Annotated in this window: 196 protein-coding genes, 1 tRNA gene, 1 pseudogene and 1 riboswitch (1 of these 199 cut by a window edge); of the genes and pseudogenes, 81 read left to right on the plus strand and 117 right to left on the minus strand. The window is 65.4% G+C overall.

Translation table 11 applies throughout. The annotated features are described in order from the left end of the window. Together LPA35_RS22300 and LPA35_RS22305 are read right to left on the minus strand one after the other, a co-directional pair. On the minus strand, positions 1–708 hold the 5' portion of the coding sequence (locus LPA35_RS22300; protein ID WP_228899045.1) for an AEC family transporter. Its footprint begins 246 nt before the window's first position; only the first 708 of its 954 coding nucleotides appear in the window; its start codon is at positions 706–708; its stop codon lies beyond the left edge, outside the window. Between the two features lie 141 nt (positions 709–849). Next, positions 850–2130, minus strand: a complete 1281-nt coding sequence (locus LPA35_RS22305; RefSeq protein WP_228899048.1) for an ABC transporter substrate-binding protein — start codon at positions 2128–2130, stop codon at positions 850–852. Positions 2131–2463: 333 nt separating this feature from the next. Between LPA35_RS22305 and LPA35_RS22310 the strand changes: the two genes are divergently transcribed. The 4 genes from LPA35_RS22310 (at position 2464) to LPA35_RS22325 (ending at position 7040) form a co-directional block, all read left to right on the plus strand. Then, complete coding sequence (locus tag LPA35_RS22310; RefSeq protein WP_121508396.1) at positions 2464–4554, plus strand: ATP-dependent helicase; 2091 nt, start codon at positions 2464–2466, stop codon at positions 4552–4554. A gap of 179 nt (positions 4555–4733) precedes the next feature. Next, entirely contained in the window at positions 4734–5087 is a 354-nt protein-coding gene (locus tag LPA35_RS22315; protein ID WP_228899049.1) for a hypothetical protein, read from the plus strand. Further along, positions 5084–6283 (plus strand): phospholipase A, encoded by a 1200-nt coding sequence (locus tag LPA35_RS22320; RefSeq protein ID WP_121421353.1) that lies wholly within the window; start codon positions 5084–5086, stop codon positions 6281–6283. Before LPA35_RS22315 ends, LPA35_RS22320 begins: the two co-directional genes overlap by 4 nt. A gap of 370 nt (positions 6284–6653) precedes the next feature. After that, complete coding sequence (locus LPA35_RS22325; RefSeq protein ID WP_055392926.1) at positions 6654–7040, plus strand: hypothetical protein; 387 nt, start codon at positions 6654–6656, stop codon at positions 7038–7040. Positions 7041–7110: 70 nt separating this feature from the next. On the opposite strand, the gene LPA35_RS22330 is transcribed toward LPA35_RS22325, so the two are convergent. Then, positions 7111–7590: a universal stress protein gene (locus LPA35_RS22330; protein WP_228899051.1), complete on the minus strand. Its 480-nt coding sequence runs from the start codon at positions 7588–7590 to the stop codon at positions 7111–7113. A 109-nt stretch (positions 7591–7699) separates the two neighbouring features. Here LPA35_RS22330 and tgt point away from each other — a divergent pair, with 109 nt between their 5' ends. From tgt to LPA35_RS22355, 5 genes are all read left to right on the plus strand, one after another. Further along, positions 7700–8872 carry a tRNA guanosine(34) transglycosylase Tgt gene (gene tgt / locus LPA35_RS22335; RefSeq protein ID WP_121508943.1) on the plus strand — a complete coding sequence of 391 codons (1173 nt, stop codon included), beginning with the start codon at positions 7700–7702 and terminating at the stop codon, positions 8870–8872. A 109-nt stretch (positions 8873–8981) separates the two neighbouring features. After that, the gene (locus LPA35_RS22340) at positions 8982–9458 is read left to right on the plus strand and encodes a hypothetical protein (protein WP_228899054.1); all 477 of its coding nucleotides are present in this window, start codon (positions 8982–8984) and stop codon (positions 9456–9458) included. 111 nt (positions 9459–9569) lie between these two features. Then, positions 9570–10706 carry a diguanylate cyclase gene (locus LPA35_RS22345; RefSeq protein WP_228899056.1) on the plus strand — a complete coding sequence of 379 codons (1137 nt, stop codon included), beginning with the start codon at positions 9570–9572 and terminating at the stop codon, positions 10704–10706. A 54-nt stretch (positions 10707–10760) separates the two neighbouring features. Continuing rightward, positions 10761–11330: a LuxR C-terminal-related transcriptional regulator gene (locus tag LPA35_RS22350; protein ID WP_055392918.1), complete on the plus strand. Its 570-nt coding sequence runs from the start codon at positions 10761–10763 to the stop codon at positions 11328–11330. Between the two features lie 135 nt (positions 11331–11465). Beyond that, positions 11466–12863, plus strand: a complete 1398-nt coding sequence (locus LPA35_RS22355) for a GGDEF domain-containing protein (RefSeq protein WP_228899058.1) — start codon at positions 11466–11468, stop codon at positions 12861–12863. 73 nt (positions 12864–12936) lie between these two features. Here LPA35_RS22355 and LPA35_RS22360 read toward each other — a convergent pair whose 3' ends face one another. From LPA35_RS22360 to LPA35_RS22390, 8 genes and pseudogenes are all read right to left on the minus strand, one after another. Next, positions 12937–13389 (minus strand): helix-turn-helix transcriptional regulator, encoded by a 453-nt coding sequence (locus LPA35_RS22360; protein ID WP_228899060.1) that lies wholly within the window; start codon positions 13387–13389, stop codon positions 12937–12939. A 51-nt stretch (positions 13390–13440) separates the two neighbouring features. After that, a pseudogene (locus LPA35_RS26225) lies at positions 13441–13752 on the minus strand (AraC family ligand binding domain-containing protein); the annotation flags it as partial. After that, positions 13743–14186: a DUF2000 family protein gene (locus LPA35_RS22365; protein ID WP_228899062.1), complete on the minus strand. Its 444-nt coding sequence runs from the start codon at positions 14184–14186 to the stop codon at positions 13743–13745. The pseudogene LPA35_RS26225 and the gene LPA35_RS22365, both read right to left, overlap by 10 nt. Then, positions 14179–14970 carry an acetoacetate decarboxylase family protein gene (locus LPA35_RS22370; RefSeq protein WP_228899064.1) on the minus strand — a complete coding sequence of 264 codons (792 nt, stop codon included), beginning with the start codon at positions 14968–14970 and terminating at the stop codon, positions 14179–14181. Before LPA35_RS22370 ends, LPA35_RS22365 begins: the two co-directional genes overlap by 8 nt. 123 nt (positions 14971–15093) lie before the next feature. Then, positions 15094–16149 (minus strand): zinc ribbon domain-containing protein, encoded by a 1056-nt coding sequence (locus tag LPA35_RS22375; protein WP_228899065.1) that lies wholly within the window; start codon positions 16147–16149, stop codon positions 15094–15096. Positions 16150–16226: 77 nt separating this feature from the next. Continuing rightward, positions 16227–17171, minus strand: a complete 945-nt coding sequence (locus LPA35_RS22380; RefSeq protein WP_228899067.1) for a DUF2145 domain-containing protein — start codon at positions 17169–17171, stop codon at positions 16227–16229. Positions 17172–17173: 2 nt separating this feature from the next. Then, complete coding sequence (locus tag LPA35_RS22385) at positions 17174–17656, minus strand: hypothetical protein (RefSeq protein WP_228899073.1); 483 nt, start codon at positions 17654–17656, stop codon at positions 17174–17176. Positions 17657–17776: 120 nt separating this feature from the next. Beyond that, a complete protein-coding gene (locus LPA35_RS22390) occupies positions 17777–18265 on the minus strand; it encodes a YiaA/YiaB family inner membrane protein (RefSeq protein ID WP_055401956.1) in 489 nt (162 codons plus the stop codon). 294 nt (positions 18266–18559) lie between these two features. Between LPA35_RS22390 and LPA35_RS22395 the strand changes: the two genes are divergently transcribed. Then, positions 18560–19741 carry a trans-acting enoyl reductase family protein gene (locus tag LPA35_RS22395; protein ID WP_228899076.1) on the plus strand — a complete coding sequence of 394 codons (1182 nt, stop codon included), beginning with the start codon at positions 18560–18562 and terminating at the stop codon, positions 19739–19741. Positions 19742–19955: 214 nt separating this feature from the next. Here LPA35_RS22395 and LPA35_RS22400 read toward each other — a convergent pair whose 3' ends face one another. The 17 genes from LPA35_RS22400 to LPA35_RS22480 form a co-directional block, all read right to left on the minus strand. Beyond that, positions 19956–20936: an NAD-dependent epimerase/dehydratase family protein gene (locus LPA35_RS22400; protein WP_228899077.1), complete on the minus strand. Its 981-nt coding sequence runs from the start codon at positions 20934–20936 to the stop codon at positions 19956–19958. Then, positions 20936–21931, minus strand: coding sequence for a fumarylacetoacetate hydrolase family protein (locus LPA35_RS22405; RefSeq protein ID WP_228899079.1), 996 nt, complete (start codon positions 21929–21931; stop codon positions 20936–20938). Before LPA35_RS22405 ends, LPA35_RS22400 begins: the two co-directional genes overlap by 1 nt. Positions 21932–21952: 21 nt before the next feature. Further along, on the minus strand, positions 21953–22942 hold the full coding sequence (locus tag LPA35_RS22410; RefSeq protein ID WP_228899082.1) for a tripartite tricarboxylate transporter substrate binding protein: 990 nt from the start codon (positions 22940–22942) through the stop codon (positions 21953–21955). A 4-nt stretch (positions 22943–22946) separates the two neighbouring features. Next, on the minus strand, positions 22947–23693 hold the full coding sequence (locus LPA35_RS22415; protein ID WP_228899083.1) for an SDR family NAD(P)-dependent oxidoreductase: 747 nt from the start codon (positions 23691–23693) through the stop codon (positions 22947–22949). Next, positions 23690–24661 carry a tripartite tricarboxylate transporter substrate binding protein gene (locus LPA35_RS22420; protein WP_228899084.1) on the minus strand — a complete coding sequence of 324 codons (972 nt, stop codon included), beginning with the start codon at positions 24659–24661 and terminating at the stop codon, positions 23690–23692. The genes LPA35_RS22415 and LPA35_RS22420 overlap by 4 nt, the downstream gene beginning before the upstream one ends. Further along, on the minus strand, positions 24658–25239 hold the full coding sequence (locus LPA35_RS22425; RefSeq protein ID WP_228899085.1) for a cupin domain-containing protein: 582 nt from the start codon (positions 25237–25239) through the stop codon (positions 24658–24660). Before LPA35_RS22425 ends, LPA35_RS22420 begins: the two co-directional genes overlap by 4 nt. Before the next feature lie 11 nt (positions 25240–25250). Next, positions 25251–26048 (minus strand): cyclase family protein, encoded by a 798-nt coding sequence (locus LPA35_RS22430; protein WP_218301510.1) that lies wholly within the window; start codon positions 26046–26048, stop codon positions 25251–25253. 78 nt (positions 26049–26126) lie between these two features. After that, complete coding sequence (locus tag LPA35_RS22435; RefSeq protein ID WP_228899088.1) at positions 26127–27287, minus strand: MFS transporter; 1161 nt, start codon at positions 27285–27287, stop codon at positions 26127–26129. 12 nt (positions 27288–27299) lie between these two features. Next, the gene (locus tag LPA35_RS22440) at positions 27300–28430 is read right to left on the minus strand and encodes an FAD-dependent oxidoreductase (protein WP_228899090.1); all 1131 of its coding nucleotides are present in this window, start codon (positions 28428–28430) and stop codon (positions 27300–27302) included. Next, a complete protein-coding gene (locus tag LPA35_RS22445; protein WP_228899092.1) occupies positions 28427–28777 on the minus strand; it encodes a Rieske (2Fe-2S) protein in 351 nt (116 codons plus the stop codon). Before LPA35_RS22445 ends, LPA35_RS22440 begins: the two co-directional genes overlap by 4 nt. Positions 28778–28786: 9 nt before the next feature. After that, the gene (locus LPA35_RS22450; RefSeq protein ID WP_121421369.1) at positions 28787–29728 is read right to left on the minus strand and encodes a VOC family protein; all 942 of its coding nucleotides are present in this window, start codon (positions 29726–29728) and stop codon (positions 28787–28789) included. Positions 29729–29774: 46 nt separating this feature from the next. Next, a complete protein-coding gene (locus LPA35_RS22455; RefSeq protein ID WP_228899096.1) occupies positions 29775–30938 on the minus strand; it encodes a S9 family peptidase in 1164 nt (387 codons plus the stop codon). 4 nt (positions 30939–30942) lie between these two features. Then, positions 30943–31440 (minus strand): nuclear transport factor 2 family protein, encoded by a 498-nt coding sequence (locus LPA35_RS22460; protein WP_228899097.1) that lies wholly within the window; start codon positions 31438–31440, stop codon positions 30943–30945. Positions 31441–31459: 19 nt separating this feature from the next. Next, positions 31460–33859 carry an RND family transporter gene (locus tag LPA35_RS22465; RefSeq protein WP_228899100.1) on the minus strand — a complete coding sequence of 800 codons (2400 nt, stop codon included), beginning with the start codon at positions 33857–33859 and terminating at the stop codon, positions 31460–31462. Beyond that, entirely contained in the window at positions 33856–34890 is a 1035-nt protein-coding gene (locus LPA35_RS22470; RefSeq protein WP_228899102.1) for a hypothetical protein, read from the minus strand. Before LPA35_RS22470 ends, LPA35_RS22465 begins: the two co-directional genes overlap by 4 nt. A 13-nt stretch (positions 34891–34903) precedes the next feature. Continuing rightward, positions 34904–36256: a DUF1329 domain-containing protein gene (locus LPA35_RS22475; RefSeq protein ID WP_228899103.1), complete on the minus strand. Its 1353-nt coding sequence runs from the start codon at positions 36254–36256 to the stop codon at positions 34904–34906. A gap of 14 nt (positions 36257–36270) precedes the next feature. Beyond that, a complete protein-coding gene (locus LPA35_RS22480; RefSeq protein ID WP_228899104.1) occupies positions 36271–37935 on the minus strand; it encodes a DUF1302 domain-containing protein in 1665 nt (554 codons plus the stop codon). A gap of 153 nt (positions 37936–38088) precedes the next feature. On the opposite strand from LPA35_RS22480, the gene LPA35_RS22485 reads away from it, so the two are divergent. Both LPA35_RS22485 and LPA35_RS22490 read left to right on the plus strand, forming a co-directional pair. Then, complete coding sequence (locus LPA35_RS22485) at positions 38089–39000, plus strand: LysR family transcriptional regulator (protein WP_228899105.1); 912 nt, start codon at positions 38089–38091, stop codon at positions 38998–39000. A 138-nt stretch (positions 39001–39138) separates the two neighbouring features. Further along, the gene (locus tag LPA35_RS22490; protein WP_228899106.1) at positions 39139–40053 is read left to right on the plus strand and encodes an EamA family transporter; all 915 of its coding nucleotides are present in this window, start codon (positions 39139–39141) and stop codon (positions 40051–40053) included. A 16-nt stretch (positions 40054–40069) separates the two neighbouring features. Here LPA35_RS22490 and LPA35_RS22495 read toward each other — a convergent pair whose 3' ends face one another. After that, entirely contained in the window at positions 40070–40585 is a 516-nt protein-coding gene (locus LPA35_RS22495; RefSeq protein WP_228899107.1) for an Lrp/AsnC family transcriptional regulator, read from the minus strand. A 161-nt stretch (positions 40586–40746) separates the two neighbouring features. Between LPA35_RS22495 and LPA35_RS22500 the strand changes: the two genes are divergently transcribed. Together LPA35_RS22500 and LPA35_RS22505 are read left to right on the plus strand one after the other, a co-directional pair. Then, positions 40747–41763 (plus strand): 1-aminocyclopropane-1-carboxylate deaminase, encoded by a 1017-nt coding sequence (locus LPA35_RS22500; protein WP_055401993.1) that lies wholly within the window; start codon positions 40747–40749, stop codon positions 41761–41763. Between the two features lie 110 nt (positions 41764–41873). Next, complete coding sequence (locus LPA35_RS22505; RefSeq protein WP_228899108.1) at positions 41874–42872, plus strand: tripartite tricarboxylate transporter substrate binding protein; 999 nt, start codon at positions 41874–41876, stop codon at positions 42870–42872. Positions 42873–42912: 40 nt separating this feature from the next. Here the strand turns inward: LPA35_RS22505 and LPA35_RS22510 are convergent, their stop codons facing one another. The 3 genes from LPA35_RS22510 to LPA35_RS22520 are packed head-to-tail and all read right to left on the minus strand — an operon-like array spanning position 42913 to position 46323. Next, a complete protein-coding gene (locus LPA35_RS22510) occupies positions 42913–43452 on the minus strand; it encodes a hypothetical protein (protein ID WP_228899111.1) in 540 nt (179 codons plus the stop codon). Next, a complete protein-coding gene (locus tag LPA35_RS22515; RefSeq protein WP_228899113.1) occupies positions 43449–45407 on the minus strand; it encodes an MFS transporter in 1959 nt (652 codons plus the stop codon). Before LPA35_RS22515 ends, LPA35_RS22510 begins: the two co-directional genes overlap by 4 nt. A gap of 55 nt (positions 45408–45462) precedes the next feature. Continuing rightward, complete coding sequence (locus LPA35_RS22520) at positions 45463–46323, minus strand: hypothetical protein (RefSeq protein ID WP_228899119.1); 861 nt, start codon at positions 46321–46323, stop codon at positions 45463–45465. Positions 46324–46459: 136 nt separating this feature from the next. On the opposite strand from LPA35_RS22520, the gene LPA35_RS22525 reads away from it, so the two are divergent. The 8 genes from LPA35_RS22525 (at position 46460) to LPA35_RS22560 (ending at position 52399) form a co-directional block, all read left to right on the plus strand. Then, positions 46460–47191, plus strand: a complete 732-nt coding sequence (locus LPA35_RS22525) for a helix-turn-helix transcriptional regulator (RefSeq protein ID WP_055401999.1) — start codon at positions 46460–46462, stop codon at positions 47189–47191. A gap of 177 nt (positions 47192–47368) precedes the next feature. Then, the gene (locus tag LPA35_RS22530) at positions 47369–48271 is read left to right on the plus strand and encodes a TetR/AcrR family transcriptional regulator (RefSeq protein ID WP_228899120.1); all 903 of its coding nucleotides are present in this window, start codon (positions 47369–47371) and stop codon (positions 48269–48271) included. Further along, positions 48268–48831 (plus strand): DUF2867 domain-containing protein, encoded by a 564-nt coding sequence (locus LPA35_RS22535; RefSeq protein WP_228899123.1) that lies wholly within the window; start codon positions 48268–48270, stop codon positions 48829–48831. Before LPA35_RS22530 ends, LPA35_RS22535 begins: the two co-directional genes overlap by 4 nt. Beyond that, positions 48818–50137, plus strand: a complete 1320-nt coding sequence (locus LPA35_RS22540) for an AarF/ABC1/UbiB kinase family protein (protein ID WP_228899125.1) — start codon at positions 48818–48820, stop codon at positions 50135–50137. The genes LPA35_RS22535 and LPA35_RS22540 overlap by 14 nt, the downstream gene beginning before the upstream one ends. A gap of 12 nt (positions 50138–50149) precedes the next feature. After that, a complete protein-coding gene (locus tag LPA35_RS22545; RefSeq protein WP_228899127.1) occupies positions 50150–50575 on the plus strand; it encodes a DUF6463 family protein in 426 nt (141 codons plus the stop codon). A gap of 52 nt (positions 50576–50627) precedes the next feature. Next, on the plus strand, positions 50628–51008 hold the full coding sequence (locus LPA35_RS22550; RefSeq protein ID WP_121508378.1) for a hypothetical protein: 381 nt from the start codon (positions 50628–50630) through the stop codon (positions 51006–51008). Positions 51009–51196: 188 nt separating this feature from the next. Continuing rightward, the gene (locus LPA35_RS22555; protein ID WP_228899129.1) at positions 51197–51739 is read left to right on the plus strand and encodes a YXWGXW repeat-containing protein; all 543 of its coding nucleotides are present in this window, start codon (positions 51197–51199) and stop codon (positions 51737–51739) included. A 165-nt stretch (positions 51740–51904) separates the two neighbouring features. Beyond that, complete coding sequence (locus LPA35_RS22560; RefSeq protein WP_121421379.1) at positions 51905–52399, plus strand: YXWGXW repeat-containing protein; 495 nt, start codon at positions 51905–51907, stop codon at positions 52397–52399. Positions 52400–52429: 30 nt separating this feature from the next. On the opposite strand, the gene LPA35_RS22565 is transcribed toward LPA35_RS22560, so the two are convergent. After that, a complete protein-coding gene (locus tag LPA35_RS22565; protein ID WP_121421380.1) occupies positions 52430–53212 on the minus strand; it encodes a 2-keto-4-pentenoate hydratase in 783 nt (260 codons plus the stop codon). A gap of 224 nt (positions 53213–53436) precedes the next feature. Further along, a riboswitch (glycine riboswitch) is annotated at positions 53437–53558 on the plus strand. A 91-nt stretch (positions 53559–53649) separates the two neighbouring features. Here LPA35_RS22565 and LPA35_RS22570 point away from each other — a divergent pair. Then, positions 53650–54969: a D-amino acid dehydrogenase gene (locus tag LPA35_RS22570; RefSeq protein WP_228899131.1), complete on the plus strand. Its 1320-nt coding sequence runs from the start codon at positions 53650–53652 to the stop codon at positions 54967–54969. Between the two features lie 53 nt (positions 54970–55022). Here the strand turns inward: LPA35_RS22570 and LPA35_RS22575 are convergent, their stop codons facing one another. Further along, entirely contained in the window at positions 55023–55346 is a 324-nt protein-coding gene (locus LPA35_RS22575; protein WP_055395367.1) for a cytochrome c, read from the minus strand. Between the two features lie 122 nt (positions 55347–55468). Further along, a complete protein-coding gene (locus LPA35_RS22580) occupies positions 55469–56680 on the minus strand; it encodes a sulfite oxidase (protein ID WP_228899134.1) in 1212 nt (403 codons plus the stop codon). 224 nt (positions 56681–56904) lie between these two features. On the opposite strand from LPA35_RS22580, the gene LPA35_RS22585 reads away from it, so the two are divergent. Beyond that, complete coding sequence (locus LPA35_RS22585; protein WP_228899135.1) at positions 56905–58080, plus strand: rhodanese-like domain-containing protein; 1176 nt, start codon at positions 56905–56907, stop codon at positions 58078–58080. 80 nt (positions 58081–58160) lie between these two features. Beyond that, complete coding sequence (locus tag LPA35_RS22590) at positions 58161–59486, plus strand: hemolysin family protein (protein WP_055395363.1); 1326 nt, start codon at positions 58161–58163, stop codon at positions 59484–59486. 75 nt (positions 59487–59561) lie between these two features. Here the strand turns inward: LPA35_RS22590 and LPA35_RS22595 are convergent, their stop codons facing one another. The 6 genes from LPA35_RS22595 to LPA35_RS22620 all read right to left on the minus strand — a co-directional run bounded on the left by LPA35_RS22595 (position 59562) and on the right by LPA35_RS22620 (position 65883). Then, positions 59562–60896: an FIST N-terminal domain-containing protein gene (locus LPA35_RS22595; RefSeq protein WP_228899136.1), complete on the minus strand. Its 1335-nt coding sequence runs from the start codon at positions 60894–60896 to the stop codon at positions 59562–59564. A gap of 78 nt (positions 60897–60974) precedes the next feature. After that, complete coding sequence (locus LPA35_RS22600) at positions 60975–61847, minus strand: PhaM family polyhydroxyalkanoate granule multifunctional regulatory protein (RefSeq protein ID WP_228899137.1); 873 nt, start codon at positions 61845–61847, stop codon at positions 60975–60977. Positions 61848–61943: 96 nt separating this feature from the next. After that, a complete protein-coding gene (locus tag LPA35_RS22605) occupies positions 61944–62441 on the minus strand; it encodes a copper chaperone PCu(A)C (protein ID WP_228899138.1) in 498 nt (165 codons plus the stop codon). A 105-nt stretch (positions 62442–62546) separates the two neighbouring features. Further along, complete coding sequence (locus LPA35_RS22610; protein WP_228899139.1) at positions 62547–63107, minus strand: YcnI family protein; 561 nt, start codon at positions 63105–63107, stop codon at positions 62547–62549. Positions 63108–63121: 14 nt separating this feature from the next. Then, positions 63122–65437, minus strand: a complete 2316-nt coding sequence (locus LPA35_RS22615; RefSeq protein ID WP_228899140.1) for a TonB-dependent receptor — start codon at positions 65435–65437, stop codon at positions 63122–63124. Between the two features lie 80 nt (positions 65438–65517). Next, positions 65518–65883, minus strand: coding sequence for a DUF2946 family protein (locus LPA35_RS22620; RefSeq protein ID WP_055395352.1), 366 nt, complete (start codon positions 65881–65883; stop codon positions 65518–65520). A 122-nt stretch (positions 65884–66005) separates the two neighbouring features. Here LPA35_RS22620 and LPA35_RS22625 point away from each other — a divergent pair, with 122 nt between their 5' ends. The 5 genes from LPA35_RS22625 (at position 66006) to LPA35_RS22645 (ending at position 68645) form a co-directional block, all read left to right on the plus strand. Beyond that, positions 66006–66653 (plus strand): glutathione S-transferase, encoded by a 648-nt coding sequence (locus LPA35_RS22625; protein ID WP_055395350.1) that lies wholly within the window; start codon positions 66006–66008, stop codon positions 66651–66653. A 118-nt stretch (positions 66654–66771) separates the two neighbouring features. Next, positions 66772–67143, plus strand: coding sequence for a TraR/DksA family transcriptional regulator (locus tag LPA35_RS22630; protein ID WP_055395348.1), 372 nt, complete (start codon positions 66772–66774; stop codon positions 67141–67143). 71 nt (positions 67144–67214) lie between these two features. Then, a complete protein-coding gene (locus LPA35_RS22635; protein WP_121421387.1) occupies positions 67215–67589 on the plus strand; it encodes a hypothetical protein in 375 nt (124 codons plus the stop codon). Positions 67590–67641: 52 nt separating this feature from the next. Next, on the plus strand, positions 67642–68055 hold the full coding sequence (locus LPA35_RS22640) for a VOC family protein (RefSeq protein WP_055395344.1): 414 nt from the start codon (positions 67642–67644) through the stop codon (positions 68053–68055). Then, on the plus strand, positions 68052–68645 hold the full coding sequence (locus LPA35_RS22645; RefSeq protein ID WP_055395343.1) for a MarC family protein: 594 nt from the start codon (positions 68052–68054) through the stop codon (positions 68643–68645). The genes LPA35_RS22640 and LPA35_RS22645 overlap by 4 nt, the downstream gene beginning before the upstream one ends. 97 nt (positions 68646–68742) lie before the next feature. Here LPA35_RS22645 and LPA35_RS22650 read toward each other — a convergent pair whose 3' ends face one another. Next, positions 68743–69288 carry an Rrf2 family transcriptional regulator gene (locus tag LPA35_RS22650; protein WP_228899142.1) on the minus strand — a complete coding sequence of 182 codons (546 nt, stop codon included), beginning with the start codon at positions 69286–69288 and terminating at the stop codon, positions 68743–68745. A gap of 151 nt (positions 69289–69439) precedes the next feature. Between LPA35_RS22650 and nhaR the strand changes: the two genes are divergently transcribed. Further along, on the plus strand, positions 69440–70336 hold the full coding sequence (gene nhaR, locus LPA35_RS22655) for a transcriptional activator NhaR (RefSeq protein WP_176887295.1): 897 nt from the start codon (positions 69440–69442) through the stop codon (positions 70334–70336). A 364-nt stretch (positions 70337–70700) separates the two neighbouring features. Here the strand turns inward: nhaR and LPA35_RS22660 are convergent. From LPA35_RS22660 to LPA35_RS22780, 25 genes are all read right to left on the minus strand, one after another. Beyond that, positions 70701–70777 (minus strand) — tRNA-Met (locus LPA35_RS22660). Between the two features lie 22 nt (positions 70778–70799). Beyond that, positions 70800–71192: a 50S ribosomal protein L17 gene (gene rplQ / locus LPA35_RS22665; RefSeq protein WP_008906513.1), complete on the minus strand. Its 393-nt coding sequence runs from the start codon at positions 71190–71192 to the stop codon at positions 70800–70802. A gap of 87 nt (positions 71193–71279) precedes the next feature. Then, complete coding sequence (gene rpoA, locus LPA35_RS22670) at positions 71280–72272, minus strand: DNA-directed RNA polymerase subunit alpha (protein WP_008906514.1); 993 nt, start codon at positions 72270–72272, stop codon at positions 71280–71282. A 112-nt stretch (positions 72273–72384) separates the two neighbouring features. Then, a complete protein-coding gene (gene rpsD, locus LPA35_RS22675) occupies positions 72385–73008 on the minus strand; it encodes a 30S ribosomal protein S4 (RefSeq protein ID WP_055395681.1) in 624 nt (207 codons plus the stop codon). A gap of 90 nt (positions 73009–73098) precedes the next feature. After that, positions 73099–73503 (minus strand): 30S ribosomal protein S11, encoded by a 405-nt coding sequence (gene rpsK / locus LPA35_RS22680; RefSeq protein ID WP_005793662.1) that lies wholly within the window; start codon positions 73501–73503, stop codon positions 73099–73101. Between the two features lie 16 nt (positions 73504–73519). Further along, positions 73520–73885 carry a 30S ribosomal protein S13 gene (gene rpsM, locus LPA35_RS22685; RefSeq protein ID WP_008906516.1) on the minus strand — a complete coding sequence of 122 codons (366 nt, stop codon included), beginning with the start codon at positions 73883–73885 and terminating at the stop codon, positions 73520–73522. A 23-nt stretch (positions 73886–73908) separates the two neighbouring features. Beyond that, entirely contained in the window at positions 73909–74022 is a 114-nt protein-coding gene (gene rpmJ, locus LPA35_RS22690; RefSeq protein WP_005793651.1) for a 50S ribosomal protein L36, read from the minus strand. A gap of 145 nt (positions 74023–74167) precedes the next feature. After that, positions 74168–75487, minus strand: coding sequence for a preprotein translocase subunit SecY (secY, locus tag LPA35_RS22695; RefSeq protein WP_055395679.1), 1320 nt, complete (start codon positions 75485–75487; stop codon positions 74168–74170). A gap of 24 nt (positions 75488–75511) precedes the next feature. Further along, complete coding sequence (gene rplO, locus LPA35_RS22700) at positions 75512–75943, minus strand: 50S ribosomal protein L15 (RefSeq protein WP_055395677.1); 432 nt, start codon at positions 75941–75943, stop codon at positions 75512–75514. 10 nt (positions 75944–75953) lie between these two features. After that, positions 75954–76136: a 50S ribosomal protein L30 gene (gene rpmD / locus LPA35_RS22705; protein ID WP_007861725.1), complete on the minus strand. Its 183-nt coding sequence runs from the start codon at positions 76134–76136 to the stop codon at positions 75954–75956. A 14-nt stretch (positions 76137–76150) separates the two neighbouring features. Next, entirely contained in the window at positions 76151–76669 is a 519-nt protein-coding gene (gene rpsE, locus LPA35_RS22710; RefSeq protein ID WP_008906520.1) for a 30S ribosomal protein S5, read from the minus strand. 17 nt (positions 76670–76686) lie between these two features. Then, the gene (rplR, locus tag LPA35_RS22715) at positions 76687–77052 is read right to left on the minus strand and encodes a 50S ribosomal protein L18 (RefSeq protein WP_005793639.1); all 366 of its coding nucleotides are present in this window, start codon (positions 77050–77052) and stop codon (positions 76687–76689) included. 11 nt (positions 77053–77063) lie between these two features. Next, entirely contained in the window at positions 77064–77597 is a 534-nt protein-coding gene (rplF, locus tag LPA35_RS22720) for a 50S ribosomal protein L6 (RefSeq protein ID WP_055395675.1), read from the minus strand. Between the two features lie 25 nt (positions 77598–77622). Continuing rightward, positions 77623–78018, minus strand: coding sequence for a 30S ribosomal protein S8 (gene rpsH / locus LPA35_RS22725; protein ID WP_008906523.1), 396 nt, complete (start codon positions 78016–78018; stop codon positions 77623–77625). 20 nt (positions 78019–78038) lie between these two features. Beyond that, positions 78039–78344, minus strand: coding sequence for a 30S ribosomal protein S14 (gene rpsN, locus LPA35_RS22730; RefSeq protein WP_007861712.1), 306 nt, complete (start codon positions 78342–78344; stop codon positions 78039–78041). A gap of 8 nt (positions 78345–78352) precedes the next feature. Further along, positions 78353–78892, minus strand: coding sequence for a 50S ribosomal protein L5 (gene rplE, locus LPA35_RS22735; protein ID WP_055395671.1), 540 nt, complete (start codon positions 78890–78892; stop codon positions 78353–78355). A 9-nt stretch (positions 78893–78901) separates the two neighbouring features. Further along, positions 78902–79222, minus strand: coding sequence for a 50S ribosomal protein L24 (gene rplX / locus LPA35_RS22740; RefSeq protein ID WP_055395669.1), 321 nt, complete (start codon positions 79220–79222; stop codon positions 78902–78904). A gap of 9 nt (positions 79223–79231) precedes the next feature. Beyond that, positions 79232–79600 carry a 50S ribosomal protein L14 gene (gene rplN, locus LPA35_RS22745; RefSeq protein ID WP_007861702.1) on the minus strand — a complete coding sequence of 123 codons (369 nt, stop codon included), beginning with the start codon at positions 79598–79600 and terminating at the stop codon, positions 79232–79234. Between the two features lie 195 nt (positions 79601–79795). After that, on the minus strand, positions 79796–81388 hold the full coding sequence (locus LPA35_RS22750) for a glycerol-3-phosphate dehydrogenase/oxidase (RefSeq protein ID WP_228899144.1): 1593 nt from the start codon (positions 81386–81388) through the stop codon (positions 79796–79798). 190 nt (positions 81389–81578) lie between these two features. After that, entirely contained in the window at positions 81579–83312 is a 1734-nt protein-coding gene (locus tag LPA35_RS22755) for an ABC transporter substrate-binding protein (RefSeq protein WP_055395667.1), read from the minus strand. Between the two features lie 135 nt (positions 83313–83447). Beyond that, on the minus strand, positions 83448–83756 hold the full coding sequence (locus LPA35_RS22760; RefSeq protein ID WP_228899146.1) for a DUF2160 domain-containing protein: 309 nt from the start codon (positions 83754–83756) through the stop codon (positions 83448–83450). Positions 83757–83768: 12 nt separating this feature from the next. Then, on the minus strand, positions 83769–84581 hold the full coding sequence (locus LPA35_RS22765; RefSeq protein ID WP_055395662.1) for a carbohydrate ABC transporter permease: 813 nt from the start codon (positions 84579–84581) through the stop codon (positions 83769–83771). Beyond that, positions 84574–85470, minus strand: coding sequence for a carbohydrate ABC transporter permease (locus LPA35_RS22770; protein ID WP_100408926.1), 897 nt, complete (start codon positions 85468–85470; stop codon positions 84574–84576). Before LPA35_RS22770 ends, LPA35_RS22765 begins: the two co-directional genes overlap by 8 nt. Next, positions 85467–86543, minus strand: coding sequence for an ABC transporter ATP-binding protein (locus LPA35_RS22775; RefSeq protein ID WP_228899148.1), 1077 nt, complete (start codon positions 86541–86543; stop codon positions 85467–85469). Before LPA35_RS22775 ends, LPA35_RS22770 begins: the two co-directional genes overlap by 4 nt. A gap of 1 nt (position 86544) precedes the next feature. Then, on the minus strand, positions 86545–87636 hold the full coding sequence (locus tag LPA35_RS22780) for an ABC transporter ATP-binding protein (protein WP_218301478.1): 1092 nt from the start codon (positions 87634–87636) through the stop codon (positions 86545–86547). A 191-nt stretch (positions 87637–87827) separates the two neighbouring features. Between LPA35_RS22780 and LPA35_RS22785 the strand changes: the two genes are divergently transcribed. The 3 genes from LPA35_RS22785 to proC all read left to right on the plus strand — a co-directional run bounded on the left by LPA35_RS22785 (position 87828) and on the right by proC (position 91133). Then, positions 87828–88592: a DeoR/GlpR family DNA-binding transcription regulator gene (locus LPA35_RS22785; protein ID WP_228899150.1), complete on the plus strand. Its 765-nt coding sequence runs from the start codon at positions 87828–87830 to the stop codon at positions 88590–88592. Positions 88593–88608: 16 nt separating this feature from the next. Continuing rightward, positions 88609–90102 (plus strand): glycerol kinase GlpK, encoded by a 1494-nt coding sequence (gene glpK / locus LPA35_RS22790; protein WP_228899151.1) that lies wholly within the window; start codon positions 88609–88611, stop codon positions 90100–90102. A 191-nt stretch (positions 90103–90293) separates the two neighbouring features. Further along, positions 90294–91133, plus strand: a complete 840-nt coding sequence (gene proC / locus LPA35_RS22795) for a pyrroline-5-carboxylate reductase (protein WP_228899152.1) — start codon at positions 90294–90296, stop codon at positions 91131–91133. 43 nt (positions 91134–91176) lie between these two features. Here proC and ubiA read toward each other — a convergent pair whose 3' ends face one another. Then, positions 91177–92070, minus strand: coding sequence for a 4-hydroxybenzoate octaprenyltransferase (gene ubiA / locus LPA35_RS22800; RefSeq protein ID WP_228899153.1), 894 nt, complete (start codon positions 92068–92070; stop codon positions 91177–91179). A 195-nt stretch (positions 92071–92265) separates the two neighbouring features. Between ubiA and LPA35_RS22805 the strand changes: the two genes are divergently transcribed. The 4 genes from LPA35_RS22805 to LPA35_RS22820 are packed head-to-tail and all read left to right on the plus strand — an operon-like array spanning position 92266 to position 98351. After that, the gene (locus LPA35_RS22805) at positions 92266–95709 is read left to right on the plus strand and encodes a response regulator (protein WP_228899155.1); all 3444 of its coding nucleotides are present in this window, start codon (positions 92266–92268) and stop codon (positions 95707–95709) included. Positions 95710–95717: 8 nt separating this feature from the next. Further along, entirely contained in the window at positions 95718–96554 is an 837-nt protein-coding gene (locus tag LPA35_RS22810) for a protein-glutamate O-methyltransferase CheR (RefSeq protein ID WP_228899157.1), read from the plus strand. Continuing rightward, positions 96551–97174, plus strand: coding sequence for a chemotaxis protein CheB (locus LPA35_RS22815; RefSeq protein ID WP_056065346.1), 624 nt, complete (start codon positions 96551–96553; stop codon positions 97172–97174). Before LPA35_RS22810 ends, LPA35_RS22815 begins: the two co-directional genes overlap by 4 nt. A 52-nt stretch (positions 97175–97226) precedes the next feature. Further along, positions 97227–98351: a hybrid sensor histidine kinase/response regulator gene (locus tag LPA35_RS22820; RefSeq protein ID WP_228899159.1), complete on the plus strand. Its 1125-nt coding sequence runs from the start codon at positions 97227–97229 to the stop codon at positions 98349–98351. Between the two features lie 97 nt (positions 98352–98448). On the opposite strand, the gene LPA35_RS22825 is transcribed toward LPA35_RS22820, so the two are convergent. From LPA35_RS22825 to recG, 6 genes are all read right to left on the minus strand, one after another. Continuing rightward, on the minus strand, positions 98449–98817 hold the full coding sequence (locus LPA35_RS22825; protein ID WP_228899161.1) for a response regulator: 369 nt from the start codon (positions 98815–98817) through the stop codon (positions 98449–98451). Positions 98818–98988: 171 nt separating this feature from the next. After that, positions 98989–99489, minus strand: coding sequence for a Dps family protein (locus LPA35_RS22830; RefSeq protein ID WP_055395640.1), 501 nt, complete (start codon positions 99487–99489; stop codon positions 98989–98991). Positions 99490–99668: 179 nt separating this feature from the next. Then, positions 99669–100634, minus strand: a complete 966-nt coding sequence (locus LPA35_RS22835; RefSeq protein WP_121421399.1) for a LysR substrate-binding domain-containing protein — start codon at positions 100632–100634, stop codon at positions 99669–99671. Between the two features lie 18 nt (positions 100635–100652). Continuing rightward, entirely contained in the window at positions 100653–101123 is a 471-nt protein-coding gene (locus LPA35_RS22840) for a hypothetical protein (RefSeq protein ID WP_176889044.1), read from the minus strand. Positions 101124–101128: 5 nt separating this feature from the next. Beyond that, positions 101129–101902, minus strand: a complete 774-nt coding sequence (locus tag LPA35_RS22845) for a hypothetical protein (RefSeq protein WP_176887312.1) — start codon at positions 101900–101902, stop codon at positions 101129–101131. A 76-nt stretch (positions 101903–101978) separates the two neighbouring features. After that, a complete protein-coding gene (recG, locus tag LPA35_RS22850) occupies positions 101979–104135 on the minus strand; it encodes an ATP-dependent DNA helicase RecG (protein WP_228899163.1) in 2157 nt (718 codons plus the stop codon). Between the two features lie 103 nt (positions 104136–104238). On the opposite strand from recG, the gene LPA35_RS22855 reads away from it, so the two are divergent. The 4 genes from LPA35_RS22855 (at position 104239) to LPA35_RS22870 (ending at position 108618) form a co-directional block, all read left to right on the plus strand. After that, on the plus strand, positions 104239–105519 hold the full coding sequence (locus LPA35_RS22855) for an HD-GYP domain-containing protein (protein ID WP_055395633.1): 1281 nt from the start codon (positions 104239–104241) through the stop codon (positions 105517–105519). 4 nt (positions 105520–105523) lie between these two features. Then, positions 105524–106480, plus strand: a complete 957-nt coding sequence (locus LPA35_RS22860; RefSeq protein WP_228899165.1) for a 1-phosphofructokinase family hexose kinase — start codon at positions 105524–105526, stop codon at positions 106478–106480. 90 nt (positions 106481–106570) lie between these two features. Then, a complete protein-coding gene (queA, locus tag LPA35_RS22865) occupies positions 106571–107716 on the plus strand; it encodes a tRNA preQ1(34) S-adenosylmethionine ribosyltransferase-isomerase QueA (protein WP_228899166.1) in 1146 nt (381 codons plus the stop codon). Beyond that, the gene (locus LPA35_RS22870) at positions 107713–108618 is read left to right on the plus strand and encodes a DMT family transporter (RefSeq protein ID WP_228899167.1); all 906 of its coding nucleotides are present in this window, start codon (positions 107713–107715) and stop codon (positions 108616–108618) included. Before queA ends, LPA35_RS22870 begins: the two co-directional genes overlap by 4 nt. 27 nt (positions 108619–108645) lie before the next feature. On the opposite strand, the gene LPA35_RS22875 is transcribed toward LPA35_RS22870, so the two are convergent. From LPA35_RS22875 to LPA35_RS22885, 3 genes are all read right to left on the minus strand, one after another. Continuing rightward, positions 108646–109260 carry a hypothetical protein gene (locus LPA35_RS22875; protein WP_228899168.1) on the minus strand — a complete coding sequence of 205 codons (615 nt, stop codon included), beginning with the start codon at positions 109258–109260 and terminating at the stop codon, positions 108646–108648. Between the two features lie 85 nt (positions 109261–109345). Beyond that, on the minus strand, positions 109346–109615 hold the full coding sequence (locus LPA35_RS22880; RefSeq protein WP_228899169.1) for a helix-turn-helix transcriptional regulator: 270 nt from the start codon (positions 109613–109615) through the stop codon (positions 109346–109348). A gap of 24 nt (positions 109616–109639) precedes the next feature. Beyond that, entirely contained in the window at positions 109640–110239 is a 600-nt protein-coding gene (locus LPA35_RS22885) for a DUF2975 domain-containing protein (protein WP_176887320.1), read from the minus strand. Between the two features lie 89 nt (positions 110240–110328). Between LPA35_RS22885 and LPA35_RS22890 the strand changes: the two genes are divergently transcribed. Then, entirely contained in the window at positions 110329–110937 is a 609-nt protein-coding gene (locus LPA35_RS22890; protein WP_228899170.1) for a hypothetical protein, read from the plus strand. A 29-nt stretch (positions 110938–110966) separates the two neighbouring features. On the opposite strand, the gene LPA35_RS22895 is transcribed toward LPA35_RS22890, so the two are convergent. Both LPA35_RS22895 and LPA35_RS22900 read right to left on the minus strand, forming a co-directional pair. Continuing rightward, positions 110967–112568: a gamma-glutamyltransferase family protein gene (locus tag LPA35_RS22895; RefSeq protein WP_228899172.1), complete on the minus strand. Its 1602-nt coding sequence runs from the start codon at positions 112566–112568 to the stop codon at positions 110967–110969. Between the two features lie 164 nt (positions 112569–112732). Then, on the minus strand, positions 112733–113716 hold the full coding sequence (locus LPA35_RS22900) for a tripartite tricarboxylate transporter substrate binding protein (RefSeq protein WP_228899173.1): 984 nt from the start codon (positions 113714–113716) through the stop codon (positions 112733–112735). 152 nt (positions 113717–113868) lie between these two features. Between LPA35_RS22900 and LPA35_RS22905 the strand changes: the two genes are divergently transcribed. Further along, the gene (locus LPA35_RS22905; protein ID WP_228899175.1) at positions 113869–114780 is read left to right on the plus strand and encodes a LysR substrate-binding domain-containing protein; all 912 of its coding nucleotides are present in this window, start codon (positions 113869–113871) and stop codon (positions 114778–114780) included. Between the two features lie 131 nt (positions 114781–114911). Here the strand turns inward: LPA35_RS22905 and LPA35_RS22910 are convergent, their stop codons facing one another. From LPA35_RS22910 to trpE, 9 genes are all read right to left on the minus strand, one after another. After that, the gene (locus LPA35_RS22910; protein ID WP_228899177.1) at positions 114912–115628 is read right to left on the minus strand and encodes a uracil-DNA glycosylase; all 717 of its coding nucleotides are present in this window, start codon (positions 115626–115628) and stop codon (positions 114912–114914) included. A 70-nt stretch (positions 115629–115698) separates the two neighbouring features. Then, the gene (gene trpC / locus LPA35_RS22915; RefSeq protein WP_056065300.1) at positions 115699–116502 is read right to left on the minus strand and encodes an indole-3-glycerol phosphate synthase TrpC; all 804 of its coding nucleotides are present in this window, start codon (positions 116500–116502) and stop codon (positions 115699–115701) included. Beyond that, entirely contained in the window at positions 116492–116656 is a 165-nt protein-coding gene (locus LPA35_RS22920) for a hypothetical protein (protein ID WP_174240343.1), read from the minus strand. Before LPA35_RS22920 ends, trpC begins: the two co-directional genes overlap by 11 nt. Before the next feature lie 7 nt (positions 116657–116663). Further along, positions 116664–117701 carry an anthranilate phosphoribosyltransferase gene (gene trpD / locus LPA35_RS22925; protein WP_228899179.1) on the minus strand — a complete coding sequence of 346 codons (1038 nt, stop codon included), beginning with the start codon at positions 117699–117701 and terminating at the stop codon, positions 116664–116666. Positions 117702–117724: 23 nt separating this feature from the next. Further along, positions 117725–118390 carry a LysE family translocator gene (locus LPA35_RS22930; RefSeq protein WP_228899187.1) on the minus strand — a complete coding sequence of 222 codons (666 nt, stop codon included), beginning with the start codon at positions 118388–118390 and terminating at the stop codon, positions 117725–117727. Between the two features lie 8 nt (positions 118391–118398). Beyond that, the gene (locus tag LPA35_RS22935; protein ID WP_228899188.1) at positions 118399–118905 is read right to left on the minus strand and encodes a DinB family protein; all 507 of its coding nucleotides are present in this window, start codon (positions 118903–118905) and stop codon (positions 118399–118401) included. After that, positions 118902–119486, minus strand: coding sequence for an aminodeoxychorismate/anthranilate synthase component II (locus LPA35_RS22940; RefSeq protein ID WP_121421413.1), 585 nt, complete (start codon positions 119484–119486; stop codon positions 118902–118904). The genes LPA35_RS22935 and LPA35_RS22940 overlap by 4 nt, the downstream gene beginning before the upstream one ends. Continuing rightward, positions 119483–119830, minus strand: a complete 348-nt coding sequence (locus tag LPA35_RS22945; RefSeq protein WP_176887331.1) for a chorismate mutase — start codon at positions 119828–119830, stop codon at positions 119483–119485. The genes LPA35_RS22940 and LPA35_RS22945 overlap by 4 nt, the downstream gene beginning before the upstream one ends. Further along, positions 119827–121326: an anthranilate synthase component I gene (trpE, locus tag LPA35_RS22950; RefSeq protein WP_055395603.1), complete on the minus strand. Its 1500-nt coding sequence runs from the start codon at positions 121324–121326 to the stop codon at positions 119827–119829. Before trpE ends, LPA35_RS22945 begins: the two co-directional genes overlap by 4 nt. A gap of 361 nt (positions 121327–121687) precedes the next feature. Here trpE and LPA35_RS22955 point away from each other — a divergent pair, with 361 nt between their 5' ends. Together LPA35_RS22955 and LPA35_RS22960 are read left to right on the plus strand one after the other, a co-directional pair. Further along, a complete protein-coding gene (locus LPA35_RS22955; protein ID WP_055395601.1) occupies positions 121688–122275 on the plus strand; it encodes a chalcone isomerase family protein in 588 nt (195 codons plus the stop codon). Between the two features lie 262 nt (positions 122276–122537). Next, positions 122538–124193, plus strand: coding sequence for a methyl-accepting chemotaxis protein (locus LPA35_RS22960; RefSeq protein WP_228899189.1), 1656 nt, complete (start codon positions 122538–122540; stop codon positions 124191–124193). Between the two features lie 7 nt (positions 124194–124200). Here the strand turns inward: LPA35_RS22960 and gph are convergent, their stop codons facing one another. The 3 genes from gph to LPA35_RS22975 form a co-directional block, all read right to left on the minus strand. Then, positions 124201–124890, minus strand: coding sequence for a phosphoglycolate phosphatase (gene gph, locus LPA35_RS22965; RefSeq protein WP_228899192.1), 690 nt, complete (start codon positions 124888–124890; stop codon positions 124201–124203). A gap of 101 nt (positions 124891–124991) precedes the next feature. Beyond that, a complete protein-coding gene (locus LPA35_RS22970) occupies positions 124992–126515 on the minus strand; it encodes a hypothetical protein (RefSeq protein ID WP_228899194.1) in 1524 nt (507 codons plus the stop codon). A 2-nt stretch (positions 126516–126517) separates the two neighbouring features. After that, a complete protein-coding gene (locus tag LPA35_RS22975; protein ID WP_370641505.1) occupies positions 126518–127756 on the minus strand; it encodes an SPFH domain-containing protein in 1239 nt (412 codons plus the stop codon). 349 nt (positions 127757–128105) lie between these two features. On the opposite strand from LPA35_RS22975, the gene LPA35_RS22980 reads away from it, so the two are divergent. The 3 genes from LPA35_RS22980 to LPA35_RS22990 all read left to right on the plus strand — a co-directional run bounded on the left by LPA35_RS22980 (position 128106) and on the right by LPA35_RS22990 (position 131451). Continuing rightward, positions 128106–128804: a response regulator transcription factor gene (locus LPA35_RS22980; protein ID WP_228899198.1), complete on the plus strand. Its 699-nt coding sequence runs from the start codon at positions 128106–128108 to the stop codon at positions 128802–128804. A 29-nt stretch (positions 128805–128833) separates the two neighbouring features. Next, entirely contained in the window at positions 128834–130930 is a 2097-nt protein-coding gene (locus tag LPA35_RS22985; RefSeq protein WP_228899276.1) for a HAMP domain-containing sensor histidine kinase, read from the plus strand. A gap of 128 nt (positions 130931–131058) precedes the next feature. Beyond that, a complete protein-coding gene (locus LPA35_RS22990; RefSeq protein WP_218301452.1) occupies positions 131059–131451 on the plus strand; it encodes a hypothetical protein in 393 nt (130 codons plus the stop codon). Between the two features lie 68 nt (positions 131452–131519). On the opposite strand, the gene rpe is transcribed toward LPA35_RS22990, so the two are convergent. After that, positions 131520–132200, minus strand: coding sequence for a ribulose-phosphate 3-epimerase (gene rpe / locus LPA35_RS22995; protein ID WP_228899200.1), 681 nt, complete (start codon positions 132198–132200; stop codon positions 131520–131522). Positions 132201–132288: 88 nt separating this feature from the next. Between rpe and apaG the strand changes: the two genes are divergently transcribed. The 4 genes from apaG to LPA35_RS23015 all read left to right on the plus strand — a co-directional run bounded on the left by apaG (position 132289) and on the right by LPA35_RS23015 (position 137329). Next, positions 132289–132696 carry a Co2+/Mg2+ efflux protein ApaG gene (gene apaG, locus LPA35_RS23000; protein ID WP_121421421.1) on the plus strand — a complete coding sequence of 136 codons (408 nt, stop codon included), beginning with the start codon at positions 132289–132291 and terminating at the stop codon, positions 132694–132696. A gap of 82 nt (positions 132697–132778) precedes the next feature. Continuing rightward, on the plus strand, positions 132779–134794 hold the full coding sequence (locus tag LPA35_RS23005) for a site-specific recombinase (RefSeq protein WP_228899202.1): 2016 nt from the start codon (positions 132779–132781) through the stop codon (positions 134792–134794). Positions 134795–134955: 161 nt separating this feature from the next. After that, positions 134956–136215 (plus strand): cation:proton antiporter, encoded by a 1260-nt coding sequence (locus LPA35_RS23010; protein WP_121421423.1) that lies wholly within the window; start codon positions 134956–134958, stop codon positions 136213–136215. Next, the gene (locus LPA35_RS23015; protein WP_055395579.1) at positions 136205–137329 is read left to right on the plus strand and encodes a YbdK family carboxylate-amine ligase; all 1125 of its coding nucleotides are present in this window, start codon (positions 136205–136207) and stop codon (positions 137327–137329) included. Before LPA35_RS23010 ends, LPA35_RS23015 begins: the two co-directional genes overlap by 11 nt. A gap of 21 nt (positions 137330–137350) precedes the next feature. Here LPA35_RS23015 and LPA35_RS23020 read toward each other — a convergent pair whose 3' ends face one another. Both LPA35_RS23020 and LPA35_RS23025 read right to left on the minus strand, forming a co-directional pair. Further along, the gene (locus LPA35_RS23020) at positions 137351–137749 is read right to left on the minus strand and encodes a tautomerase family protein (protein ID WP_228899204.1); all 399 of its coding nucleotides are present in this window, start codon (positions 137747–137749) and stop codon (positions 137351–137353) included. Next, positions 137731–137928, minus strand: coding sequence for a hypothetical protein (locus LPA35_RS23025; RefSeq protein ID WP_228899206.1), 198 nt, complete (start codon positions 137926–137928; stop codon positions 137731–137733). Before LPA35_RS23025 ends, LPA35_RS23020 begins: the two co-directional genes overlap by 19 nt. Before the next feature lie 186 nt (positions 137929–138114). Between LPA35_RS23025 and LPA35_RS23030 the strand changes: the two genes are divergently transcribed. The 5 genes from LPA35_RS23030 (at position 138115) to LPA35_RS23050 (ending at position 141557) form a co-directional block, all read left to right on the plus strand. Further along, positions 138115–139023 (plus strand): LysR family transcriptional regulator, encoded by a 909-nt coding sequence (locus tag LPA35_RS23030; RefSeq protein ID WP_228899208.1) that lies wholly within the window; start codon positions 138115–138117, stop codon positions 139021–139023. 45 nt (positions 139024–139068) lie between these two features. Then, the gene (gene thiL / locus LPA35_RS23035; RefSeq protein WP_228899210.1) at positions 139069–140052 is read left to right on the plus strand and encodes a thiamine-phosphate kinase; all 984 of its coding nucleotides are present in this window, start codon (positions 139069–139071) and stop codon (positions 140050–140052) included. Positions 140053–140178: 126 nt separating this feature from the next. Then, positions 140179–140382: a DUF2892 domain-containing protein gene (locus LPA35_RS23040; RefSeq protein WP_228899212.1), complete on the plus strand. Its 204-nt coding sequence runs from the start codon at positions 140179–140181 to the stop codon at positions 140380–140382. A gap of 173 nt (positions 140383–140555) precedes the next feature. Further along, a complete protein-coding gene (locus LPA35_RS23045; protein ID WP_228899214.1) occupies positions 140556–141104 on the plus strand; it encodes an RNA polymerase sigma factor in 549 nt (182 codons plus the stop codon). Between the two features lie 99 nt (positions 141105–141203). Further along, positions 141204–141557 (plus strand): hypothetical protein, encoded by a 354-nt coding sequence (locus LPA35_RS23050; protein ID WP_055395567.1) that lies wholly within the window; start codon positions 141204–141206, stop codon positions 141555–141557. Between the two features lie 36 nt (positions 141558–141593). Here the strand turns inward: LPA35_RS23050 and LPA35_RS23055 are convergent, their stop codons facing one another. Then, the gene (locus LPA35_RS23055; RefSeq protein WP_162239752.1) at positions 141594–141743 is read right to left on the minus strand and encodes a hypothetical protein; all 150 of its coding nucleotides are present in this window, start codon (positions 141741–141743) and stop codon (positions 141594–141596) included. On the opposite strand from LPA35_RS23055, the gene LPA35_RS23060 reads away from it, so the two are divergent. After that, positions 141738–141881, plus strand: a complete 144-nt coding sequence (locus LPA35_RS23060) for a hypothetical protein (protein ID WP_162239751.1) — start codon at positions 141738–141740, stop codon at positions 141879–141881. The genes LPA35_RS23055 and LPA35_RS23060 overlap by 6 nt on opposite strands. Positions 141882–142016: 135 nt before the next feature. Here LPA35_RS23060 and LPA35_RS23065 read toward each other — a convergent pair whose 3' ends face one another. The 3 genes from LPA35_RS23065 to LPA35_RS23075 all read right to left on the minus strand — a co-directional run bounded on the left by LPA35_RS23065 (position 142017) and on the right by LPA35_RS23075 (position 145740). Further along, entirely contained in the window at positions 142017–143357 is a 1341-nt protein-coding gene (locus tag LPA35_RS23065) for a ferric reductase-like transmembrane domain-containing protein (RefSeq protein ID WP_228899219.1), read from the minus strand. Between the two features lie 128 nt (positions 143358–143485). Next, positions 143486–144667, minus strand: coding sequence for a twin-arginine translocation pathway signal protein (locus LPA35_RS23070; RefSeq protein ID WP_228899220.1), 1182 nt, complete (start codon positions 144665–144667; stop codon positions 143486–143488). A gap of 32 nt (positions 144668–144699) precedes the next feature. Then, positions 144700–145740 carry an NAD-dependent epimerase/dehydratase family protein gene (locus LPA35_RS23075; RefSeq protein ID WP_228899221.1) on the minus strand — a complete coding sequence of 347 codons (1041 nt, stop codon included), beginning with the start codon at positions 145738–145740 and terminating at the stop codon, positions 144700–144702. 142 nt (positions 145741–145882) lie between these two features. Here LPA35_RS23075 and LPA35_RS23080 point away from each other — a divergent pair, with 142 nt between their 5' ends. Beyond that, on the plus strand, positions 145883–146767 hold the full coding sequence (locus LPA35_RS23080; protein WP_228899222.1) for a LysR family transcriptional regulator: 885 nt from the start codon (positions 145883–145885) through the stop codon (positions 146765–146767). 21 nt (positions 146768–146788) lie between these two features. On the opposite strand, the gene LPA35_RS23085 is transcribed toward LPA35_RS23080, so the two are convergent. Beyond that, on the minus strand, positions 146789–147733 hold the full coding sequence (locus LPA35_RS23085; RefSeq protein ID WP_055395557.1) for a LysR family transcriptional regulator: 945 nt from the start codon (positions 147731–147733) through the stop codon (positions 146789–146791). Positions 147734–147852: 119 nt separating this feature from the next. Here LPA35_RS23085 and LPA35_RS23090 point away from each other — a divergent pair, with 119 nt between their 5' ends. The 10 genes from LPA35_RS23090 to LPA35_RS23135 all read left to right on the plus strand — a co-directional run bounded on the left by LPA35_RS23090 (position 147853) and on the right by LPA35_RS23135 (position 156615). Next, complete coding sequence (locus LPA35_RS23090; RefSeq protein WP_228899225.1) at positions 147853–148269, plus strand: 4-oxalocrotonate tautomerase; 417 nt, start codon at positions 147853–147855, stop codon at positions 148267–148269. 83 nt (positions 148270–148352) lie between these two features. Continuing rightward, positions 148353–148793 carry a lactoylglutathione lyase gene (gene gloA, locus LPA35_RS23095; RefSeq protein WP_228899226.1) on the plus strand — a complete coding sequence of 147 codons (441 nt, stop codon included), beginning with the start codon at positions 148353–148355 and terminating at the stop codon, positions 148791–148793. Between the two features lie 104 nt (positions 148794–148897). Continuing rightward, positions 148898–150559 (plus strand): DUF4139 domain-containing protein, encoded by a 1662-nt coding sequence (locus LPA35_RS23100; RefSeq protein WP_228899228.1) that lies wholly within the window; start codon positions 148898–148900, stop codon positions 150557–150559. Positions 150560–150648: 89 nt separating this feature from the next. Beyond that, complete coding sequence (locus LPA35_RS23105; RefSeq protein ID WP_228899230.1) at positions 150649–151125, plus strand: universal stress protein; 477 nt, start codon at positions 150649–150651, stop codon at positions 151123–151125. Positions 151126–151143: 18 nt separating this feature from the next. Next, positions 151144–151671 carry a phosphatidylglycerophosphatase A gene (locus LPA35_RS23110; protein ID WP_121421436.1) on the plus strand — a complete coding sequence of 176 codons (528 nt, stop codon included), beginning with the start codon at positions 151144–151146 and terminating at the stop codon, positions 151669–151671. Continuing rightward, positions 151668–152195 carry a CinA family protein gene (locus tag LPA35_RS23115; RefSeq protein ID WP_121421437.1) on the plus strand — a complete coding sequence of 176 codons (528 nt, stop codon included), beginning with the start codon at positions 151668–151670 and terminating at the stop codon, positions 152193–152195. The genes LPA35_RS23110 and LPA35_RS23115 overlap by 4 nt, the downstream gene beginning before the upstream one ends. An 81-nt stretch (positions 152196–152276) precedes the next feature. Then, positions 152277–153179, plus strand: a complete 903-nt coding sequence (locus tag LPA35_RS23120) for an alpha/beta fold hydrolase (protein ID WP_121421438.1) — start codon at positions 152277–152279, stop codon at positions 153177–153179. 218 nt (positions 153180–153397) lie between these two features. Continuing rightward, positions 153398–155287: a cyclic nucleotide-binding and patatin-like phospholipase domain-containing protein gene (locus LPA35_RS23125; RefSeq protein ID WP_228899231.1), complete on the plus strand. Its 1890-nt coding sequence runs from the start codon at positions 153398–153400 to the stop codon at positions 155285–155287. 85 nt (positions 155288–155372) lie between these two features. Beyond that, a complete protein-coding gene (locus tag LPA35_RS23130; RefSeq protein WP_218301436.1) occupies positions 155373–155861 on the plus strand; it encodes a nuclear transport factor 2 family protein in 489 nt (162 codons plus the stop codon). 418 nt (positions 155862–156279) lie between these two features. Further along, a complete protein-coding gene (locus LPA35_RS23135; RefSeq protein WP_228899232.1) occupies positions 156280–156615 on the plus strand; it encodes a hypothetical protein in 336 nt (111 codons plus the stop codon). Between the two features lie 482 nt (positions 156616–157097). Here the strand turns inward: LPA35_RS23135 and LPA35_RS23140 are convergent, their stop codons facing one another. From LPA35_RS23140 to LPA35_RS23150, 3 genes are all read right to left on the minus strand, one after another. Continuing rightward, positions 157098–157538, minus strand: coding sequence for a hypothetical protein (locus LPA35_RS23140; protein ID WP_228899233.1), 441 nt, complete (start codon positions 157536–157538; stop codon positions 157098–157100). Positions 157539–157985: 447 nt separating this feature from the next. Continuing rightward, positions 157986–159539 carry a SulP family inorganic anion transporter gene (locus LPA35_RS23145; protein ID WP_228899234.1) on the minus strand — a complete coding sequence of 518 codons (1554 nt, stop codon included), beginning with the start codon at positions 159537–159539 and terminating at the stop codon, positions 157986–157988. Positions 159540–159669: 130 nt separating this feature from the next. Beyond that, positions 159670–160527, minus strand: a complete 858-nt coding sequence (locus LPA35_RS23150; RefSeq protein ID WP_228899235.1) for a YecA family protein — start codon at positions 160525–160527, stop codon at positions 159670–159672. A gap of 216 nt (positions 160528–160743) precedes the next feature. On the opposite strand from LPA35_RS23150, the gene LPA35_RS23155 reads away from it, so the two are divergent. The 4 genes from LPA35_RS23155 to LPA35_RS23170 all read left to right on the plus strand — a co-directional run bounded on the left by LPA35_RS23155 (position 160744) and on the right by LPA35_RS23170 (position 165800). Next, positions 160744–162486, plus strand: a complete 1743-nt coding sequence (locus LPA35_RS23155) for an FMN-binding glutamate synthase family protein (RefSeq protein ID WP_228899237.1) — start codon at positions 160744–160746, stop codon at positions 162484–162486. After that, complete coding sequence (locus LPA35_RS23160) at positions 162483–163316, plus strand: hypothetical protein (protein WP_228899239.1); 834 nt, start codon at positions 162483–162485, stop codon at positions 163314–163316. The genes LPA35_RS23155 and LPA35_RS23160 overlap by 4 nt, the downstream gene beginning before the upstream one ends. Positions 163317–163418: 102 nt before the next feature. Further along, entirely contained in the window at positions 163419–165281 is a 1863-nt protein-coding gene (locus LPA35_RS23165) for an ABC transporter ATP-binding protein/permease (protein WP_370641498.1), read from the plus strand. Positions 165282–165371: 90 nt separating this feature from the next. Next, complete coding sequence (locus LPA35_RS23170; protein WP_218301430.1) at positions 165372–165800, plus strand: N-acetyltransferase; 429 nt, start codon at positions 165372–165374, stop codon at positions 165798–165800. Positions 165801–165866: 66 nt separating this feature from the next. On the opposite strand, the gene LPA35_RS23175 is transcribed toward LPA35_RS23170, so the two are convergent. From LPA35_RS23175 to argS, 10 genes are all read right to left on the minus strand, one after another. After that, positions 165867–166097, minus strand: a complete 231-nt coding sequence (locus LPA35_RS23175; protein WP_228899240.1) for a hypothetical protein — start codon at positions 166095–166097, stop codon at positions 165867–165869. Positions 166098–166404: 307 nt separating this feature from the next. After that, the gene (locus LPA35_RS23180) at positions 166405–166890 is read right to left on the minus strand and encodes a putative toxin-antitoxin system toxin component, PIN family (RefSeq protein ID WP_228899242.1); all 486 of its coding nucleotides are present in this window, start codon (positions 166888–166890) and stop codon (positions 166405–166407) included. After that, the gene (locus LPA35_RS23185) at positions 166880–168172 is read right to left on the minus strand and encodes a class I SAM-dependent RNA methyltransferase (protein ID WP_228899244.1); all 1293 of its coding nucleotides are present in this window, start codon (positions 168170–168172) and stop codon (positions 166880–166882) included. The genes LPA35_RS23180 and LPA35_RS23185 overlap by 11 nt, the downstream gene beginning before the upstream one ends. Continuing rightward, positions 168169–168651 carry a thioesterase family protein gene (locus tag LPA35_RS23190; RefSeq protein WP_055402488.1) on the minus strand — a complete coding sequence of 161 codons (483 nt, stop codon included), beginning with the start codon at positions 168649–168651 and terminating at the stop codon, positions 168169–168171. Before LPA35_RS23190 ends, LPA35_RS23185 begins: the two co-directional genes overlap by 4 nt. A gap of 67 nt (positions 168652–168718) precedes the next feature. Beyond that, complete coding sequence (locus LPA35_RS23195) at positions 168719–170308, minus strand: RNA polymerase factor sigma-54 (protein WP_228899251.1); 1590 nt, start codon at positions 170306–170308, stop codon at positions 168719–168721. Continuing rightward, entirely contained in the window at positions 170308–171105 is a 798-nt protein-coding gene (gene lptB, locus LPA35_RS23200) for an LPS export ABC transporter ATP-binding protein (RefSeq protein ID WP_055402495.1), read from the minus strand. Before lptB ends, LPA35_RS23195 begins: the two co-directional genes overlap by 1 nt. 11 nt (positions 171106–171116) lie before the next feature. After that, complete coding sequence (gene lptA / locus LPA35_RS23205) at positions 171117–171770, minus strand: lipopolysaccharide transport periplasmic protein LptA (RefSeq protein WP_055402492.1); 654 nt, start codon at positions 171768–171770, stop codon at positions 171117–171119. A 108-nt stretch (positions 171771–171878) separates the two neighbouring features. Next, positions 171879–172535, minus strand: coding sequence for a thiol:disulfide interchange protein DsbA/DsbL (locus tag LPA35_RS23210; RefSeq protein WP_228899252.1), 657 nt, complete (start codon positions 172533–172535; stop codon positions 171879–171881). A gap of 80 nt (positions 172536–172615) precedes the next feature. After that, a complete protein-coding gene (locus tag LPA35_RS23215; RefSeq protein WP_228899253.1) occupies positions 172616–173260 on the minus strand; it encodes an SPOR domain-containing protein in 645 nt (214 codons plus the stop codon). A gap of 9 nt (positions 173261–173269) precedes the next feature. Continuing rightward, positions 173270–174979 (minus strand): arginine--tRNA ligase, encoded by a 1710-nt coding sequence (argS, locus tag LPA35_RS23220; RefSeq protein WP_228899254.1) that lies wholly within the window; start codon positions 174977–174979, stop codon positions 173270–173272. Positions 174980–175182: 203 nt separating this feature from the next. On the opposite strand from argS, the gene LPA35_RS23225 reads away from it, so the two are divergent. After that, on the plus strand, positions 175183–175551 hold the full coding sequence (locus LPA35_RS23225; RefSeq protein ID WP_055397983.1) for a PsiF family protein: 369 nt from the start codon (positions 175183–175185) through the stop codon (positions 175549–175551). Positions 175552–175629: 78 nt separating this feature from the next. Here the strand turns inward: LPA35_RS23225 and LPA35_RS23230 are convergent, their stop codons facing one another. Both LPA35_RS23230 and LPA35_RS23235 read right to left on the minus strand, forming a co-directional pair. Further along, positions 175630–176076 carry a DUF2214 family protein gene (locus LPA35_RS23230; protein WP_228899255.1) on the minus strand — a complete coding sequence of 149 codons (447 nt, stop codon included), beginning with the start codon at positions 176074–176076 and terminating at the stop codon, positions 175630–175632. A gap of 203 nt (positions 176077–176279) precedes the next feature. Continuing rightward, positions 176280–177647: a dicarboxylate/amino acid:cation symporter gene (locus tag LPA35_RS23235; protein WP_228899257.1), complete on the minus strand. Its 1368-nt coding sequence runs from the start codon at positions 177645–177647 to the stop codon at positions 176280–176282. Between the two features lie 230 nt (positions 177648–177877). Here LPA35_RS23235 and LPA35_RS23240 point away from each other — a divergent pair, with 230 nt between their 5' ends. Continuing rightward, positions 177878–180547, plus strand: a complete 2670-nt coding sequence (locus LPA35_RS23240; RefSeq protein ID WP_370641503.1) for a PAS-domain containing protein — start codon at positions 177878–177880, stop codon at positions 180545–180547. Between the two features lie 147 nt (positions 180548–180694). Here the strand turns inward: LPA35_RS23240 and LPA35_RS23245 are convergent, their stop codons facing one another. The 3 genes from LPA35_RS23245 to LPA35_RS23255 form a co-directional block, all read right to left on the minus strand. Further along, positions 180695–181342: a response regulator transcription factor gene (locus LPA35_RS23245; protein WP_228899259.1), complete on the minus strand. Its 648-nt coding sequence runs from the start codon at positions 181340–181342 to the stop codon at positions 180695–180697. A gap of 29 nt (positions 181343–181371) precedes the next feature. Next, the gene (locus LPA35_RS23250) at positions 181372–182304 is read right to left on the minus strand and encodes a LysR family transcriptional regulator (RefSeq protein ID WP_121421459.1); all 933 of its coding nucleotides are present in this window, start codon (positions 182302–182304) and stop codon (positions 181372–181374) included. A 143-nt stretch (positions 182305–182447) separates the two neighbouring features. Beyond that, positions 182448–184373, minus strand: coding sequence for an acyl CoA:acetate/3-ketoacid CoA transferase (locus tag LPA35_RS23255; protein ID WP_228899261.1), 1926 nt, complete (start codon positions 184371–184373; stop codon positions 182448–182450). Positions 184374–184656: 283 nt separating this feature from the next. On the opposite strand from LPA35_RS23255, the gene LPA35_RS23260 reads away from it, so the two are divergent. From LPA35_RS23260 to LPA35_RS23280, 5 genes are all read left to right on the plus strand, one after another. After that, positions 184657–186867 (plus strand): malate synthase G, encoded by a 2211-nt coding sequence (locus tag LPA35_RS23260; RefSeq protein ID WP_228899263.1) that lies wholly within the window; start codon positions 184657–184659, stop codon positions 186865–186867. A gap of 313 nt (positions 186868–187180) precedes the next feature. After that, positions 187181–187444 carry a cysteine-rich CWC family protein gene (locus LPA35_RS23265; RefSeq protein WP_228899265.1) on the plus strand — a complete coding sequence of 88 codons (264 nt, stop codon included), beginning with the start codon at positions 187181–187183 and terminating at the stop codon, positions 187442–187444. 70 nt (positions 187445–187514) lie between these two features. Continuing rightward, positions 187515–187703 carry a 4-oxalocrotonate tautomerase gene (locus LPA35_RS23270; protein WP_010466444.1) on the plus strand — a complete coding sequence of 63 codons (189 nt, stop codon included), beginning with the start codon at positions 187515–187517 and terminating at the stop codon, positions 187701–187703. Positions 187704–187760: 57 nt separating this feature from the next. After that, positions 187761–189215, plus strand: coding sequence for a DHA2 family efflux MFS transporter permease subunit (locus tag LPA35_RS23275; RefSeq protein ID WP_228899268.1), 1455 nt, complete (start codon positions 187761–187763; stop codon positions 189213–189215). Between the two features lie 253 nt (positions 189216–189468). Further along, positions 189469–190236, plus strand: coding sequence for a class II glutamine amidotransferase (locus LPA35_RS23280; protein ID WP_228899269.1), 768 nt, complete (start codon positions 189469–189471; stop codon positions 190234–190236). Positions 190237–190494 lie beyond the last annotated feature (258 nt).

Raw genomic sequence — 190494 nt, forward strand, 5'->3', positions numbered from 1 at the left:
CAGCGCCACCGGCACATAGTCGCGCGCGGGCACCTGCTCGTGCTGGTTCATCTGCGAACGCGCCAGCACGGCACCGATGGTGAACAGCGCCACGGGCGAGGCCGCGTCGGCCAGCATGGCGATGGTCTTGTCCACCGGGCCAGGCAGCTTGAACTGCAGGGCCGAGGCCAGCGCCCCCAGGGCAATCGACCAGGGCATGGGATTGGTCGCCATGCCCTTGAAGGCGTTCTTCAGCGCCACCCCCACGCCGTGGGTGCCCGCACCATCCAGGCGCGAGAGCGCAATACACAGCGAGCTGGTGATGACCATGTCCACCACGATGGTGACGATGGCCGGGCCCGCGCTTTGCGCCCCCAGCAGTGCGACCAGCAGCGGCACGCCCATGAAGCCGGTGTTGGGAAAAGCGGCCACCAGCGCGCCAAAGGCTGCGTCGTTCCAGCCGATGTGCGCCTTGCGCGTGAGCGCCACCGTGGCGCCCACCATCACCAGCGCACAGAGCACATACACGCCCGCCACGGCCGGGTCCAGCAGCTGGGCGATGGGTGTGCTCGCGCCAAAGCGGTACAGCATGCAGGGCAGTGCAAAGTACAGCACGAAGGCGTTGAGCCCCGGGATGGCCGGCTGGGGAAGCACTCCGCGCCGGGCGGCGAGATAGCCGCAGAGCACCAGCGCAAAGAAGGGGAAGGTGATGAGAAGGACGGAGAGCACGGTCCCATTGTCCTTGCTGCGCCTGCGGCCGGGGTCTGCGGCGCCCGGTGTGGTCAGCGCAAAGTCAGGTGGGGGCCATCACCCATGGCGAATGCACGGCAAGGATCTCCAGCCAGCGTTGCGGTTGAAGGCGCATCCACTTCACTGCTTGCGCTGGATGATCAGGTTGCGCTTGGCGTCTTCGGGGTAGGCGAAGGTGATGGCGCCGTTCTTGACCATGCCCATGACCAGCATGTTGCGCGTGATCGCGTCCTTGTCCTGCACGCTGAAGGGCTTGTCGTAGGTGGTGACCACGCCGTAGTAGGTCTTCATCTTGCCCTCCAGCGACTCCTTGATGGCTTTGCCGGTGAGGTTGCCGTCGCGGATGCCGAGGAAGGAATACATCAGCAGGTAGGTGGCGTCGTAGGCGTTGGCCGCTGCCATGGGCACGGCCACCTTGCCGTGGTACTTGCGGGTGTAGCTCGACAGGAACGATGCACGGCGCTCGTTGCTGGGCTCGGCGATGAAGGTCTGCACCATGAGCGCGCCCTCGGCCGCGTCCTTGGCGCCTTCGAGGAAGAAGGGGAAGGACAGTGGCCACGGCCCCACCTGCGGCACCTTCCAGCCCAGGGCCTTCTTGCCGTTGGCGATGGTGGCGTTTTCCGGCCCCACGGTGTAGCTGTAGACCACGTTGGCGCCCGCGTTGCGCGCGGCGGTCAGCTCGGCCGTGAGGTCCTTCACCCCCAGGTCAAAACGCGCCACATGCACGGGCTTGAGGTTTTTGGCCGCCAGCGCGGCCACCACGTCGTTGTAGCCGCCTTCGCCATAGCCGGTCTTGTCGGCAAAGATGGCGACCTTGTCCCAGCCGCGCTTGACGATGTCGTCCACCAGGAAGGGCGCCTGGATCGCGTCGCGCGCCTGCACGCGGAAGATGTAGCTGTCGGGCGCGGGGTATTTGGCCGTCACGGCAGTGCCCGTGGCGCAGGGCACGATGAGGGGGCTGGCGGCGCCCTGGAACAGGTCGATGGCCTTGAGCGCCACGCCGGTGTTGCAAAAGCCGATGGTGGCGACCACTTTTTCATTGAGAAGCTCTTGCGACACCTTACGCCCCTGGTCGGGGTCGGCCGTGTCGTCCTTGATGACCAGTTCCAGCGGGCGGCCCAGATAGCCGCCCACGGCATTGATTTCGTCCACCGCCAGCTTGATGCCGTTGAGCATGGGCCCGCCAAAATCGGCCGATGGCCCGGTGAACGGCCCCACGACCCCCACGCGCACAGGCACGGTGCTGCCGATCTGGGCCTGCGCCGGCAGCAGGGCCGTGCAGGCCAGTACACCGGATGCCACCACAGCGCTCCATGCGCGAAGGTGCACACAGCGGCGGCGTGCGTCCGGGATGCCCGGTGCGGCGGTCTGAGCGGTGGAGGGCTGGTCAGTGGGGTTCATGGCGGGGCTCGGTTCTCTACACCAGCATCCCGGCAAGAGATGCACTGGCCTGCGAGTATCAAATTGTGAAAACAAAGCCCCTAGCGGGGTTTCCCGGAGCGTCCGGCCCGCCAGGTGCTGGTGGCGCCCACCCGTCAGGGGCCTGTCAGCCGCCCGCCCGGCATACGCGGTCCACCCCGACTGGGCACGGGCTAGACAGGCTGCCGGACCGCGCCGGTATCATTGCGCCCTTGCGCGGCCTGACCCGGCCGCGCCACCATCAGCCCCTGGGCATGCGCCGCCCACACCCGCCCTCCCTGTCCCGCTCCCCGCTGCTCTGCTGCCCTCCCTCCCATGTCTGCCGGTCTCAATCTCGCCCAGCTCCAGGCTGTCCACTACACCGACGGGGCTTGCCTCGTGCTGGCCGGGGCGGGCTCGGGCAAGACGCGGGTGATCACCATGAAGATCGCCCACATGATCGAAAAGGGCATGGACCCCAAGCGCATTGCGGCCATCACCTTCACGAACAAGGCTGCCGCCGAAATGCGCGAGCGCGCCAAGGGCCTGATCGGCCGGCGCGCCAAGGATGTGCTGGTGTGCACCTTCCATGCCCTGGGCGTGCGCATGGTGCGCGAGGACGGCCATGTGCTGGGCCTCAAACCCCAGTTCAGCATCCTCGACGCCGATGACGTAACGGGCATCCTGAAGGAAGCCTCGGGCGGCACCACCGACATGGCCACCGCGCGCCAGTGGCAGTGGGTGATCAGCAAGTGGAAGAATATGGGCCTGACCTCCGAGCAGGCGCTGGCCCAGGCGGCGGACGACAACGAACGCATCATCGCCACGCTGATGGCCCGCTACGAAGAGCGCCTGGCGGCCTACCAGAGCGTGGACTTTGACGACCTGATCGGCATGCCGCTGCGGCTGCTGCGCGACTTCCCGGAGGTGCGAGCCAAGTGGCAGGCTGCCCTGGGCCATGTGCTTGTGGACGAGTACCAGGACACCAATGCCACGCAGTACGAGCTGCTCAAGCTGCTGGTGGGCGAAAAGGGGCACTTCACGGCCGTGGGCGACGACGACCAGTCCATCTACGGCTGGCGCGGCGCGACGCTGGACAACCTCAAGAAGTTGCCGGTGGACTACCCCCACCTCAAGGTCATCAAGCTGGAGCAGAACTACCGCTCCACCAGCGCCATCCTGCGTGCGGCCAACAACGTGATCGGGCCCAACCCGAAGCTGTTCCCCAAAACCCTGTTCAGCGAACTGGGCGAAGGCGAGCCCGTGCGGGTGGTGGACGCCGACAGCGAAGAACACGAAGCCGAGCGCGCCGTGGCCCGCATCCAGAGCCTGCGTGCGGCCAGCAACCCGCCACCGGACTGGAAGAGTTTTGCCATCCTGTACCGCGCCAATCACCAGGCCAAGCCGTTCGAGAAGGCGCTGCGCAAGGCCAATATTCCGTACAAGGTGTCGGGCGGCACCAGCTTTTTCGACCGCGCCGAAATCAAGGACCTGTGCGCCTGGTTTCGCCTCTGGATCAACAACGACGACGACCCGGCGTTTCTGCGCGCCATCACCACGCCCAAGCGCGGCATCGGCCACACCACGCTGGCGGCTCTGGGCGCGTTTGCCACGCAGCACAAGCAGAGCATGTTCGGCGCGCTGTTCAACGGCATGCTGCCAGCGGCGGTGCCCAAGCGTGCCATGGACGGCCTGCACGAATTTGGCCGCTACATCAATTACCTGGAGTACAGCGCCCGCCGCACCCATGGCGCCGAAGAGGCCCGCGCCTTTCTGAACGAATGGCTCAAGGAAATTGGCTACGAGCAGCACCTGTACGACAACGAAGACAGCGAGAAGGTGGCGGCCGCCCGCTGGAGCAACGTGATGGAGTTCTGCGACTGGATGGCCCAGCGCGCGGGCGGGCAGATCGACGATACGGCCGGTGCCGTGGTGGCCAAGGAGACCAAGAGCCTGCTGGAGGTCTCGCAGACCATTGCGCTACTGTCCACCATCAGTGAACGCGAGCAGGAGCAGGACATGGTCACGCTCTCCACCCTGCACGCCAGCAAGGGGCTGGAGTGGCCGCATGTGGTGCTGGTGGGCGTGACCGAGGGCATGCTGCCCTTCAAGCTCGACGACGACGAAGGCCGACAGCAGAAAGTGAGCGACGACACGCTGCAGCGCCTGCAGGAAGAGCGCCGCCTGATGTACGTGGGCATCACCCGCGCCCAGCGCACCCTGGCCGTGAGCTGGACCAAGCGGCGCAAGAAGGGCCGCGAGATGGTGGCCGCACAACCGAGCCGCTTCATCGCCGAAATGGGCCTGGACAAGACCACCGCCCGCGAAGATCCGCGCGAGAAGCTCAAGGCATTGCGCGCCGAATTTGCGGCCAAGGCCCAGGCCACCACCGCAGCCACTGCAGCAGCAGCCGCCACCCCGGAATGAGCGCCCCACCGCAGCCACGGCACCCACCACAACGCACTCCACCCATGGCGCCCGACATCCACCGACACACGCCGCTGTTGGCAGTTGCTTTTGTTTTGATAGCTATCAGCGCTTATCCTACAAGCGTCAGTAGCCAAAATGACCCAAAATCCACGGCAGCATGCACGTCGGCGGCAGACATGGACCACCAGCACCTGCAAGGGCGCTGGCTGGCCCAACTGCAGGGCGCAGCCCCGGATGCACCTGGCGCCACCGCCACACTGCAACTGGGCCCGCACCCCGAGCTGGCACAGAGCGTGCGTGGCACCGTGCAAAGAAATGGCGCCACGGCGCAGGTCAGTGGAGACGTTGATGGCGGCGACCTGACGCTGGAAGAATCGATCAATGGCACGAACATCAGCGCCACCTGGACAGGCCAGGTGGTCGATGGAAGTTGCGGCAAGGAAATACGCGGAACATGGAACAACGCCAACCCCACCCCTTCGGCCCCCTCGGCTCCTTTTGTGCTGCGCAAGCAGGTGGGCTGGCAATGACGGCCGCGCCAGCCTCACCTCGCCGCAGCGGCGGCCACCGGCGTGGCACGCTGGCCCTGCTGGTGGCCGCTGCGCTGGCGCCTGCCGGCGCCGCGCTGGCGCAGACCCCGCCTGCTGGCGGCTCGGCCACCCCGAGCGGCGACGCTGCCTGGCGCCGCTGCGCCGCCCTGTCCAGTGACAATCAGGCGCGCCTGGCCTGCTTTGACCAGTGGGCCACCGACCAGCAAGGCTGGAACGCGCCTGGCGCCACGGCGTCGGCCTCGACAGACGTGCCGCCCCCGGTGGACACCACACTACCCGCCACCCGTGTGATTGACGTGGCCCGCACCGAGGGCTGCCGCGATCCGCAGTACAGCGACCTCTCGCGCTTCTGGGAACTGGAGTCGGGCAGCGACTGCGGCACCTTCAGCTTCCGGGGCTACCGGCCCATCACCGTGTCGGTGGTGGCGTCAAGCAATGTGAACCGCCAGCCCACGTCGGATGCAGCCGACCATTCGGCCACCGAGTCCACGCCCTACCGCCGCACCGAGAACCGCATCCAGCTGTCGGTGCGTACCAAGGTTGCGCAAGGGCTGCTGACCCAGGGACATCCCACGCTCAAGGACTCGGTATGGTTCGGCTACTCCCAGCAGTCATACTGGCAGCTGTTCACCCCCGAGATCTCGCGCCCCTTCCGCGCCACCGACCACGAGCCCGAGGTCATGTATGTCTACCCCACCACGGCACAACTGCCGTTTGGCTGGAAGTGGCGCTACAGCGGCATCGGACTGGTGCACCAATCCAACGGCCAGAGCAAGCCCCTGTCGCGCAGCTGGAACCGCGCCTACCTGATGACGGGCATGGAGCTGGGCAACAGCGTCAGCGTGAACGCGCGCATCTGGAAGCGCATCCCCGAAAGCTCGGGCAGCGACGACAACCCCGGCATCAGTGACTACATCGGGCGGGGTGAGCTGTCGGCATTCTGGAACGTCAACAAGGAGAACACGGTGGGCGCCACGCTGCGCCACTCGTTGTCGAGCAGCGACCGGGGCTCGGTACGCCTGGAATGGCTGCAGACCGTGGGCACGGGCCTGTTTGGCAACAAGAGCAACCTGCGCCTGCACACGCAGCTGTTCAGTGGCTACGGCGACAGCATGATCGACTACAACCGCAAGCGGACCGTATTCAGCGTGGGGTTGAGTCTCGTGGACTTCTAGAGTCCATCCCCCTGAGGCGCTGCGCACCTTCCCCCTTCTCTCGAATGGCTGCGCCATTCGGGAAGGGGGACGCAGCCCTCGCTGCAGGGCGCGGCCCTTGCTCGGCTGCCCGCGCCTGGGGCTGCGCCAGTCTCACAGGCTGCGCACAAGGCAAAGCGCAGCGAACTCCGCGCTGGATTGCTCACAACTCGTTACGACATCGTCCTCAAGTTTTGTGTGACGGCGCCGACAGGCCGCCACAATGGCACGCGCACAGAAACCGGCGTGGCCATCTGTGAAAGGCGTTCAAAAAGAGCCCCTTTCCCACCGTTTTACCTGCCATTGCCCGCACCGTGCGCCCTCGACAATGCCGACAAAGAGGAACACACCCATGGACATGCAATACCAGCTCAAGGCAGGCAGCTACTACCTCTACGACATGCGCGAGGCGCCCAGTGCCGTCACGGGTGAGCGCAGGTTCAAGCTCAAGACCGACACGGTGGCCATTGCGTTCGATGCGCACACGGGCGAGGTACACCAGCATGGCAGCCCCACGCGCATCCAGTCCTGGGCCAACAACACGCGCCGCCGCCTGCGCGCTGCTGGGGCGCAGGACATGGCCAACGACATCGTGGTGGTGTCCGGCCCACTGCCGGTGGACGAACTCAACAAATGCCTGTGGGTGCGCGGCTATGTGCGCCGCATGTTCTCGCGCCTGGCCACCTTGCCCCACGGCAAGCTGCAGCGCCCTGCGGAGCCGTTTCGCAAGGCAGCCTGAAACCAGGCGAGCTTCCTCAAAGATCCCGATCAGGGCCGAACACAGCGGCCCTTTTCTTTTCTGGGAGCGCTCAGGCCTCCGAGTCCTCGGCCACGTCGCTGTCTGTGTTCTCCAGCACCTCGGCGTGTTTGACGATGGTCACCGGCACGGGGCTGGCATGCGCCACCTCGTGCGACACCGAACCCAGCAGCGCACTGGTGATGGCGCCCTGGCCCTTGGCGCCGATGATGACCATGTCGCAGCCCGAACGCTCGATCATGTCCACCAGCGTGTGCGCCACATCGCCCACCCCCACATCGGTTTCATAAGCCACCCCGGCCGCGTCGAGCAGTGCGCGCGCCGGCGCCATGAGATGGTCACCCGCCTCCAGGCTGGCGGCGGCGATCAGGTCGGGGTCACGCGTGGTCACCAGTTCGTACAGCGTGGCGGGCTCCTGCACGTTGGCCAGCACCATGGTGGCCTGGAGCCCCTGGCCCACCAGCGCCAGTGCGTGGTGCACGCCATCCAGGGAGAGTTCGGAGCCGTCCACGGCGATGAGGATTTTGAGCATGGTGTTCTCCTTGTAGTACCTTGGTCCAGTGTAGCCACGGCCTCGTCGAAAACCCGTCCATAACCTTGAGCGAGGTCAGGGTAGCCTGTCTGGGACAATGCCGCCCATCATGCTGCAGTTCGACCTCCTCAAAACCGACCCCACCAGCCACGCACGCCGTGGCACGCTCACGCTCAACCATGGCGTGGTGCAAACCCCCATCTTCATGCCCGTGGGCACCTATGGCACCGTCAAGGGCGTGATGCCCCGCAGCCTGCACGACATGGGCGCGCAGATCATCCTGGGCAACACCTTCCACCTGTGGATGCGCCCGGGCCTGGATGTGATGCAGAGCTTTGGCGGCCTGCACGGCTTTGAAAAGTGGGACAAGCCCATCCTCACCGACTCCGGCGGCTTCCAGGTCTGGAGCCTGGGGGCCATGCGCAAGATCACCGAAGAAGGCGTGACCTTTGCCAGCCCCGTGAACGGCGACAAGCTCTTCATGTCGCCCGAGGTGAGCATGCAGATCCAGACCACGCTCAACTCCGACATCGTCATGCAACTCGACGAGTGCACGCCGTACGAGACCAAGGGCCACAAGACCACCGAGGCCGAGGCGCGCAAGAGCATGGAAATGAGCCTGCGCTGGGCCAAGCGCTCGCGCGATGAGTTCCAGCGGCTGGAGAACCCCAACGCCCTCTTTGGCATCGTGCAGGGCGGCATGTTCAAGAACCTGCGCCAGGAATCGCTGGAGCACCTGGTCGAGATGGACTTCCCCGGCTACGCCGTGGGCGGCGTGAGCGTGGGCGAGCCCAAGGACGAGATGCTGGACATCATGGCCCACACGCCCCACCGCCTGCCTGCGCACAAGCCGCGCTACCTGATGGGCGTGGGCACGCCCGAGGACCTGGTGCAGGGCGTGGCCGACGGCGTGGACATGTTCGACTGCGTGATGCCCACGCGCAACGCGCGCAACGGCACGATGTTCACGCGCTTTGGCGACCTCAAAATCCGCAACGCGCGCCACAAGGCCGACCACCGGCCGATGGACACCAGCTGCACCTGCTACGCTTGCGCGGGCAGTTCGGGCGTGTCGTGGGACGATGGCGGGCGCGAGGGCTTCAGCCGCGCCTACCTGCACCACCTGGACCGCTGCGGCGAGATGCTGGGCCCCATGCTGACCACCGTGCACAACCTGCACTACTACCTGAACCTGATGCGCGAGGTGCGCGAGTCGCTGGACGCGGGCACGTTCGCCGAATTCCGTGCACGCTTCAAGACCGAGCGCGCACGGGGCGTATAAGCACAGCCAATAGCTATAAAAACAATAGCTATTAGCGCTTGATAGATAAGCGCCAGAGGCCAAAATCATCCAAAAACTCCTGCACCACCTGCTGCGCTGGCCCGCCCGCATGCTGACCGGCCTGGGCAGCGGGCTGCTGGCGCTGCTGATCCTGTTCGAGGAATGGGGTTGGGAGCCGCTGCAGCGCCTGCTGGCGCGCATCGGCCGCTGGCCCGGCCTGCGCTGGATTGAAGGCTGCGTGCGCGCCCTGCCCCCCTGGGCGGCGGTAGCGGTGTTTCTGCTGCCCACGGCACTGCTGCTGCCCGTCAAGCTGCTGGCCCTGTGGGCGGTGGGCCGGGGGCATGTGGTGCTGGGCATGCTGGTGATCGTGCTGGCCAAGGTGGTGGGCACCGCCGTGGTGGCGCGGCTGTTCAGCCTGACCCAGCCCGCCCTGATGCAGCTGCACTGGTTTGCCTGGACCTATGCCCACTGGATGCGCCTCAAGCACGCGGTGCTGGAGCGCGCCCGCGCCTCTTGGGCCTGGCGCGTGGCGCGGGTAGTGCGGCGGCAATGGCGGCTGCGCTGGCACAGGCTTCGCGCCAGGTAATGTTGGGTAGCGCCAGGGTAGCGCCCGCCGCTGTTTTGCTGCCAAGATATGCGCTCCCGCCAAAGCCCTCCCCAACGTCATCCCCCACCGCCACCGCATTGCGACATGGGTATGCAGCTTGACCTCCCGACCATCCTCCTGCTCTACAAGACCGCGCTGGTGGCGGGGGCGCTGAGCATCTTTCATGTCAGCCGCCATTCGTGCCGCCCGCAAGGGCTCAAGCCCCTGGCAGCCGCCTACCTGTTGCTGGCCGTGGGTGCCGAACTGGCAGGCCAGGGTGAATATTCCATGCTGCCGCTCTGGTTCTGGACCCACACCAGCCTGCTGCTCGGGGCACTGGGGTACACCCTCTTCTGGGCAGGTGCACGGGCACTGAGCGGCCGCAGGCGCGTCCTGCCTGCGGTGCTGATACTGGTTCCCGGAGGCTGGCTGGTGCTGGGCCTGGTCACGCAGTTTCCGCTGGACAACCTGCTGCGCGCAGGCGCCTTCCACCTGACCGCCGCAGTGTCACTGACCGCGGCAGCCTGGGAGGTGTGGCGCGACCGCCGCACCGAACCCCTGCCATCGCGCCCCCTGCTGGCCGGGCTGCTCCTGGCCAGCGCGGGCACCTTTGCCCTGCAGCTGTTGTACATCGCCACGCACACCGCCAGCCCACAGGGTTTTGCGCTGGCATTCTCCGTGCAGATGTTCTGCCACTTTGGCGTTGCACTCATGGTCTCGTCCCTCTCCAACGAGCGCGCCGAAGTGCGCCTGGAAAAAGTGGCGCAGACCGACACGCTCACGGGCGTGGGCAACCGCCGCTGGGCCATGTCCATGCTGCCCGCGCGGCTGCCCGTGGGCAGCGCCATCGCGCAGCTCGACCTGGATCACTTCAAGCACATCAATGACCGCTTCGGCCATGCGGCGGGCGACCGCGTGCTGGTCGCCACGGCCGACGCACTTCGCCACCAGCTGCGCGATTCGGACCTGCTGGCCCGCATGGGCGGTGAAGAGTTCCTGGTCTACCTGCCGGACGCCAGCGCCAGTGCTGCAAGCGCCATCGCCCAGCGCCTGTGCGGGGCCGTGCAGCAGATCCGGCTGTCCGAGCTGGGCGAGGACATCCCCATCACCGTGAGCATTGGACTGGCGTGCGTGACCTCCGCCGGCGGAACCTGGGCCGACTGGCTGGCTGCGGCCGACCGGGCGCTCTACGACGCCAAGCGCGCGGGCCGCAACCGCGTGGTGACAACGCACGAGCGCACTGCCTGAAACCGGTCCTTCTCACCCGAGCCGCGCCGCTGACCTGCGGCAGAATCCCACCCCATGCCCGCACCGCCCTATGCCGCCCTGAACGAAGCGCTGGAGCTGGCCTTTAACCTGGCCCCGGTGGGCATGTGCGTAACGCGCGAGCGCAGCATCGAGATCTGCAACGACGCCTTTGCCCACATGTTCGGCCACGAGCAGGCCGAGCTGCTGGGCCAGCCGCTGGCGCCGCTGTACCCCTCGTTCGAAGAGTTCACCCACACGGGCCACCTGGGCCTGCAGGCGATGAAGGCGTCGGGAAGTTATGCGGATGAGCGCATCATGCGACGGCGCGATGGTTCGCTGTTCTGGTGCCACGTGGTGGGCCGGGCACTGGACCGGTCGGACCCGTTTGCACGGGCGGTGTGGATGTTCGAGGACATCTCGCACCGCCGCCCCGTGAGCACGCCGCTGACCCTGCGCGAGCGCGAAATCGCCCAGCACATCGTCACCGGCGCCACCAGCAAGCAGATCGGGCGCTACCTGGACATCAGCCACCGCACGGTGGACGCCCACCGCGCGCGGCTCATGCGCAAGCTGGGGGCCAGCAGCACGGGGGAGCTGGTGGCGCTGCTGCTGGGCAACACCTGAGAGCTGGCAACGATCTCACAGGCAATCATCAACAATTGTTTCCCCAGCCAACGCTGCGGAGTCTCCCGCGCACCCGGCCCGGGGACAATCGGCACTGACGCGCGCGCCGCTCCCCGCCCATCAACTGCTGCCCCCATGTACCGCCCTTTTTTGCTCCACCGCCCGCTTTCGCCGCCCCTGGCCTGGCTGGGTTTGTCCGTGCTGATCTTCGCCGCCTGCCTGGTGGGCATCTTTGCTCGGCCCATCGGTTTTCTGTCGGTCTTCTGGCCCGCCAATGCGCTGCTGCTGGGGCTGCTGGTGCGTTATCCCAGGCTGGCGCGCCCGCCAGCCTGGGTAGCTGCCGCCGTAGGCTATGTGGCGGCAGACCTGGTGACGGGCAGCTCCTGGTCCATGGCCCTGTGGCTCAACGGCGCCAACCTGCTGGGCGCCATGGCGGGCTGGCTGGTGCTGCGTCGGCTGGACGAACGCATCCGGCGCCTGCAACGCACCATCTCTGCCCTCTACCTGCTGCTGGCTGCGCTGGCAGCCAGTGCCGTGGGGGCACTGGCAGGCTGTGGCGCCGCGCCGGTCTACTTCAACAGCCCGTGGACCGACCTGCTGTCCCTGTGGTTCAGCACCGAACTCATGAACTACATGCTCATCGTGCCGGTGGTGCTGGCCGCGCCGCGCGCCGACGACCCACCGCCCGCAACGCAGGAGGTGCCCCTGATCTGGCGTGTGGCACCCGTCAGCTCGCTGCTGCTGGCCGAAGGCGTGCGCACCGTGATCGGGGGGCCCGGCATGCTGGCCTTTGTGGTGCCAGGGCTGCTGTGGTGCGCGCTCAGCTACAGCCCGTTTGTCTCCAGCCTGCTGTCGCTGGTGGTGTGCCTGTGGACCATGGCCGGCGTGGCCACCGGCGTGCTCAACTTCACACCTGCCCATGCCAGCGACGTGTTCTCGCTGCGTGTGGGCGTCACGCTGCTGGCACTGGGGCCGCTGGCCGTGGCCTGTGCTAGCGCGGCGCGCGCCGAAGCCCTGCGCCGCCTGGACCACGCCGTGCGCCACGACGACCTGACCGGTGTCCTGGCACGCCGCGCGCTGCTCAAACAAGGCGACCGCCTGCTGGTACGCTACCAGCGCGAGTCCACCGGGCTGGCGGTGATGATGGTGGACGTGGACCATTTCAAGCAGGTCAACGACCAACACGGGCATGGCGCGGGCGACCGGCTGCTGGTCAGCATTGCCCAGACCATGGCGCGCGCGCTGCGCCCCCACGACGCCCTGGGCCGCATGGGTGGCGAGGAGTTTGCGGCCGTGCTGCCCGGAGTGTCCCCCACCGAGGCCCAGGCCATTGCCGAGCGCGTGCGCAGCGCCGTGGAGCAGCAGGCGCTTGACCCGGTAGAGGGTGGCCCTCAACGCGCCACCGTCAGCATTGGCCTGGTGCACAGCGCCACCATGGGCTCGGACGCCGACATGGACACCCTGCTGCTGGCGGCCGACGCGGCGCTGTACCGCGCGAAGGCAGAGGGCCGCAACCGGGTGATGGTGGGATGAAAACAAACGCAGCGTCGATGCCAAGGCATCGGTGCTGCCAACGCCCACTGCGATCAAGACAGGAGTGCTGTGTCTACTTGATGGATGCAGCCTGGTCGCGCTCCGCGTCACGGGACATCGCACGCACCAAGTCACCAGGCGTGTAGCCGAATGTGCGCCGGAACCAGCGCGTGAAGTGCGCCTGGTCAGAGAACCCACATTCCGCCGCCACAGAGGCCACCGGCTCTCCGTTCATGACCAGTTGTTTTGCGCGGAGCAGGCGGACGGCACGCAAGTACTCCCGGGGTGCCATGCCCAGCCATTGCCTGAGCACCCGATGCACACGCTCCCGGCTGACAGCGCAGTGCCTCGCCAACCCAGAGACCGTCTGTTCGCCCCCCAGGACGGCAGACCGCACCCCCTCGATGAGCACGCGTACCGCCTTGGTGGGGATGGGATCAGCAGCGCTTCGGTCCAGCGGTAGCGCATCGGAAAGAAGGGGCACTGCGCTGTCCAGCCAGGCTTGCACATCGTTTGCGCAGGCCATCCGCGCGGCTGCACCGGCAAGCCCAGGGGCGCGTATTGCCCCGCTGCGCTCAGGCCCTGCGAGACCCCACTGTGCCAAATAGGGGGGCGGAACATACAACATGACCAGGTGCACGGCACCTGTGTGCGCAGGATCGGTCAGCGCCCCCACGTGAACGACACCTGGCCGTATCACAATCAAATCACCGGCACGCGCGACAAACGGACGTCCGGCAACGCTGCAGCAGCATTGACCCTCCAGAACAGCGCCGAAAGACCACTCTTCATGCCAGTGTGGCACCCACTCCTGTTCAGGCTGCTGATGGTGCACCTGCGCAAGATCGGACAGGTGCAGCCGTCGCACTTCAGATCGCTTCAACGCCATAGCGGCAGGCTCCCAGTCATGCTGCTCACCCAACGTTTTGCGCCGACCAAACCGACACCGAGCATCGGCTCTTCAGCGTGCGACACCAGACCATGGCGGTGCCAGTATTCGCTGCTTTCGTGGATGGCATGCGCATAGGCTGGAAATAGTGAAATACGGCCATTGTCCTGCGCTGTCCCTTCGGTCAGGCGCCTGAGCAGCGCATTCATCGCAGTTGCTGGCGCCTTCAGGATGGTGATGGGCACATGCGAGGACGACACAGAGCTCCATCCAGATGCATCGACCAGTGCCCGGCCAGCCCAGTCCGGGCGAGAGGCTGCCAAGCCTGCGGCAATGCACGCGGCAATGTTGGCAGCAGGCCCGGGCGCCAGATCCGCCGCCAGCACTATGGCCACCTTGGCCGGATCGGCAGGGGCAGACAACGCGTCAGGCATCGCGCGCTCCCGCCACGGTGAGCCCCAACCAGCCCGCACTGGCGTCCTCAACCACCAAGTCGCCCAGCAGGCCAATGTCCTCTCCCGGGTGCGAAGCCATGCGAAGGCTGGCAGAGACTTCATGCCAGCAGCCCCCCGTGCGCGCCACGATGTCTGGCTTGACAAGCGCCAACTCGGGAAACTGTTCAGGCTGCCGCAGATCGGCCCAGCCCACGGCACCAATGGTCGCTTGCGTCAGAAATCCCAGCGGTCGTCCTGGCTGGCCGGTGAACTCCGCATGCGCCTCAAACAGGCGGCGGTCTTTCACCGCAAGGCTGGCGCCCAGTTTGCTCCCCCTGCGCAAAGGTGCCGCTGCAGGGTGGTCCAGCGGCAAGCTGCGCGTCAGCCAGGTGCTGCCCATCTTCTTGGGCCACCCCTGCAGCAGACCCCGCACCATGGAGATATCCTGGTCAACCCAGATGGCAGGACAGTACATGCAGCGACTCCCGTCAGGCCGTTCAATCTCCAGCACCACAATGGTTTCTCGGTACTGCGACAGCACTGGATCCAGCAATTCATGACCGTCTGTACAGGCCTGCCAGTCGGCAAAGTGCACACACCCTGTGCCCATCGGCCTGCCAACAGCATCAGGAACCAGCGGCATCGCCGCTAGTGCGTCGAACCGAAAGGCGACGTTGAGCAGCCAGCCCGCGTAGTGCCAGGGTGGCGGACGCACCAGCGCGGAGCGGCCGGTGGTCGTGAAGGGAGCGGTGAAACTTTGGTGGGGCCAATGGTGGGAATGCATGCCGACGATTCTGGCCAGTCAGTCGCGCTTCCGATAGAACGGATGTGAACATCGCAGGCGCGCAGGGGGCCCAACGCGCCGCACAGGGCGGCAGGGCCCAGGGACACGACCGATTCACCTGCGTCAGTCTTCGCTCGCCAATTTCACCCCCGCCCCCGTGCCGCAGGCATGGCAAAAACGTGCAAAAGCGCTCTTGCGGGTGCTGCAGTGGCCGCAATGGTCGAAGAGCCCAATGCCGCAGTGGGGGCAGAAATCGATCTTCTCGTTTTTCAGGTCCACCGGCCGCTCGCAGCCAGGACACACGCTTTTGGCCAAGCGGGCCAGGGCCACGTCGTAACTCAGCTCCTTGCGGCGCTCCTGGTCGGGCAGGGTCTCGGCCAGCTTCTGGCGCTCCAGGTAGCGGTTGAGCGCCAGGATGGCGTAGCGCCCCACCACGGCCGTCACGGCAATGCCGACCACGTAGCGCACGTAGCCGCCGTAGCTGGGCAGGTAAGGCACCAGCTCCACAAAGAAGGCAAACAGCGCAAAGAAGATGAAGCCCCACACAAACGGCCAGTAGGTGCTTTTGCGCTTCTTGACGAACAGCCAGCCCGCAGCCGCCAGCAGCGGCAGCGTGAGGGCCAGGCGGTAGAGGAACACCCGCAGCTCGACCTTGCGGCGCTCGGCATTGAGCTTCACGTAGCCGTCGGACTCCATGCGGTTCAACTGCTCCTGCCGGGCGGCTGCGGTCTGGCGGGCATCCAGCGCAGCCTGCTGCTGCGCCTCCACCGCCTGCTGGGTCTTGCGTTCAGCGAGCTTGAGCACGTCCAGCGCCTGGGTGCGCGCCAGCACTTCGGGGTCCTGATCGGCGCGCTGGGTGGCGCTGCGGGTGGACAGCCAGTTGTTGAAGCTGTCCCGCTCGGCCTGCACCTCGCTGCGGACCTTGCTGCGCTGCAACTGGGCCTGCTCCAGCGCGGTCTGCGCGTCCTGCTCGGCCTGGCGCGCTGCTTTGACCTCGGCGCGCAGCTTGTCGGCTGCGGCTTTGTCCAGAAAGTCGTCCACCCGCAGCGGGGTCTCAACCTTGGGCAAATCACCCACGATGGTACCACCTAGGCCGATGAGGAAGCTGGCAAACACCAGCGCCACCAACCACAGGCCACGGCGAAACCATTTTTCGGACAGCCGCAGTGATTTGCTCATGATCGTTCCCCTCTGGAAATGCTATTCATTCGATAGCATCTAGCGCTTACCAAAAAAGCGCCAGAGGCCATTTTTATTCAATTTTTTACCGCCAGCACCGCCGGCGGTGCCGCCAGTTGCGCGCGCTGCAGCCAGGCCAGCACCGAGTCGACGGTGACGGTTTCGATGCGGTCCGAAAACCGCTTTTCGTTAGGGTGGTCGTCAAACGCAATGTTGGCCGAGCCGACCCGCCCGCCCATGCGCGTGAGCGGCCCGAGCTTGAGCGCGGTGGGCTCGTAGCCCTTGAACTGCAGCCAGGCCTGCGCCTGGTCGCGCGAGCGCACGGTGGCTGGCTCCATGGCCATCGCCAGGGTCTCCAGCGCCCACTGGTTGGACTGCTGGTATTTGCGGCCCCACGCGTAGCTGACCATGCTGTAGGGTGGGTGCTGCAGCGTCTTGGTGCGGGCTTTGTCCTGCAGCACGGCCAGCAGGCGCTGCTGCACCTCGGGCGTGGGCACAGCGTAGACGGCTTCGTAGCGCCACAGGTCGTCCAGGAAGAATTCCCCCAGGCCCTGGCGGTACAGGTGCCCCACGGCCGTGCCACATTCGTTGAGCTTGTGCGCCACGCGCCAGGGGCCTTCGGCCGTCTTGTAGGCCCAGCCCATGTGCGAGTAGCGCAGGCCGTATTTGCTCAGGTCCTGCCCCGCACGGGCCAGCGCCACCACCTGTGCGCCCGACCTGGCGTGCTCGGCATCGAGCGCGGCCGAGGTCTGCTCGGCCAGCTTCATGCCCCGCTCGATCACCAGCGGCGGCACGGGCTTGCGCGATTCGCACGAGCGGCCCGCCTGGGCCGGGGTGGTTGCCGCAATCGCGACAACAGCTGTCAGTACCGCGATTCCATGGCCTATGAAACTGGCGCGACCTAAGCGAGGGATGCCAAGCAAGGGCCGCCCCGCAGCGAGGGCATCGTCCCCCTTCCTGGAGCGCGCAGCGTGAAGAGAGAAGGGGGAAGCCGCGTCGCGGCTCAGGGGGTTGTACTTCATATTCACAGACGCTCGTTGTGCAGAAGCGCACGGCCGATGGCGTTGGGCACAAAGGCAATCGCCTCGCCCGCTGCCGACAGGATCACGCCCGTGCCGATCACGCTGCAGGTGACCACCGTGCCCACCGCGTAGGCTGAGCCCGCAACGCCGCGCCCCACCACCTCCACACTCACCTGGGCGCCGTCCGAGGCACGCTCCAGCAGGTACACCGTGCCCACGGCCGAGGCCTCCACCGCCTTCACGGACAGCACCGCGCCGCCCACCGACAACGCTGCAGGCACTGCCACCACGGCGCCCGCAGCAGTGGAAGCCACAGACGCCGTGCCCACCACCGAGGCCACCGGCAACAGCGACAGCGCGGCAGAGGCCTCGCTCTGGGCGCGTGCGAGGGGGGTGGCCATCACGGCACACACCACACCGGCCGCGAGCAGAGCGCGAGACAGGCGGGCAGAGCCCCACGAAGAAAACACAGCATTCATCATCATTCACTCCTCAAAATGCGGCCCCACCGCGCACCTGGGGTGCCGGAGAAACCGGGTCGAAAGACCAGAAAGAAAAATCACCCGAACAGGCGGCGGATTGCCGCCTGCGCACGTTCGATGCGATCAGTTCGCGCTGCTGCCGTTGGCTGCCGCCTGGGCGGCTTCGCGGCGGCCTTGCAGGCGGGCGTCCATCAGATCAGCCTCGTGGCGATCGCGCAGCATCTTGGCCAGCGTGAAGGCGGTGGTGATGAGGTAAAGCCAGCTCACGCCCAGAAACGCCTTGTAGGTCACGTTAATGTCCATGCTCATCAGGCCCCAACCCGTGAGGCCCATGGCCACCGCAAAGCCGCCCCACACCACCAGCTTCCACATGGGGGTGTCGCCACCGCCACGGCGCGAAGCGCTTTCGTTGTCCCGCACAAACTTGGCCAACACAAACGCGGCCGAGAGGCAGAACACGTAGCCCATCACCATGAAGGCCTGCTCCAGTTGCTCGCCAGGCAGCCATGCCAGGCCCACGGCACACAGGAAAACCGCGATGCCGAACGAGACCCACACCTGCAACTGCCAGGCCTTGGTGTCACGCTGAACAACGATGGGAGAAGAAGACATTGCAGTGGTGCCCCGGGGGGCGTTGGTTGAACACGGAGCGAATGGTGCCCAGACGTAACTTGCGTGTCTGCATTGAACCGTAACAGTGGCTACCCGCAGGCTATCCGGTATCGTTTTGCGGTACTTTTTCTCGAAAAAATAGCCGAAGTCCGTTGTTCTCGCCCTACGCAGCCCCTGCAACGCACCTGCGCGACAGAGCCTGCAGGCCCCGCCAAAGACAATGGCAGACACCCCGGCGTGGCAGCCCCTGATCGCTGCGCGTGCTTGCTTTTTTGATGGACGGAGACCCACACCATGACCAAACCCTTTGACCTCGTCGTCCACGGCGCCACCGGCTTCACCGGCCGCCTGGTGATCGAATACCTGCTCCAGCGCTACCCCGCTGGCAGCGGCCTGCGCTGGGCCATGGGGGGCCGCAATGCCGACAAACTCGCCGCCGTGCGCGACGAAGTGGGCGCACCGGCCGACACTCCGCTGGTCGTGACCGACACCAGCAACCCCGCCAGCCTGCAAGCGCTGATGGATTCCACGCGCCTGGTGCTGACCACCGTGGGCCCCTACCAACTCTATGGCAACGAACTGGTGGCCGCCTGCGCGAAGGCTGGTGTGGACTATGTGGACCTGTGCGGCGAGCCCGCCTGGATGCGCCAGATGATCGACGCGCACGAAGCTGCGGCCAAGGCCAGCGGCGCGCGCATCGTGTTCTCGTGTGGGTTCGACTCGATCCCGTTTGACCTGGGCGTGTTCCTGCTGCAAAAGGAATTTGCCCAGCGCTTCGGCCACTCCGCCCCGCGCGTGCGCGGCCGGGTGCGCAAGATGAAGGGCACCTTCTCTGGGGGCACGGCCGCCAGCCTCAAGGCCACCATGGCCGCGGCTGCCACCAACCCTGCGGTGCTGGATTTGCTGAAGAACCCGTTCTCTCTCACGCCCGGGTTTGAAGGGCCGCGCCAGCCCACCGGCAACAAGCCCATGGTAGACGAGGCGCTGGGCGATGGAATCTGGGTGGCCCCGTTTGTAATGGCCGCCATCAACACGCGCAACGTGCACCGCTCCAACTTCCTGTTGCAGCACGCCTATGGCACCGACTTTGTCTACGACGAAATGCTCATCACCGGCCCTGGCGAAAAGGGCGAGGCCATCGCCAACGCGGTGGCGGGCGACAAGTCGCTGGGCTCGGACAAAGGCCCCAAGCCCGGCGAAGGCCCTTCGCGCGAAGAACGTGAGAACGGGTTCTACGACGTGCTGTTCCTGGGTACTGACGATGCAGGCAACACCTTGCGCGTGGGCGTGAAGGGCGACCGTGATCCGGGCTATGGCTCCACATCCAAGATGATCTCCGAGGCGGCTGTGTGCCTGCTGCAGGATGCCACCACCACCCCCGGCGGCATCTGGACCACGGCGCCCGCGCTGGGTAACAAGCTGATAGCGCGGTTGCAGGCGAATGCGGGCCTGAGCTTTGCGGTGGAAACGGTGTGAACACATAGCTCCCGGGCGGGCAGTGCAGCGCCTTCGCGGGTAGGCACGTACAAAGCCGCAGGAAAGGCCGCGGGAAGTGCCTTGCACACACCTGCACGCCAGATGCGCCGAGGCTATGGGCGCGTCACACGGCGTGCAGGGAGGAGCTGGCACCGCCCACCAGTCCGGCGCCCGCTCCACAGCACACCCCATGACGCGCCTTTTTCTGTCTCCCCTACTCCACCATCCCAGGGCTGTGCAGCCCCCCCAGCACCCGCGTAACCAGAGACTCCAGCGAGCCGTCATGCCGGAAACCGGCAGCCTCTGACTGAGGCGTCCGCAAGGCTGGTAAACGCCCGAACAGTGCTTCGGTGCGCGCGTCGGGTGCGTACCGGATCCAGTCCTTGGGATCGAGCCCCTGGGCGTGCGCGATGGCTTGCACCACATCACCCACCGATGACTGCAATACCGGCGGCTGCCAGCACCGCGCGGTCGGCATGCCCCGCGTGGGCAAGCGCGCGGCATGCACCAGGTTGTCCAGACAGCACTGCAGCGACATCCACCAGGCGGTGGCCTGTGCCGACACGGGGCAGGTGTACATCTGCCGCGCCCGCAGGGCATGGAAGATCTGGCTCATGAACGCGGAGCCATGGCCCGTTTCTGTGGGTGGCCGCGCCACGATGCCAGGCAGCCGGAGGCTGCAGCCATCAATGTCGCCGCGCCGGCCATAGTCGGCCACCAGCAGTTCCGTCATCCACTTGTGCACCCCATAGCTGAGGGTGGGCTGCGGCCCCTGGCGCTCATCCACCGCTTGGGTGCCCAGCGCACCGTACACCGCCACCGAACTGGCAAACACCAGCCGGGGGGCACGCACCCTGCCTTCGCGCACCGGGCGCGCAAGCCCCTCGCACAAGGCCACGGTGTCCAGCAGATTGGCCTGCACACCCAGCCCAGGTTCACGCTCGGCCAGCGATCCCGGCACACTGGCCAGGTGGAATACGCAGTCGGGCGGATGGTCCTCCAAGGCTTCGAACAGTGCGCGGTCTGCAAAGCCGCCGATATGCCAGTGCACGGCCGGTGCGCAAGGGGCAGCGGGCCCGGCTCGGTCCACCAGCGTCAAGCGCAGGGGCAGACCGGGCACCAACGGCACGGACTGCAACCGCTCGGCCAGGGCGGCGCCAATGAACCCGCCGGCACCGGCGACAAGCACATGCATCAGCGTACCCCCGAGCCCACAGCCACCACGCGCTGATGCACCACGCCAAAAGGCCCATCACGGCCATCGGGCCAGCGTGCCTGCATGCGCACGCGGTCACCGTAGCGCATGAACGGCGTTTTGGCCGCACCTTCGTCCAGTATCTCGATCACGCGCCGCTCGGCCAGGCAGGCAGAGCCTGCATCGCGCGCCTGGTTGGACACCGTGCCCGAACCGATGATGGTGCCGGCCGTGAGCCGCCGTGTGCGAGCCGCGTGGGCAATGAGCTGGCCGAAACTGAAATTCATTTCTCCGCCATGGGGGTGGCCAAACCACTTGCCGTTGGAGTCCACATGCAATCGCAGATGCACCCGCCCACCCTGCCAAGCGTCGCCCAATTCATCCGGCGTCACGGCCAAAGGGGCAAAGCTGGTAGACGGCTTGGCTTGCAGGAAGCCAAAGCCCGTCTTCATTTCGTGCGGGCCCAGCGCGCGCAGGCTCCAGTCGTTGATCTGGACGACCAAGCGCACGCAGTTCAATGCCGCTTCGGCCGTCACGCCCATGGGCACGGGGCCACAGACGACGCCGAACTCGCCTTCGAAATCGATGCCGTCGGCCTCACTGGGCAAGGGCACATCGTCGCAAGGGCCCAGAAAATCGTCGCTAGCGCCCTGGTACATCACGGGGATGGTGTCAAAGTGCGGGATGGGCGGCGTGTTGAACGCCCGCTCCATCAAGCGGCCATGGTTGAGGAACGCCGATGCATCGAGCCACTGCGGGCTGCGCGGCAAGGGAGCGCTGCATGCGGCGGGATCGAACGCAAAGATGCCGGTGGCAGTGCCAGCCTCCAGCGCAGCAGCGCGCTCGCGCAGGGCGGGCTCCACAGCATCCCAGTTCTGCACAGCGGCCAGCAAGCTGGCCGCTATCGGAGCGGCATCGACGGCCCGCAGGCCGTTGGAAGAAACCAGTACCAGGCGGCCGTCCAGGCTGCCGTCTTTCAAAGTTGCAAATCGCATCGCCAGTCCCATCAGGAAGAATCAGGAAGAAGGTGTTTCAAGACGCAGCCCCGCCGCCCGGATGACGCGGGCATAACGGTCTGTCTCTGCTGCCAGAAATGCGCCAAATTCGCGCGCGCTTTGGGTGGGTGTATCAGCACTGCCCAGCAAGGCCAGTTTTTCGCGCAGCTCTGGCAGGGCCAGGATGCGAACGCATTCCGCGTTGAGCCGGCCCACAAGGTCGGCCGGCATGGCAGCAGGCGCCAACAAGCCAAACCAGCCTGTCACCTGAAAGCCCGTCAGGCCCAGCGTCTCGGCCACCGTGGGCAGATCGGCGGGCAAGGCAGGCGAGCGCTGTGCGCCGGTCTGCGCCAGCAGGCGGACGCGCCCGTCCTTGACCATCGGGGCCGCGGCCAGGGCGCTGTTGAACATCAGATTGACTTGCCCAGCCGCCAGGTCGTTGAGGGCAGGCGCAGCGCCTTTGTAAGGCACATGCAGCAGCTGCAGTCCGGCCTGCTGCGCCAGCATCTCGCCCGCCAGGTGCAGCACGTTGCCGATACCGGCCGATGCGTAGCTGACCTGCCCGGGCTGCCGCCGGGCCAGTGCGATCAGGTCCGACAAGCTGCGCACCGGCAGGGCCGCAGGCACGGCAATCACCATCGGCCCGGGGCTGGCCACCAGGGCCACAGGGGCAAAGTCGCGCTGGCTGTCGTAAGGCAGCCGGGGGTAAAGGCTGGCGTTGATGGCGTGGGCTGCGCTGATCCACAACAGGGAGTGCCCGTCTGTGCTTCGCGCTACGGCCTCCGAGGCAATGATGCCGTTGGCCCCTGCGCGCGACTCCACCACCACTGGGCAGCCCAGGGCCTGGCCCAGCTTGTCGGCCAGCAGGCGTGCCACCAGGTCAGAGCTGCCCCCGGCTGCGAACGGCAGGACGATGCGCAACGGCCGTGTGGGCCAGGTGGCAGCCCACGTGCTCGGCGGGAACGCCAAGGCACTCACCACCAGGGTTCTTCGGTTCAACATGCGGTGCATGGTTTCAACTCCCATCGCTGATGGTGGTGCCGCCATCGACCACCAGGTTGTGTCCGGTCACAAAGGCCCCGGCGGGGCTGGCCAGCATGGCGACCACGCCGGCCACTTCCTCGGGTTCTCCTGCGCGCCGCAGCGGGGTGGCCTGGATGCGCCTGACCATGAAGGCTTCATCGGCCATGAGCTGCTCGGCCAGCGGCGTGCGGATGAGGCCGGGTGACACGGCGTTGACCCGCACACCCGCAGGGCCCCACTCCACAGCCAGGTTGCGCGCCAGCTGGGCCAGGGCCGCCTTGGTCAGACCGTACAGGCCAATCGAACGGTTGCCGCGCAGGCCTGCAATGCTGGAGATGAGCACGGCACTGCCACCGCCCCGCGCCGCCATGCCGGGCAGCGCCAGCGCACACAGCCGCGCTGCGGCCCGCAGGTTGATGTCAAACACCTGATGCCAGTCGGCATCGCTGGCATCGGCCAACGGGCCGGCTGGCCCCTGGATGCCGGCGTTGCACACGAGGATGTCCAGCGGTCCGGCGCGCTCCACCAGCGCAATGAGGGTGGCAGGCACCGCCATGTCGGCAGCGATACCGACAGCCATCGGCAGCGATGCAGAAACCTGCTCACAAGCGAGCGCATCCCGGTCGGAGACCACCACCCGGGCGCCCTGCTCGGCCAGGGTGCGCGCAATCGCCAGACCCAAGCCCTGGGTGGCCCCCGTGACCAGGGCGGTGCGGCCCTGCAGGTCAAAGAGGCTCATTCGACCTTGATCCCAGCTTGGCGAATGGCCAAACCCCACCGCTGCGATTCGCCCTGGATGAACTCGCCGAATGCAGCTGGCGTGAGTGGTGCAGGCTCCAGGCCAAGCGGCCGGTAGCGGCCCAGCACTTCGGGAGACTCCAGCGCGGTCACCACCGCCTTGTGAAGCACATCAACCACGGACGCCGGGGTACCAGCCCGCACCATGACACCATTCCAGCCCGGAATATCGAGGTCCGCATGCCCGGCCTCGGTCAGGGTGGGCACCTGGGGGAGCACCTGCAGGCGCTGCTCGCTGCCCACGCTGACCAGCGCGCGCAGCTTGCCTTCGCGCACCAGTGGCAGGCTCGAAGCCACAACATCGCACATGAAGTCCAGGCGCCCGGCCATCAGGTCCTGCAGCGCGGGCGCTGCGCCCTGATAGGGCACATGGGTCATGCGCGAGCGTGTCTTGATGCGCAGTTGTTCGGTCCACACATGCGGCTGACTGCCCTGCCCATATGAGCCGTAGTTGAGGCCATCGCCTGCAGCCGCCGCGCGCAGCAAGTCGGCCAGGGACTGGAACGGGCTGCCCGCTGGCACGACCACGAGCAGTGGCGACTTGAACAATCGCGTCAGGGGCGCAAAGTCCTTGAGGGGGCTGAAGCTCAGTTTGGCATACAGCGCCGGGTACATGGCCAGCGGGCCGATGTCTGCGTACAGCAAGGTGTGCCCATCGGCGGGCTGCTGCTTGACGTATTGGGCAGCCAGTTGCGCGGCACCGCCGGGCTTGTTTTCCACGACCACGGCTTGCTGCATGCGCTCTCCCAGCTTCTGCACCAGCAGGCGCGACATCGCGTCGCCAAAGCCCCCGGCCGGGTAAGGTACCACCCAGCTCAAAGGGCGCGCGGGATACGGGGCCTGCGCCCACGCCCAGGGGACCACCGCTGCGGACGCTGCAGCGCCCAGCCATTGACGGCGCGTGCTCATGGCTGCTCCTTGGCAGGTGCGGCCACTGACGCATCAAAGCGCCCGTCCACCAGCACAAACAGCATGCGGCACGGCGCGCCCGAACGGTTGGCCCATGCGTGGTTGGTACCCCGCTGCACCACCACGCTGCCGGGGCGCAGTGGCACTTCGCCTTCGTCCAGCACCAGCGTCAGTTCGCCTTCAATCACCACGCCGTAGTCCACCGATTCGGTACGGTGCATCAGCGGGTGGGGGGAGTCGGTTTTCACCGTGGAGGCGGCCGCATCGCCAATCTGGCTGAAGGCGTCATGCATGCGCTCGGCACCCCGTGCGAGGAACTCGGGCGTATCGGGCGGAATGTCCACGAACCGGATGCGCGTGCCACCCTGCGGGGGCGGCAGCACCAGCGGACCGAGCGTAGGGTCCGGGCCGTTGTCCACGACGGCGGGCGATTGCAATGTGCTCCAGACCTCATGGAACACCGTACCGGGAATGGCCGCAATCTCGACCACGGTGGGCAGCGGCCCCTGGCTAGCGACCACGGCCCGGCCTTGAGTGTTGTGGCCCGTGACCACGCGGTGGATGGATGGAAAACCCATGAACGGACTCCTCAGTCTTCAAAAATGGCGACCGCGCGCGTCCAGCCTGCCGAGGCACCGCGGATCTTGTGGGGGAAGCAGCTGATCGTGAACCCCGTGGCCGGCAGCGCCTCCAGGTTGTGCAACTTCTCAAGATGGCAGTAGCCGATGTCGCGGCCCGCCTTGTGGCCCTCCCAGATCAGGGCCTTGTTGCCCGTCTCGGCCACGCGCTGGGCGGTGTACGAAAACGGCGCATCCCAGCTCCAGGCATCGGTGCCCGTGAGGCGCACACCGCGCTCCAGCAGGTACATCGTCGCTTCGTAGCCCATGCCACAACCGGCGCCCAGGTAGTCCTTGTGCCCGTAGCGCGACCCAGCCCGGGTATTGACCACCACGATGTCGAGCGGCTGCAGCGTGTGGCCGATGCGGGCCAGCTCGGCCTCCACATCGGCCGCAGTGGCCACATAGCCATCCGGCAGGTGGCGGAAGTCCAGCTTCACGCCCGGCTGAAAGCACCACTCCAGCGGCACCTCGTCAATGGTGATGGAGGGGCGGGCACCGCCGTTCTTTGCATCCTGCGTGGAATGAAAGTGCCACGGCGCATCCAGGTGGGTGCCATTGTGCGTGGTCAGCGTCACCCATTCGGCAGCCGCTGCTTCGCCGTCGGGGTAGTCCTCGGGCTGGGTGCCGGGGATCATGGTCATGAACTCGGGCAACGTATCGGCGTGTTTCTGGTACGTGATCTTGGGCGCCAGGGGCGGCGGGTCGGAGAGCACGTCGTTCTCGAGGTAAATGGACAGGTCCACGAAGCGGCGTTGGGGTTTGGTCATACGGGCACAGGAGTTGGCGCTGAACGCGACCGAAACGGGAGCGTTCAGCAGGGCATGGAATAGAGAAGGCAAACGTTGTCACGCCACCCCGGGCAAAGGCTTCGCTTTGTGAGGGGCGCGGTGGATGCGCGCAAATGCATAGACGGCCACTGCGTCAATCACGAGGGCCGCCGCCCCCAGGCTGCCATAGCCCCAGGCCTTGACCAAGGTGCCGCCGAGGATGGGCCCAATGGCCGCGCCGAACATGAGCATGGCGGGGGTGGCGGCCAAGGCACGGCCGCTGGGGTCCAGCCGCGCCAGCACGCCAAAGGCAAAGGTGTGCGTGAAGATCATCACGGCCGCAAACACGGCGGCGGCTGCGGCATAGGGCGCAAACACGGGCGAGTTCATGATCACCACCACCAGCAAGGCCTGGAGCGCAGGCCCTGCCAGCAGCACGCTGCGGGCAGCCCAGCGTTTTTCCAGCACTGCGGCCAACGCTGCGGGAAAGAGGTTGATGACGCCCAGGGCAATCAGCACGCCGGTGACGGCCTGAAGTCCGTAGCCCCGGTCACTGCCCACGCGCTCCAGAAAGCTGAAGGTCATGGACTGCACCAGCCCGAGCGCCGCGATGCCCAGCACGCCCCACCAGACCGCAGCGGGCAGAGGCGCAGCCGGAGCCCGCGAAGTGGCCGCGCCGCCTACGCTGTCGGCCTCGGGAAACGCCAGAGCCGCCACCACCGCTCCCACTGCCATGACGCCGGCAAAGACCTGGAACAGCGCGGGTCCACCCAGCTTGGCCACCAGCACGGGGGTGCCCCCCAGGAACGCGATGGCAAATACCCCCAGTGCCATGCCCACCAGGGCGAACATGCGGTGGGGGTTGAGGCTGCGGGCAATGGTGCCATGGGTAACGCTCAGGGCCGTGCCGGCCGCGATGCCAGCTCCGGCATGCAACAGCGCCAACAGCGCAAACTGGGTGGTGGTGGAGGCCGCGGCAAACGCCACGGCAGCGCCGGCAAAGCCGCAGGTCGCCACGGCGCGCCCGCGCAACAACTGAAAGAACGGCGCCAACACCAGGCTGGCGGCCACCGCTCCAGCCAAAAACAGCGTCGCCAGCAAGCCGGCCTGCTGCGGGTCGAACCGGTACACCGATATCAGCGTGCCCACCCAGACGGGCAAGGCCACCAGATCCACCATGCCTGCGCAATGGCCCACCATCAGGGCCACCCGGCCCCGCAGCGATTGGGTTGTGATCATGCGCACCTCGCCTCAGATGGGTTGGGACAACGCCATGAGGGACTCGCGCATGATGCGCGAGTGCTCCTCCTTGTCGCCGCCTTCGATCTCGATCTCACCCAGCCGGGCGGAGTTTTCGACCACCATGCGGCAGCGCTCCCAGCGCCGGGCTTCAAAGGCCGACAACGCGGTCGGTACATCGCCCGCCCGCGCCAATTCATCGGCCAGCACCAAGGCGTCCTCGATACCGATACAGGCCCCGGACGCCAGATGCGGCGTGGTGGCGTGCACCGTGTCACCAATCAGCACCACCCGGCCGCGCGACCACGGGCGTGGCATGAGCAGGCCTTCGAGCGGGCGAAACACAATCTGTGAATCCGGTCCGATCTGGCTGCGGATGGACTGCAGCGTGGGTGCGGAAAACCCGTCGAGCAATGCGCGCAAACGGTCCGCAAAGGTGGCCGGATCAACATGGTCGTTGGTCGGGCGCGGCTCGGTGACGAAGAGGTACATCTCAGTCTTGGAGACAGGGTTCACGCCGGGTTTGATCTTCGGGCCCATCCACATCGTGGCGGTCTCGATCTCTGGCGGCTTGGGAAGCACGGCACGCCACACGGCCTGGCCGCTGTAGCGCGGCTGGGGTGCGTTTTCAAACACCGTCTCACGCACCTTGGAGTACAGGCCATCGGCACCGATCACCAGGTCATAGCGCTGGCGCTGTCCATCGGTGAAGGTGACCTGTACGCCATCGGCCTCTTGCTCAATGGCAGAGAAGGTGCAGCCCAGGCAGACGTTGGCGCCCGCCGCGCGGGTGGCCTCGGCCAGGATGCGGGCCAGCACCGGGCGCATGATGGCGCCACCGCCCGGGATATCGTCCCCCGCAATGCGGGGCGTGGGCAAGGTGGCCATCTGAGGGCCGTGGGGCAGGTGCAGGTTCACGCCGTCCGAGGCGTTGCCCTGCGCCAGAAACGCTTCGAGAATTCCCAGGCGCCGAAACGCCCGCAGCGTGGCGCCCCCCAGGCTGATGCCCGCACCGTAGCTGCGCCAGCCGGGGTCGATCTCTACGAGGTCCACCTGCGCACCCAGCTTGCGCAGTTCGATGGCGGCTGCCATGCCTGAAAAGCCCCCGCCGATGATCAAAATGCGTTGATGAGAAAGGCTCATGGGTTTGTCTCCTTGTGATTTGTATGGGCGATATGGATCTCGCCGTTCGCTTGTACTGTCAATGGCACGGGCACCAAGGCGTCGCCCAGGCACGGACCCAAGGTACACAACCCGGTGGTGATGTCAAACAGCGCACCGTGGGCCGCGCAGACGATGCGATCACCCACCGCATTCAGGTACTTGTCCTTGCGCCATGCCATGGGGGTGTCCAGGTGGGGGCACAGATCGGCATAGGCGTACAGCCGCTCGCCCTGGCGCACGATGAGCACCGTGTCCTGCCCACGGCCTGCGGGGTCAAAGCCCCGCGATTCACCATCGGGCAGATCGTTCCAGTGGCAGAGCTTCATGGTCGGCTCTCAGTGCGGTGCACCCGCAGGTGGCGGGCCCGAAGGCGCCCACTTCTCGCGGTGTTGAAAGAGGAAGAGCTGCGAAGCATCGGCACTCATCGGCACCTCGCGCGCGGCCCAGGTGTCGTCATGCTGGTCCATGTCGGCGTCGTACTCCACGTGGCAGCCCAGGGGCGAGTTGAAGTACCAGAACCAGTTGCTGCCAAACTTGTGGCGCCCCGGCCCCCAGAAGCTCTGGTAGCCCTTCTCGACAAAGCGGGTGCCGGCCAGCAACACATCGGTGGGGCCACCCATATGGAAGGTGAAGTGTTCGCAGCCCTTCATGAACGGCGGTGTCTGGATCATGAACAAGGTGTGGTGGTCTTGCGTGCCCGCAGGGCGCAAGAACGGTCCCACACCCGTGAAGCGATCGGTGCACACAAAGCCCAGTCGGACGTAGAACGCCTCAGCCTTGGCCGCGTCGGGCACGAAATACACCACATGCGACAGCGAACGGGGCCGCGCCGCCATGTCGGGCGACAGGCCCAGGGCGTTGGGCCCACGCTGCGGGACGGCACCGGGCGCGTTCACGGCCTCGGCAGGCAATGCCAGCGGCTTGCGCACCGTGACCTGGAAAGCGAGGGCAAAGCCCAAGTCATCGGTGGTGCGCAGCACACCGCCCTGGCGCACCACGGCGCGGTCGCGCGCCAGCTCGGCTTCGATGGCGTCGAGCGTGGCCGCATCTGCGACCCCGTAGACCGTTTCGCGCAACATGCTGGCAGTGCCCAGCGCGGGTGGCAGGGAAGGATCGCCCTGGGAGCGGATCTCCACGCACGTGCCGTCCAGCGCTTCAAAGCGCCCACCAGCAGCGGTGACGCCCACGGGAGTGAGTCCGTAGTCGGTGAGGTACTGGGCGCAGGCAGCGACGTCGTCCACGCCAAAAACGAGCGCGTCGGGTCCAATGATGTTCATCTGTTGATCCTTGGTTGTAGTGGTTGTCAGGGCAGGTGCGGGGCTCTCAGGCGGTATGACCACCCAGGGTCTGGGCCACCCAGTCAGCGATGTAGTGGCCGGCGTTGATGCTGTTGTCAAAGCTGGCGTGCTGCGATCCACCCTCGCGGTCGGTGAACACCTTGAGTTCGCGCTGGGGGCTGTTGACCAGCTGCTCGTAGGTGCGGTGCGCCCACTTGAGCGGGATCTGCGAGTCGCGCTCGCCGTGCGTGACCAGGAAAGGCACCTTGATCTTCTCGACCACGCCATCGAGGTACACGTTTTCCGCGATGTGCATGAATTCGTCCACGTCCTTGGCGCCCCAGACCCAGCACACGTGAGCCCAGTAGTGCGGCACGGGGAAGTCGCCCTCTTTTTCCAAACGGCGCTTTTGCACATCACGCCAGTCGTGGTTGGCGCCCCAGGCCACGCCACAGGCAAAACGCGGCTCCATGGCCACGGCACGCGGGCAGTAGTAGCCGCCCAGCGAAACGCCCTCGCAGCCGATGCGCTTCGGGTCCACGTCGGGGTGCTGTTCCAGCCAGTCCACCACGCGGCTCGCCCAGTGTTCGGTGTCGTACCGTGCCGTCAGCCCGTGCAGCCGCAGCGCCTCGCCCGTGCCTGGCTGGTCCACCACCAGGGAGGACACACCGCGTTGGGCCAGCCATGCTGGCAACCCGACCAGATACTTCATTTCCTTGGTCGAATCCAGGCCGTTTAGCTGCACGAGCAATGGCGCCCGCTCCCCCGATTTCAGACCATGGGCCGGGTAGTACAGCGCCGACAGGTGCTTGCCTTCATAGGGAATCTCCACCCGTTGCACCCGGTCGCCCAGCAACTGCGAACCCTTGAGAAACAACTCCAGCTCGCGCTGGTAGACGGCAAGCCGCCCGGGCGCGTTGTGCGCCTGCAAGCGCTCGGCGGTGATCAGATAGCTGGAGGCGCGGCGGTATTTCTCCCCAGCTGAATACAGCCAGCCGCGCGCTTCATCTTCTTCGGCCAAGCCGCAGAGCTTGTCCGCCATGCGCACCCAGGTTTCACGGAAGGCCTGCGTGCCAGCGGCATCGGGCGCCTTGGCGGCCTCTTGCAGCGGAGCGCACATCTCCTCGATTTCACCGATGCGTGCGCCCATCTCGATGGCCAGATCGACCGAGAGGTTCCAGACGTAGTTGGTAGGAAAGTACTTGAACATAGGATCACTTTGCGGGGGCTTGGGAGGCACGCGGGCCAATGCCCAGCGTGCCAAAAAAGACGGCCGTGGGCGCGTCGGAAAAGTCGGGAACAAAGCGGAAGGACTGGATCCGCCCATCGGTCACACGGAGCACATCGCGGCCCACGATGCGTTCCACACCGGCACGGCGATACAGCTCGCTGCGCACCTCCAGCAGCGCAGACACCCGGTCCCCATCCACCTCGGTGCTCAGCACAGACAAGCGGGCCTGCGGTCGAACCACCGTGGCGTCGATGTAGTGCGCCAGGCAGCTGGGGTTGTCCATGGCCGGAGTGCAGCCGGGAAAATCCGATCGCTCCACCTCCGGCGCGATGAGCGCGCGCACGGCGGCCATGTCACCCGCGTGCACTGCGGCGATATAGCTATCCAGCACTGCGGCCGGTTGGGGGCTGGGCTGGGCCTGCGCGTTGACGCATGCCAGCAACAGACCGGCAGCAACGCACATCGTGTGGGTCGTGGTCATGGTTCCTCCTCGTTGTCAGTCAATGAGCGCCTTGCGGTACCCCGTGCACGTCGTGCGCGGTTGGACGGGCGTTGGCGACGGGCGCCGCAGGCTTGAGTAAAAAGTGGGCCAGCGCGGGCAACAACACCAGCGCCCCCAGCATGTTCCAGAGGAACATGAACGCCAGCAGCAAACCCATATCGGCCTGGAACTTGATCGGGCTCGCCACCCAGGTGATCACGCCCACAGCCAGCGTCACGCCCGTCAGCATCACGACCTTGCCGGTGAACAGCAGGGCGCGGTAGTACGCCTCCGACAGGCTCTTGCCTTCGCGCAGTTGCGACAGCGTGATGGACAGGATGTAGAGCGCGTAGTCCACGCCGATGCCCACGCCCAGCGCAATCACCGGCAGCGTGGCGACCTTTACACCCATGCCCAACGCCACCATCAACGCTTCGGCCAGGAAGGACGTGACCACCAGCGGCAGCACGGCCACCACCACCGCCTTCCACGAGCGGAAGGTCACAAAACACAACACGACCACCGCCCCGTACACCATGAGCAGCATGGTTCGCCACGCGTCCTTGACCACGATGTTGGTGGCCGCCTCAATGCCCGCAGACCCGGCGGCCAGCAGAAACTTGGTGTCTGCCGTGTTGTTGCGCTGGGCAAAGGCCTCGATGTGGCCCACGACGCGCGCCAGGGTGTCGGCCTTGTGGTCGCGCAGATAGACGTACACCGTCAACAACCCACAGGCATCGTTGTAGAGCCCACGGGGTGCGCTGGCCGTCACGGTGTTGAGCATGTCCTGGTTGGGCAAGAACTCGTACCACCGTGGGTTGCCTTCGTTGAGGCCCGACAGGACCCGGCGGTTGAGCAGAGAGAGCGAGTTGGTGCTCTCGACGCCGTCGATCTGGCGCAGCTCCCATTCGAGCGCATCGACCTTGTTCAGCGCATCGAAGTGGGAGCACTGGCCCTCAGGCGTCTTGACCATCACCGCCAGCACGTCACTGCCTGCGCCATAGGCTGCGTTCATGAATCCCACATCGCGGTTGTAGCGGCTGTCTGCGCGCAACTCGGGCGCCCCCGGGTCCAGGTCGCCAATCTTGAGCTGCGTGCTGACAAGAAAGCCCCCCACCCCCATGACCAGCCCGGCGGCAACGGCCACCGTGGCCCAGGGCCGCTGGGTGAAGCGGTCGAGCAGAGCCCACAGCGGGTGTTTGGCTGAGCCCGCCGCATCGGCCTGTTCGGCGCGCAGGCTGCGCTCGGCAGCTACCGCACTGACGCCGGTGTAGCTCAACAAAATGGGCAACAGGATCAGGTTGGTGAAGATCAGCACCGCCACGCCAATCGACGCGGCAATCGCCAATTCGCGGATGACCTGGATGTCGATGACCAGCAGCACGGCAAACCCAACTGCGTCTGCCAGCAGGGCCGTCAAGCCCGCGAGGAACAGGCGCCGGAAGGTGAAGCGCGCAGCCACCAGCTTGTCCACGCCCCGTCCCACGTCCTGCATGATGCCGTTCATCTTTTGCGCACCATGGCTCATGCCGATGGCAAACACCAGAAACGGCACCAGAATGGAATAGGGGTCAAGTGCATACCCCAGCACGGGCAGCAGGCCGAGCTGCCAGACCACGGCCACCAGCGACGCCAGCACCACCAGCAGCGTGGAACGGATGCAGCGCGTGTACCAGAACACCATGGCCGTAGCGATGGCCACCGCGATGGCAAAGAACACCAGCACGGCCCGCACGCCATCGATCAGGTCGCCCACGATCTTGGCAAAGCCGGTGACGTGGATCTCCACACCTTCAGCCTCGTACTTTCCGCGCAGAGTCTCCAACTGCCGCGACAGCAGGGCGTAGTCGAGCGACTGGACCTGGGCATCCTTGGCCAGCAGGGGCACAAAGATCACGGTCGATGCGGCATCGCGCGCTACCGTCTGGCCGATCTCTCCGGAGCGCGCCACGTTCGCCGCGAGTTGCTGCAGCTTGGCTGGCGACCCATCAAAACCATCGGGAATGACCGGCCCGCCTTCCAGGCCCTCTTCGGTGACACCCACCCAGCGTGTGGTGGGTGTCCACAGCGACTTCATCCGTGCACGGTCCACACCGGGCAGCAGGAAGACTTCGTCAGACAGGCGGCGCAGCGTGTCCAGGTACTGCGCGTCATAAATGTTGCCTTGTGGGCGTGCAACGGCCACACGCACAGCGTTGCCCAGGCCACTGAGCTCGGATTGGTAGGCCAGAAAATTCTGGATGTAGGGGTGGCTCGTGGGAATAGTCTTTTCAAAGCTGGCATTGAGCTGAAGCCGCGTGGCCTGCCAACCCAGCAGGGCAGTGACCAGGGCACACAGCAACACGACTACGGCTCGGTGGTTGAACAGCGCGCGCTCGATCAACGAGCCCGAGCGGGTATCGAAGGAGGGCACGCTCATGGCCGTGCCTTCTGTGCCACCACAGGCACTACACCGGCTACGCCCAGTGCGAGCAGGGGGCCCTCGCGCTGCGGCAGCAGCGCAGACGGCACGGGTACGGGCGCCGCGTTCAGGGGCACCAGTGCCTCGCCCTGCCGGCGTAGCACTGCGCCCGCCTGTGTGGCAAACCACAGTCCGCCATTGCCGTCGTCGGCCACGGCGGTGATCGCGCTCTGCGTGGGCGATGCCAGCTGCGACCAGGTGTTGCCCACGTCGACCGAGCGCCAGGCGTTACCCCGCAGGCCCGCCAGGACCGCATGCCCGTTGGCCTGCAGCTCGCCCGCAAACCAGCTGCCCTTGTAGGGCGACGGCAAGGCATCAAACGTAGCTCCGCCATCGCTGGAGCGGGCGAGCAGCCCCTGCTCACCCGCCAGCAGCAGGGTATTGCCCTGGCGCCGCGCCACATACCAGTGCAGGGCCTTGGGATTGGGCAACCTGCCCATCCAGGACGCCCAGGTCTGTCCACCATCGGCGGTGTAGAAGGCCAAGCCATAGGCGCCCACCGCCAGCATGCGCTGGGCGTCCCACACCACCACATCCATGAAGGGCTTGTCCGGGCCATCGGCCACCAGGCGATCTGCGTCCTGCTGCGCCTGGGGCGTGGTAGCGGCCGCCTTGGCCAACGCGGCCAGGCGGCGGCCGTCCAGCCGCAGCACCCAGCTGGCGCCAGCATCGGCCGTAGTCAGCACCGTGCCGCCATGCCCCACGGCCACACCGTGGCGTTCGTCCGCGAAGCGCACCATCGTCAGGCTCACACTGACCGGGCAGGCCGCCTGTTGCCAGGTCACGCCCCGGTCGTCGGACAGCGCGACCACTCCGCGCTCGCCCACCGCCACCAGCCGCTGCCCTGCAGCGGCAGCTGCCAGTAGCACGGCGCGCTGAGGTGCCTTCACGCTCAGTGCGGGGCGCTGAAGTGCATCCCCCACTTGTGCGAAGGCGCAGCCCGCCCCCGCCGCAGCGATGGCTGCAGCTACATAGATCGCAACACGCATGGTTCAGTCCCGCTCAGCGGACACCCTCGCCCGCCATGGCATCGGGCGAGAAGAAGCTGTCCGGGCGACGCGGCACGATCTTGTAGTGCTGGTTGCGCTCGTTGACCACGCCGCTGGCATACCAGGCACCAGAGATCAGGTCGTTGAAGCCCCACTGCTGCTGCGGCGTGGTGGCAGGAAGGTCAGGCATCACCACCGGGTGGGACCAGATGGTCTTCCACAGCTGGCCCTTGGCATCCCAGCGGTCGCCCAGCACGGCCACCCAGGTGTCTTCGTCCACGTAGTAGCGGCTCTTGGGTGCCTGGTGGCGCTGGCCGGGCTTGAGGGTGGCCTCCACCACCCATACGCGGTGCAGCTCCCAGCGCACGTGGTCGGGGTTCAGGTGATTGGCCAGCAGCACATCGCTGTCCTTGGTGGGCGTATGCAGGCGGTTGCTGTTGTAGGGGATCAGCATCTCCTGCTTGCCCACGACCTTCCAGTCAAAGCGGTCGTTGCGCCCGGCAAAGACGTCGATTTCGTCGAAACTTGCCACACCTGCGGTGGCAGGCGTGGGCGTGTCGCAGCAGGCATTGGGCAGCTTGCGCACGCGGCGCTGCCCCGTCAGGTACACCCACGATGCGCTCTTGTCCTGGTCCAGGTGCGACCGGCCCGTGATGGCCTCGCCCGCACGCACCGGTGGGCCGCTGTTGACCAGGCGGATGGTCCAGTACTCGCCTGTGAACTTGTCGTGCTGGCCTTGGGCGTAGTAGGGCATCTGGAAGTCACCACGCCCCTCCACCGACAGCACGCGCTGGCCATTGGCCGTGCCCAGGTAGCCCCGGAAGTCGGCCTGCCAAGCCTCTCCACGCCAGTGAAGTTCATGGTTGGCCATGATCTCCTCGCCGGTCTTTGGGATGGGGAACGGAATGCCACCGTAGGCACCTGTGACCTTCTCACCATCGAGCTTGGCCTGCACGGCATTCTTGGCTGTGTAGTCATACACCCACTGCGGCGCAGCGGCGGTGCGGTGCGTTTTGTACACATCGACCCGGAAGGTCTGCGGGTATTTTTTAAGCAGTGCCTGGGTGCCTTCGGTCAGCTTGCTCGCATGTTCGGCCATGTTGGCGGCAGTGACGCTGTACAGCGGCTTTTCGCCCGCGAACGGGTCGCCCCGGCGCCCGCCATTCTGGAACCCCGCGATGGGGGTGGTGTAGCCACCACTCCACGCGGGGATGGTGCCCTCCTTGTTGCCGGCGCGCTCGGCCCCCAGGGGAGTCAGCTCGGTTTTGAGTTTGGCGGCTTCCTCGGCGCTCACGGCGGCGTGTGCAGCGCCCAGGGCCACAGACGACAGCAGGCAGGCGCCCGCGATGTGCAGGTAGTGCTTCATGACAGAGTTCCAGATCAGAAAGTGGTGCGGACCGAGAGCGTCAGCGAGTTGCGGTCTTTGAGCGCTTGCTTGTATTGCGCGTTGTTGGCGGCATCGAGCGTGGGCGCGGCCTTGCCCAGGTAATGCACATAGTTCAGCGATACGTTCCACGCGCCCAGGTACACCCCGGCCAGACCGAGGTTGATGTCGCCGCCCTTGTCCACCCCAAACCCCGGGCCGACGGCTGACGAGGCTCCGAACGTGTAGCCCATGCCGATGGAGGGGGTGAGATCCAGACCCGGCAGCACCTGCCGGTAGCTGGGCGAATACACCATGCGCACGCCAGTGGCCGATTTGTCGGCATTGGGGTTGAGCATCTGCGCATTGCGTGTGACCTTGGTGCGCTGGTTCCAGGCCACCTCGCCCACAAAGGACGCTTCGCGCGATATCCACGAAGGGCCCAGCGATGCGATCCAGGACACTTGCGCGTGCGCGGTCTCGCCCACCGCGTAGCCCGGGTTGCTGTTGTTGTTGAGGCCCGCATTCACGCCAATGGTGGCCAGGGTGGACTGCCCAGAGCTGGCCAGGGGCGCGTTGTGGCGCACCGAGACTTCGCCCGCGAGCCCCCAGTTGTCAATCGTCTTGGAGAAGCTGGCGCCATAGGCACGCACGCCCTCGTGGTACATCCAGCGATAGCTGCTGGCGGTCAATGCCGGAGGGCGGCCCAAAAGCACGTTGTTGATGTTGCTGGGGGTGGTTGCGTGGTAGCGGATGGCATAGAACCCCAGGTCGGTGTCGATGGATTCCACCCGCCAGCGCAGCTGCAGACCGCCCTGCCCCGAGTTCTTTGCATCCAGGTCCGCCTGCCGGATGAACGTGCCTGTCGCCCCTGCATTGATGCGCTCTGCACCAGGGCCGAGCGAGTCGCTGGTGGAGAGGTAGGCGCTCACCGGCATCAGCCGGGTCTTCTCCCACTCGTAGTTCACGTAAGCGCCCACCGTCACGTCGGACGACAGCTGCACCTGCCCCGAGACCTTGCCAGTCGGCCGGGCCACTTCCTTGAAGGTGGAGTTGGGCACCGACAGCAGCTTGATCAGGTCCAGCGGGGCCTGGCCGCCCGCGATGCCGTTGGCGCCAAAGAACAGGCTCTCTCCCCACAACAGGGTGTGGCGGCCCAGGCGCACCGTGGCTGGCTTGTCGGCCACATCAAAGCGCCCGTACACAAAGGCGTCCAGCAGCTCGGCCTTGCGCCCCATGAGCTTGCGGGTCTCCGCCGGAAACTCGCTCGCAGGGCTGTGGTTGGACGTGAGGCTGGTGTTGTCCGTGTGGCTGTTGTAGACCTGGTCGTACCAGGCCGCCGCACTCAGGCGCGCACCGTAGCTGGGGCCGGTCAGATCCAGCTCGCTGAGCAGGTCCACGCGGTTGGACACCACACCACGCTTGAAATTATTGTTCCCGTCGTTCTGGTTGGCCGTCACGGGCAACACGGAAGACAACTCAGGCAAGGCCGTGTTGAGGCGTCCGGTGAGGCTGTATTTGACGGTGTTGTCCCAGCGCAGCTTCCAGTCGGGGTTGCCGGTGTCCAGCTCGATGGCAGAAACACAGGGGGTGACAGCCAAGGTGGCAAGGGCCAGTGCGAGGCGGCTTCTGCGGCTTTGGGCCGCACCCCGCCGCACTGCGCCTGATGGGCAGTGTTTCATCGTTTGTCTCCGTTCTGTTTTTTGCGAATCTGATGACCAAAGGGGCTGGACATCGGTTCGGTGGCTACTGTAGGGAGTAAGCTCGCATTCGAAAAATGGATTTTTCGGATTCCATCAATTGACATCGCGAATATCAACGTTTACCCGTAGCCCATGCGATTCAACAAACTCGACCTGAACCTGCTGGTGGCGCTGGACGCGCTGCTGACCGAACGCAACATCAGCCGCGCGGGCGAGCGCATACACCTGAGCCAGCCCGCCACCAGCAATGCGCTGGCGCGGCTGCGTGCGTATTTCGACGATGAATTGCTGGTGCCGCAGGGCCGTCAGATGGTGTTGACGCCCCGCGCTGAGGCGCTGCTGGACCCGGTGCGTGAAGTGCTGATGCGCATCGACAGCACCATCGCTGAGAAGCCCCGTTTTGACCCCTCTACCGACACCCGGAGCTTCACGCTGCTGGTGTCAGACTTCACCACCACCGTGTTCATGCAGCCGCTGATCGAGAGGCTGTTTCACGAAGCGCCCGGGGTGCAAGTGCATCTGCGGGCGCAAAACGCCCGCCCTGTGGAACAGCTGGAGGAGTACGGGGCCGACATGCTCATCATCCCCGAGCAATATGTGTCGGCCAAACACCCGAGCATGACGCTGTTCGAGGAGACATACATGTGCGTCACCTGGACGGGCAACCCTCACATCCAAGGCCAGCTCAGCTTTGACGACTACCTGGCGGCGGGACATGTGGTGGCCGACTACTCCGGCGCGCGGCAGATCCCCGCGTTCGATGGCTGGTTTCTGGAGCGCTTCGGCGTCAAGCGCCGCATCGAAGTCACCGCGCCCACCCTCGCATCCCTGCCCAGCCTGGTAATAGGCACGGCACGCATTGCCACCGTGCACAAGCGCCTTGCTCAACGCGCGCTGCAGTACGGGCTGCCCATCCAGGTGTGGGAGCCCCCCCTGGAAATCCCGGTGATGCGCCAGACCCTTCAATGGCACCGCCATCGGGACAAGGACCTGGCTCTGCAGTGGTTGCGCGAGCGCGCGATCGAGGTGGCAGCGCATATTTAGAAGGTATGCGGAGCACGCATTCCAACAGGGCGCGAGGAATGTCCTGTTTTGATCGAGATCCGGCCCATCGGTACCGGCCACACCCAGCGTGCCCACGCACAATCTCCCCATCCAGCCAGACCCTTCTACGGCCTCACCATGAATTTGCCCCTGCGCCCTCGTGATCTCGCCCTCGCCCTGCTCGTCATCGTCGTCTGGGGGCTGAACTTTGTCGTGATCAAGGTGGGCGTGGCCGACATCCCTCCCATGCTGCTGGGCGCGCTGCGCTACCTTCTGGCGGCGTTTCCGGCGCTGCTGTTCGTCAAGCCACCCAAGGTGCCGCTGCGGCTGTACCTGCTGTACGGTATGACCATGGCCGTGGGCCAGTTTGCGCTGCTGTTCACCGCCATCCACATGGGCATGCCTTCGGGCCTGGCCTCGCTGGTGCTGCAGGCGCAGTCGTTCTTCACGCTGCTGCTGGCCGCCTGGTGGCTGCGTGAGAAATGGCTAGGCAACCAGGTGGCGGGCCTGGCGCTGGCAGGCGTGGGGCTGGTGCTGATTGGCAGTGCACATGGGGCCTCCATGCCGCTGGCGGGCTTCGCGCTGACCGTGGCGGCGGCAGCGCTGTGGGGCTGCGGCAATATCGTGACCCGCGCCGTGGGGCGTTATGGGCCGATGAACCAGTTTGCCTTCATCGTCTGGTCCAGCCTGGTGGCGCCCCTGCCGTTTGTGGCCCTGGCGCTGGTGATGGACGGCCCCGGTGCTGTGCTGGCAGCGGTGCAAAACCTGTCGCTGAAATCCATGGCCGCCGTAGCCTACATCGCGTGGATCTCCACGCTGCTGGGCTTCGGGCTGTGGACCTACCTCATGTCGCGCTACCCCGTGAACCGCGTGGCGCCGTTCACGCTGCTGGTGCCCGTGGTGGGCCTGAGCACGGGCTGGGTGGTATTTGGCGAGCAGTTGCTGCCTGTGCACTTTGCGGGCGCCGGGCTGCTGATGGCGGGGCTGGTGGTCAACCTGTTTGGCGGCACCGCCTGGACCGCGGTGATGGGGCGGCTGCGCGGGGCGCAATAAAGAAATGGGGCTTGCGCTACACCGCCAGCGGCAGCTCGGTGGTCGAAAGCACATTGCGCAGCACCATGAATGAGCGCACCTGCCGCACGCCCGGCAGGTAGAGCAGTTGCTCGGCGTGCAGGCGATTGAAGCTGTCGTTGTCGCGCGTGCGCACCAGCATGAAGTAGTCAAACTCGCCAGTGACTACATGGCATTCCATGCAGCCCGACACCTTGGCTGCCGCCTTTTCAAATTCGGCAAACGACTCGGGCGTGGAGCGGTCCAGCACCACGCCAATCATCACCAGCATGCCCGCCCCCACGGCCTGGGGGTTGAGCAGCGCCACCACCTTGTCGATGAGCCCCAGACGCTTGAGACGCTCCACCCGGCGCAGGCAGGCGGGTGGGCTCAGGTGCACCTTCTCGGCCAGGGCCACGTTCGACAGCGACGCATCGCGCTGCAGCTGGCGCAGGATGGCTTTGTCGGTGCGGTCCAGCTCGGCCGAGACATCGGCCTGCGGCACATTCTTGACACGAACTTTTGTTGCGTACATAGATTATTCAGAGAAATATTTTCCGCTCATATTCTCTTTCATAAACCTTTTACGCTGAAATTCGAACAAATTTTGCAACCACGTGATGCGCGCATTTTTCTACGATGAACGCACTGCAAGCCCCCCCGCTTGCGCCTTCTCTTCATCGACCGGAAACCGCCATGAACCTGCAGAAATTTGCCCGCCACCCGCTCACCTTCGGCCCCTCGCCCATCACACCGCTGCCGCGCCTTTCGGCCCACCTGGGCGGCAAGGTGCACCTGTACGCCAAGCGCGAAGACTGCAACTCGGGCCTGGCTTTCGGCGGCAACAAAACCCGTAAGCTCGAATACCTCATCCCCGAAGCGATTGCAGGCGGCTACGACACGCTGGTGTCGATTGGCGGCATCCAGTCCAACCAGACGCGCCAGGTGGCTGCCGTGGCGGCGCACCTCGGCATGAAGTGCGTGCTGGTGCAGGAAAACTGGGTCAACTACTCCGACGCGGTGTACGACCGTGTGGGCAACATCGAGATGAGCCGCATCATGGGCGCCGATGTGCGCCTGGATGCTGCGGGCTTCGACATCGGCATCCGCCCCAGCTGGGAGCAGGCCATGGACGATGTGAAAAAGGCCGGTGGCAAGCCCTTCCCCATCCCGGCCGGTTGCTCCGAGCACCCGTATGGCGGCCTGGGCTTTGTGGGCTTTGCCGAAGAGGTTCGCCAGCAGGAAAAAGAGCTGGGCTTCCAGTTCGACTACATCGTCGTGTGCTCGGTCACGGGCAGCACGCAGGCCGGTATGGTGGTGGGCTTTGCGGCCGATGGCCGGGCGCGCAAGGTGATCGGCATCGACGCCTCGGCCAAACCCGAGAAGACCCATGCGCAGATCCTGCGCATCGCCCAAAACACCGCCAAGCTCGTGGAGCTGGGCCAGGAGCTGACCGCCGAAGACGTGGTGCTGGACACCCGCTACGGCGGCCCTGAGTACGGCCTGCCCAACGAGGGCACGCTCGAAGCCATCCGCCTGTGCGCGCGCCAGGAAGGCATGCTCACCGACCCGGTGTACGAAGGCAAGTCCATGCACGGCATGATCGACATGGTGCGCAAGGGCGAGTTCCCCGAAGGCTCCCGCGTGTTGTACGCGCACCTGGGAGGCGTGCCAGCGCTCAACGCCTACAGCTTTCTTTTTCGCAACGGCTGATGCGTCCAGCGAGCAGCACCGGCTGGCACCGCTGGCCGGGCTGTCGTTGATCTGAGTGGCCCTGGCCTCGATGCTGGAGGCCTACGCTTTTCCCCTCCAAGGAGTGCCCCATGAAGTGCTTGCAGATCGACAGACGGCGTAGCGTGATCCACTTGGGAGCAGCCCTCGCGGGGCTGGGACTCGGCACGCCGTGGCTGGCGCACGCCGAAGGCTATCCGGCCAAGCCAATACAGCTCATCGTTCCCTTCCCGCCAGGTGGCGCCGTGGACATCGTGGGTCGGACGATCAGCAAGAAGCTGGGCGACCGCCTGGGCCAGCCCATCGTGATTGAGAACAAGGCGGGTGCCGGCACTGTGGTCGGAGCGGCCTTCGTGGCCAACGCACCCGCCGATGGTTACACGCTATTGATCAGTTCGGGCTCCACATTCACCGTGAATCCGGCGCTCAATGCCAAGCTGCCCTACGACCCCGTCAAGAGCTATGAGCCCATCGGCATGGTGGCCCGCGTGCCGCTGATCCTGCTGGCAAACCGCGAGGTGCCCGTGGGCAATCTCAAGCAGCTGATCGGGGCGGTGCAGCGCACCCCCGACAAGTTTTCCTACGGCTCCTTTGGCAACGGCACCACCGGCCACTTCGCGGCAGAGCTGACGTGGTCTGCCGCCGGCATCAAGGTGATGCACGTGCCCTACCGAGGCAGCGCGCCCGCCATGAGCGACCTGATGGGCGGGCAGATCCCGTTCACCATCGACACCGTGGCCGCAGCGCTGCCACAGCTCAAGGCGGGCAAGATCAAGGCCATTGCAGTCACTGGCGCCACGCGGGCCACGCAACTGCCCGACGTGCCTACGGTGGCGGAAAGTGGCTTCCCCGGGTTCTCGGCCGACTCCTGGCTGGCCGTGGTTGCGCCACGCGGCTTACCCGCCGAGGCCAAGGCCAAACTGCACAAGGCCCTGGCCGACACCCTGGCGGACGCGGAGGTCCGCAGCAAGCTCATCGCCGCCGGGCTGGAGCCGTCGTACGCCACGGGCGATGCCGTGCTTACGCAGATCGAAGACGAGTTGCCACGCATGCGTGCAATTGCACAGCGCGCGCAGATCCGCGCGGATTGAACGCCGCGCGAGGCCCCTTGCTTTTGGCGTTTTTTGACTCTCAGCCCCGCAGCCAGGCCAGCATGTGCGGATAGGCCGGGGTTCCGCCCGGCAGGACCTGCGCGGGCAGCAGGGTGAGCCCCGCAGCAGCCAGGCCCGAGGCGCCCAGGTACACCCCCAGCTCAAAGGTGGTGCGCAACCCGACGGAGCGCCCGTGGTAACCGCCGTCATGGAACAGCACGGCGGAATCCAGCCCCAGGTGCCGAGTGGCCGCCCAGGCCCAGGCCGTGGCTTCGATCTCACCACCGTGGGCCACCTCGGGCAGGTCCTGCAGCGCATCATCCAGGGTGGACCGCAGCGCCGTGGGTACCACCGCCAGGTGGCCCGCTTCGTGCAGCAGGTCTCCAGGCCAGCGCAGCCGCGCCCGGTCCACACGCAGGCCACCCCGCTCGATGCGGACGCCGGGTAGAAAACTGCCTTCGGGGACCTCGGCCTCGCAGACCGCAAGGCCGATGCTGCGCAGGAAGGCCAGGATGCGGTCCGTCAATGCGCCGTGGTCCGCCGCTGCCGCTGCAGCGTTGGAGGATTCTTCACGGCTCATGCTTGCAGCAGGTCCGCCACCCGGGTGCGCAGCAGCGCAGGCTGCACCTGCGTCGATGCCACCGGGCGGCCCACATTGAGCCCCACACGGCTGAAAAATCCCCGCCGGAACGGTCGCACCATGGCGCCGCCCTGCTCGATACGGCTGAAGTACGAGCCCCACAAATTGGTCAGCGCCATAGGGATCACCGGGGCTTCAACACCCTCTGCGCGCGCGCGCTCGATGATCTTCATGATGCCGCCCTTGAACTCCTGCAGCTGCCCGTCCTTGGTGATTCCACCTTCAGGGAAGATGGCCAGCAGATCGCCCTCGCGCAGCACCTGCGCGGCGCGGTCGAAAGCGGCTTCGTAAGTCTTGGGGTCTTCCTTGTAGGGTGCAATCGGAATCGCCTTGGCGAGGCGAAACAGCCAGCCCAGCACCGGCACGCGGAAGATGCGGTGGTCCATCACGAAGTAGATGGGGCGCGGGCTGGCCGCCATGAGCAACACGGCATCGACAAAGCTCACATGATTGCAGGCCAGGATGGCCGCGCCCGCCGAAGGCAGGTTCTCGTCGCCCTGCACCTTGAAGCGGTACACGAAGCGCGACGACACCCAGGCCACAAACCGCAGCAGGTACTCGGGCACCAGCATGAAGATATAGAACGCCACCACCGCGTTGGCGATGCCGGTGAACAGGAATATCTGCGGCACCGTGAAGCCCGCGCCCAACAAGGCACCGGCGATGAGCGAGCTGGCGATCATGAACAGCGCGTTGAGGATGTTGTTGGCCGCGATGATGCGTGCGCGGTGCGTGGGCTGGCTGCGCATCTGGATCAGTGCGTACATGGGCACGCTGTACAGGCCAGCAAACAGGCTGAGCAGCAGCAGGTCCATCATCACGCGCCAGTGGGCGCCCTGGGCCATGAAGGCGGCCAGACCCATGATTTCAGACGGCGGCAGGCTGCGCGACGCAAAGTACAGGTCGATGGAGAACACGCTCATGCCGATGGCGCCCAGCGGCACCAGGCCGATCTCCACATGCCTGCGCGAGAGCACCTCGCACAACAGCGAGCCGATGCCGATGCCAATCGAAAACACCACCAGCAGCAGCGACGCCACCTGCTCGTTGCCATGCAGCACGTTCTTGGCGAGGCTGGGGAACTGGCTCAGGAACACCGCGCCAAAGAACCACATCCAGCTGATGCCCAGCAGCGAGCGGAACACCACGATGTTGCCGTGCGCGAGCTTGAGGTTGCGCCAGGTTTCGGTGAAGGGGTTCCAGTTGATGGTGAGACCCGGGTCGGTGGCGGGCACCGAGGGGATGAAATGCGCCACCGCGCGCCCGACCAGTGCCGCCAGCACGCACGCCACGCCCACCGTGGTGTGGCCAATGCCGGGGATGGCCACCAGCAGGCCGCCCGCCACATTGCCCAGAAGAATGGCCACAAAGGTGCCCATCTCGACCATGCCGTTGCCGCCCGTGAGTTCGCGCTCGCTGAGCACCTGGGGCATGTAGGCGAACTTGACCGGTCCAAACAGCGTGGAGTGCACGCCCATGAGGAAGGTGCACAGCAGCAGGATGGGGATGTTGCCGCCGATGAAGCCCACGGCCGCCACCAGCATGATGGCGATCTCCATGTTCTTCACGAAGCGGATCATCTTCGTCTTGTCGTACTTGTCGGTGAGCTGGCCCGACGTGGCCGAGAACAGCAAAAACGGCAGGATGAACAGCGCACCAATCACCAGCCCGGCCATGGCGGGCGGCAGCCAGTCCACGCTGAGCTGGTAGGTCACCATCACGGTGAACGCGAACTTGAAGAGGTTGTCGTTGGCCGCGCCGGAGAACTGCGTCCAGAAAAACGGGGCGAACCGCCGCTGGCGCAGCAGGGCAAACTGGTTCGGGTCCTCATGGGTCTGCGTGGGGTTTGGCACGGATGCTGGCGCTGCGCTGGCTGAGGGGGTCTCGGGATGCATGCGTTTCTCCTCGTTTCCGATGGGTTGGCTTGTTGGAATTTTCCGCGCCCGCGCTTCACACACGTGAACTGCGGGCGACACCCACGGCGTGGGCGCCATTCTGCACAAACAGCGTGACTTGCGGCCCGCCGGATGCCGAGCGGGCGTGCCGTGCCACCAGAGCCGTCAACACGGGCCAGGCCGCGCCTGCGGCAAACAGGTGCTTGAGGCTGTGGCCCGACACCGCCTGGTAGGTAGCGTCGAACACCGCGTGGTCTGCCGCCTCAAACAACTTGGCCATGGCATACAGGCCGATGACCGCGCCCAGGTGCACCGCCAGCGCGCCATCGCGCCGGGGCAGACAGGCGAGCGCCAATACCACCAGCATGCCGCCCAGTTGCACTACGGCCCAGGGCATCAGGTTGCCGGTGTGTGCCCACCACAGCACGGCCAACGGCCCCGCCAGCAGCACCGCCCCCGCCATGGCCCAGCCTGCCCGTTCGCTCACGCGGCTGGCCGCCAGCCCCAGCAGTCCTGCAAACGGCAGCACCATGCCCAGCCGGTCCCACAGCAGGCCCGCATCCTGGGGTTGCCAGTGGTAAACGCTGGAGCCCACGGCCGTACACAGCAGCCCCGCAAAAAACAGGGCGGCCAGCGCGCGCGAGGCGGGATCCAGCGCTCCTGGCGCCAACCGGCGCAGCGCCCACAGGCCCCACACCCCTGCGATGGCAAACGGCAGATTGCTGAGTACATCCACCGCGCAAGGAATGCCCCACAGCGCCCGCTGGTCGGCAAAGCCATGCTGGTGTGCGCTGGCGGGCAGCACCGGGCCGAACAACGCCAGCGCCAGCAACGCGACCGCGCCCAGCAAGAGAGCTATTTCAGCGCGGGTCGCGGGCATGTGGCGCAGGGTGGGGAGAGAAATCAGAGAGGTCATGGTCGTCGCATCCGTGGATGAGTGGGGATTGCCGCGCAGTGTGTTCAGCCGCAGTCACCCGGACACCAGAAAGTCGCTCAGAGGGCTACCAAAGACACCTCAGGTATTGATAATTGATACCAAGGAGCCAAAGCCCATGAGCACGACCGCCGACCTCGTCACCGCCCTGAAGAAGGAACTCAAGACCGCGCAGATGACCTACGCCGACCTGGCGTTGGCATTGGGCATGGCCGAGTCCAGCGTCAAGCGCATGCTGGCCAAGGGCGACATGCCGCTGTCGCGCATCGACGCCATCTGCCGCGCACTGGCGCTGGACTTTGCCGATCTGGCGCGGCGTGTGGCCGACGAACAGCCGCTGTTGAAAGAGCTGACGCAAGAGCAGGAAAAAGCCGTGGTGGGCGACAAGAAACTGCTGCTGATGGCGATTTGCGTGCTCAGCCAATGGACGCTGGAGCAGGTGACCACCGCCTACCGCCTCACCGAGGCCGAGGGCATCAAGTACCTCGCACAGCTCGACCGCATCGGCATCATCGAGCTGCGGCCACTGAACCGCTACCGCCTCAAGCTGGCCAAGACCTTTCGCTGGCGCCCGCATGGCCCGGTGATGAACTACTTTCGCGACCACGCGTTGTTGGACTACTTCGCGGGCGGCTTTGACGGCGCGGGCGAAGGCGTGCTGCTGGTGCACGGCAACATCAGCCGCAGCCTGGCCCCTGCGTTCATGGAGCGCATGCAGCGCGTGGCCCAGGACTTTGCCCAGCAGCACCTGGCCGACCAGAAGCTGCCCGACCGCGAGCGCGAGGGCTACACCTTGCTGCTGGCGATGCGCAGCTGGGAGTTTGAGGCGTTTGCGTCCATGCGGCGCTGATTTACTCTTTTTTTGATAGCTATCAGCGCTTTACCCAAAAGCGCTAGATGCCAAAACACCCTGAATTCATGAGTTGAGCACAGCGCCAGCAGCTGTGCTGTGCCACCCCTACTTGACGCAACAAACAGAAAATACTATTCTTTAAATAACAAATTTTGTTTATTTAAAGATAGTCAAATGAAAACCACCCGCCAGCAACAAGACGCCACGCGCCGCCAGATCGTGGCCAGCGCGGTGGACCTCATGACCCGCCAGGGCTTTGACGGCACGACGATGAAAGACATCGCGCGTGCAGCAGGCATTGGCGACGCCACGATCTACAAGTACTTCCCCACCAAGGACCGCATCGTGCTCGGCTACCTGGACGATGTGGTCCACCAGGCGCTGGCCGAAACCCTGCAGACGCCAGGCTTCGCGGGCTATCAGCTGCAGGAAAAGCTGCAGCGCCTGACCGACGCCGTGCTGGAGCGCCTGCTGGCCGACCGCGAATTTGTGGCCCAGGTGCGCAGTCTGGCGCGGCGCTCGCCGCTGTCGATGCTGGCCGAGCCCCTGGCGGCGCGCCAGAGCCTGCGCGAGGCCGTCGCCAGCTTTCTCGAAGCGGCAGAGGCCAGTGGCGAAATCGAGCCCTGCGACTTCAAAGGCATGGCGGGTGGGCTCTACACCGACTACCTGGCCGGTGTGGTGACCTACTGGCTGGCCGACACCTCCGACGAATTTGCCGACACCGCGCAGCTGGTGGACCTTTCGCTGGGTGTGCTGGTGCAGGCACTGCGTGGCGGGCTCGTCAATCGCGTGCTGCAACTGGGCGGCTTTGTGCTGCGCAGCCAGATGGCCCGCATGGTTCAACACAGCAGCGGCCTCATGGGGATGCTGCAGCTGGCCAAGCAGGCCATGGCCAGCGCGCCCTACAGCACTCCCCAGGCACACCAGGCCCACACGGCAAACGCCGGTTCACCCGCAGCGCCAGAGCCTTCCAAGCCGCCCCGTACGCCGCGCAAACCACGCGCAGCCAGCCCGGTCCCGCCCCCCAGCACCACCGGCAAGCCCGCCGCCACGCCACGCAAGAGGAAGTCCGCATGACCACCGCCCCCACCGTGCGCGAAACGCAGGTGCCCGCAGGCACCGCCATCCATGCAAGCTTGCCCGGCGCCCATTTTTTTGATGCCTACGAGGTGGCTGACGGCCAGCCATCCCGCACCGCCCTGCAGGCCTGGCTGGACGTGGTGGCCCGCACCCCGCGCTGGACACAAATGCTCATGACCGTGCGCAACAAGCTGGTGCGGCTGGTGGGCCTGAAGGACCTGGGGCAACTGCACGATGGGTACCCGCCCGCCAGCGGCAGATCGCTGCGCGAGGCCAGCAGCTACCGTGTGGGCGACCGCGTGGGCATCTTCCGCATCCGCCACCTGAGCGATACCGAAGTCGTGATGGGCCAGGACGACAGGCACCTCGACGTGCAGGTTGCACTGACCAAGCACAGCGGACGGACCGAGACCTCTGGGCCGCCGACCATGGTGCTCAGCACCGTGGTGCACATCCACAACACGCTCGGGCATGCCTACATGGCGGTGGTGACACCCTTTCACCGCCGCATCGCACGGGCCATGGTGCAACGCCTGGCAGACCATGGCACGCACTGAACCGCCGCGCACCGGCCGCCTGGCGCGCGGCACCATCACGGGCATCGCTGCCGCGCGCATTGGGATGGCCCAGCTGGGGCACCGCGTGCGCACGCCATCTGCCCAAGCACAGGCCGACCACGAAGCCGCCCTCGGCCGCATCCTCTTTGGCGCGCTGGGCCAGTTGCGGGGCTCGGCGCTCAAGGTGTCGCAGTTGCTCAGCTTGCACCCCGGCCTGCTGCCCGACGGTGTGCGGCAAGAGCTGGCGCGCGCCCACCACCAGGCCCCACCACTCAACCGCGCGCTGGTGGGCCGCGTGTTCCGCCAAGCTTTCGGGCAGGAGCCCGAGGCACTGTTTGAACACTTCGAACCCACCGCCTTCGCCGCCGCCAGCCTGGGCCAGGTGCACCGCGCGCAGCTGGCAGGCCACGGCACGGTGGCCGTGAAGGTGCAGTACCCCGGCATCGCCGCCACCATCACCAGCGACATGCAGCTCATGCGCGCCGCGCTGCGCGCCCTGGCCCATACCGACATGCCGCTGCCCGCCAACACCGTGGTGGACAGCGTGATGACCGAGATCGAGGCCACGCTGCTGCGCGAGGTGGATTACCTGCAGGAGGCCGAACAACTGCAGTGGTTCGCAGAGCACGCGGCGCTGCCAGGCGTGGTGCTGGCCCAGCCCATCCTGTCGCACACCCGGGCCCAGGTGCTCACACAGCAGTTTCTGCCGGGCCAGCACCTGCAGGCGTGGCTGGCCACAGAGCCCACGCAGGCACAACGCGACCTGGCAGGGCAGCACCTGTGGGACTGGTTCATGCACTGCCTCTTTGTGCTGGGCCGAGTGCACGCCGATCCGCACCCGGGCAATTTCTTGTTCGCACCCGATGGCACCGTGGGCGTGCTGGACTTTGGCTGCACGCGCAGCCTGTCGGAGCACTTTCGCACCCAGGTGACAAAAGCATGGTCCGCACTGCTGCGCCCTCCCACCGACCCACAGCGAGACGCGCTGGTGCTGCAAGCCTACCAGGCACTCGGACTCGTCAACGCCAGCCTCACCGTGCCGGCCTACACCGCCGAACTCGCGCCCGCACTGGCTGACATGCAGGCCTGGCAGATGGAGCCCTTCACGCAACCGGTTTTCGATTTTGGCGTCAAGACGCCGCCACCCATCACCGCCGGACGGCACCAGCGCATGCTGGGCGAGCACCTGGTGCAGGTGCCCGGCGAGATGCCCGCGTTTGAGCGCATGTGGATGGGCCTCATGCACCTGCTTACGGGGCTGGGCGCGCGTGTCCACACGCATTGCCCCGCCCTTCTTCCTTCATAGGACCCCACCCACATGACCTCCCTGACCTCCCCCTCCCCACGCTCTACGGCCATACCGCTTCGCAACCGCTGGAAGGGCCAGTGGATGCTGGCCGTGGCGGTGCTGCACACGCTGTATGCGGCCGTCGTGTTTCCGACCCAGCTGCAAGAGATCGTGCAGCGCGGCGTTTTCAACAGCGTACAAAAAGACCCGGCCGTGGGCGCCGTGGTCTGGTTTGTATTGTTCGGCGTGTTGTTCGCGTTGCTGGGCTGGGCCATCCTGCTGGCCGAACGCAACGCTGCCCTGGCGCCCGTTCCTTTGCGCGGGCTGGGTGCCGGGTTGCTGGCACTCACGGTGCTGGGCATTGTGCTCATGCCTTCCTCCGGTTTCTGGCTGGCGCTGCCGCCCGCGCTCGCCCTGTGCTGGCCCCAAAGCGCTGAAGGCGAAAAAGGCGGTTGATGCGCTGCGTCTGCACCTTCCACGGCCATCCTGATTGAACTAGAAACTGTCCATGAATACTGCGCTGGTACTGGCAGCCGGGGGCCTCGCCCTGGTGGGTGTTGCGCACTCGGTGCTGGGTGAATTGCTGGTGTTTCGCGCCCTGCGCACAGAGGGCATCGTGCCCACCGGCGGACGGCCCGTGCTGCGGGAGTGGCAGGTGCGCATTCTGTGGGGCACCTGGCACCTGGCCACCGTGCTGGGCTGGGCCCTGAGCGCCTTGATGTGGCGCCTGGGGACCGCGCCCGTGGACGCGGACCTGGGAGCCTGGGTGGCCGATGTGGCCGGGGTCGCCACGCTGGCCAGCGGCGTGCTGGTGTTCTATGCCACTGAGGGCCGACACCCGGCCTGGTTTGCCCTGCTCGTGGTGGCGGCGCTGGTGTGGTGGCGCTGAAGGGCCGCACCACGTTCACGTGGGTGGGCAGCTTGCCGGAAGTGTGAGAAAAATCACGGAAACCGCGGCTGCTCCTGCTGCAGGAAACACAACTTCACAAGACTTCGCAATTCGCCTACACCGGCTTGACGCAGCATCTGCACCATGAAGTCTCCGGTTCCGCAAGGAATCATTCTGAGGAGATCACCATGGCCCGCAATGCACTCGCCGCTGTTTCCATCGCCTTGCTGTCTCTGGGCGCCGCAACGGTGGCGCAGGCACAGACCAGCGCCACCGTTGTCATCCAGTCGGGGCAGCCCCACCACTACCAGGCGCCAGCGCCCATGGCGGTGCAATACGGCCCACCACCGCCCCCCCGCCATGAAGTGGCGCCCCGCCCTCGGCACAACATGGTGTGGGTGCCCGGCTATTGGGATTGGCGCGGCCACCGCCATGTCTGGGTCCAGGGCCACTGGGTGAAGGCGCGCCCTGGTTACTACTACCGCGAGCCGCGCTGGGTGGAACACGGCGGCCGGTGGGACCTGCGCCCCGGCCGCTGGGACCGTGATGGCGACGGCATCCCCAACCGCTATGACCGTGACCGCGATGGTGATGGTGTTCCCAACCGCTACGACCGCGATCACCACGACCGAGACCGCGATGGCGTGTCCAACCGCTACGACCGCGACCGTGACGGAGACGGCGTTCCCAATCGGCACGACCGCCGCCCGGACAACCCCTACCGCAATTGAACGATTGAACGATTGAACAGCTGAAGGAGCGCGGAGGCTCGCAAGCCCCGCGCCCACTCCCCCCTTTGGCCTACGCCCGCCCCCGCTGAGCACCTACGTGGCGCCGCGCACCAGGCCGCCACCATGCAAAGACCGCTTCCACCAGGAATCACCCCGGAGACCACCATGACCCGCCAAACACTGACCGCAGCCGCCATCGCCCTGATGGCACTGCTGCCCCTCGTACCGACACACGCGGCCATCCAGGGCACCGTCGTTATTCAGTCCGACCAGCCACAGCGTGGGTACCAGCCCACGCAGACCTACCAGGTGATTCCCGCGCCCCCACCGCCACGGTACGAAGCCGTGCCGCGCCCACGCCGTGGCCAGGTGTGGGAACAAGGCCATTGGGAATGGCGCGGCAACCGCCACCGCTGGGTGAAGGGCCACTGGGTACAAGCGCGCAGCGGCTACCAGTACCGGCAGCCCCAATGGGTGGAACGCGATGGCCGCTGGGAAATGCAGCGGGGCCGCTGGGACAGTGACGGTGACGGCATTGCCGACCGCAACGACCGGGACCGCGATGGCGATGGCATCTCCAACCGCAATGACCGTGATCGCGACGGTGACGGCGTGTCCAACCGCCGCGACAGCCAGCCGGACAACCCGCGCCGCAACTGATCTGCCGCGTTCCACGATCCTCGAAACGGTTCAGTCGAATTTCACCTCGGCGCGACCGACACCAGGAAAGTCGGCAACCACCACCGTGCCCGGCGCCACCATCACGGTGCCGGTGCAGGACCCCGTGGTCACCCACTGCCCTGCGCGCAGCCCTCCCAGGCTGCGCGCGCCTTCGTTGGCCAGCCACACCAGCAGCCGCAGCGGGTCACCTGCCGGGTTGCCCCAGGTGGCGTGCTGCACGGCCACCGATCCGTTCACCGAAAGGCTGACCCCTTGCACCAGGGGCTGCACCGAAGCCACATCGGTCAAACCCGAACCCACGATCAGCGCCCCATGGCAGGCCTGGTCGGCCAAGCGACTCCACTCCCCTTGTTGTGCCCAGGCGGCAAAGCGCGTGTCGCACACCTCAATGGCGGCACGCACCGACACCATGGCGGCCAGCACCTCGGCCGCGCTGTAGTGCGTGGCGCGTGCGGGCAGGTCTGCGCCCAGTTCGTACACCAGCTCCGCCTCCACCCCCATCACGGCAAAGCCTGTGGCCGACAAGTTGACCTCCTGGCCAGGCTGCTCCACCCACACCGAGTCGCGGGTCAGCGCCGCACGCGCGGGTTGGGCCTGGGGCGACGCGGCGCCCACTTTCCATCCCGCGACCTCGCCGCGCTCACGCACTACGGCGTCCTGCACGGCGTAGGCCTCGGCCGCATCGCGAGGGCGCAATGCAACGGGCAGATCCAGCGGCCGGGGCGTGCGTCCCTGGCGCGCCATGGTGATCACGGCGGCGCTGGCGAAGGGGTCAAAGGCGGTATCGGGCATGGGAAAAGCGTCCTGGGGGTGGGTCAAATCGCCGGATTATGGCGACTCCATGTCGCCGCCAGCATCAGCAACGATTGCCGCCCATTAGCCGCCCCAAACACCCCACCGCCGCCCGCACCCTCCTAGAATGGCCCCCGCAGGAGAGCACGGCAGGCCACAAGGCCCACCGCTGCACCGAAGGCGCAAACTCCCATACACGCTCAGGTCCCGTACTGCACCATTTATCAAAGCCGTCTGGAGAGCCGCCCCAACCTGTCAGCAGCGTTGTGGCGCACCGAAGGAGCAAACCGCGCGCCATGTGGGCTGGGTGGTGAATCTCTCAGGTACCAAGGACAGGGGGAGCGGCAGCTTGGCGGACGCGCGCTGGCTGCTTGCTATTTAATTAATAGCTGCCAACGCACATCCATCAAGCGCTGAACCCTTAAAAGGCTTCAAAAATGCGCGTAATCGTTTTGGGCGCCGGCTTGCTCGGCGTGACTTCGGCTTATTTCCTGCAACAACTTGGCCATGAGGTCACGGTCATCGACCGCCAGGGCACGCCCGGCGCCGAGACCAGCTTTGCCAACGGCGGCCAGATCTCGGTGAGCCACGCCGAGCCCTGGGCCAACCCCAGCGCGCCGCTCAAGGTGCTGCAGTGGTTGGGCAAGGAGGATGCGCCCCTGCTGTTCCGCATCCGCGCCGACATGCGCCAGTGGCTGTGGGGCCTGTCCTTTTTGCGTAACTGCACGCCAGCGCGCACGCGCCACAACATCGAGCAAATCGTGCGCCTGGGCACCTACAGCCGCGACACGCTGCAGCAGCTGCGCGCGGCAACCGGCCTCCAGTACGACCAGCGCACGCAGGGCATCCTCCACTTCTATACCAACCAAAAGGAATTCGACGGCGCGCTGGCCCCGGCCGAGCAGATGCGCCAGCTGGGCTGCGAGCGCCAGGTCATCAGCGCCGACGAGGCCGTGCGCCTTGAACCAGCGCTGGCCCACATCCGCCCACAACTGGCGGGCGCCACCTACACGGCCGAGGACGAATCGGGCGATGCCAACCAGTTCACGCGCGAGCTGGCCAAGCTGTGCGAGACGGCGGGCGTGCAGTTCCGCATGGGCCACCACATCACCGCATTGCGTGAAGTGGCTGGCCGCATCGACCACGTGGAAGTGACCAATGCCGAAGGCCGCTTCGAGCGCGTGCGCGGCGATGCGTTTGTGCTGGCCATGGGCTCGTTCAGCCCGCTGCTGGCGCAGCCGCTGGGCATCCAGCTGCCCATCTACCCGGCCAAGGGCTACTCGGTGACGATGCCGGTGAAAGACGCCAGCAAGGCGCACCAAGTGAGCCTGACAGACGACGAGTTCAAGCTCGTGTTCTCGCGCTACACCAGCGAACGCGGCGGTGATCGCCTGCGCATTGCAGGCACGGCCGAGCTGAACGGCTACGACCGCCACCTGAACCAGGTGCGCTGCGAGGCCATCGTGCGGCGTGTGGAGCAGCTCTTCCCTGGCGCGGGCGACGCGAGCCAGGCCCAGTTCTGGAGCGGACTGCGCCCGGCTACACCGAGCAACGTGCCGCTGATCGGCAAGACGAAAGTGGGCAACCTGTTCCTCAACACCGGCCACGGCACGCTGGGCTGGACGCACGCCTGCGGCTCGGGCAAGGCCCTGGCCGACATCGTGAGCGGCCGCGTGCCCGAGGTGGACTTTGCGTTCCAGGGCTTGCAGGGGCGCGCAGCAGGAGCGGCGCTGGTGCCGTCGCGCACCGCGGCCTGAAGCAGCGCGCGGTTGCAGCGAGGCAGCGCTGCAACCGCCGCGAAAGCCCGCGCTTACTTGGCCGCGCCCGTGGCGTGCGCCACAAACTGCGCCACGGCCAGCATGTCCTTTTCGCTCATGCGCTCGGCATACGAGGGCATCACGCCGATGCCTGCCTTGAGCGCACGCAGTACACGGCCGGCGTCGGGTTTCAGCTCATCCAGCACCGGGCCCACCTGGCCCTCGGCACCGGCGGCCTGCAGCGTGTGGCACACCGCGCAGGCGGGCTGGATCTTGGTGAACAGCTCCTTGCCGCGCGCCAGCTCGGCCGGCTCGGCGGCCCAGCTGGCACCCGCCCACAGTAACGCTAGCCCTACCAGCAAACCGCCTTGCGGCATCCGATGCCGTCCGATAGCGGCGCGCACCCACGCCAGTGCCACCGTGGAACTGGCTCTGCCAGGCCACGGGTGGCATCCCCCCTTCGGGGGGAAGGCGCAAAGCGCCTCAGGGGGGAGCGATGTCATGCCACGGTCACGGTGACGGCGTGGTCGCGCCAGCTGGCGTTGTTGTAGCCGCCCAGGTTTTCCTCGCGCTGCTCGGCCTGCACATTGCCCGCCGTGTCGGTGGCGCGGCTCGCCAGCACATGGGTGCCCGCCTCCAGGCGCACGGGCAGCGCAAACTGCCGCCAGGCAAAGGGGCCCAGGTCGGGGCCGATGAGCTTGGCCGCCAACCAGGTCTTGCCGCCATCGGCCGACACCTCCACGCTCTTGATGCCGCGCGTGCCGCCAAAGGCCACGCCATGTACCTGCACCTGTCCGGGCTTGAGTGCGCCTTTGTCCGGCAGCGGCCCATTGATCCAGGACTTGACGCCCATCTCCCACACCGAGGGCTGGTCGGGGCTGGCCTTGCTGCCAGGCGGCGACATGCGGTAGCCATGCGACATGATGCGCGCCTGCGACTGTGCGCTGGTAAACGCCACGCGCTTGACGTACTTGATGTTGTTCACGCCCTGGTAGCCCGGCACCACCAGCCGCAGCGGGCCGCCGTGCGCCAGCGACAGCGGCTCGCCGTTCATCTCCCAGGCCAGCAGTGCGTCGTCCATCGCCTTCACGGGCACCGAGCGCTCCACCAGCACGGTGAGCGGGTCCACACCTTCGGGCAGTTTCTCGCCGCCCGTGCCGGTCAGGTAGGCAGCACCATCGGCCAGCCCGCCCAAGGCGGCCGCCACGTTGCGCAGTGGCACGCCGCTCCAGACCACACAACCGGCAGCGCCCACCGACCAGGGCGTGCCGCTGGGCTTGCTGGGGAAAAAGCCCCGGCCATTGCCCGAGCACTGCAGCACGGTGGCCACGGTTTCCACGCCCAGCGTCTTGAGTTCGGCCAGGGTCAGGCTGCGCGGACTCTTGACCCCTTCGATCGCCACGGTCCAGGCATCGCGGTTGTCCAGGATGGCGGCGTCGGGCGCGGGCAGGTTGTTGCGCACATACAGCTGGTTGGACGGCGTGATGACACTGGTGCCAAACGCGGAGCGACGGGTTTCGAGAGTGCTGCTGCTGTGCACGATCAGCGCATCCGGTGACTTCCATCCTGCATACGCGGGCAGCGGCTTGGCAGCGGCTGCGGCCTGCTGGGCACGCGCACCGCCGGCCCATCCAGCCAGGCCCAGCGCGCTCAGGGCAGCGGCACTTCCGGCCAGCATGTGGCGTCGCGGCAGGGTCATCGAATCTTTCATGGAAACGTCTCCAAATAATGGGATGGACAAAAACTCTTTGTTGCCCCCGCCCACCCGGCAGGCACAGGGGATCGGGCCAGCCCGCATTCTGTGCGGGAGCTCTGCGCGCCGCACGTACGGCTTCGTTAGCAGAAGTAACAAGAACAAAAGATCAGAAACATTCGTACGCAGGTGCGGGGGCCCTGGGCATATTCGCGGTTTGTTTTGGGGAGAGGAACCGCGCAATGAACATCACCAGAAAATCGACCCGCGGCCCGCTGGGACTGCTACTTGGCTTATGGCTGTGTTGCAGCGCCGCCCAGGCCCAGCTGACGGCCATCGTGGCCGTGGAGCCCACGGCCCGCAAGGCGGCGCACTCCATCCTGCGCACCTCCGCCGAATCGGGCCTGTCGAAGGCAGCTGGCCAGCCCGTGGCACTGACCACCAGCGACGACCTGGCCGACGTGATGCGCGCCACGCGCAGCGCGGGATATGACATCTTCATCGGCCCTGCCCAGGTGGCTGCGTCCGCGTTGCAACGCGGCTACGAGCTGGTGGGCGCCACGCACAAATCGGACAGATACCTGCTGGTCGGGCTGCAGCAGATCGCTGCGGTGCCTGCCATGAAAGGCCGACGGCTCTACCTGCCCCAGCAGGATTCGGTCTACACCTACATGGCGCGCGGCATGCTCAATGAGGCGGGGCTGTCGTTCCAGGACCTGCGCGCAGTGCAGTACGAGAAATTTCCCCAGGCCGGCCTGACAGCCCTGACTCTGGGCACGGCGGATGCCACTGTGGTGCGCGAGGACGACTGGGCCGAATGGTCGGCAGCGCACCCCGGCCTTGCGCGGGTGCTGGCTACATCGCAGCCGGTGCCAGGCGGGTTCTCCATCGTGGTGAAAAAAGACCTGCCGGCGGATGCGCGCAACAAGCTGGCCCAGTGGTTCAGCGCGTCGTCCTCCGCCAGCGGCCTGCCGCCAGCCTCCGTGCGCCCGGAGGCCGTTGAGTACCGACGTGTGGCCGAGCTGGGGCTGTTCACCCCCACGAGCCTGCCTGGGGTGAAGCGCATCACTGCGCGCGAGGCCCAGACCCTGCTGGTGCAGGGCGCCACGCTGGTGGACACCCGCACCGAGAAGGAATTCAAGACCAAGCGCATCCGGGGCGCCGTGTTTGCAGCGTATGTGGAAAAGAGCCTCAAGGACGTGGCCTTCAATGCCGCACAGGATGATTTCCAGGCGCTGGACAAGCTTCAGGGCCTGGACAAGGCCAAGCCGGTAATTTTTGCGTGCAATGGCGCCGAATGCTGGAAGTCCTACAAAGCTGCCAAGGTGGCCACAGCCAAGGGGTTCCAGTCGGTGTACTGGCTGCGGGGGGGACTGCCCGAGTGGGACGAAACGGGCCTCCCGACCGAAGGTGGCTAGGAGCCAGCGCAGGGTCTCTGGCCCCTGTCCTTACAATTGGTCGCTTCTCAACACCCAAGGGCGCGCAAGGCGCCCTTTGTATGGAAATAGCAATACTGTTCGCCCTCATCCTTCTCAACGGCCTGTTTGCCATGTCCGAGATCGCTCTGGTCACGGCCCGCAAAGCCCGGTTGCAAAAGCTGATTGATGAGGGCGATAGCGGCGCCGCCGCTGCCGTGAAGCTGGGCGAAGACCCCACGCGTTTTCTCTCCACCATCCAGATCGGCATCACATCGATTGGCGTGCTGAACGGTATCGTGGGTGAGGCCGCCTTGGCTGGGCCCCTGGCGCTGTGGCTTGAAGCACTGGGCGTTCCCATGCCTTTTGGCAGCTACGCGGCCACCGGCCTGGTGGTGGTGCTGATCACGTATTTCTCCATCGTGGTGGGTGAACTGGTGCCCAAGCGCATCGGCCAGTCGTACCCCGAGACCTTTGCCCGCCTGGTGGCGCGGCCCATCAACTTTCTGGCGCTGGCAACCAAGCCGTTTGTGCTGCTGCTGTCCACCTCCACGCGCACGCTGCTGCGTCTGATGGGTGTGAAGGAAACCAGCGGCAGCCCGGTGACCGAAGAAGAGATCCACGCCATGCTGGTGGAAGGCACCACTGCGGGCGTGATCGAATCGCACGAGCACACCATGGTGCGCAATGTGTTCCGCCTGGACGACCGTCAGATCGGCTCGCTGATGGTGCCGCGTGGTGATGTGGTGTGTCTGGATATGGATGCGTCGTTTGAAGACAACCTCAAATGCATCGAAGAATCCGACCACGCACGCTTTCCGGTGGTGCGCGGCGGCATGGACAACATCCTGGGCGTGATCAACGCGCGCCAGTGGCTGTCGCGCACGCTGCGCGACAAGGCGCGCGGCGGTCTGGCCGACCAGCCGCTGCAGACAGCGCTGTATGTGCCCGAAACCATCACGGGCATGGAGCTGCTGGACAACTTCCGCCTGTCGGACGTGCACATGGCGTTTGTCATCGACGAATACGGTGAGGTGCAGGGCATCGTCACGCTGCAGGACCTGATCGAGGCCATCACCGGCGAGTTTCAGCCGCGCGACCCGGAGACCTCCTGGGCGCTGCAGCGCGAGGACGGCAGCTGGTTGCTGGACGGACACATCCCCGTGCCCGAGCTGAAAGACCGCCTGAACCTGGATGCCGTGCCCGAGGAGGAACGCGGCCGCTACCACACGCTCAGCGGCATGATCATGCTGCTGACTGGCCGCCTGCCCAAGGTGACCGACACCGTGCAGTGGGAGGACTGGAAGCTGGAAGTGGTGGACATGGATGGCAAGACCATCGACAAGATCCTGGCCACACGCCTGACCCCCGAGGAAAAGGCCGAAGCAGACGACAACGGCGCGGGCTGACCTGGCCCCTCCATGGGGCACCGTCTCCGCCAGGGCCCGCCCTGGCGTTCTCTGCGGGCAAAGCGGCTCAGCCGCTCAGCGGGCGTGCGGGTCGTCGTCAACGAAAACGGTGAGCACCCCGGTGTAACCATACAAGTGGTGGTGCGCAATTTCTCCACCGGCAAAGAACCCGGCCAGCGGCACGTCACCCAGCGCGTGGCGCACGATCTGCAGCTCGGCGCTGGGCCCGCCAAAATGCGGGCCGCCGCGGCCCGAGCAGCTCACATAGATAGCCCCACAGATTCGCCGCCCTGCCTGGGGCGCCGCGCTGGCGCCTGAGGCGCTGTTGGCAGCGGCCATCTCGCCATCCGCGCTGGACGACGACACCAGCGACGCGGGCTCCAGCTCTTCGGGCGAGAGTTCTTCGCGGATCTCGGCGCAGATGCGCATGAGGTCGGCACGTGCCGCTGCCACGTTGCGCTGACAGAACGCCAGGTGCATGCCCGGCTCCACATGGTCGGCCAGGGCCACGCCCCGGCGGCTGCCGTCCAGCCCCACGATGTGGCGCACGCGTGTGTCGGTACCAAAGTGGCCCGTGCGGCGCTGGCCCTGGGGCTGCTCGCCCGCGCTGACCAGCCCGGCCAGCGTGGCGCGCACCTTGCGCAGCGCGGGCTGCGGGTCGCCACCATCCAGCGACACCTGCAGCGTATCGAGCAGCACGTCCAGCGCGGGCTCGCCATCGAGCGCGAGCACCACGTTGTCCTGCGCGGCGGTGATCGTGCGCAGCGCGCCCACGGGCTGGCAGCCCTGCGTAACGCGCGACACCAGCGCCACCCCGGCACCAAACGCCACGCCCGACAGGCCACCGTCAAACACCCCGCTGGCACCGCCCTGCCCGGCCATGTTGCCGTCGCCACCCACGGCAAACTGCACACTGCTGGTGCGGCTGGCAGAGAGGCCACCAAACAGGTAGCCCGTGTCGGTGCGTGCAGCCATCTCGGTCAGCAACTCGGCCAGTTCGGGCGTGCGGCCATCGGCATGCACCAGGGCGGTATGGGCCACAAACCCACTGCCCGGGTGTGGCGCATGCGTGGGCAGCGGCGCCACGCCCGAGAACACGCGGTACTGGTCTGCGGGCACATCCAGCAGCATGACCGACAGCGCGGGCTCGTCAAAGTACTCGGCGTTGTTGGCCGACACGCCCACCCCCACGGTGCCGCTCCAGTCGGTGACCTCGGGCAGTTCGCCGCTCAGGTAGTCGAGCAGCGCCTGGGCGTCGTTGCCATAGTGGTCGGTGATGTAGAGCAGGCCCAGGGTGGGCGCAGCAGCGTAGTCGGGCAACGCCATCTGGGCGCGCAGCTGCGCCAGCACCAGCGCGGCGGCCATGCGCCATTGGGGGTGGGTGGCATGGCCAGTGGGAAATAGTTTCATGGTGGTGATCTCCATGCCAGGGCGGTGGCGGGCAGATATTGCACCACCTGCGGGTTGTCACACCCGCCCACGTTGGCGTCAGCCCGCTCGCTTGCGGGCGGCTGGGCTGCGGGTGCTGCTGCTGGCCTTCTTGGCGGCGGGTTTTGCCGGGGTTTTGCGGGCTGCAGGCTTCTTGGCAGCGGTGGTCTTCTTGGCGGTGCCCGATGCAGCGGCGCGCTTGGCACCGCCCTGCATGGTCTGCATGCCCTTGGCGGCAAACTGGCTGGCCATGCCGGTGGCTGTCTTGAGGGCTTCCTTGGCGAGGCCCGTGGCCATGTTCTTGGTGGTGTCGATGGCGGTCTGCTTGGCCGCATCCTTCATGGCGTTGGCGGCGATCTGCTGGAACTGACCGGTGAGTGCGCCCCACCACTGCATGGGGTCCACCACGGTGGGCGCGGCTGCGGCCGATGCCTTGCTGCCTTTTGTTTTGGCCTTGGCAGGCGGGGCGGCGGGTTCGGCGTCATCACCCTCGTCTTCGGCTTCTTCTTCGGCAGCACTCACACGTCCCGTAGCGCGGGCAGCGGCCCCAGCCACAGCCTCGGCGGCGCCCGTCACGGTGTCGGCGGCTTTCTGTACGCCGCTCATCACGGTGTCAGCCGTCTTGAGCTTGAAGGCGTTGGCCACGTCCCCCATGCTGAAGTTCATGCCCTTCAGGGTGGCCAGGGTCATCTTCTGCACTTCCAGCGCCTGGATGGTGGCGGCCAGCGCGCGTGAGTTCTGCTCCAGCCAGAACTGCACGGCCTTGAGTTCGTCGATGCGCTTTTCCAGCTCTTCGACGCTGATGGTGGGCGCCACCCAGTTGCTGAGGTTGGGCAACTGCGGAATGCTGCTGGACGCCCCCTTGGCCAGGCTCTGCAGAAAGTCAAAACCGGGGACAAGTTTGCCGAAACCGAAATTCGATGTATCGCTCATGGCCGCTCCGCAAGAGGTGGACGAGGGTAGTCTGTGGTGGAGTCACAGCTTACTCCAATGCGTTGCGCAGGCGAAGCGGCCGCCGATGCGGAGATGTCAGTGTTTATGCCCATTCATCATGGTGCCTGCGGTGGCGCCACCGGGTGCTGCCGTGCCCACGGGCACGGTGAGGTCGAGCTTGCTTTCCACGCCCTTGGCGTCCTGAAACACCAGGGTGAGTGGCACCGAAGTGCCTTTGGCCAGCGGCGCCTTCAGGTCCAGCAGCATGACGTGGTAGCCACCGGGCTTGAGCTCCACCGTCTTACCCGCAGGCAGGTCAAGCGCAGGCACGGCGCGCATCTTCATGATGTCGTCTTCCATCTTCATCTCGTGCACTTCGGTGATGCCCGCAGCGGGCGACTCGGCGCGCACCAGGCGGGCGCCGTCCTGGGCGGTGAGGCGCATGAACGCACCGGTGGCCTTCTGGCCCTGCACGCTGGCGCGCGCCCAAGCACCTTCGACTTTGACGGCAGCGGTCTGTGCCCATGCGGGGGTGCTGGCGAGTACAGCGGCCAGCGTGGAAACCAGGGCGGCAGTGTGAAGCAGTTTTTTCATGATGGATGCCTTTCGGTGAGTGAGAGAACGAGAAGAAGAGAAGAAGAGAAGAAGAGAAGAAGGGAAGAGGGACGGGAAAGGGAGAACAGGCCGTGGGCCGGACTATCAATGATGGTGGGCAGCGGCGCCGCCCGTGGGCAGAATCTCCAGCGCTGCAGCGGGGGACTTCAGGTCCGAGAGTTTTTGCCCCGCCTTGGGCACCTCGGTCCAGTCATTTTTGCCTTCCACACACACCTGGCGCACGGGCCAGTACACGGTGCCGGCCTGCTCGGGCGCCTGGGCCACGAGCACGAACTCATCGTAGTGCGCGCTTTGCAGCATGTCGTCCGGCGTCTTGGCCGTCCAGGTCACACGCACCACGTCTTCGGTGATGCTGCGGCCGTGGCTGGTATAGGGCTGGGCGAGCTTTTCGCGCTGTACATCGAGCGTCCAGCCCGGCTTGGGCATGGGGCGCGCGCCACGCATGCCCGCCGGGATGTCCACCGCGATCTGCCGCGTGGGCGACGCACCGCACCCGTGGCCCACCTTGAATGTGGCCTTGTAGCCTGCGCCCGCCGGGGCGACCTGGTATTCGAGCACCACATGAGCGGATGCAGAGCCAAAAAGGCCTCCTGCGCCTGACAGCAAAGCGATTACAGCTATCTTTTTCATAGTATTCAGAGACATGGGATGTATTCCTTTCAGAGACTGACCTTGAGCTCAGCGAGGTAAGTGCGCTGCGGGTAGGGGTGGAAGTTCCAGAACTGGTAGTTGTTCAGGTTGTCGATGCCCACGGCGGCACTCACCTGCTGGGTAATCTGGTAGCGCACGCGTACATCGGTGGTGAAGTAGCGGCTGGCGCCCTGGTAGGCAAAACCGTTCACGTCGGTGTTGTCCAGCGTGCTGTACTGCTTGCCGCTGTAGCGCGCGCCCAGTGTGTACGACCATTTGTCGTCCGGCCGGTAGGTGGCAACGGCACTCGCGCGCCACTCGGGGATGCGCGGCTGCCACTTGCCCACGCTGGCGGGGAACTTGTCGTTGCGGGTGATCTTGGAGTCCGTCCAGGTCAGGCTGCTGCCCAGCTCCAGCCCGCGCATGAAGACATTGGTTGCCTGGTACGACAGTTCCAAGCCCTTGGTGAGGATGGCGTCCACGTTCTGCACGTTGGTCACGTTGGGTGTGACGAGCACATTGGTCTGGGAATACAACGCGTCTTTCGTGCGCTCAAAGAACGCTGTGAGGCGCAGCAAACCGTTGCCCATGTCGCGCTCGGCGGTCAGCTCGGTGGTCCAGCTTTTTTCAGGCTTCAGGTTCGGGTCGTTGTTGATGAGCGTGCCGCTGCCACTGATGCCACCCTGGTACAGCTCAGACACGGTAGGCATGCGCACCGCACGGCCGGTGGAGGCCTTGAGCACCCACAGGTCACTGGCCTGCCAGGCCACGGCGGCCTTGGGCGAGAAGTACGTCTCGTTGCGCTCGGGGTGGCCCACGGTGGTGGTGGCATTGCCGGTCTGGCCGTTGCTGGCGCTCCAGCGTTCGGCGCGTGCGCCGAGCACGGCCTTCCACTTCGGCGCGATCTTCCAGGTGTCTTGCGCCCACAAACCCAGCAGCTGGGTGTCGCCGTTGAAGGCCTGGTTGCGCGCGCCCGCAGCGCCATTGATCCAGTTGCTGGTGGCGTTCTCCACCGTGCGCAGCTGGTAGCTGTCGCGCTGCAGGCCAAAGTCCACGATGTGTGCGCCTTGCACGCCATCCGGCCGCCAGGTGCCTTTGGCCGCCAGCGTGTTCCAGCCCGTGCCCTTGCTGTTGACGATGCGGCCGGCGCCACCGTTCAGCGCGGCGGGCAGCGCCACGGTGGCGGCGCGCAGGGTGTCGGTCTGGTAGTCGTACAGGCTGGCGGCTACTTCCCAGTCGAACACGCCTTTGGTGTTGCTCTTGACCGAGAGCCCGTGCATGAAATGCGTGAGGTCTTCATTGGACACATTGAAGTCCGTGGGTGCCAGCGTGTACGAGCGGCCATTGATGTTGACCGTGCCGCCGTACACCGCATTGCCATTGGCGTCGCGCAGGTAGCTGGTGGGGCGGCCTTCGGATTCGTTGTGCCACCAGCCCAGGGTATAGGCCGCCCGCACAGTCGGCGAAAAGTCGTAGGCGATCTTGGCCTTGATGTGGTCTTGCTGCGTGTGGTACTGCGTGGCCGTGCCCAGCAGGTACCAGGGCTGGTTGCTGCGGTTGAGCCCAGGCACCGCGCCCGTCACCGGTGTGCCCGCATTGCCCACGGTACCAGCGGACACGAGGCGCGTGGGGAAGGTGAGCGGCTGGCCTTCGCTGTCCGTCTTGTTGAAGTTGAGGAACCAGGACCAGTCACCGTTCTTGTTTCCCACGGATGCGCTGACCTGCTTGCCCGCATAGGTGGCACTGGTGCCGTACAGGTCGAAAGGCTGGTGCTGGACGCTGACCTGCCCGTGCGCCTCGAACTTTGTCGGCATGCGCGTGACGTAGTCCACCACCGCACCCACCGAGTTGCCTGCGTACGCGGCGGAGAAGGGGCCGTAGAGCACGTCCACGCGCTCGATCTCCTCGGGCGTGACCAACATCCAGCGCGGCGCGTTGGTGGGGCCGTTGCCGAGGTAATTGCTCAGCAGAATGCCGTCGGCAAACACCATGGAGCGTGCCGGGTTGCCCGTGCCCGAGGCGCGCGTGGATAGCACGGCGTGGTTGTAGTCGCCGATGTAGCGCTTGCGCACCAGCAGGCTGGGCAGGTACTTGAGGGCGTCTTCGCTGTCGGTGGCGTTGATCGAATGCTCGATCTGCTCGCGCGTCACTCCCTCGATGGTGGTGGGAATCTGCGTGGGCAGCGAGGTGGGCTGGCCGCCGCTGATGGTGACCACGCCCAGTTCCTTGACGGGGGCATTGCTGTTGCCGGTGCTGTCGGCGGTCTGGGCCAACGCGGAAACACCCACGCAGAGTGCGAGGGGAAAGGCACTGGCCACGGCCAGCGCCATGCGGCTTTTGCGCATGGGAACTCCTGAATTTCAAGCCAAATAGGCTGCCAGCGCTTATCTATCAAGCGCAAGCAGCTATTAAAAACATAGCAATTTCAGGAGAAAGCTGGGGGCCCACGCGGCGGCAGCGGCGCGGCGGTGCGCGCAGCAATGTGCGCGGCAGGAATGGGGCGCAGGGCATGCGCCAGGGGGTGGACCACAGGCAGCTGGGCCTGCGACACGGGAGGCGGAGCGCCGACATGCGCGCACAAGGGGCAGTCCAGCGTGTGGCTGGACATCTCCTTGGCACCGTCATCGGTCTTGACCAGCAACTTGATCGCGCCCGAGCCCGAACAGATCAGCTCCATCGCCTGCGGATTGACCAGCGGCGACGCTACCGCCACGCCGATCGACAACACAAACCACGCCAGCACAAGGCGGGCGAGCCAGCGAAGGCTGCGAATGGTTTGCAGGGAGGGCATGGGTGCGAATTGTAGGGGGCCTGGGTGCGCACCCCTTGACCGGGGTCATCTGCGCGACGGACTGCGCCCCCGCCCCCACCTAGGATGCGTGCTGCATTCACCACCACAACGGAGACGCCACCATGCTCACACTCTGCGGCTTTTCGGCCAGCAACTACTACAACAAGATCAAACTCGCCTTGCTCGAAAAGGGCCTGCCCTTCACCGAAGAACTGGCCTGGGTGGGCGAGACCGACCGCAGCGCCAGCCCGCTGGGCAAGGTGCCCTACCTGCGCACGCCCGAGGGGCCGCTGTGCGAATCGGCCGTGATGGCCGACTACATCGAGGCAGCCCACCCACAGCCAGCGCTGATCCCCGCCAACCCCTACCAGGCCGCCAAGGTGCGCGAGCTGATCACCTTTCTGGAGTTGCATCTGGAGCTGGTGGCACGCAACCTGTATCCCCAGGCGTTTTTTGGCGGAACCGTGAGCGACACCGCCAAGGAAAAGGTGGGAGCGCAGCTTGAGAAAAACATTGCCGCCTTCGGTCAGCTTGCGAAGTTCAGCCCCTACGTGGGCGGCGACGCCTTCACCCTGGCCGACTGCGCAGCCATCGTGCACCTGCCGCTGGTCAGCTCGGCCACCAAGATCATCTATGGCCGCGACTACCTGGCCGATCTGCCTGTGCGCGAGTACCTCACGCGCATGGCAGAGCGCCCCCACGTGCAGCGCGTGAACGCCGATCGCAAGACCAACACCGCTGAAATGCTGGCGCGGCCGCCCAAGCGCTAAGAACCTGTTCTAAACCCGCCCCCAGGCGCTGGGTCTTCATCCCTTGACCTTGGTCAACCGAGGTCATCGCGCACAAGCGCACCATGCAGGTATCCGATCACCCTTGAGGAGACACCGCATGGACAAGACCCAGGCCGCCCCATTCCGCCAACAATTGCTGGCCCAGCAATCCGAGCTGCTGGCCCAGTTGGCCGCGCAGCGCGGGGGCGTCATCGGCCGCGCCGAGGCCGCTGCCGACCACTTTGGTCAGCCCGAGGACCCGCGTGCCCAGCTCGCCACCGAGCGTGAACTGGAGTTTGCGCTGGACGAGCGCGAAACCACCCACCTGGCCGCCGTGGAAGCCGCTTTGGCCCGCATTGAAGCGGGTACGTACGGCGAATGCACAGACTGTGGCACCCACATCACCGCCGCACGCCTGCACGCCACCCCCGAGGCCGCACGCTGCGTGCATTGCCAGGAAAAGGCCGAGCAACACCGCCGTGCTGCGTGAGTTCGCTCACGCATTCAGGCCCCTTTTCCCTTCTTTCCCCGTTTTTTTCGTCACTTCAAGAAAGCCGATTCATGAGCACTTTTCACGCAGTAGTCTGGATGGACCAGTCCGAAGCCCACGTGGTGATGTTCGACCGCGAGCATGCCGAGGCCCAGCGCATCAAGTCCCGCAGCCACCACAAGCACCAGGGCAAAGCCGACGACCTCACCGCTTTCTTTGCCGACGTCGCCCAGGCCTTGGCCGACACGCGTGAAGTGCTGCTGGCTGGCCCGGGCCTGGTACGCAACCAGTTCCGCGACTGGGCGGCCAAGCACCATGCTGCGGTGGCCGATGTGGTGGTGGACTCTGTGGCTGCAGACCACCCGACCGACGCCCAGCTGGTGGCCATGGCGCGCCAGTATTTCAAGAAATTTGACAACATGGCCGCCGACCCGTCTGTCGCCTGACAGGCCTCCAGGCCGCGCCCACAGCGCAGCCTTGGCTGCTATCCTTTACGGGATGCGCAGCCTCTTTCACCTCGCCTTTCACGTCACCGATCTGGATGCCGCGCGCCGCTTTTATGGCGGCGTGCTCGGTTGCCAGGAAGGCCGAAGCACCGATACCTGGGTGGACTTCGATTTTTTCGGCCACCAGATCTCGTTGCACTTGGGCACCCCGTTTGCCAGTGCCCGCACCGGCCATGTGGGCGACCACCTGGTACCCATGCCGCACTTTGGCGCCATCATGGAATTGCCCGACTGGCATGCGCTGGCCGCACGGCTGAAGGCCGCCGGCACCACCTTCGTGCTGGATCCGCAGGTGCGCTTTGAGGGCCAGCCCGGCGAACAGTGGACGATGTTCTTCCACGACCCCAGCGGCAATCCGATCGAGATCAAGGGCTTTCGCTCACTGGACGCGGTGTACGCATCGTGAGCTACACCTTCGCGTCCGCCACCATCCTGCTCCTGCTGATCACCGATCCGCTGGGCAACATCCCCATCTTTGCCAATGCCCTGCGCGGCGTGGCGCCCGAGCGCCGGGCGCGGGTGATCCTGCGGGAGGTGCTGATTGCGTTTGCGCTGCTGCTGGTGTTTCTGTTTTTCGGGGCTCAGTTTCTGCAGGTGATGAACCTGAGCGATTTGTCGTTGCAGATTGCGGGTGCGGTGGTGCTGTTTCTGATCGCGCTGCGCATGATTTTTCCGTCGGCTGACGGCCCACAGGCGGAGCTGCCGGGCGAACCCTTGATCGTGCCGCTGGCCATCCCTGCCTTGGCGGGCCCCTCAGCGCTGGCCACCGTCATGCTGCTGGTAGCCCAGGCGCCGGAACGCCGCTGGGAATGGGTGGGCGCGCTGTGCGTCACCATGGCCGTGTGCGCCGTGGTGTTGCTGATGGCAGAACGCATCCAGCGCCTGGTGGGCGAACGTGTGGTGATGGCGTTTGAACGCCTGATGGGCCTGATCCTGGTCGCCATCTCGGTAGAGATGCTGATCCGGGGAATCAAGCAGCTCGCGCAGCAGCTGTAGCCGCCCCGCGCACGCAAAACTGATGGAGGGCGGGCCAAGGCCGCCCCCGGAGCACTGGCATGCGCCCGCAACTGCAGAGCGCAACCGGTGTGCGGTCTCAACGACGTTGCAGCAGCGGGATCGAACCCAGTGCGAACACCGAGTTGGGCACGCCCACCCGCGCCATCAAGGGGCGCGGCTTGGCGCTCAGCTTGGGGCGAGGGGCTGCAGGGGCCATTTCCTCGGCCACCGCACCCTTGGCATGCTGCTGCGCCACAAGGTCTTGCAAAGTCACCGACTGCAAGTACTCCATCACCCGTGCGTTGAAGGTGGACCAGAGTTCGCCCGTCATCGACTTGACTTGCGCAGCCTGGCCGGCACCCAGGCTTTGCAGATCGTCGGTCTTGAGGTTCTCGACCGCCAGGATGATCTCGGCCACTGAGATCTGGTCTGTGTTTCGGGCAAGGGTGTAACCGCCACCCGGGCCGCGTGTGCTGTCCACGAGCCCGGCACGGCGCAAGGCGCTGAACAGCTGCTCCAGGTACGACAGCGAGGTACCCTGCCGGGCGCTGATCGTCGAAAGCGCTACCGGCCGCATCTTCTGGCGCAGCGCCAGGTCGGTCATTGCCGATACCGCAAGTTGTCCTCGGGTGGTAATCCGCATCGTTGCTACTCCTTGTGAACGTTGACAGTTCCAGACCGCAGCACCAATGGCTGCGGAAAGGGGCCAAGCGTTCAATGTAGGCGGTTTAATACTTCGCGTATATTCGTTTTATCAACGTTGATTGATCGTTTTTTACGAAGTATTTATCACCATGAACTTCAAGCATCTGCGGTATTTCTGGACGGTTGCAAAGGCCGGAGGGGTGATGCGGGCAGGCGAGCAGCTGCACACCACGCCCCAGACGCTTTCTGGACAGATCAAACAGCTGGAGGAATGGCTGGGCCACGACCTCTTTCGCAAGCGAGGGCGTGGGCTGGAACTCACCAGCGAGGGTCGTGTCGCCCTGGGTTACGCGGAGCAGATTTTTACGCTGGGGGACGAGCTGGAAAAATCGATCCGCCTCTCCCGCGGCCACGCCAAACCGCTGGAATTTCGCGTAGGGGTTGCAGACTCGATCGCGAAGTCCGTGGCCTATCACCTTCTGGAACCCGCTTTGGGCATGCCTGAGCAGGTGCACATGACCTGCCAGGAAGGAAAATTTCCAGAACTCATCGCCCAACTGAGCCTGCACAAACTCGATCTGGTGCTGGCCGATGAACCCGTTTCCAAAAAAATCGGCGTCAAGGCGTTCAACCACCCGCTAGGAACCAGTGGTATGAGTTTTTTCTGCGCTCCTGGCCTGAAGGCGCAGCTACAGGGTTCCTTTCCCCAATGCCTCCAGGGCGCCCCCATGCTCATCCAAGGCCCTATGTCTTCCGTGCGCCAACAGCTCGATCACTGGTTTAACAAATACCAGTTGCAGCCACGGCTCGTGGGTGAGTTCGACGACAGTGCGTTGATGAATGCTTTCGGCCGCGAAGGCCGTGGCGTTTTCACGTCCCCGACCGTTCTGGATGAGGAAACCACCGCACAGTTTGGTGTCGAAGTGATCGGCCGCACGACGGAACTGGTCGAGGAGTTTTTTGCGATTTCTGTGGAGCGACGCATCACGCACCCCTGCGTGGCAGCAATCACCAAGGCAGCCAAGGCAGATCTGTTCGGGAAATGAGTTTGCCGGGTGCCACCCGCGCAGGGCTCCACGACCGAAGGCCTCCAGGCGAGCTCAGGAACGCCGAGGGGTCAGGTTAAGGCAGCTTTTTGCAGCCTCTCAACAAAACGCGGCCTCTGTCAGCCAGCTCATGGAGCTGATGTGATCTGCCCTGCGGCAAACACCAAGGCTCCCCCGATAGCCCAGGGCCAGGCCCTCGTTTGTGAAAACATGCCATGCCGGATGACGGCGACATGAAAGGCCATTTGCCGGGTTGGAAGAAATCACCTGGAAAGCCAGAGTGCCAATTCCGCACGGTCCGAGAGGCAGAAACAAAAACGCCCACTGTGTAGTGGGCGTTTTGTTCAGCAGAAGCCTGCCATGTTGGTTGCGCGAGAAGGATTTGAACCTCCGACCTTTGGGTTATGAGCCCAACGAGCTACCAGACTGCTCCATCGCGCGGTAAGAAATAAATTATACCCTATTATTCAGCTGCTGCCGAATTATTTTCGGTTTCAGCAGCACGATCGACCAATTCGACCAGCGCCATGGGAGCGTTATCGCCCACACGGAAGCCCATCTTCAGAATACGGGTGTAGCCACCGGGACGCACCTTGAAACGAGGACCCAGGTCATTGAAGAGCTTGGTCACGCTATCACGGTCGCGCAGGCGGTTGAATGCCAGACGGCGGTTCGCTACGGAGTCTTCCTTGGCCAGGGTGATCATGGGCTCGATCACGCGGCGCAGTTCCTTGGCCTTGGGAACGGTGGTCTTGATGACTTCGTGCTCGATGAGCGAATTCATCATGTTCTGCAGCATCGCGAGGCGGTGCGAGCTGGTACGGTTGAGTTTGCGGAGGCCGTGTCCGTGGCGCATGGTGCTTTCCTTTGAGTAATTAAATCAGGCAGCCGTATCAGGTACTGCCCGAGGCACTGTTCCCGGCAGGGAACCAAAAATTATAACTTAACGCTTGTCCAAGCCAGCTGGTGGCCAGTTTTCCAGTTTCATGCCCAGCGTGAGGCCACGCGATGCGAGCACTTCCTTGATCTCGTTGAGCGACTTGCGGCCCAGGTTAGGCGTCTTGAGCAGCTCGTTCTCGGTGCGCTGGATCAGGTCACCGATGTAGTAGATGTTCTCGGCCTTCAGGCAGTTGGCGGAACGCACGGTCAGTTCCAGCTCGTCCACAGGACGCAGCAGGATCGGATCGAACGTGGCATTGCCGCGCGGGCCTGCCGGTGCGTCGAACGCAGCCAGTTCGCCACCTTCGAGCTGTGCGAACACAGCCAGCTGTTCCACCAGGATCTTAGCCGAGGCGCGCACAGCGTCTTCAGCGGTGATGGCACCGTTGGTTTCGATCTCGACCACCAGCTTGTCCAGGTCGGTACGCTGCTCCACACGGGCGCTTTCCACGGTGTAGCTCACGCGCTTGACGGGCGAGAACGAAGCATCCAGCACGATGCGGCCGATCGACTTGGTCGATTCGTCGGCATAACGGCGCAGGCTGCCAGGCACGTAACCACGGCCCTTTTCCACCTTGATCTGCATGTCCAGCTTGCCGCCTGCCGACAGGTTCGCAATCACGTGATCGGGGTTGACGATCTCGACGTCATGGGGCGTCTGGATGTCGCGCGCGGTGACCACGCCTTCGCCATCCTTGCGCAGGCTCAGCGTGACTTCGTCGCGGTTGTGCAGCTTGAACACCACGCCCTTGAGGTTCAAGAGGATGTTGACCACATCTTCCTGAACGCCATCGATGGACGAGTACTCGTGCAGAACGCCTGCAATGGTGACTTCCGTCGCTGCGTAACCCACCATGGACGAGAGCAGGACGCGCCGGATGGCGTTGCCCAGCGTGTGGCCGTACCCACGCTCGAACGGCTCCAGTGCGACCTTGGCACGATTGTGGCCAAGCTGCTCGACATTGATCGCCTTGGGTTTCAGCAAATTGGTTTGCATTCAGACTTCCTCTCAATACCCCCAGCTCGTTACACCGGTAAGGCTGGTGAAGCGCCTAAACCGCGATGCCTCGCGGTTCAGGGACGGTTTTCTCGAAATATGTACCGAGCGATTAGCGCGAATACAACTCAACGATCAGGGATTCGTTGATGTCGGCGCCAAACTCATCACGGTCAGGCACCTTCTTGAAGATGCCTTCAGCCTTGTCGGCATTCACTTCCACCCAGGCAGGCATACCCACTTGTGCGGCCAGTTGCAGGGCTTCCACAACGCGGTTTTGCTTCTTCGACTTTTCGCGCACAGCCACAACGTCACCCGTCTTCACGAGGTAGGAAGCAATGTTCACGGACTTGCCGTTCACGGTAATCGCCTTGTGCGACACCAGCTGACGGGCTTCAGCGCGGGTCGAACCGAAACCCATGCGGTACACGACGTTGTCGAGGCGGGATTCCAGCAGGAACAGCAGGTTGGCGCCGGTATTGCCCTTCTTGCCTTCAGCGGCTTCGAAGTAACGGCGGAATTGCTTTTCCAGCACGCCGTACATGCGCTTGACCTTCTGCTTTTCGCGCAGTTGCAGACCGTAGTCAGAGGTACGCGCACCCGAGGTGCGGCCGTGTTGACCAGGCTTGGAGTCGAACTTGGACTTGTCGGCGATCGAGCGACGGGCGCTCTTCAGGAACAGGTCCGTGCCTTCACGGCGGGAGAGTTTGGCCTTGGGGCCGAGGTAACGTGCCACTTGAGCTTCCTTTGTGTCATCTGCCGCAAACCATTGCGGGAGCCGCCTGAGGCGCTTGCGCGTTCACAGGCGGCGGTGGGCTTAGAGAGATTAGATACGACGACGCTTCTGAGGGCGGCAGCCGTTGTGCGGCACTGGCGTCACGTCAGAAATCGACGTGATGCGGATGCCCAGGGCACCCAGTGCGCGGACCGAAGATTCACGGCCAGGACCGGGACCCTTGATTTCAACGTCAAGGTTCTTGATACCTTGATCGATGGCAGCGCGGCCGGCCACTTCCGAAGCCACTTGGGCTGCGAATGGGGTGGACTTGCGCGAACCCTTGAAACCTTGTCCACCGGACGATGCCCACGACAAGGCATTGCCTTGGCGATCGGTGATCGTGATGATGGTGTTGTTGAACGAGGCGTGCACGTGTGCAATACCGTCCGAAACGTTCTTCCGGACCTTCTTGCGAACGCGCTGAGCTGCGTTATTGGCAGGAGACTTAGCCATGATGATCTTTCAATCTTTATTTCTTCAGTGCAGCTGCACCCTTGCGCGGACCCTTGCGAGTGCGCGCATTGGTACGGGTGCGCTGACCACGCATTGGCAGACCGCGGCGATGGCGGAAGCCACGATAGCAGCCGATGTCCATCAAACGCTTGATGTTCATCGTGGTTTCGCGGCGCAGGTCACCCTCAATGGTGAACTGCTCGATTTGCTCGCGAATTTTTTCCAGATCGCCGTCCGTCAGATCTTTGATCTTCTTGGAGTAAGCGATACCAGTTGCTTCGCAAATCTTGCGAGCGCGGGTGCGACCAATGCCAAAAATGGCGGTCAAACCGATTTCCGCGTGCTTGTGCGGCGGAATGTTAATGCCAGCGATACGTGCCATATGCGTCCTCTAATACTTTCCAATCAACCTTGGCGCTGCTTGTGACGCAGATCCGTGCAGATCACGCGCACCACACCCTTGCGGCGGATGATCTTGCAGTTGCGGCAGATTTTTTTGACCGAAGCCGAAACTCTCATTGCATTCTCCTAAAACTTTTCCATCCGTCCCGGCTGCTTCGCACGGAACACAATTTGTGCCCGCGAAAAATCGTGGGGCGCCAACTCAACCGATATTCAGTTCCTTGCAGGCAGTGTCGCAAGTGCAGCACTGCCTTCCTCATCATCAACCGCCTGCGTTGCCCTTGAAATTGGCTTTCTTGAGCAGCGACTCATACTGTTGCGACATCATGTAGTTCTGAACCTGGGCCATAAAGTCCATGGTCACCACCACAATGATCAACAGCGAGGTTCCACCAAAGTAGAACGGAACGTTGTACTTCAAGATCAGGAACTCTGGCAGCAAGCACACAAAGGTGATGTACACAGCGCCTGCCAATGTCAGGCGCACCAGGATCTTGTCGATATAACGGGCCGTCTGTTCACCTGGGCGAATGCCTGGAATGAACGCACCGCTCTTCTTCAGGTTGTCTGCAGTTTCACGGCTGTTGAATACCAAAGCCGTGTAGAAAAAGCAGAAGAAGATGATGGCTGCAGCATAGAACATCACGTAGATGGGCTGACCAGGAGTCAACGCACCCGAGATATCCTTCAACCAGCGCATCGATTCACCTGCACTGAACCAGTTCACCACCGTTGCCGGCAGCAGAATGATCGACGAGGCAAAGATCGGAGGAATCACACCTGCCATGTTCAGCTTCAGGGGCAGGTGAGACGATTGACCACCATAAACCTTGTTGCCTACTTGCCGGCGAGCGTAATTCACCAGTATCTTGCGCTGACCCCGCTCGACAAACACCACGAAGTAAGTCACCAGACCAACGACGAGGACGATGAAGATAGCGGCCAGAATACTCATGGCACCCGTACGAACCAGCTCCAGAAGGCCACCGATCGAACTAGGCAAACCAGCGGCAATGCCCGCAAAGATCAGGATCGAGATCCCGTTCCCCAAGCCACGCTCTGTGATCTGCTCACCCAGCCACATCAGGAACATCGTGCCAGCCGTCAAGCTGACCACAGCGGTCATGCGGAACCCGAAACCGGGGCTCAGGACCAAACCAGCAGAGCTTTCCAGCGCTACGGCAATTCCCAGCGACTGGAACAGGGCCAAGCCCAAGGTGCCATAGCGGGTGTACTGAGTGATCTTCCTGCGACCGGCTTCGCCTTCCTTTTTCAACTGCTCGAATGTGGGAACCACATAGGTCATCAACTGCATAATGATCGACGCCGAAATGTACGGCATGATCCCCAGAGCGAAAACCGTGAAGCGCGACAGCGCACCACCGGAGAACATGTTGAACAGATTCAGGATGCCGCCTTGCTGGCCACTGAAGAGCTGCTGGAGTTGGGCTGGATCGATGCCTGGCACAGGGATATGAGCCCCAATGCGGTACACGACCAGCGCAAGCAACAGAAAAACCAGACGACGACGGAGGTCGCCGAATTTCCCGGTCTTTGCAATTTGAGCCGCGCTAGTAGCCACAGATGCCTTCCTTCAGAGCCACACTCAGGCGACGCTGCCGCCAGCAGCTTCAATCGCTGCTTTGGCACCAGCCGTAGCACCCACGCCATTGAGCTTGACAGCCTTGGTCAGGGAACCGCTCTTGATGACCTTCACCACCTTGGCCAATTCACCAACCAGGCCTGCTTGCTTCAGAGCGAGGACATCCACTTCGGCAAGGCCGAGTTGATCCAATGCCGTCAGCGTCACTTCTGCGTTGAACTTGAGCAAGTGCGACTTGAAACCACGCTTGGGCAAGCGGCGTTGCAAAGGCATTTGACCGCCTTCAAAACCAACCTTGTGGTAGCCACCGGCACGAGACTTCTGACCCTTGTGACCACGGCCAGCGGTCTTGCCCAGGCCGGAGCCGATACCACGGCCTACGCGGCGCTTGGCATGCTTGGCGCCGTCTGCGGGCTTGATGCTATTGAGTTCCATGATCTATCTCTCAGAGGACTTTGACCAGATAGCTGATCTTGTTAATCATGCCGCGCACTTCGGGCGAGTCCTGCAGTTCGCTCACGCTATTGAGCTTGCGCAGACCCAGGCCACGAACGGTGGCGCGGTGCGATTCCTTGGTGCCAATCGGGCTGCGCACCAGTTGAATCTTGACGGTTTGTTGCGTTGTCATTTTCAAGCTCCGGTTCAGGCGAAGATGTCTTCGACTGTCTTGCCGCGCTTGGCCGCCACATTCGACGGGGTGGTCGAATTGACGAGCGCGTCAAACGTTGCACGGACCATGTTGTAGGGATTGGACGAACCATGGCTCTTGGCCACGATGTCAGTCACACCCAACACTTCAAAAACTGCACGCATAGGGCCGCCAGCGATGATGCCGGTACCCTTTGGAGCAGGTGCCATCATCACAACAGCAGCGCCATGGTGGCCGGTCACATTGTGGTGGATGGTGCCGTTCTTCAACGAGACCTTGACCATGTTGCGACGAGCTTCTTCCATAGCCTTTTGCACGGCAGCTGGCACTTCTTTCGACTTGCCCTTGCCCATGCCCACGCGGCCATCACCGTCGCCAACCACCGTCAGTGCGGCGAAACCGAGAATACGGCCACCCTTCACGACTTTGGTCACGCGGTTGACCGCGATCATTTTTTCGCGCAGACCGTCGTCTTGACCTTCGTTCTGCACTTTGGGTTGAAATTTAGCCATTTTGTATTCCGCTCCGCTTAGAACTGCAGGCCAGCTTCACGGGCTGCGTCGGCCAAAGCCTTGACGCGACCGTGGTAGGCAAAGCCTGCGCGATCAAATGCAACCTTCTCGACACCTGCAGCCTTCGCCTTTTCAGCGATACGCTTGCCGATGATCTGGGCTGCTGCGGCATTGCCACCCTTGCCCGAACCGCCGAGCGACTTGCGCACGTCGGCTTCCGCCGTGGATGCACTTGCCAGCACCTTGCTGCCGTCGCCGGAGATCACACTGGCGTAGATATGGAGGTTCGTACGGTTCACCGTGAGACGTGCCACGCCTTGCTGTGCAATGCGGATGCGGGTCTGGCGCGAACGACGAAGACGCTGCTCTTTCTTGGTCAACATGTTGCAGCTCCTTATTTCTTCTTGGTCTCTTTGATCGTGATCTTTTCGTCCGCGTAGCGGATACCCTTGCCCTTGTAGGGCTCAGGTGGACGAACAGCACGAATCTCAGCAGCGATCTGACCGACACGCTGACGATCTGCACCCTTGATCACCACTTCCGTGGGCGTCGGGGTGGCAACCGTGATGCCTGCGGGCATTTCGATATTGACCGGATGCGAATAGCCAACAGCCAGATTCAGCTTAGAGCCTGAGGCAGCGGCTTTGTAGCCCACACCGACCAGGCTCAGCTTCTTTTCAAAGCCTTTGCTGACACCGACCACCATGTTGTTGACCAACTGGCGAATCGTGCCGCTCATGGCATTGGCTTCGCGGGATTCGTTAGCAGGCTCAAAGCTGAGCTTGCCGTCATTGCTGGACACTTTCACCAGCGCGTTTTGCGCCAGCGACAGAGCGCCACCAGTACCCTTGACAGAGATCTGGTCATCTTTCACGGACACATCCACGCCTGCGGGGATGGTCACGGGCATTTTTCCTACTCGGGACATTTCAGTTTCTCCTCAATGCCGCGGGTTAGGCCACGTAGCAGAGCACTTCGCCACCGACACCGGTAGCACGCGCCTTGCGATCAGTCATCACGCCCTTGGGCGTCGTGACAATTGCCACACCCAGACCGTTCATGACTTGTGGAATGGAATCACGGCCTTTGTAGACACGCAGGCCAGGGCGGCTGACGCGCTCAATGCGCTCAATCACGGGGCGACCTGCGTAGTACTTCAGGGCAATTTCGAGTTCGGACTTGCCGGCTTCGGTTTTCACCTGGAAGCCGTCGATATAACCTTCGTCCTTCAGCACCTGGGCGATGGCAATCTTCACTTTGGAAGAAGGCACCAGAACCGTGGCCTTGGCGACCATCTGTGCATTACGGATGCGGGTCAGCAAGTCAGCGATGGGATCACTCATGCTCATGTTTAATCTCTCCTGCCTGCTTACCAGCTGGCTTTGGTGACACCGGGGATGTCGCCTGCAAAAGCCAGTTCGCGGATCTTGGCGCGAGCCAGACCGAATTGACGGAAGGTGCCACGTGGACGACCAGTGATTTCGCAACGGTTGCGCTGACGCGTCGGGTTGGCGTTGCGAGGGAGCTTTTGCAGGCCCAGGCGGGCTGCATCGCGCTCTTCGTCGCTGCGCTTGGCATCGCCAGCGATTGCCTTCAGTTCCGCATACTTGGTTGCGTACTTGGCTGCCAGTTTTTCGCGCTTCAGTTCGCGCTGGATCAAAGCTACTTTAGCCATGCTTCGCCTCAGTTCTTGAACGGGAAACGGAAACCAGCGAGAAGCGCCTTGGCTTCTTCGTCGGACTTGGCCGTCGTGGTGATGCTGATGTTGAGACCGCGCAAGGCATCGACCTTGTCGTACTCAATTTCAGGGAAGATGATCTGTTCTTTGACGCCGATGTTGTAGTTGCCACGACCGTCGAACGCGCGACCAGAGATACCACGGAAGTCACGAACGCGAGGCAGAGCCACGGTCACGAAACGGTCCAGGAACTCATACATCTGCACGCCACGCAGCGTGACCATGCAACCAATGGCCTGGCCTTCGCGGATCTTGAAACCAGCGATAGCCTTCTTGGCCTTGGTCACCACAGGCTTTTGACCAGCAATCTTGGTCAGGTCAGCCACAGCGTTGTCCATCACCTTCTTGTCCGAGACTGCCTCGCTCACGCCCATGTTCAGCGTGATCTTGGTCAGACGGGGAACCTGCATCGGCGAGGTGTAGCCGAACTGTTTGGCCAGTTCGGGAGCGATCTTGTCGCGGTAAATTTCTTGGAGTCGTGCCATGTTTACCCCTTAGGCCGCCTTGATTTCAGCACCGCTGGACTTGAACACGCGAATGCGCGAACCGTCAGCCTGCACCTTGATGCCCACGCGATCAGCCTTGCCCGTAGCGGCATTGAAGATGGCCACGTTGGACTGATGAATTGGCATGGACTTTTCAACGATGCCGCCCGTCGTACCCTTCATGGGGTTTGGCTTGGCGTGCTTCTTGACCAGATTGATGCCATCGATGACCACGTAGGAGTCATCCTTGCGCAGCGACACCGTGCCGCGCTTGCCCTTGTCACGGCCGGTCAGCACGATGACTTCGTCGCCCTTGCGAATCTTGTTCATGGCGCGTCCTTAGAGAACTTCAGGAGCCAGAGACACGATCTTCATGAACTTCTCGGTACGCAGTTCACGCGTCACGGGTCCAAAGATACGGGTGCCGATAGGCTCCAACTTTGCATTCAGCAACACTGCGGCGTTGCCATCGAATTTGACGAGCGAACCATCGCCGCGACGAATACCCTTCGCCGTGCGAACCACCACTGCACTGTAAACCTCGCCTTTTTTGACGCGGCCACGTGGAGCGGCTTCTTTGATGCTCACCTTGATGATGTCGCCAACGCTTGCATAGCGACGCTTCGAGCCACCCAGCACCTTGATGCAAAGGACGGACTTGGCGCCGGTATTGTCGGCAACCTCTAACCGAGATTCTGTCTGGATCATTTCAATATTCCCAACTTGCACCAGAAGACAACAGCCCCAGAGAACTTCTCAAGGGCTGCAAATCAGCCAGTCAGTCTTGGGCCCGTCGTCCGCACCGCAAACCATTTGCAGCACTTCCCGCTGGGCAGAAACTTCACGTAGGAAACGCGAAGCCCTCGATTATTGCAAAAGACTTTTACGAAGTCAAGCGCCCCATCAGGCCGGAACCTGCAAATACTGTTGCGCCAGCTCCAAAAAGGCATCCAGGTGGGGGTCGGCACCCAGCTCCGCACGCAGGATGTCAGCGACCGCTGGGGCTAGCTCGATGGCCTTGCGGGCATCGAGGAACAATAACCGGGAGCGGCGGGCCAACACATCCTCTACCGTATAGGCGTATTCGTAGCGGGCGGCAAAGCGCACCATGGCTTCTGTCAGCCCCCCACCAAGATCGGTGTGCGCACCGGCAATGTCCCGGACAACCGCCGCCTCGCTCCCGTAGGAGTGCAGCCCCTGAGCATCACTGATGCGATGTTGAACAGCCCCTTCAGGGGTTCCCACCAAGGGCAAACGATTGGTCACACCCGACGGTTTTTCCGGCAGCAGGCCCGTGGTGAAGCATTTTTGCAACACATCTTCGGCCATGGCGCGGTAGGTGGTCCATTTGCCTCCCGTCACGGTGATCAGGCCACTGCGACTGGCGAGCACGGTGTGCTCGCGGCTGATTTTCTTGGTGTTGTCACCATCGTCGTCCTGCGGCTTCACCAGCGGGCGCAGGCCCACCCAGATACTCCGGATGTCTTCCACCTTGGGCGCACGGGTGAGGTAGCGCGCCGATTCGTCCAGGATGAACCGGACCTCTTCGCGGAAAGGCTGCGGCTCACGCACGATGTCCTGGCGCGGACTGTCAGTGGTCCCGAGAATGAGCTTTCCCAGCCACGGCACGGCAAAAAGGACCCGGCCATCGGCCGTCTTGGGAACCATCAGGGCATGGTCGGACGGAAGAAACTCCCGATCCACCACGATATGCACCCCCTGGCTGGGCGCCACAATGGGCTTGACGGGGCGGCCTATGGCCTCTCCGTCCATCTGGCGCAGGGCATCCACCCATACGCCGGTGGCATTCACAACCGTACGCGCGCGCACGGTGAACTGCTGGCCACTGTCTGCGTCTTCACACACAAAGCCTGCAACCTTGCCAGCTTCGTGAATCAACGACCGCGCAGGGCAGTAGTTGACCACCAGGGCGCCCAGGCTGGCAGCCGTTCGCGCCAAGGCCAAGGCCAGACGGGCGTCATCAAACTGTCCGTCCCAGTACTTAACGCCACCCTTGAGGCCTTCGGGGCGGGCCGTGGGCAGGCACTCCAATGTGCGTGCGCGCCCCATGAATTCGGTGGCGCCCAAACCAGCCTTCCCAGCCAAAGCGTCGTACATCTTGAGGCCGATACCGTAAAACGGCGTCTCCCAATAGTGGTATGACGGCATCACAAACGGCAGGGGTTGCGCCAAGTGGGGCGCGTTGTGAAGCAAGGTCGTGCGCTCATGCAACGCCTCGCGCACCAGTGCGATGTTGCCTTGCGCCAGGTAGCGAACACCGCCGTGTACCAATTTGGTCGCCCGGGACGAGGTTCCCTTGGCGAAGTCATGCGAGTCCACCAAGACCACGCTGAACCCTCGGGCCGCCGCATCCAGCGCCACCCCCAGGCCTGTAGCCCCACCGCCAATCACAGCCAGGTCATAGTGGTGGGGCTGGGCCAAACGCGCCAAAAGGTCGGCACGCCGTGTGGGAAGGGGAGCAGAGGCAGTAGTCATGGGGTGATTGTCCATGGGCGAAGCAAAAAATAAGGGTTTACCCTTGAATTTTTGTCACTTCGGGGGGAGATCCGGCCCCAGGCCTGCAAGGCACTGGGGACGGTCTTGAATGAAAAGGCAGCCAGAGACCTTGTGAGCCACGGCTGCCTGAAGCATCGTCACAGTAAGCAGGACGGCGGGTTAGACAGGCTTACCGCGCCTTGCCATCCTTCCAGGCCTGCAACAAGGTGCCGTACGCAATCGTCTGGCCCTTTGGCTTCTCGTTGGCCAACTTGGCCCACGGCGCTTGCTTGTCGCTCAGCCACTTGGCGGTGTCGCTCTTGGGGTTGAGCTTGGGAGCGCAATGGGCCATCCCAGCGCGTTCCAGACGGGCCATCACCTGGTCCATCTCGTCGGCCAGCGTGTCCATGGCGCCTTGGGGCGTCTTTTCCCCCGTCACGGCCTGGGCTACGTTCTTCCACCAGAGCTGGGCCAGCTTGGGGTAGTCAGGCACATTGGTGCCAGTGGGCGACCACGCCACGCGGGCAGGGCTGCGGTAGAACTCCACCAGACCACCCAGCTTGGGCGCCATGTCGGTCATGGCCTTGGACTGGATGTCGGATTCGCGGATCGGGGTCAGGCCGACCATGGTCTTCTTCAGCGACGTGGTCTTGGCCGTCACGAACTGTGCGTAGAGCCAGGCGGCTGCCGTCTTGTTGGCGTCGTGGTCCTTGAAGAAGGTCCAGCTGCCCACGTCCTGGTAGCCGTTTTGCATGCCTTGCTTCCAGTAGGGGCCGTTGGGGCCAGGGGCCATGCGCCACTTGGGCGTGCCGTCGGCATTCACCACGGGCAGGCCGGGCTTGGTCATGTCGGCCGTGAAGGCGGTGTACCAGAAGATCTGCTGCGCGATCTGGCCCTGGGCGGGCACGGGGCCGGCCTCGCCAAAGGTCATGCCCGTGGCTTCCTTGGGCGCGTATTTCTTCATCCAGTCCACGTACTTGGTGAGGGCGTAGACGGCTGCGGGCGAGTTGGTCGCACCGCCACGGGCCACGCTGGCGCCCACGGGCGTGCACTTGTCGTCGGCCACGCGGATGCCCCATTCGTCGATCGGCAGGCCATTGGGCGCGCCGATGTCGGCCGTACCCGCCATGGACAACCAGGCATCGGTGAAGCGCCAGCCCAGCGACGGGTCCTTCTTGCCGTAGTCCATGTGACCATAGATCGGCTTGCCATCGATCTGCTTCACATCGTTGGTGAAGAACTCGGCGATGTCCTCGTAAGCCGACCAGTTCAGCGGCACGCCCAGGTCGTAGCCGTACTTGGCCTTGAACTTGTCCTTGATGTCCTTGCGGTCGAACAAATCGGCACGGAACCAGTACAGGTTGGCAAACTGCTGGTCAGGCAGCTGGTACATCTTTCCATCGGGGCCGGTCGTGAACTTGGTACCGATGTAGTCCTTGAGGTCGATGCCGGGGTTGGTCCATTCCTTGCCCGCAGCGCCCATGTAGTCGGTCAGGTTCAGGATCTTGCCGTAGCGGTAGTGCGTGCCGATCAGGTCCGAGTCCGAGATCCAGCCGTCATAGATGGACTTGCCCGACTGCATGGAGGTCTGCAGCTTCTCGACCACGTCGCCTTCCTGGATCAGGTCGTGCTTGACCTTGATGCCGGTGATTTCCTCGAACGCCTTGGCCAGCGTCTTGGACTCGTATTCGTGGGTGGTGATGGTTTCGGACACCACCGAAATTTCCTTCACGCCCTTGGCCTGGAGTTTTTTGGCTGCGTCGATGAACCACTTCATCTCGGCCATCTGCTGGTCTTTATTCAGCGTGGATGGCTGGAATTCGCTGTCGATCCACTTCTTGGCCTCGGCCTCGCCGGCCCAGGCAGCCTGCCCCATCGCCAGAGCCGCGGCGGCGAAAGCGATCGCCTTGAACTGCATCTTCATTGCTGTCTCCTCTCAGATTGAGACCCCCATTGGTAGACCGGCACCAACCCGGGGGGGAACCAGGCCAGGCCTTCGACACTACAAAAACAATAGCTACAAATGCTTACCCATCAGGCGCAAACGGCCATTTTTTCCTTAACCCTTGCGCATGATCAGCGCCAGCAGCGCCATCGACACCACAAAGCTGATCCAGATCGTCGGGTCGCCCTGCAGGCTGAACCACTGGGCCAGCTTGCCGCTGATGCCCACAAAGATCAGGTTCACGTAGGCGGCCGACAGCAGCCCGATAAAAAGCCGGTCGCCGCGCGTGGTCTCCAGGGGCAGGAAACCCTTGCGCATGGTCGTGGGCGACTTGAGCTCCCACACCGTCATGCCCACCAGCATCAGCACGATGCACGTAAAGAACACTGCCACCGGCAGCGTCCAGGCCATCCAGTCAAACATGTCGCTGCCTCCTCAAACCCGCCCCATCGCAAAGCCTTTTGCGATGTAGTGGCGAACAAACCAGATCACGATGGCACCCGGCACGATGGTCAGCACACCCGCCGCCGCCAGCGTCGCCCAGTCCATGCCCGAGGCACTCACGGTGCGCGTCATGGTGGCCACGATGGGCTTGGCGTTCACGCTGGTCAGCGTGCGGGCCAGCAGCAGCTCCACCCAGCTGAACATGAAACAGAAGAACGCCGCCACGCCGACACCAGCCTTGATCAGCGGCAGGAAGATGGTCATGAAAAAGCGCGGGAAGCTGTAGCCATCGATGTAGGCCGTCTCGTCGATCTCGCGCGGGATGCCGCTCATGAAGCCTTCCAGAATCCACACCGCCAGCGGCACGTTGAACAACAGATGGGCCAGCGCCACGGCAATGTGTGTGTCCATCAGCCCCACGGTGGTGTAGAGCTGGAAGAACGGCAGCAAGAACACGGCCGGGGGTGTCATGCGGTTGGTCAGCAGCCAGAAGAACACATGCTTGTCGCCCATGAACTGGTAGCGGCTGAACGCATAGGCTGCGGGCAGCGCCACGGTGAGCGAGATCACCGTGTTGATCGCCACATAGATCAGGCTGTTGATGTAGCCCGAGTACCAGGACGCATCGGTAAAGATGGTCTTGTAGTTGGCCCAGGTGAAGTTCTGCGGGAAGAACGAGAAGCTCGACAGGATCTCCTCGTTCGTCTTGAAGCTCATGTTGACCATCCAGTAGATGGGCAACAGTGCGAACAGCAGGTACGCAATCAGGAACAGCGTGCGCTTCTGGAAACGTTTTTCATTCATGGCCGGCTCCTTCGTCGCTGACGGTGCCCACGCGCTGCATCCAGTTGTAGAGGATGAAACACAGCAGCAGGATGATGAAGAAATAGATCAGCGAGAACGCTGCGGCAGGGCCCAGGTCGAACTGGCCCACGGCCTTGGTCGTGAGGTACTGGCTGAGGAACGTGGTGGCATTGCCCGGCCCGCCCCCCGTGAGCACGAAGGGCTCGGTATAGATCATGAAACTGTCCATGAAGCGCAGCAGCACCGCAATCATCAGCACGCCGCGCATCTTGGGCAGCTGGATGTAGCGGAACACCGCGAACTTGCTCGCACCGTCGATGCGGGCTGCCTGGTAATACGCGTCGGGGATGGAACGCAACCCGGCAAAGGCCAGCAGCGCGACCAGCGGCGTCCAGTGCCACACATCCATCAGCAGCACCGTGAGCCACGCCTGCGTGGCGTTGCCGGTGTAGCTGTATTCAATGCCCATCTCCTGCAACATCCGGCCCATCAGGCCAATATCGGCACGGCCATAGATCTGCCAGATGGTGCCCACCACGTTCCAGGGGATCAACAGCGACAGCGCCACCACCACCAGCACGGCGGACGACTTCCAGCCCTGCGCGGGCATGGACAGCGCCAGCAGGATGCCCAGCGGAATCTCCACCGCCAACACAGCCAGCGAGAAGGTGATCTGCCGCCATAAGGCCGCGTGCAGCTCCTCGTCGCGCATCACGGCGGCAAACCACTCGGTGCCGACAAACACGCGGCGCTCGGGGCTGATGATGTCCTGCACCGAGTAGTTCACCACTGTCATCAATGGAAGAATGGCCGAGAAGGCCACGCAGATGATGACCGGCAGGATCAGGAACCAGGCCTTCTGGTTCACGGGCTTGGTCGTCGTGCTCATGCCAAAAGCTCCTCATTCTGGTAGTAGCAGGTGTGCTCACCCAGCACCTGCAGCCACACCGTGTCGCCCGCCGAGGGCAGTCGCGTCTCGGGGCTGAAGCGGGCCTTGAGCGTGTGCTCGCCCACCTTCGCGGTCAACATCAGGTAGGTGCCGATGTCCTGCACTTGCGCCACCGTGCAGGCAATGGCGCCGGGTTGCTCTGCTGATGCCAGCGCCAAGTATTCGGGCCGAATACCCACCTGCACCGGGCCCGTCGGTAAAGCACGTCCCACAGGGGCGTGCAGGCGGTGGCCGACGATGCTGAGCTGGCCCGCGTCCACCTGCGCGGGCAAAAAGTTCATGCCTGGGGAGCCGATGAAATGCCCCACAAACACATGCTGGGGCCGCTCGAACAGCGCATCGGCCGAGCCCACCTGCACAGCGCGGCCACGCGTCATGACCACCACCTGGTCCGCAAAGGTCAATGCCTCGACCTGGTCGTGCGTCACGTAGATCAGTGTGAGCTTGAGCTCGTGGTGGATCTGCTTGAGCTTGCGCCGCAGTTGCCATTTCAGGTGCGGGTCGATCACCGTGAGCGGCTCGTCGAACAGCACCGCCGCCACATCGGCGCGCACCAGGCCACGGCCCAGTGAAATCTTCTGTTTCTGGTCTGCCGACAGCCCTGCGGCTCGCAGGTTCAGCTGATGGCTCATCTCCAGCATCTCGGCAATCACGCCCACGCGCTGCTTGATCTGCGCCTCGGGCACCTTGCGGTTCTTCAGCGGAAACGCCAGGTTCTCGGCCACCGTCATGGTGTCGTAGATCACCGGAAACTGGAACACCTGCGCAATGTTGCGCTCCTGCGGGCTGGCACGGGTCACGTCGCGGCCATCAAACAGTACCTTGCCGTGCGAGGGCACGAGCAGACCCGACATGATGTTGAGCATGGTCGTCTTGCCGCAGCCCGAAGGACCCAGCAGCGCATAGGCACCGCCATCCTCGAACTCCATCTTGAGGGGCAGCAGCGCGTAGTCGCTGTCCTGCTGCGGGTTCGGCTTGTACGAATGCGCCAAGTCCAGACTGATGCGGGCCATCTCAACGCCCTCCTTGTACAGCGTTCGGGCGCGCGGGCGCCCATGCCAGTCGGCCGTCGGCACCAAACACATAGGCCTGAGCCGGGTCCAGGTGCAGCGTGATGGGCGTGCCCAGTTCAAAGTAATGCACCCCGGTCAACTGCGCCACCAAATCGCCCCAGGGCGTGGCCGCGTGCACAAAGGTGTCCGAGCCCGAAATTTCGGCCAGCTCGACCACTCCGCCCACGCTGATGTCGCCCGGGCGAGCCACCACGCGCAGCGCACTGGCGCGCACACCCACCGTGAGCCCTGCCGCCGTGGCCACACCTTGGGACAGGGGCACGGCCAGTTCTGCGCCGCCCTCCAAGCGCACACCCCCTGGGACCGCCGATGCGGCAATGAGATTCATGGGCGGGTCGCTGAAAGCACGCGCCACACGCAGCGAGTTGGGCGCATGGAACACCTCGGCCGTGGGGCCGTACTGCAGCAACTGACCTTCGTCGAGCACAGCGGTGTAGCCGCCGAGCAGCAGGGCCTCGCCCGGCTCGGTGGTGGCATACACCACGGTGGACTGGCCTGCAGCAAACAGCTGGGTCAGTTCTTCGCGCAACTCTTCACGCAGCTTGTAGTCCAGGTTCACCAGCGGTTCGTCCAGCAGCATCAGCGGCGCACCCTTGGCCAAGGCGCGGGCCAGTGCCACGCGCTGCTGCTGCCCACCCGACAGCTCGGCCGGGTAGCGATCGAGAAACATGTCGATGTGCAGGCGGCTTGCAATTTCGCGCACGCGGGCGTCGATGTTCTTTTCGCCGCGCAGCTTCAGGGGCGACGCAATATTGGCCGCAACCTTCATGGAGGGATAGTTGATGAACTGCTGGTACACCATGGCCACGTTGCGGTCGCGCACGGGCATGCCGGTCACGTCCACACCATCCACCATCACGCGCCCGGCCGTGGGCGTATCGAGCCCCGCCATGATGCGCATCAGGCTGGTCTTGCCCGCCTGCGTGGCGCCCAGCAGCACCGTGACGGCGCCGCTATGCAGCGCCAGGCTCATGTCGTGGAGCCAAGTCTGCGGCCCTACCTTCTTGCTGATGCTGTCCAGTGCCAGCTGCATCACGCAACCTTTCTAATGGCCCCCTGGGGGCTGTGTGGATCTGGCTTTCTGCTGCGCACGCAGCAAAGTGCCTCGTTTTCGATTGCGTTCATTTTTGTTCTTTTTTGATCGTATCGAATCAAGGTTTACCCTTAATGAGTTCCTTTTTGTTCGATTTAAAGTATCTCCACCCCATAAGCCGATTGATTCGCGTGAATACGAACCCCCGACAACTGCTGCTTCTCGAAGAAGTCCGCGCGCGCAAATCCGCCACGGTGGAACAACTGGCAGACACCCTGGGCGTGACCCTGCAGACCGTGCGACGTGACGTGCAGCGCCTGGCCGAGTCCGGCCTGCTCACGCGCTTTCATGGTGGCGTGCGCGTGCCCAGCTCCACGGTGGAAAACCTGGCCCACACCCAGCGCGAGACACTGCACGCCGAAGGCAAGGCCCGCATCGCGCGCGCCGTGGCCGAACAAGTGCCCAACGACTGCTCGCTGATCCTGAACATCGGCACCACTACCGAGGCCATCGCCAAAGCCCTGCTGCACCACCGGGGCCTGCGCGTGATCACCAACAACCTGAACGTGGCCGCCATCCTGAGCGGCAACCCCGAGTGCGAGGTCATCGTGGCCGGCGGCGTGGTGCGCGCTCGCGACCGGGGCATCGTGGGCGAAGCGGCGGTGGACTTCATCCGCCAGTTCAAGGTGGACATTGCGCTCATCGGCATCTCGGGCATCGAGCCCGATGGCTCCCTGCGCGACTTCGACTACCGCGAAGTGAAGGTGGCGCAAACCATCATCGAACACGCACGCGAGGTCTGGCTGGCGGCCGACTTCAGCAAGTTCAACCGCCCAGCCATGGTGCAACTGGCCACACTGGCGCAAATCGACCACCTGTTCACCGACGCGCCGCCGCCGGAGCCGTTTCCGGCGTTGCTGCAAGACGCCGAAGTCGTTTGCACTGTGGCCGCTTGATCACCTGACATTCACCATGACCTACCTGCTCGCACTCGACCAAGGCACCTCCAGCTCCCGAAGCATCGTTTTCGACGAAGGCGGCCACATCGTGGCGCAGGCCCAGCTGGAGCTGCCGCAGATCTACCCCCAGCCCGGCTGGGTGGAGCACGACCCGCTGGAGATCTGGCGCACCCAGCTCGCCACCGCACGCGATGCTCTGGCCAAGGCGGGCATTGCCGCGAGCGCCGTGCGCGCCGTGGGCATCACCAACCAGCGCGAAACCACGGTGCTATGGAACCGCCAAACCGGCCAGCCCGTGCACCACGCCATCGTGTGGCAAGACCGGCGTGCCGAGCCCGCCTGCGCCCAGTTGCGCGAGCAAGGCCATGCCGCCACCATCCAGGCCAAGACGGGCCTGCTGGTGGATGCCTACTTCTCCGGCACCAAGCTGCAGTGGCTGCTGGACCATGTGCCCGGCGCCCGTGAAGCCGCAGAGCGCGGTGAGCTGGCCTTTGGCACGGTGGACAGCTGGCTGATGTGGAAGCTCACCCACGGCAAGGTGCACGTCACGGATGTGAGCAACGCCTCGCGCACCATGCTGTTCAATGTGCACACCAACCAGTGGGACGACGAGCTGCTGGCGCTGCTGCGCATTCCCAAGGCGCTGATGCCCGAGGTACTGCCATCCAGCGCCCACTTTGGCGACATCGCGGCCGACCTGCTGGGCCACGCCATCCGCATTGGCGGCGTGGCGGGTGACCAGCAAAGCGCGCTGTTCGGCCAGGCCTGCTTCACCGCCGGCATGGCCAAGAACACCTATGGCACGGGCTGCTTCATGCTCATGCACACGGGCGGCACGTTCCAGACCTCGCAGAACGGCCTGCTCACCACCAGCGCAGCGCAAGCGACGGCGCAACCTGAATTTGCGATGGAAGGCAGCGTGTTTGTCGGCGGCGCGGTGGTGCAGTGGCTGCGCGACGGGCTGCGCGCCATCTCCACCAGCAACGAGGTGGAATCGCTTGCGCAGAGCGTGCCCGATTCGGGCGGCGTGATGATGGTGCCCGCCTTCACCGGCCTGGGCGCCCCGTACTGGAAACCCGACTCGCGCGGCACCATCACCGGCCTCACACGCGGCACCACGCTGGGCCACATCGCCCGCGCGGCGCTGGAGAGCATTGCCTACCAGAGCGCCGCCCTGCTGCTGGCCATGAGCCGCGACGCCGTGGCCGCCGGCGGCGCCCCGGTGAGCGAGCTGCGTGTGGACGGCGGCGCCTGCATCAACGACTTGCTGATGCAGTTCCAGGCCGACCTGCTGGGCATTCCGGTGGTACGGCCTGCCGTCATCGAGACCACGGCGCTCGGGGCCGCGTACCTGGCCGGGCTGTCGAGCGGCGTGTACCGCAGCACGGATGAACTCTCGCAGCTCTGGCGCGCCGACCGGCGCTTTGTGCCCACGCTCAGCAGCGCCCGCGCGCAGGAGCTGATGGCGAACTGGGAACACGCCGTTCGCCAAACAGTAGCTGAGTAGCTCCCCCTGAGGCGCTGCGCGCCTTCCCCCTCTCTGCTTCGCTTTGCTCGCGGAGGGAGACGCTCCCAGCGCGGCGGGGCGGCCCTTGCGCGGGAGCACTGGCTTTGGCCACGCCGGTTGCACGAGTCTTCGAGCAACTCATAGGTCTAGCGGCGCTACCATCGGCTCTCCCTTTCCAGCCTGCCCGCAAAATGACCGCTCCAGCCACAGCAAACTCCTCCCTTCCCACCATCGCCTTCATCGGCGGCGGCAACATGGCCAGCGCCATCATTGGCGGGCTGATCCGCCAGGGCCATCCGGCCAGCCAGATCGAGGTGGTCGAGCCCTACGCCCCCACGCGCGAGGCGTTGCTCAAGAACTTTGGACTCACGGCGCAGCCCGAGGCGGGCGCCGCACTGCAGCGCGCCAGCATCGTGGTCTGGGCCGTCAAGCCGCAGACCTTCAAGGACGCGGCCGCGCAGGCCAAGGCGCACACCCAGCAGGCCCTGCACCTGAGCGTGGCGGCGGGCATCCGCTCGGACAGCATCGCCCAGTGGCTGGGCACCGAGCGCATCGTGCGCACCATGCCCAACACGCCCGCGCTGGTGGGCAAGGGCATGAGCGCGATCTACGCACGCCCCGCCGTGACCAGCGCCGAGCGCCAGAGCGTGGAGGCCATCATGGCGTCCACCGGCGAATTCCTGTGGGTGGAAAGCGAGACCCAGCTGGACGCTGTCACCGCCCTCTCAGGCTCGGGCCCGGCCTATGTGTTCTATTTCCTCGAAGCCATGACGCGCGCTGGTGTGGGCATGGGCCTGACCGAGGCGCAGGCGCACCAGCTGGCCGTGGGCACCTTTGTGGGCGCCTCGGAGCTGGCCCGCCGCTCGGACGAGCCCCCGGCCGTGCTGCGTGAACGCGTCACCTCCAAGGGCGGCACCACCTATGCCGCCCTGCAGTCGATGGAAGCCAGCGGCGTGTCGCGGGCGTTCGAGGCCGCCATGCGCGCTGCCGAAAAGCGTGCCAACGAACTCGGCAACGAGTTCGGATCTTGATGTTTTGGGGCGGTAGCGCTAGTCGATCAAGCGCTGACTGCTATTAATTTGTGAGTACCGCCCGCACCAGATAGCTGCCCGCAATGCCCGCAAACACCGTGGCGCCCAGCCAGTGGTTGATGCGGAACGCCTTGAAGCAGCCCTCGCGGGTGCGGGTGCGGATCAGGGTGAAGTGCCACACGGCCTGGGCCAGCGCCACCGCAAGCGCTACATAAAATATAGCACCCAAGGCATACGGCTGTAGCGCTACCGCCCAAATACCCAAGAAAAGCAGATAAAACACCACGATGGCGGCCACATCCAGGCGCCCCAGGGTGATGGCCGAGGTCTTGATGCCGATCTTCAGGTCGTCGTCCCGGTCCACCATGGCGTATTCGGTGTCGTAGGCCAGCACCCAGAACATATTGCCCAGCCACATCCACCACGCCACCGCAGGCACGCTGCCCTGCACGGCGGCAAACGCGATGACGATGCCGAAGTTGAACGCAATGCCCAGCACCGCCTGGGGCATGGAGATGATGCGTTTGGTGAACGGGTAGGCAATGGCCACCAGCACGGCGGGCACCGACCAGGCGATGGCGGCGGTGTTGGTGGTGAGCACCAAGCCAAACGACACCAGCGCCAGCACCGCCCCCAGGCCCAGCGCCTCCTTCACCGACACCGCACCGGTGGTGACCGGGCGCTGCGCCGTGCGCTTGACGTGTTTGTCAAAGTCGCGGTCGGCCACGTCGTTCACACAGCAGCCCGCGCTGCGCATGAGGATGGTGCCCAGCACAAACACCGCCAGCAGGTGCCAGCCCGGGAAGCCGTCGGCCGCAATCCACAGCGCGCTCAGCGTGGGCCACAGGCACACCAGCCAGCCAGCAGGGCGGTCCCAGCGGATCAGGTCGAGATAGAGCGAAAAACGGCTGCGGGGGGAAACAGGGGACGACGACATGATGGGACCATTACAAGAGCAGGCTCCGCAGCAAGACGCTGCGGCGGGTGGCGGGCCACGGGCGCACAGAATGTAGCAGCAGCGCCGCGACTGGGGCACGCATCACGAGGCCAGGTAACCGCCCCAGCGCGCGCAAAAAACCCGTTAAAGTCTCCGCTCGTTCCCCCAACGCACCGCCCCCTGCGGCACCAACGCATGCCCCATACATCGACCTCCCAGGCCGCCACGCGTTTTGCTGTCCCCCGCGGAATGCTGGTGGGATTTGTGATTGCTGCCCTCGCCACGGTGCTGATCGCGCTGGTGAACTTCCGCACCGCCCAGGTGCGCGCGCAAGCGGTGGAAGCCATGGACGAAACCACGGTGACCATGCGCCACCTCAACCTGTTCGTGTCCTCGCTGAAAGACGCCGAGACCGGGCAACGCGGCTATCTGCTGACGGGGGACGACACCTATCTGCAGCCCTACAACCTGTCCCTGGGCGCCATGGAGCGCAACATGGCGCGCCTCAAGGAGCTCACGGACGACAGCGCCGTGCAGCGCCGCCTGGTGCTGCAGATCGACGACCTGCGCCACGAAAAACTGCGCGAGCTGGGCGAGACCATTGAACTGCGCCGCTCGAAGGGCCAGGAAGCCGCCGTGGCCGTGACCCGCAGTGATGCCGGCCGGGTGCTGATGGACCGCATCCGCGACCTGGCATCGGACCTGTCCACACTGCTGAACCAGCAGCTGGAAAACGAACGCAAGCAATGGGTGGAGGCGGCGGCCATGTCCACCTACTACTCCTGGGGCGGATCGTTCGTGCTGCTGGTGCTCATCTGCCTGTCGGCCGCCGCCAATGCGCGGGAGTACCGCCTCAAGGCCCAGCAGTCGTGGGTGGCGGCCGGCCTCAACGGGCTGAGCCAGCGCATCCAGGGCGACCACCGGCTGGAGGACCTGGGCCAGCTCACGCTCGAATACCTGGCGCAATACCTGCGCGCGGCCGTGGGGGCGGGCTATGTGGCCGACTGCAACGGCGCGCTCACCCTGTTTGGCGGCTACGCCCTGCCGCGCGAGCGGCTGGAGCAGCGCCTGCTGCCCGGCGAAGGCCTGGTGGGCCAGGTCGCGCGCTCGCGCCAGATGCTGCATGTGCGCGATGTGCCAGCCGGGCACCTGATGGTGTCGTCCAGCACGGGCCAGTCCGCACCGACCGAACTGCTGCTGGCGCCCGCCATCGAGAACGGCGAAGTCTTTGCCGTGATCGAGCTGGGCTTTCATCGCCCGCTGACCGAGCCTGAGCGCACCCTGATGGAACGCGCCTCGGGCATTCTGGCGGTGGCGATCCGCGCTGGGATTGACCGCAACCGCCTGGAAGCCTTGCTGGAAGAAACCCAGCGCCAGTCCGAAGAGCTGCAGACCCAGCAGGAAGAGCTGCGTGTGAGCAACGAGGAGCTGGAGCAGCAAAGCCGCATCCTGCAAGAGTCGCAGGCCCAGATGGAGGTGCAGCAGACCGAGCTGGAGCAGACCAACGCCCACCTGGAGGCGCAGACCCAGCAGCTGGAATACCAACGCGAACAACTGCTGCGCGCCCAAAGCGCCATGACGGACAAGGCCCGCGAACTGGAGCTGGCCAGCCAGTACAAGAGCGAGTTCCTGGCCAACATGAGCCACGAGCTGCGCACACCGCTCAACTCCACCCTGATCCTCGCCAAACTGCTGTCCGACAACAAGCCGGGCAACCTGAGCGCCGAGCAGGTGAAGTACGCGCAGACCATCTACGCGGCGGGCAACGACCTGCTGGCACTCATCAACGACATCCTCGACCTGTCCAAGATCGAAGCCGGCCAGGCCACCGTGTCGGTGGAAACGGTGACGCTGTCCAAGGCACTGCAAACCCTGATCGACCCGCTGCGCCCGCTGGCGCAAGAAAAGGGCCTGACACTCACGGCCACCGTCGCGCCCGACGCACCCGCCACGCTGGACACCGACCCGCAGCGCCTGGGGCAGGTGCTCAAGAACTTGCTGTCCAACGCGCTCAAGTTCACCGAGAAAGGCTCGGTGGCGCTGCATGTGTCGCGCAACCCGGACGACACGCTGTCGTTTGCCGTCAAGGACACCGGCATCGGCATTCCGGCGCACCAGCAGGAGCTGATTTTCGAAGCCTTCCGCCAGGCCGATGGCAGCACCCACCGCAAGTACGGCGGCACAGGCCTGGGCCTGTCGATCTCGCGCGATCTGGCGCAGCTGCTGGGTGGGTCCATCCACGTGCACAGCACGCCGGGCGAGGGCAGCGTTTTCACCCTGGTCCTGCCCCAGAAGCTGCTGCCTTCGTCGCCTGAAGCTGAACCCGCAATGCCGCTGGCGGCGCCTTCGCCAGCCCACGCGACGGCACCGGTCGTCGCACCGGCTGCTTCTGCCCCCGCGTTGCCACCCGCAGCGGCCCCTACCGCACCCGTAGCCCAGCGCCGCGCGAGCGCGCGCAGCATTCTGGTGATTGAGGACGACGTGCGCTTTGCGCAGATCCTGAGCGACCTGGCCGGTGAGATGGACTTTGACTGCCACCTGGCCCACAACGCGGCGGATGGCCTGGCCTACGCCGTACACAGCCTGCCCAGCGCCATCGTGCTGGACGTGAACCTGCCCGACTTCTCGGGCCTGGGCGTGCTCGACCAGCTCAAGCGCAACCCGGCCACGCGCCACATTCCGGTGCATGTGGTGTCGGTGGCCGACTACTCGCAAGAGGCCCTGGGCCGGGGCGCCGTGGGCTATGCCCTCAAGCCCGTCAAGCGCGACGAGCTGGTGCATGCCCTGCAGCGGCTCGAAGCCAAATTCACCCAGGACCTGCGGCGCGTGCTGGTGGTGGAAGACGACGAGCGACAGCGCGAGAGCGTGCGCCACCTGCTCACCAACGACGACGTGGAGATCGTGGGCGCAGGCACGGCGGCCGAGGCGCTGGCGCACCTGCGCGGCTCCACCTTCGACTGCATGGTGATGGACCTGAACCTGCCCGACCTGAGCGGCTACGAATTGCTGCAGCAGATGACGGAGCAGGACGGCGTCTCCTTCCCGCCCGTCATCGTGTACACAGGCCGCGCCCTGTCGCGCGACGAGGAGCAGCAGCTGCGCCGGTTCTCCAAGTCCATCATCATCAAAGACGCGCGCTCCCCCGAGCGGCTGCTCGACGAGGTCACGCTGTTCCTGCACCAGGTGGAGTCGGAGCTGTCGGCAGAGCACCGCCAGATGCTGCAGGTGGCCCGCAACCGCGAGACTGCCCTGGAAGGCCGCAACGTGCTGGTGGTGGAAGACGATGTGCGCAACGTGTTTGCGCTCTCCAGCATCCTGGAGCCCACCGGCATCCGCGTGGAGATCGCGCGCAACGGCCTGGAGGCCCTGCAGGCGCTGGAGCGCGCCGGCAGCGGCGGCCACCCTGCGATTGACCTGGTGCTGATGGACATCATGATGCCGGAGATGGACGGCTACACCGCCATGCGCGAGATCCGCAACCGCCCCGAGTGGCGCCGCCTGCCCATCATCGCGTTGACCGCCAAGGCCATGAAGGACGATCAGGAAAAATGCCTGGCCGCCGGGGCCAATGACTACATCGCCAAACCGCTGGACGTGGAGAAGCTGCTGTCCCTGGTGCGGGTGTGGATGCCCAAGTAGGCCCCGCCATGCCCCATCGCAAGGCCCGCACCGCCGACATCGAGCAGCGCCTGCTGATCGATGCCATCTACCACCGCTACCACTACGACTTCAGGGGCTACGCGCAGGCGTCGCTCAAGCGGCGGCTGGCGTCGGCGCTGGTGCAGTTTGACTGCAAGACGCTGTCGCAGCTGCAGGACCGCGTGCTGCACGAACCCGCCGTGTTCCCTGCGCTGCTCGAATACCTCACCGTGCAGGTGAGCGACATGTTCCGCGACCCCAGCTACTTCCAGGCGCTGCGCCAGGAGGTGGTGCCGCTGCTGCGCACCTACCCGTCGCTCAAGGTCTGGGTGGCCGGGTGCAGCGCGGGAGAAGAGGTCTATTCGCTGGCCGTCCTGCTGCAGGAAGAAGGCCTGCTGGACCGCACACTGATCTACGCCACGGACATCAACCCGCACGCGCTGCGCGCGGCAGAGTCTGGAGTGTTCGACGTGTCGCGGGTGCCTGCGTTCACCGAGAACCATGCGCGATCCGGCGCCCGCAGTTCGTTGTCGGACTACTACGCTGCTGGCTATGGCCGCGTGGTGTTCGACAAGGGCTTGCGCGAGCACATGGTGTTCTCTGACCACAGCCTGGCCACCGACAGCGTGTTTGCCGAGGTTCATCTGGTGTCCTGCCGCAATGTGCTCATCTACTTCGAGCGCGACCTGCAAGACCGCGCCCTGGGGCTGTTCCGCGAGTCGCTGTGCCATCGGGGGTTTCTGGGTCTGGGGTCCAAGGAGTCTCTGCGGTTTTCAGCGCACACCGATGCCTTCGAGGACTTTGTGAAGGAAGACCGCATTTACCGCAAAAAGGCCGGGCTGTGAGCACCACCGACCTCGCGCCCAGACCAGCACCTTCCGGGGGCTACGCAGCCATCGTGGTGGGCGGTTCCTCGGGCGGTATCGACGCCTTGCTGGAACTGCTGCCCGCGCTGCCCGCCACGCTGCAGGCGGCCGTGCTAGTGGTGCTGCACCTGCCCCGGGACCGGCGCAGCCTGCTGGTAGATATTTTTCAGCCCCGCTGCGCAATGCCGATGCGCGAGGCTCAGGACAAGGATGCCATCACTCTGGGCTCGGTGAGCTTTGCGCCACCGGACTACCACCTGCTGGTCGATGCTGGGCCCCAAGGCCCGCATGTGGGGCTGTCGGTAGACCCTCCCCTGCATTTTTCCCGCCCCTCCATCGACGTGCTGTTCGAATCGGCGGCAGACCACTACGGCCCCCGGCTGGTGGGCGTCCTGCTGTCGGGCGCCAATGAAGACGGTGTGCACGGCCTGCAAGCCATTCAGGCGGGGGGCGGCCTCACCATCGTGCAAGACCCCGCCAGCGCCAGCATGCCCACCATGCCGCAGGCGGCCATCGCGGCCTTGGCGGTTGACCACATCCTGCCCCCTGAAGGCATTGCCAGGCTGCTGGTGGACCTGCACCGCCGCCAGCAGCTTTGATACGGGCATATGCGTCCTTCCTTGAGAACCCCATCCACCCTCCCCACCGCCCATGCCCCAGACCGACCGCACCAAATGCCTGCTCGTTGACGATGTCGAGGAAAACCTGATCGCCCTGGAGGCGCTGCTGCAACGCGACGGGCTGGACATCCTCAAGGCCCAGTCGGGCCCCGAGGCCCTGGAACTGCTGCTGGCGCATGACGACGTGGCCCTGGCCTTGCTGGACGTGCAAATGCCCGACATGAACGGCTTCGAGCTGGCGGAACTGATCCGGGGCAGCGAGCGCACCCGGCACATCCCGCTCATCTTCATGACGGCGGGCTCACGCGAGCAGAACTGGCAGTTCCGGGGGTACGAGAGCGGGGCGGTGGACTTTCTCTACAAACCCATCGACCCGCACATGCTCACCAACAAGGCGAGCGTGTTCTTTGAGCTGCACCGGCGCAAGCAGGCGCTGGCGCACGAGCTGCGCGCGCGCACCGAGGCCTTGCGCATCAACGAAATGTTCATGGCAGTGCTGAGCCACGACCTGCGCACACCACTGCAGTCCATCGTCGCGGCGGCCACCGTGCTCAAGCGCCAGCCGCCCCCCGACAAGGCGGTGCTGATGGCCGACCGGGTGCTGGGCGCCAGCCAGCGCATGGGCCACATGATCGAAGACCTGCTGGACGTGACCCGCATTCGCCAGGCGGGCGGGCTGGCGCTGCAGCTGGGCTCCACCCACATGCAGGCGCTGGTGCAGCGCACGCTGGATGAAATGGCCACCAGCCACCCGGAACGCTACATCGGGTCCACCCTGCAAGGCGACCTGGCCGGCACCTGGGATGCCGAACGTCTGTGTCAGGTGATCACCAACCTGGTTGGCAACGCCCTGCACCACGGCAGAGTCGACCACCCTGTGCAGCTTGCAGTGGACGGTACCAGCCCTGAGGAGGTGAGCATCACGGTGTCCAACGGCGGCACCATTCCCTCTGCGCTGCTGCCGCATTTGTTCGACCCGTTCCGGGGTGGAGAGCGTGAGCCCGGCCGCCACCAAGGGCTGGGGCTGGGGCTCTTCATTGCGCACCAGATCGTACGGGCCCACCATGGAACCATCGAGGCCCAGTCACTGGACGATGTCACGACCTTTCGGGTGAGACTGCCGCGCCACTCGCCAGTACGCAACCCCCGCAATTGACTGCGCGCAGCCCAGCACAACAGCGCAGGTCACCACGACCAGGCGGGTGGCGTGATGAATTAAAGGATGAACAGCGAGCGATCGGCGCTAGCAAGCCTCAGCTGGCGGCTGAAGCCAGCGCTGTATGGATGGACTCGAGCAAATGCTCCAGCTCTTCCAGCTCAAAAGGTTTGAGCAATGCGCGCACGTTGGGCCCCCAACTGCGCGGGTGGCTACCTAGCTCGTAGCCGGAGCACAGCACCACCCACCGCTGCGGATCATCCGCCAGCAGCTGGCGGGCCAGTTCCGTGCCCGAAAGGCCGGGCAGGCTGACATCGGTCACCACCACATCAAAGACGTCCCCAGCATCCAGAGCCAGCGCCTCCTCGGCAGTGGCGCAGGGCGTGACCGTCCGGCCTTCACCTTCCATAAGCATGCCGATGGTCTCGCGCAGCTCCGGGTTGTCTTCAACGTACAGGATTCGCATACATCAGAGGGGATTGATACGCCATGCCGCCCTGCGAAGAAGGGAGCATGACCAAAAACCCGCATCATGCGCAGGCGATGGAACTGCGCCATGTAGGACAAGGCGCTCTTCTTCGCTGTGCTGCAGTGTTCTGCGCCCCTCGGGTAATGCGCGTGGAAGCTGCGAACCCTTTTACTCTTCGAGCAGCGAGCGCAGCATCCACGCCGTCTGCTCGTGCACCGTGAGGCGCTGCGTCAGCAGGTCGGCCGTGGGCTCGTCGCTGGCCTTGTCGGCCAGGGGGAACAGGCTGCGCGCAGTGCGGGCCACGGCCTCATGGCCTTCGACCAGCACGCGCACCATCTCCAGCGCCTTGGGCGGCTTGGCGGGCGCATCGGGCACCGTGGCCAGCTTGCCGAACTCGGCATACGAGCCCGGCGCCACATGGCCCAGCGAGCGGATGCGCTCGGCAATCGGGTCCACGGCATTCCACAGCTCGGTGTACTGCGCCATGAACATGGTGTGCAGCGTGTTGAACATGGGGCCCGTCACGTTCCAGTGGAAGTTGTGGGTGGTGAGGTACAGCGTGTAGGTGTCGGCCAGCAGGCGCGACAGGCCCTGGGCGATGGCAGCGCGGTCCTTGTCGCTAATGCCGATGTTGATGGTGGGGGCGGTGGTCTTGGAGGCCTTGGCCATGTCATTGCTCCTGAAGTGAAGATGGATTCGACAGCAGATGCCCGCCGACCCGTCGGACCTGGAGGCATCGCACCAAAAACACTGTAGCGCAAGGCCATGACCAGCGAGCCTGACCTGCGTCAGAGCCACACCACGGCAGCAGGACATCGCCCGCCAGCGCGGCGCAGGCCAGGCCGGCCTTATGACAGCCGCTTGACCCCCGGCAGCTCGCAGGCATACACCGCGTTGCGCAATGACGCAATGGCTTCATACCGGGTAAAGCTGCGCCGCCATGCCAGCACCACGCGGCGCATGGGTGGCGGGCCGCCGTCCTCTTCGCGGATGGGCAGGTAGCGGATATAGCTTTCGTCGCTCTTACGGCGGCGTGACACGGTGAGCAGCGCATCGCGCGGCACCGAAAGGCGCGGCACCAGCGTCACGCCCATGCCTGCGGCCACCATGTGCTTGATGGTTTCGAGCGAAGAGCCTTCAAACGACTTGCGGATGCCCTCGGCATTGCTCGCAAAGCGCGCAAATTCGGGGCAGACCTCCAGCACATGGTCGCGAAAACAATGGCCCGCACCCAGCAGCAGCATGGTCTCGCTCTTGAGTTCGGCCGCCGTCACAGACTTCTTCGCCGCCAGCGGGTGCGTGCTGGGCACAGCCGCCATGAAGGGCTCGTCATACAGCGGCGCCATGGCCAGGCCCGTGTCGGGGAAAGGTTCGGCCAGGATGGCGCAGTCGATCTCGCCGGTACGCAGCATCTCCAGCAGCTTGACGGTGAAGTTCTCCTGCAGCATCAGCGGCATCTGCGGCGTGCGCGTGATGGACTGGCGCACCAGCTCGGGCAACAGATAGGGCCCGATGGTGTAGATGACCCCCAGGGTGAGCGGCCCCGCCAGCGGGTCCTTGCCGCGCTTGGCAATCTCCTTGATGGCCGCCGCCTGCTCCAGCACGCTCTGCGCCTGGCGCACGATCTCTTCGCCCAGCGGCGTCACCGAAACCTCACCCGCGCTGCGCTCGAAGAGCTTCACATCCAGCTCCTCTTCCAGCTTCTTGATGGCCACCGACAGTGTGGGCTGCGACACGTAGCAGGCATCGGCCGCATGACCGAAGTGCTTCTCCCGCGCTACGGCAACGATGTACTTGAGTTCGGTGAGGGTCATAGTGAACTGCCTGCAGTGCTACTCATCCAGGAGGTGCTTTTGACCACCGTTGAACCAAGCGGCATCAAAGCCTTCCGCCAGGACAATGGCCTGCGCCGATGCTTGGCCTTGGTCGCGGAGTCTTCCCAAGTACTTCACCAGGGTGTTTGAATCTTCGGTGAGTATGTGCGTAATGGACTCACACACCATTTGCGCAAGCAATTTGACGTCATCTTTCACAGCCACACGGTCGTCGCCGGCATCACGCGACAGCACACGCATGAAATTGCCGGAGGTCATGGCGTGATCGATGTTGAAGGGCAATACGTGAAAGTTGCGCAAAGGGAGATCGCTCACTGGTTGCCCGACTTGAAATTCTGATGCGACCACGGCAGACAAATACAAGGGACAGCCCTGAGCCAGGGCCTCGCGCAGATAGCGCTTGGCTGTCTCGTGGTGCGCTCGCCCTGGATCTGCCAGGGTGATCAAGTAGCTCGTATCCAGAAGCATCGAGATCAAGCCACACCTCCCCGCAGGGAATCCACCCAACCGCTCGCACTAGGCACATCCCGCCATGCCTTAGCTCCGCGCTCGGTCAAACGGCGCAACTGCGCTTCGTCCAAGGTCTGCTGATGCTCTTCAAAGCCCAGCAGACGCGCATTGCGGTACTTTCGCGTCACCACGTTGTACTCTGCGCTGATGCGGGCCATGGCGACCTTGTAGAGGCGATTTACGGTATCGCTGCGGAAGAACTCACGATCCGATTCCACCGGTATCAAAGTGCCGTCGGGCAAACGGATATGTGCATTGACTTTTTTGAGCCCGCCCATTTCGACAATCTCACCCTGCAAGTAGCGCTCTACCTGAACCCATTGATCTGCGTCGTCCGCATGGAAGTCGGTGGCAGCGCTGATACTGATGCCTCTTTGAGGAATGCCTGGAGCGGCAATTCGAAACACGCAACGGCGCGCCCCTCGCGCGAGTTTTTGCCACCGTTCCACCACGTCCCTACGCTTTTTGTCGAGGCCATCCAAACGTTCGGATGCCGCAAGCTGCAGCAGATCCCGTAGGAGACCTGGCGACGACACAGGGGCAGTCTGGATAGCCAGGGAGCCTTTGACCACACCTACATCCAGAGCCTGCAAATCCACTTCAGCGCCATCTCCTCGAAGGAACTCTTCTACGTCTTTGACGAAAGTTCGCAAGACTGCCAGAGGCACTCGATCTGGGGATATCTCGTATCCAGCAGACTCGTCGTGAAGGCTAATGAAAAGGGGCTGTGCGTCCATCCAGCAATTCTAGGCACTTACCGTGCTGTCCGCACCCTCCATCGAGATCATCCGGCTCATAACAGTTGCGAGCTTGTCAGGCCTTGAGATAGTCGGATTTTCCACCCAACCAGCGCCCGACGTGCTTTGCGGCCAGGTCAGGATACCGGTCCAGCATCTGCGGCGCCAGTTCGCGCGCCCATTCGAGCAGGTGGGTGTCGGTCGCCAGGTCGGCAAAGCGCAGCAGCGCATCCCCCGACTGGCGCGCGCCCAGAAACTCACCGGGGCCGCGAATCTCCAGATCGCGCCGGGCGATCTCGAAGCCGTCGTTGGTTTCGGCCATGGCGCGCAGGCGCTCCTTGGCGGTTTCGCCCACGCGGCCGCTGTCGTTGGTGGCATACAGCAGCACGCAGGCCGAGGCCGCCGCACCCCGCCCCACCCGGCCGCGCAGCTGGTGCAGCTGGCTCAGGCCAAAACGTTCGGCATGTTCGATGACCATGAGGGACGCGTTGGGCACGTCCACGCCCACTTCGATCACCGTAGTGCTGACCAGCACGCCCATCTGGCCACTGGTGAAGAGCGCCATCACGGCCTTCTTCTCGGCCGTGGGCATGCGCGAGTGCAGCAGACCGACCATGCAGCCCGGCAAGGCCTCGCTCAGATCGGCGTGGGTGGCCGTGGCGTTGGAGAGGTCCAGCGCCTCGCTTTCTTCGATCAGCGGGCACACCCAGTACACCTGCCGCCCGGCCTCCACCTGCGCGCCGATGCGCTCAATCACTTCGTCCTTGCGGCTGTCGGCAATGAGTTTGGTAACGATGGGCGTGCGGCCTGGCGGTAGCTTGTCGATGACGGACACGTCCAGGTCGGCGTAGTAGCTCATGGCCAGCGTGCGCGGGATGGGCGTGGCGCTCATCATCAGCATGTGGGGCTCCATGCCATGGGCTGCGAGTTTCTGCCGCAATGCAAGCCGCTGCGCCACGCCAAAACGGTGCTGCTCGTCGATGATGGCCAGCGCCAGATTCTTGAACTGCACCTGCTCCTGGATCACGGCGTGGGTGCCCACCACCAGCGCGGCCTCGCCGCTGGCCACCAGCGCGAGCATGGCGGTGCGATCCTTCTTTTTCTGCCCGCCCACCAGCCAGGCGACCCTGCGGCCGCGCTCGGCCAGCAGGGGTTCGAGCCAGCCGATCATCTTGGCGAAATGCTGCTCGGCCAGGATTTCGGTGGGGGCCATCAGTGCACACTGCCAGCCCGCGTCCATGGCCAGGCAGGCGGCCAGGGCAGACACCACGGTTTTGCCCGAGCCCACATCACCCTGCAGCAGCCGGTGCATGGGCACCTGGCGGGCCAGGTCGGCGGCAATTTCTTCGCCCACGCGGCGCTGGGCGGAGGTGAGGCTGAAGGGCAGCACGGCCAGCAACTGCTCATGCAGCGGCAAGGCACCGTCGGCGGCTTTTTGGGCGCGCAACACGGGCGCACGCAGCACGTCGCGTGCGCGGCGCGACTGCTGCTGCGACAGCTGCTGGGCCAGCAACTCCTCGGCCTTGAGGCGCTGCCACGCGGGGTGGCTGTGGTCCTCCAGCGTGGACAGCGCCACATCGGGCGTGGGGTGGTGCAAAAAAGTGAGCGCCTCGCGCAGGCTGAATAAGCGCTGGAGGCCATTTTGGCCATAAACCCGAGTCACCGGCGGCTCGGCACCGGGTGGCAGGGTGTCTGACAAGTCCACCCGCGTCAGCGCGCCCACCACCGCACGGCGCAGGTAGGGCTGGGGCAAACCGGCCGTGGTGGGGTAGACGGGCGTCAACGCCGCAGGCAGCTCGCCGCCCGCCACGCGGAACGCCGGGTGCATCATCTGCCGCCCCCAGAAGCCGCCCTTGATCTCACCCCGGATGCGCAGGCGCGCACCCACGGCCAGGGTTTTCTGGTGCGAGGGGTAGAAGCTGAAGAAGCGCAGCTCGCACGAGCCGGTCTCGTCCTCCACCTGCACCAGCAGCTGGCGGCGCGGGCGTAGCTGAATCTCGCTCGCAGTCACCGTGGCTTCGATCTGCACCATCTGCCCGTCGCGCGCATTGGCCAGCGGGGTGATGCGGGTTTCATCCTCGTAGCGCAGGGGCAGGTGCAGGGCGAGGTCGATGTCACGTTGGAGCCCCAGCTTTTGCAGCGCCTTTTGCGCTACCGACGCGCCGCCTTTGGCCGCAGCAGGGGCTGCCGAAGCCTTGGCGCTAAGGGAAACTCTGGGGGCTGCGGCGGGCATGTAGCGGGTTCTGCGAACGGCAAGGGCGGGGCAAAAAGGCTACCATGGTTACCGTTGATTACGCCTAAAGACGGGCGTTTATTCAGAGTCCAGGTCCCCTACCATGCTCAAGCGCATTCACATTCAGCATCTCACCCTGGGCATGTATCTGCACGAGTTCTGCGGGTCGTGGATGGACCACCCGTTCTGGCGGGCCAAGTTCTTGCTCAAAGACCCCGGGGACCTGGCCCGGATACAAGCCACTGCCATCCAGGAAATCTGGATTGACACCGACAAGGGGCTGGACGTGGCGGCGGGCACCGCGTCGGTGTCGCGCGAGGAGGCCGACGCGCAGATTGACACCGACTTCAGCCGCCTTGAGGACCTGCCGCCCATCAAAGTCACGCTGCCATCGCCACCACCGCCGCCCAAGCGCAACCGCAATCCTGCGGACATGCACAGCGAACTCAAGATGGCCGCTGCCATCTGCGTGAAATCCAAAGAAGCCGTGGTCTCGATGTTCAACGAGGCCCGCATGGGCCGCGCGGTGGACTCGGCGAGTGCACAGAGCCTGGTGGAAGAAATTTCGGATTCCGTCACCCGCAACCCCGGCGCGCTCATCAGCCTGGCGCGCCTGAAAACGGCCGACGACTACACCTACATGCACTCGGTGGCGGTGTGCGCGCTGATGGTGGCCCTGGCCAAGCAGCTCAAGCTCAAGGACGACCAGCAGCGGCTGGCGGGCATGGCAGGCCTGCTGCACGACCTGGGCAAGGCGGCCATCCCGCTGGCCGTGCTCAACAAGCCCGGCAAGCTCACTGACCAGGAATTCACCGTGGTGCGCAGCCACCCGGTGGAGGGCTACCACATGCTCAAGGAGGGCGGCAACGTGCCCGACGCCGTGCTGGACGCCTGTCTGCACCACCATGAAAAAGTCGATGGCTCCGGCTACCCCGACAAGCTGCAGGGCGAAGGCATCAGCGTGATCGCGCGCATGACGGCCATTTGCGACGTGTACGACGCCATCACCTCCGACCGGCCCTACAAGCGTGGATGGGACCCCGCCGAGTCACTGCGCCGCATGGCCGAGTGGACCAAGGACCATTTCGACGCCCGCATCTTCCAGGCCTTTGTCAAAAGTATCGGCATCTACCCTGTGGGCTCGCTCGTGCGCCTGACCTCGGGCCGCATCGGCGTGGTCACCGAGCAATCGGCCGCCGCACTCACCGCCCCCATGGTCAAGGTGTTCTTCTCGACCAAGTCCGACCTGCGCATCCCCCCCGAAATGGTGGACCTGTCTGCCCCGGGCTGCACCGAGAAGATCGTGGCGCGCGAAGACCCCGACAAGTGGCGCTTTCCGGACCTGAACGAGCTATGGTCAGGCTTTGCCGAAAAGGTCTGGTAGCCCGATGCCCGCACTGATCACCCTCACGTTGAACCCCGCCCTCGACCTGGCCACCACCACCGACCACGTTGCACCCACCCACAAGCTGCGCTGCGGCCCGGTGCAGCGCTTTGCGGGTGGCGGCGGCATCAACGTGGCGCGCGTGTTGCACCGCCTGGGCGCAGACGTGTGCGCCTGGGCGCTGGCGGGCGGTGCGGCGGGCACACAGGTGCGGCAGTTGCTGGCCGCGGAGGGCGTGCCCACGCTGCTGCAACCAATTTCGGGCGATACGCGCGAGAACTTCTCGGTGGTCGAGACCACCACAAGCCAGGAGTTTCGTTTTGTGCTGCCCGGCCCCACGCTGCAACCCGCCGAGTGGCAAGCCTGCCTGGATGCGCTGGCTACCCACACCCCACCACCCCGCTGGCTGATTGCCAGCGGCAGCCTGCCGCCTGGCACGCCGGACGACTTCTACGCCCAGCTGACACGTGCCGTATCCGGCCTGGGTGTGCGGGTGGCCGTCGACACCTCGGGCCCACCGCTGGGGGCGGCCTTGCAGGCCGGGGTGGCGCTGGTCAAGCCCAGCCTGCGCGAGCTGCGCGACCTGTTGCAACAGCCCCTGGAACAGGCGGCCGACTGGTGCACTGCCGCCCAATCGCTGGTTCGCAGCGGCACCGCCGAGATCGTGGCGTTGTCAGTGGGCGAACAAGGCGCGGTACTGGCCACGCGCGAGGGCGTGTGGCAAGCGCCAGCCCTCAACGTACCCGCCACCTCCGGCACCACGGGCGCGGGCGACTGTTTTCTGGCGACCCTGGTCTGGGCGCTGGACCGGGGCGATGCGCCGGCCGAGGCCCTGCGCTGGGGCGTGGCGGCCGGAGCGGCCGCGCTGCTGCACCCTGGCACCACGCTCGCACAGGCGGATGACGTGCGGCGGCTGGTGCGCAGTGTGCCCGCGCCGATGGCGTTCACCCCCCAGCCATAGCACCGCGCCTGCAGCGCCCGCACCCGCGTGTGACAATCGCGCCTTCCGCAATTTTTACCTTGGCACGGGCCCGTTCGGCCCTCAAGCACGATGACTGATCTCTCCAGCGGCGCAGCCAGCGCCCTCACAACACCCCGTGTGTTCACCCTCAGCGACTTCGACTTCTCGCTGCCCCCCGAACTCATTGCCCAGCACCCCGCGCCCGAACGCAGCGCCTCGCGCCTGCTGGACGGCCGCGCCATGCAGCCGGTGGACCGCATCTTTCGCGAGCTGCCCGGCCTGCTGCGCGAGGGCGACCTGCTCGTCTTCAACGACACGCGCGTGGTCAAGGCACGCATCTTTGGCGAGAAGGCCAGCGGCGGCAAGCTGGAGCTGCTGATCGAACGCGTGCTGCCCGCCGAGGCTGGCAACCCGGGTAACGAAGTCGTGGCCCACATGAAGGTCAGCAAGAAGCCCCTGCCCGGCAGCGTGGTGCACATGGCCGGTGGCCGCAAGGCGGGCGGCTTTGACGCGCAGCTGCTGGGCCGCTGGCCCACCGAGGACGGCCCGCTGTTCCGCTTTGCGTTGCACGGCCCCGCAGGCGAGTCGCCCTGGGAGCTGATGGACCGCCACGGCCACCTGCCGCTGCCGCCCTACATCGAGCGCCAGCAAAACACCGCCCATGACCCGGACGAGGCCGAGGACAGCCAGCGCTACCAGACCGTGTTCGCGCGCAACCCCGGCGCCGTGGCCGCGCCCACGGCCGCGCTGCACTTTGACGAAGGCGTGCTGGCCGACATGGCCGCACGCGGCATCGAGCGCGCCAGCGTCACGTTGCACGTGGGCGCAGGCACCTTCCAGCCTTGCAAGACCGAAAACCTGGCCGAGCACCAGATGCACAGCGAGTGGTACGAGGTGCCCCTGGCCACGCTGGCCGCGCTGGAGCGCTGCCGCCAGCGCGGCGGCCGTGTGGTGGCCGTGGGCACCACCACCGTGCGCACACTCGAATCCTGGGCGAAGACGGGCCAAGCCTCTGGCGACACCAACATCTTCATCACACCGGGCTTTGCATTCCAGGTGGTGGATGTGCTGATCACCAACTTCCACCTGCCCAAAAGCACGCTGATGATGCTGGTGAGCGCCTTTGCGGGCTACGCCCACATCATGGGCCTGTACCGGCACGCCATTGCGCAGCAGTACCGCTTCTTCAGCTACGGCGACGCGATGCTGCTGGAGCGTGCACGCAGCACGCCGTGAGTTCCTCAGGCCCTGCGACGTCGACCAGCCCCGCAGCCCGCCGGCGTGCGGAGCTGGCGGGCATCGCGCTTGCCGTCACGGCCTGCGCGTTCTTTGCGCTGCTGGACACCGCAAGCAAGTTGGTCAGCGCGGGCGTACCCATCGTCATGGCGCTGTGGATGCGCTATGTGTTCCAGTCGCTGCTGACCACGGCCTTCGTGCTGCAACGGGCGGGGCGCCCTGCCCTGCGCACCACACAGCCCCGCTTCCAGGCCTTGCGCGGTGCGCTGTTTGCCATGACCAGCCTGTTCGGCTTCATCAGCCTCACGGCCCTGCCACTGGCGGAGTTCACGGCCATCGTGGCCACCGTGCCACTGTGTGTGACGGTGGTGGCGGCCCTGTGGCTGCACCAGCCCGTGAGCGCGGTGCGCTGGCTGCTGGTGGTCACCGGCCTGGCGGGTACGCTGGCCATCATCCGGCCCGGTGGCGAGGCCTTCACCTGGGCGCTGCTGTGGCCGCTGTGCATGCTGGCTGCGGGCACGGGCTACCAGGTGTTGAGCAGCAAGATGGCAGGCCAGGAGAGCCCCGCCACCACGCAGCTCTACACCAGCTGGATCGCCACCGCGCTGGTGTCGCTGGGCGTGCCGTTCTTCTGGCAGCCGGTGAGAGACCCGTGGCTATGGGCGGGCATGTTCACCATGGGCCTGTCGAGCGCGGTGGGCCACATGCTGCTGCTCCATGCCTATGCGCGCACCACGCCGGTGACGATCGCGCCGTTCCTGTATTCGCAAATCGGGTTTGCCATGCTGGCGGGCTGGCTGGTGTACCGCCATGTGCCCGATAGCTGGTCGATGGCCGGGATCGCCGCGATCGTGCTCAGCGGCGCGGCCAGCACCTGGCTGACCGTGCGGGAAACGCGCTGACGGCGCTGCCCAGCGCCGCCCCAGCATTCAGCGGCAGGTGCTGGTTGGCGCAACGCGGGGCGCGGCCCCCATGGCCGGAGGCTGGTTGGCCGAAGGCAACTCCACACAGTAGGTGCCCCAGGGACCCGCAGCCTGAACCATGCGCCGGCCCTCTGCGCCGCGCAGGTCGCGCTCGGCAATGCCAGATCCCAAGGCACCCGCTGGAGCGACTTCCCAGCGCTGATGCGGCGGCTGTGGTTGCTGTGCGCCTTGCCGGCGTTGCCAGGCCCGCTCGCGCTGGAGCGCCCATGCCACATCGTCCATGCTGGGAGCAGCCCGTGGGGCATCACCCGGCCCGGATGCCGGCGCCTGCGGCGCGGGCGCAACCGGCAGGGCGGCGGTCAAGCCCTCTACGCCGCCATCGGGCGCAGCAGACTCCACAGCAATCGGCCGCCCGCTGCGGGTAACGGCCTGCTTTGGGCCCTGCCCGCTGGCAACGGGTGTGGCGCTCCGGGTTGGAGCGGCAGGCTGGGGCATGGCAGCTGGCAACGGCTCGCTGGGTGCCGTGGACGTGGGCAGCGGCGCCAGCGTCACCCATACCATGGCAGGTGCATCGCTGCGCTCGGGCGAAGTCCGCAGAGCACCATCGCTTCTGCTCAGCATCGCCAGAACCAACCCATGCAGCAACAGCGCCCCAGCTACTGCCCAGGCCAGTCGCGGGCCGGAGCCGCGCGTGCCTCGCACTGCCCTAGTCGCCCTGGGCCAAGCCACCAACCCCGCCACGCGAAGGCGCCTCGCCCTCCTCCGACTCCGCATCGGGCACCCAGGCCAGCAGGTCTGCCGGCTGGCACTGCAGATAACTGCAGATGGCGGACAGGGTCTCGAAACGCACGCCCTTGACCTTTCCGCTCTTGAGCAGGGACAGGTTGGCCTCGGTGATGCCCACATGGGCCGCCAGATCGCGCGACTTGACCTTGCGGCGCGCGAGCATTTCATCCAGGGTCACGACAATCGCCATGGGAATTCCTTCGCTGGCGAGTTGCTAAACAAACGCATCCGCTTCGGCTTGCAGGCGGTGGCCCTCGGCCAGCACGTGCCCCAGGAGCAACATCATCAGTCCCACGACCAATACGCTCATTTCAAACGGTCCCACGCCCAGCGCCACCAGGCCGTTCTGCTGGCCGGAAGCCAGCCAGGACAGCAGCGCCGTCACCCCCGCCTGGTAGACGAGTGAAGTCACGAACATCGCCAAAAAGCCCCAGCCCACGCCACGGAACCCATGCACCACCGCCGGCCCGAACACGGCCCCGGCCAGAAAGGACCGGCAGATGCGATGCACGCACAGCACCGCATACAGCATGGCCGCAGCGGGAATGCACTCCAGCGCCACGCCCACCCAGCGCCAATGGGTCTCCATGGAGGGCGGCGGTGTGAGGCCGACCAACAAGGCCTGCGAGGGCACCACCGAAAGCGGCATCCAGCCACCCCAACCCGTTTCATGCCCGATGGCCGCCCAGCGCGCCATCGACAACACCAGAGATACCAGGGCACACGCCCAGCTGGCCGCCAGAAGGCCCCAGGCCAGGCGGCGAAACGAGGGGCTGTGAACAGAAGATACCGATGGGGGTGAATGTTGCGTCATGGTTGGTAAATTTTTCTGCAAAACAATAATAATATACCGTAAAACAGAAATTTATCACCGTGCATTGTTTCCTCACGCCCCTGCGCCCTTTGGCTTTTCTCCGTGCTTTATCGTGTCTTTTGGCCCTGGTGCTGCTGTCGGCCTGTGGCAGTGTGCCGGTGTCATCACTGTGGAAGCTGCGGCAGCTCCAACTGGAGACGCTGGACCCCGCCGCGCTGCGCGCCGCCGTGGTACACAGCCCGGGCCTGCAGCTTCAAGGCAACGCACTGGAGCTCACAGTGAGCGTTTCGCGCACGCTGCGCAAGCCCGGGGGAGCCATCGCCACCGAGCGCCTGGAAGAAAAATTGCCCCTTCAGGAGCTGCGCAGCACGGCCGATCGCAGCGTGCTCGCGGAATATGAAACGTCCCGGACCCATGTGCAGGTCTGGCGGATCGACCCAGCCGCCCTGCCGCGCCTGCAGGCTCTGCGAGAGCGGGCCATGGGCTGGAAAGGCACGGACGATGGTTCCCGTCAGTTGGGCCTGGGGCTGGAACTGTCGGGCTGTCAACAAGGCGGCTCCGGCAGCCGCGTCGTGACCACCCTCTTGCGATTCACCGACACAGGGGAATACATCCCGCTGGTGCGCAACCTCGACCTTGCGGAGACGATGCCAGCGCACGAGCTCGCCAAGCGGTTTCCGGCCTGCACAACGCGCTGAGCCGCCTCAGTGCGCTGCGCGCAAGGCCGTCAGAACGCTACCGCGTGCCCGTCCTTGCGCGGGTCGGAGCCTGCGATGTAGCTGTTGCCGTTCTTGAGCACCAGCTGGGCGCCGCCAAAGGCGAACACGCCGTTGCCCTCTTCCACCGTCACTTCGTGCCCGCGCGCGCGCAGCGCGGCGACCACGGCAGGGTCAAAGCCTGGCTCCACGGCCACACCCTTGCCGCCCGTCACGCGCCAGCGGGGCGCATCAGCCGCCGCCTGCGGGTTCTGGCCGTAGCGCAGCACGCGCAGTGCCATCTGGGTGTGGCCCTGGCTCTGCATCGGCCCGCCCATCACGCCAAACGCCATCTGGGGCGTGCCGTCGGCATGCATGGCAAAGGCCGGGATGATGGTGTGCGAGGGGCGCTTGCGCGGCGCCACCTGGTTGGCGTGGCCCGGGATCAGGTTGAAGCCGTGGCCCCGGTTCTGCAGGCTGATGCCCGTGCCCGGCACCACCACGCCCGAGCCAAAGCCCATGTAGTTGGACTGGATGAAAGAGACCATCATGCCGGACGCGTCGGCCGCCGCCAGGTACACCGTGCCACCGGGGCGCGGGGCGCCGTAGCCAGGGTCGCCAGCGCGCGTGGTGTCGATCAGCGCGGCGCGGCCGCGCAGGTAGTCGGGGTTCAGCAGCGCATCGGGCTTGACGTGCATGGCGTCGATGTCGGCGTTGTACTGGTGCAGGTCGGCAAACGCGAGTTTCATGGCCTCGATGCTGGCGTGCACGGTCTCCACGCTGTCCAGCGGGTGCGTGCCCACACCGTGGGCATCGAGCATGCCCAGCGCCATCAGCGCGGCAATGCCTTGGCCATTGGGCGGGATTTCATGAACCACGGAATCACCAAAGCGCTGCTGAATGGTGCCAACCCAGTCGGCCTGGTGCGCGGCCAGGTCGGCCAGCGTCATGGCACCGCCATTCGCCTGCGCATGCGCCGCGATGCGCTCGGCGATCACGCCGCGGTAGAAAGCCTCGCCCTCGGTCTCGGCAATCAGCTCCAGCGTGCGCGCATGGGCTTCGCTGCGGAAGATTTCGCCCACCTGGGGCACGCGACCATTCGGCATGAAGCACTCGGCAAACCCGGGCTGCGTGCCCAGCTTGGCCGCGCCCAGCGCCCACAGGCGGGCGATGGTGGGCGACACCGGGAAGCCGTTGCGCGCATAGTCGATGGCGGGCTGGGCCAGTTGTGCAAACGGCAGCTTGCCCAGGCGCTTGGAGAGCGCCACCCAGGCCGACACGGCACCCGGCACGGTGACGGCGTTCCAGCCCGTCTCGGGGATGCCGCCCAGCTTCTCGAAGTATTCAGGCGTCCATGCCGCAGGCGAGCGGCCCGAGGCATTGAGGCCGTGCAGCTCCTTGCCATCCCACACGATGGCAAACCCGTCGCTGCCCAGGCCGCAGCCCGTGGGCTCCACCACCGTGAGCGCCATGGCAGCGGCAATGGCGGCGTCCACCGCGTTGCCACCCGCCAGCAGCATGCGCAGGCCCGCCTGCGCGGCCAGCGGCTGCGAGGTGGAAACCACATTGCGGCCCATGACCGCACTGCGGTGGGAGGCGTAGGGAAGGGACCAGTCGAGGGCTTGGGGGTTCATGTGATGGGACTTCCATGGCGGGCCAGGACCCGCTCGGATGAAAACTGGCGTGTCCGAGGAAAAGGACACCGAGGAAGGGCCGCCCCGCACCGAGGGTGTCGTCCCCTCGCCCGCATCGCGCAGCGGTGCGAGAGCGGGGGGAAGGCGCGCAGCGCCTCAGGGGGTTATTCAATGCTTATTTTGTGTTGGCGAATCACCGTCGCCCAGCGGTTGCTGTCCGCCTGCACCATGGCACCAAACTGCGCGGGTGTGCGCGGCGCGGCGGGCTCCACGCCCAGCTTGGCCAGGCTCTCGGCCACCTCGGGCGCCTGCACGGCCTTGGCAAAGGCCTTGTGCACGCGGTCCACCAAGGCGGGGGGAGCCCCGGCGGGCAGGTACACGCCAAACCAGGTCACCGACGAATAGCCGGGCAGGCCAGATTCGGCCAGCGTGGGCAGCTCGGGCGCCAGGGTGCTGCGCTTTTCGCTGGTCACGGCCAGTGCGCGTAGGCGGCCGGCCTTGGCGTGCGGCATGCCGGTGGGCAGGGAATCGAACAGCACATGCGTCTGCCCGGCAATCAGGTCAGGGATGGCCAGGGCCGTGCCCTTGTAGGGGATGTGCGTCATCTCCGCACCCGCCTGGGCGCTGAAGGCGGCCGTGTTCAGGTGCACGATGGTGCCGTTGCCGCTGGTGGCGTAGTTGAGCTTGCCGGGGTGGGCCTTGGCGTAGGCAATCAGTTCGCCCACGGTCTTGACCGGCAGGCTGTTGGTGACCAGCAGCACGCTGGGTGCGTCGGCCACATGGGCCACCGGCGTGAAGTCCTTGCGCGGGTCATAAGCCAGTTTGGGCATGAGGTGGGGCGAGATGGCATGTGTGCTGCTGGTGGTCAGCAGCAGGGTGTAGCCGTCGGGTGCGGCCTTGGCCGCCTCGGCCGTGCCCAGGGTGCCGCCCGCGCCGGGCTTGTTGTCCACCACCAGTTGCTGGCCCAGGTCGGCCGCCACGCGCTGGGTGACCACGCGGGCCACCAGGTCGGTCGCGCCGCTGGCCGGAAAGGGCACGATCACCCGCACGGGGCGGTCCGGCCAATTGGCTTGTGCCTGCGCGGCAGATGCCAGCACCAGCAGGCCGGCCAGGCCCCAGACACCACGGCCCCAGGAAAGTAGACGCATACAGAGCACTCCCGCAAAGAAATCGGACACAACAGAGGATGGAACCATCTTAGGAAGCTGCGCCTTGCTTGACCAACAGCATTTCAGCAAGCTGCTTTGCCACCACGGCAAACCGGCGCATACTGAACACCTCCCTCTCCGCCCCTTCCTCCATGCGCCCCCACCTGCTGCAAGACACCACCCTGCGCTACTTTCTGGCCGTGGCGCAGAGTGGATCGCTCACTGAGGCTTCGGCCCGGCTGCATGTGGCCGCCTCGGCGCTGAGCCGCCAGATCGCGGGGCTGGAGGCCCACCTGGGCACGCCCCTGTTCGAGCGTCACCCGCGCGGCATGGTGCTGACGGCGGCGGGCGAGATCCTGGCCGTGCACGCACGCCGCACCGTGCTTGACGCCGAGCGCGCACTGGGCGAGATCGGTGCGCTGCAGGGCCTGCGCGCGGGGCAGGTGCGCCTGGCCACATCCGACGCGTTTGCCAACGAGCTGGTGCCGCGCCTGTGCGTGGAGTTCCAGCGCACCTATGCCGGGGTGCAGTTCAGCGTGATCGCCCTGCCCACGGCCCAGGTGCCCGACGCCGTGCGCAGCGGCGCGGCCGACATCGGCCTGTGCTTCAGCCGCGCGCCGCACAAGGACATCGACGTGGCCTACCGCCAGAGCGCCCCGGTGCTGGCCCTGCTGCCGCCTGGCCACCCGCTGGCCAGCGCGGGCAGCGTGACCCTGACGCAGATGGCCGAATACCCCTTGGCGCTGCCCCCGCCCGAGACCACGGTGCGCCAGATGATCGACATCGTCTGCAGCCGCCAGGGCCTGCAGCTCGACGCCGTGCTCATCAGCAACCACGCCAAGACGGTGGTCAACTTTGTACAGCTGGGCGGCGGCCTGTCCGTGGCCAGCGAGATCGCCGTGCGCCACCTGGTGGCCGAGGGCGCCATCGTGGCCCTGCCCATCAGCGACCCCGGCATGGACCTGCGCGACATCGAAATCCAGACCCTGGCCGGGCGCAGCCTGCCGGTGGCGGCGCAAGCGTTTCTGGAGCTGCTCAAGGAACGGCTACCGCAGCAGTGGTAGCCCTTGGCGTCGGTTATCCGGCGTGCTGGTCATCACCCGGCAGCCCCAGGCGAATCGCCGCCCCCCCGGGCACCGTGGCATCCACCGGCACCCCGCCGCGCGTGACGCGAAGGCGGTGCTGCAAACCCTGCTCAGTAACCGTGCTGCGCGCGAAAATCCCGCGCCTTGCCAAAGTGCCCGTTGCCAATAAAAGGGACAGGCGGGCGCAGTGCCGACAGGGGCGAGGGGTGGTTGGACGTGAGCACCAGGTGCCCGCGGTCTGAGGGAATCCACGCGCGCTTTCCCTGGGCGTGCGAGCCCCAGAGCATGAACACCACCGGGCGCGGGCCTTCAGCCACATGGCGGATGACGGTGTCGGTCAGTTCCTCCCAGCCCTTGCCTGCATGGCTGGCGGCCTGGCCCTCTTCCACCGTGAGGCAGGTGTTGAGCAGCAGCACACCGTTCTTCGCCCACTTGACCAGGCTGCCGCCGGGGTTCGGGAACGGGGGGAAGGCCACCCCCAGGTCGCGCTGCATTTCCTTGAAGATATTCTGCAGCGAGGGCGGCAGGCGCACGCCCGGCGCCACCGAAAACGCCAACCCCTCGGCCTGGCCCCGGCCGTGGTACGGGTCCTGCCCCAGGATGACCACGCGCACGTCCTCAGGCGGCGTCAGCTCCAGCGCCCGCAGCGGCTGGGGCGGAAAGATCGCCGCACCCGCCTGCAGCCGCGCCTGCAAGAACGCGAGCAACGCCTGCCCGCGTGCGCCAGCAAAAAAGGCGTCCGCCAACGGCTGCCAGCCGGGCGCCACGGGCCAGTCGGCGGGGTTGGCGCTTTGGAGTTGGGCCGGGGTCTGGGGAGTTGAATTCATGGTCAAAACAGGCTCTAGCGCTTTACCATCAAGCGCAAGCAGCTATTAAAACAGGAGTTTTCACCCTCTCTCACCCAAAGAGCTTGGCCAGCGCCAGGCCCGGGTCATCCGCCCGCATGAAGGCTTCGCCCACCAAGAAGGCGTGCACACCTGCGTCGCGCATGGCCTTCACATCGGCAGGCTTCAAGATGCCCGACTCGGTGACCAGAAGCCGGTCCGCAGGCACGTCCTTGAGCATGGAGAGCGTGGTGTCCAGCGTGACCTCGAACGTGCGCAGGTTGCGGTTGTTGATGCCGACCAGCGGAGTCTTGAGCTTCAGAGCCCGCTCCAGCTCGGGCCGGTCATGCACCTCCACCAGCACCGCCATGTCCAGGCTGCGTGCAATGGCCTCGAAGTCGGCCATCTGGGCGTCGTCCAGGCTGGCCGCAATCAGCAGGATGGCGTCGGCGCCCATGGCGCGCGATTCGTAGATCTGGTACGCATCCACCATGAAATCCTTGCGCAGCACAGGAAGCAACGTGCTGGCGCGGGCTTGTTTCAGGTAGTCGGGCTGGCCCTGAAAGAACTGCCGGTCGGTCAGTACCGACAGGCAGGCCGCGCTCACCTTGCCATCGCCTTCCATGTAGCTCTGGGCAATGTCAGCGGGCTCGAAGTCGGCGCGCAGCACCCCCTTGCTGGGGCTGGCCTTCTTGATCTCGGCAATCACGGCCGCCTGGCCCTTGGCGATCTTGGCGCGCAGCGCGCCTTCAAAGTCGCGCGTGAGCACGCGGCTCTCGGCGTCGGCGCGCATGGCTTCAAAGGACAGGCGCTTTTTGGCTGCCGCTACTTCTTCGTGCTTGACGGCGACGATTTTGTTGAGGATGTCACTGCTCATGGTGCGCGGCCTTTGGGTTGTCGGTTTCGGTGTCGTCGGGCTCAGGGGAGCCCTGTTTCAGAATTTTGGTGAACACGCGGTGCATCACGAACCCGGCCACGATGAAAAGGGCAGAGATGCCCAGTGCAATCCAGGTGCCAGGGTCGCGCCACATGGCCGTGTCAGGTCGCCGTGGCCAGCGCGTGCGTGCGCGTGACCACCTGCTCCAGCTTGGCCAGCGCGGCGCCCGACGCAATCACGGCACGGGCCTTGGCCAAGCCTGCGGGCACCGAATCGACCACATTGGCCGCGTACAGCGCCACACCGGCGTTCAGGCAGACGATGTCTTGTGCGGCACCAGGCTCGCCCTTGAGCACGCCGATCAGCATCTCCCGCGACTGCTCGGGCGTCTCAACCTTGAGCGCGCGATTGCTCGCCATCGGCAGGCCAAAGTCCTCAGGGTGGATTTCGTACTCGGTGATCTGGCCGTTTTTCAACTCACCCACCAAAGTGGCAGCGCCCAAGCTGACTTCGTCCATGCCATCACGGCCGTACACCACCAGCGCATGCTCGGCGCCCAGGCGCTGCAGCGCGCGCACCTGGATACCGACGAGGTCGGGGTGGAACACGCCCATCAGGATGTTGGGCGCACCGGCCGGGTTGGTCAGCGGGCCCAGGATGTTGAAGATGGTGCGCACGCCCAGTTCCTTGCGCACCGGGGCCACGTTCTTCATGGCGGGGTGGTGGTTGGGCGCGAACATGAAGCCGATGCCGACTTCAGCGATGCACTGGGCGATCTGCTCGGGTTTGAGGTTGATGTGGATGCCCAGGGCCTCCATCACATCGGCGCTGCCGCTTTTGCTGGACACTCCGCGCCCGCCATGTTTGCTGACCTTGGCGCCCGCTGCGGCGGCCACGAACATCGAGCAGGTGGAGATGTTGAAGGTGTTGGCACCGTCGCCGCCCGTGCCTACGATGTCCACCATATGGGTCGCGTCCTTGACGTGCACCTTGGTACTGAACTCGCGCATCACCTGGGCAGCGGCGGTGATCTCGCCGATGGTTTCCTTCTTCACGCGCAAGCCGGTGATGATGGCTGCGGTCATGACGGGCGACAGCTCGCCATTCATGATGAGCCGCATCAGGTGCAGCATTTCGTCATGGAAGATTTCGCGGTGCTCGATGGTGCGCTGCAGCGCTTCCTGGGGGGTAATGGGCATGACGGTGTCTCCTGGGGTGGCGGTCAAGCCACCGGTTGATCAGTAAAGGCCAGCTTGAGTCCGAAGCCGATGAACATGGCGCCTGCCACGCGGTCCAGCCAGTGCATGCCGCGCTGGATCACCGTGGCGCGTCGCGCCATCCATGATGCCGCCAGCGCCCAGCCCACATTGACGGGGATGGCGTTCACGTTGAACAGCACGCCCAGCAGCACAAAGGCCAGCGCCTTGTTGTCGGTGCCCGGCGCGATGAACTGCGGCACAAAGGCCAGGAAGAAGATGGCGACCTTGGGGTTGAGCACATTGGTCCAGAAGCCCCCCAGGAACACCTTGCGAAGCGGCGTGTGCGGCGCAGGGGCCGCCTGAGCTGCCGCCAGCGCTGCACTGTTGCCCGCGTCAGCACCGGGCTTGGACAGCAGCATGCGCACGCCCACCCACATCAGGTAGGCCGCGCCGATCCACTTGAGCACCGTGAACGCCGTGGCCGACGTGGCCAGCAGCGCGCCCACGCCCACGGCGGCCGCAAAGATGTGCACAAAACACCCGGCCGTGATGCCCAGCCCCGCCACGATGCCAGCGCGTGTGCCGGAACGCAGCGCGTTGGTAACGATGTAGAGCACATCGGGCCCGGGCGTGAGGTTGAGCAGCCAGCCGGCCGCGATGAACATGAGCAGTTGATGAAGTTCGGGCATGGGTGTGTCTACCAGCGTCGGTCAGGTTCCAGGCGGTGCAGGAAGGTCGTCAGCGAATCGCGCGGAGGCTGCACCGCATGCGCGGCCAGGATGCGCCCCGCCGCCCCCCTGTGGTACGTGCCGTGCACGACCAAGTGGTTCAGGATCTCGCTGCGCGACATGCGCCCCGTGTCGCCGTCGGTGAAGCGGAAAGCCACGGGTTCGGCCAACTGCGCATCATCCAGCCCGCCCACGTACTGCACATACCAGTCGTCCGACACGCGCACGGCCTCGCTCAAGGTGGCCAGCTCCGGCGTCTCCTCGGTGTTGGTGGCCCGGTAGGTGGTCTGGGGCAGACCCTGCAGGTGGCTGGCAAAGATGCGGTCCACCACGTAGGTGTGGTTCAGGATGCGCACAAACAGCCGGTAATCGTCGGCAGGCAGCGCGCCCTGCGATGCCGCGCCCAGTGCCAGCAGTTCCTGGTTGGCCCACCGCTTGTACTGAAAAAGCTGGGCTAGGCCCTGGGGGGCTGTCATGCGCGCTGCTCCAGAAAGTTCTTGAGCATGGCGTGGCCGTGTTCGGTGAGGATGCTTTCGGGATGGAACTGCACGCCTTCGATCGGCAGCGTCTTGTGGCGCACGCCCATGATTTCGCCGTCGTCGGTCCAGGCGGTCACTTCGAGCACATCCGGGCAGGTGGCACGCTCGATGGCCAGCGAGTGGTAACGGTTGACGGTGAACTGCTCCGGCAGGCCCGCAAACACGCCCTTTTGTGTGGTGGTGATCACGCTGGTCTTGCCATGCATGAGCTCCTGCGCACGGATGATGGTGCCGCCAAAGGCTGCACCAATGGCTTGATGACCCAGGCACACGCCCAGGATGGGCAGCTTGCCGGCAAAGTGCTGGATCGCTGCCACCGAGATACCGGCCTCTGCAGGTGAGCACGGCCCGGGCGAGATGACCAGGCGGTCAAGCTGGCCCGCGTTCAGGCGCGCCTCGATCTCGGCCACGGTGATCTCGTCGTTGCGGAACACCTCGACCTCGGCGCCCAGTTCACCAAAGTACTGGACGATGTTGTAGGTGAAGCTGTCGTAGTTATCGACCATCAAAAGTTTCATGCGGCGCTCCCGGCAGTGGCGGGCTCGCGCAGACGGGCGAACTCGCGGTGTTCATAGGCAATGCAGACTTCCATGAGGCTGCGGTAGATGGCTTCGATCACGTCGGCGTCGCCGCCTTCGGCCTGGGCACGTTCGCGCACACGGTCCACGATGGCCTGGATGCGCGCTTCGTCGCGCACCTGTTCCACGCCTTGCTTGATGCGGGCGGCCTGGGTCATGTAGCCCACGCGCTCCACCAGCAGGGGCACCAGCACGTCGTCCAGCGCGTTCACTTCGCGGCGCACGTCCTGCATGGTGGTGCAGGCCTTCACTTTGGCGATGGCCTTGGGGTCACGGATCGTCATTCCAGGCCCTCCTCAACCAGTTCGGCGGCGCGCAGCAGCGCGCGGGCCTTGTGCTCGGTCTCTTTCCATTCCAGCTCGGGCACCGAATCGGCCACCACACCGGCAGCCGCCTGCACGTAGAGCGTGCCGTTTTTGATGATGCCAGTGCGGATCGCAATGGCCACGTCCATGTCGCCCGCGTAGCTGAGGTAGCCGCAGGCGCCGCCATACAGGCCGCGCTTGGTGGGTTCGAGCTGGTCGATGAGTTCCATGGCGTGCACCTTGGGCGCGCCGGTGAGCGTACCGGCCGGGAAGGTCGCCTTGAGCACGTCCATGCTGGTCATGCCATCGTGCAGGATGCCCTCCACGTTGCTCACGATGTGCATTACGTGGCTGTAGCGCTCCACCGCAAAGGCTTCGGTCACCTTCACGGTGCCGGTCTTGGCGATGCGGCCGATGTCGTTGCGCGCCAGGTCGATCAGCATCACGTGCTCGGCGCGTTCCTTGGGATCGTTGATGAGCTCGACCTCGGTGGCCTTGTCCTTCTCGGGCGTGGCGCCACGCGGGCGGGTGCCCGCCAGGGGGCGGATGGTGACCTTGGTGCCCTCGTCGGTCTTCTCCTGGCGCACCAGGATCTCGGGGCTGGCACCCACCACATGGAAGTCGCCAAAGTCGTAGAAGTACATGTACGGCGACGGGTTCAGCGAACGCAGCGCGCGGTACAGGCTCAGGGGGCTTTCGGTGTAGCGCTTGTGGATGCGCTGGCCCACCTGCACCTGCATGAAGTCACCCGCAGCAATCAGCTCCTTGGCGCGGTTCACAGCGGCCAGGTAGTCGGCCTTGGCAAAGTCGCGCTGGGCGGGGTGGCTTTCGGTGGCCTTGACCACGGGGGCACTCACCGAATACTTGAGCTGCTCTTTCAGCTCGCGCAGGCGCTTCTTGGCGCGGGTGTAGGCCTCAGGCTGGGCCGGGTCGGCGTAGACGATGAGGTAGAGCTTGCCCGAGAGGTTGTCGATGACCGCCAGTTCTTCGCACTGCAGCAACAGGATGTCGGGGCACCCCAGGGTGTCGGGCGGGCAGGTGGTCTCCAGCTTCTTTTCGATGTAGCGCACCGCGTCGTAGCCAAAGTAGCCCGCCAGGCCGCCACAAAAGCGCGGCAGGCCGGGGCGCAGCGCCACCTTGAACCGCTTTTGGTATGCCTCAATGAAGTCGAGCGGATTGCCCTGGGCGGTTTCGACCACCTGGCCGTCCGTCACGACCTCGGTTTTGGCCTGCGCCCCAAAGCCGCTGGCCCGCAGCAGCGTGCGTGCGGGCAGGCCGATGAAACTGTAGCGCCCGAAGCGCTCGCCACCCACCACGGATTCGAGCAGGAAGCTGTGCTTGCCCCCGTCCTTGGTGTGCGCCAGCTTCAGGTACAACGAGAGCGGGGTTTCCAGGTCCGCAAAGGCCTCGACCATGAGCGGAATGCGGTTGTAGCCTTCGCTGGCCAGGCTTTTGAATTCAAGTTCTGTGATCACGGGGAGGGCTCCCAGCTGTCGCAGCGCGTGTCCCTGTCAATGAAAAAGGGGCGCTGCGGTCCATTCAATCGGCCTCACCGCATCGGGGTGGAGGCCACGGGTGCACGCTGGGGCTGCTGCCCAGGTGCCATCAGGCGTTCAAAGCGACAGGCTGACGCCAGGGCCAGGCTCCCCGGTCGCTGCAACCTGTGATGAACACGTGGTGAATGAACATGGGCCAAAGTGTAGCAAAGCTTTTTTCAGGGCCTGAGTTGACGACTCTCAAGGCGAGATCGCACAACCACTCGAAAACCCTGTTGCGGCCCGGCAGGAGCACTGCAACAATTTGAAACGAACGACCGTTCTTTTTTAGGAGTTGCGCATGAAGTTTCTCCAGCGATGTGCCGCAGCAGCCGTGGCCTGCCTGTTGGCGGCCGGTGCTATTGCCCAGCCCATCACCGTGGCCGACGTCAAGTATGAAGAGACGAGCAGCCTGAGTGGCAGCAGCCTTCAGCTCAATGGCGCAGGGGTTCGCTACAAGGCCGTGTTCAAGGTGTACACCGCAGGCCTGTACCTTGAAAAGAAGGCCTCGACTCCCGCTGAAATCATGGCCCTGAAGGGCCCCAAGCGCATGAGCATCACCATGCTGCGCGAGATCGACTCCACCGAGCTGGGCAAGCTGTTCTCGCGCGGCATGGAGGACAACATGGACCGCGCAGCGTTCTCCAAGCTCATCCCGGGCGTGCTGCGCATGAGCCAGATCTTCTCGGACCACAAGAAGCTGCAGGCGGGCGACCAGTTCATGATCGACTGGATACCAGGTACCGGCACGGTGATCACGGTCAAGGGCAAGCCCCAGGGCGAGCCTTTCAAGGAGCCGGAGTTCTTCAACGCGCTGCTGGGCATCTGGCTGGGCAATGTGCCCGCCGACTGGAAGCTCAAGGACGCCCTTCTGGGCAAGCCTGCGTAACCCCCTGGGACAAACCCCGAGGCACTTCCGCCCGGGGCTGTCCCGCGCCCGACAGACGCGCTCCCTACTCGGGAGTAGCCTTTGGACCAACGAGCACACCCGCCCCTCACTGACGAAACAACGGCCTCTTGCTGCGCGCACCCCGCAGTCACTGATGCCACGGCCTGAACCGAGATTTTCGCGCTACCCGCGCCCCGCAACGAGCCGTCTGTAACGCCCCCAATTTTCTGCCCCCAGATACCTTTTTGCGCCAGACCCCACCATGAAACTCAGCAACCTTTCCGTCGGCCTGCGCCTGGGCGCGTCGTTCGGTGCCATCCTGCTCATCACCGCGTTGATTGCCGCCACCGGCATGTGGCGCATCGCGAGCCTGCAAGGCGCCAGCGAACGCGTGGCCACCCAGGAGATCGAGCAGCAGACCCTGGTGGAGAACTGGGCGTCAGACATCCGCCTGAACTGGGTGCGCACCGAGGCCTTCCTCAAGGCCATTGACCGCGACTACATGGAAAAGCTCACGGCCGACACGCAGGCCACAGCCAAAGGCATCGAGGGCAAGGTCCAGCGCATCGAAGGCCTGGTACAGGGAGACAAGAACCGTGCGCAACTGGCCACCATTGCCGCCGCCAGCAAGGCCTACAACGACAAGCTCGCCGAGATCCGCGAACTGCACCGTGGCGGCGAGCCCAATGTGCCCACGCTGGTGGACAAGGACTTGCGCCCTCTGGCAGACAAGTACCTCCAATCCCTCGACGACTTGCGCACTGCCATGGCCGCGCAGCTGGCCGACAGCCAGGGCGACACCAGCACGCTGGCCAAGGCCAGCCAGGTGTTGCTGGGCGTGGGCACACTGATAGCCGTGGCACTGGGGGCACTATTGGCCTTCACCGTCACACGCTCCATCGTGCAACCTGTGCAGCGGGGCAAGCAGGCGGCGGAGAGCATTGCCGATGGCGACCTGACCCACCCCATCGAAGCCAGCGGCAATGACGAAACCGGCCAACTGCTGCAGGCGCTGGCCACCATGCAATCGCGCCTGGCCACCATCGTCGGCAATGTGCGCCACAACGCAGAAGGCGTGGCCACAGCCAGCGTCGAAATTGCATCCGGCAACAACGACCTCTCGGCACGCACGGAACAGCAAGCCTCAGCCTTGCAGCAGACCGCCGCATCCATGGAAGAACTTGGCTCCACGGTGCGCCAGAACGCCGACAACGCGCGCACGGCCAATCAGCTCGCCATGAGCGCATCCACCGTGGCCCAACAGGGAGGCGATGTGGTGGCCGAAGTGGTCGAGACCATGAAGGGCATCAACGACAGCAGCCGCAAGATCGCCGACATCATCAGCGTCATCGACGGCATCGCCTTCCAGACCAACATCCTGGCCCTGAATGCTGCCGTGGAGGCTGCGCGCGCGGGCGAACAGGGGCGCGGCTTTGCCGTGGTGGCCGGGGAAGTGCGCAGCCTCGCTGGTCGCAGCGCTGAAGCCGCCAAGGAGATCAAGGGCCTGATCGGCACCAGCGTGGAGCGCGTGGAGCGCGGCACAGCCCTGGTGGACAAGGCCGGCGCCACCATGAGCGAAGTGGTTGCATCGATCCGCCGCGTGACGGAGATCATGGGCGAGATCAGCGCAGCCAGCAGCGAACAGAGCCAGGGTGTCTCGCAGGTGGGTGAAGCCATCACGCAGATGGACCAGGCCACGCAGCAGAACGCGGCCCTGGTAGAGCAAAGCGCAGCAGCGGCCGACAGCCTCAAGACACAGGCGGGGCAGCTGGTGGATGCGGTGGCGGTCTTCCGCCTCTCAACCAACGCCACCCGGCACGGCGATGCAACGCCCGCCCCCGTGCGCGGCAGCGGCAGCAGCATCAGCGCATCGCGACTGGACTACCGCGCCGTCGCGCCACGCCAGTTACCCGCGTGAGAGCGGCTCAGGTCAGCTGCGCCAGCGAATCCACAAAACCGTCGGCATCTACAGCCCGAACGGGCGCGCCGTGGTTGTAGCCGTAGGTGACCAGCACCACGGGGCACCCGGCCGCGCGGGCAGCCTGCGCGTCGTTGCTGGAATCGCCCAGCATCAGCGTGCGCGCGGGGGCAGTGCCCAGCGCTTCGCAGGTCTTGAGGAGGGGCAGAGGATCGGGCTTCTTGCGCTCGAAGGCGTCACCGCCAAACACCTTCTCGAAATACCCATCGAGGCCCTTGGACTTCAGAAGCGGCAGCGCAAAGTCCGTGGGTTTGTTGGTCAGGCAGGCCAGGCGCAGCCCCCGGGCGCGCAGCGCCTTCAGGCCGTCCTCCACACCCCGGTAAACCCCTGCAAACTGGCCATTGATCGCCAGGTAGTGGCGCTGGTAGCTGGCCCAGGCTGCAGGATAGTATGCTTCGCTTTTTATAGCATCTTGCGCAATACCATCAAGCGCTAGCACGTGTTTTATCACTGATCGCAGCAAATGCTCCGAGCCTTTGCCCACCATGTGTTCGATGTGCAGGGCCTCGATGGCCGGCAGGGCCAGCTCACGGAGCATGCGATTGATCGCCTCGTTGAAATCCCCCATGGTGTCCACCATGGTGCCGTCCAGGTCCACGATGACGGCATCTACACGGGACAGCAGAGAAGACAACATGGGGTCAGCGGCGTGGGACATAAGGCAGAAAGACGGGAGAGGAAAAAGTTGCCCAAGTTTAAGGAAACGATGAAGCCTTCTTCCTCCCGCCCACCCTGCACTCAGCGCAAGCTCAGCGTCTGCCGCTTCCACGCAGGGTCTTGCCAGCGCTGAAACAAAGGCATCGCCGCCACATCCCCCGTGACCCGCTCAGTGGTCAGGCCGTCCAGCCGTACCACCTCAAAGCTCTTGCGGTAGCGCCCCTGGCCGCGCGCCTCGCGTGCCACCAGCATCTGCTGGCCGCCAGGCACCCATCCGGCCCACTCGGCCACGCCGGTTTCTGGCGTGGTGGCCGCTGGCGGCAGCACATCGGCGAGCCAGCCGCCTTCGGTCTTGCGCAGCACCCACAGCTCGCGCCAGCCTTCCAGGGGTTGCACGGCCAAGGCCACCGCCGTGCCTTCGCGGTTGGTGCTGGCCGACGCAGACCAGACCACGCCATAGGTGCAACGGCGCAGCAGCGGGGCCTGGGCCGTGTGCTGGGCATCCACCAGCAGCACACAGGTTTCACCGGGAGCGCCGGGCTCGGTCACCAGGGTCGGGCGGGCTGCTTTGGATGGGGCCGCTGGCGCGGTGGTGGGCACCAGTGCCCAGCGCACCGCACTCACGCGCATGGCAGCGTCGTTGTAGGCGCTCTGGTCTTCATCGGGCAGGTCGGCCTTGCTCACGCCGGCGAACTCGGTCAGCGCGCGCGCAGCAGCGGCAGTCACCGCTGGATCTGCAACATTTTTGCGCGCCTGCTCGAAAGCCGTGGCGCCCCACACGCTGGCGCGGCGCATCTGTACGCGGTTGCGCAGGTAGGGCGGCAAGCCGGCAACGTCCACACGCTCCAGCACATCGACCTGCCAGGCGTGCACCTTGGCGCGTTCGTGGGCTGGCAGGTCGGGATTGATGCACTCTGGCCGCGTCAGCGCCAGGACGGCGCGGGCGCGCTGGGCGGCATCGGCCACCGGCATGGCCAGCACGCGGCGAAAGGCTTCGCCTTCATAGCAAACCTGCATGCGGCCCTCCACCTCATAGGTGGCAAAACGCACGCCGTAGGCATTGGCCACATCCAGGTGCGCGGACAGCGTGGCCCCCGAGGCCTTGCCCGGCACGGCCACCGAGGCGCGACGTGCAAGCCGGTCGGCGAACGTGCCCAGCGCATCAAAAGCCTGCGCGCCCTCGACACCCGCCAGCAGCTGGCCGGGAGCCGCCTGCAGGTACGCGGCGGTGAGGCCAATCCCCAGCGCCTCAGCACCCGGCGTGTCTTGCATGAAACGCAGCACAGCCAGCAACGCGGGGCCTTCGGCCTCGGTCAGTGCCATACGGCGCACATCGCTGGCGCGGATGAAGCCGCCGCGCTCACGCTTGTGGTCCCACACCTGCAGGTAATCCAGGCGCTCGCCGCGCACCTCCAGCACCTCGCCCTGCCACAGGCTGGCCTGCTGCTGGGCGCCATCGCGCGGCGCGGCACGCAGGCTGGCCTGGTCCTGCACCACGATGGCACTGCCCAGGGCATTGACCGAAGCAGGAGGCACGGCGGCAGAGGCCACCGTGACTGCAGCGCTGGCGACCGCTGCAATGAAGGTCAAGGTCGTGAGATTCATGTTCACTGCTCCACAGCCTGGACGGTGGAGGTGTCGTCGGCCACGCCCGCAGCCTGCACGACACCGGCTTGCGCATTGCGGTTGCCGCCCAGAAGCGCCGCGCCGATGAAATCACCGTTGGTCGGAGGCGGCGCGATGATGACCTGGATCTTGTCGGAGAGCTTGTCGGCCAGCGTCTTCTGGATGAGCAGCGGATGTTTGGTGACCAGCGCTCCTTCGCGCGCCATCTGCTCGGCGTTCACCTTGCCAATGCGGTCCATGCGGTAGGCCTCGGCCTCAGCCAACTTCTGGCGGGCATCCGCCTCGCCGTTGGCTTCGATGCGGCGGGCCTGGGCGCTGCCCTCGGCGGCCTTGATGCGCGATACCTTTTCGGCCTCGGCCTCCAGCTGGCGCTGCTCGATCTGGCGCTGCTTGAAGGGCAGCACATGTTTCATCGCCTCTTCCTGGGCGCGGGCGGCGATCACCTGCTCGCGGGCCGCAGCTTCAGCAGCCACCTCGCGGCGCACCTTGTCGGCATTGGCGTCGAGTTCGGTCTCCTTCACACGCTTGTCTTTCAGCTCCAGCGTGTAGCGCATCTTCTCGGAAGCCAGTTCCTCGGCCAGCAGGCTGTCCATGCCGCGGCGGTACTCGGCGGGCAGGTCCACCTTGCCGATCTGCACGTGGCGCAGCAGCACGCCATCGGCGGCCAGGCGCGTGCGCAGTTCAGTCTCGATGATTTGTGCGATCTCGGCACGCTTGGACGAGAAAATTTCACGCACGGTGTAGCGGGCAAACACCTTGTAGACCAACCCCTGCACGGCAGGTGCCACGATGTCGGCGTCCACATCATCGGGCAGGCGGCCAGCCTTGACGGTTTCGGAGGACGGATCGAGTGCGTAGCGCACGCTCAGGTCAAGCCCGAACGACAGTCCTTCCACCGATTGCAAGGGTGCGCTGCCATTGGCCTGGCGCATGGCTTCAGGGCGGTAGCTCTGGTCCCGCAGAGAGAAGATGCGCACGCTGTGCAGGCCCGGAACCACCCACATGCTGCCATCACGCCACTGGCTCACCGAACCGGTGAACTGGTTCATGCGGACCGCCAGCTCCCCCTGGCCCAGCTGCTGCACCGGCGGGTGGCGAAGCACAAGGCCCCCTGCACCGACCACCACGGCACCGGCCACCATCCAGCGCACCGTGCTGGCCGTGGGCAGCAGGTACGCCCAGTGGATGCGCCCTGCGTCCACGTCTGCGGATGCTGGCATGGCAGCTTCCGTCTGCGAAGGTGCCGCGTCTTGCGGCCATTCGCCGCTGGCGTCCAGCGGGCGGGGGGCGGGATTGCGGCCACGCAGGGCTTGTACGATGCGGTTCCAGGCGGTTTTCATGGTGTTTCTCTCTCTCGGTAGGGTGTGATTTGTTGTCTGCTTCTGAGCGGCCTCACCGGGCTGCTCATTGGGGACTGATTCTTCGGTTTCACCTCGGAAGCAACAACACATCGCGCGCCCCAAAGCCCTCACAACCACCGCACAAACCCTCCGGGCCCGGAAGAAACCTTCACACCGGGCAAGCAAGGCGCCCCGGATAATCGACGCACCCTTACTCCGCGCCCCGCCCATGACCCGCATTGCCGTGATCGAAGACGACCTGCCCACCAGCAACCAGCTGGCGGGCTGGATTGCCAGTGCGAAGAGCGGCATCGTGATTGACCAGTGGTTCACGCGCGACGACGCCGAAGCCGCCCTGGCGCGCGAGCACTACGACGCCGTGGTCCTTGACATCGAACTGGGCCGTGAGCGCCATGCGGGCGTGGCGCTCATCAACGCCATCAACAAGCGCCGCCAGGGCACACCGGTGCTGGTGGTGTCGGCCATGCCTGCGGCCATCTACCGCAGCATCATGAAGGCGCTGGACGCGTGGGACTACCTGCAAAAGACCACGTTCGAGGAGGCCGACTTCATCGAGACCTTTCTCGACATCCTGCGCACCACGCAGGCACAGACTCCGACCCGCGCAGCACACGCCCCGGTGGGCGATGCGCTGGTGCTGGACCCGCTGTGGCAGCGCTCTCCCACCTGGCGCGGCGAGCGCATCAACCTGCCGCTGACGGCCCAGCGCATCCTGGCCACGCTGCACCAGCGCAGTGGCGAGGTGGTGTCGTACGACGAACTTTTTGAGGTGGTGAAAAGCGGGCGCAACCGCGATAACGTGCGCAAGCACGTCAGCACCATCCGCGAGGCCCTGCGCGAGGTGGACCCCAGCTTTGAAGGCATTGAGAACGTGCCCATGCGCGGCTTTCGCTGGACTGGCAAGTGAAGCGTCTGCTCCGCCACCCCGCGCTGGAGATGCCCCGCCTGGGCCTGCCCGCCTTTCGGTTGCGGATTCTGGTGCGCGGTGTGTTTGTGCTGCTGGCGCTAGCCACCGTCGCGCTGAGCGTGGTGCTGCTCAAGGAAGAAAAGGAGCGTGGCTGGCAAAGCTACCAGCATGGCTTCGCGCGCAGCCAGTCCGAGGTCATGGCCCGTCTGCGCCACCCCTCTGGGCAGTTGGCTTTGCTCAATGCTGGCAACCGTGGCGCCGCCCCCGCGCCGCTGGCGCCCCTGCTGCTGCCCTATGCGGCGCTAGATTTCGACGACCAAAACAAGGCCCAGCAGGCCGTGGAAATGGCAGGCTGCGCGGTGCAGTACCCCGACGGTTCGTCGGTCTGCGCGGCCATCGGCAACAACCCCTATGCCGGGGGCTTCATTTACCTGGTGGGCAGCTTCTACGCGGGCGAGCTGGTGCCCCGCGAACGTGGCGCACTGGATCTGCAGGCCGTGCACCGCGCCCGCATCACGCTGGACATGCGCGGCGCTTCCTACCGCTGGGTGGCGCCTTTTGAAGCACTGCCACCCCAGGGCACGATCAGCACTCGGGGCCGCCTGACGGGCTTTGTGGACAGCGGTGAAGAATCCCTGGATGCCCGCGCCCGGCCGGTGCGGGATTTTCGCGGCTGGCTCTGGCAGAACGGCCAGTGCCGGGATCTGGCGGGCGCCGCGCCCGACTGTCTGCGCCGCACCTTCTACTCCATCCGCCTGCCGGTGGAGCTGTTCCGCGAAGCGCTGTTTGACAAGCAGCGCCTGGTCTGGCCGCCACAGGATCTTGGCAACATGCGCGTGCGGGTGGAAATGCTGGCGCCCGGCACAGGCGCGGCGCTGTTCGACAGCAATGCCCCCGGTGCCCAGGCTGCGGCTTCGCTGGCGGAGGTGGCGCGCACCCTGCTGCCCGGCGAACAGGTGCAGATCCGCAAGCTGGGCACGAGTGACAGCGAAGCGATCACGCTCAAGGGTTCCGAAGTGCAGGCAGACCCGTCGGCGCCCTGGCTGCTGCGCCTTATCAGCTGGCTGCCACTGGAGTGGCAAGCTGCTGGCGATCATCAGGCGCAGCCGGTACCGGCCGGCCTCGACATTCTGGACACCCCGGCGGGCAACTATGCCGTGACTGTTACCGGCAACCTGCGCGGCGTGGAGCAAGGCCTTGCCGCCGTGGCCACCCGCATGTCGTGGTACCTGGGCGCCATGCTCGCGGCTATCGCGCTGGCCTGGCTGGTGGTGGAGGTGGGCCTCATCCGCCGCGTGACCGCCCTCACCCGCCGCGCGGCAGCGGTTTCGTACAACGTGCAGGACGGGCACATCGGCCCGCGCCTGGGCGACCTGGACGTGTCGGACCTGCGCGGATCGGACGAGCTGGGTATTCTGGCTGGCGGCCTGGCCGACCTGCTCCAGCGCGTCAAAGACGATATCCAGCGCGAACAGTTGCGCGCCCAGCAGGAGCGCGACATGTGGCATGCCGTGGGGCACGAGATCATGTCCCCCTTGCAATCGCTCATGGTGCTGCACGGCAGCGCCGACGACCCGGGCCACCGCTACATCCAGCGCATGCAACAGGCCGTGCATGTGCTGTATGGCACGGCCTCCCCTGCGGAGGCGTTGCAGGCGGCCGACGTGCCGCAGGGTCGACTGGACCTGGATGCCTTCCTGCGCCACGTGGCCAACAACGCGCACTTTGCAGGCATCGACAACGTGGTCTATGAAGGAGGGGCGGGCCCGGTCATCGTTCGGGCGGACGAATTCGCATTGGAAGACGTGGTGACCCACATCCTGCGCAATGCCGACCGCTACCGACCGCCGGGCACGGCCATCACGCTGACGCTGGCGGCCTCCGAGTCGACTGCCAGCGCCACGCTGCGCAACCAGGGTGTCACCATTGCCGAGGATCTGCTGGGGCGCATCTTTGAGCTGGGGGTGTCCGACCCCAGCCTTCCCATGCCCGACGGCGAGAGCGGGCACCGGGGCCAGGGCCTGTTCGTGGCCAAGACCTACATGGCCAAGATGGGTGGCACGATCAACGCGCGCAATACGGCCGACGGCGTGGCCTTCGTCCTGACTTTTCAGCGCCTGGGCTGACCCGGCCCGAAACGCGCGCCCCGCGCACGGCAGGGGGCGGCACTGTCCGACAGGGGCGCGCAGCAGGGGGGCCTACCCTGCAGGCATACGTTCAGACCACCGTCTGCGATTGCCCCAGGAGCCCTTTCATGAACCGCATTCCCTTTGCCACCCCCCTCTTCACCGCCGCCCTGTTGCTGGCCTGCGCGGGTGTATCCGCACAAACGCCGCCTCAGGATGCGCGGGCACGCTATGAGCAGGAGCGGGAAAAGTGCATGACCAACAACACCCAGGACAGTCTGGCCACCTGCCTGCGCGAGGCCAACAACGCGCTGGATGCTTCGCGCAAGGGCGATCTGAGCAACCCTGGAGCCGCCGCAAACGACAACGCCACACAGCGTTGTGCTGCGTTCCAGACGGCTGCCGACCAGGCTGATTGCATGCGCCGTGTGCAAAGCAGCCCGGCGAGTGGCTCGGTGTCCGGCGGCGGCGTGTTGCGTGAATCGACCACCACGACGATCACCGTCCCTGCGCAACAATAACCGAGCTCCAGGAAGGCGTGGTCTGTGAAAACGGCCACCGCGCAAAGTCTGCGCAGCGGCTCAGGAGATCACCCCAGTTCTGCGCGCATCGCGTCGATGACGCCTTGGTAGTCGGGCTTGCCAAAGATGGCGCTGCCCGCCACAAAGGTGTCAGCACCCGCATCGGCCACGCGGCGGATGTTGTCGGTCTTGATGCCGCCATCCACTTCCAGGCGGATGTCCTTGCCCGAGGCGTCGATGCGCTTGCGCACAGCTTCGATCTTGCGCAGGGCCGAGTCGATGAAGCTCTGGCCGCCAAAGCCAGGGTTCACGCTCATGATGAGAATGAGGTCGATGTCGTCGATCACCCAGTCGAGAACGTCCAGCGGCTCCGCCGGATTGAACACCAGGCCGGGCTTGACGCCCTTGGAACGGATGGCCTGGATGCTGCGGTGCACATGGCCCGAGGCGTCGGGGTGAAAGCTGATGTAGTCCGCACCCGCGTCGGCAAACGCGGCGGCCAGGGCGTCCACCGGCTGGATCATCAGGTGCACATCGATCGGTACGGCCACACCGGCGGCGGTCTTGGCATGGGGCTTGAGCGCCTGGCACACCATGGGGCCGAAAGTGAGGTTGGGCACGTAATGGTTGTCCATCACGTCGAAGTGGATCCAGTCTGAGCCAGCGGCAATGACATTGCGCACCTCTTCACCCAGGCGGGCGAAGTCGGCAGAGAGGATGGAGGGGGCGATTCGGAATGTGCGGCTCATCCCCCGATTGTCGCAAAGCGCAGAAGGTCTGGGGTTTTACCCCATGGACATGCACTTTTTACGAATCTCCACGGTTACCATTCGCCCCATGCCAAAGTACCAGTTTGACGTGGAAGTGCTGCCCGAATACCTGCCCGAGCAGTCTGCGCCGGACACAGGGGTGTTCAGCTTCGCTTACACCATCACTATCACCAATTCCGGGGAAACGCCTGCGCAGCTGATTTCGCGCCACTGGATCATCAGTGACTCCCGGGGCCACACCGAAGAGGTCAAGGGCCTGGGTGTGGTGGGCCACCAGCCGCTGCTCAAGCCGGGCGAATCGTTCCAGTACACCAGCGGTTGCCGGCTTCGCACCTCCAGCGGGACCATGCACGGCACCTTTCACTGCGTGGCCGAAGATGGCGAGCCCTTCAACAGCCCGGTGCCGTTGTTCGTGCTGGAGGCGATCAGCCACGGCCCTTCGGGCGAACCTTTGAGCGGCCGGGTGCTGCATTGAAGCGCTATTGCCCCCACGCTTCCCACTTCGTGTGGTCGCTGCCCCCCAAGGGGGCCGCTTTTCATCTTGGGGCGGCCCGGCGATGAAAAACACCCCGCATTCCGACCTGGCCAGCATTCTGGCGGCTCTCGACCCGGCCGCTGACCTGGCCCATCGCCATCTGTGGCTCATCCACCTGCTGGACTGGGTGCGCGGCAAGCGCGATTCGGTGCCTGCCGCTGTGGGCCGGGTGCAGCTTTTCATCGATGCGGTCGCGGCACGGCCCGATCTCCAGCAGCGGCTGCAAGCCTGGTGGGCCACCTTGGTGGGCCAGGTCGATATCACCACCTTGCTGGCCGATTTTGGCTTTGCGCCCCGCACTGCGCTGGTCAGCGAGATGGCGGAGCGCCTGCGCACCAAGCTGCTGCCGGGCAGCCCAGAGACCATCGACGCGTCCGAGCTTTTCATGCTGGCGCTGCCCAGCGCTTTTGACGCCCAGTGGCTCGCGGCGCTCGACGAAGCCCAGCTGAACCGGCTGGTGGAGTTGCTGGCTTCCCCGGGTGGCAACAATAGCCCCGGTGGCGCCACGCGCTGGCACCGCGCCCTGCTCGACGCCATCACCTACTGCGCGGGGCAGATTCTCTCGACCGGCTTTGCCCCCGAACTCCGGCTGCGCATGAGCGAATCCGCGCGCGAGGCGCAGCCTTTTCATGCACTGATCCGCGATGTGGAGAGCCTGCGCGTGGAGGTGCTGCATGCGCTGCGCACGCCTGACCGGCTCAACGAGTCGGCCCAGCGCCTGCGCGAGCGCCTGGAGGCCTGCCGCGCGGCGGCGGCCACCGTGTACACGCATTTCGAAGACAACGGCATTTCAGTGGGCCTGGTCTTTCGCCTGCGGCAGCTGCGCGAGCGCATCCTGCGCGTGCGCGAATTGCTCGACTGCCTGCTGTCGGCCCAACCAGCCGTCACGGCGGCGCAGCTCATGGCGCATCTGGTGATGGTGGGACAGGAGCGGCGCAGCCTGCGCGCGTTGCTGGCGTCCAACTCCTCGCTGCTGGCGGCCAAGGTGGCCGAGCGCAGCGCCGAGACGGGCGAGCACTACATCACCCGCACGGGCACCGAATACCGCGCCATGCTGCGCAAGGCGGCGGGCGGCGGCGCCCTGATGGCGTTCACCACGCTGACCAAGTTCGGCCTCCATGCGCTGGCGCTGTCGGCGTTCTGGGGCGGGTTCATGGCGGGGGTCAACTACGCCGTGAGCTTTGTGCTGATCCAGCTATTGCACTTCACGGTGGCCACCAAACAACCGGCCATGACGGCGCCGGCCATGGCAGCCAAGCTCAAAGAGCTGGGCCCGGGCGGCGCGATCGAGGCGTTTGTGGATGAGATCACGCACCTGGTGCGCTCCCAGGTGGCGGCCGTGCTGGGCAATGTGCTGGTGGTCTTCCCCGCCGTGCTGGCGCTGGCCACGCTGATTGCCCTGGCCACGGGCGGCCCGGCCATCAGCGTGAAGGAGGCAGAGCATGTGCTCGCATCCTTGCACCTGCTCGGGCCTTCGCTGTTTTTTGCGGCCTTTACCGGGGTGCTGCTGTTTGCATCCAGCATCATTGCGGGCTGGACGGAGAACTGGTTTGTGCTCCACCGCATGGACTCAGCTTTGCACTACAACCCGCGCATCACCGGGCTGCTGGGCGCCGAGCGCGCCGCGCGCTGGGCCCGCTTCCTGCGCGAAAACCTCTCGGGCCTTGCGGCCAATGTCTCACTGGGTTTCATGCTCGGCCTGGTGCCCGCGTTTGCCGCGTTTTTTGGGCTGGGGCTCGATGTGCGCCACGTCACGCTGTCCACCGGCCAGGTGGCTGCCGCCAGCGCCGCACTGGGCCCGCAGGTGCTGCATTTGCCCGCATTTTGGTGGGCCGTGGCCTCGCTGCCCTTTCTGGGTGCGCTGAATGTGTCGGTAAGTTTTTATCTGGCCTTCAGCCTGGCGCTGCGCGCGCAAAACGTGAGCGGTGTAGACCGCTCGCGCATCTACGCCGCAATTCGCGCCCGCCTGCGCAGCGCGCCCCTGAGCTTTTTTGTGCCAGCGCGGCAAGCCAGCGTTGGTGTATCGTCGCAGGCCTGACGGCGGGCAACCGCCGCATCTGTCCTACATGGCCGGAATGTTTCCGCCTGTAAATTCGGGGCACCAACGCCCAAGCGCACCCCCTCCCATCTGCGGAGGGCCTGTGCGCGGGCCCTTTCACACCAACGGGCACCGCCCGTCTGACGCAGAGGTTCCATGACATGAACGAAATCCTGACCTTCTGGGCGCAGTGGCTGCGCCCCTCGGCCGGGTTGCCCACGGTGCAATGGTCGCTGCTGCTGGCCGTGGCCGCCATGGCGGGCTATCTCACGCAGCGCCACACCGGCCTGCCCAAGGTGCTCGGCTATTCGCTGGTAGGCACCGCCGCCGGGCTGGCGGGCTTCAGCGGTGCCGTGTGGCCGCTGCAGGGCATTGGCCTGTTCCTGCTGGAGTTGGGCATTGCCCTGGTGCTCTTTGAATGTGGTGGCCGCATTCCGCTGCGCTGGTTCCGCCACAACCCGATGGTGCTGGTGCAGAGCATTGCCGAATCGGTGCTGACCTATTTCGCCGTGTACTGGGTGCTGGTGTGGCTGAACCTGCCCACGCAGGTGGCCGGGCCGCTGGCCCTGGTGGCGCTGGCCGCATCGCCCGCGGTCCTCACCCGAGTGGTGGCCGACACCCGCGCGGCCGGCCCAGTCACAGAACGCGCCATCGTTCTTACCACGCTCTCTACGCTGTACGCGCTGACACTGGGCAGCGCCAAGGCCGAGCTGATCAACCGCCAAAGCGTCACCATGGTGGAGACCGTGTACCCCGTGATGGTGGTGCTGGGCGTCTCCATCATCGTGGCCGCCGTGCTGGCCCTGGTGCTGCGCATGGCGTTGCGCTTCATGAGCCCCACGAGCGAAAACACCTCCATGCTGTTTCTGGCATTGGTCGCTGCGGGCACCGCCGTCGCAGCGCACATGGGGGGCTCGGCGCCGCTGGCCGCACTGCTGGGCGGCATGCTGCTCAAGCAACTCAACCCGCGCCCCTGGGCCTGGCCCCGCCAGCTGGGCAATGCGTCGTCACTGCTCACCATGCTGATGTTTGTGCTGGTCTCTACGGTGGCGGCGCAGGCCGACTGGAGCGCCCCGGTGGCCGGCGTGGTGCTGGCCCTGATTGCCGTGCGCCTGGTGGCCAAGGCCACCGGCGTGGCACTGGGCAACGTGGGCAGCGGTGCGAGCTGGAAGCAGGCGCTGTGGGTGGGCTGCGCGATGACACCGATGTCGTCCATCGCACTCTTGATCGCCTCGCAGTTCGTGCTGGCCTCGCCTTCCACCGGCCATGTGATTGCCGGTGTGGCGCTGCCGGCCATCTTGCTGATGGAGGTGCTGGGCGCCGTGATCGCCACCGTGGCCATTTACCGTGCGGGCGAAAGCTCCAAACCCTGGGCGCCATTGACCCGCAGCAACAACGGAGAAAACAGCCGTGAGTCTTGAAGCCTTCAACCATTCCGAACCGCTGACGCTGGGTGTTGAGCTGGAGCTGCAGCTCGTCAACACCAACGACTATGACCTGGCCCCCTATGCCGAGGACATGCTGCGACTCATGAAGAAAACCCCGCTGCCCGGCAGCGTGGTGCCCGAGATGACGAACAGCATGATCGAGATCTCGACCGGGATCTGCCACTCGGCCAGCGAGGTGCTTGGCCAGCTCACGCCCATCCGCGATGCGCTGGTGAAAAGCGCTGACAAGCTCAACATCGCCGTGGTGGGCGGTGGCACGCACCCCTTCCAGCAGTGGCACGAGCGGCGCATCTACGACAAGCCGCGTTTTCGTGAGCTGTCCGAGCTGTATGGCTACCTGTCCAAGCAGTTCACCATCTTCGGCCAGCACGTGCACATCGGCTGCCCCGACGCGAACGCCGCGCTGCTCATGTTGCACCGCATGTCGCGCTACATCCCGCACTTCATCGCACTGTCGGCATCGAGCCCCTATGTGCAGGGCCAGGATACGGCCTTCGACTCGGCACGCCTGAACTCGGTGTTTGCGTTTCCGCTGTCAGGCCGCGCCCCCATGGCTCTGACCTGGGACGACTTCACGGTTTACTTCGACAAGATGACGCGCACCGGCGTGGTCAAGAGCATGAAAGACTTCTACTGGGACATTCGCCCCAAGCCCGAGTTCGGCACCATCGAGATCCGCGTGTTCGACACGCCACTGACCATTGAGCGCGCTGCCGCACTCGCGGGCTACGTGCAGTCGCTGGGCGCGTGGTTTCTGGCCGACCAGCCCTTCATGCCCGCCGAAGACGACTACCTTGTGTACACCTACAACCGCTTCCAGGCCTGCCGTTTTGGCATGGATGCGGTGTATGTAGACCCGGCTACGGGCGACCACATGCCGCTGCGCGAGCACATCCTCAAGACCATGGACAAGATCGCCGGACACGCCGCCGTGCAAGGCGCATCAAGCGCCATGCACATGCTGCGCACTGAGGCGGAAGCGGGCCAGAACGACGCGCGCTGGCTGCGCGAGCGCCAGCGCGAAGAGCAATTGCTGGCCGAGGTCAGCCGCCAGGCAGCGCAGCGCTTTCGCGGCGCACCAGCCTGAGCGCGCCTCGCACCCGCACCTTCACGCCGCCAGCGCCAGCTTGCGCGCCTGCTGCGTGCGCCCGCCATAGCCCCAGTCGCTGGCGGGCAGCTCCCGCACCACCACGTAGCTGGCCGTGGCCAGCGCGCCGTCACCGGCCAGCTGGCGCTGCAGTTCAGCAAATGCGGCCTGGATGAAGGCGGCCTTCTCTTCCCGTGTGTTCGTACCCTCTGTGATGCTGATCTCCAGCAGTGCCGTGGGCTGCGCGATGGGCGCACCGCCGATGTGCCAACGCGCGGCGGGCAAGTCGTCGATGACCACAGCCGTCACCTCGCGGCGCTTGCCCAGCAGGTCCACGGTCAGGTCGGTCAGCGCGCTGGCCAGCTGCCGGTAGCGCTCGGGGTTTTGTAGCGGGGCGAGTTTCAGGACAAGGGTTGGCATGGTGTTTTCAGCTCCGGGGTGGAAAGATTCATGGGCGCAGCTTCAGTGCGCGCGAGGTGGAAAGCCCGGCGGGCCATGCGCAGGAATCCACGCGCCACCCGTGTGTGGGCTTCGCGAATCGCTTCCTGCCGCAGCTGCAGCGCGTGGCGCTTGGCCTCGTCGCGCAGTCGCGTAGTCATCGGGGTGCAGGTGCTGTGGGTACATGCTCATTTCCTTTCTGGGTGAGCCACTGTAGGCAGCACCGGGCACGGCGGAAACCGCCTGAGCTGCAAGGCCGTTTTGCACAGATTGCAAGGGGCCTGTGCGCGCATCGAGCGCGACGATTCGTGCAGAGGCTCCCCGGCCCCCGCCGTTACCATTGCCCGATGCGCGATATCCGCTTTGAAGACATGCACCTGTTCGTGCGCGTGACCGACCTGGGCTCGCTCTCGGCGGTAGCGCGCGAGCGCGATGCGCCGGTGAGCCAGGTCTCGCGCACGCTGGCCCGCATCGAGAAGGCCTGCGGCGCACGGCTGCTGCACCGCACGACCCACGGCCTCACTCCCACACCCGAGGGGCTGACCTTCCTGGACTACTGCCGCCGCATCACCGGCACGCTCGACGAGCTGGAGGGCGAGTTCGCCCAGCAAAGTGGCCAGCCCAGCGGCTGGGTGCGCGTGGCGTCCAGCTCGGTGGTGGCCGAACACCTGCTGATCCCCAGCTTCGACAGCCTGCAGCACAAGCACCCGCAACTGCGTGTGGAACTGGTAGTGGACGACCGCATGGCCGACATGGCGCGCGATGGCATCGACATCGCCATCCGCACCGGCCCGCCGCTGACCGACACCGTAGTCGCGCGCCCGCTGGGCACGCTGGCACGCGCGCTGTACGCCACACCCGGCTACCTGCAGACACACGGCGTGCCCCAGCGCCCCGACGATCTGCGCCAGCACCGGCTCATCACCAACAGCGCGGTGGCGTTTCTGAACCACTGGCCTTTCCAGATCAATGGCGAACCGCATGTGCTGGTGGCCGAGGGCCACTGGCGCTCGGGCAGCACGGCGATCACGGCGCGTTTGGCGCTGCAGGGCCTGGGCATTGCGCGCCTGGCCACGGTGGTGGCGGAGCCCCTGGTGCGCCAGGGCCTGCTGGCACCGGTGCTGGCCGACTGCGTGGACCTGCAGCCCAGCCCCATCCATGCCATCACACTCACCCGCAGGCACCGGCTGCCCAAGATCCAGGCCTGCATCGACCATTGGGCGCAGTGGTTTTCCACCGCAGAGCCGAGCGACTGAGCGGGTTCGCGCCGTTTTCTTCTCCCGATTCTTTAGGACCGCACCGTGGGTGAATTCGACCTGATTGCACGTTACTTCACGCGCCCCGCACGCCCCGGCGGTGCCGTGGCCCTCGGCGTGGGAGACGACTGCGCGCTGCTGGCGCCCACACCCGGCATGCAGCTGGCCATCTCCAGCGACATGCTGGTGGCGGGCCGCCACTTCTTTGCGGACGTGAACCCCGAAGCCCTGGGCCACAAGGCGCTGGCCGTGAACCTGTCGGACCTGGCGGCCTGTGGCGCGCGCCCGCTGGCGTTCACATTGGCCTTGTCCTTGCCCCGGGTGGATGAGGCCTGGCTGGAAGGCTTCTCGCGCGGGATGTGGGCGCTGGCCGATGCCCACGGCTGCGAGCTGGTGGGGGGCGACACCACGCAGGGCCCGCTCAACATCTGCATCACCGTGTTTGGCGAGGTGCCCGCCGGCATGGCCCTGCTGCGCAGCGGCGCGCGGCCCGGCGACGACATCTACGTGAGCGGCACCTTGGGCGACGCCCGCCTGGCGCTGGAGGCTCTGCTGGACCACACCCCCCTGCCCGCCGACGTGCTGGCCCGCGCGCGCCAGCGGCTAGAGCGCCCCACGCCGCGCGTCGCCCTGGGCCTGGCCCTGCGCGGCGTGGCCAGCAGCGCCATGGACGTGAGCGACGGGCTGCTGGGCGACCTGTCGCACATCCTCAAGGCCTCAGGCGTAGGGGCCCGGATCGACACGCACATCACTTCAAAACTGATAGCTGCTAGCGCTTATCCATCAAGCGCTGGAGCCCTATTTGATGCTGAATTTATCCACCAATGCACGCTTGCAGGCGGCGATGACTACGAGTTGGCCTTCACCGCCCCGCCCGCACAGCGTGACGCGGTGGCCGCCGCGTCGCAGGCAAGCAGCACGCCCGTCGCCCGCATCGGCACGGTGCTGGTCACACCTGGACTGCAACTGGTGGATGCACAGGGCCAACCGGTAGACAAGCGCTACGCCTCGTTTGACCATTTCCGGTAACGGGCAGCCGTGACTGGCCGCGACTTTTTTTCGCAACCCATGAATCCTTTTGCGATACCCGCGGCTCTTGGTGGTGGAGGCGCCCTGTGTTGGCACCTCCTTCAACCGACCAAGGAGCCAATTCCCATGCTGTACCGCAAGAACATCACCCGTCCCGAAAGCCTGCTGCGCGTTGTCGGGGGCATCGCCCTCATCGCCGCGGGCCTCTGGTGGCTGGCCGCATCGCCCCTGGGCCTGGCACTGGCCGCCTCGGGCGTGGGAAGCATCCTGAGCGGCGCATTTGGCTACTGCCCAGCCTGCGCCATGGTGGGCCGCAAGCCTGTTGAATGACATGAAACAACTCCCCCTGAGTCGCTTCGCGCCTTCACCCCCGCTCTCACGCTGCGCGTGGGCAGGGGGACGCAGCCAGCGCGGCGGGGCGGCCCTTGCGCGGCTGCCCGCGCAGGGGTCGCACCGGTTTCACAGGCTGCGGGTGGCGCAATGCGCTGTGGAGAACTAAAACCATGAGCAACCCCACGACCTTACCCACACTCGCCCAGCTGCTTCCCGCTGCGCGCAGCGGCGATGCCGTGGCGATGGAGCAGCTGCTGCGCCTCACCCGCCCCGACATCCGCCGCTATGCGCTGCGCCATTGCGCAGCCACCACGGCCACCGACGACGTGGTGCAGGAGGCGCTCATCATCGTTTACCGCCGCGTGGGCGCGCTGCGCGAGGTGGCGGCGTTTGGTGGCTGGGTGGTGCGCATCGTGCAGCGCCTGTGCATGCGGCCGATGCTGGCGTGGCTCAAGGCCGAGCCGCTGGCGCAGGTGGAGGACAACCTCGCCTGGTCGCACCGCCCCGACCACGAGCTGCGCCACGACCTGGCCCTGGCCATCGACTCACTGCCGCCCCTGTACCGCGAGGCCCTCCTGCTGCGCGACTTCGAGGAGCTGACCATCGAGGAGATGGCGCAGCGGCTTGGGGTGACGCGCGAGGCCGCCAAAAGCCGACTGCACCGGGCAAGGGCCCTGGTGCGCGAGTACCTGGTGCCATCGGCGCCTGCGGCTCGCTGAGCCCCGCTGTGCACGCAATCTAACGGGCTGCGCAATAGTTCACGCAGCACGCTGCAGGCTTGTGCGTGGCCCGTGCAACAAGGTGCAACATCGCGCTCCATGGCTTATACCTACCTGTTCTTTCAGCCTGCACGGTTGCCGCTGTCCACCGACGAGCTCTCACCCGACACGGTGCTGATGCTGCGCGACATCCATCACATCAAAACATCGCTCGCGCAGATGGTGCCGGGCCTGGAGTGGGCCCTGCCCACCTGGGGCCACGCCACGGTGCTGGGCCACGGGGTGGAATTCCATCTCCCCGACAACGTGTCCGATGGCCCGCTCGCCATGCATTGCTCGCTGCGCACCGACTACACCGCCTGGGTGCAGGCGCTGTGCGACGCGCTGGGCTGGCTGGCGTTCGATGAACGGCCCATGTGCCTGCAGCCCCACGGCCCATCGTTTCCCGCCTGAGAGTCCGCCCTGCGGGGCAGGTGCCGAAGACCCCGGCTACTTCGCAATGATGGTCAGCAACGCTTCACGCGTGGACTGCGCGCCCGCATAGGCAAAGGCCTTGCGGTACTGGGCCGAGAGCTTGCCCCACGGGGCGATGCAAACCAGATGGAGGCCTACCGCAGCACGCATGTGGGCGATGTGCATGACACCTCGCCCTACCCGGCCGACAACCCACCGAACATCGAGCCCTGTGTGAAGAGAGACAAGCCCCAGTTCATCTTCACCGCGGACTGGATACGGCGCATGGGCAGGCTGATCGCGTTCGTAGCGCTGGGGGCATGAGCACCTCACGGCCAACATTACGGGCACCATTTGCTACATTTTCAATAGCTATTTGCGCTTACCTGTAAAGCGCTGAGTGGCAATTTGGCTCATTTTCTCCTGCCCCACCCGGAGCGCCGGGGAGAAAACCCCGCCTCAACGCATCTGGAACAGCTCCTGGTGAAAGCGCGCAGGCGAGCGCCCCAGCTGCTGCATGCCCAGGCGCACCGCCTCGGCAAAACCCTGCGGCCCACAGAACCACACGCTCGCCGCCGGGCTGGTGCCCGCCAGCAGCGCTGTGGGTGTCACGGGCCCAGCGTCGTCGCTGTAGTGGATCTCCAGCGTCACGCTGGGCAGGCGCGCGCACAGCGCGGCCATGCGCTCGGCAAACACCGCCTCGCCTGCATGGCGCACGCAGTAGTGCTGGTGCACCCGGGGCGCCAGCGCGGGCGTGGACTGCATCGACTCCAGCCAAGCCATGAACGGCGTGGCGCCAATGCCTGCGGCCACCCACACCTGCTCGGTGGCGCTGTCGCCGCGAAAGTCAAAGCAGCCATACGGCCCCTCGATGCTCACCGTCTGGCCCGGCTGCACCTGCAGGGGCAGCTGCCCCGTGTGGTCGCCCAGCGCCTTGATGGCAAACCGCAGCACGCCGTCGCCCTTGTCGGCGTTGAGCAGGGTGAAGGGGTGCGCCCCCTCGGCACGACCAAAGGTGACAAACGCAAACTGACCGGCCGCATGCTTCCAGCCACTGGCGGGGCTGACCTGGCAGGTCACTTCCAGCACCCCAGCCCCTTGGGGCGACACGCTCACCACACGGGCCGCATGGCGGCGGCTGCGTCCGATGGCCCCGGCCAGCGAGCGCACTGCGCACAGCACCCCCACCAGCGTGCACAGGCCCACCAGCACACCCGCAGGCTGCTGCCACCAAGCGGGCGGCGTGAGCACCACAGCATGGAAGGCCAGCACCAGGTACACCACGGCCAGCAGCTTGTGCAGGTAGCGCCACACGTGGTACGGAAACCGCTGCCACAGCGTGATGACCAACATGGCCGCGAGGAACCACACAGCCCATTCCCCCATCTCCTCGGCCAGGTGGCGGAAGGTGTTGAGCCACCAATCCGCGCGCGGCGCGCGCACTGGGCGGCCTACCCAGTCAGCCAGCAGGCTGCGCGACAGCTGCAGCCCGTAGTGCAGCAACGCCAGCACAATCGCGCCGATGCCCGCCCACTTGTGCAGGCGGTAGCTCTTGTCCAGGCCACCCAGCGGTTTTTCCAGCCACGCGGGCCGCACGGCCAGCACCATGATCAGCGACATCAGCGCCCAGGCTGCCACCCCGGTGAGCAGGATCAGCTGGTTACGCCACCACCAGACATCGCCCCACGCGGGCGGTGCAGGCTGGGGCACGATCAAAGCCAACATCCACACGCCGATGGCCACCGCCAGAGTGCCCCCCAAAACCTTCTTCCACATCACCAGCCCCACTAATTGTTGCAATGCAGCAACTGTAGAAACCCGCGATGAACGCCACCTGAACAGTGTGTGAAGCAGCGGCAAAGCGCGCCAGCTTGTGGCCGGAGGTTGATCTGCATCAGCCCTTTGCGCAGGTGCTGCCCTCCTCGGAATCAAGCCTGCACAAAACGCGCAAGCGGCCTGCGCGGCGTGGCAGGCACCTCGCCCTGCGGGTAGCCAATGCGGCAGAACATCTGCACGGTGGGCTCCTGGGGTGTGCGCGGCGCGGGCCGCCCCAGCACCAGCTGGTGCACGCGCTCGAAGTGCGGGGCCATCTCGGCAAATTCCTGCACCGCCTGGCTCATGGGGTGCATGCCCACACCCAGCGCCGTGGCCTGCAACTGCTGGCGCACATACAGGCGCCCGGTATGAATCTGGTCGCTGCGCGTGTTGGGGCCGGCAATCCACACAAAACCCATGGCCGTGCGGCTGTGGCCTTCAAAGCGGCCCATGGCATTTTTGTACGCCGCGCTGCCTTCGGCGGGTGGTGCGGAGCGGTCGAACAGGCCAAGGGCCGACACCGCGCGCACAAAGGGCGAGTTGATCGAGATGCCATCACGGTGCTGCAGGATCTCGGCCGGGCCCACGCGGGTGAGCTGGATGCTTTCCATCATGGTGCGCGGCGTGAGCAGCTCTACCCGGGCGGACTCCCAGCACAGCGTGCGCAGCGCGGGCAACTGGTCTGCACTGACGGTACCGCCAACGCTGAGCGGGGCTTGAGCCGGGGCGCTGCCCAGCAACCGGGCCAGCAACTCGGGCGCCACGGGGCGGGTGGTGTCGAAATCGGTCTTGGGCGTGTGGCGCAGCAGCACCTGGGCAAACAGCGGGTCGGGCTGGCCACCGGGTTTCAAGGTGATGCGCGCCACGGGACGGTCGTCCCAGTCCTTCAGGGCCGCAGGCAGCTCGCCCTGCGGCCACAGCAGCACCTCGCTGGCCACGCCTTGCTGGGCCAGCGCCATCACCAGCAGCTCCAGAAAGGCGCCATGGCCGATGAGTATCTGGCGCCCCCCTGGGTCGGTCTGTGGCAACACCCGTGCAGGGTCGGTGCGCAGGGTGATGACACCGCTCTCGCGCAAGTCCACCAGCCAGGGCTGCAGGTTGTGCGAATTGGGCGCGGTGATGGCGTAGGCCACCGCCCGGCGGCGCACATCGGTCTCGCCCACGGGGCCCTGCCAGGCCTCGACCGCCTCGGCGGGATAGTGCGAGCCCACGGCGCCGCAGGCGACCAGCGTGCCGGTGGTGGCGGCGGCGATGGTGCCCCCCCCTGCCAAACGAATGAAGTTGCGACGGTTCATGAGAAGACTCCGGTGGTTCAAAGGTTGTGCCGTCAGGCCAGCGCAGCGCGGGTCGAACGCAAGGCTACGAGCCCCAAATCTGCCAGCGCCTGGCGCACGGCCTGATCGAAGGGGGTGTGGGGCTCGTCGCCGATGAGCGCGCGCAGGCGGGTGTTGTCCAGACGGTGGGGCGTGCGCCACAGATAGCGCATGTCCGCCAGCGCAGCGAACGTGGGGGCCACCAGCCCCATCACGCGCAGCAGCGGCCACGGCAACCGCCCCACCCGCAGCGCGCCCGCATCGGGCAGCCAGCCCTGCTCTGCAGCAATGGCCGTGAAGCTGTGCAGCCACTGCTGCGCCGTGACGTGATGGCCAGCGAAATGCAGGCACTCGAAGGGGGCCAGCCGGTCCCGCTCTTGCGCAACGCGCACGAAGGTGCGGGCGAGGTCGGGCAGATAGGCCCAGGGCGTGGCTACGTCCAGCGGGCCGGGCCAGGTGATGCGGCCCCCGGGCAGGTCCTTGGCAATGGCCTGGTCCAGCCAGCTGCCGGTGCCACTGCCAAAGAAGTCCCCGGCGCGCAGCACCACGGCGCGCATGTCGCCCCCTTGCGTGGCAGCCTGCAGGCGCAGCTCCAGTTGCACCCGCATGCGGCCCTTGAAGCCCGTGGCGGCCTGGGGTGTGTCTTCGTGCAGCACGGGCGGCATGCCTTCGCCAAAGTTGTAGACGTTGCCCGGCAGCATCAGCGTGGCGCGCAGCTGGCGGGTGACGGCAATGGCAGCTTCCATCAACGCGGGCGCCTCTTCGCGCCAGGCCTTGTGCGTGTAGGCGGGGTTGAGCGCATTCACCACCACCTGCGCGCCTTGCGCCTGGGCCGCCAGTGCGGCGGTGTCCTCCACCGCCACGGGCATCCACCATACACCGGCGATAGCGGGCAGCGCAGGCCCGCGCGCACCGGGCCGCACCTGGGCCAGCACTTGCCAGCCGGCCTGGGCAAAGGCCCGGGCCGCCGCCAGTCCCAGCCGGCCCCGGGCGCCCAGGATCAACACGGTGGAAGGGTTGTCCGTGCAGGGCGGAAAACGGGGGTGGGTGGTCATGTCAGGGCTCCATTCACAAGGGATGTATCGATTGTGGAAACGCAGAGCCCGTTACACAATTGGCTAAGCACCCATAACAGCAATGCAAATTTGAATACCTCCAACCACCCTGCTGTTACCCCGTTGCAGGCACGCTATCGCCATGAACCAAACCTTTGACTGGAGCCTGGTGCAGTCCTTTCTGGCCGCGCTGGACCAGGGCAGCCTGCTGGGCGCAGCCCGGGTGCTCAACGCCAGCCAGCCCACCATTGGTCGCCACATTGCCGAACTCGAATCGCAGCTGGGCGTGGTGCTGTTTGAGCGCACAGGGCGCGGCTTACTGCCCACGGCCACGGCGTTGCGGCTGGCCGAATCGGCCCGCGCCATGGAGATGGGTGCCCACCAGCTGGCACGCAGCGTGTCGGGCGCTGAGGAAGGCGTGAGCGGCACCGTGCGCATCACCGCCAGCCAGCCCGTGGCCTGCGTGCTGCTGCCGCCCGTGCTGGCGCGCATGCGCCAGGCGCTGCCCGAGGTGCAGGTCGAGCTGGTGGCCAGCAACCAAGTCACCAACCTGCTGCGCCGCGAGGCCGACATTGCGCTGCGCATGGTGCGCCCCGACCAGGCCAGCCTGGTGGCCAAACGCATCGGCGCGGTCACGCTGGGCGCCTATGCCCACCGCGACTACCTGCGCCGCAAAGGCACACCTCGGCAGCCGCCCGACCTGCTGCAGCACGAGCTGGTGGGCAACGACCGGCACGAGGACATCCTGCAAGGCTTTGCCGCCATGGGCTACCCGGTGGAGCGCCAGCACTTCGCGTTTCGCACCGACGACCTCATGGCGTATTGGGAAGCCGTGCGCGCAGGATTGGGCATCGGCTTTGTGGGCAACTACATGGCCCGCACCGACCCAAACGTGGTGGCGGTGCTGCCCCAGCTTGCGTTGCCCGAGCTGCCTATCTGGCTCACGGTGCACCGCGAGATCCGCACCAGCCGCAGGATTCGGGCGGTGTATGACTTTTTGGCGGCGGAAGTGCCTGGGGTGTTGTAGCCCCGTGCCTGCGCTGCACGCCTACCCCCTGTCGGGGCGCAAGAGCATGCCGGGTTCACCCGATGGTTTTGCAAACGACGCAAAGCAGGTCTGCAAATAGTCCATGGTGGCCAGCACTTTGGGCGCGCGGTGCCGGGTGCTCAAGATCACCGCAAAAATGGGATGGCTCCCGCGTTCCACGGCCTGTGGCAAGACCGGCAAGAGCTTGCCCTGGTCCACCAGCGCCTGGCCGATCACGTCGTTCATGCGTGCAATGCCCGCGCCACCCAGGGCGAGGGAGATCACCGCTGCGCTGCTGTTGACCTGCACTTTGCCCTTCACCATCAGCATGGTGGGCTCGCCGTTCACCCGAAAATCCCATTGGTTGTGCGACGGGGTGGATGCGTTGGATATGAGCCGATGCGCAGCCAAATCCTGCACGGATATCGGAGCTCCGTACGTTTGCACATACCCAGGTGATGCATAGAGTGCACGACCATGGCTGCCCAGCGACCGCGCCACGGATGCCTGCGCCGGGTCGACGCCAGCGCGAATCGCAATATCAATCGACTCATCGGCCATGTCCACCACACGGTCTTCCATCTGAAGTTCGACCGTCAGCCCCGGATACTGGGCCCCTAGAAGGTGCAGCTTGGGAATCAAGACATATTCAGCGAGCAGCTGGCTGACACTGATGCGCACTGTGCCGCCAATGTGCAGCGAACGCCCACCAAATCCGTCTCGCAACTGGGCATATTCGCCCAAAATCCGCCGCGCGTGCTCCAGGAACATTTCGCCCTCTTCCGTGAGCGACAGGCTGTGGGTGGTGCGGTGGGCCAGACGCAAGCCGCAGGCCGCCTCGATGCGGGCCATGCCGCGCGAGACGTGGCTTGCAGCCACGTTGCGCTCGCGTGCCACGGTTGAAAACGAGTGTGCCGAGGCAATTTGCACAAACAAGGCGAAGTCATCCAGCGTGAGGTTGTCCATGGTTGTGCATTTTCTGCACAAGCGCTGTGTCCGGCCAGCTGTTTCCGAAGTCTTTGCGATTCGCGACAGTCCGGGTGTGCGGATGGTCCGCACCAAGCCATCAACTTTCTGAAGCTGCTATGCCCCTCACACTCATCATCACCGAAGGCATCCTGCCCAAAAACCGCCAGCAAAGCACTATGGCACGCCTGTCGGAGGCCTTTCTCAAGCTGCACGGCTTGGCTGGCAACAAGTTCTTCACACCCAACGTCATTGGGCATATTTCAGAGCTCCCTGAGGGCAGCACCTACGCGGGAACAAGCCCGACCAACGTCGCTATAGTGGAATGGCTCACGCCCTCATTTGCATTTGCCACACGGGAAGTGCAAACCGCCTATGTCGCCGAGGCCACCGATATCCTCTTTGAAGCCTGCGGCGGCAAGCAGCCCCGCGAAAACATCTGGGTCAACCTGAAATACGCGGTGGACGGCATGTGGGGCATTGGCGGCAAGGCCTACACCAACCAGGAGCTGGGCGAAGCAGCATCCCACGGGTAAATCCAGCACGCCTCAACACGGTGTGTGCGACTGTATCGCCCCACATTGCCACACCGTGTGTTCAAACCACCCCAAGGCCCACCATGACGACTTTTGACGATGAAGGACTGAGCCCCCGGCCCACCCGATTGCTGCATACCATGTTGCGGGTGGCAGATCTGGAGCGGTCCATCGAGTTCTACACCAACAAACTGGGGATGCGCCTGCACCGCCAGGAGCGCTTCCCCCAAGGCCGCTTCACCTTGGCTTTTGTCGGCTATGGCCACGAGTCCACCGACGCCAGCATTGAACTGACCTACAACTGGGACCAGTCTGCCTATCAACGTGGGACGGCCTACGGACACATCGCGTTGGCCGTTCACAGTGTGGCCAAAAGCTGCGCCATCCTGCAAGCCGCCGGGGTTTCGGTAGTTCGCGAGGCGGGACCCATGCAGTCCCTATCTCCGGACCGGACTTCAGCAGAAAACATTGCCTTCATTGAAGACCCTGACGGCTATCAGATAGAGCTGATTGAGCGGCGGTAGCGCGATCCCCCAACGAAGCGCCGGAGGCACACCACGCGGGGGCACTGCATCCGCAGCGCGGGCTGCTAGCATCCTTCGCTGTCCATCCACGCCCAAGGAGTCTCGTGATTCATTGCCCCAATATCCCGCGCCTGCACCGTACCTTGGGCCTTTTGAGCGCAGCACTGCTCTCCATCGCGGCCTCGTCGGCCCACGCCCAGGACACCTCCCGCATCGCCCGCGTCACCGTCTACCCTGGCAGCGCCACGGTGGAGCGTGTGGCCAAGGTGCCCGCTGGCGCGCGCAGCCTCACGCTGGCCTGCCTGCCCGCGTCGCTGGATGTGCAAAGCCTGCAGATCAACGCCGACCCCGCCGTGCGTGTGGGCGAGTTCAACGTGCTCACCGAAGACCGCGATGTGGCGGCGGGCTGCGCGAGCCCGCTGGATGGCCGCATCCGCGAACTGGAAGACCAGATCGCGGGAGTGAAGGCCGAAGCCTCCGCCCTGCAACTGGTGGATGGTTACCTGCGCAGCGTGGCACAAACCGGCAATGGCCAAGAGGCGGCAGCGCCTGCTACAAGCGCCCCCCGTGTCGCCACCCCGACGCCCGCACAGATCACCGCTACCGCCGATGTACTGCGCAAGTCTGGTCAAGACAGCTTTGCACGCGCGCACCAACTGCAACGCAAGCAGGAGGCGCTGGAGCTGGCCCTCAAGCCCCTGGTGGCCGAGCGCGACCGCGTGGCCAGCCAGCGTGCGCGGGTGGTGTCCGTCACCATCAACCTGGCCGCCGAGCGCGAGGCCGAGCTGCGCCTGTCTTACCAAGTACGCGGCCCTGGCTGGCAACCCACCTACCGTGCCACGCTGGATGCCACCAAATCCACCGTGTTGATCGAGCGCCAGGCGCTGGTGGCGCAAAACAGTGGCGAGGACTGGGGCACTGTGCAGCTGACCTTGTCCACTGGCCAGCCCGGCCGGGCCACCCAGGGCCGCCTGCCCCGCGAGTGGACGCTGGATGTAGCCCCGCCGCCGCGCCCCATGGCCGCAGCCGCACCGGCGATGGCCATGGCTGCAGCACCATCGCCCGTGGCACGCTCGCGCAATGTGGTCGAAGAGGACAAGATCTCCTTCGACGTGAGCACCCTCGACAAGGGTTTTGCCACCGAGTTCGCCGTGCCGCAGCGCATCACCGTGCCATCAAGCGGCCAGCGCGTGACGCTGGCGCTGGGCAACCACACGGCCCCCGCCACGCTGATCACCCGCACAGCCCCCGCCGTGGAAGAAGCCGCCTACCTGGTGGCCCACATGGCCCAGCCGCCCGGCGTGTGGCCCGCAGGGCCAGCAGGCCTGTACCGCGACGGCGCGTTTGTGGGCAACGGGCGCATCGACTTCTCCACCCCCAGCGCGGGCGCCCCGGCGGGCAGCACCAGCCTGTCGTTTGGCCGCGATGAACTCGTCACCGTGCGCGCCGAGCCTGTGCAGGACCTGACGGGCAGCACCGGCTTTACCGGCTCGCGCACCGAGCGCAAGACCCGCCGCGCCTACAGCGTGGAAAACCGCCACAAGACCGGCATCACGCTGCAGGTGCTGCATGCCGCGCCGGTGTCGCGCAACGAGAAGATCGAGGTTGAATCGCGCTACCAGCCCCAGCCCACCGACACGGCCTGGAACCGCACACCCGGCACCGTGGCCTGGCAGCAGCCGCTGGCCGCAGGCGCCACGGCGCAGTTCAGCGCCGAGCACACCATCCGCTACCCCAAGGATGTGGAGCTGCAAGAACGCCAGTGAACCGGCAATTGCAGCCCGCACCCATCCACAACAGTCGTTCACAATCGACAGCAGCGCCCCACGAAAAAGCCCGAGGAGCCAGCCCCACCATGAGTTACCAACACATCCTCGTTGCCGTTGACGGCAGCCCCACCTCGGACCACGCCGTGGCCCAGGCCACCAGCCTCGCGCAATCCACGGGCGGCCGCATCCGGCTGCTGAATGTGATGGACCCGGTGGCCCACATCAGCGGCTTTGAGCAGCCCGAGGTCTACAGCCAGGAGGTGCTGCCCCGCCTGCGCAAGGCCGGCGAAGCCCTGCTGCACCAGGCCCAGGAGCGCGTGGCGCAACGCGGTGTACCGGTAGACACTGTGCTGATTGAAAACCTGGACGCCTGCGTGGCGCAGCTGGTGGTGGAGCATGCCCAGGCCTGGGGGGCCGACCTGATCGTGCTGGGCACGCACGGGCGCCGTGGCCTGGCCCGCGTGCTGATGGGCAGCGATGCCGAGCAGATTGCACGCACCGCGCCCGTGCCCGTGTTGCTGGTGCGCCTGCCCGCAGGCGCAGACGTGGCCGCCAGCGCCTGACAGCCCCTCCCTCGTGCCATGACCGTTTCCGAGCCCCCGCAGCCCCTGCCCTCCCGCCGCCCTACCGTGGCGTTCATGTTTTCCCACCCGGCCCACTTCATCGCACTGGGTTTTGGCGCCGGGCTGTCGCGCGTGGCGCCGGGTACCGTGGGCACGCTGTGGGCTTGGCTCAGCTACCTGGCGCTACAGCAATGGCTGCCGCCCCAACACATGGGCCTGCTGATTGCCGCCAGCACCGTGGTGGGCTGGTGGGCCTGCACCACCACCGCCCGCAACATGGCCGTGGCCGACCCCGGCAGCATCGTGTGGGACGAGGTGGTGGCCTTCTGGCTGGTGCTGTGGCTGGCCATGCCCATGGGCTGGTGGGGGCAGCTGGTGGCTTTTGGGCTGTTCCGCTTTTTTGATGCTGCCAAACCCGGCCCGGTGGGCTGGGCCGACAGCCTGTTCAAGGGTTTTGGCTGGCGCGGCGGCTGGGGTATCTTGTGGGACGACTTTGTGGCAGCCTTCTGTACCCTGCTGGTCATTGCAGTGTGGAGGTTTCTATGACAACCGCATCGCTATCAAATAAAGAGCTGCTAGCGCTTGATACATCAGCGCTAGAGGCCAATTTGACCCAAATTTCTCTGGAATTGCTCAAACACAGCCACCTGCTGGCCACGGCCGAAAGCTGCTCGGGCGGCATGATCGCAGCGGCCTGCACCGACCTGGCGGGCTCCAGCCAGTGGTTCGAGCGCGGCTTTGTCACCTACTCCAACGCCGCCAAGGTCGAGATGCTGGGCGTGCCCGCTGCACTCATTGAGCAGGAAGGCGCCGTGAGCGAGGCCGTGGCCCGCGCCATGGCCGATGGGGCGCTGGCCCATTCCCAGGCGCATGTGAGCCTGGCCGTAACCGGCGTGGCCGGCCCTACAGGCGGCAGCGAGGCCAAGCCCGTGGGCACCGTGTGGTTTGCCTGGTGCGTGAATGGCGAAACCCACAGCGAGATGCAGCACTTTGCCGGCGACCGCGCCGCCATCCGTGCGGCCACGGTGCGCTACGCACTGCAGCGGCTGCTGGGCTTTTTGCTGGCCTGACCCCCTGGGTGGGCGCCTGACTGGGCGCACACGCCAATTCAGCCTGGCGCTCCAACGCAATCAACCATCGCCGCATCCCGCATGACCTCACCTACCTGGTTTGAAGGCTTCACCACCCAGCGCATCACCACCGCTGGCGCCGAGATTTTTGTCCGCACCGGCGGTACCGTGGGTGCACCGCCCCTGCTGTTGCTGCACGGCTTTCCGCAAACGCATGCGCTGTGGCACCGCGTGGCGCAGCAGCTGGCGCGCGACTACTTTCTGGTGCTGCCCGACCTGCGCGGCTATGGCGATTCATCGCACGCGCCCGGCCTGCCGGACCACAGCAACTACAGCAAACGCGCCATGGCGCAGGACATGGCCGAGGTGATGACCGCGCTGGGTCACGACGCGTTCTTTCTGTGCGGCCACGACCGGGGCGGCCGCGTGGCCCACCGCCTGGCGCTGGACCACGCAGCGCGCGTGAAGAGGCTGAGCGTGATCGACATTGCCCCCACGCTCGACATGTACGCCCGCACCGACATGGACTTTGCCCGCGCCTACTACCACTGGTTCCACCTGATCCAGCCCGCGCCGCTGCCCGAGACCATGATTGGCGGCAACGCCCGCGCCTACCTGCACGCCAAGCTGGGCGGCTGGGGCAGCGCGGGCCTGGCCCACATCGAGCCCCAGGCCCTGGCCGACTACGAGCGCTGCTTTTGCACGCCCGAGGCCATCCACACCGCGTGCGAGGACTACCGCGCCAGCGCAGGCATCGACCTGGAGCACGACCGCGAAAGCCGCGCGCGCGGCGAGAGGATCGCGTGCGACACTCTGGTGATCTGGGGCGAACACGGCGTAGTTCACCGCCTGTTCGACCCGCTGGCTCTATGGCAGGCGCAATGCGCGGGCCTGGTGACCGGCCAGGCCGTGCCGGCGGGGCACTTCATCCCCGAGCAATTGCCCGAGGCCACGGCCCGCGCGCTGAGCGCCTTCATGCGCTGACGACCCGCTCCGCATCGGCACGGAAGGGCAATCGCAAGGGCCCGCCGTGCATTTGTTCACGCGCTGCCCGGCCACCATGCCTTGCACAGTGCGCACAGATGCCCTTGCGTTCCTAGAATCCGCCGCTTCGCACGCTGCGGAACCCATCGCAAACACGACGTGTTGGCGAGCTCCCCGCTTTCCGCAGCGCCCCACCGAGCCTTGCCGATTGCGTGACCATGCCCCCTTTTACCGCCACCCACAACCAACTGCTCACCGAGCACCTGCGCAGCTTTCTGCCAGGCATCGAACCCGAAGCGCTGGAGCTGCTGCGCGCCCAGCTGGAGTGGGTGGAGGTGCCCGGCGGCAGCACGCTGATGGCGCAGGGCGAGCCCGGCGAGTCGATGTACCTCACCGTGAGCGGCCGCCTGCGTGCCTATGTGCGCAGCGATGACGGTAGCAGCGGCCCGCAGCGCCGTGTGGCCGACATGGGCCGGGGCCAGGTGATTGGCGAGATCAGCCTGTTCACCGACGCACCGCGCGCCGCCACCGTGGTCGCCGTGCGCGACTCGGTGCTGGTGCGGCTGACCAAGGACGTGTTCAAGACCCTGCTGGCCAGCAGCGCCCAGGTGTCGATTGCCCTCACGCGCCAGATCATCCAGCGCCTGCAAACGGGCACCGCCGCCCACACGGCCACACAAGAGCGGCCCGTGGCCATGGGCCTGCTGCCCGTGAGCAGCTGCGTGGACCTGCAGGGCTTTGGCCAGAGCCTGGCGCGCCAGCTGGGCACCATCGGCCGCGTGCGCGTGGTCGACTCCGCCACCGTGGACGCAGAGCTGCACGAGCCCGGCATTGCCCAGCGCGAAGGCGCCGACGCCACTGCCAACCGACGCATCGCCATGCTGCTCGACGAGATCGAGGCGCGCAACGACTTCGTGCTGCTTCTGGCAGACCCCGAGCCCACGCCCTGGACACGGCGCGTGAGCCGCCACTGCGACGAGTTGCTGCTGCTGGCCGACGCGCAGGCCGAGCCCGCCATCCACCCCATCGAAGAAAACTGCCTGCTGCGCCGCGCGCCCCTGGCCGAGGCCGCCGAGATCCTGGTGCTGCTGCACCCGGAAGGCACGCAGTGCCCACGTGGCACCCAGCAATGGCTGGACCGCCGCCCCGTGGCCGACCACGTGCATGTGCGCCCCACCCTCGACCGCGACATGGCGCGCCTGGCCCGCATCCAGAGCCGCACGGCCGTGGGCCTCGTGCTGGCGGGCGGCGGCGCGCGCGGCTTTGCGCACCTGGGCATCTACCGCGCGCTGCAGGAGGAAGGCGTGGAGATCGACTGCGTGGGTGGCACCAGCATCGGATCGGTCATGGCCGCGTATGTGGCATCCGACCGGCCGCTGGCGACGGTGATGGCCAATGCGCGCGAGGCATTCCGCACCAACCCCACGGGCGATTGGAGCCTGCTGCCGCTGATGTCGCTCATCAAGGGCCGCCGACTGCGCCACATCCTGCACGAGGCCGTGGGGAGCCTGGTGGGTTTCCCAGCCCAGGTGGAAGACCTGTGGAAGAACTATTACTGCGTGGCCACCAACTACTCGCGCGCCAGCGAACAGGTGGTGCGCCGTGGCAGCCTGGTGAAGTCGCTGCTGGCCAGCATCTCCATCCCCGGTGCATTGCCGCCCGTGGTGCACGAGGGCGACCTGCTGTGCGACGGTGGCACGTTCAACAACTTTCCGGTGGACGTGATGCGCAGCAGCATGCGCGGCGTGGGCACGGTGATCGGCGTGGACCTGAACTTCCGCAAGCCGCGCCGCATCGAGCTGGACGACATCCCCACCAGCTGGGCCCTGCTGCGCGACAAGCTGCGCCCGCGCGCCCAGCGCCGCTATAAGCTGCCCTCGCTGGCCAGCTACCTCATGCAGGTCACCATCCTGTACAGCATGTCGCGCCAGCGCCAGTCGCAGCAGCTCACCGACCTGTACTTCAACCCCCCCATGGACCGCGTCGGCATGCTGCAGTGGAACCGCTTCGAGCAGATCGTGCAGCAGGGGTATGCACATGGCATCCAGGTGCTGGACGGACTGGATGACATCAAGCGCCGGCGCATCGGCGGGCTGCGCACCCGTTGAGAACGCACCACACGGCCCGGTCGCCCAAGCGGCATGCAACAGGCAGGCACCGGTGTAGCATGGGCGCCCTTGAGGAGGAGACTCCATGCACCCCAACGCCCAGACCCTGCAGCGCTTCTACACCGCGTTTGCACAGCTTGACCACGCCACCATGGCCGCCTGCTATGCGCCCAACGCCACGTTCGACGACGAGGCCTTTTCCCTGAAGGGCCGCGACCAGATCGGCGGCATGTGGCGCATGCTATGCACCGCCACCAAAAAGCCCGGCGCGGCCGAGCACTGGAAGCTCACGTTCAGCGGTATCGAAGCCGACGCGGCCGGCGGCAAGGCGCACTGGGAGGCGCACTACCTCTTCAGCGCCACGGGGCGCAAGGTGCACAACATCATCGACGGCACCTTCACCTTCACGCCCGACGGGCTGATCGCCACCCACCGCGACCGCTTCAACTTCTGGCGCTGGGCACGGCAGGCTCTGGGGGCACCAGGGCTGCTGCTGGGCTGGTCGCCATCGCTCAAGCGCAAAGTGCGCAGCACGGCGGCGGGGAATTTGAAGAAGTTTCTGGCGCAGGGGTGAGGGGTGGTGTTGCGGTGACGCAGATCGCTCAATGCATTGGGAACTGCGGCTCTCGGCCACAAGCGGACACTGAAGATCATGGCAATGCAGACTGTCTCCATCGCATTTGGCGCTCTAGCAACCCTGCTGGGCCTCTACTACTCGTTTCTTGGGTTGTCCGCAGTCCGACATCTGCGGAAGGCCGATGAAATCGATAGGGTCGCGGGATGGACGCTTTTGTGGTGCTTAGATACAGACCGCTACGAGCTAGAAGGAAAACGACTTTGCAAGATTGGGCTGATTGTTTCCCTATGTAGCGCAGCGCTTTGGATTGGCGCTTTTACCGTGCATCGTGTGTCTTGAGCGTCGTCTGTTCAGGGCCCGATAGCGTCCCTCGCCGCCGGGCAGAATTCGGCCAGAAGCGGACACTGGAGAAGCGGTGAACAGACTCGACGAAAATCAGCTACTCAAGGCACATGGTGAAGTGGTCGCGACTGCTTCTCGCTTGATTGCAGGCCGAATCAGTTTTGTCGAAGGAGTCCGCACGCTGGTTGGATTGCGCACACTGGTCTCACCGCTAGACCATGATCCAGATTTCATGCTGTTCGTCGCAATCGACAGTGAATCAGACCACTTGCCCGGCCGTGAACAGCGCCAACACTGCGCCTCCGAATGGCTCGACCGATGCGATAGCGAAGCAGTTGCACTAGAGCACCGCTGGTTGGGCAGCGTTCGGCCAGCATGCGAGGTCCTGATTCGGCGATTCACCGCCTGATGCGATGCCTGCTATGGGCCCAAAGCGGAAAGTCAACGTCTTGGCTACAGACCAAAACTACGGCCGGCGATTGCCGCAAAGAACGCCGCAAGGTTAACGGTAAGTAAGGCGAATAGCGTCCGCCGAAATCTGAACCCTGACAACGCGCACACGAGCAGTGTTGCACTAACGGAGAGGAGAAACGCACCACCGGTGTACGCGGCTACTTCGTGCAGAACGTTAACCTTTAAAGGAGCGCTACGCGATCCTCCCTCAGCAAGTTCTCCGGTTTGCAAGGCGATGACTCCTGCACTACCCGACATAGCGGCGAGCATAAGAAGGATCGCTTTCCCGCCTATCCGCTCAAATGCCGACGATGGCCTCTCAGGTTGTGACAGCCCGTCTGTGCCTTGGCTCATGTCGTTTCCTCTTCCAAGATCAATGTCCGCTTCTGACGGAATTCTGCCCCGCGGCGAGAGACGCTATCCAGCCCTAAGCCGAAGTTAGGGCTTTCGATAGCGCTTCTGACGTTCGCGGTGGATTTGCAGATCGTCGGACATCGATTTCGACCTTCCAGCGCCAAAGATGGAAACCCAGCCTGCAAACAGGGAAAGCCCGGCGGGGAGAAGAATCGCCGTGAGACCCATGCCATCTCGCGCCAACTTGAAGGCCATTGCGGCAAGTACCAACGCAATGCCTCCAATAACCAGGCGCCTCGCCCAAAAAAACGTCCCGTGCATAAGGCGCTCTGCGCGAGAGACAGGCTCGTTGGAGCCTAGCTTGTCTTCAAAGAACGCCTGCCAGAAGACCCAGAAAATAATGGGAGCCAGCAGTATTGCGAAGAAGGCTCTCTCCCCATCCATCACAAGCCAGGCAGAGAGAGAAACCAAGACGATGCCTACTGCAATGAGAACTCTGCGCTCCATAACTTCCCAGCGCTCCATGCCTTCTCCTCGATGAGTGGGTGAACGTCCGCTCCTAGCCGAATTCTGCCCGACGGCGAGGGACGCAATCGGCCCCATTGGAGCCACTGCTACGACGACGGCCACCGGCCCAAAGCGCCCTATCACTGTGCTCGATCAGCGACAGGCAGCCACCCACCTTGAACCCCGCCCTCGCATCTGCAACGGGCAGCAGTGGAAAAATCAAGTCCAATTGGCCCCTAGCGCTTATTCAACAAGCGCCAGCAGCTATCAAATCAGTAGCTTCTACCAAAAAACCCGTAGCACTCTTGTACTTCTTGCCACTGCCGCAACGGCGCGGAGCATTGCGACAGGACATGTGGCGATGCTGTGCACGGCGACAAAAGGGCCGGCAGCCAAGCGCTGGGCCTGCTGGGTGTGCTGCGGGGCTGGTCGCCTTCGCTAAAACGCCAGCGGCATCCTCCCCGCTCAACCGCCCACCCCTCCTTTCGCACTGGCCGGAGCGACATCGCTTCCCATCCGATCAATCAGCACCGCGCTGGCGTCATTGAGCCCCAGCACCTGCACCGTGCAGCCATGGTGGCGCAAGCGCTCCACCACCTTGTCGAGCGCTGCGACGGCGGTGATGTCCCAGAAGTGGGCGTGTGTGACGTCGATGACCACCGCGCGGCCCTCGGCGCCCAGCACGTCGAACGCCTCGATGAACGCATCGGCCGAGGCAAAAAACACCTGGCCGGACACGCGCCAAGTGCGCTGGCCCAAGGCCGTGGCACCAGCGCCATCTGCGTGATCGGCGCCATCCGCATCGTCGTGCACGCGCACCTCCAGCATGTGCGAGACCTTGAACGCAAAGAACACCCCGCTGAGCACTACGCCCACGGCCACGCCAGCCGCCAGGTTGTGGGTGGCGATGGTGACGGCCACGGTGGCCAGCATGGCGGCGCTGGACAGGCGCGGGTGGCGCACCAGGGCACCCAGCGATTTCCAGTCGAACGTTTCGGCCGACACCATGACCATGATGGCCACCAGCGCAATCACCGGCACCTTGGATACCCAGTCTTTCAGCGCCACCATGAGGATGAGCAAAAACACCCCGGCGAACAACGTGGACAGGCGCCCGCGCCCGCCGTACTTCACGTTGCCCACAGCCTGGCCGATCATTCCGCAGCCCGCAATGCCGCCGAACAGGCTGGCCGCGATGTTGGCCACGCCCAGCCCCGCACATTCGCGGTTCTTGTCACTGGGCGTGTCGGTCAGCTCATCGACCACTGCGGCGGTGAGCACTGATTCGAGCAGGCCCACCATGGCGATCGCCAGCGCGGGCAGCAGGATGATGCGCAGGGTGTCGAGCGACGCGGGCACCTGCGGCAGCGCAAACACAGGCAACGCGTCGGGCAGTTTGCCCAGGTCACCCACCGTGGGCAGGTGCAGCCCCAGCGCCGATGCCAGCACAGTGAGCACCACCACGCAGATCAGCGGTGACGGAATGGCGGTGAGCGCAGGCCATGCCAGCCGCTGGCCCAGCCACGGCAGGCCGTAGATGAGCGCCAGCCCCAACGCCAGCGCCCCCCAGGTGGCCGTGCTGGCGCCGTGCAGGTGCGGCAGTTGCGCGGCAAAGATCAGGATGGCCAGCGCATTGACGAAGCCCGTGCGCACCGAGCTGGAAACGAAGCGCATCAACACGCCCAGCTTCATCAGCCCAAACGCCACCTGCACCGCGCCTGCCAGCAGCCCCGCCGCCAGCAGGTAGCCCAGCCCGTGCGACTGCACCAGCGGCGCAGCCACCAGCGCCACCGAGCCTGCCGCCGCCGACACCATCGCAGGCCGCCCGCCGGTGAAGGCGATGACCAGGCTGATGACAAACGAGGCGAAGAGCCCCACCGAAGGGTCCACGCCCGCCACAAAGGAGAAGGCGATGACTTCGGGGATGAGCGCAAACGTGGCCACAGCCCCGGCCAGCAGCTCGCGCGGAATGCTGGGCGCCCATTCGGCGCGCAGACGGTTCAGGGTGGAAGGGTTCATGCGGTGTGCCCTGCAAAAAACAAAGCGCGCCCGAAGGCGCGCTGCGAGGAATTTCAGATCAAAACAGGCTCTAGCGCTTATCCATCAAGCGCCAATAGCTATCCAATCAATAGCAAATTGCCCAACAAAATCAAGCTCCGTGGCACTTCTTGTACTTCTTGCCGCTGCCGCAGTGGCACGGGTCATTGCGCCCCGGCTCGGGCGCCTTGCGCACCGTCTCCACGCGCGGGCCCATGCTCTTCCACAGCTGGCGCAGGTCGTACACGGCCCAGATGGCTTCGCCGAAGGCCTCGACGCGCGCCTGGCTGGTGCTGGGTGGGCCGTCTTCGTCGTACATGCAGACTTCGGGCTTGCCGGTGTCGTCTTCGGTCAGGGCAACGATGCGGTCCAGCGCGTCGTCCAGCCACTTGGCGGCTTCCTTGTCGCGCGGGGCGGCCCAGTCTTCAGGCCAGTTTTCCACGGCAAACATGAAGCCCAGGGCCCACACCTGACCGAAGGACGGGATCTCCTGGTCGTCGCCCATTTCGGCGCGCTGCTCGTCGGTCAGGCTGGCCACGGCGCCGCGCATGTCCATGGCTTCGGGCTGGAAGGTGCGGTCGTCGTCCAGCGTCTTCACGTCGGTGTCGAGCTGGGTCACGATTTCGGCCCAGCGGCGGTTCCACAGCTCTAAAAAGCGCGCCTGCTGGGCGGCGTCAGCAAAGGCTGGCAACTGCGGCAGCGGGTCGCCTTCGGCAACATCCAGCTCGGCGCCGTCGCCCAGCAGCATGGGCAGGTACTCGGCCGGGGCGATGGCGCGGCGGCTGCAGATCAGCGCGGTCATGAAGCCATCGCAGAACTCCCACTGCGGGATTTCCTCGCCGCGCGAGCGCAGGTCGTCGAGGATGTTGTCGATCTCTTCCAGCTCTTCAGGGCCCAGTGCGGCGGCCGGGGCGCCCGCGGGGTCATCAAGATCGTCGGTGGAGGGAGTGGGCGATGTGGGTTCGGTCATGGGGGGCTCCGGTCGTCAAGCGAGAAAGCGGGGGCGGTAAAACATTGTTTTACTTTTATGATGCGCAGGCCTTGTGCCGTGGCGCTGGTGTAGCGGCGGAGGTACGGCGACCCGGGGTGGTGCCGGGCCTCAAAAGCGCCTTGCGCAACATGGCAACCCGATAAAAAGGCGGTCAGTGTAGCCCCCTCTCGCACCGCCACCAGAACCAGGACCCCCATGCTCCACCAACTGAACTCCCTGTACCCGGTGCGCTACACGGCCTTTGCGCTGTGCGTTTTCGGGCTGCTGCTGTCGCTGTTTGCGCTGGTGGCTTTTCACGTGGGGTTGCCCGTGGTGCTGGTGTTTGCTGCCCTGGTAGCAGTGGGCGTGTACGACCTGCAGCAGTCGCGCCACGCCATTTTGCGCAACTACCCGGTCATCGGCCACATCCGCTTCATGCTCGAATATGTGCGGCCCGAGGTGCGCCAGTATTTCATCGAAAGCGATAGCGAGGCCGCGCCGTTCTCGCGCGCCCAGCGCTCGCTGGTGTATCAGCGCGCCAAGGGCGACCCGGACAACCGCCCCTTCGGCACGCACCTGGACGTGGGCGCGCAGGGTTATGAATGGGTGAACCACTCGCTCGCACCCACACAGCTGCCGTCGCACGACTTTCGCGTGTGGATCGGCGGCAACCCCGATGCGCCGTCGCAGTCTGTGGCGCCTTGCACCCAGCCTTACCACGCGAGCGTGTTCAACATCTCGGCCATGAGCTTTGGTGCGCTGTCGGCCAATGCGATCCTGGCTTTGAACCAGGGTGCAAAAAAAGGCGGCTTCGCGCACGACACGGGCGAGGGCAGTATCAGCCAGCACCACCGCGTGCATGGCGGTGACTTGATCTGGGAGATCGGCTCGGGCTACTTTGGCTGCCGCAACCCCGATGGCACGTTCAGCGAAGAGCGTTTTGCGGCCAACGCCACCGACCCGCAGGTGAAGATGATCGAGCTGAAACTCAGCCAGGGCGCCAAGCCGGGCCACGGCGGCGTGCTGCCGGGCGCCAAGGTGACGGCCGAGATCGCCGCTGCGCGCGGGGTGAAGGAGGGCGAGGCCTGCATCTCGCCCGCCAGCCACAGTGCGTTCAGCAACCCGGTGGAAATGATGCAGTTCATCGCGCGGCTGCGCACCCTGTCGGGCGGCAAGCCCACGGGCTTCAAGTTCTGCCTGGGCCACCCCTGGGAGTGGTTTGCCATCGTCAAGGCCATGCTGGTCACGGGCATCACGCCCGACTTCATCGTGGTCGATGGCGCCGAGGGCGGTACGGGCGCGGCGCCCGTCGAATTCACCGACCACGTGGGCGCCCCGCTGCAAGAAGGCCTGCTGCTGGTGCACAACACGCTGGTTGGGGTGAACCTGCGCGACCGCGTGCGCATTGGCTGCGCGGGCAAGGTGATCAGCGCCTTCGACATCGCGCGCATGATGGCGCTGGGTGCCGACTGGTGCAACGCGGGGCGCGGCTTCATGATGGCGCTGGGCTGCATCCAGGCGCAAAACTGCCACACCGGCCACTGCCCCACGGGCGTGACCACCCAAGACCCGCTGCGCCAGCAGGCCCTGGTGGTGCCCGACAAGGCCACGCGCGTGGCGCAGTTTCACCGCAGCACGCTGCACGCGCTGCAGGAACTGGTGCAGGCCGCCGGGCTGCGCCACCCCAAGGACATCACGGCCCACCACATCGTGCGCCGCATCAGCGACACCGAGGTGCGCCTGCTGTCCAACCTGATCACGCGCATGCAACCGGGCGCGCTGCTCGGCCCGCTCGACGCGCAGCACAACGTGTTCCGCCTGTACTGGCCCTTGGCCAGCGCGCACAGCTTTCAGGCCAGCGAGCCTGCACTGGAGCCCTCCATTCCCCACCATGTCGAGCTGGTGCACGCCGCAGCCGTCGGCACCGCTGCTGCGGTGGCAGGGGATGCCGCTGTATGAACTTGACGATGGATGCATCCGCCCCCACCAACACCGCCGCCCCGGGCTACGCCGCCTTTTTGCAGCAGCAGCTGGCCACCCAGCCCCACAACGTGATGGCCCATGTGCTGGGCCACGAACAGATCTGGATCAAGCGCGCCGGCGCTCCCCACGGCACGGGCCGCTACCGCGCCATGGCCGTTCTGGCCGCCCTGCTGCGGCTGGACGCCCTGCGCCCCGTGCCCAACCCCGGCGGCCCTGCGGCCATTGCCACCGAAGTGCAGCGCCTGCGCGACCTGGCCGCACGCGGCATCCGCGTTCCCGTGGTGCTGGCCGCCTTGCCCCATGGTTTTGCCATGCGCCACTTGGGCCACACGGGGGAAGAGATTCATTCGCTGGGCAACGAGATCGACCATGCCGTGCAGGCGGGTGACACGGCCACCGTTCTGGCGCTGTGGCAGCAGGGGCTGGACACGCTGGCCCAGGTGCACCGCCAAGGCACGTGCCTGAGCCAGGCCTTTGCTCGCAACATGGTGCGCTGCCCCGATGGCGAAGTGGCCTGCATCGACTTTGAGGACGACCCCGCCGCCGTGCTGCCCCTGGCGGTGTGCCATGTGCGCGATGCGCTGTGTTACGCGCACTCCACCGCGATCTACCTGCACACCAGCGGCACGCTGACCGAGGGGCGCGAGCGCTGGGTGGCCTGGGTGGCGCAGGAGAGCGCGGAGATGCGGGCGGTGCTGGCGACCAGTGTCCGGCGGATGGGGTGGATGGGGCTTTTGCCGGCAAGCCGCAGGCTGGGGCGGGATTTGCAGCGGGTGCGGGCGGCGTACGAGTTGCTCAGCAGATGAAACGCGGCCGCTCCTATCAAGCTGTGGTTGTCCGCTGACAGCGCCAAGCGCGCTGATCGCCTATCGTTCAGGTGGAGCTTCCTCCAGCCCTCACTTCTTTCCATGCCACTGCCCGCCGCTGCCAGCCCAGCCGCCCCTGAGCCCACGCCCTTGCCCCCCACCACCGACAAGCCCCGCCGCAGCCGACCGCCCACCCTGTCGCGGGCTGCCTGGAAGCAGTTCATGGGCGTGGCCCGGCCCTACTGGGCAGGCGACAAGAAGCGCACCGCCTGGGGCCTGATGGCACTGCTGATCGCCCTGATGGTGTGCGAGACCCAGCTGGCCGTCATGCTGATCGACAAGACGGGGGAGATGACATCGGCCCTGGCGGCCAAGCAGGCCGACCGCTTCTGGATCGCGGTGCGCACCAGCCTTGTTGTTCTGGCATTCGCGGTGCCGGTGTACGCCTTTTATTACTACATGCGCGATGCGTTTTCCAACCACTGGCGGCGCTGGCTCACCCACCGTTTCCTGGATGGCTATCTGAGCGAACGCAAGTACTACGAGATCGGCGCGGGCGGCGACATCGACAACCCCGACCAGCGCATCAGCGAAGACATCAACACCTTCACCAGCCGGTCCACGCACTTCCTGCTGATTTTCATCGGCTCCCTGATGCAGCTGGTGGCGTTCAGCGCGGTGTTGTGGTCCATCTCCAAGACGCTGGTGGCTTTTTTGGCGGTGTATGCCCTGCTGGGCACCTTCGGGGCGCTGTACTTTTTTGGCGCGCCGCTGATCCGGCTGAACTTCTGGCAGATCCGCCGCGAGGCAGACTTCCGGTTCGGGCTGATGCGGCTGCGCGAAAACGCCGAATCCATCGCCTTCTACCGGGGCGAACCCCAGGAGCGCGTGCAGATCGACCACCGGTTCGAGGCTGCGTTTACCAACTTCGCCCGGCTCATCAAAAAGCAGCTCTCGCTCAACCTGTACCAGCGCTCTTTCAGCCAGCTCACCTTGATCCTGCCCAGCATCCTCCTGGCCAATGCGGTGCTGTCGGGCGAGCTGGAGGTGGGCCGGGCCATCCAGGCGGCAGGCGCATTTGCCGCCGTGCTGGGCGCCATCTCGCTGATCGTGGACAACTTCGAGAGCCTGAGCCGGTTTGTGGCGGGCATCGACCGGCTCCATACCCTGTCGCAGGTCGTGCTCAAAACCCCTGCCGCGCCCACCCCCTGGGCCGAGCCCGCCCCAGCAGGCCAGCCTGCGGACGATGCGACGCCCGCGATCAACGCCCACGACCCCTCCGAGCCCCCACCGCAAATCACCACCCGCATCGGCGACACGCTGGCCATCGAAGGGCTCTCGCTTTACACCCCCCACTTCGGCCGCCTGCTAGTGGCCGACCTCTCGCTGCAGCTACAGCCCGGCGACGCGCTGCTCATCACCGGCCCCAGCGGCTGCGGCAAAAGCTCGCTCTTGCGTGCCATTGCCGGCCTGTGGCACACGGGCAGTGGCACCGTGCAGCACCCGCCCCTGGAAGACATGTTCTTCCTGCCCCAGCGCCCCTACATGCAGATTGACACACTGCGCAGCCAGATCATCTACCCGAGCAAGCAGACGGCGCTGAGCGACGAACGCCTGCTGGAGCTGCTGCAGGAGGTGCACCTCGAATCACTGTCCGAGCGTGTGGGTGGGCTCAACGCGTCCTACGACTGGGAGAAACTGCTGTCCGTCGGCGAGCAACAGCGCCTGGCCTTTGCCCGCGTGCTGGCGCGCCAGCCCAGCATCGTCATCCTGGATGAAGCCACCAGCGCGCTGGACAGCGCCAACGAAACCGCCCTCTACGAACGCCTGCGCGCCAGCGGAACCACCCTCATCAGCATCGCCCACCGCCCCGCCGTGCTCAAACACCACACGCACGTGCTGGAGTTCAAGGGCGAAGGGGCTTGGGAGCTGCACGCGGCAGCGGACTTCAGATTTGATAGCTGAGCGCGGCGGCTCAAGCGACGGCGGGGCAGCTTCGCCCGATGAGAGCAGGTCGGGTTACGCTTCACCAATCCGGCCTACATGACTTCCGCAATGACCGACTTTGAGATCTACACACCCACAGCAGAAGAAGTTCACTCCGGCGTCTTAGGCCGTCGGATGCGGCAATTCAACTACGGGTTCGTCGGTGAGTACGGCCAGTCCCAGCCGGTGTGGGTGAGCGCGCGTGACGCGCAGGGCGAATTGGTCGGCGGGCTGCGCGGATTCGTGTTTTTGGAGTGGCTGAACGTGGAACTGCTGTTTGTGGACGAAGCCGCCCGGCACCATGGAGTGGGCCGCAACCTGCTGGCCACGGCAGAACAGAAAGCCCGCAACCTGGGCGCGCACAGCGTGACGCTGAACACCTTTGAGTGGCAGGCGCGCGAGTTCTATCTTAAACAGGGCTATGAGGAGTTTGGGCACATCGACAACTACATCCAGGGATTTCAGCTGGTGTATTTGAAGAAGGCTTTGATGTCCTGATTTCCAGGGCTTGGATTGCCAACGTGGCAGGTCCGACTGCGCCCACCCACCCCACCAAACTTACGATCAACTTCCCAGCAGCATTTCGTACCTTGGCGTGTCTGACAACGGATCTGCAGACAGCACCAGCCCCTCAAAAAAATGGCGATCCTGGTCAGCCAGCAGGTGCGCTGCCTCCTGGTGCAAAAGGAACAGCACCTTTGCATAGGTTGGGTTGTGGTCCCTGCGAATCTGAACCGTAGCGCTCAATTCGGTCCAAACGCCACCGTTATCCCGAACCCAGTACGCATAGGTCACGTCCAACGTCCTGCCCGGAAACTGCCTCTGGAGCTCCTGCTCATCCAGGCTGTGTCCAATGCTCCTACTGTACTCACGCAGGGCAGAGAGCAAAGTCTCCACATCCTGGCAAGACGGCTCAGAAAAAGACCAGGGGAGATCACGAAGGATTGACGACGGAAGACTTTGAGCCAAAGACGGCCTCGCAAAAAATGAGACAGCGCCAGCGGTATGCCAGAGGAAGTGCCGCCTTGAACTCATGGGCGGTGATACACGATCATCGGAGGGTAACAGTCCCCACGATCCTGTCGAAGACTTGGCAGGCCTATCAAACCGCAAGTGCTGCTACCTCCGCCTCCAGCACCAGCGCAGTCGCCACATCCGCCCCGAAATTCATCAAGCGCTTGCGCATACAGATCACCGCCTTGTCCTTGCTCAGCAAAATCGCCCGGTGTGCCGCCGCCAGGTCGATGAACTTCTGGTCGTCCGCGTCCTTGCAGACATAGGGCACCTTGGGCGCGATCTCCACCAGCCGCGCCTGCGCATCAAATGCAGCGAGTACCTGCGCTGCATCCACGCGGTAGTAGTCCATGCGCCCAACGATGTGCGGATAGGCCAGCACACGCTCCAGTTCGTCGCGCATGACCTGGGTCGCTATCCAGGCCAGGCGCCCTTGGGCCAGCAGTGCGCGCAGGGGGGCGGTGCGCGGGTCGCTGAAGATCAGCAGGTCGAGCGCGACGTTGGTGTCCACCACCACAGGGCGGGCGGGTTCGCCCTGTGCGGCCTCGGCGGGCAGGCGCAGTTCAACCTGCATTGCGCGGGTCGTTGTCAGGGGCGGGTTTTGCAGCACGGTCGCGCACCGCGCCCTTGATCATGTCGAAGCGGAAGAGGCGGCATTCGATGGGGCCGTTCCACATGGGCACGCGGCGCGATTCCTTCAGGCGCATCTTGCCGGGCAGCTTGAGGTCGGGTGTGAGCATCCAGGCCTGCCAACCAGCGTAGTTCTTCTTCCAGTGCGAGGCCAGCTGGCTGAAGAATTCGCCGCCATCCTCGGTCTGCGCCTCTTCCCGACCCACGGCCATGCCCTGGGCACGGTCGGCGGCGCGCTCGCTGGCGTTGCGGCCTGCGCTACCTGCGGCAGCAATGCGCTCGCCATAGGGCGGGTTCAGCAGCATCACGCCAGGCTGCTCACAGGGCGGCATGCGCTGCAGGGCGTCGCCGCCGCGCAGCTGCACGGCATCGGCCACGCCTGCGCGCTCAGCATTGCGCTGCGCAAAATCGACCATGCGGAAGGCCACATCACTGCCAAACAGGGGTACAGCGCTTGTCTGTATTGCGCTTTCAGCTTCGTTTTTAATAGCATCCCAGACATGGGCCTGGAACGGCAGCAGCTTCTCGAACGCAAAGCGCCGCAGCATGCCCGCCGGGATGCGGCAGGCGATCTGCGCGGCTTCGATCACGATGGTGCCGCTGCCGCAGCAGGGGTCGTAGAGCGGCTGGGGGTTGTCGCCGTGCGGGTCCCAACCACTGGCGGCGATCATGGCGGCGGCCAGGGTTTCCTTGAGCGGGGCGTCGCCCTTGTCCTCGCGCCAGCCGCGTTTGAACAGCGGCTCGCCGGAGGTGTCGATGTAGATGGTGGCTTCGTCGGTGGTCAGGTGCAGGTGGATGCGCACATCGGGCCACTGGGTGTTCACGTCGGGGCGCACCCCGCTTTTGGCGCGAAAGCGGTCGGCCACCGCGTCCTTGACCTTGAGACCTGCGAAGTTGAGGCTCTGCAGCGGGCTGTGCTGGGCGGTCACCTCGACCTTGAAGGTCTGGCGCGTGGTGAACCAGATTTCCCAGGCCACGTCGCTGGCCATGGCATAGAGATCGTTCTCGGAGCGGTAAGGGCGGTGCGCCAGTTGCACCAGCACGCGCTGGGCCAGTCGGCTGTGCAGGTTGAGCAGCAGCGCCTCGCGCCACGAGGCGCGCAGCAGCACGCCGCCGCGGCCGACCAGCAGGTCTTGCCCCGTGAGGCCGGTGATGCCATGCACCTCATCGGCCAGAAAGCCCTCCACACCAGCGGCGCAGGGGAGAAAAAGTTGGAGTTGGTTCATGTCGATGGGGAGGATACGCGCTCAGACAATGCGTGGGAATCCGGCGTTCCCGCGCGGGCCAGCAGCAATTGGCGGATGGATTCGGGGATCGGCGCCACCTTGCGGTCGGCCTTGCCGATGAAGACGATGCCGATCTTGCCGCGCGCCACCTCGCGGCCTGAGGTCTTCTCGGTCATGCAAAAGACCAGGTCAAACCCATAGCGGTTGAAGTCCGCAGGCGCCATCTCCACGCGCATGGTTTCACCGTGGAAACCTTCGGACTTGTACTGCGCCACGATGTCGCCGACCACGATGGACAGCCCGCCCACGTCGGCCTCGGGGTAGCCCAGCGACTGGAAGAAGCGCACCCGCGCTTCAGAGACCAGGCTCAGCAGTTGCGCGTTGTCCAGGTGCCCGCCTTGGTTGACGTGGCTGATGTAGATCTGCAGCTCGGTGGCAAAGCCAAAGTGCGGGGGGAGGTCGAAGACGATGCGGGCCATGGTGGGGTGGCGGATAGAAAAACGAAAAATTCAAACAGGGCGAGCCATGCGCCCCCAACCGGGGTACCTACAGCGCCTTGCGCAGGTTGGCCGGCGCGATCTTGAGCGCCTCGCGGTACTTGGCCACGGTGCGGCGTGCGCACTCGATGCCCTGTTCCTTGAGCATCTCGGCGATCTGGCTGTCGGACAGCGGCTTGGCGGGGCTTTCTGCGGCCACAAACTGCTTGATGAGGGCGCGCACGGCGGTGCTGGACGCGTTGCCGCCGGTCTCGGTACCCAGGCCCGAGCCAAAGAAGTACTTCAGCTCATACGTGCCAATTGGCGTGGCCATGTATTTGGCGGTGGTCACGCGGCTGATGGTGGATTCGTGCAGGCCCAGTTCGTCGGCGATGTCGCGCAGCACCAGCGGGCGCATGGCCAACTCGCCGTGGGTGAAGAAGCTTTTTTGCCGCTCCACGATGGCGCGCGAGACGCGCAGGATGGTGTCAAAGCGCTGCTGGATGTTCTTGATGAACCAGCGCGCCTCCTGCAGGCGCTGCTGCATGCCCTGGTGGCCCTCGCCGCCCTTGTGGCCGCGCAGGGCACCGGCGTAGATGTCGTGCACGCGCAGGCGCGGCATCACATCGGGGTTGAGGCTGACGATGAAGTTGTGCTGGCCGTCGCGGCCGTTAGCGCGCCCGGCTTTGCGCACGATGACATCGGGAATGATGATGTTGCGCTCCACGTCGGCAAAGCGACGGCCGGGGCGAGGCTCCAGGCGAGCGATCAGCCCCATGGCGGCGCGGGTGCGCTCTTCGCCGTCGCCACACAGCTGCGTCAGGCGGCGGATGTCGCGGCGGGCCAGCATCTCCAGCGGCTGCTGACAAATGCGCAGCGCGGTCTGCACCGTGTCGGGGTCAGCATCGCTGTCCTCGTCGGCAGCCAGCGCCGTGAGCTGCAGCGTCAGGCATTCGGCCAGGTTGCGCGCACCCACGCCGGTGGGCTCCAGGCTTTGCAGCAGGCGCTGGGCCACGGTGAAGCGGTGCACCAGCTCTTCAATCTGCTCCAGGTCGTCCGGCCCGGCCAGGCTGATGGCCAGATCTTCCAGCGGCTCTTCGAGGTAGCCGTCGTCGTTGAGCGATTCAATGAGAAAACGCAGCGCTGCGCGGTCAATCTCTGACAAGCGCAGCGCCAGTGCCTGACGGTGCAAAAAGGCGGTCAGCGATTCATGCGAACGGGCCAGCTCGGTGGCGTCGGCCTCGTCGCCTTCGGAGTCGTTGCGGTTGCGGGCGGGCGCATCCCCGCCCCACTCCGCGTCGTTGGGCGCCATTTCTACCGTGCCGTCACCGCTCCAGTCAGGCTCGTCAGAGCCAGCACTCGGTGTTTCAGCATCATTTTGGCCTTCAGCGCTTGTGCTGCTTGCACTGCTAGCTCCTGAAAATATAGCATCATCGGCGCTGTACTCATCGGGCTGCGCGGGCGTGTCGGCGGCTTCCAGGCCAAACTCCTCGCGCGGAGCTTCGTCGGCATTGCGTTCGAGGAACGGGTTTTCGTCGAGCATCTGCTCGACTTCCTGCGAGAGTTCGAGCGTGGACAACTGCAGCAGCCGAATGGACTGCTGAAGCTGGGGGGTCAATGCAAGATGCTGCGAGACGCGCAGCGAGAGTCCAGGCTTCATCACATCCTGAAGTGTTCGCCAAGGTAAACACGTCGTACCTCGGCGTTGTCCACGATCTCGGACGGCGTGCCCTGCGCGAGCACGCGGCCATCGCTGATGATGAAGGCGTGGTCGCAGATGCCCAGGGTTTCGCGCACATTGTGGTCGGTGATGAGCACACCAATGCCCCGCGCCTTCAGGAAGCCGATGATGCGCTGGATCTCGATCACGGCAATGGGGTCGATGCCGGCAAAGGGCTCGTCCAGCAGGATGAAACGCGGTTGTGTGGCCAGGGCCCGGGCAATCTCGACGCGGCGGCGCTCGCCACCGGACAGGGCCATGGCGGGCGAGGCGCGCAGGTGGTCCACGCGCAGCTCCTGCAGCAGGGCCGTCAGGCGCTCCTCGATGGCGTCGCGCGACAGCGGCTGGCCGTCATCACCACGCTGCAGTTCCAGCACGGCGCGCACGTTCTCTTCGACCGTGAGTTTGCGAAAGATCGAGGCTTCCTGAGGCAGGTACGACAGGCCCAGGCGCGAGCGCCGGTGGATGGGCATGTGGGCCACCGATTGGCCGTCGATGCGGATGTCTCCCTCGTCGCTGCGCACCAGGCCCACGATCATGTAGAACGAGGTGGTCTTGCCCGCGCCGTTGGGGCCGAGCAGCCCCACGACCTCACCTTTTTGCACGACCAGCGAAACGTCCTTGACGACCTTGCGGCTGCCATAAGACTTCGCCAGGTGCTGCACCTCCAGGCGGCTGCCCGCCTGGGAATCAGGCCCCAGGCGGCTACCCGCCTGAGTGTCAGGACCGGTACTCACAGCGGGCCCACTCACTTGGCGCCGCCGCCAAGGCTGTTGCTGGGGCGCAGCGCCGGGGCTGAGGCCGGGGACGCCGCCTCGGGGGCCGCCGCAGCGGGCGGTGGATCTTTGGGGGCCAGCACGGCGCGCACGCGGCTGCCCGGCGCGGGGGCATCGCCCGCAGCGTTGGTGGCGGTGCGCTTGCCGTCCACGGAGAACACGTCGGTCAGGTTGTTGTAGACAATCACGGCACCCGTGATCTCGTCGCTGAGCACAGCGCCCCGGTAGCGGCGCAGCTCGGCACGGGTGATGAAGCGCACGTTGTCGGCCTTGCCGTCGTACTCGATGACTTCGCTCTCGCCTTCGATGAACTCGTCGGGTGCTCCCGGCAGGGTGTCGCGCTTTTGCCGGAAGAAGGCGCGCTTGCCGGGCTCTGCCGTGACCACGCCGTACTGGTAGCCATCGGCATCCTGGCGCACATCCAGCCGCGCGCCGCGCAGCACGATGGAGCCCTTGGTCATGACCACGCGGCCAGAGAACACGCTGGTTTGCTTGAGTTCATCGTGGCGCAAAGCGTCCGCCTCGATGTTCATGGGCTTGGCGCGGTCGGCCTTTTCGGCATGGGCCACACCGAAGGTGCAGGCCAGGGCCGCGAGCAGGAGGATCGGAAGGAGGCGATGGTTCATAGGGCACGAATCTTGCAATCATTGTAGCCACCCCGTCGCGTTCCTCCATGAAAAAAGCCCGCATGTGCGGGCTTTTGCCAATGGGAACCGGCGGCCGGGCGAAAACCGTCAGCCTTTGCGGGCCACTGTCGCCAGATGTTCCACCACCTGCAGCACGTTTTGCATGCTGCCCGCCATGGTGCCATCGGTGTAGAACTTGCCCGCCACACCCATCGAGGGCACACCCTCCACACCGTAGGCGTCCTGCAGTTGCGAAGCACGGCGAACCTGGTTGGACACGCTGAACGAGGTGTAGATTTCCTTGAACTTGGCGGCGTCCACACCCTGTTGGGCCACCCAGGCAAAAATTTCGTCGTCCTTGGCCAGCTTTTGCTTTTCCACATGGATGGCGCGGAACACCTTGGCGTGCAGGGCTTCGAGCTTGCCCATGCCTTCCAGAGCGTAGTACAACTTTTGCTGGGGCACAAAGCTCGCGTTGAAGGCCACGGGCATACGACGGACGGAGACGTCCTTGGGGGCGGCCTTGACCCAGGCGTCGAGCGCGGGTTCAAAGGCGTTGCAGTGGGGGCAGCTGTACCAGAAGAACTCGATCACATCGACCTTGCCCGCAGGCGCGTCGGGCGCTACCGGCTTGTCAAGCCGCCGGAAGTCCTTGCCCTCCTTGAACTGGCGGGCCTGAGCCAGCGCGGGGGTGGCCACTGGCAACGTCAGGGCGGAAGCGGCAACCGCCGAGGCGGCGGACAAAGAAAACTCACGGCGTTTCATGACAAAGACTCTCCTGTTACAGGTCTGGGGGATGTGAGCCATGCCCCCGCAAAAAGTTCAGCCACCCGAAGTCTGGCGCGTCAGCGCTGCACGCGCACCAGCGCCGACTCCAGACCGGCGCCATCGAGCTTCTCCTTGAGCTGCTCGGCGTCGTCGCGTTTGGTGAACGGCCCCACACGCACGCGGAACACCGCCCGGCCATTTTGCTCACGCTCGCTCACGCGGGCCTCCCAGCCCAGCATGGCCAGCTTGGCGCGCTGCGCATCGGCGTCCGCCTGGGTGCGGAAAGCCCCGGCCTGGACAAAGTAGTCGAACGGGTCCAGATTGCCCTTGGCAGCAGCCTTGGCCACGGCCAGATCTCCCAGCGGGTCGGCGCCAGGCTTGGTTTCAGCCTTGGCCTCGGGCTTGCTGGCAGCGGGCTTGGGTGCGGGCGCCGATGCCACAGCCCGCGCATCCGGCGCGGCCGAGGTGGGCGCCGAGGCAGCCACAGCGGGCGGGGCTGCCGGGCGAGCCGGGTTCTTGCCATACAAAGGCGAATTGGGATCCCAGTTCTTGTTCTTCTGGGTCTCGGCGGCGTCCATGTCCACGCCCCGGCCATTGCCCTTGTTGAGGAAGGGCACCGGCACCTTGGTCACGTACACCGCCACAGCCAAGGCAGCGCCCAGGCCCACGATGACCCCAACGATAAAGCCGACGATGGTCCCGCCCGTCTGTTGTTTCTTCATAGTGACTGCTTACATTCTGGCTGGAGCCGACACGCCCAGCACGGCCAGGCCATTGTGCAATACCTGCGCGGTGGCGGCGACCAGCGCCAGGCGAGCCTTCTTCACGGCCTCGTCGTCCACCAGGATGCGCTCGGCGTCGTAGTAGCTGTGGTAGCTGGCGGCAAGGTCGCGCAGGTAGAAGGTCACATCGTGCGGGGCTTCGCCGTCGGCCGCAGCCGTGAGCATTTCGGGGTACTTGGCCAGCTGCAGCATCAGCGCCTGGGCCTGTGGGCCTTCGAGAGCCGACAGATCAACGTCGTGCAGCGAAGCCACGTTGCCACCGCCAGCCTCTTGCCACGCGCGCAGCACCGACTGGATGCGGGCATGCGCGTACTGCACGTAGTACACGGGGTTGTCGTTGTTCTGCGCCACGGCCAGGTCCACGTCGAAGGTGTACTCGGTATCGGGCTTGCGGGAGAGCAAGAAGAAACGCACGGCGTCCTTGCTGGTCCATTCGATCAGGTCGCGCAGCGTGACATAGCTGCCTGCGCGCTTGCTGATCTTGACCTCTTCACCGCCCTTGACCACGCGCACCATGGTGTGCAGCACGTAGTCGGGGTAGCCCTGCGGGATGCCCACGTCGGCCGCTTGCAAGCCCGCGCGCACGCGGGCAATGGTGCCGTGGTGATCCGTACCCTGGATGTTGACGACCTTCGTGAAGCCACGCTCCCACTTGGCGATGTGGTACGCCACATCGGGCACGAAGTAGGTGAAGGAGCCGTCCTGCTTGCGCATGACGCGGTCCTTGTCGTCGCCGTAGTCCGTGCTTTTCAGCCACAGCGCGCCATCTTGCTCGTAGGTCTTGCCATTGGCGACGAGCTTGTTCACCGTGGCCTCGACGCGGCCGCTGGTGTACAGGCTGGACTCCAGGTAGTACTCGTCAAAGTGCAGGTTGAACGCCTGCAGGTCCTTGTCCTGCTCGTTGCGCAGGTAGGCCACGGCGAACTGGCGGATGTTGTCGTAGTCCTCTACGTCGCCGTTGGCCGTGAACTCGCGGTCGTCGGCCTTCACCGTGGCCTTGGCCTTGAAGGCCTCGGCAATGTCGGCGATGTAGTCACCGTTGTAGAAGTTCTTGGCCAGCGGGTTGTCGCTGTCGGTGGGCCAGCAGTCGTCGCCGGGCTTGAAGCCCTTGGCGCGCAGCTGCGTGCTCTTGGTCAGCGTATCGATCTGCACGCCCGCGTCGTTGTAGTAGAACTCGCGGTGCACCTTCCAGCCCTGGGTGCTGAACAGGTTGCAGATGGCATCGCCTAGAGCAGCTTGGCGGCCGTGGCCCACGTGCAGCGGGCCGGTGGGGTTGGCCGAGACAAACTCGACCAGCACGCGCTGGCCGTTGTCGGGTTGATAACCGAAACGCTCGCCAGCTGCCAGCACCTCGCGCACGATTTCCTGCTTGGCGGCGGGCTTCACGCGGATGTTCAGAAAGCCCGGTCCGGCGATTTCAATGGCATCCACCCAGCGGGTGAAGGCGGGCGTGGCCTCCAGTGCGGCCTTGAGCTGTTCACCCAAGGCGCGGGGATTGAGCTTGAGCGGCTTGGCCAGTTGCATGGCGGCGGTGCAGGCGAAGTCGCCATGGGCCGCCACCTTGGGGGATTCAAACGCCGCCTTGGCGCCAGCGCCAGGGGACAGGACTTCCAGCTCGGCTGCAAGCGCAGCGAGCAATTCATTTTTGGCTGTGAGCATCGGCGGATTTTACGGGGCCGGGCCGGGGCGCTCACCGAGCATGCCGCCAGCACCGCCAAAGCAGCCCTGCGCAGCCAGTACGCAACAGATCGTAAAGAATCATGGCCTGGCCTGCGGCGTGTCAGCCCCGTCTCCAGGGCATACGTTGTAATCGGGCAATCCGACGCAGGTTGCGTCAGATGCCACACTCTACTGGAGCCCCTATGAACAAGCTTCTCTCCCTGACAGCCCTGAGCCTGGTCCTTTCGTTCGGCGCAGCCCACGCTGCCGACGCCCCTGCCGCCGGAGCCAAGGCCGCCGCCCCGGCCACGGCAGCAACCCCCGCCACGCCGGCAGCGCCTGCGGCATCGGCCGCCGCGCCCACCAAGCAGCAGACCCGCATGGCCACCTGCAATGCGGAAGCGGCGGACAAGAAGGGCGACGAGCGCAAGGCTTTCATGAAGACCTGCCTGAGCAACAAGCCAGAAACCCAGCAAAACAAGATGAAGGCCTGCAACGCCGACGAAAAAGCCAAGACGCTCAAGGGCGACGAGCGCAAGGCCTTCATGAGCGAATGCTTGAAGAACAAATAAGCCCTGCCAAAACAAAGAAAGCCGCTGCCCGTGAGGGTCAGCGGCTTTTTTCTGGGCGGAACGTCTTTCTTGCGACGCCTACCAGCCCCGCGCCCAGAACACCGCGATCACCGCCACCACGGGCAACACGTGGGACTGGAGCATCACGAGGCGGCGTACCTTGGCCACCTCCTGCGCCGCTGGCAGTGCCCCCGTGCTGCGCAGGGCATGGCGCCAGCGGCGAAACACCAGCGAAGGCCAGAAGGACAGGAGAATCATGACCAGAATGATGGTGATTTTGATGTGAAACAGCGGCTGCGAGAGATACCACGAAGCCCCCTTGATGCCCCAGAGGACACGCGCCACGCCGCTGGCGATCATCAGCGCCCCCGCCACGCCGTAGATCACATCCAGCCGCGCCAGGCGCTCGACCACAGCGGCGTTCATCCACTCCATGCGGCACAGCGCCGCCTGGCTCGATAAAAAGACCACAAAGGTCAGGATGGCCACCAGGTGCAGGGCGGCGAGGACGGCTTCGAGGGTCATGGGGGTTTCCTTTGCAAAACCCAGGACCTCATTGCGCGCGGCTTTTCTGGAGCCCGGGTGGCCGCCATTTTGCTTGAGGAATTTCGCTACCGCCGCGCAACGCGGCATGCCGGTATGCGTGCCACCGCATTGCGCCCCCCAAAAAAAAGCGGCGCAGACCCGAGGGCCTGCGCCGCTTTGACCGAACACCGGAGCGGACGCGATCAGGCCACCGTGCGGGCCATCGCGCCTGCGGGCACATCCGCAGGCACCACCGGGGCCATGGCCATGGCCGGGGCAGGCAGGGGATGACCGTTCAGAGCGGCATCCAGGCGCTCATGGTCCAGCGCGTTTTCCCAACGGGATACCACCACGGTGGCCACGGCGTTGCCGATAAAGTTGGTCAGCGAGCGGCATTCGCTCATGAAGCGGTCCACGCCCAGGATCAGCGCCATGCCGGCCACCGGCACTTCGGGCACCACGGCCAGGGTGGCGGCCAGGGTGATGAAGCCTGCACCGGTCACGCCTGCTGCGCCTTTGGAGCTAAGCATCGCCACCAGCAGCAGCGCCACCTGGTGACCCAGCGTCAGTTCGGTGTTCGTGGCCTGGGCGATGAACAGCGCGGCCAGCGTCATGTAGATGTTGGTGCCGTCCAGGTTGAACGAGTAGCCCGTGGGCACCACGAGGCCGACCACCGACTTGCTGCAACCGGCCTTTTCCATCTTCTCCATCAGCGAAGGCAGGGCCGATTCGGAGGATGAGGTACCCAGCACCAGCATCAGCTCGGCCTTGAGGTAGCGGCACAGCTTGAACACCGAGAAGCCGCACAGCCGGGCCACAAAGCCCAGGATGACCACAACGAACAGCAGCGAGGTGATGTAGAACGAGCCCACCAGCCAGGCCAGATTGACCAGCGAACCCAGGCCAAACTTGCCGATGGTGAACGCCATGGCGCCGAACGCACCGATGGGCGCGGCCTTCATCACAATGCCCACCACCTTGAACACGGGGGTGGTCAGCGCTTCCAGAAAATGCTGCACAGGACGGCCCGCCTCACCCACCAGTGCCAGGCCCACGCCAAACAGCACGGCCACGAGCAGCACCTGCAGGATGTTGTCGCCCACGAAGGGGCTGACCAGCGTCTTGGGGATGATGTCCATCGCAAACCCGGTCAGGCTCATCTCATGCGACTTGGCCACGTAGCTCTTCACGGCCGTCTGGTCCAGATCGGCGACGTTGATGTTCATGCCCGCGCCGGGCTGCACCACGTTGGCCACCACCAGACCCACCACCAGGGCCAGCGTGGAGAAGAACAAAAAGTACGCCATGGCCTTGCCAAACACGCGACCCACGCTGCTCAGCTGCGACATGCCCGCAATGCCGGTCACGATGGTCAGGAAGATCACCGGCGCGATGATCATCTTGACCAGCTTGATGAAGGCATCACCCAGCGGCTTGAGCGCCTCGCCATAGGCGGGTTCAAAATGCCCGAGCAAGACACCCAGGACGATGGCGAGCACCACCTGGAAATACAGCTGCCGGTAAAAAGGCAGCCGCACGGGGTGGGCTGTGGGGGCGGAAATGGCGTGCATGGAGGTCTCCTGAAATCACGAAAGACTGCACCACCGGGGTGCGTCGAGGGTGCCGTTTGTACCGCCGCACGCTGTTTGAGCCGATAACCTATTGGTATTAGTCAGGGGCACCGCCATAGGGCGCCGCTTGCCCCAATATAGGGAAAACACCTAGCACCTGGCCGGGATGCGGCACACTCGCTCCCCGCAACATCCCAGCCTACGGACCGCGCCAGGAACAAATTTTCCCCATGACGATGACGCCCCGCCTCCGAAAATTCTGGACCCTGCTGATCCTGCTTGGGGGCATGGTGGGCAGCATGTTCATCGCCGGCCAATGGGCCTGGCAGCGTTCACTGCAGGAAGAAAACCGCAGCGTGCAGGGCCAACTGGCGCTCTACGGCCAGGCCCTGGCCCAGCGCATCGACCGCTACCGCACCCTGCCCGAAGTACTGGCGCTGGATGCACAGCTGCGCAACGCGCTGACCCACCCACTGAGTGCGGCCGATGGGGAGCAGCTCAACCGCAAGCTGGAGCAGGCCAACGGTGCCAGCCAATCCTCCACCCTCACCCTGCTCAACCGCGACGGCCTGGCCGTGGCCGCCAGCAACTGGCGCACGGCCACCAGCAATGTGGGGGTGGACTACAGCTTTCGCCCCTACGTGCAGCAGGCGCTGGCCCAGGGGCGCGGCAGCTTCTATGGCATTGGCGTGACCACGGGTGAGCCGGGCTACTTTCTGTCTCAGGCCATCCACGACGACCATGGCCAGACGCTGGGGCTGGTGGCCATCAAGATCGCGCTGCAGGAGCTGGAACGCGAGTGGCTGCAGACCACCGACATCGTGCTGGCGTCGGACGCGCATGGCGTGGTTTTTTTGGCCAGCCAGGATGCGTGGCGCTACCGCCTGCTGGAGCCACTGGACGATGAGGAACGCCGCGAGCTGAACGCCACCCGGCAGTACGCCGACCAGCCGCTGCGCCCGCTGGAAGTCCGCGTGGTGGAAGCCCTGGACACTGGCGGTCGGCTGGTCAGCGTGCAGGCCCCTGCCCTGCCCGGCCGCGTGCTGTGGCGGACCCAGCCCCTGCCCGGCACCCCGTGGCAGCTGCACCTGCTGCACGAGACACGCAGCAGCTTCGCGGACAGCCGGTGGGCCGCTGCGGCAGGCGCGGGCGGCTGGCTGGCGCTGGGCCTGCTCGTGCTGTTTGTGCGCCAGCGCCAGCGCCTGTCCAGCCTGCGCCAGCGCAGCCGCCAGGAGCTGGAGACCGTGTTGCGCCAGCACGCCCAGGAGCTGCGCACCGCGCAGGACGGCATCGTGCAGGCGGCGCAGCAGGCCGCCCAGCAGACCGACACGGGCCTCTCGCGCAGCCTGGAACATCTGCCGCAGGGCGTGGTCATCATCGACGCCGACCTGAACCTGGTGGCCTGGAACTCGCGCTATGTGCAGCTGTTTCGCTTCCCGGCAGACCTGATGCGCGTGGGCCAGCCCATTGCCGACCTGATGCGCCACAACGCACGCCGGGGCCTGCTGGGCCCCGGCCCGGTGGGAGAAGCCATCGCACGCCGCCTGGCCCATCTGCGCAGCGGCACACCCCACCTGCACGAAAGCGCCAAGGGCGACGGCACCGTGCTGGAGATCCGGGGCAACCCGCTGCCCGAAGGCGGCTTTGTGACCAGCTACGCCGACATCACCAGCTACAAGAACGCCGCGCGCGAGCTGCGGTCCCTCGCCGACGCGCTGGAGCAGCGCGTGGCCGACCGCACCCGCGACCTGGACGCTGCACGGCGCGAAGCCGAGCAGGCCAACCGCTCCAAAACCCGCTTTGTGGCCGCTGCCGTGCACGACCTGCTGCAGCCCCTGAACGCCGCGCGCATGTTCACCTCGCTCTTGCGCAGCCACCTGCCGGGCGACGCCGAACGGCACGCCGTGGACAGCATCGACGGCGCCCTGGCCGCGCAAGACGCCATCCTCAACAGCCTGCTCGACATCTCGCGCATGGAATCGGGCCAGTTCGACGTGCACATCCACGATGTGGCCCTAGGGCCACTCTTGCAGGTGCTGGGCCACAACTTTGGCGTGCTGGCCGAAAGCCAGGGCCTGCAACTGCGCTGCGTGCCCACGCGCGCCGTGGTGCGCACCGACGACAACCTGCTGCGCCGCATCCTGCAGAACTTTGTCTCCAACGCCATCCGCTACAGCCGGCGGGGGCGCATCGTGGTGGGCTGCCGCAGGGTGGGCAATGACCACCTGCGCATCGAAGTGCATGACCAGGGCCCCGGCATCCCCGAGGCTCTGCAGCGTGAAATTTTCGAAGAATTCCGCCGCCTGGACGAAGGCCGCGCCGACGACCGGGGCGCAGGCCTGGGCCTGGCCATCGTCGAACGCCTGGGCCGCCTGCTGGGGCACGAGATTGGCCTGCGCTCGCAACTGGGGCGCGGCAGCGTGTTCTGGGTGTGTGTGCCGCTGGGCAACCCCGCCGCCGCGCAGCAGGCTGCGCCCCCCGCCACCACGCAGCAACCCGCCGACGACGCCCCCCTGCAAGGCAGCAGTGCCTGGGTCATTGATGACGACGGCCCTACCTGCGCCGCCACGCAGGCCCTACTGCAGCGCTGGGGGTGCACGGTGCCGCTAGCCGCTGGCGCGCCCGAGGCCCTGGCCGCCGCCCAGCCCGGCCAGGCACCGCAGCTGGTGCTGCTGGACGTGCACCTGGGCGCCGGCCTCCACGGCCCTGAAGTGTTCGCGCAGCTGTGCCAGCGCTGGGGCCAGACGCCTGCCGTGATCCTGGTCACCGCCGAGCGCGATGCCACCCTGCGCCGCCAGGCCGCCGAGCGCGGCTGGGGCTTTCTGGCCAAGCCCGTGCGCGCCCCCGCGCTGCGGGCGCTGGTGAGCCAGACGCTGCTGAGACAGGGAGCATCCCCCTGAGCCGCTGCGCGGCGGGGCGGCCCTTGCACGGCGCCTCGCGCAGGGTGCTGCGCCCGGTTGGATAGGCTGCGCTCGTCGCTACGCTTTTAGTAGCTGCCAGGGCTTTTTGGATAAGCGACAGCGGCCGTTTTGATGCAGATCTCCACCTCAGGAAGACACGCCGTCTTCCGTCTCCAGGCTTTTGACCAGCACCGCCGCCTGCGTGCGGCTGTAGCACGCGAGCTTTTTCAGGATGGCGGTGACGTGCACCTTCACCGTGTTCTCCGCCAACCCCAGCGCGGCGGCGATCTGCTTGTTGAGCAGCCCGTCGGCCAGGCACAGCAGCACGCGGAACTGCTGGGGCGTGAGCTGCGCGAGCCGCGCGGCCAACTCGGCGTCGGCCTCGGAGCGCTCGGCCGCCATGGGCGGGAACCCGCTGCCGCCGTCCAGCACGGCCTGAATGGCGTCGCCCATGGCGTCGGCAGGCGCGGACTTTGGGATGAAGCCTGCCGCGCCAAACTGCTGGGCGCGGCGGATGACGCGGGGGTGGTCGTTGGACGAAATGATGACCACGGGCAGCTCGGGGTATTCGCCGCGCACATGCAAGAGGGCCGAGAAGCCGCGCGTGCCGGGCATGCTTAGGTCCAGCAGCACGAGTTCGATCTCCGGGTGCTCCTGCAACGCCTGGCCCAGCGTGGCGGCGCTGGCCGCCTCCAGCGTGCGGTACTGGGGCAGGCGCTCGCGCAGCACGTGCAGCACGGCCGCGCGGAACAGCGGGTGGTCGTCAGCGACGAGGAGCGTGGGCGCGGAGGACATGGAATGTGCAGTCTGCCAAGGCAGGGCGGTCAGCCGCCCTGGGGGCCTTTCCAGAACGCGGGCTGCGCGTACTGGTGCTTGAGGTGCTCGATCCACAGCCGCACGCGCAGAGGCAGGTGCTTGCGCTGGGGGAAGACCACGTAGATGCCATTGGGCGGGGCGGCAAAGTCCTCCAGTACCGCGACCAGTCGGCCTGCGGCGATCTCGGCCTCCACCTCCCAGGTGCTGCGCCAGGCAATGCCCCAGCCACCCAGGCACCAGTCGTGCAGCACCTGGCCGTCGGAGCAGTCGAGCGGCCCGCCGGGCTTGAGGTGCATGACCTCCGTGGCGCCATCCGCAAGGGGCACCCGGAACGCCCAGCCACGCGTCTGCGAGGCGTCGCTCGACAGCGTGAGGCAGTCGTGCTGCACCAGCTCGGCCGGGGCGCGCGGGGTGCCGCGCCGCGCCAGATACTCGGGCGTGGCCACGCACAGGCGGCGGTTGTCGGCGATGCGCACGCTCACGAGCGACGAGTCGGGCAGGTCGCCCACACGCACCGCGCAGTCAAAACCTTCGCCAGCCAGATCGACCACGCGGTCGCTGAGGTTGAGCGAGATGGTCACGTCCGGGTGCGCCGAGCGAAAACGCGGCACCAGAGGCGCGACATGGCGCCGGCCAAAGCCGGCGGGCGCGGTGATGCGAAGGTGGCCCGTGGCCTTGACCCCGCCTTCGGACACGCTGGCCTCGGCATTCGCCACGTCGGACAGCAGGCGCTGGCAGTCTTCCAGGAACGCGCTGCCCTCGTGCGTGAGGCTGATGCGGCGCGTGGTGCGCACGAGCAGCTTGACGCCCAGGTGCTCTTCGAGCGCATCGAGCCGCCGCCCCATGATGGCCGGTGCCACGCCCTCGGCCTTGGCGGCGGCCGTGAGGCTGCCGCGCGTGGCCACCGACACAAAGGATTCGAAGGCCTTGAGTTTGTCCATGGGCGGTGATTATGGAGACATCCACGCGGGGGCCTGCACACGGCCGCTGCAGCGCGGCGGCACCCGGTGGCTGAAAAACTTGAAGCAAAAACAGGCCCTTGCGCTCGACCACATTGCCTTGATAGCTATCACTAATATAGCAATCAGGTCAATCGGGACTTGAGAAACCCCACGGTGCCGTAGCGCTTGACCTCCGCGTAGTGGTCGCGCGTGAGGCCCTGCACCATGGCGGTGTAGGCATCCGCCAGGTCGGGCGCGATGGTGAAGTGGTCGTAGTTCACGATCACGCCCACGCGCTCGCCCTGTGCGGCGAGCGGGGCGAGCAGGCCGCGCACCTCCTGCTCGATGGCGTCGATGGTGCTGGCGGTGTTGATCTGCAGGCCCGAGAAGTCGATGTGCAGCAGTTGGCGTGCGGCGTCCAGCTCAAAGCGCTGCACCAGCGGGCGATTGAGCAGTTGCTCACGCAGGCCCAGCGGGCCGGGCTCGAACAGGCGCATATCCATGGTCTGCAAACCCGGGCTGATGCGCGGCGTGAAGGACATGTGGGCGAGCACGTCGCGGTGCAGGTCGATGCCGGGCGCCAGCTCGATCAGCTCCAGCGCGCCGCCGCCCTCCGGCTCGCCCGAGGGCACGAGGCGGAACACGCAGCGCTCCGTCACATACAGCACGCGCTGGCCGCGCCGCAGGGCCTCGGCGCCGCTGAAGGTGCGATGCTCCACCTCGCGCACCAGCTTGCGCGCGCCGCCTTCGTGCAGGATGTGCAGGTGGCCGTCGACGGCCTCCACCTGCAGCGCGCCTGCCGTGAAGGTGCCGACAAACACCACGGTCTTGGCGTTCTGGCTGATGTTGATGAAGCCACCCGCACCCGCCAGGCGCGGCCCGAACTTGCTCACGTTGAGGTTGCCGTGCTGGTCGGCCTGCGCGAGGCCCAGGATGGCGATGTCGAGACCACCGCCGTCGTAGAAGTCGAACTGGTTGGGTTGGTCGATGATGGCCTGCGGGTTCACGGCCGCGCCAAAGTTCAGGCCACCCGCCGGGATGCCGCCGATCACGCCGGGCTCGGCCGTGAGCGTGACGAGGTCGATGATGCGCTCCTCAGCCGCTACGTTGGCCACGCCCTCGGGCATGCCTATCCCTAAGTTCACTACTTGGTGCGGGCGCAGCTCCAGCGCTGCGCGGCGGGCGATGATCTTGCGCTCGGTGAGTGGCATCGCCTCCAGGGTGTCCACGGGCACACGCAGCTCACCGGCAAAGGCGGCGCTGTAGGGCTCGGCAAAGGTCTGGTGGTGGTGCGCGGGCTCGGTGGCCAGCACCACGGCGTCGACCAGGACGCCCGGCACCTTGACCTGGCGGGGGTTGAGCGACCCACGCTCGGCAATGCGCTCGACCTGCGCAATGACCACGCCGCCCGAGTTGCGTGCCGCCATGGCAATCGCCAGCGCTTCGAGCGTGAGCGCCTCGCGCTCCATGGTGAGGTTACCGTCCGCGTCGGCTGTGGTCGCGCGGATGATGCCCACGTGGATGGGGAAGGCCTTGTAGAACAGGTAGTCCTGCCCGTCGATGGGCAGCACGCGCACCAGGTCTTCGGTGGTGCGCGCGTTGAGCTTGCCGCCGCCGTGGCGCGGGTCCACAAAGGTATCGAGACCCACGCGCGTGAGCGTGCCGGGCTTGCCCGCAGCGATGTCGCGGAACAAATGCGTGATCACGCCCTGGGGCAGGTTCCAGGCCTCGATCTGGTTGTCCACCGCCAGCTTCTGGATGCGCGGCACCAGGCCCCAGTGCCCACCGATCACGCGCTTGAGCAGACCCGCGTGGCCCAGGTGGTTGAGGCCACGCTGCTTGCCATCGCCCTGCCCTGCGGCGTAGACCAGCGTGAGGTCGCGCGGGGTTTGCGTGGACTCCCAGCGCTGGGCCAGCGCCACGGCGATGCTCTCGGCAAAGCCGATACCCACAAAGCCGCCGGTGGCCACGGTATCGCCGTCGTGGATGAGCTGCACCGCATCGGCGGCGCTGACGATCTTGTTCTTGTAGGCAGCGTTCAGCGCGCCAGCGGCCAAGGGTGCCTGCATGGATTTGTCTCCCGGTGGGGTTATTTTTATGAGCCAGGTCACGGCCTCGCAATAGGTTGCGGGGCCGCCCTGGCTCTTCGCGCAGCGTAGTGCTTAACCGGCCGGTGCGCCATTCCGTGCAACTACGGACTGTCACCAGTTTTGCGTAAAAGTCACTGGTTTCGAGCTTTTCAGCGTATTTATGTGGGCAAACATTTGCAATACAGTCTGTCCATGGCCTTCTCGCCAAGGTCCGACATTTCTTTGATCCACGTTTCAACAACTCAACTCTTTAGGCACCCTCATGACCGACCGCACCGCAATCCACGGCCTGCAAGTGGCCACCTCCCTGTACCGCTTTGTCGAAGACAAGGTGCTGCCCGGCACGGGTGTCGATGCCGCCGCCTTCTGGAAGGGCTTTGACGCCATCGTGTCGGACCTGGCCCCGCGCAACATCGCCCTGCTGGCCGAGCGCGACCGCCTGCAGACCGAGCTGGACACCTGGCACAAGGCCAACCCCGGCCCCATCAAGGACATGGTGGCCTACCGCAGCTTCCTCGAAAAGATCGGCTATTTGGTGTCCCAGCCCGCCGACGTGAAGGCGACCACCGCCAACGTGGACGACGAGCTGGCCACGCAGGCCGGCCCGCAGCTGGTGGTGCCCATCCTGAACGCCCGCTATGCCCTGAACGCCGCCAATGCGCGCTGGGGCAGCCTGTATGACGCGCTGTATGGCACGGACGCCATCAGCGAAGAAGGTGGCGCCGAAAAGGGCAAGGGCTATAACCCCGTTCGCGGCGCCAAGGTTATTGCCTTTGCGCGCCAGGTGCTGGACGACACGGCGCCTTTGGCTGCAGGCTCGCACAAGGATTCGACGGGCTACAAGGTGGAAGGCGGCCAGCTGGTCGTGTCACTGGCCAATGGCAGCACCACGGGCCTCAAGGACGCATCGCAGTTCAAGGGCTACCAGGGGAGCGCAGCAGCGCCCTCATCGGTGCTGCTGCAGCACAACGGCCTGCACCTGGATATCCAGATCGACCGCAGCACGCCCATTGGCCAATCCGACGCTGCGGGCGTGAGCGACCTGGTGTTGGAAGCCGCGCTCTCCACCATCCTGGACCTGGAAGACTCCGTGGCCGCCGTGGATGCCGAGGACAAGGTGCTGGGCTACAGCAACTGGCTTGGCATCATCCAGGCCACGCTGACCGAACAGGTCGCCAAGGGCGGCAAAACCTTCACGCGTGGGCTGAACCCGGACCGTGTTTACACCGGTCCGCAAGGCGGCGAAGTGCGCCTGCATGGCCGCTCGCTGATGTTCCTGCGCAATGTGGGCCACCTGATGACCAACCCGGCCATCCTGTGGACCGACACGCAGGGCACGCAGCGCGAGATCCCCGAAGGCATCATGGATGCAGTGGTCACAACGGCTATCGCATTGCACGACCTGCAAGGCCATGGCGCCAACGGAATTCGCAACTCCCGCAAGGGCAGCGTCTATATCGTCAAGCCCAAGATGCACGGCCCCGCCGAAGTAGGCTTTGCCGCTGAACTCTTCGGCCGTGTCGAGAAGCTGCTGGGCCTGCCCGACAGCACCGTCAAGCTCGGCATCATGGACGAAGAGCGCCGCACGTCCGTCAACCTCAAGGCCTGCATCGCCGCCGCATCGAGCCGCGTCGCTTTCATCAACACCGGCTTCCTGGACCGCACGGGCGACGAAATGCACACCGCCATGCACGCCGGCCCCATGGTGCGCAAGGGCGACATGAAGACCAGCGCCTGGATTCAGTCGTACGAGAAGAACAATGTGCTGGTGGGCCTCTCCTGCGGCCTGCGCGGCAAGGCGCAGATCGGCAAGGGCATGTGGGCCATGCCCGACCTGATGGCCGAGATGCTCAAGCAGAAGATCGCCCACCCCAAGGCCGGTGCCAACACCGCCTGGGTGCCCAGCCCCACGGGCGCCACGCTGCACGCGCTGCATTACCACCAGGTGAAGGTGAGCGACATTCAGATCGAGCTGGAAAAGACCGACGTGAATGCCGAGCGCGACAACCTGCTGACCGGCCTGCTGACCATCCCCGTCACCGCCAACCCGAACTGGACAGACGCTGAAAAGCAGCAGGAGCTGGACAACAACGCACAGGGCATCCTGGGCTACGTGGTTCGCTGGGTGGATCAGGGCGTGGGCTGCTCCAAGGTGCCCGACATCCACAATGTGGGCCTGATGGAAGACCGCGCCACGCTGCGCATCAGCAGCCAGCACATGGCCAACTGGCTGCTGCACGGCGTGGTAACGCATGCCCAGGTGAAGGAGACCTTCGAGCGCATGGCCGCCGTGGTCGATGGCCAAAACGCGGGCGACCCGCTGTACCAGCCGATGGCGGGCCACTTTGACACCAGCTACGCCTACCGTGCAGCGCTGGACCTGGTGCTCAAGGGCCAGGAGCAGCCCAGCGGGTACACCGAGCCGCTGCTGCACGCCTGGCGCCTGAGGCTGAAGGCGGCGCAGGCCGCCTGAGCAGCAGGCGGTGGCGCGTGCATGGGCATCGCGCGCGCTTCAATGGGACGATTGCTCAGTTTTTTATAGCTGCTTGCGCTTGATACTAAAGCGCTAGCAGCTATTTGTGCTCGGAGTTCTCTTTCAGCCCATCTCCACCTCGCTGCGCACAAACCAAAGTTGGTTTACGAACGTGCGACAGGTCCGAGGAATCGGCCCACGGCAGAGGGTTCAACCAGTTCCGCTCCGCAGCGGGGTATGTGCTTGCGCCGTACACTGCACCTCGGCACGCCCGCCCCCGTGGCGGGCCACCCGAGTGCAAGCCGAATCCGCCATGACTTCCCCTTCGCCCAGCGCTAGTAGCGCTACCGATGCGCCCACCGCATCCGTCTGCCCCCTGTGCGGGCAGCCAAACCTTTGCGCGATTGCCGCCGGACAGCCAGCCGAGAGTTGCTGGTGCATGGCCCCCGGGTCCGTTGCCTCCGAGGCGCTGGTCGCGCTGCGGCCCGAACAACGGGGCAAGACCTGTATCTGCCCGGCCTGCGGATCACGCGAGAGGCCGCCCTCTCCGTCGTCGCCGCCGCTTGCACCGTCGTAGCAGCCCGCGTCGATATGATTTCGCCTTTGTTTTTTGTTTGTGCAACCACCCCTACTGCAAGGAAGCTGAAATGCCCACGTACCACGTCGAAATGATGGAAGGCCGCACGGTCGAACAAAAGAAGAAGCTGGTGGAGGAAATCACCCGCGTTTCCGTTGAAATCCTGGGCGGCTCGCCCGAGTCGGTGGACATTCTCATCACCGATATCAAGCGCGAAAACTGGGCCACGGGCGGCAAGCTCTGGTCCGAGCGCACCTGAGCGGCTCTTAGCGTTTTCGCCCTCGCACCGTTTCAGAAATTTAACGCACGCGACGCCATGACCCAGGCAGGCTCGCTGGCCGTTTTGCGGGAGCGCTACGGAGAGCGCTACCGCTGGTTGGTGCTGCTGTCGGTCATGGTGGGAACGATGGCGTCGATCATGTCGTCCACCATCGTGAACGTGGCCATCCCCGACATGAGCCACTATTTCACATTGGGCCAGGAACGCGCGCAGTGGGTCACCTCGGGCTTCATGGTGGCCACCACGGTGTCGATGCTCACCACGCCCTGGCTGCTGTCGCGCTACGGGTACCGCGCCACCTACGTGGGCGCTATGTTGCTGCTGCTGGCGGGTGGCATTGGCGGCGGACTCGCCCAGGACTTCGGCCTGGTGCTGGTCGCCCGGGTGGCGGAGGGCCTGGCGGCAGGCGTTGTTCAACCGATTCCGGCCGTCATCATTCTGTACGCCTTCAAACCCCATGAGCAGGGCCGCGCCAGCGGCATCTTCGGCATGGGCGTTGTACTGGCACCCGCCATCGGGCCTAGCATCGGCGGCTTGCTGGTGGACTGGTTTGGCTGGCGCTCGATTTTTTTCATGGTTGTGCCGCTGTGTCTGGCGTCCATCTGGTTGGCTTACAAGTTTGTGCCCGTCACCGCCCCGGGCGGGGTAGAGGCCAACCGCCAAGGTGAGGCGCTGGACTGGCGTGGGCTCCTGCTGGGCACTGTGGGTACGCTGTGCTTGCTCAATGGCCTGGTGTCGCTGCATGGCGGCTCCGTGGCCGATGCACTCGGCCTGCTGTCGGGCGCGGTGGTGGCTGTCGCGTGTTTCATCACCTGGGAGCGCAAGTTGCTGCGCATGGGCCGCAAGCCGCTGATGGATCTGCGCCTGTTTCAGTACCGCCAGTTCGCCATGGGCAGCGTGGTGGCATTCATCTACGGTACGGCCTTGTTCGGGTCCACCTATCTGCTGCCAGTGTTCATGCAGTTGGGGCTGGACTTGTCGGCATCACATGTGGGTACGCTCATGCTGCCAGCAGGATTTGTCCTTGCCATCACCATCGCGGTGGTGGGCCGACTTGCCGACCGCCAGCCCACCCATTTTCTGGTCAGCATCGGACTGGGCTTGCTGGCGCTTTCGTTTGGACTCATGGTGTTTGTGGGCTTGGGCTCTTCATTGTGGATGCTGGTGGCGTTTGCAATTTTGGGCCGCATTGGTCTCGGCTTCATCCTGCCCTCGTTGAACCTCGGGGCCATGCGTCCCCTGGACAAATCACTTATCTCGCAGGGCTCCAGCACCATCGGCTTCTTGCGCATGCTGGGCGGGGCAGCCGGCGTCAGCCTGTGTGGCATCGTCCTAGAGTGGCGATTGAGCGCCCATGGCGCCTCGCTGGTCGCGGGCGCCAGCAGCCCGGCCCGTATCACTGCGTTCGGCGAAACCTTTTTGATGCTGACCTTGTTGTGCCTGCTGGCCTTGGTAGCCGCCTGGCAATTGCGGGAAGCCAAGCCCCGTTGAACGGTCCACCTATGGCCATCGCCTTCGCCGGACCGCATCGGGCATGATCTAGGGGCCCTCTGCACGAATCACCGCACCGTGTGCATCTGCGGACTCGAGTGGTCTGCGGTGTTGCAAATGCTCGCAATAGCTACGGCTATTGCTGCGCCTTGCGCCTGGCAGCCATCCTGATTCGCAGCGCACACTTACCGCTCGATTCGTGCAGAGGATCCCTAGCGGAACCGCCAAGACTTCAGAGAAACGGAATCTCCCCATGTGCCAACTGCTCGGCATGAATTGCAATGTTCCCACCGACGTGACCTTCAGCTTCACGGGATTTGCGCAACGGGGAGGAAAGACGGATCACCACAGCGATGGATGGGGCATCGCCTTTTTTGAAGACAAAGGCCTACGACATTTTGTAGATCATCAGGCAGCGGTGGAGTCGCCGGTGGCAGAGCTGATCCGCCGATACCCGATCAAAAGCAAAAACGTCATCGCCCACATCCGCAAGGCGACCCAGGGCATTGTCAGCCTTCAAAACTGCCACCCCTTCGTGCGTGAACTCTGGGGACGCTATTGGGTTTTTGCCCACAACGGCGATCTGAAGGATTTCCGCCCCCGCCTCCACTCGCATTTCCGCCCGGTGGGCGACACCGACAGCGAACATGCTTTTTGCTGGATCATGCAGGAGTTGGCAAAGTCCCATGCCAGTGTGCCGTCCGTCCCGGAACTGACTTTGACGCTGAAAGAGCTGGCCGCAGGGATCAGCCCCCACGGCACCTTCAATTTCTTGCTCTCGAATGGTCAGGCGCTATGGTCCCATGCAACCACCAGCTTGTACTACTTGGAGCGCCGGTATCCGTTTGGCCAGGCACAACTGAGTGATGAAGACGTCAGCCTCGACTTTTCCCGAGAAACCAATGAAAAAGACGAAGTGGCCGTGATTGTGACGAGCCCGCTGACGACCAATGAAACCTGGACAGCGTTTGGTAAAAGCGAATTGCTGGTGTTTTGCGAAGGCAGAAGACTGGACGTCTAAGCCCTAGCGCTGCGCGCGCGATGCGATCAAAGGAGCTTGTCTCGGGCGGGAGCCTTTGGCCGCGTAGCTTCAGTGTCCAGAGAGTCGGCATGCAACGCTCTCGGAGCCATCCTGCATTGCATTAGCGTCACGCCCAAAGCAAAAAACCCCAGTCAAATATGACTGGGGTTTTCTGGGCTGTAAGAGCCTGACGATGACCTACTTTCACACGGGAACCCGCACTATCATCGGCGCAAAGTCGTTTCACTGTCCTGTTCG

Source organism: Acidovorax sp. Leaf73, from assembly GCF_916855635.1.
In the GTDB taxonomy this organism is placed as follows: Bacteria; Pseudomonadota; Gammaproteobacteria; order Burkholderiales; family Burkholderiaceae_C; genus Acidovorax; species Acidovorax facilis.

Bases quoted from the DNA above. Each gene is read 5' to 3' on its own strand.
- LPA35_RS22305 (WP_228899048.1), bottom strand. From the start codon at position 2,130: ATGAACCCCACTGACCAGCCCTCCACCGCTCAGACCGCCGCACCGGGC.
- LPA35_RS22310 (WP_121508396.1), top strand. From the start codon at position 2,464: ATGTCTGCCGGTCTCAATCTCGCCCAGCTCCAGGCTGTCCACTACACC.
- LPA35_RS22315 (WP_228899049.1), top strand. From the start codon at position 4,734: ATGGACCACCAGCACCTGCAAGGGCGCTGGCTGGCCCAACTGCAGGGC.
- LPA35_RS22320 (WP_121421353.1), top strand. From the start codon at position 5,084: ATGACGGCCGCGCCAGCCTCACCTCGCCGCAGCGGCGGCCACCGGCGT.
- LPA35_RS22325 (WP_055392926.1), top strand. From the start codon at position 6,654: ATGGACATGCAATACCAGCTCAAGGCAGGCAGCTACTACCTCTACGAC.
- LPA35_RS22330 (WP_228899051.1), bottom strand. From the start codon at position 7,590: ATGCTCAAAATCCTCATCGCCGTGGACGGCTCCGAACTCTCCCTGGAT.
- tgt (WP_121508943.1), top strand. From the start codon at position 7,700: ATGCTGCAGTTCGACCTCCTCAAAACCGACCCCACCAGCCACGCACGC.
- LPA35_RS22340 (WP_228899054.1), top strand. From the start codon at position 8,982: ATGCTGACCGGCCTGGGCAGCGGGCTGCTGGCGCTGCTGATCCTGTTC.
- LPA35_RS22345 (WP_228899056.1), top strand. From the start codon at position 9,570: ATGCAGCTTGACCTCCCGACCATCCTCCTGCTCTACAAGACCGCGCTG.
- LPA35_RS22350 (WP_055392918.1), top strand. From the start codon at position 10,761: ATGCCCGCACCGCCCTATGCCGCCCTGAACGAAGCGCTGGAGCTGGCC.
- LPA35_RS22355 (WP_228899058.1), top strand. From the start codon at position 11,466: ATGTACCGCCCTTTTTTGCTCCACCGCCCGCTTTCGCCGCCCCTGGCC.
- LPA35_RS22360 (WP_228899060.1), bottom strand. From the start codon at position 13,389: ATGGCCTGCGCAAACGATGTGCAAGCCTGGCTGGACAGCGCAGTGCCC.
- LPA35_RS22365 (WP_228899062.1), bottom strand. From the start codon at position 14,186: ATGCCTGACGCGTTGTCTGCCCCTGCCGATCCGGCCAAGGTGGCCATA.
- LPA35_RS22370 (WP_228899064.1), bottom strand. From the start codon at position 14,970: ATGCATTCCCACCATTGGCCCCACCAAAGTTTCACCGCTCCCTTCACG.
- LPA35_RS22375 (WP_228899065.1), bottom strand. From the start codon at position 16,149: ATGAGCAAATCACTGCGGCTGTCCGAAAAATGGTTTCGCCGTGGCCTG.
- LPA35_RS22380 (WP_228899067.1), bottom strand. From the start codon at position 17,171: ATGAAGTACAACCCCCTGAGCCGCGACGCGGCTTCCCCCTTCTCTCTT.
- LPA35_RS22385 (WP_228899073.1), bottom strand. From the start codon at position 17,656: ATGATGATGAATGCTGTGTTTTCTTCGTGGGGCTCTGCCCGCCTGTCT.
- LPA35_RS22390 (WP_055401956.1), bottom strand. From the start codon at position 18,265: ATGTCTTCTTCTCCCATCGTTGTTCAGCGTGACACCAAGGCCTGGCAG.
- LPA35_RS22395 (WP_228899076.1), top strand. From the start codon at position 18,560: ATGACCAAACCCTTTGACCTCGTCGTCCACGGCGCCACCGGCTTCACC.
- LPA35_RS22400 (WP_228899077.1), bottom strand. From the start codon at position 20,936: ATGCATGTGCTTGTCGCCGGTGCCGGCGGGTTCATTGGCGCCGCCCTG.
- LPA35_RS22405 (WP_228899079.1), bottom strand. From the start codon at position 21,931: ATGCGATTTGCAACTTTGAAAGACGGCAGCCTGGACGGCCGCCTGGTA.
- LPA35_RS22410 (WP_228899082.1), bottom strand. From the start codon at position 22,942: ATGCACCGCATGTTGAACCGAAGAACCCTGGTGGTGAGTGCCTTGGCG.
- LPA35_RS22415 (WP_228899083.1), bottom strand. From the start codon at position 23,693: ATGAGCCTCTTTGACCTGCAGGGCCGCACCGCCCTGGTCACGGGGGCC.
- LPA35_RS22420 (WP_228899084.1), bottom strand. From the start codon at position 24,661: ATGAGCACGCGCCGTCAATGGCTGGGCGCTGCAGCGTCCGCAGCGGTG.
- LPA35_RS22425 (WP_228899085.1), bottom strand. From the start codon at position 25,239: ATGGGTTTTCCATCCATCCACCGCGTGGTCACGGGCCACAACACTCAA.
- LPA35_RS22430 (WP_218301510.1), bottom strand. From the start codon at position 26,048: ATGACCAAACCCCAACGCCGCTTCGTGGACCTGTCCATTTACCTCGAG.
- LPA35_RS22435 (WP_228899088.1), bottom strand. From the start codon at position 27,287: ATGATCACAACCCAATCGCTGCGGGGCCGGGTGGCCCTGATGGTGGGC.
- LPA35_RS22440 (WP_228899090.1), bottom strand. From the start codon at position 28,430: ATGAGCCTTTCTCATCAACGCATTTTGATCATCGGCGGGGGCTTTTCA.
- LPA35_RS22445 (WP_228899092.1), bottom strand. From the start codon at position 28,777: ATGAAGCTCTGCCACTGGAACGATCTGCCCGATGGTGAATCGCGGGGC.
- LPA35_RS22450 (WP_121421369.1), bottom strand. From the start codon at position 29,728: ATGAACATCATTGGACCCGACGCGCTCGTTTTTGGCGTGGACGACGTC.
- LPA35_RS22455 (WP_228899096.1), bottom strand. From the start codon at position 30,938: ATGTTCAAGTACTTTCCTACCAACTACGTCTGGAACCTCTCGGTCGAT.
- LPA35_RS22460 (WP_228899097.1), bottom strand. From the start codon at position 31,440: ATGACCACGACCCACACGATGTGCGTTGCTGCCGGTCTGTTGCTGGCA.
- LPA35_RS22465 (WP_228899100.1), bottom strand. From the start codon at position 33,859: ATGAGCGTGCCCTCCTTCGATACCCGCTCGGGCTCGTTGATCGAGCGC.
- LPA35_RS22470 (WP_228899102.1), bottom strand. From the start codon at position 34,890: ATGCGTGTTGCGATCTATGTAGCTGCAGCCATCGCTGCGGCGGGGGCG.
- LPA35_RS22475 (WP_228899103.1), bottom strand. From the start codon at position 36,256: ATGAAGCACTACCTGCACATCGCGGGCGCCTGCCTGCTGTCGTCTGTG.
- LPA35_RS22480 (WP_228899104.1), bottom strand. From the start codon at position 37,935: ATGAAACACTGCCCATCAGGCGCAGTGCGGCGGGGTGCGGCCCAAAGC.
- LPA35_RS22485 (WP_228899105.1), top strand. From the start codon at position 38,089: ATGCGATTCAACAAACTCGACCTGAACCTGCTGGTGGCGCTGGACGCG.
- LPA35_RS22490 (WP_228899106.1), top strand. From the start codon at position 39,139: ATGAATTTGCCCCTGCGCCCTCGTGATCTCGCCCTCGCCCTGCTCGTC.
- LPA35_RS22495 (WP_228899107.1), bottom strand. From the start codon at position 40,585: ATGTACGCAACAAAAGTTCGTGTCAAGAATGTGCCGCAGGCCGATGTC.
- LPA35_RS22500 (WP_055401993.1), top strand. From the start codon at position 40,747: ATGAACCTGCAGAAATTTGCCCGCCACCCGCTCACCTTCGGCCCCTCG.
- LPA35_RS22505 (WP_228899108.1), top strand. From the start codon at position 41,874: ATGAAGTGCTTGCAGATCGACAGACGGCGTAGCGTGATCCACTTGGGA.
- LPA35_RS22510 (WP_228899111.1), bottom strand. From the start codon at position 43,452: ATGAGCCGTGAAGAATCCTCCAACGCTGCAGCGGCAGCGGCGGACCAC.
- LPA35_RS22515 (WP_228899113.1), bottom strand. From the start codon at position 45,407: ATGCATCCCGAGACCCCCTCAGCCAGCGCAGCGCCAGCATCCGTGCCA.
- LPA35_RS22520 (WP_228899119.1), bottom strand. From the start codon at position 46,323: ATGACCTCTCTGATTTCTCTCCCCACCCTGCGCCACATGCCCGCGACC.
- LPA35_RS22525 (WP_055401999.1), top strand. From the start codon at position 46,460: ATGAGCACGACCGCCGACCTCGTCACCGCCCTGAAGAAGGAACTCAAG.
- LPA35_RS22530 (WP_228899120.1), top strand. From the start codon at position 47,369: ATGAAAACCACCCGCCAGCAACAAGACGCCACGCGCCGCCAGATCGTG.
- LPA35_RS22535 (WP_228899123.1), top strand. From the start codon at position 48,268: ATGACCACCGCCCCCACCGTGCGCGAAACGCAGGTGCCCGCAGGCACC.
- LPA35_RS22540 (WP_228899125.1), top strand. From the start codon at position 48,818: ATGGCACGCACTGAACCGCCGCGCACCGGCCGCCTGGCGCGCGGCACC.
- LPA35_RS22545 (WP_228899127.1), top strand. From the start codon at position 50,150: ATGACCTCCCTGACCTCCCCCTCCCCACGCTCTACGGCCATACCGCTT.
- LPA35_RS22550 (WP_121508378.1), top strand. From the start codon at position 50,628: ATGAATACTGCGCTGGTACTGGCAGCCGGGGGCCTCGCCCTGGTGGGT.
- LPA35_RS22555 (WP_228899129.1), top strand. From the start codon at position 51,197: ATGGCCCGCAATGCACTCGCCGCTGTTTCCATCGCCTTGCTGTCTCTG.
- LPA35_RS22560 (WP_121421379.1), top strand. From the start codon at position 51,905: ATGACCCGCCAAACACTGACCGCAGCCGCCATCGCCCTGATGGCACTG.
- LPA35_RS22565 (WP_121421380.1), bottom strand. From the start codon at position 53,212: ATGCCCGATACCGCCTTTGACCCCTTCGCCAGCGCCGCCGTGATCACC.
- LPA35_RS22570 (WP_228899131.1), top strand. From the start codon at position 53,650: ATGCGCGTAATCGTTTTGGGCGCCGGCTTGCTCGGCGTGACTTCGGCT.
- LPA35_RS22575 (WP_055395367.1), bottom strand. From the start codon at position 55,346: ATGCCGCAAGGCGGTTTGCTGGTAGGGCTAGCGTTACTGTGGGCGGGT.
- LPA35_RS22580 (WP_228899134.1), bottom strand. From the start codon at position 56,680: ATGAAAGATTCGATGACCCTGCCGCGACGCCACATGCTGGCCGGAAGT.
- LPA35_RS22585 (WP_228899135.1), top strand. From the start codon at position 56,905: ATGAACATCACCAGAAAATCGACCCGCGGCCCGCTGGGACTGCTACTT.
- LPA35_RS22590 (WP_055395363.1), top strand. From the start codon at position 58,161: ATGGAAATAGCAATACTGTTCGCCCTCATCCTTCTCAACGGCCTGTTT.
- LPA35_RS22595 (WP_228899136.1), bottom strand. From the start codon at position 60,896: ATGAAACTATTTCCCACTGGCCATGCCACCCACCCCCAATGGCGCATG.
- LPA35_RS22600 (WP_228899137.1), bottom strand. From the start codon at position 61,847: ATGAGCGATACATCGAATTTCGGTTTCGGCAAACTTGTCCCCGGTTTT.
- LPA35_RS22605 (WP_228899138.1), bottom strand. From the start codon at position 62,441: ATGAAAAAACTGCTTCACACTGCCGCCCTGGTTTCCACGCTGGCCGCT.
- LPA35_RS22610 (WP_228899139.1), bottom strand. From the start codon at position 63,107: ATGTCTCTGAATACTATGAAAAAGATAGCTGTAATCGCTTTGCTGTCA.
- LPA35_RS22615 (WP_228899140.1), bottom strand. From the start codon at position 65,437: ATGCGCAAAAGCCGCATGGCGCTGGCCGTGGCCAGTGCCTTTCCCCTC.
- LPA35_RS22620 (WP_055395352.1), bottom strand. From the start codon at position 65,883: ATGCCCTCCCTGCAAACCATTCGCAGCCTTCGCTGGCTCGCCCGCCTT.
- LPA35_RS22625 (WP_055395350.1), top strand. From the start codon at position 66,006: ATGCTCACACTCTGCGGCTTTTCGGCCAGCAACTACTACAACAAGATC.
- LPA35_RS22630 (WP_055395348.1), top strand. From the start codon at position 66,772: ATGGACAAGACCCAGGCCGCCCCATTCCGCCAACAATTGCTGGCCCAG.
- LPA35_RS22635 (WP_121421387.1), top strand. From the start codon at position 67,215: ATGAGCACTTTTCACGCAGTAGTCTGGATGGACCAGTCCGAAGCCCAC.
- LPA35_RS22640 (WP_055395344.1), top strand. From the start codon at position 67,642: ATGCGCAGCCTCTTTCACCTCGCCTTTCACGTCACCGATCTGGATGCC.
- LPA35_RS22650 (WP_228899142.1), bottom strand. From the start codon at position 69,288: ATGCGGATTACCACCCGAGGACAACTTGCGGTATCGGCAATGACCGAC.
- nhaR (WP_176887295.1), top strand. From the start codon at position 69,440: ATGAACTTCAAGCATCTGCGGTATTTCTGGACGGTTGCAAAGGCCGGA.
- rplQ (WP_008906513.1), bottom strand. From the start codon at position 71,192: ATGCGCCACGGACACGGCCTCCGCAAACTCAACCGTACCAGCTCGCAC.
- rpoA (WP_008906514.1), bottom strand. From the start codon at position 72,272: ATGCAAACCAATTTGCTGAAACCCAAGGCGATCAATGTCGAGCAGCTT.
- rpsK (WP_005793662.1), bottom strand. From the start codon at position 73,503: ATGGCTAAGTCTCCTGCCAATAACGCAGCTCAGCGCGTTCGCAAGAAG.
- rpsM (WP_008906516.1), bottom strand. From the start codon at position 73,885: ATGGCACGTATCGCTGGCATTAACATTCCGCCGCACAAGCACGCGGAA.
- rpmJ (WP_005793651.1), bottom strand. From the start codon at position 74,022: ATGAGAGTTTCGGCTTCGGTCAAAAAAATCTGCCGCAACTGCAAGATC.
- rplO (WP_055395677.1), bottom strand. From the start codon at position 75,943: ATGGAACTCAATAGCATCAAGCCCGCAGACGGCGCCAAGCATGCCAAG.
- rpmD (WP_007861725.1), bottom strand. From the start codon at position 76,136: ATGACAACGCAACAAACCGTCAAGATTCAACTGGTGCGCAGCCCGATT.
- rpsE (WP_008906520.1), bottom strand. From the start codon at position 76,669: ATGGCTAAATTTCAACCCAAAGTGCAGAACGAAGGTCAAGACGACGGT.
- rplR (WP_005793639.1), bottom strand. From the start codon at position 77,052: ATGTTGACCAAGAAAGAGCAGCGTCTTCGTCGTTCGCGCCAGACCCGC.
- rplF (WP_055395675.1), bottom strand. From the start codon at position 77,597: ATGTCCCGAGTAGGAAAAATGCCCGTGACCATCCCCGCAGGCGTGGAT.
- rpsH (WP_008906523.1), bottom strand. From the start codon at position 78,018: ATGAGCATGAGTGATCCCATCGCTGACTTGCTGACCCGCATCCGTAAT.
- rpsN (WP_007861712.1), bottom strand. From the start codon at position 78,344: ATGGCTAAAGTAGCTTTGATCCAGCGCGAACTGAAGCGCGAAAAACTG.
- rplE (WP_055395671.1), bottom strand. From the start codon at position 78,892: ATGGCACGACTCCAAGAAATTTACCGCGACAAGATCGCTCCCGAACTG.
- rplX (WP_055395669.1), bottom strand. From the start codon at position 79,222: ATGAACAAGATTCGCAAGGGCGACGAAGTCATCGTGCTGACCGGCCGT.
- rplN (WP_007861702.1), bottom strand. From the start codon at position 79,600: ATGATCCAGACAGAATCTCGGTTAGAGGTTGCCGACAATACCGGCGCC.
- LPA35_RS22750 (WP_228899144.1), bottom strand. From the start codon at position 81,388: ATGACTACTGCCTCTGCTCCCCTTCCCACACGGCGTGCCGACCTTTTG.
- LPA35_RS22755 (WP_055395667.1), bottom strand. From the start codon at position 83,312: ATGAAGATGCAGTTCAAGGCGATCGCTTTCGCCGCCGCGGCTCTGGCG.
- LPA35_RS22760 (WP_228899146.1), bottom strand. From the start codon at position 83,756: ATGTTTGACTGGATGGCCTGGACGCTGCCGGTGGCAGTGTTCTTTACG.
- LPA35_RS22765 (WP_055395662.1), bottom strand. From the start codon at position 84,581: ATGAATGAAAAACGTTTCCAGAAGCGCACGCTGTTCCTGATTGCGTAC.
- LPA35_RS22770 (WP_100408926.1), bottom strand. From the start codon at position 85,470: ATGAGCACGACGACCAAGCCCGTGAACCAGAAGGCCTGGTTCCTGATC.
- LPA35_RS22775 (WP_228899148.1), bottom strand. From the start codon at position 86,543: ATGGCCCGCATCAGTCTGGACTTGGCGCATTCGTACAAGCCGAACCCG.
- LPA35_RS22780 (WP_218301478.1), bottom strand. From the start codon at position 87,636: ATGCAGCTGGCACTGGACAGCATCAGCAAGAAGGTAGGGCCGCAGACT.
- glpK (WP_228899151.1), top strand. From the start codon at position 88,609: ATGACCTACCTGCTCGCACTCGACCAAGGCACCTCCAGCTCCCGAAGC.
- proC (WP_228899152.1), top strand. From the start codon at position 90,294: ATGACCGCTCCAGCCACAGCAAACTCCTCCCTTCCCACCATCGCCTTC.
- ubiA (WP_228899153.1), bottom strand. From the start codon at position 92,070: ATGTCGTCGTCCCCTGTTTCCCCCCGCAGCCGTTTTTCGCTCTATCTC.
- LPA35_RS22805 (WP_228899155.1), top strand. From the start codon at position 92,266: ATGCCCCATACATCGACCTCCCAGGCCGCCACGCGTTTTGCTGTCCCC.
- LPA35_RS22810 (WP_228899157.1), top strand. From the start codon at position 95,718: ATGCCCCATCGCAAGGCCCGCACCGCCGACATCGAGCAGCGCCTGCTG.
- LPA35_RS22820 (WP_228899159.1), top strand. From the start codon at position 97,227: ATGCCCCAGACCGACCGCACCAAATGCCTGCTCGTTGACGATGTCGAG.
- LPA35_RS22825 (WP_228899161.1), bottom strand. From the start codon at position 98,817: ATGCGAATCCTGTACGTTGAAGACAACCCGGAGCTGCGCGAGACCATC.
- LPA35_RS22830 (WP_055395640.1), bottom strand. From the start codon at position 99,489: ATGGCCAAGGCCTCCAAGACCACCGCCCCCACCATCAACATCGGCATT.
- LPA35_RS22835 (WP_121421399.1), bottom strand. From the start codon at position 100,634: ATGACCCTCACCGAACTCAAGTACATCGTTGCCGTAGCGCGGGAGAAG.
- LPA35_RS22840 (WP_176889044.1), bottom strand. From the start codon at position 101,123: ATGCTTCTGGATACGAGCTACTTGATCACCCTGGCAGATCCAGGGCGA.
- LPA35_RS22845 (WP_176887312.1), bottom strand. From the start codon at position 101,902: ATGGACGCACAGCCCCTTTTCATTAGCCTTCACGACGAGTCTGCTGGA.
- recG (WP_228899163.1), bottom strand. From the start codon at position 104,135: ATGCCCGCCGCAGCCCCCAGAGTTTCCCTTAGCGCCAAGGCTTCGGCA.
- LPA35_RS22855 (WP_055395633.1), top strand. From the start codon at position 104,239: ATGCTCAAGCGCATTCACATTCAGCATCTCACCCTGGGCATGTATCTG.
- LPA35_RS22860 (WP_228899165.1), top strand. From the start codon at position 105,524: ATGCCCGCACTGATCACCCTCACGTTGAACCCCGCCCTCGACCTGGCC.
- queA (WP_228899166.1), top strand. From the start codon at position 106,571: ATGACTGATCTCTCCAGCGGCGCAGCCAGCGCCCTCACAACACCCCGT.
- LPA35_RS22875 (WP_228899168.1), bottom strand. From the start codon at position 109,260: ATGCTGAGCAGAAGCGATGGTGCTCTGCGGACTTCGCCCGAGCGCAGC.
- LPA35_RS22880 (WP_228899169.1), bottom strand. From the start codon at position 109,615: ATGGCGATTGTCGTGACCCTGGATGAAATGCTCGCGCGCCGCAAGGTC.
- LPA35_RS22885 (WP_176887320.1), bottom strand. From the start codon at position 110,239: ATGACGCAACATTCACCCCCATCGGTATCTTCTGTTCACAGCCCCTCG.
- LPA35_RS22895 (WP_228899172.1), bottom strand. From the start codon at position 112,568: ATGAACCCCCAAGCCCTCGACTGGTCCCTTCCCTACGCCTCCCACCGC.
- LPA35_RS22900 (WP_228899173.1), bottom strand. From the start codon at position 113,716: ATGCGTCTACTTTCCTGGGGCCGTGGTGTCTGGGGCCTGGCCGGCCTG.
- LPA35_RS22905 (WP_228899175.1), top strand. From the start codon at position 113,869: ATGCGCCCCCACCTGCTGCAAGACACCACCCTGCGCTACTTTCTGGCC.
- LPA35_RS22910 (WP_228899177.1), bottom strand. From the start codon at position 115,628: ATGAATTCAACTCCCCAGACCCCGGCCCAACTCCAAAGCGCCAACCCC.
- trpC (WP_056065300.1), bottom strand. From the start codon at position 116,502: ATGAGCAGTGACATCCTCAACAAAATCGTCGCCGTCAAGCACGAAGAA.
- LPA35_RS22920 (WP_174240343.1), bottom strand. From the start codon at position 116,656: ATGTGGCGCGACCCTGGCACCTGGATTGCACTGGGCATCTCTGCCCTT.
- trpD (WP_228899179.1), bottom strand. From the start codon at position 117,701: ATGCCCATTACCCCCCAGGAAGCGCTGCAGCGCACCATCGAGCACCGC.
- LPA35_RS22930 (WP_228899187.1), bottom strand. From the start codon at position 118,390: ATGCCCGAACTTCATCAACTGCTCATGTTCATCGCGGCCGGCTGGCTG.
- LPA35_RS22935 (WP_228899188.1), bottom strand. From the start codon at position 118,905: ATGACAGCCCCCCAGGGCCTAGCCCAGCTTTTTCAGTACAAGCGGTGG.
- LPA35_RS22940 (WP_121421413.1), bottom strand. From the start codon at position 119,486: ATGAAACTTTTGATGGTCGATAACTACGACAGCTTCACCTACAACATC.
- LPA35_RS22945 (WP_176887331.1), bottom strand. From the start codon at position 119,830: ATGACGATCCGTGACCCCAAGGCCATCGCCAAAGTGAAGGCCTGCACC.
- LPA35_RS22955 (WP_055395601.1), top strand. From the start codon at position 121,688: ATGAAGTTTCTCCAGCGATGTGCCGCAGCAGCCGTGGCCTGCCTGTTG.
- LPA35_RS22960 (WP_228899189.1), top strand. From the start codon at position 122,538: ATGAAACTCAGCAACCTTTCCGTCGGCCTGCGCCTGGGCGCGTCGTTC.
- gph (WP_228899192.1), bottom strand. From the start codon at position 124,890: ATGTTGTCTTCTCTGCTGTCCCGTGTAGATGCCGTCATCGTGGACCTG.
- LPA35_RS22970 (WP_228899194.1), bottom strand. From the start codon at position 126,515: ATGAATCTCACGACCTTGACCTTCATTGCAGCGGTCGCCAGCGCTGCA.
- LPA35_RS22975 (WP_370641505.1), bottom strand. From the start codon at position 127,756: ATGCCAGCATCCGCAGACGTGGACGCAGGGCGCATCCACTGGGCGTAC.
- LPA35_RS22980 (WP_228899198.1), top strand. From the start codon at position 128,106: ATGACCCGCATTGCCGTGATCGAAGACGACCTGCCCACCAGCAACCAG.
- LPA35_RS22985 (WP_228899276.1), top strand. From the start codon at position 128,834: ATGCCCCGCCTGGGCCTGCCCGCCTTTCGGTTGCGGATTCTGGTGCGC.
- LPA35_RS22990 (WP_218301452.1), top strand. From the start codon at position 131,059: ATGAACCGCATTCCCTTTGCCACCCCCCTCTTCACCGCCGCCCTGTTG.
- rpe (WP_228899200.1), bottom strand. From the start codon at position 132,200: ATGAGCCGCACATTCCGAATCGCCCCCTCCATCCTCTCTGCCGACTTC.
- apaG (WP_121421421.1), top strand. From the start codon at position 132,289: ATGCCAAAGTACCAGTTTGACGTGGAAGTGCTGCCCGAATACCTGCCC.
- LPA35_RS23005 (WP_228899202.1), top strand. From the start codon at position 132,779: ATGAAAAACACCCCGCATTCCGACCTGGCCAGCATTCTGGCGGCTCTC.
- LPA35_RS23010 (WP_121421423.1), top strand. From the start codon at position 134,956: ATGAACGAAATCCTGACCTTCTGGGCGCAGTGGCTGCGCCCCTCGGCC.
- LPA35_RS23020 (WP_228899204.1), bottom strand. From the start codon at position 137,749: ATGCCAACCCTTGTCCTGAAACTCGCCCCGCTACAAAACCCCGAGCGC.
- LPA35_RS23025 (WP_228899206.1), bottom strand. From the start codon at position 137,928: ATGACTACGCGACTGCGCGACGAGGCCAAGCGCCACGCGCTGCAGCTG.
- LPA35_RS23030 (WP_228899208.1), top strand. From the start codon at position 138,115: ATGCGCGATATCCGCTTTGAAGACATGCACCTGTTCGTGCGCGTGACC.
- LPA35_RS23040 (WP_228899212.1), top strand. From the start codon at position 140,179: ATGCTGTACCGCAAGAACATCACCCGTCCCGAAAGCCTGCTGCGCGTT.
- LPA35_RS23045 (WP_228899214.1), top strand. From the start codon at position 140,556: ATGAGCAACCCCACGACCTTACCCACACTCGCCCAGCTGCTTCCCGCT.
- LPA35_RS23050 (WP_055395567.1), top strand. From the start codon at position 141,204: ATGGCTTATACCTACCTGTTCTTTCAGCCTGCACGGTTGCCGCTGTCC.
- LPA35_RS23055 (WP_162239752.1), bottom strand. From the start codon at position 141,743: ATGCACATCGCCCACATGCGTGCTGCGGTAGGCCTCCATCTGGTTTGC.
- LPA35_RS23070 (WP_228899220.1), bottom strand. From the start codon at position 144,667: ATGAACCGTCGCAACTTCATTCGTTTGGCAGGGGGGGGCACCATCGCC.
- LPA35_RS23075 (WP_228899221.1), bottom strand. From the start codon at position 145,740: ATGACCACCCACCCCCGTTTTCCGCCCTGCACGGACAACCCTTCCACC.
- LPA35_RS23080 (WP_228899222.1), top strand. From the start codon at position 145,883: ATGAACCAAACCTTTGACTGGAGCCTGGTGCAGTCCTTTCTGGCCGCG.
- LPA35_RS23085 (WP_055395557.1), bottom strand. From the start codon at position 147,733: ATGGACAACCTCACGCTGGATGACTTCGCCTTGTTTGTGCAAATTGCC.
- LPA35_RS23090 (WP_228899225.1), top strand. From the start codon at position 147,853: ATGCCCCTCACACTCATCATCACCGAAGGCATCCTGCCCAAAAACCGC.
- gloA (WP_228899226.1), top strand. From the start codon at position 148,353: ATGACGACTTTTGACGATGAAGGACTGAGCCCCCGGCCCACCCGATTG.
- LPA35_RS23105 (WP_228899230.1), top strand. From the start codon at position 150,649: ATGAGTTACCAACACATCCTCGTTGCCGTTGACGGCAGCCCCACCTCG.
- LPA35_RS23110 (WP_121421436.1), top strand. From the start codon at position 151,144: ATGACCGTTTCCGAGCCCCCGCAGCCCCTGCCCTCCCGCCGCCCTACC.
- LPA35_RS23115 (WP_121421437.1), top strand. From the start codon at position 151,668: ATGACAACCGCATCGCTATCAAATAAAGAGCTGCTAGCGCTTGATACA.
- LPA35_RS23120 (WP_121421438.1), top strand. From the start codon at position 152,277: ATGACCTCACCTACCTGGTTTGAAGGCTTCACCACCCAGCGCATCACC.
- LPA35_RS23125 (WP_228899231.1), top strand. From the start codon at position 153,398: ATGCCCCCTTTTACCGCCACCCACAACCAACTGCTCACCGAGCACCTG.
- LPA35_RS23130 (WP_218301436.1), top strand. From the start codon at position 155,373: ATGCACCCCAACGCCCAGACCCTGCAGCGCTTCTACACCGCGTTTGCA.
- LPA35_RS23140 (WP_228899233.1), bottom strand. From the start codon at position 157,538: ATGGAGCGCTGGGAAGTTATGGAGCGCAGAGTTCTCATTGCAGTAGGC.
- LPA35_RS23145 (WP_228899234.1), bottom strand. From the start codon at position 159,539: ATGAACCCTTCCACCCTGAACCGTCTGCGCGCCGAATGGGCGCCCAGC.
- LPA35_RS23150 (WP_228899235.1), bottom strand. From the start codon at position 160,527: ATGACCGAACCCACATCGCCCACTCCCTCCACCGACGATCTTGATGAC.
- LPA35_RS23155 (WP_228899237.1), top strand. From the start codon at position 160,744: ATGCTCCACCAACTGAACTCCCTGTACCCGGTGCGCTACACGGCCTTT.
- LPA35_RS23160 (WP_228899239.1), top strand. From the start codon at position 162,483: ATGAACTTGACGATGGATGCATCCGCCCCCACCAACACCGCCGCCCCG.
- LPA35_RS23165 (WP_370641498.1), top strand. From the start codon at position 163,419: ATGCCACTGCCCGCCGCTGCCAGCCCAGCCGCCCCTGAGCCCACGCCC.
- LPA35_RS23170 (WP_218301430.1), top strand. From the start codon at position 165,372: ATGACCGACTTTGAGATCTACACACCCACAGCAGAAGAAGTTCACTCC.
- LPA35_RS23180 (WP_228899242.1), bottom strand. From the start codon at position 166,890: ATGCAGGTTGAACTGCGCCTGCCCGCCGAGGCCGCACAGGGCGAACCC.
- LPA35_RS23185 (WP_228899244.1), bottom strand. From the start codon at position 168,172: ATGAACCAACTCCAACTTTTTCTCCCCTGCGCCGCTGGTGTGGAGGGC.
- LPA35_RS23190 (WP_055402488.1), bottom strand. From the start codon at position 168,651: ATGGCCCGCATCGTCTTCGACCTCCCCCCGCACTTTGGCTTTGCCACC.
- LPA35_RS23195 (WP_228899251.1), bottom strand. From the start codon at position 170,308: ATGAAGCCTGGACTCTCGCTGCGCGTCTCGCAGCATCTTGCATTGACC.
- lptA (WP_055402492.1), bottom strand. From the start codon at position 171,770: ATGAACCATCGCCTCCTTCCGATCCTCCTGCTCGCGGCCCTGGCCTGC.
- LPA35_RS23210 (WP_228899252.1), bottom strand. From the start codon at position 172,535: ATGAAACGCCGTGAGTTTTCTTTGTCCGCCGCCTCGGCGGTTGCCGCT.
- LPA35_RS23215 (WP_228899253.1), bottom strand. From the start codon at position 173,260: ATGAAGAAACAACAGACGGGCGGGACCATCGTCGGCTTTATCGTTGGG.
- argS (WP_228899254.1), bottom strand. From the start codon at position 174,979: ATGCTCACAGCCAAAAATGAATTGCTCGCTGCGCTTGCAGCCGAGCTG.
- LPA35_RS23225 (WP_055397983.1), top strand. From the start codon at position 175,183: ATGAACAAGCTTCTCTCCCTGACAGCCCTGAGCCTGGTCCTTTCGTTC.
- LPA35_RS23230 (WP_228899255.1), bottom strand. From the start codon at position 176,076: ATGACCCTCGAAGCCGTCCTCGCCGCCCTGCACCTGGTGGCCATCCTG.
- LPA35_RS23235 (WP_228899257.1), bottom strand. From the start codon at position 177,647: ATGCACGCCATTTCCGCCCCCACAGCCCACCCCGTGCGGCTGCCTTTT.
- LPA35_RS23240 (WP_370641503.1), top strand. From the start codon at position 177,878: ATGACGATGACGCCCCGCCTCCGAAAATTCTGGACCCTGCTGATCCTG.
- LPA35_RS23245 (WP_228899259.1), bottom strand. From the start codon at position 181,342: ATGTCCTCCGCGCCCACGCTCCTCGTCGCTGACGACCACCCGCTGTTC.
- LPA35_RS23250 (WP_121421459.1), bottom strand. From the start codon at position 182,304: ATGGACAAACTCAAGGCCTTCGAATCCTTTGTGTCGGTGGCCACGCGC.
- LPA35_RS23255 (WP_228899261.1), bottom strand. From the start codon at position 184,373: ATGCAGGCACCCTTGGCCGCTGGCGCGCTGAACGCTGCCTACAAGAAC.
- LPA35_RS23260 (WP_228899263.1), top strand. From the start codon at position 184,657: ATGACCGACCGCACCGCAATCCACGGCCTGCAAGTGGCCACCTCCCTG.
- LPA35_RS23265 (WP_228899265.1), top strand. From the start codon at position 187,181: ATGACTTCCCCTTCGCCCAGCGCTAGTAGCGCTACCGATGCGCCCACC.
- LPA35_RS23270 (WP_010466444.1), top strand. From the start codon at position 187,515: ATGCCCACGTACCACGTCGAAATGATGGAAGGCCGCACGGTCGAACAA.
- LPA35_RS23275 (WP_228899268.1), top strand. From the start codon at position 187,761: ATGACCCAGGCAGGCTCGCTGGCCGTTTTGCGGGAGCGCTACGGAGAG.
- LPA35_RS23280 (WP_228899269.1), top strand. From the start codon at position 189,469: ATGTGCCAACTGCTCGGCATGAATTGCAATGTTCCCACCGACGTGACC.